This is a genomic window from Vibrio orientalis CIP 102891 = ATCC 33934, assembly GCF_000176235.1.
Taxonomy (GTDB): Bacteria; Pseudomonadota; Gammaproteobacteria; order Enterobacterales; family Vibrionaceae; genus Vibrio; species Vibrio orientalis.
Genome location: NZ_ACZV01000005.1, coordinates 1,960,831 through 2,191,516, shown reverse-complemented (window position 1 = coordinate 2,191,516; position 230,686 = coordinate 1,960,831). Strand labels below are relative to the sequence as shown.

The 230,686-nt window shown below is 45.6% G+C and carries 189 protein-coding genes, 15 tRNA genes, 4 rRNA genes, 2 other RNA genes and 1 other annotated feature (2 of these 211 running past the window's edge); of the genes, 151 read left to right on the top strand and 59 right to left on the bottom strand.

Annotated features, from left to right (window positions below; genetic code table 11):
- The 25 genes from csrD to tldD form a co-directional block, all read left to right on the top strand.
- Window positions 1-768, top strand: partial view of an RNase E specificity factor CsrD gene (gene csrD, locus VIA_RS20670; RefSeq protein WP_004415770.1) — the 3' portion only. It extends 1,242 nt beyond the left edge of the window; only the last 768 of its 2,010 coding nucleotides appear in the window; its start codon lies beyond the left edge, outside the window; the stop codon is at window positions 766-768.
- Window positions 769-776: 8 nt separating this feature from the next.
- Window positions 777-2,216, top strand: a complete 1,440-nt coding sequence (locus VIA_RS20665; protein ID WP_004415768.1) for a hypothetical protein — start codon at window positions 777-779, stop codon at window positions 2,214-2,216.
- The gene (gene pilO / locus VIA_RS20660) at window positions 2,216-2,866 is read left to right on the top strand and encodes a type 4a pilus biogenesis protein PilO (protein WP_004415767.1); all 651 of its coding nucleotides are present in this window, start codon (window positions 2,216-2,218) and stop codon (window positions 2,864-2,866) included. The genes VIA_RS20665 and pilO overlap by 1 nt, the downstream gene beginning before the upstream one ends.
- Complete coding sequence (locus VIA_RS22290) at window positions 2,859-3,185, top strand: hypothetical protein (protein WP_004417701.1); 327 nt, start codon at window positions 2,859-2,861, stop codon at window positions 3,183-3,185. Before pilO ends, VIA_RS22290 begins: the two co-directional genes overlap by 8 nt.
- Window positions 3,186-3,200: 15 nt before the next feature.
- Window positions 3,201-4,859, top strand: coding sequence for a pilus (MSHA type) biogenesis protein MshL (mshL, locus tag VIA_RS20650; RefSeq protein WP_004415766.1), 1,659 nt, complete (start codon window positions 3,201-3,203; stop codon window positions 4,857-4,859).
- Window positions 4,860-4,864: 5 nt separating this feature from the next.
- Window positions 4,865-5,704, top strand: a complete 840-nt coding sequence (locus VIA_RS20645) for an ExeA family protein (RefSeq protein WP_004415765.1) — start codon at window positions 4,865-4,867, stop codon at window positions 5,702-5,704.
- A gap of 3 nt (window positions 5,705-5,707) precedes the next feature.
- Window positions 5,708-6,766 (top strand): tetratricopeptide repeat protein, encoded by a 1,059-nt coding sequence (locus VIA_RS20640; RefSeq protein WP_004415764.1) that lies wholly within the window; start codon window positions 5,708-5,710, stop codon window positions 6,764-6,766.
- The gene (gene mshE / locus VIA_RS20635) at window positions 6,756-8,480 is read left to right on the top strand and encodes an MSHA fimbrial ATPase MshE (protein ID WP_004415763.1); all 1,725 of its coding nucleotides are present in this window, start codon (window positions 6,756-6,758) and stop codon (window positions 8,478-8,480) included. Before VIA_RS20640 ends, mshE begins: the two co-directional genes overlap by 11 nt.
- Window positions 8,481-8,489: 9 nt before the next feature.
- Complete coding sequence (locus VIA_RS20630) at window positions 8,490-9,710, top strand: type II secretion system F family protein (RefSeq protein ID WP_004415762.1); 1,221 nt, start codon at window positions 8,490-8,492, stop codon at window positions 9,708-9,710.
- On the top strand, window positions 9,694-10,173 hold the full coding sequence (locus tag VIA_RS20625) for a hypothetical protein (protein WP_004415761.1): 480 nt from the start codon (window positions 9,694-9,696) through the stop codon (window positions 10,171-10,173). Before VIA_RS20630 ends, VIA_RS20625 begins: the two co-directional genes overlap by 17 nt.
- Window positions 10,174-10,252: 79 nt before the next feature.
- A complete protein-coding gene (locus VIA_RS20620; RefSeq protein ID WP_004415760.1) occupies window positions 10,253-10,819 on the top strand; it encodes a prepilin-type N-terminal cleavage/methylation domain-containing protein in 567 nt (188 codons plus the stop codon).
- A gap of 34 nt (window positions 10,820-10,853) precedes the next feature.
- Window positions 10,854-11,399, top strand: a complete 546-nt coding sequence (locus VIA_RS20615) for a type II secretion system protein (RefSeq protein WP_004415759.1) — start codon at window positions 10,854-10,856, stop codon at window positions 11,397-11,399.
- Between the two features lie 146 nt (window positions 11,400-11,545).
- Window positions 11,546-12,067: a type II secretion system protein gene (locus tag VIA_RS20610; RefSeq protein WP_004415758.1), complete on the top strand. Its 522-nt coding sequence runs from the start codon at window positions 11,546-11,548 to the stop codon at window positions 12,065-12,067.
- Complete coding sequence (locus tag VIA_RS20605; RefSeq protein WP_004415757.1) at window positions 12,067-12,444, top strand: hypothetical protein; 378 nt, start codon at window positions 12,067-12,069, stop codon at window positions 12,442-12,444. Before VIA_RS20610 ends, VIA_RS20605 begins: the two co-directional genes overlap by 1 nt.
- The gene (locus VIA_RS20600) at window positions 12,444-13,154 is read left to right on the top strand and encodes a prepilin-type N-terminal cleavage/methylation domain-containing protein (protein ID WP_004415756.1); all 711 of its coding nucleotides are present in this window, start codon (window positions 12,444-12,446) and stop codon (window positions 13,152-13,154) included. Before VIA_RS20605 ends, VIA_RS20600 begins: the two co-directional genes overlap by 1 nt.
- Entirely contained in the window at window positions 13,144-13,590 is a 447-nt protein-coding gene (locus tag VIA_RS20595; protein ID WP_004415755.1) for a hypothetical protein, read from the top strand. Before VIA_RS20600 ends, VIA_RS20595 begins: the two co-directional genes overlap by 11 nt.
- A 3-nt stretch (window positions 13,591-13,593) precedes the next feature.
- Window positions 13,594-16,872: a DUF6701 domain-containing protein gene (locus VIA_RS20590; RefSeq protein ID WP_004415754.1), complete on the top strand. Its 3,279-nt coding sequence runs from the start codon at window positions 13,594-13,596 to the stop codon at window positions 16,870-16,872.
- A gap of 152 nt (window positions 16,873-17,024) precedes the next feature.
- Window positions 17,025-18,068 (top strand): rod shape-determining protein, encoded by a 1,044-nt coding sequence (locus VIA_RS20585; RefSeq protein WP_004415753.1) that lies wholly within the window; start codon window positions 17,025-17,027, stop codon window positions 18,066-18,068.
- 56 nt (window positions 18,069-18,124) lie between these two features.
- Window positions 18,125-18,994: a rod shape-determining protein MreC gene (gene mreC / locus VIA_RS20580; RefSeq protein ID WP_004415752.1), complete on the top strand. Its 870-nt coding sequence runs from the start codon at window positions 18,125-18,127 to the stop codon at window positions 18,992-18,994.
- 6 nt (window positions 18,995-19,000) lie between these two features.
- Complete coding sequence (gene mreD / locus VIA_RS20575; protein WP_004415751.1) at window positions 19,001-19,489, top strand: rod shape-determining protein MreD; 489 nt, start codon at window positions 19,001-19,003, stop codon at window positions 19,487-19,489.
- A 3-nt stretch (window positions 19,490-19,492) separates the two neighbouring features.
- The gene (locus VIA_RS20570; protein WP_004415749.1) at window positions 19,493-20,053 is read left to right on the top strand and encodes a Maf family protein; all 561 of its coding nucleotides are present in this window, start codon (window positions 19,493-19,495) and stop codon (window positions 20,051-20,053) included.
- Window positions 20,054-20,074: 21 nt separating this feature from the next.
- Window positions 20,075-21,544 carry a ribonuclease G gene (gene rng / locus VIA_RS20565; protein WP_004415746.1) on the top strand — a complete coding sequence of 490 codons (1,470 nt, stop codon included), beginning with the start codon at window positions 20,075-20,077 and terminating at the stop codon, window positions 21,542-21,544.
- A 9-nt stretch (window positions 21,545-21,553) separates the two neighbouring features.
- Window positions 21,554-25,423 (top strand): YhdP family protein, encoded by a 3,870-nt coding sequence (locus VIA_RS20560; protein ID WP_004415745.1) that lies wholly within the window; start codon window positions 21,554-21,556, stop codon window positions 25,421-25,423.
- Between the two features lie 12 nt (window positions 25,424-25,435).
- Window positions 25,436-26,254, top strand: coding sequence for a carbon-nitrogen hydrolase family protein (locus VIA_RS20555; protein WP_004415743.1), 819 nt, complete (start codon window positions 25,436-25,438; stop codon window positions 26,252-26,254).
- A 9-nt stretch (window positions 26,255-26,263) separates the two neighbouring features.
- Window positions 26,264-27,709, top strand: coding sequence for a metalloprotease TldD (tldD, locus tag VIA_RS20550; RefSeq protein WP_004415741.1), 1,446 nt, complete (start codon window positions 26,264-26,266; stop codon window positions 27,707-27,709).
- A gap of 142 nt (window positions 27,710-27,851) precedes the next feature.
- Here tldD and arcA (VIA_RS20545) read toward each other — a convergent pair whose 3' ends face one another.
- Complete coding sequence (gene arcA, locus VIA_RS20545; RefSeq protein ID WP_004415739.1) at window positions 27,852-29,072, bottom strand: arginine deiminase; 1,221 nt, start codon at window positions 29,070-29,072, stop codon at window positions 27,852-27,854.
- Window positions 29,073-29,637: 565 nt separating this feature from the next.
- Between arcA (VIA_RS20545) and rraB the strand changes: the two genes are divergently transcribed.
- Together rraB and VIA_RS20535 are read left to right on the top strand one after the other, a co-directional pair.
- On the top strand, window positions 29,638-30,051 hold the full coding sequence (gene rraB / locus VIA_RS20540) for a ribonuclease E inhibitor RraB (RefSeq protein WP_004415737.1): 414 nt from the start codon (window positions 29,638-29,640) through the stop codon (window positions 30,049-30,051).
- 130 nt (window positions 30,052-30,181) lie between these two features.
- Window positions 30,182-30,982, top strand: a complete 801-nt coding sequence (locus VIA_RS20535) for a glycosyl hydrolase 2 galactose-binding domain-containing protein (RefSeq protein WP_004415736.1) — start codon at window positions 30,182-30,184, stop codon at window positions 30,980-30,982.
- On the opposite strand, the gene VIA_RS20530 is transcribed toward VIA_RS20535, so the two are convergent.
- The 5 genes from VIA_RS20530 to argR all read right to left on the bottom strand — a co-directional run bounded on the left by VIA_RS20530 (window position 30,979) and on the right by argR (window position 36,653).
- Window positions 30,979-31,371 (bottom strand): DUF2061 domain-containing protein, encoded by a 393-nt coding sequence (locus VIA_RS20530; protein WP_004415735.1) that lies wholly within the window; start codon window positions 31,369-31,371, stop codon window positions 30,979-30,981. The genes VIA_RS20535 and VIA_RS20530 overlap by 4 nt on opposite strands.
- A 165-nt stretch (window positions 31,372-31,536) precedes the next feature.
- Window positions 31,537-31,974, bottom strand: coding sequence for a universal stress protein (locus tag VIA_RS20525; protein WP_004415733.1), 438 nt, complete (start codon window positions 31,972-31,974; stop codon window positions 31,537-31,539).
- A 101-nt stretch (window positions 31,975-32,075) separates the two neighbouring features.
- Window positions 32,076-34,655, bottom strand: a complete 2,580-nt coding sequence (locus VIA_RS20520; protein ID WP_004415731.1) for a TRAP transporter permease — start codon at window positions 34,653-34,655, stop codon at window positions 32,076-32,078.
- Between the two features lie 226 nt (window positions 34,656-34,881).
- The gene (locus VIA_RS20515) at window positions 34,882-35,850 is read right to left on the bottom strand and encodes a TAXI family TRAP transporter solute-binding subunit (RefSeq protein ID WP_004415729.1); all 969 of its coding nucleotides are present in this window, start codon (window positions 35,848-35,850) and stop codon (window positions 34,882-34,884) included.
- A 332-nt stretch (window positions 35,851-36,182) separates the two neighbouring features.
- The gene (argR, locus tag VIA_RS20510) at window positions 36,183-36,653 is read right to left on the bottom strand and encodes a transcriptional regulator ArgR (RefSeq protein WP_004415727.1); all 471 of its coding nucleotides are present in this window, start codon (window positions 36,651-36,653) and stop codon (window positions 36,183-36,185) included.
- A 331-nt stretch (window positions 36,654-36,984) separates the two neighbouring features.
- On the opposite strand from argR, the gene mdh reads away from it, so the two are divergent.
- Both mdh and VIA_RS20500 read left to right on the top strand, forming a co-directional pair.
- A complete protein-coding gene (mdh, locus tag VIA_RS20505; RefSeq protein WP_004415726.1) occupies window positions 36,985-37,920 on the top strand; it encodes a malate dehydrogenase in 936 nt (311 codons plus the stop codon).
- A 98-nt stretch (window positions 37,921-38,018) separates the two neighbouring features.
- Window positions 38,019-38,210 (top strand): hypothetical protein, encoded by a 192-nt coding sequence (locus tag VIA_RS20500; protein ID WP_004415725.1) that lies wholly within the window; start codon window positions 38,019-38,021, stop codon window positions 38,208-38,210.
- Between the two features lie 71 nt (window positions 38,211-38,281).
- On the opposite strand, the gene VIA_RS20495 is transcribed toward VIA_RS20500, so the two are convergent.
- The 5 genes from VIA_RS20495 to VIA_RS20475 all read right to left on the bottom strand — a co-directional run bounded on the left by VIA_RS20495 (window position 38,282) and on the right by VIA_RS20475 (window position 42,970).
- A complete protein-coding gene (locus VIA_RS20495) occupies window positions 38,282-38,671 on the bottom strand; it encodes a RidA family protein (protein WP_004415724.1) in 390 nt (129 codons plus the stop codon).
- Between the two features lie 135 nt (window positions 38,672-38,806).
- The gene (gene pyrI, locus VIA_RS20490) at window positions 38,807-39,268 is read right to left on the bottom strand and encodes an aspartate carbamoyltransferase regulatory subunit (protein ID WP_004415722.1); all 462 of its coding nucleotides are present in this window, start codon (window positions 39,266-39,268) and stop codon (window positions 38,807-38,809) included.
- A 17-nt stretch (window positions 39,269-39,285) separates the two neighbouring features.
- Complete coding sequence (gene pyrB, locus VIA_RS20485; protein ID WP_004415721.1) at window positions 39,286-40,215, bottom strand: aspartate carbamoyltransferase; 930 nt, start codon at window positions 40,213-40,215, stop codon at window positions 39,286-39,288.
- A 255-nt stretch (window positions 40,216-40,470) separates the two neighbouring features.
- Window positions 40,471-41,475, bottom strand: coding sequence for an ornithine carbamoyltransferase (locus tag VIA_RS20480; protein WP_004415719.1), 1,005 nt, complete (start codon window positions 41,473-41,475; stop codon window positions 40,471-40,473).
- Between the two features lie 118 nt (window positions 41,476-41,593).
- A complete protein-coding gene (locus VIA_RS20475; protein ID WP_004415718.1) occupies window positions 41,594-42,970 on the bottom strand; it encodes a PhoH family protein in 1,377 nt (458 codons plus the stop codon).
- Between the two features lie 472 nt (window positions 42,971-43,442).
- Between VIA_RS20475 and rapA the strand changes: the two genes are divergently transcribed.
- From rapA to VIA_RS20460, 3 genes are all read left to right on the top strand, one after another.
- Complete coding sequence (rapA, locus tag VIA_RS20470) at window positions 43,443-46,352, top strand: RNA polymerase-associated protein RapA (RefSeq protein ID WP_004415715.1); 2,910 nt, start codon at window positions 43,443-43,445, stop codon at window positions 46,350-46,352.
- 331 nt (window positions 46,353-46,683) lie between these two features.
- Window positions 46,684-47,421: a bifunctional tRNA pseudouridine(32) synthase/23S rRNA pseudouridine(746) synthase RluA gene (gene rluA, locus VIA_RS20465; protein WP_004415713.1), complete on the top strand. Its 738-nt coding sequence runs from the start codon at window positions 46,684-46,686 to the stop codon at window positions 47,419-47,421.
- Window positions 47,422-47,458: 37 nt separating this feature from the next.
- A complete protein-coding gene (locus tag VIA_RS20460) occupies window positions 47,459-48,421 on the top strand; it encodes a D-2-hydroxyacid dehydrogenase (RefSeq protein ID WP_004415712.1) in 963 nt (320 codons plus the stop codon).
- Here the strand turns inward: VIA_RS20460 and VIA_RS20455 are convergent.
- From VIA_RS20455 to pepA, 4 genes are all read right to left on the bottom strand, one after another.
- Window positions 48,418-49,149 carry a substrate-binding periplasmic protein gene (locus VIA_RS20455; protein ID WP_004415710.1) on the bottom strand — a complete coding sequence of 244 codons (732 nt, stop codon included), beginning with the start codon at window positions 49,147-49,149 and terminating at the stop codon, window positions 48,418-48,420. The two genes, VIA_RS20460 and VIA_RS20455, sit on opposite strands and share 4 nt — an antisense overlap.
- 163 nt (window positions 49,150-49,312) lie before the next feature.
- On the bottom strand, window positions 49,313-52,186 hold the full coding sequence (locus tag VIA_RS20450; protein WP_004415709.1) for a valine--tRNA ligase: 2,874 nt from the start codon (window positions 52,184-52,186) through the stop codon (window positions 49,313-49,315).
- Window positions 52,187-52,353: 167 nt separating this feature from the next.
- Window positions 52,354-52,803 carry a DNA polymerase III subunit chi gene (locus VIA_RS20445; RefSeq protein WP_004415708.1) on the bottom strand — a complete coding sequence of 150 codons (450 nt, stop codon included), beginning with the start codon at window positions 52,801-52,803 and terminating at the stop codon, window positions 52,354-52,356.
- A gap of 69 nt (window positions 52,804-52,872) precedes the next feature.
- Window positions 52,873-54,381 (bottom strand): leucyl aminopeptidase, encoded by a 1,509-nt coding sequence (gene pepA / locus VIA_RS20440; RefSeq protein ID WP_004415707.1) that lies wholly within the window; start codon window positions 54,379-54,381, stop codon window positions 52,873-52,875.
- Window positions 54,382-54,572: 191 nt separating this feature from the next.
- On the opposite strand from pepA, the gene lptF reads away from it, so the two are divergent.
- Together lptF and lptG are read left to right on the top strand one after the other, a co-directional pair.
- Window positions 54,573-55,679: an LPS export ABC transporter permease LptF gene (gene lptF, locus VIA_RS20435; RefSeq protein ID WP_004415705.1), complete on the top strand. Its 1,107-nt coding sequence runs from the start codon at window positions 54,573-54,575 to the stop codon at window positions 55,677-55,679.
- Between the two features lie 3 nt (window positions 55,680-55,682).
- Window positions 55,683-56,753, top strand: a complete 1,071-nt coding sequence (gene lptG, locus VIA_RS20430) for an LPS export ABC transporter permease LptG (RefSeq protein ID WP_004415703.1) — start codon at window positions 55,683-55,685, stop codon at window positions 56,751-56,753.
- Window positions 56,754-56,830: 77 nt separating this feature from the next.
- On the opposite strand, the gene mutS is transcribed toward lptG, so the two are convergent.
- Window positions 56,831-59,368: a DNA mismatch repair protein MutS gene (gene mutS / locus VIA_RS20425; RefSeq protein ID WP_038211230.1), complete on the bottom strand. Its 2,538-nt coding sequence runs from the start codon at window positions 59,366-59,368 to the stop codon at window positions 56,831-56,833.
- 126 nt (window positions 59,369-59,494) lie between these two features.
- Here mutS and pncC point away from each other — a divergent pair, with 126 nt between their 5' ends.
- The 23 genes from pncC (at window position 59,495) to luxS (ending at window position 78,321) form a co-directional block, all read left to right on the top strand.
- A complete protein-coding gene (gene pncC / locus VIA_RS20420) occupies window positions 59,495-59,986 on the top strand; it encodes a nicotinamide-nucleotide amidase (RefSeq protein ID WP_004415700.1) in 492 nt (163 codons plus the stop codon).
- 192 nt (window positions 59,987-60,178) lie between these two features.
- Window positions 60,179-61,225, top strand: coding sequence for a recombinase RecA (gene recA / locus VIA_RS20415; protein ID WP_004415698.1), 1,047 nt, complete (start codon window positions 60,179-60,181; stop codon window positions 61,223-61,225).
- A 73-nt stretch (window positions 61,226-61,298) separates the two neighbouring features.
- Entirely contained in the window at window positions 61,299-61,763 is a 465-nt protein-coding gene (gene recX, locus VIA_RS20410) for a recombination regulator RecX (RefSeq protein WP_004415697.1), read from the top strand.
- Window positions 61,764-61,905: 142 nt separating this feature from the next.
- Window positions 61,906-64,488 (top strand): alanine--tRNA ligase, encoded by a 2,583-nt coding sequence (gene alaS / locus VIA_RS20405; RefSeq protein WP_004415695.1) that lies wholly within the window; start codon window positions 61,906-61,908, stop codon window positions 64,486-64,488.
- 196 nt (window positions 64,489-64,684) lie between these two features.
- Entirely contained in the window at window positions 64,685-65,872 is a 1,188-nt protein-coding gene (locus tag VIA_RS20400) for an aspartate kinase (protein ID WP_004415693.1), read from the top strand.
- Window positions 65,873-65,964: 92 nt separating this feature from the next.
- Window positions 65,965-66,162 (top strand): carbon storage regulator CsrA, encoded by a 198-nt coding sequence (gene csrA, locus VIA_RS20395; protein ID WP_004415691.1) that lies wholly within the window; start codon window positions 65,965-65,967, stop codon window positions 66,160-66,162.
- A gap of 184 nt (window positions 66,163-66,346) precedes the next feature.
- A tRNA-Ser gene (locus tag VIA_RS20390) sits at window positions 66,347-66,439 on the top strand.
- 60 nt (window positions 66,440-66,499) lie between these two features.
- Window positions 66,500-66,576: transfer RNA gene (locus VIA_RS20385), tRNA-Arg, on the top strand.
- Between the two features lie 25 nt (window positions 66,577-66,601).
- A tRNA-Ser gene (locus VIA_RS20380) sits at window positions 66,602-66,694 on the top strand.
- Window positions 66,695-66,796: 102 nt separating this feature from the next.
- Window positions 66,797-66,873: transfer RNA gene (locus VIA_RS20375), tRNA-Arg, on the top strand.
- Window positions 66,874-66,940: 67 nt separating this feature from the next.
- A tRNA-Arg gene (locus tag VIA_RS20370) sits at window positions 66,941-67,017 on the top strand.
- 66 nt (window positions 67,018-67,083) lie between these two features.
- Window positions 67,084-67,160, top strand: a tRNA-Arg gene (locus VIA_RS20365).
- Between the two features lie 66 nt (window positions 67,161-67,226).
- Window positions 67,227-67,303 (top strand) — tRNA-Arg (locus tag VIA_RS20360).
- 66 nt (window positions 67,304-67,369) lie between these two features.
- Window positions 67,370-67,446, top strand: a tRNA-Arg gene (locus VIA_RS20355).
- Between the two features lie 442 nt (window positions 67,447-67,888).
- Window positions 67,889-68,146 carry an oxaloacetate decarboxylase subunit gamma gene (locus VIA_RS20350; RefSeq protein ID WP_004417544.1) on the top strand — a complete coding sequence of 86 codons (258 nt, stop codon included), beginning with the start codon at window positions 67,889-67,891 and terminating at the stop codon, window positions 68,144-68,146.
- Window positions 68,147-68,177: 31 nt separating this feature from the next.
- Window positions 68,178-69,956, top strand: coding sequence for a sodium-extruding oxaloacetate decarboxylase subunit alpha (gene oadA / locus VIA_RS20345; protein WP_004415681.1), 1,779 nt, complete (start codon window positions 68,178-68,180; stop codon window positions 69,954-69,956).
- A 9-nt stretch (window positions 69,957-69,965) separates the two neighbouring features.
- Window positions 69,966-71,096, top strand: coding sequence for a sodium ion-translocating decarboxylase subunit beta (locus VIA_RS20340; RefSeq protein ID WP_004415680.1), 1,131 nt, complete (start codon window positions 69,966-69,968; stop codon window positions 71,094-71,096).
- Between the two features lie 122 nt (window positions 71,097-71,218).
- Window positions 71,219-72,169: an NADP-dependent oxidoreductase gene (locus VIA_RS20335; protein ID WP_004415678.1), complete on the top strand. Its 951-nt coding sequence runs from the start codon at window positions 71,219-71,221 to the stop codon at window positions 72,167-72,169.
- Complete coding sequence (locus tag VIA_RS20330) at window positions 72,163-72,624, top strand: YqaA family protein (RefSeq protein WP_004415676.1); 462 nt, start codon at window positions 72,163-72,165, stop codon at window positions 72,622-72,624. Before VIA_RS20335 ends, VIA_RS20330 begins: the two co-directional genes overlap by 7 nt.
- A gap of 9 nt (window positions 72,625-72,633) precedes the next feature.
- On the top strand, window positions 72,634-75,492 hold the full coding sequence (locus tag VIA_RS20325; RefSeq protein WP_004415674.1) for a M16 family metallopeptidase: 2,859 nt from the start codon (window positions 72,634-72,636) through the stop codon (window positions 75,490-75,492).
- 110 nt (window positions 75,493-75,602) lie between these two features.
- Entirely contained in the window at window positions 75,603-77,171 is a 1,569-nt protein-coding gene (gshA, locus tag VIA_RS20320; RefSeq protein ID WP_004415672.1) for a glutamate--cysteine ligase, read from the top strand.
- Between the two features lie 7 nt (window positions 77,172-77,178).
- Entirely contained in the window at window positions 77,179-77,778 is a 600-nt protein-coding gene (locus VIA_RS20315) for a transglycosylase SLT domain-containing protein (RefSeq protein WP_004415670.1), read from the top strand.
- Window positions 77,779-77,802: 24 nt separating this feature from the next.
- Window positions 77,803-78,321: an S-ribosylhomocysteine lyase gene (gene luxS, locus VIA_RS20310; RefSeq protein ID WP_004415667.1), complete on the top strand. Its 519-nt coding sequence runs from the start codon at window positions 77,803-77,805 to the stop codon at window positions 78,319-78,321.
- Window positions 78,322-78,394: 73 nt separating this feature from the next.
- On the opposite strand, the gene VIA_RS20305 is transcribed toward luxS, so the two are convergent.
- Window positions 78,395-78,871 (bottom strand): RDD family protein, encoded by a 477-nt coding sequence (locus VIA_RS20305; RefSeq protein WP_004415665.1) that lies wholly within the window; start codon window positions 78,869-78,871, stop codon window positions 78,395-78,397.
- A 195-nt stretch (window positions 78,872-79,066) separates the two neighbouring features.
- On the opposite strand from VIA_RS20305, the gene VIA_RS20300 reads away from it, so the two are divergent.
- The 12 genes from VIA_RS20300 (at window position 79,067) to VIA_RS20245 (ending at window position 88,469) form a co-directional block, all read left to right on the top strand.
- Window positions 79,067-79,151, top strand: a tRNA-Leu gene (locus VIA_RS20300).
- Window positions 79,152-79,424: 273 nt separating this feature from the next.
- Complete coding sequence (locus VIA_RS20295) at window positions 79,425-80,120, top strand: VC0807 family protein (protein ID WP_004415664.1); 696 nt, start codon at window positions 79,425-79,427, stop codon at window positions 80,118-80,120.
- Between the two features lie 310 nt (window positions 80,121-80,430).
- Complete coding sequence (locus tag VIA_RS20290; protein ID WP_004415662.1) at window positions 80,431-80,838, top strand: VOC family protein; 408 nt, start codon at window positions 80,431-80,433, stop codon at window positions 80,836-80,838.
- A gap of 122 nt (window positions 80,839-80,960) precedes the next feature.
- Window positions 80,961-82,214, top strand: a complete 1,254-nt coding sequence (locus VIA_RS20285; protein WP_004417549.1) for a cyclic di-GMP phosphodiesterase — start codon at window positions 80,961-80,963, stop codon at window positions 82,212-82,214.
- Window positions 82,215-82,755: 541 nt separating this feature from the next.
- Window positions 82,756-84,308, top strand: a 16S ribosomal RNA gene (locus VIA_RS20280).
- Window positions 84,309-84,374: 66 nt separating this feature from the next.
- Window positions 84,375-84,451 (top strand) — tRNA-Ile (locus VIA_RS20275).
- 40 nt (window positions 84,452-84,491) lie between these two features.
- Window positions 84,492-84,567: transfer RNA gene (locus VIA_RS20270), tRNA-Ala, on the top strand.
- Window positions 84,568-84,865: 298 nt separating this feature from the next.
- A 23S ribosomal RNA gene (locus VIA_RS20265) occupies window positions 84,866-87,756 on the top strand.
- An 87-nt stretch (window positions 87,757-87,843) separates the two neighbouring features.
- Window positions 87,844-87,960: ribosomal RNA gene (rrf, locus tag VIA_RS20260) — 5S ribosomal RNA — on the top strand.
- Window positions 87,961-88,060: 100 nt separating this feature from the next.
- Window positions 88,061-88,136 (top strand) — tRNA-Thr (locus tag VIA_RS20255).
- 57 nt (window positions 88,137-88,193) lie between these two features.
- A 5S ribosomal RNA gene (rrf, locus tag VIA_RS20250) occupies window positions 88,194-88,309 on the top strand.
- Together the 16S, 23S and 5S rRNA genes with 4 tRNA genes alongside form the textbook arrangement of a ribosomal RNA operon.
- 83 nt (window positions 88,310-88,392) lie before the next feature.
- Window positions 88,393-88,469 (top strand) — tRNA-Asp (locus VIA_RS20245).
- Between the two features lie 211 nt (window positions 88,470-88,680).
- On the opposite strand, the gene VIA_RS20240 is transcribed toward VIA_RS20245, so the two are convergent.
- From VIA_RS20240 to leuA, 5 genes are all read right to left on the bottom strand, one after another.
- Window positions 88,681-89,463: a DUF547 domain-containing protein gene (locus VIA_RS20240; RefSeq protein ID WP_004415660.1), complete on the bottom strand. Its 783-nt coding sequence runs from the start codon at window positions 89,461-89,463 to the stop codon at window positions 88,681-88,683.
- A 122-nt stretch (window positions 89,464-89,585) separates the two neighbouring features.
- A complete protein-coding gene (leuD, locus tag VIA_RS20235) occupies window positions 89,586-90,188 on the bottom strand; it encodes a 3-isopropylmalate dehydratase small subunit (RefSeq protein WP_004415659.1) in 603 nt (200 codons plus the stop codon).
- Between the two features lie 14 nt (window positions 90,189-90,202).
- Window positions 90,203-91,603 (bottom strand): 3-isopropylmalate dehydratase large subunit, encoded by a 1,401-nt coding sequence (leuC, locus tag VIA_RS20230; protein WP_004415658.1) that lies wholly within the window; start codon window positions 91,601-91,603, stop codon window positions 90,203-90,205.
- A 71-nt stretch (window positions 91,604-91,674) separates the two neighbouring features.
- Window positions 91,675-92,766: a 3-isopropylmalate dehydrogenase gene (gene leuB, locus VIA_RS20225; RefSeq protein WP_004415656.1), complete on the bottom strand. Its 1,092-nt coding sequence runs from the start codon at window positions 92,764-92,766 to the stop codon at window positions 91,675-91,677.
- 56 nt (window positions 92,767-92,822) lie between these two features.
- Window positions 92,823-94,370 carry a 2-isopropylmalate synthase gene (leuA, locus tag VIA_RS20220; protein ID WP_004415653.1) on the bottom strand — a complete coding sequence of 516 codons (1,548 nt, stop codon included), beginning with the start codon at window positions 94,368-94,370 and terminating at the stop codon, window positions 92,823-92,825.
- Between the two features lie 538 nt (window positions 94,371-94,908).
- On the opposite strand from leuA, the gene VIA_RS20215 reads away from it, so the two are divergent.
- From VIA_RS20215 to ilvN, 6 genes are all read left to right on the top strand, one after another.
- The gene (locus tag VIA_RS20215; RefSeq protein WP_004415650.1) at window positions 94,909-95,439 is read left to right on the top strand and encodes a phosphatase PAP2 family protein; all 531 of its coding nucleotides are present in this window, start codon (window positions 94,909-94,911) and stop codon (window positions 95,437-95,439) included.
- Entirely contained in the window at window positions 95,440-96,486 is a 1,047-nt protein-coding gene (locus tag VIA_RS20210; protein ID WP_004415649.1) for an MJ1255/VC2487 family glycosyltransferase, read from the top strand.
- Between the two features lie 387 nt (window positions 96,487-96,873).
- Window positions 96,874-97,833: a transcriptional regulator LeuO gene (leuO, locus tag VIA_RS20205; protein WP_004415648.1), complete on the top strand. Its 960-nt coding sequence runs from the start codon at window positions 96,874-96,876 to the stop codon at window positions 97,831-97,833.
- Window positions 97,834-97,999: 166 nt separating this feature from the next.
- A complete protein-coding gene (locus tag VIA_RS20200) occupies window positions 98,000-99,808 on the top strand; it encodes an AMP-dependent synthetase/ligase (protein ID WP_004415647.1) in 1,809 nt (602 codons plus the stop codon).
- A 437-nt stretch (window positions 99,809-100,245) separates the two neighbouring features.
- Window positions 100,246-101,970, top strand: a complete 1,725-nt coding sequence (locus VIA_RS20195) for an acetolactate synthase 3 large subunit (RefSeq protein WP_004415646.1) — start codon at window positions 100,246-100,248, stop codon at window positions 101,968-101,970.
- Window position 101,971: 1 nt separating this feature from the next.
- Complete coding sequence (gene ilvN, locus VIA_RS20190; protein ID WP_004415644.1) at window positions 101,972-102,466, top strand: acetolactate synthase small subunit; 495 nt, start codon at window positions 101,972-101,974, stop codon at window positions 102,464-102,466.
- A gap of 65 nt (window positions 102,467-102,531) precedes the next feature.
- On the opposite strand, the gene serA is transcribed toward ilvN, so the two are convergent.
- From serA to VIA_RS20170, 5 genes are all read right to left on the bottom strand, one after another.
- Window positions 102,532-103,761 (bottom strand): phosphoglycerate dehydrogenase, encoded by a 1,230-nt coding sequence (gene serA, locus VIA_RS20185; RefSeq protein WP_004415643.1) that lies wholly within the window; start codon window positions 103,759-103,761, stop codon window positions 102,532-102,534.
- Between the two features lie 260 nt (window positions 103,762-104,021).
- Window positions 104,022-104,678, bottom strand: coding sequence for a ribose-5-phosphate isomerase RpiA (rpiA, locus tag VIA_RS20180; RefSeq protein ID WP_004415642.1), 657 nt, complete (start codon window positions 104,676-104,678; stop codon window positions 104,022-104,024).
- 91 nt (window positions 104,679-104,769) lie between these two features.
- A complete protein-coding gene (locus VIA_RS20175; RefSeq protein WP_004415641.1) occupies window positions 104,770-105,354 on the bottom strand; it encodes a 5-formyltetrahydrofolate cyclo-ligase in 585 nt (194 codons plus the stop codon).
- Between the two features lie 33 nt (window positions 105,355-105,387).
- Window positions 105,388-105,571, bottom strand: a non-coding RNA gene (ssrS, locus tag VIA_RS21965) — 6S RNA.
- A gap of 21 nt (window positions 105,572-105,592) precedes the next feature.
- Window positions 105,593-105,901: a cell division protein ZapA gene (locus tag VIA_RS20170; RefSeq protein ID WP_004415640.1), complete on the bottom strand. Its 309-nt coding sequence runs from the start codon at window positions 105,899-105,901 to the stop codon at window positions 105,593-105,595.
- 237 nt (window positions 105,902-106,138) lie between these two features.
- On the opposite strand from VIA_RS20170, the gene VIA_RS20165 reads away from it, so the two are divergent.
- The 3 genes from VIA_RS20165 to VIA_RS20155 are packed head-to-tail and all read left to right on the top strand — an operon-like array spanning window position 106,139 to window position 109,150.
- Entirely contained in the window at window positions 106,139-106,714 is a 576-nt protein-coding gene (locus VIA_RS20165; RefSeq protein ID WP_038211177.1) for a YecA/YgfB family protein, read from the top strand.
- Between the two features lie 12 nt (window positions 106,715-106,726).
- Complete coding sequence (gene ubiH / locus VIA_RS20160) at window positions 106,727-107,902, top strand: 2-octaprenyl-6-methoxyphenyl hydroxylase (protein WP_004415637.1); 1,176 nt, start codon at window positions 106,727-106,729, stop codon at window positions 107,900-107,902.
- Between the two features lie 24 nt (window positions 107,903-107,926).
- Window positions 107,927-109,150, top strand: a complete 1,224-nt coding sequence (locus VIA_RS20155) for an FAD-dependent 2-octaprenylphenol hydroxylase (protein WP_004415635.1) — start codon at window positions 107,927-107,929, stop codon at window positions 109,148-109,150.
- Between the two features lie 55 nt (window positions 109,151-109,205).
- Here VIA_RS20155 and VIA_RS20150 read toward each other — a convergent pair whose 3' ends face one another.
- The 3 genes from VIA_RS20150 to ygfZ form a co-directional block, all read right to left on the bottom strand.
- Entirely contained in the window at window positions 109,206-109,412 is a 207-nt protein-coding gene (locus VIA_RS20150) for a DUF1107 domain-containing protein (RefSeq protein WP_004415633.1), read from the bottom strand.
- Between the two features lie 637 nt (window positions 109,413-110,049).
- The gene (locus tag VIA_RS20145) at window positions 110,050-110,526 is read right to left on the bottom strand and encodes an aminoacyl-tRNA deacylase (RefSeq protein ID WP_004415632.1); all 477 of its coding nucleotides are present in this window, start codon (window positions 110,524-110,526) and stop codon (window positions 110,050-110,052) included.
- Window positions 110,519-111,487: a tRNA-modifying protein YgfZ gene (gene ygfZ / locus VIA_RS20140; protein WP_004415631.1), complete on the bottom strand. Its 969-nt coding sequence runs from the start codon at window positions 111,485-111,487 to the stop codon at window positions 110,519-110,521. The genes VIA_RS20145 and ygfZ overlap by 8 nt, the downstream gene beginning before the upstream one ends.
- A gap of 201 nt (window positions 111,488-111,688) precedes the next feature.
- Here ygfZ and VIA_RS20135 point away from each other — a divergent pair, with 201 nt between their 5' ends.
- Together VIA_RS20135 and VIA_RS22635 are read left to right on the top strand one after the other, a co-directional pair.
- The gene (locus VIA_RS20135; protein ID WP_004415630.1) at window positions 111,689-111,949 is read left to right on the top strand and encodes an FAD assembly factor SdhE; all 261 of its coding nucleotides are present in this window, start codon (window positions 111,689-111,691) and stop codon (window positions 111,947-111,949) included.
- The gene (locus VIA_RS22635; protein ID WP_328285399.1) at window positions 111,897-112,316 is read left to right on the top strand and encodes a protein YgfX; all 420 of its coding nucleotides are present in this window, start codon (window positions 111,897-111,899) and stop codon (window positions 112,314-112,316) included. The genes VIA_RS20135 and VIA_RS22635 overlap by 53 nt, the downstream gene beginning before the upstream one ends.
- A gap of 28 nt (window positions 112,317-112,344) precedes the next feature.
- Here VIA_RS22635 and nadB read toward each other — a convergent pair whose 3' ends face one another.
- Complete coding sequence (gene nadB, locus VIA_RS20130) at window positions 112,345-113,958, bottom strand: L-aspartate oxidase (RefSeq protein WP_004415626.1); 1,614 nt, start codon at window positions 113,956-113,958, stop codon at window positions 112,345-112,347.
- Between the two features lie 407 nt (window positions 113,959-114,365).
- Here nadB and rpoE point away from each other — a divergent pair, with 407 nt between their 5' ends.
- The 14 genes from rpoE to VIA_RS20060 all read left to right on the top strand — a co-directional run bounded on the left by rpoE (window position 114,366) and on the right by VIA_RS20060 (window position 126,711).
- Window positions 114,366-114,944: an RNA polymerase sigma factor RpoE gene (rpoE, locus tag VIA_RS20125; RefSeq protein ID WP_004415624.1), complete on the top strand. Its 579-nt coding sequence runs from the start codon at window positions 114,366-114,368 to the stop codon at window positions 114,942-114,944.
- Between the two features lie 25 nt (window positions 114,945-114,969).
- Window positions 114,970-115,581 carry a sigma-E factor negative regulatory protein gene (locus tag VIA_RS20120; RefSeq protein WP_004415622.1) on the top strand — a complete coding sequence of 204 codons (612 nt, stop codon included), beginning with the start codon at window positions 114,970-114,972 and terminating at the stop codon, window positions 115,579-115,581.
- Window positions 115,578-116,543: a sigma-E factor regulatory protein RseB gene (gene rseB / locus VIA_RS20115; protein WP_004415621.1), complete on the top strand. Its 966-nt coding sequence runs from the start codon at window positions 115,578-115,580 to the stop codon at window positions 116,541-116,543. The genes VIA_RS20120 and rseB overlap by 4 nt, the downstream gene beginning before the upstream one ends.
- Window positions 116,540-117,010, top strand: coding sequence for a SoxR reducing system RseC family protein (locus VIA_RS20110; RefSeq protein ID WP_004415619.1), 471 nt, complete (start codon window positions 116,540-116,542; stop codon window positions 117,008-117,010). Before rseB ends, VIA_RS20110 begins: the two co-directional genes overlap by 4 nt.
- Window positions 117,011-117,135: 125 nt before the next feature.
- Window positions 117,136-118,929 (top strand): translation elongation factor 4, encoded by a 1,794-nt coding sequence (gene lepA, locus VIA_RS20105; protein ID WP_004415616.1) that lies wholly within the window; start codon window positions 117,136-117,138, stop codon window positions 118,927-118,929.
- A 202-nt stretch (window positions 118,930-119,131) separates the two neighbouring features.
- On the top strand, window positions 119,132-120,028 hold the full coding sequence (gene lepB / locus VIA_RS20100; RefSeq protein ID WP_004415614.1) for a signal peptidase I: 897 nt from the start codon (window positions 119,132-119,134) through the stop codon (window positions 120,026-120,028).
- 20 nt (window positions 120,029-120,048) lie between these two features.
- Window positions 120,049-120,726 carry a ribonuclease III gene (rnc, locus tag VIA_RS20095; RefSeq protein WP_004415613.1) on the top strand — a complete coding sequence of 226 codons (678 nt, stop codon included), beginning with the start codon at window positions 120,049-120,051 and terminating at the stop codon, window positions 120,724-120,726.
- A complete protein-coding gene (era, locus tag VIA_RS20090; RefSeq protein ID WP_004415611.1) occupies window positions 120,719-121,696 on the top strand; it encodes a GTPase Era in 978 nt (325 codons plus the stop codon). The genes rnc and era overlap by 8 nt, the downstream gene beginning before the upstream one ends.
- 92 nt (window positions 121,697-121,788) lie before the next feature.
- Entirely contained in the window at window positions 121,789-122,514 is a 726-nt protein-coding gene (recO, locus tag VIA_RS20085) for a DNA repair protein RecO (protein WP_038211178.1), read from the top strand.
- Window positions 122,511-123,242, top strand: coding sequence for a pyridoxine 5'-phosphate synthase (pdxJ, locus tag VIA_RS20080; RefSeq protein ID WP_004415606.1), 732 nt, complete (start codon window positions 122,511-122,513; stop codon window positions 123,240-123,242). Before recO ends, pdxJ begins: the two co-directional genes overlap by 4 nt.
- A gap of 5 nt (window positions 123,243-123,247) precedes the next feature.
- A complete protein-coding gene (gene acpS, locus VIA_RS20075) occupies window positions 123,248-123,628 on the top strand; it encodes a holo-ACP synthase (protein WP_004415604.1) in 381 nt (126 codons plus the stop codon).
- A gap of 158 nt (window positions 123,629-123,786) precedes the next feature.
- Window positions 123,787-125,058, top strand: a complete 1,272-nt coding sequence (locus VIA_RS20070; RefSeq protein ID WP_004415602.1) for a hypothetical protein — start codon at window positions 123,787-123,789, stop codon at window positions 125,056-125,058.
- Between the two features lie 8 nt (window positions 125,059-125,066).
- Window positions 125,067-125,480: a hypothetical protein gene (locus VIA_RS20065; RefSeq protein WP_004415600.1), complete on the top strand. Its 414-nt coding sequence runs from the start codon at window positions 125,067-125,069 to the stop codon at window positions 125,478-125,480.
- Window positions 125,481-125,508: 28 nt separating this feature from the next.
- The gene (locus tag VIA_RS20060; RefSeq protein ID WP_004417359.1) at window positions 125,509-126,711 is read left to right on the top strand and encodes a GGDEF domain-containing protein; all 1,203 of its coding nucleotides are present in this window, start codon (window positions 125,509-125,511) and stop codon (window positions 126,709-126,711) included.
- Between the two features lie 3 nt (window positions 126,712-126,714).
- Here VIA_RS20060 and barA read toward each other — a convergent pair whose 3' ends face one another.
- Window positions 126,715-129,504, bottom strand: coding sequence for a two-component sensor histidine kinase BarA (gene barA, locus VIA_RS20055; protein ID WP_004415597.1), 2,790 nt, complete (start codon window positions 129,502-129,504; stop codon window positions 126,715-126,717).
- A 161-nt stretch (window positions 129,505-129,665) separates the two neighbouring features.
- Here barA and rlmD point away from each other — a divergent pair, with 161 nt between their 5' ends.
- From rlmD to eno, 5 genes are all read left to right on the top strand, one after another.
- Window positions 129,666-130,985 carry a 23S rRNA (uracil(1939)-C(5))-methyltransferase RlmD gene (gene rlmD, locus VIA_RS20050; protein WP_004415595.1) on the top strand — a complete coding sequence of 440 codons (1,320 nt, stop codon included), beginning with the start codon at window positions 129,666-129,668 and terminating at the stop codon, window positions 130,983-130,985.
- Between the two features lie 73 nt (window positions 130,986-131,058).
- A complete protein-coding gene (gene relA, locus VIA_RS20045) occupies window positions 131,059-133,278 on the top strand; it encodes a GTP diphosphokinase (RefSeq protein WP_004415594.1) in 2,220 nt (739 codons plus the stop codon).
- A 189-nt stretch (window positions 133,279-133,467) separates the two neighbouring features.
- Window positions 133,468-134,280 carry a nucleoside triphosphate pyrophosphohydrolase gene (gene mazG, locus VIA_RS20040; RefSeq protein ID WP_004415592.1) on the top strand — a complete coding sequence of 271 codons (813 nt, stop codon included), beginning with the start codon at window positions 133,468-133,470 and terminating at the stop codon, window positions 134,278-134,280.
- A gap of 148 nt (window positions 134,281-134,428) precedes the next feature.
- Window positions 134,429-136,069 carry a CTP synthase gene (locus tag VIA_RS20035; RefSeq protein ID WP_004415591.1) on the top strand — a complete coding sequence of 547 codons (1,641 nt, stop codon included), beginning with the start codon at window positions 134,429-134,431 and terminating at the stop codon, window positions 136,067-136,069.
- A gap of 77 nt (window positions 136,070-136,146) precedes the next feature.
- Entirely contained in the window at window positions 136,147-137,445 is a 1,299-nt protein-coding gene (gene eno, locus VIA_RS20030; RefSeq protein ID WP_004415590.1) for a phosphopyruvate hydratase, read from the top strand.
- Between the two features lie 324 nt (window positions 137,446-137,769).
- Here eno and VIA_RS20025 read toward each other — a convergent pair whose 3' ends face one another.
- The gene (locus tag VIA_RS20025; RefSeq protein ID WP_004417362.1) at window positions 137,770-138,981 is read right to left on the bottom strand and encodes a multifunctional CCA addition/repair protein; all 1,212 of its coding nucleotides are present in this window, start codon (window positions 138,979-138,981) and stop codon (window positions 137,770-137,772) included.
- A gap of 88 nt (window positions 138,982-139,069) precedes the next feature.
- On the opposite strand from VIA_RS20025, the gene VIA_RS20020 reads away from it, so the two are divergent.
- Entirely contained in the window at window positions 139,070-140,692 is a 1,623-nt protein-coding gene (locus tag VIA_RS20020; RefSeq protein WP_004415587.1) for an ExeA family protein, read from the top strand.
- The gene (locus tag VIA_RS20015) at window positions 140,685-141,440 is read left to right on the top strand and encodes a general secretion pathway protein GspB (RefSeq protein ID WP_004415585.1); all 756 of its coding nucleotides are present in this window, start codon (window positions 140,685-140,687) and stop codon (window positions 141,438-141,440) included. Before VIA_RS20020 ends, VIA_RS20015 begins: the two co-directional genes overlap by 8 nt.
- 69 nt (window positions 141,441-141,509) lie before the next feature.
- On the opposite strand, the gene VIA_RS20010 is transcribed toward VIA_RS20015, so the two are convergent.
- From VIA_RS20010 to VIA_RS20000, 3 genes are all read right to left on the bottom strand, one after another.
- A complete protein-coding gene (locus VIA_RS20010) occupies window positions 141,510-142,121 on the bottom strand; it encodes a TIGR04211 family SH3 domain-containing protein (protein WP_004415584.1) in 612 nt (203 codons plus the stop codon).
- 180 nt (window positions 142,122-142,301) lie between these two features.
- A complete protein-coding gene (locus VIA_RS20005) occupies window positions 142,302-143,561 on the bottom strand; it encodes an inorganic phosphate transporter (protein WP_004415583.1) in 1,260 nt (419 codons plus the stop codon).
- Between the two features lie 131 nt (window positions 143,562-143,692).
- Window positions 143,693-144,373 (bottom strand): TIGR00153 family protein, encoded by a 681-nt coding sequence (locus tag VIA_RS20000; RefSeq protein ID WP_004417364.1) that lies wholly within the window; start codon window positions 144,371-144,373, stop codon window positions 143,693-143,695.
- A gap of 206 nt (window positions 144,374-144,579) precedes the next feature.
- On the opposite strand from VIA_RS20000, the gene VIA_RS19995 reads away from it, so the two are divergent.
- Window positions 144,580-146,097, top strand: coding sequence for a CYTH and CHAD domain-containing protein (locus VIA_RS19995; protein WP_004415579.1), 1,518 nt, complete (start codon window positions 144,580-144,582; stop codon window positions 146,095-146,097).
- A gap of 25 nt (window positions 146,098-146,122) precedes the next feature.
- Here the strand turns inward: VIA_RS19995 and VIA_RS19990 are convergent, their stop codons facing one another.
- Window positions 146,123-146,893 (bottom strand): potassium channel family protein, encoded by a 771-nt coding sequence (locus VIA_RS19990; protein ID WP_004415578.1) that lies wholly within the window; start codon window positions 146,891-146,893, stop codon window positions 146,123-146,125.
- Between the two features lie 111 nt (window positions 146,894-147,004).
- On the opposite strand from VIA_RS19990, the gene VIA_RS19985 reads away from it, so the two are divergent.
- From VIA_RS19985 to hldE, 3 genes are all read left to right on the top strand, one after another.
- Window positions 147,005-148,261, top strand: coding sequence for a methyl-accepting chemotaxis protein (locus VIA_RS19985; protein WP_004415576.1), 1,257 nt, complete (start codon window positions 147,005-147,007; stop codon window positions 148,259-148,261).
- A 118-nt stretch (window positions 148,262-148,379) separates the two neighbouring features.
- Window positions 148,380-151,220 carry a bifunctional [glutamate--ammonia ligase]-adenylyl-L-tyrosine phosphorylase/[glutamate--ammonia-ligase] adenylyltransferase gene (gene glnE, locus VIA_RS19980; RefSeq protein WP_004415574.1) on the top strand — a complete coding sequence of 947 codons (2,841 nt, stop codon included), beginning with the start codon at window positions 148,380-148,382 and terminating at the stop codon, window positions 151,218-151,220.
- A gap of 52 nt (window positions 151,221-151,272) precedes the next feature.
- Window positions 151,273-152,703, top strand: coding sequence for a bifunctional D-glycero-beta-D-manno-heptose-7-phosphate kinase/D-glycero-beta-D-manno-heptose 1-phosphate adenylyltransferase HldE (hldE, locus tag VIA_RS19975; protein WP_004415573.1), 1,431 nt, complete (start codon window positions 151,273-151,275; stop codon window positions 152,701-152,703).
- 124 nt (window positions 152,704-152,827) lie between these two features.
- Here the strand turns inward: hldE and arcA (VIA_RS19970) are convergent, their stop codons facing one another.
- Window positions 152,828-153,544 (bottom strand): two-component system response regulator ArcA, encoded by a 717-nt coding sequence (arcA, locus tag VIA_RS19970; RefSeq protein WP_004415571.1) that lies wholly within the window; start codon window positions 153,542-153,544, stop codon window positions 152,828-152,830.
- A gap of 328 nt (window positions 153,545-153,872) precedes the next feature.
- On the opposite strand from arcA (VIA_RS19970), the gene VIA_RS19965 reads away from it, so the two are divergent.
- On the top strand, window positions 153,873-154,259 hold the full coding sequence (locus tag VIA_RS19965; RefSeq protein ID WP_004415570.1) for a DUF3293 domain-containing protein: 387 nt from the start codon (window positions 153,873-153,875) through the stop codon (window positions 154,257-154,259).
- Window positions 154,260-154,286: 27 nt separating this feature from the next.
- A complete protein-coding gene (locus VIA_RS19960; RefSeq protein WP_004415568.1) occupies window positions 154,287-154,772 on the top strand; it encodes a putative 4-hydroxy-4-methyl-2-oxoglutarate aldolase in 486 nt (161 codons plus the stop codon).
- Here VIA_RS19960 and VIA_RS19955 read toward each other — a convergent pair.
- Window positions 154,769-155,230 (bottom strand): hypothetical protein, encoded by a 462-nt coding sequence (locus tag VIA_RS19955; protein WP_004415567.1) that lies wholly within the window; start codon window positions 155,228-155,230, stop codon window positions 154,769-154,771. The two genes, VIA_RS19960 and VIA_RS19955, sit on opposite strands and share 4 nt — an antisense overlap.
- 278 nt (window positions 155,231-155,508) lie before the next feature.
- Window positions 155,509-155,629, top strand: a sequence feature (Thr leader region).
- A gap of 29 nt (window positions 155,630-155,658) precedes the next feature.
- Here VIA_RS19955 and thrA point away from each other — a divergent pair.
- Genes thrA through thrC form a run of 3 tightly spaced genes read left to right on the top strand, consistent with a single transcriptional unit; the run spans window position 155,659 to window position 160,371 of the window.
- Window positions 155,659-158,118, top strand: a complete 2,460-nt coding sequence (gene thrA, locus VIA_RS19950; protein WP_004416893.1) for a bifunctional aspartate kinase/homoserine dehydrogenase I — start codon at window positions 155,659-155,661, stop codon at window positions 158,116-158,118.
- Between the two features lie 16 nt (window positions 158,119-158,134).
- Entirely contained in the window at window positions 158,135-159,091 is a 957-nt protein-coding gene (gene thrB, locus VIA_RS19945; protein ID WP_004416890.1) for a homoserine kinase, read from the top strand.
- On the top strand, window positions 159,088-160,371 hold the full coding sequence (thrC, locus tag VIA_RS19940; RefSeq protein WP_004415562.1) for a threonine synthase: 1,284 nt from the start codon (window positions 159,088-159,090) through the stop codon (window positions 160,369-160,371). The genes thrB and thrC overlap by 4 nt, the downstream gene beginning before the upstream one ends.
- Before the next feature lie 217 nt (window positions 160,372-160,588).
- Here the strand turns inward: thrC and VIA_RS19935 are convergent, their stop codons facing one another.
- From VIA_RS19935 to mtnN, 4 genes are all read right to left on the bottom strand, one after another.
- Window positions 160,589-161,209, bottom strand: a complete 621-nt coding sequence (locus VIA_RS19935; protein ID WP_004415560.1) for a TRIC cation channel family protein — start codon at window positions 161,207-161,209, stop codon at window positions 160,589-160,591.
- Between the two features lie 73 nt (window positions 161,210-161,282).
- The gene (gene btuF / locus VIA_RS19930) at window positions 161,283-162,104 is read right to left on the bottom strand and encodes a vitamin B12 ABC transporter substrate-binding protein BtuF (RefSeq protein WP_004415556.1); all 822 of its coding nucleotides are present in this window, start codon (window positions 162,102-162,104) and stop codon (window positions 161,283-161,285) included.
- Window positions 162,105-163,058 (bottom strand): cobalamin biosynthesis family protein, encoded by a 954-nt coding sequence (locus VIA_RS19925; RefSeq protein ID WP_004415553.1) that lies wholly within the window; start codon window positions 163,056-163,058, stop codon window positions 162,105-162,107. It abuts the gene before it with no gap.
- 26 nt (window positions 163,059-163,084) lie between these two features.
- Entirely contained in the window at window positions 163,085-163,780 is a 696-nt protein-coding gene (gene mtnN / locus VIA_RS19920) for a 5'-methylthioadenosine/S-adenosylhomocysteine nucleosidase (protein ID WP_004415551.1), read from the bottom strand.
- A 325-nt stretch (window positions 163,781-164,105) separates the two neighbouring features.
- Between mtnN and rpsO the strand changes: the two genes are divergently transcribed.
- From rpsO to VIA_RS19895, 5 genes are all read left to right on the top strand, one after another.
- Entirely contained in the window at window positions 164,106-164,375 is a 270-nt protein-coding gene (gene rpsO, locus VIA_RS19915; RefSeq protein WP_004415549.1) for a 30S ribosomal protein S15, read from the top strand.
- A gap of 326 nt (window positions 164,376-164,701) precedes the next feature.
- Window positions 164,702-166,834 carry a polyribonucleotide nucleotidyltransferase gene (pnp, locus tag VIA_RS19910; RefSeq protein WP_004415547.1) on the top strand — a complete coding sequence of 711 codons (2,133 nt, stop codon included), beginning with the start codon at window positions 164,702-164,704 and terminating at the stop codon, window positions 166,832-166,834.
- Window positions 166,835-166,961: 127 nt separating this feature from the next.
- The gene (nlpI, locus tag VIA_RS19905) at window positions 166,962-167,879 is read left to right on the top strand and encodes a lipoprotein NlpI (protein WP_004415544.1); all 918 of its coding nucleotides are present in this window, start codon (window positions 166,962-166,964) and stop codon (window positions 167,877-167,879) included.
- A gap of 103 nt (window positions 167,880-167,982) precedes the next feature.
- Window positions 167,983-168,396 carry a MarR family winged helix-turn-helix transcriptional regulator gene (locus tag VIA_RS19900; RefSeq protein WP_004415540.1) on the top strand — a complete coding sequence of 138 codons (414 nt, stop codon included), beginning with the start codon at window positions 167,983-167,985 and terminating at the stop codon, window positions 168,394-168,396.
- Window positions 168,397-168,438: 42 nt separating this feature from the next.
- Window positions 168,439-169,776 carry an MATE family efflux transporter gene (locus VIA_RS19895; RefSeq protein WP_004415537.1) on the top strand — a complete coding sequence of 446 codons (1,338 nt, stop codon included), beginning with the start codon at window positions 168,439-168,441 and terminating at the stop codon, window positions 169,774-169,776.
- 44 nt (window positions 169,777-169,820) lie between these two features.
- Here VIA_RS19895 and VIA_RS19890 read toward each other — a convergent pair whose 3' ends face one another.
- The 3 genes from VIA_RS19890 to VIA_RS19880 all read right to left on the bottom strand — a co-directional run bounded on the left by VIA_RS19890 (window position 169,821) and on the right by VIA_RS19880 (window position 173,890).
- A complete protein-coding gene (locus VIA_RS19890) occupies window positions 169,821-170,699 on the bottom strand; it encodes a U32 family peptidase (RefSeq protein WP_004415535.1) in 879 nt (292 codons plus the stop codon).
- A 20-nt stretch (window positions 170,700-170,719) separates the two neighbouring features.
- The gene (ubiU, locus tag VIA_RS19885; protein ID WP_004415530.1) at window positions 170,720-171,733 is read right to left on the bottom strand and encodes a ubiquinone anaerobic biosynthesis protein UbiU; all 1,014 of its coding nucleotides are present in this window, start codon (window positions 171,731-171,733) and stop codon (window positions 170,720-170,722) included.
- Between the two features lie 117 nt (window positions 171,734-171,850).
- Entirely contained in the window at window positions 171,851-173,890 is a 2,040-nt protein-coding gene (locus VIA_RS19880; protein ID WP_004416881.1) for a sensor domain-containing protein, read from the bottom strand.
- 196 nt (window positions 173,891-174,086) lie between these two features.
- Here VIA_RS19880 and ubiT point away from each other — a divergent pair, with 196 nt between their 5' ends.
- The 10 genes from ubiT (at window position 174,087) to truB (ending at window position 182,275) form a co-directional block, all read left to right on the top strand.
- Window positions 174,087-174,614, top strand: coding sequence for a ubiquinone anaerobic biosynthesis accessory factor UbiT (ubiT, locus tag VIA_RS19875; RefSeq protein ID WP_004415525.1), 528 nt, complete (start codon window positions 174,087-174,089; stop codon window positions 174,612-174,614).
- Entirely contained in the window at window positions 174,598-175,101 is a 504-nt protein-coding gene (locus VIA_RS19870) for a GNAT family N-acetyltransferase (protein ID WP_004415523.1), read from the top strand. The genes ubiT and VIA_RS19870 overlap by 17 nt, the downstream gene beginning before the upstream one ends.
- Window positions 175,102-175,324: 223 nt before the next feature.
- On the top strand, window positions 175,325-175,657 hold the full coding sequence (gene secG, locus VIA_RS19865) for a preprotein translocase subunit SecG (RefSeq protein WP_004415521.1): 333 nt from the start codon (window positions 175,325-175,327) through the stop codon (window positions 175,655-175,657).
- Between the two features lie 29 nt (window positions 175,658-175,686).
- A tRNA-Leu gene (locus VIA_RS19860) sits at window positions 175,687-175,770 on the top strand.
- A gap of 56 nt (window positions 175,771-175,826) precedes the next feature.
- Window positions 175,827-175,903, top strand: a tRNA-Met gene (locus VIA_RS19855).
- Between the two features lie 222 nt (window positions 175,904-176,125).
- A complete protein-coding gene (gene rimP, locus VIA_RS19850) occupies window positions 176,126-176,581 on the top strand; it encodes a ribosome maturation factor RimP (protein WP_004415518.1) in 456 nt (151 codons plus the stop codon).
- Between the two features lie 24 nt (window positions 176,582-176,605).
- Entirely contained in the window at window positions 176,606-178,093 is a 1,488-nt protein-coding gene (gene nusA / locus VIA_RS19845; protein ID WP_004415516.1) for a transcription termination factor NusA, read from the top strand.
- 22 nt (window positions 178,094-178,115) lie between these two features.
- The gene (gene infB / locus VIA_RS19840) at window positions 178,116-180,803 is read left to right on the top strand and encodes a translation initiation factor IF-2 (RefSeq protein WP_004415513.1); all 2,688 of its coding nucleotides are present in this window, start codon (window positions 178,116-178,118) and stop codon (window positions 180,801-180,803) included.
- 114 nt (window positions 180,804-180,917) lie between these two features.
- Complete coding sequence (gene rbfA / locus VIA_RS19835; protein WP_004415511.1) at window positions 180,918-181,325, top strand: 30S ribosome-binding factor RbfA; 408 nt, start codon at window positions 180,918-180,920, stop codon at window positions 181,323-181,325.
- Window positions 181,325-182,275 (top strand): tRNA pseudouridine(55) synthase TruB, encoded by a 951-nt coding sequence (gene truB, locus VIA_RS19830; protein ID WP_004415508.1) that lies wholly within the window; start codon window positions 181,325-181,327, stop codon window positions 182,273-182,275. Before rbfA ends, truB begins: the two co-directional genes overlap by 1 nt.
- 68 nt (window positions 182,276-182,343) lie before the next feature.
- Here truB and VIA_RS19825 read toward each other — a convergent pair whose 3' ends face one another.
- From VIA_RS19825 to gltB (VIA_RS19805), 5 genes are all read right to left on the bottom strand, one after another.
- Complete coding sequence (locus VIA_RS19825; RefSeq protein ID WP_004415505.1) at window positions 182,344-182,772, bottom strand: DUF1499 domain-containing protein; 429 nt, start codon at window positions 182,770-182,772, stop codon at window positions 182,344-182,346.
- 101 nt (window positions 182,773-182,873) lie between these two features.
- Entirely contained in the window at window positions 182,874-184,286 is a 1,413-nt protein-coding gene (locus tag VIA_RS19820; RefSeq protein WP_004415502.1) for an FAD-dependent oxidoreductase, read from the bottom strand.
- A 21-nt stretch (window positions 184,287-184,307) separates the two neighbouring features.
- Window positions 184,308-188,771, bottom strand: coding sequence for a glutamate synthase large subunit (gene gltB / locus VIA_RS19815; RefSeq protein WP_004415499.1), 4,464 nt, complete (start codon window positions 188,769-188,771; stop codon window positions 184,308-184,310).
- A 430-nt stretch (window positions 188,772-189,201) separates the two neighbouring features.
- Window positions 189,202-190,671 carry a glutamate synthase subunit beta gene (locus VIA_RS19810; protein ID WP_004415498.1) on the bottom strand — a complete coding sequence of 490 codons (1,470 nt, stop codon included), beginning with the start codon at window positions 190,669-190,671 and terminating at the stop codon, window positions 189,202-189,204.
- Window positions 190,671-195,218, bottom strand: coding sequence for a glutamate synthase large subunit (gene gltB / locus VIA_RS19805; RefSeq protein ID WP_004415497.1), 4,548 nt, complete (start codon window positions 195,216-195,218; stop codon window positions 190,671-190,673). The genes VIA_RS19810 and gltB (VIA_RS19805) overlap by 1 nt, the downstream gene beginning before the upstream one ends.
- A gap of 535 nt (window positions 195,219-195,753) precedes the next feature.
- Here gltB (VIA_RS19805) and mnmL point away from each other — a divergent pair.
- The 4 genes from mnmL to VIA_RS19785 all read left to right on the top strand — a co-directional run bounded on the left by mnmL (window position 195,754) and on the right by VIA_RS19785 (window position 201,393).
- On the top strand, window positions 195,754-196,698 hold the full coding sequence (mnmL, locus tag VIA_RS19800) for a tRNA modification radical SAM protein MnmL/YtqA (RefSeq protein ID WP_004415496.1): 945 nt from the start codon (window positions 195,754-195,756) through the stop codon (window positions 196,696-196,698).
- A 64-nt stretch (window positions 196,699-196,762) separates the two neighbouring features.
- On the top strand, window positions 196,763-198,511 hold the full coding sequence (locus tag VIA_RS19795; RefSeq protein ID WP_004415494.1) for a diguanylate cyclase domain-containing protein: 1,749 nt from the start codon (window positions 196,763-196,765) through the stop codon (window positions 198,509-198,511).
- Window positions 198,512-198,593: 82 nt separating this feature from the next.
- Complete coding sequence (gene arcB / locus VIA_RS19790; RefSeq protein WP_004415493.1) at window positions 198,594-200,945, top strand: aerobic respiration two-component sensor histidine kinase ArcB; 2,352 nt, start codon at window positions 198,594-198,596, stop codon at window positions 200,943-200,945.
- Window position 200,946: 1 nt separating this feature from the next.
- Window positions 200,947-201,393: a hypothetical protein gene (locus VIA_RS19785; RefSeq protein ID WP_004415492.1), complete on the top strand. Its 447-nt coding sequence runs from the start codon at window positions 200,947-200,949 to the stop codon at window positions 201,391-201,393.
- Window positions 201,394-201,476: 83 nt separating this feature from the next.
- Here the strand turns inward: VIA_RS19785 and tolC are convergent, their stop codons facing one another.
- Entirely contained in the window at window positions 201,477-202,781 is a 1,305-nt protein-coding gene (tolC, locus tag VIA_RS19780) for an outer membrane channel protein TolC (protein ID WP_004415490.1), read from the bottom strand.
- Window positions 202,782-203,013: 232 nt separating this feature from the next.
- On the opposite strand from tolC, the gene nudF reads away from it, so the two are divergent.
- The 6 genes from nudF to parC all read left to right on the top strand — a co-directional run bounded on the left by nudF (window position 203,014) and on the right by parC (window position 209,853).
- Window positions 203,014-203,643, top strand: a complete 630-nt coding sequence (nudF, locus tag VIA_RS19775) for an ADP-ribose diphosphatase (RefSeq protein WP_004415489.1) — start codon at window positions 203,014-203,016, stop codon at window positions 203,641-203,643.
- Complete coding sequence (locus tag VIA_RS19770) at window positions 203,631-204,071, top strand: DUF1249 family protein (RefSeq protein WP_004415487.1); 441 nt, start codon at window positions 203,631-203,633, stop codon at window positions 204,069-204,071. Before nudF ends, VIA_RS19770 begins: the two co-directional genes overlap by 13 nt.
- 8 nt (window positions 204,072-204,079) lie before the next feature.
- Complete coding sequence (gene cpdA, locus VIA_RS19765; RefSeq protein WP_004415486.1) at window positions 204,080-204,901, top strand: 3',5'-cyclic-AMP phosphodiesterase; 822 nt, start codon at window positions 204,080-204,082, stop codon at window positions 204,899-204,901.
- On the top strand, window positions 204,901-205,482 hold the full coding sequence (gene yqiA / locus VIA_RS19760; protein WP_004415484.1) for an esterase YqiA: 582 nt from the start codon (window positions 204,901-204,903) through the stop codon (window positions 205,480-205,482). Before cpdA ends, yqiA begins: the two co-directional genes overlap by 1 nt.
- A 210-nt stretch (window positions 205,483-205,692) precedes the next feature.
- Complete coding sequence (gene parE / locus VIA_RS19755) at window positions 205,693-207,573, top strand: DNA topoisomerase IV subunit B (protein ID WP_004415483.1); 1,881 nt, start codon at window positions 205,693-205,695, stop codon at window positions 207,571-207,573.
- Window positions 207,574-207,576: 3 nt separating this feature from the next.
- Window positions 207,577-209,853 (top strand): DNA topoisomerase IV subunit A, encoded by a 2,277-nt coding sequence (gene parC / locus VIA_RS19750; protein WP_004415481.1) that lies wholly within the window; start codon window positions 207,577-207,579, stop codon window positions 209,851-209,853.
- A gap of 54 nt (window positions 209,854-209,907) precedes the next feature.
- On the opposite strand, the gene degS is transcribed toward parC, so the two are convergent.
- The 3 genes from degS to zapG all read right to left on the bottom strand — a co-directional run bounded on the left by degS (window position 209,908) and on the right by zapG (window position 213,057).
- Window positions 209,908-210,972, bottom strand: a complete 1,065-nt coding sequence (degS, locus tag VIA_RS19745; protein ID WP_004415479.1) for an outer membrane-stress sensor serine endopeptidase DegS — start codon at window positions 210,970-210,972, stop codon at window positions 209,908-209,910.
- Between the two features lie 131 nt (window positions 210,973-211,103).
- Window positions 211,104-212,471, bottom strand: coding sequence for a Do family serine endopeptidase (locus VIA_RS19740; RefSeq protein ID WP_004415477.1), 1,368 nt, complete (start codon window positions 212,469-212,471; stop codon window positions 211,104-211,106).
- 118 nt (window positions 212,472-212,589) lie between these two features.
- Window positions 212,590-213,057: a Z-ring associated protein ZapG gene (zapG, locus tag VIA_RS19735; protein ID WP_004415476.1), complete on the bottom strand. Its 468-nt coding sequence runs from the start codon at window positions 213,055-213,057 to the stop codon at window positions 212,590-212,592.
- Between the two features lie 152 nt (window positions 213,058-213,209).
- Between zapG and zapE the strand changes: the two genes are divergently transcribed.
- The 8 genes from zapE (at window position 213,210) to sspB (ending at window position 219,563) form a co-directional block, all read left to right on the top strand.
- A complete protein-coding gene (zapE, locus tag VIA_RS19730) occupies window positions 213,210-214,316 on the top strand; it encodes a cell division protein ZapE (RefSeq protein ID WP_004415474.1) in 1,107 nt (368 codons plus the stop codon).
- A 244-nt stretch (window positions 214,317-214,560) separates the two neighbouring features.
- Window positions 214,561-214,989 (top strand): 50S ribosomal protein L13, encoded by a 429-nt coding sequence (gene rplM, locus VIA_RS19725; protein WP_004415473.1) that lies wholly within the window; start codon window positions 214,561-214,563, stop codon window positions 214,987-214,989.
- 15 nt (window positions 214,990-215,004) lie between these two features.
- Window positions 215,005-215,397, top strand: coding sequence for a 30S ribosomal protein S9 (gene rpsI, locus VIA_RS19720; protein ID WP_004415472.1), 393 nt, complete (start codon window positions 215,005-215,007; stop codon window positions 215,395-215,397).
- 328 nt (window positions 215,398-215,725) lie between these two features.
- A complete protein-coding gene (gene petA, locus VIA_RS19715; RefSeq protein WP_004415469.1) occupies window positions 215,726-216,319 on the top strand; it encodes a ubiquinol-cytochrome c reductase iron-sulfur subunit in 594 nt (197 codons plus the stop codon).
- A complete protein-coding gene (locus tag VIA_RS19710; protein WP_004415468.1) occupies window positions 216,319-217,584 on the top strand; it encodes a cytochrome b in 1,266 nt (421 codons plus the stop codon). The genes petA and VIA_RS19710 overlap by 1 nt, the downstream gene beginning before the upstream one ends.
- Window positions 217,581-218,318 (top strand): cytochrome c1, encoded by a 738-nt coding sequence (locus tag VIA_RS19705; protein ID WP_004415466.1) that lies wholly within the window; start codon window positions 217,581-217,583, stop codon window positions 218,316-218,318. The genes VIA_RS19710 and VIA_RS19705 overlap by 4 nt, the downstream gene beginning before the upstream one ends.
- Window positions 218,319-218,415: 97 nt before the next feature.
- Window positions 218,416-219,051: a stringent starvation protein SspA gene (gene sspA, locus VIA_RS19700; RefSeq protein WP_004415465.1), complete on the top strand. Its 636-nt coding sequence runs from the start codon at window positions 218,416-218,418 to the stop codon at window positions 219,049-219,051.
- Between the two features lie 11 nt (window positions 219,052-219,062).
- On the top strand, window positions 219,063-219,563 hold the full coding sequence (gene sspB / locus VIA_RS19695; RefSeq protein ID WP_004415464.1) for a ClpXP protease specificity-enhancing factor: 501 nt from the start codon (window positions 219,063-219,065) through the stop codon (window positions 219,561-219,563).
- Between the two features lie 50 nt (window positions 219,564-219,613).
- Here the strand turns inward: sspB and VIA_RS19690 are convergent, their stop codons facing one another.
- From VIA_RS19690 to VIA_RS19675, 4 genes are read right to left on the bottom strand one after another with little or no spacing between them, the layout of a single operon-like run.
- Window positions 219,614-220,192 (bottom strand): BON domain-containing protein, encoded by a 579-nt coding sequence (locus VIA_RS19690; protein ID WP_004415462.1) that lies wholly within the window; start codon window positions 220,190-220,192, stop codon window positions 219,614-219,616.
- A gap of 3 nt (window positions 220,193-220,195) precedes the next feature.
- The gene (locus VIA_RS19685) at window positions 220,196-220,786 is read right to left on the bottom strand and encodes a phosphoheptose isomerase (RefSeq protein ID WP_004415461.1); all 591 of its coding nucleotides are present in this window, start codon (window positions 220,784-220,786) and stop codon (window positions 220,196-220,198) included.
- 3 nt (window positions 220,787-220,789) lie between these two features.
- Entirely contained in the window at window positions 220,790-221,155 is a 366-nt protein-coding gene (locus VIA_RS19680; protein ID WP_004415460.1) for a YraN family protein, read from the bottom strand.
- Window positions 221,142-222,956, bottom strand: coding sequence for a penicillin-binding protein activator (locus tag VIA_RS19675; RefSeq protein ID WP_004415458.1), 1,815 nt, complete (start codon window positions 222,954-222,956; stop codon window positions 221,142-221,144). Before VIA_RS19675 ends, VIA_RS19680 begins: the two co-directional genes overlap by 14 nt.
- Before the next feature lie 63 nt (window positions 222,957-223,019).
- Between VIA_RS19675 and rsmI the strand changes: the two genes are divergently transcribed.
- From rsmI to mraY, 8 genes are all read left to right on the top strand, one after another.
- Complete coding sequence (rsmI, locus tag VIA_RS19670) at window positions 223,020-223,883, top strand: 16S rRNA (cytidine(1402)-2'-O)-methyltransferase (RefSeq protein ID WP_004415456.1); 864 nt, start codon at window positions 223,020-223,022, stop codon at window positions 223,881-223,883.
- 251 nt (window positions 223,884-224,134) lie between these two features.
- Window positions 224,135-224,565, top strand: an RNA gene (gene rnpB / locus VIA_RS21575) — RNase P RNA component class A.
- Between the two features lie 186 nt (window positions 224,566-224,751).
- Complete coding sequence (rsmH, locus tag VIA_RS19665; protein ID WP_004416863.1) at window positions 224,752-225,702, top strand: 16S rRNA (cytosine(1402)-N(4))-methyltransferase RsmH; 951 nt, start codon at window positions 224,752-224,754, stop codon at window positions 225,700-225,702.
- A 6-nt stretch (window positions 225,703-225,708) separates the two neighbouring features.
- Window positions 225,709-226,026, top strand: a complete 318-nt coding sequence (ftsL, locus tag VIA_RS19660) for a cell division protein FtsL (RefSeq protein WP_004415452.1) — start codon at window positions 225,709-225,711, stop codon at window positions 226,024-226,026.
- A complete protein-coding gene (locus VIA_RS19655; protein ID WP_004415450.1) occupies window positions 226,023-227,747 on the top strand; it encodes a peptidoglycan glycosyltransferase FtsI in 1,725 nt (574 codons plus the stop codon). Before ftsL ends, VIA_RS19655 begins: the two co-directional genes overlap by 4 nt.
- Window positions 227,748-227,758: 11 nt before the next feature.
- Window positions 227,759-229,243, top strand: coding sequence for a UDP-N-acetylmuramoyl-L-alanyl-D-glutamate--2,6-diaminopimelate ligase (gene murE, locus VIA_RS19650; protein WP_004415448.1), 1,485 nt, complete (start codon window positions 227,759-227,761; stop codon window positions 229,241-229,243).
- Entirely contained in the window at window positions 229,240-230,598 is a 1,359-nt protein-coding gene (locus VIA_RS19645) for a UDP-N-acetylmuramoyl-tripeptide--D-alanyl-D-alanine ligase (protein WP_004415447.1), read from the top strand. The genes murE and VIA_RS19645 overlap by 4 nt, the downstream gene beginning before the upstream one ends.
- Window positions 230,595-230,686, top strand: the 5' end (the start) of a protein-coding gene (mraY, locus tag VIA_RS19640; protein ID WP_004415445.1) for a phospho-N-acetylmuramoyl-pentapeptide-transferase. It continues 991 nt past the right edge of the window; only the first 92 of its 1,083 coding nucleotides appear in the window; the start codon lies at window positions 230,595-230,597; its stop codon lies off the right edge, out of view. Before VIA_RS19645 ends, mraY begins: the two co-directional genes overlap by 4 nt.

Here is a 230,686-nt window from a genome sequence, read left to right as displayed (position 1 = left end):
TACGTCTTCTCTCAGTCTTGTTACATGCTCGATGAGCAGAAAGAGAAGCGAGTTGATCACCTAGAGTTATTTGCTCGCATTAACGATCCAGAAAATGGCGTGATGAAAGCGTCTCGATTTAATTCAGCGGTTGAATCGGTTGGTTATGAAGGTGTGCTTGATAAAGCGGCTATTGTAGCAATTACGCAATATTTAAAAGATTCAAGGGATTCAAACCGTTACGCAATTAACCTGCATGTGGTACCTTTTGCGGATCGAAACTACTTCAAGTGGTTTAGGGATGAGCTGCTACAGATTTCATCGGAGCTACGGGTAAGGTTGATTTTTGAGTTTGCTGAAGCGAAAGTCGTTCAGCATCTTGATTATATGCGCCCAGTGATAAAAATGCTGGCTGGATTAGGCTGTCAGGTTGCTATTGGTCAAGCGGGTCGTTCAATAGTCAGTACACACTATCTAAAAGAGTTACCGGTAAGTCATTTAAAACTGCATCGTAGCCTAGTGAAGAGAATTGACCAGCGCCATGAAAATCAGCTGTTTGTTCGCAGTTTATTAGGGGCGTGTGCCGGATTAAAGACTCAGGTTGTTGCTGTTGGTGTCGATAATAAACAAGAGCACCAAACTGTCATTGAGTTAGGTGTACACGGCATACAAGGGCGTTATTTAGAAGCAGAGCAACAGCTACTACCTAAACAAACAGTGAAACAGAGTGTCGTCGCCACACCGAATAAAGTTCAGGTTGGTCGACGTAATCGTTGGCGGAAAACGTAAATAACTAAATGAATATTCAAGCCCTGCTCGGTAAATTTAAAAACAGCAAGCAAACTGCAGCACGCATCGGTGTTGTAGTGCAGCCAAGTGCACTTTTTTTCTCGTCGGCAGTGGGAAATGACCTACCACAACAGGTTCCGTTTGATAATATTCCTTGGCAAGAGGCGTTAGTCAAAGTCCTCCGTGAGCGCAATATTTCTGATGTGTCACTGGATGTCGTTCTTCACTCTAATCTGTATCAAACTTATCAAATCGAGAAACCTAACGTTCCTGACGAAGAGATCTCTAGCGCATTGCCTTTCCTACTCAAGGAAATTATTAGTGAGCGCATTACCGAGATTGTCGCTGATTCTGCTCCTTTACCGCTAAGCACTAAACGACAAGTCTATGTTGTTTCTCGAGCGCTTATTGTTGGTCTATACGAATCATTGACGAAGCTGGGCATAGAGCTTGGTCGAGTATTGGTTGAAGATGAAATCTGGGGACATACAGCTGGCGACAAATCCAATTTCTTATTGCTACAGCGCAGTAAAAGAGGCCAATTTCGTGTCAGCGCCTACGTTGAAAAGCAATGCGCATTTCAACGGACTATTCGTGGGGTAACGCCGCCATTAACGGGTGTTGCAAGTAGCGTTTTACAGCTTGATGGTATTGCGCTGGAGTTACAGCGCTCTATTGACTACCTTTCATCTCAATTGAGAGGAGCTTCGTTACATCAAATGCAAGTTTGCTGTGATGAAGAAGAGCAGCAAGAGATAGTGCTAGCATTGAGCGATAGGCTGAATGTTAAAGTTGCTGCCTTGTCTGACTCTGAACAAGAGTCCGGCCCCATTTTAGCGGCGATGCTTAGTGATATTCACCATGCTGAGGTGAATCTATTTCCCGCAGAGCTCAAGCCGAAAAAAGACTACCTTACCCTAAAAAATGTCGCTGTTGGGTGGGGCGCCGTCGCGGCAGTATTACTGCTAAGTGCGAGTTACTTCCAGTTTCAAAAGAGTCAGTTAGAGCAAGAGTTGCAGTTATTTAGAGCTCAGGAAGCTGAGTTTAAACAACAGGTGACCAGTCTTGAGGAGCGTCTTGCTAAACATAAGCCGACGGCTGCTAAAGTTGCTGCAGTAGCCAGACTGAAACTCGAAATTGAGGCAAAACGTAATTCTTTAGATGCCGTTGGAGAGTTTGATGACTCTCAGCAACAGGGTTACTCCGGTGTGATGCGTTCCCTTTCTGAACTTGGCCGCGATGATATCTCTTTAAGTTCAATCTTTATTGATGCGACAACTCTTGATTTGCAAGGGCTGGCGCGAGAAGCGAAATCGATTCCAAATTGGGTCAACCAATTTAAAAGTGAAATTAACCTGGTCGGGCGTAGCTTTGAAAAATTAAAGATAGGCCGAAATGAGCACGATATTATTACTTTCGAGCTTAAAACGAAGCAGGAGAGCAAGTAATGCAGCAGTATTGGCAGCAGTGGAGTGAGAAGTTTACTCAAATGAGTCTGCGCGAAAAGTGGCTAGTGGCGCTGTGTGGTTTTGTCATTATCATTTTATGTCTATTCACTTTTGTGGTTGAACCTGCGCTAAAAAGTACTCAGTCGCTATACAAGCAGATCTCGAATACCAAACTAAGCACTCAGAGGCTGGAAGCAGACATTCTGGTGATGACAGCTAAACTAAAGAAAGATCCTGATCAAGAACTGAACTTAGAATACAAGCGATTAATGACGGAAAGTCAGGTGCTTTCTCAGCAGCTGGCTGAGATTGTGGAAAGCTTGATAGCGCCGAGTGAAATGGCTCAGTTACTAGAAGATGTGCTAGCGGGAACCAAAGGCTTACGCCTTGTCTCTTTAGAGTCGATGAATGCTGAGTCGATTGTTAGCGATGAAAAAAATAAGTCATTTTCTAGCTACTATTTACACCCTGTTAAGATTGAGTTGACCGGGAGTTACTTTGCGATCGTCGAGTACCTAGAAACGTTGGAAAGCCTACCGGTAAAATACTATTGGCGAGCTTTTCAGTACTCAGTAGAAGAGTACCCTACCGCTCGGTTAGTACTTGAAGTTTACACCCTAGGCACAAGGCAGGAGTTTATCGGTGGCTAAAACATGGCTAACAGCTTTATGCGTACTCATCTCGTTAAATGTTTGGGCGTCAAAGGATCCCACAGCGCCGTTAGGCTGGCAGCAACCTAACCAAGCAACCGCGACACCTAAAGTAGTAAGGAAGCCTCTGCCCAGTCTGCAAAGTATTGTCTGTTCTGAAGTGGGCAAGTGTCGTGCGATCTTAAGTGGCAAAGTGGTATTAGCTGGCGAGAGCGTCAGTGGTTATCGAGTTAATCGGATTGAACCAGAAGTGGTCACCTTATCCCGTAGTGGTAAGCAGTGGAAGTTAGAATTATTCACTCTGGACGTAAAACAGTAAGGTCAGTAGAAATATATGCGTAAACTCGCTATAGCAATAACCATTACATCACTATTAGCTGGTTGCTCAATGGGGCACCGAGACCCAGTTGAAGCGAAAAGTGCATTGAATCAAGCGATCAATGAAAACAACAGCCGTAGCCTTGAAACACTGCCGCCATCGGTAGAGGCTGACCTTATGCCAGAATTGAATGGTGAAGAGCTCGTTACAACACAAACAATCAAGCGCTTCAGAATTAAGGCTAATCAAGTCGAAGCTAAGGCGTTTTTTGCCAGCTTAGTTAAAGGTACCCAGTTTAGTGCTGCGATTCACCCCCAAGTCAGTGGCATGATTACGGTCAATCTAACGGATGTTTCATTAGATGAGGTGCTATCGGTCGTTCAGGATATGTACGGCTATGACATTGTGAAAACGGGTAATGTTATCCAAGTCTACCCTGCTGGCCTGCGTACGGTGACCATCCCTGTTGATTACCTCCAATTTAAGCGTGTCGGACGCTCTTTAACTTCTATTTCAACAGGCACCATTACCAATACAGACACAGGTTCATCGGACTCATCTTCTTCCAACTCTTCGAGTTCGTCGTCAAGTTCTTCTTCGAGCTCAACCAGTACAGCGAAGGGCGGCACTGAAATTGAAACCACTAATGAAAGTGATTTCTGGCCTCAGCTAGAAGTCGCGGTATCACAGCTGATTGGCTCTGGAAATGGGCAAAGTGTTGTTGTAACGCCTCAAGCGAGTGTCATTACTATTAGAGCGTACCCAGATGAAATTCGTGAGGTTCGTAGCTTCTTAGGTATTTCCCAGCAGCGTATGCATCGCCAAGTTATTCTTGAGGCTAAAATTCTCGAAGTCACACTGAGTGATGGTTATCAGCAAGGTATTAATTGGTCGAAAGCCTTCAGCTCAAACGGCACCAACTACACTATCGGTCAGGGTTCGATCGTTAAAGATGCTAGCGGCAGTATCATTCCAGCCGCTCTACCTGGTTTAGATGCGATTGGAACTTTACTCGGTGGTCAGTCTAACCTAGTTATTTCAAGCGGTAGCTTTGAGGCGGTACTGAGCTTTATGGCAACTCAGGGCGACTTAAATGTTCTATCTAGCCCTCGAGTGACAGCATCAAATAACCAGAAAGCGGTGATTAAAGTGGGTACTGATGAGTACTACGTGACCGATCTTTCTAGTGTCGTGGGTAGTGGTGATAACTCAGAGCCTTCACCAGAAGTCGAACTGACCCCTTTCTTCTCAGGTATTTCTCTTGATGTTACACCGCAAATCGATGACCAAGGTAATGTGCTATTGCATGTGCACCCAGCGGTGATTGATGTTGATGAGCAAGTGAAAGAGATTGGCTACGGTAACACCAGTATTACCTTGCCATTAGCGCGCAGTTCGATTCGTGAATCGGACTCTGTGATTCGCGCCCAAGATGGTGATGTGGTTGTGATTGGTGGCTTGATGAAGTCCAACACCATCGATCAGGTTTCAAAGGTTCCATTCTTAGGCGATATACCCGCTTTAGGTCATTTGTTCCGTAATACGACAAAGTTGACGCAGAAAACGGAGCTCGTGATTTTACTTAAGCCTTCCGTTGTTGGTGTGAATACGTGGCAAAAAGAGTTAGAGCGTTCACGTGATCTGTTACAAGAGTGGTTTCCTGACGAGCAGTAATTGAAATGTACCTCGAACACTTTGGTTTTGAATCGCAGCCTTTTCATCTGACTCCTGATACGGAGCTGTTTCTAGGATTGGCGCCGCACTATGAAGCGATTCAGACCGTCAATGCCGCACTTGAAATGGGTGAGGGTTTGATCAAAGTGACGGGAGAGGTAGGAACGGGTAAAACCATGGTTTGTCGTGTGATGGCTAAGCACTTTAAGCCGCACGTACAGCTGGTTTTTTTACCTAATCCAGCCCTTGATGGGGACCGCTTAAGAGTTGCGGTAGCAAAAGAGCTGGGTATTGAGTCGATAGATGTGACATCGATTGTTGATGATATTCAACGCCGGTTAATTGAGTTGGCACGAGACGGCTTGCAAGTGGTCGTGCTTGTTGATGAGGCGCAGGCGTTAAGTGATGACGCGTTAGAAGTACTTAGGTTGTTTGGTAACTTGGAAACCGAGCAAGACAAACTACTGCAAATTGTCTTATTTGGTCAACCTGAGCTTGATGAGCGTTTGTCGCAGCATCATCTGCGACAATTACGGCAGAGAATTACTTTTAGTGCTCAGTTAAGAGGACTGACGTTAGATGAAGCTGTCGCTTATATCGATAACCGATTGTCAAAATCAGGCGGAGAGGTCTCTTTGTTGTCGCTCAGCCAGAAGAAAGCGATATGGCGAGCCAGTAAGGGCTATCCAAGGTTGATCAATCAGATTTGTCATAAAGCTCTAGTGTTAGCCTTTAGCAAAAAATCGAAAAGTGTCACCAATGCTTGCTTATTCCACGCTGTCCATGACACTTACGATAGTTGTAAACCTAAATTTAAAAGCCCGCGATTGTGGGGCTGGAGTTAAACCATGAGTGCGATGAATAATGCACTATCAGAATTGGCCAATAAAAAATCCGTTTGCTCTGAAGGCATATCAAAGGCTGAAGTAAAGCCAGTTAAGCAGAGAGCCATTCTACCTTGGGTGGTAGGAAGTTTTGGTTTAAGTCTAGCTGTTGGAGGTTGGGCGGTTTCTCAGCAAGAGGTTGTTGTACACCCACAAGCGCTTTCCATTCCTGAATCAGGATCAAGCCACAGTGCGATGGTCTCTCCGACAAGTAAAGTAAATACCGAACAACAGCTGATTTATCACTCAGCGCCAGTTCGTGAAGAGTTAGCGAACACTGGGTCTAAGGCTGTTGGTCAAAAAGCTGAAACGCCGCGAGCAGTCACTAAACCACAACCAATATTGCTTGCTCAAGTTAATAGTGCCGATAAAGCAAAACCAGCGCCGTTGGTGAAAAATGGTGAAGTGGTTATCGAGCAGGTAGAGCTTACGCCACAACAACTCTCTAAAAAGGCACAAGAGCGAGCAAAGAAATCCTTAGACAGCAATAATTTGGCTGAGGCTTTGCAAAATTATCATGAGGCTCTTCGTTACACGCCATCCAATGATGAAGTGCGTAGGCGTCTATCGGCACTCTATTACGGTAAAGGTGAGGTTCGCAAAGCCGCTGAAATCTTGCAAAAAGGCATCGCTCTAGAACCAAGTAATGCCGAGCTTAGACTCTCGTTAGCCAAGATGCTGATGAAGGAAAAGCAAGGTGAAGCCGCATTGACCGTACTAAGCACATTGCCAGAGTCTGCTTCGGTAGAATACCTGTCGCTGCGTGCGGTGTTAGCTCAGAAAGCAAAGCAGGATGATTTAGCACTACAAAGTTACCAAAAGTTGGTCGAGAGAGAGCCAGAAAGTGGTCGTTGGTGGTTAGGGTTAGGTATCCAACAAGAGCGCGCATTTGATCTTGATTTAGCTAAGGCCTCTTATCAGCAAGCGATTACCAAGCTTGGTTTATCGAGTCAAACTCAGCAATTTATTCGTGATCGATTAACTTTGATTGGCCGTTTAGAGGAACAACCGAGTGAAAATTAAACTTAGAAAGCGACTTGGTGACCTATTAGTCGAAGAAGGCATCATTACTGAGCACCAAGTTGAACAAGCGCTAAATTCGCAGAAAACAACCGGACGAAAGTTGGGTGCGGCGCTGATCGAGTTAGGTTTTCTCTCTGAACATCAAATGCTGACGTTTTTGTCTCAGCAGCTTGATATTCCCCTGATTGATTTAAGCCGTGCAGATGTCGATGTCGAAGCGGTTCAACTTCTGCCAGAAGTGCATGCACGTCGTTTACGTGCACTGGTGATTGGTCGCCAGATGGATACCTTGCGTGTAGCGATGAGTGATCCAGCAGATCTGTTTGCTCAAGAAGCACTTTTGGGGCAGTTAGGTCAATATGCCATCGAGTTTGTGATTGCACCAGAGAAGCAATTGGTTGACGGCTTTGACCGTTACTACCGACGTACCAAAGAAATTGCGTCGTTTGCTGAGCAATTGCAAGCAGAGCACCAAGTTACTGAGGCTTTTGATTTTAATATCGAAGGCGATGACAGTGAAGAAGTGACCGTTGTAAAACTAATCAACTCTTTGTTTGAAGATGCGATTCAAGTTGGTGCTTCGGATATTCACATCGAGCCTGATGCTAATGTATTACGCTTACGCCAACGTATTGATGGCGTGCTGCACGAAACCTTGCTTAATGAGGTTAATATCGCCTCGGCACTGGTGTTACGTCTCAAGTTAATGGCAAACCTAGATATCTCGGAGAAACGCTTACCACAAGATGGCCGTTTTAACATCCGCGCCAAAGGGCAATCGGTTGATATTCGTATGTCGACGCTACCAGTACAGCACGGTGAGTCGGTGGTTATGCGTTTGCTCAATCAGTCATCGGGTGTGCGAAAACTGGAGCAGTCCGGTATTCCTAGTCACCTGCTCGAACGCTTGCGTCGTCAGCTTCGACGTCCGCATGGCATGATTCTGGTTACAGGCCCTACAGGTTCAGGCAAAACCACCACTTTGTACGGGGCGCTAAGTGAGCTTAATCAGCCGGGGAAAAAGATCATTACCGCGGAAGACCCGGTAGAATATCGCTTACCTCGTGTTTGCCAGGTGCAAGTGAATCCAAAAATTGACCTAGATTTCTCAACCGTACTAAGAACTTTCCTTCGTCAAGATCCAGACATCATCTTAGTCGGGGAGATGCGTGATCAAGAAACGGTTGAAATTGGTTTGAGGGCTGCGTTAACCGGTCACTTAGTGTTAAGTACTTTGCATACCAATGATGCGGTAGATAGTGCACTGCGGATGATGGATATGGGCGCGCCCGGTTATTTGGTTGCCAGTGCGGTACGAGCTGTTGTCGCGCAGCGCTTAGTACGCAAAGTATGTCCTGATTGTAAGACGGAAGAGCACCTTGATGATGCTCGTAAACAGTGGCTTGCCCAGCGTTTCCCGAATCAAGTCGGTCGCCAATTTGTTAAAGGGCGGGGCTGTCAAAACTGTAACTTGACGGGGTATCGCGGACGAATTGGTGTGTTTGAGTTGTTGGAATTAGAGCAGGATATGATGGATATGCTTAGAGCAAACGATGCAGTCGGCTTTTCTCGTGTAGCCCGTCAGTCTGAAAACTACAAACCTCTGCTTGCTTCGGCAATGGAGCTTGCTCTTGATGGTGTTGTGAGTTTCAGTGAAGTGATGAGCTTGGGTGAGGGAAACTCATCTGGCTTTGAACAAGCAATCTATATGTAGGCCTAGTTTATGCCAAGTTTTCATTATCAAGGGCGAAATAGTGACGGTTCTTCAGTGTCAGGTCGTATCGAAGCGCCGACACAAGATGCGGTTGTTGAGCAACTGATGAATAAAGGCATTATCCCTATCAGTATTAAATCTGGTGGTGGAAAGAGTGCACTGAGTATTGATTTTAAAGCGCTACTCACTCCCGCGGTTCCGCTTGAAGTGTTGGTGATCTTTTGTCGTCAGCTATACAGCTTAACCAAAGCGGGAGTTCCGTTGCTGCGCTCGATGAAAGGGTTGAGTCAAAATAGCTCCAATAAGCAGTTGCAAGAAGCACTTGAAGATGTGACACAAGAGCTGACAAACGGTAGAAGTCTATCAAGTTCAATGCAGATGTTTCCTAAAGTGTTTAGCCCGCTATTTGTGTCGATGATTCATGTTGGGGAAAACACAGGTCGACTTGATGAAGCGCTACTGCAACTAGCAAACTATTATGAACAAGAGGTAGAGACACGAAAGCGAATAAAGACCGCGATGCGTTACCCCACCTTCGTTATCAGCTTTATTATGGTGGCGATGTTTGTGCTTAACGTTAAAGTCATCCCGCAGTTTTCGAGCATGTTTGCGCGCTTCGGTGTGGATTTGCCACTACCGACTAGAATATTGATAGCGACCTCAGAATTTTTCGTCAATTACTGGATGATGATGGTGGTTGCGATGGTAGCAATGAGCTTTGCGTTTAAAGCTTGGCTCAATACTGCTAATGGACGTGAAAAGTGGGACAAATTCCGTTTACGCATGCCCGTTGTTGGTGAGTTGATTAATCGAGCCCAACTGTCACGTTTTTCACGAACTTTCGCTTTGATGCTAAAGGCTGGCGTGCCATTGAACCAGTCATTAGCGTTGTCAGCAGAGGCGCTAGGCAACAAATTTTTAGAAAACAGATTACTTGAGATGAAATCCTCAATTGAGGCTGGCGGCACCATATCATCAACCGCAATTAATAGTGGCGTTTTCACTCCGTTGGTTATTCAGATGATATCGGTGGGTGAAGAGACGGGGCGCATTGATGAGTTGCTATTAGAAGTGGCTGATTTTTATGATCGTGAAGTCGATTATGATCTGAAAACACTGACGGCGAGAATTGAGCCAATTCTACTGGTAATTGTTGCGGGCATGGTATTGATTTTGGCACTTGGTATCTTTTTACCTATGTGGGGAATGCTCGATGCCATCAAAGGCTAGCTTAATCACCAATCTTGAGCGTTCACGTTTGGTCATTTGGTTGCTAGTTATCATTATTTTGGTGATGAGTTTTTTGCTTGCATGGAAAGATGTTGAGCGAGAGGCAAGTGACACCGCGTTTTTAGTGGCGAGTAAACGCGTGATTGAGCAAGCGGGTTACTACAAGCAGCAGTGGTTGCTGGCAGGGCAAAAACAGAACCTAAAACTGGATGGCAAATTGATTACTTATACGGGGTCTGGTTGGGTCTTACCCGTGAATGCGCGGCAGCAAAATGATTGTGCTTTTTGGTTGGATGTTCTTTATCCGGAAAAAGAGGTGCTAGGCAGTTTTCCGGTCGCAATTGAGAGTGAGTTTATTGGCTCTTCTTATCGTTGTAATTACTTGTATAATCAAAATCAATTTATTTCTATTGGTTTGATTAATAATAAATTTTCCGCAAAAGTCGGATTTTTGGCGAATTGATTTTTTGACGTGTTGAATAGTAGCGCAAATGTATAAATTCCGTATAATACGGTGTACCAAATAGTGAGTAGTGATTATTATGTTTAACAAACAATCTGGTTTTTCTTTAGTTGAGCTAGTGGTCGTTATTGTTGTCGTTGGCTTGTTAGCTGTAGCGGCATTACCTCGCTTTTTAGATGTCACTGATGAGGCTAAAAAAGCCAGTGTTGAAGGTGTTGCTGGTGGGTACGCGACAGGTGTGCTGTCTGCTCGTGCTCAATGGGAAGCAGAAGCAAGACCGTCACTGACGATTAATACCGACGTGCGCAATACCGTTAACTATGATGGTATCGATTTCTGGCTCACAAGTTCAGAACAAACTGGCGGTGACTTCCGTGATGGCTATCCATACGGTCTTAATACAGATAACAGCAGTTTTCCAACCAGTCTCGATGATCAAGCTTGTATCGATTTAATGGAAAACTTACTACAGAATCCACCTCGAGTTGGTACCGTGGCAGATGCGGCAACGGACTCGAATATTAAATATTCTGCCCAAGCTGATAATGGCGCCTCGACCTGTACGTATGTGCAGCAAGAAGGCAATAGTGAACATCAGTTTGTGTATGAGATTGAAACTGGTCGTGTGACCGTAACATTGCAGTAGTGCTGCAAATATTATCCATAGAGAGAGTTAAACTATGAAAAGACAAGGCGGTTTCACCCTAATTGAACTAGTGGTGGTAATTGTTATTTTGGGTATTCTTGCAGTCACTGCAGCACCACGTTTCTTGAACCTACAACAAGATGCTCGTGCAGCATCATTACAGGGTCTTAACGGTGCAATGTCTGGTGCTTTAGGCATTGTATATGGTGGCTCCGCAATTGATGGTGAAGAGACAGACCCTAAAACGGCGGATGCCGCTACTACGCCTATTACTAATGGTGTTGCTACGAACTTTGGTTACCCTACAGCAACAGCTATTGGTGCGCAGGATCGTGGTATTGAAGACGCAGTAGCAGGTTTGCCTGGCAACGATTGGGTTCTAGTTAACGTCACGGAAACAGGCGTTGTGCCAGATGCTGTAGCATACTCATTTGCAGGAACAGACCCAGTACAAGCTAACAATGGTTTTGTATACGACTTAACTACGCCAGCCAACACAACAGGTTGTTTCGTTATTTATGTTGAAGCGGCAAATGCAACGACAGAAGCTTTCTCAGAAGCTGTAACTAACGGTTGTTAAGATTGACTGAGGCCAGCGTTCGCTGGCCTTTTATTTACCTAAATTAAATTCTTTTTATTCCTTCTCAAATAACCGCAAAACATTCCCTTTAATTGCAGTTCTCTTTTATACTGTATAAGTAGAAAAAATAATCACTTAGGTGCCTCATGGAAGCAAAGCCTAACTCCTCATCTCAAGGTTTTACTCTTATTGAGTTAGTCGTTGTTATTCTGTTACTAGCTATTGTGTCAGTAGTTGCAGCGACACGCTTTTCAGGACGCCAAGACTACGAGCTGTATGCACTGCAAGATCAAACCATGGCATTGGTACGCCAAATTCAAGTCAATCGCATGCAATATAATGGTGTGAATACCAATCAAAACTTCATCTTGGCTACGCAAGCGATAAGTGGTACTTCAACCAACTGTTTAGGTTCCGTAGAAGCGTGTCGGTTAACTCTCAACCGTGCTGAACAAAGAAGTGATGTTGTGCTGAGTGAGAATTACCAATTCATCATCACTGCCAATAATAATCGGGTGAGCTTTGATTTGCTTGGCAACCCGACCAGTGCGACGGTCGAGGGTGGCAATATTGATATTCGTATTTCTACATTAGATGGCTCGAACAGCTCTTGGGTATGCATCAATAGTGAAGGCTTTGTTTTTCCGCAAAACTCGGAGTGTATCTAATGAAAAAGTCTGAGTATGGATTCACCCTTTTTGAAGCTGTGATTGTGACGATTATTTTAGGCGTAGCCGTGGTTATCTTTTCCTCTTTTCTTGCCCCACAGTTATCTCAATCTGGTGAGTACCATTACTTTTCCCGCAGTTCGGCATTGGGGCAGAGTGTCATGACAGATATGCTCTCGGTTGATACCAATGTGACTTCCCTTGCCAGCGCGGCAGAAAACATCATTGATAACCTAGATCCTAGCTATGCCAATTTTGATTTGGATATTGATATCAATGCCGTAAGTGGTGCAGCGAATTTGCAGCAAATTTCTTTAACCATTACAGCAAGTAGCCAGCCTCCAATTACTTTCACCGGTTTTAGGGGAGAGTACTGATGAAAAGCCGAGGCTTTACCCTGATTGAAATGGTGTTGGCACTGATTGTGTCAGCAATACTCCTACTCGGGGTCGCTAACTTTACTCATTTAGGTGTCACTGGTTATTTTGGTTCGGTCGAGCGCTACCGATTACAGACGGAAGCCACTTTTGTTCTAGAGAAGATGTCGCGTGAAGTTCGCCATGCCGTACCGAACATGTTTGAAGGCGATGGCAGTAATTGTGTGTCGTTTTACTCTATTGCGGATTCAGGTTTTTATGCGGTGTCGGGCGCAGATTTAAATTTCATCGTCAGTAACTCAGCATCTGTAAGTGGCGCCAATTCAACTCAGCGTTTAATCATCAATCCAACTCGCTCATCGACGAACCTAAATGATCTCGACAATATCTACTCTGTCGATAGTGCTGGATTGGTTGAAGACAACGTATTTAGCTTTACTAGTGGCGCACAAGATCTGGTTGGCGGCTCTGTCAGTAATCGCCATTTTATCTTCGACGGTGACGAGCAAGTGACTTACTGCATTGCTGGCACCCGGGTCACCCGCAATGGCGTGACAGTGACCGATAAGTTAACGGGTAATGGTAATCAGCTCTCTTATCAGGCCGCAGATGTTCAGCACAACGGCGTAGTGAATGTAACGCTTACTTTCGAGTTAAATGGCGAGTCCTCTACCTATAATCAAGATATACAGGTGATCAATGTCCCGTAAGTCAAAACAGAGCGGCAGTATGCTGATCATTGTTATCTTCGTTATCTTGGTGATGGGCTACCTAGCGACCAGTTTGAATCTAACCAGTTGGTCTAGCCGAGACTCCACCACACGTGGAGTACTAGGTACACAAGCTTGGCTGTTGAGTCACTCTGCCAATGAGTATGTCTTGACCGAGATGTACCCTGATGAGAGTAGCAATGATGTCGGATCAATATGTACTGGCTTAAGGCTTAATGTTAACGGCGATATTCGAGATTTTATTGAACAGAGGTTGATTACGAGTGCGACAGTTTCGTGTCAATTGCAGCAGCTAGAATGTGAAGATAGGGGGGAGCTTGATGGCCGAACATTTTACATTTTGCAATCCACGGTTAGCTGCGGAACAGGTATCCATGAAGTGCAACGTAGTCAGCAAGTGTGGTTGAGGGATTAATCGATGAATATGCTAGTTAAGCTGTTATCAGCTCTGATATTGGCAGTGGTAGTTTTGGTGCCATCGATTGCTCAAGCATCTCAATGTTTAGCGCCTGGCAGTGAGGTCGATACTAGGACGGATTTTTGTATCACTTTTCAAATAGACTCGGATGGTTCAAATCGTGTGCGTTTTGAAAGAAATTATTACTATCCACTCTGGACGGATGACAGGAGCTATCAGAGGTATGGACCTGCAATTTACGAACGTGATTATGTTGGAGAGAGAAAAGAGCGTACATTTCGCATTAAATTCGAACGTGCTGACAACAATTCGCGATGGATTTGGGGAACGTTGACCTATTCTGTTGATGGAGTGGTTAAGAAAACAATTAGCAATTTCAGTTTATCTAATTTGATGGGGGTCGACAAATTTGATCCATGGCTGAAAATAAATCTTGTTGGGAGTCAGTTTAACGACCCGGATAAATACTGTATTGCGAACGGTTCTTGCGTAGATATAGAACCGTTTGAGTTAGACGTTTGTCCGTATGTACCAAATGGGTTACAAACCAACGTCTACGCTTCACAGCGCCCTTTTGGTGCAATGCAAGTAGGGGGAGTGGAGAATCGTATCTATCCAGCGAATAATGATCCTAAGTATTCGTTCCTTACCATTATTCAGCCTGCAAATTTATGTGAGTACCCGAATGGTTCTATCGGTGTGTGTACTTTTGACCCAAACAAAAATCATCCTACGCTACCTGTCTCATTGCCTAGCTTTAGGCAAGGTGATATCGAAATAAAACTAAAGCGAGGTGAGACTCGCGCACTTGATAGCGGGGTATATGAAGAAGTTAAGCTTGCTAAAGATTCTAAGCTACAGCTAAAAGGTGGGAATTACTGGATAGAAGAGCTTAAATTTGATGGGGTTAACGCTCAAATTGAAGTACTTGAGCCAAGTATTATTCACTATGAAGAACTCCAGTTTAATGAATCTGATATTAAGATTAACCACACTGGTAGTAGCCATGACATCTTGTTTATTGGTCATGGCGATGACTCTAATATCAGAATACCGATTTTTAAACATAAAGAGAGTAATTACCGGATAAATGCGTTCTTTTATGTTGACCCTGCTGCCGATGATGCTGATAACGGTTTTATTATTAATGGTAGTAATAACGTTATTCGTGGCGGTATTACAGCCCACAGCATTGCGATTAGTGGTAGCAAAAATAAGATCTATCCTTTAAGTTGTGAGTCTCAACCCGCTCCGTCTCTCTCTTCTATTGAGATCAAACCATTCAACTACCACCTAACCTGTGAATCTGACCCTGATAATATCGTTGAAGTACACATGTTTGACGGGGAAGGGAACTTGGTCGCCGGACATCAGCCAATGCTAATCCAAGAAAATGGGTCTAACTTAACAGTTAACTTTATTTCTGAAGCAAACGGTATTGCTAAATATAGAGTCATTACCAATTCAACTGCTTCAATTGGCAATTATGATCTCAAAGCGAATCTCACTGTAAATGGACAGAGTTTTGAAGATACGGAACAGATCAAATATGTACCATATAAGTTTGAAGTGGATGATCAGTACCTAGTCGCGGGACAAAACAATCAAATTACCATTGACGTAAAAGCATGTAGTGATAGTGGGCAACTGATTAATCTTGGTTATACAGGGAGCCCGACAGCAAGCTTTAGCTATAACCGACCAAGCTTAACGCCAACAGCCGATGACTTAGAGTTTAGTGCTGTGCTTAATGATAATAATCGACAAGCCGATTTAACATTCAAAGAATCAGGTCATATAACGGTTCAGATTGAAGATCCTAATTTTGTCTGTGATGAGGAACGTTGTCCATCAGAAGGCGGAAGCTTAAAAGGTGAATTTGACGTCTACTCAAGGCCTTGGAAAGTCGCTATCTGTAATGTTCATGAGACGAGCAATAGCGCTAATGGGAACCCATCTACAACGACAGGGACGCCTGGATTTATGGCTTCAGGTGATGAGTTTAGCGCGAGCTATATCCCTATCGTACATCCTGATTCCAGAGGCAATGTGAATGAAGAGTGTCGCTATCCTCAAACTGGTAACTATGGTCTAGACAATGGGCCTCTTGAATTAACATACAGCCTTGTCTATCCATCGACTCCACCGCAGCAAGGAGTAATAACACCTACATCTATTCCATCATTTGACAGCGGTAACCTCATACAAACGCTGTCACATACGTGGAATGAAGTAGGGACGATTCGATTCCAAACTAGTGCGACTTACTTAACGATGGATCTGGACTCTGATAGCGAAGATATCGGTCGTTTTTATCCTAAATTTTTTAGAGTGATAAATACTCCTGTATGGGACTATCCGAGTTCTCAATCATTTGCTTATATGAACCAACCCTTTGATGGGGTTTCATTTGATGTCGAGGCGTTAAATGCAAATGGGAGTGCAGTGCAAAATTATGCGAGTTTTGCGTCGTCCTTAACGGCAAACTTTGCCTTGTTTGAACCAGACTTTACTGAGAGGTTCCATTCCCCAGAGCCAAACAAACAGTGGAACTTGTCATCAGGCAGTAGTATCGGCACCTTCGAAATCGCTGAAGCTTCGCCAACGACCAATTGTGCTAGCGAGCTTTGTTGGGAGAAGGCTACGACAGCTACTGGTTATGAAGACGGTCCATTTAATGGTATTGGAGATGGAGTAAGCAATATATCGATCACTGATGAAGGGTTATCTAATGTGGACCCTGTGGCTTATCAGTCATCTGAAGAAAATGGAAGCGACCCTCGATTACTAACCGCACAACCTGACCTGCGCTTTGGCCGCGTTGCTCTTGATAGCTTGGGCAGCACAGTGAATACAACGCTTAATATCCCGCTTAGGGTTGAGTTCTGGAATGGTGAGCGCTTTGTCGTCAACAGTGATGACGATGCAGTATCGACTATTCTTGGCGAAAGCACATCGACCGACAATAACAATATTTGGGTCGAAGAAGGCCAAACCGCGGAAACCTTGAGCTTTGCCAATGGTGGATTGGTGAATAACGGTGAATCCGATTCAATTACGGTCACTCACTCTTCCCAAGTTCGCCAACAGACGCAAATTTGGTTAGAGCTGGATAATACGCGCAATGATATGCCGTGGCTGCGTTACAATTGGGATGATGATCTAGCTAGTGACGATGCGAATGGTGAACAAGATCCGTCCAGTGTGGTGACATTTGGTATATACCGAGGTAACGATCGAGTGATCTTTCGCGGTGAACCCGGCTTGATCGGCCAATAATAATTGTAAATTCTTTGGCTTAAGTAAGGAATCTGTTAGAAATTGCGGGTTTCAGCCCATGTTTACACTTCAATGCCTTGCTGTGACGGCAAGGCATTGGTACATTTAGTGCAATTTTCTATCTTCTAACTCTTTCAGGATGAGCGAAGAATATGTTCAAAAAACTTCGTGGCATATTTTCAAATGACCTATCTATCGATTTAGGTACTGCCAACACTCTTATTTACGTTAAAGGACAGGGTATCGTCCTAGACGAGCCTTCAGTAGTCGCTATTCGCCAAGACCGTAACCGTGCGGGCAAAAGCGTTGCAGCGGTTGGTCACGCAGCAAAACAAATGCTGGGTCGTACGCCAGGGAATATCTCGGCGATCCGTCCTATGAAAGATGGCGTTATTGCTGACTTCTACGTAACCGAAAAAATGCTACAGCACTTCATTAAGCAAGTGCATGACAACAGTGTATTAAAGCCAAGCCCGCGTGTTCTAGTGTGTGTACCTTGTGGTTCAACACAAGTAGAGCGTCGTGCAATCCGTGAATCAGCGCTAGGTGCTGGTGCGCGTGAGGTTTACTTGATTGATGAGCCAATGGCTGCAGCAATCGGTGCTGGCCTACGCGTATCTGAGCCAACAGGTTCAATGGTTGTCGATATCGGCGGTGGTACAACAGAAGTGGCGGTAATCTCACTAAACGGTGTGGTTTACTCTTCATCTGTACGTATTGGTGGTGACCGTTTTGATGAAGCGATCATCAACTATGTACGTCGTAACTACGGCAGCTTGATCGGTGAAGCAACGGCTGAAAAGATCAAACATGAGATTGGTTCTGCATATCCAGGTGATGATGTAGAAGAGATCGAAGTTCGCGGTCGTAACCTCGCTGAAGGTGTGCCTCGTAGCTTCTGCCTAAACTCAAATGAAATTCTTGAAGCGCTACAAGAACCTCTAACAGGTATTGTATCAGCTGTGATGGTTGCACTTGAGCAATGTCCACCAGAGCTAGCTTCAGACATCTCTGAAAACGGTATGGTTCTAACTGGTGGTGGTGCACTACTAAAAGACCTTGATCGTCTTCTAACTGAAGAAACAGGCATTCCAGTTGTTATCGCTGAAGATCCACTAACGTGTGTGGCTCGTGGTGGCGGTAAAGCTCTAGAAATGATCGATATGCACGGCGGCGATCTATTCAGCGAAGAATAATCGATGTGGCCTCAGAGTGATACTGAGGCGGGCAAGATACAAGGATCTCACTATTCATGAAGCCTATTTTTGGCCAGGGACCTTCACTTCAGCTACGTCTGTTTTTTGCCGTCATTCTATCAGCCAGCCTTATGCTGGCTGATAGTCGTTTAGGCGCATTTACCCAAGTGCGTTATTTACTCAATAGCATGGTCGCTCCTATCCAATATTTAGCGGACGTGCCTCGAGTAATGTTTGATGGTGCTTATGAGCGCTTCAATATCCGCCGGGATTATATGGAAAGCTCTCATAATCTGAAACGTGAAGTGCTGCGTCTGAAAAATGACCTATTGCTGCTCGATCAATATCGAGAAGAAAATCAGCGCTTAAGAAAGTTGCTAGGCTCATCGTTCATCCGTGATGAGCGTAAAGTTGTGACCGAAGTGATGGCGGTCGACACCTCTCCATATCGTCACCAAGTGGTGATTGATAAAGGACAAATTGATGGCGTCTACGTTGGGCAGCCTGTGGCGAATGAAAAAGGTATCGTTGGCCAAGTGACGTTTGTTTCAGCGCACAATAGCCGCGTGCTTTTATTGACTGACAGCCTAAGCGCTATTCCTGTTCAAGTGATCCGTAACGATATTCGTATTATTGCCTCAGGCACGGGTAAATCTGATCGTATTAACCTTGATCATATCCCAATCAGTCTGGATATTGAGGAAGGCGATTTACTGGTGACATCGGGTTTAGGTGGCGTTTATCCAGAAGGTTTCCCAGTGGCTCACGTAGCTGAAGTCGAACGTGATACAAGCAGAGAGTTTGCCTTAATTGAAGCGGAACCTGTCGTCGACTTTGAACGTCTGCGTTATCTACTGCTTATTTGGCCGAATGACTCGCGTCAGGACAAGGTTCAACAATCCTTATCTGGAACTATTGAGGAATAAGCAAACATGGCGAATAGTGTACTAAAAGGCAAATTTGTCATTGCATGCTCTTTCTTGGTGGCGTTAACCCTACAGACGATCCCTTGGCCTGGTGTGCTCGACATGTTACGACCCTCTTGGCTATTGCTCGTAACCTGTTACTGGGTACTAGCATTGCCTCATCGCGTTAACGTAGGCACCGCACTGATTGTTGGCCTGTTATGGGACTTACTATTAGGCTCAACCCTTGGTATCCGAGGGATGATGATGTCTATCGTCGTTTACCTTGTTGCGCTCAACTTTCTGGTAATTCGTAACATGGCACTGTGGCAACAGGCTATTCTAATAGGAATCATGTCGGTGGTTTTAGACGTGCTCATTTTCTGTGGTGAGTACCTGATTCAAGATGTAATGTTCAATCCTGTCACAATGTGGAGTGGGTTGATCAACTGCATCTTGTGGCCTTGGATGTTTTTATTAATGCGTCGGGTTAGACGCCATTGGCACGTAAGATAAATAATGACTAAACCACTGATTTTGGCTTCAGGTTCGCCAAGAAGAAAAGAGCTACTTACTCAACTGGGCTTTCAATTTTCTGTTTTGAAAACCGATGTTGAAGAGAGCCAAAACCAAGCTGAAACGCCGTTTGAGTATGTATCACGTTTGTCTCGAGATAAAGCGATGGCTGCCGTTGAACTACAACCAGAATCAGTGGTGCTAGGTTCCGATACGATTGTCGTCTGTGACGATACAGTGCTAGAGAAACCGGACAACTTAGCGCATGCTAAACAGATGCTATTAATGCTTTCTGGCCGAGAGCATCAAGTAATGACCGCCGTAACGGTGGCGACTAACGAGATTCAAGAGACTGTCGTGGTATCGACAGACGTATGGTTTAAGACCCTGTCAGAGCAAGAAATAGAACGATATTGGCAATCGGGCGAACCATGCGATAAAGCTGGCAGTTATGGAATTCAAGGTATCGGTGGGCGTTTTGTCACCCGTATTGAAGGCAGCTATCACGCTGTTGTTGGCCTACCATTATTTGAAACTGACCAGCTCTTGCACAAATTTTTATAATTTTATTTTTGAGGTGCGCTCATGAGTGCAGAGTTGCTGATCAACGTGACCCCGAGTGAAACTCGCGTGGCCATGATTGAGGGGGGAACCCTACAAGAAATCCATGTCGAACGTGAAGCGAAGCGCGGTATTGTTGGTAATATTTACAAAGGAAAAGTTAGCCGAGTGCTACCGGGTATGCAAGCCGCCTTTGTTGATATTGGTTTAGAAAAAGCGGCGTTTCTACATGCGTCTGATATTGTCCCGCATACCGAATGTGTTGCTGATAACGAAAAACAGCAGTTCCAAGTTCGTGATATCTCTGAGCTTGTTCGCCAAGGTCAAGATATTGTCGTGCAGGTTGTGAAAGACCCGCTCGGCACGAAAGGCGCGCGTTTAACCACAGATATTACCCTTCCTTCTCGCTATTTAGTCTTTATGCCAGGGGCAAGCCATGTTGGTGTCTCTCAGCGTATTGAGAGCGAGCAAGAGCGTAATCGCCTCAAGAAGGTGGTTGGTCACTACTGTGACGAAAATGGCGGTTTTATCATTCGTACTGCTGCAGAAGGTGCGGATGAGAAAGAGTTATCGCAAGATGCCGCTTTTCTTAAGCGTCTTTGGTCCAAGGTGATTGAGCGCCGCAGCAAATATAAAACTCGCGCCACTCTGTATGGTGAGTTAGGTCTATCACAGCGAATTTTACGCGATTTCGTCGGTACCGAGCTAAACAAAATTCTTGTCGACTCACGTATAGAATTTGAAAACCTCAAAGAGTTTACTTCTGAGTATGTCCCTGAGCTGACAGATAAACTTGAGCTTTATGAAGGTGAAAAACCGATCTTCGATATGTACGACACCGAGAACGAGATTCAACGTTCATTAGAGCGTAAAGTTGAACTTAAATCGGGTGGCTATCTGATTATCGATCAAACTGAAGCGATGACGACAGTTGATATCAATACCGGTGCTTTCGTTGGTCGACGCAATCTTGAAGAGACGATTTTCAACACTAACATTGAAGCGACTCAGGCCATTGCGCGTCAATTACGCCTGCGCAATTTAGGCGGCATCATCATTATCGATTTTATTGACATGATCGCAGATGAACATCGCAATCGTGTACTCACATCACTGGAAAATGCATTAGACAAAGATCGTGTTAAAACCAATATCAATGGTTTTACTCAGCTCGGTTTAGTTGAAATGACCCGCAAACGTACCCGTGAAAGCATCGAACACATCTTATGTTCAACTTGCCCAACCTGTGAAGGTCGTGGCAGCGTTAAGACTGTTGAGTCGGTGTGCTACGAAATCTTACGTGAAGTGACACGTGTTAATCGAGCTTATGATGCGGATAAATTTGTTGTTTATGCATCACCTGCGGTTGCCGAAACCCTGCAAGGCGATGAGTCTCATGCACTTGCAGAGCTAGAGGTCTTTATTGGTAAGCAAGTGAAGATTCAAGCTGAACCTCTCTATATTCAAGAGCAGTTTGACGTTGTAATGATGTAAAGGCTGTATGTGACTACGACTGCAACTCGTCTAACGCGACTTTTTCTTTGGCTGACCGTTACTGTGTTGATTGTTTTGGCAATCGCGGTAACGGGTCTGCGTATTGCACTGCCTCAGCTCAACCATTTTCAACCTCAGATTCAAGCTTGGGTTAACCAAGGCTCGGGGCTGGATTTTGAGATCTCTGGCCTGCATGGTTTTTGGCGCAACACTCACCCATCCATTTCACTGCAAGGGGTTAAAGCGCAAACCCCTGAGAGCAGTGGTATTCATTTTTCTGCTGAAACGGTAGAAGTTGAAATTGATCTGTTTCAGACGATTATGCAACTGCAACCTGTGGTTGCGGACTTGAATATCTACCAGCTCAATTTAGATATCACTTCAGTGCAGTGGGCAACGGGTGATGATAAGTCAGAGCTAAAACCGCAAGGTGAGCAGAAGGGCGTTATACAACAGTTAGACCAGTTGTTTCTTCGCCAGTTAGACAGCTTTACCATCGCGGATTCTCAAATTCACTTCTTAGGTATTGATGGCACCGAGCGTGAACTGAATATCGCCAAACTGAGATGGCAAAACGACGGCCGTCATCATCTTGCTGATGGTGAAATCAGCCTAGCTAACAGCCAAATTAACTCAGCCAAAGTCAAAGCAAACTTTGTTGATTACGGCTCGTTAGCGGAAGTGAGTGGCGAGTTTTATGTCTCTGCACAAAATGTGCTAGTCACACCTTGGCTGAGTAAGTACCTCAAAACAGAAACGGGTATTGAGAAAGGCCAAATCAGCTTTAATAGTTGGTTAACGCTTGAGAAAAGTCAGCCAGTGAGTGCTTACTTAGAGTTGGAGTCTTCAGAGCTGATTTGGCAAGAGGGCGGACGTCATGAGCTATCCATTGAATCAGGTGTTCTGGAACTTGAGCCGATCGAACAAGGTTGGCAAGTAAATGCCCACTCACTAAAACTAAGAACCGATGATAAAGCATGGCCTGAACTCGATATGGCCTTTGATTGGCAACCTGAGCAATGGCGCTTAAATGTTTCTCAACTCGATATTGCCACGATCACACCGTTAGTAAAACTGGCGCCAAATTCTCAAGCAACGTCAGAGTTAATCGAAACATTTTCGCTTGGTGGTTTAGTTGAAGATGTTCGCGTTTCGATGAGCGACGGCCTTGATAGCCTTAAGTACTCGGCAGAGTTGAGTGGCGGCACTATGTCTCAGTGGGAGCTATTGCCAGGTGTGCATCATGTGTCAGCTTCTGTCGCCGGTAACCTTCAGCAAGCCAAAGCAAGAGTCTCTTTGATTGATGATGTTTTGCCTTATGGTGATGTGTTTCAAGCTCCGCTTAATATTAAGCAGGGGCAGGTGGACATTGTGTGGCAAAACGGTGAGCAAGGTTGGAGTCTTTGGGCGGATAAAGTCACCGCTGCCACCCCCGATCTACAAGTTCTTGGCGCTTTCCGTCTTGATTTTCCTAAAGAGCGCAGCCCGTTCTTATCTTTCTATGCTGAAGCAGACCTCTATAACGCTGGTGAAACTTGGCGTTACTTACCAACTTTAGCGCTTGGTCGAGATCTCACGGACTATTTGAGTACCGCAATTCAAGGTGGTCGAGTTAATACGGCGAAATTGCTTTGGTATGGAGAGTTGGGTGACTTCCCGTACCAGAATAACAACGGCATGTTTCAGGCGTGGGTTGGCTTAAAGCAGGCTAAATTTAGCTTCGATACCGCTTGGCCAGCCATTACTGATTTACAGCTCGATATCCTGTTCCAAAATGATGCGATGTATCTTGATTCGCACAGCGCCACATTGATGGATGTTAAAGCTCAGCGCATTACTGGCCGTATTCCGGTCCTCGGGCCTGATGGGCACATTGAGATTGAAGCTCAAGCGAGTGCTGAAGGTAATGCGGTGCGCGATTATATGACAGCTTCTCCGCTAGTGGATTCTGTGGGTGCTGCTTTAACTGCGGTACAAGTGGATGGGCCGGTGAAATCGAAGTTTCAGCTGAACATTCCGTTTGATACGGACAAAGAGGCGCGCGCTTGGGGTTACGCTGACTTAAATAAAAACCATGTCACGATTGATGCTCCACCGATGACGTTAGAAACCGTGTCTGGTCGTGTTGAGTTTGATAACGATGTGGTCAGTGCCGCTGGGCTATCGGCAGAATTACTGACTCAGCCAGTCTCAATCGATTTTGGCGGAGAGAACATCGCTCAAGGTTATGGTGTGGCGATCAATGTAGTTGGAGATTGGGATGTCAAACCACTGGCTCCCTATCTTGGCAATCAATGGGTAGCCCCCGTTGGCGGCCATGCACCTTGGCAAATGGACATTGACCTGCAACTGAATGATATTGGCTTTACCTATCAAATAGATACCGTAGCTGACCTTAAGTTAGTAAGTAGTAACTACCCAGCGCCGTTAGGTAAAAAAAGTGGTGAAAAAGGTAAAGCGCACCTGCAAGCTTCAGGTAACCAAGAGAGTATTACCGCAAGGCTGCAACTGCCTAGTGCTAAGTATCAAACCGAAATCGATATTCGCCCCGATGTACCTGTTCTAAAAGCGACCAATTTAGTGTTGGGTAAAGGGAGCTTCAAAATTAGTCCGATTACTGGCCATCAAGCTCAAGTTCGCACTGACCAATTCAATCTAGATGATTGGATTGAACTCGCCACCCAAGAACAACCAAGCTCCTCTGCGGTATTAGCACAAATGAATACGCCGCAGATTCCGTTACCATCGAGAATTGATCTTGATGTAAAAGAGCTGACACTGGCCAATATTGAATGGAATGATGTCGACTTCAGCGCCAAACGTAAAGGTTTGGGTTGGTATATGAATCTCGATAGCCAAGAAGCGAAAGGCGAAGCGAGTTATCTTGAGCCATATGATTTATCGGTTTCTCTTGAACGCCTTCATATATATGTCCCTGTGCTGGATGAAGAGCTAAAAGACAAAACCATGTTCGATCCTACCAATGATGAACAACCATTGGTGAGTGCGTTCGATCGAACTTTCCATCAGCAGATCCCGAATATCACTCTGACTATTGATGACTTCTGGCTTCAGGGCTACAAGGTTGGTAAAACACATCTAGATCTCCAGCGCCAAGGCGAGAAAATAGAGTGGAAGAAGCTCTCGTTTGAAAGCGGGAGCAACAAGGTCAATATGGATGGCTGGTGGCAACTGAATGACAAGCAAAGCCACACTAAATTCAATATTGCTATGTCAGGTGAAAACAACAGCGACGTGATGGAGCGCTTTGGTATCTCTTCTGGTATCCAACGCGCGCCCTTTGACATTAGTGCCAATATTGAGTGGGATGGTTCTCCGTGGTCAGGTCGCATATCGAGTTTACAAGGCGATGTTAAGACTGAGCTAGGCAAAGGGGTCATTTCTGATGTCAGCGGTGCGGCGAGGTTACTGGGTATCTTTAGTCTCGACTCCATCATTCGTAAAATGCAGCTCGACTTTACCGATGTGTTTGATAAGGGGATGGCGTTTAACTCCATTACTGGTAGTGGTTCAATCCGCAACGGTATTTTCCTTACCAACGACATCAAAATGGATGCGGTCGCGGGTGAGATGAATATCAAAGGATTGGCGAATCTTAATACCCGAACAGTAGACGCAGAGGTTAACTTTACTCCAGATATTACTTCGGGGATCCCGGTCTTAACGGCCTTTGCCGTGACGCCACAAACCGCTCTGTACGTACTTGCGATTACGACGGTGATCTCGCCTGTTGTCGAGGTCTTCACTCAAGTTAATTATGAAGTGAAGGGGCCATTGGATGCACCTATAGTTAAAGAGTTGTCACGTAGCCAAGGTGAATTTAAGTTGCCACAGAAACTGCGAGAAGCGGTGAAATAAGGAGAGTTACTCATGGAACGAGTAGGATTAATTCAGATGACATCTGGCCCAAATCCTCAGCATAATTTGGCCTATATCCGTGAACAGGTGATCGCCTTAGCAAAAGAGGGGGCGACTTTTATCGTCACCCCAGAAAACAGCCTTGTGTTTGGCAGTCGTAAAGATTATCACCAGTATGCAGAGCCGCTTGAGCAAGGAACGTTGCAACAACAGATTGCGCAGCTAGCAAAACAAAATGCAGTCTGGCTCTTAGTGGGTAGTATGCCGATCCAGCAAGCTCAGGGAGTGACAACAACATCGTTGCTATATTCTCCCCAAGGTGAGCTTGTCGCGCATTATGACAAGTTACATATGTTCGATGTCGATGTTGCCGACGGACATAGACGCTATCGAGAGTCTGAAACCTTTACTCCGGGCTCTCAAATTGTTACATATCCAGCCCCATTCGCGCATCTTGGCTTAAGTATCTGCTATGATATCCGCTTTCCTACACTATACAGTGAACTCACTCGGTTAGGTGCTAACCTGATTCTTGTACCAGCGGCCTTTACCGCGGTGACAGGCAGAGCGCACTGGGAACCTCTGCTGCGTGCGAGAGCGATTGAAACACAGTCATGGCTTATCGCTGTGAATCAAGCAGGAGTCCATCCGTGTGGGCGAGAAACTTGGGGACACTCGATGGTCATTTCTCCGTGGGGAGAGATTATTGGGGCACTATCTGATCAACCAAGTAATTTATTAGTCGAAATTGACCTAACCCAAGTCGATGAGTTGAGATCTGCGATGCCAGTAAGGCAGCACACTCGATTCAGCAATCAGTTACAAAATTAAGAGCAAAGTATGACCATAAATCACGTAGAAGACGCGTTGCTAAAATCAGCCGGACTTAGTGAGCAAGACATTGCAGATACGTTGGCTAGTATTGCCACTCGCCAAATCGACTATGCAGATATCTATTTTCAGTCAAGCTGGCATGAGTCTTTGGTATTGGAAGACAGCATCATTAAAGATGGTTCTTTTAATATTGACTGCGGTGTAGGTGTGAGAGCAGTAGCCGGCGAAAAGACGGGCTTTGCTTATTCTGATCAAATTCAGCTCGAAGGTTTAAAGCAGAGTGCCATTGCAGCACGTGGTATTGCTCAACAAGGTCAAAATGGCCAAGTACAGGCATTTAAGCGCACCGATAACCAGAGTTACTATTCTGCAGCGAACCCGTTAGAGAGTTGGGCCAAGGAGCAAAAGACTCAACTGCTGAAAGAGCTAGATGCCTACATTCGTACTAAAGAACCGTTGATTAAAGAAGTTTCGGTTAGCTTAAGTGGTGTCCATGAACAGATGCTGGTTGCCGCAACGGATGGCACCTACGCTGGTGATATTCGTCCTTTAGTTCGCTTATCAATCAGCGTGCTAGCTGAAAAGGGTGATCGCCGTGAACGTGGCAGTTCAGGCGGTGGCGGTCGCTTTGGTTATGACTTCTTCTTATCAGATAGCGATGGTGCCAAGGTTGCCTACCATTATGCAGACGAAGCGATTCGCATGGCTCTCGTGAATCTTGAAGCAGATGCTGCACCGGCAGGTATGATGCCAGTCGTACTTGGCTCTGGTTGGCCTGGCGTGCTACTGCACGAAGCGGTTGGTCATGGTTTAGAAGGTGACTTTAACCGCAAAGAGTCTTCTGTATTTAGCGGCAAAGTGGGCCAGAAGGTCACTTCCGATCTATGTACTATTGTTGATGATGGCACGTTAAAAGACCTACGTGGTTCTTTAAACGTTGACGATGAAGGTGTCAATGGCCAATACAACACACTGATCGAGAACGGTGTGCTAAAAGGCTACATGCAAGACAAGCTCAATGCGCGCCTTATGGGAGTAAACCCTACCGGTAATGGCCGTCGTGAGTCATACGCTCACCTGCCAATGCCTCGCATGACCAATACTTACATGCTACCGGGCGAGCATTCGCCAGAAGAGATTATTTCAACGGTTGAGAAAGGCTTATATGCTCCAAACTTTGGTGGCGGTCAGGTTGATATCACCTCAGGTAAGTTCGTCTTCTCTGCGTCTGAAGCTTACTTGATTGAAAACGGTAAGATTACCCGTCCTGTTAAAGGGGCAACGTTGATCGGCTCTGGCATTGAAGCAATGCAGCAAGTCTCTATGGTCGGTAATGATCTTAGCATTGACCGAGGTGTGGGTGTGTGTGGTAAAGCTGGCCAAAGCGTCCCTGTAGGCGTTGGTCAGCCAACATTGAAGCTCGACTCAATCACAGTCGGTGGTACCGAATAAAACGACTGGTCGTCTATGTCATTCCATAGAACGACGAAGGAGTGAGTAGGGAATCTCTTGAGGGTGACCTACTTACTTAAGAAAAACAAAAAGGGTTGATGCTTGCACATCAACCCTTTTTTATTGGCTGTTAAGCGTGGTATTAAATACCGTCACGCTCGATAGGACAACTCATACAGCGAGCGCCACCACGACCACGACCCAATTCATTACCAGGGATAGGAAGAACCGTAATGCCCGCTTTATCGTACTTCTCATTGGTGTAGACGTTACGTTCATAACCGATAACTACGCCCGGTTTGACGGTTAATACGTTATTGGCATCATTCCATTGCTCGCGCTCTGCTTCATAGCTATCACCGCCAGTGGTAATGATCTTCAGGTAATCTAAGCCGAGAGCTTCTTCAATCGCATGGATGAAACTCGGCACTTCTTCGACCTTCATATCACCATCGTCTTTTGCTGATAGGCGCCAAGTGTTGAGATCTTTACGCATGATCTCTGGGTAGACAGAGAAAGTATCGATATCCATGTGGGTCATCACGGTATCTAAGTGCATGCATGAGCGGTGTTTTGGCAACTCAATGGCAATCACTTCTTTGGCTTGGCCATGCTTGAATAGGCTTGCAGCAAGGTTTTCAACACCCTGAGCGGTGGTTCTTTCAGACATACCGACTAATACCGCGCCTTTACCAATAACCAGCACATCGCCGCCTTCAATATTAGCGTTATCGTAATGAAGATCTTCATCGCCGAAATACTTAATAAAATCTTGGCCTGCAAAGACAGGGTGCCAGCGGTAAATCGCGCGCAGGTGATTGGTTTCGCGCTGACGGGCAGGCTTCATCATCGGGTTCAGAGAGACACCACCGTATACCCAACACGAGGTATCACGGGTAAAGAGGTGGTTTGGCAGTGGCTCAATCACAAAGTCGAGAGGCTGGTGCATGCGCGGTAGCATCGATGATGACTTGATTGGTAGTTCTGAATAAGCGAGACCACCAAGCAGTACTGTCGCTAGGTGTTCGTTGTCCATATCCGATAGATAGTTGCGTAGATCTTTGGCAAAAGTTGGACCGTAACGGAAATCAGAAATCTGGGTATTGAGTAGCCAAGTTCGAGCCTCAGCGACTTCTAATGTTTCAACCAGTAAGTTGTGCAGTAGCAGAACTTCAACCCCTTGGTCAGTTAGTGTCTGGGCAAACTTATCATGCTCTTCACCAGCCGCTTCTACGGCCAGTACGTCATCAAATAACAACTCATGACAGTTCGAAGGGGTTAAGTGGGTGAGCGCTCGCTCAGGACGGTTTAACAATACTCGTCTTAATTGACCGACTTCTGAGCCTACATACAACTTACTCATTTTGTATCCTTACAATTAATTTAAGAGCGTATTTATGACAAGTTTGTTATAAAGATGCAAGCTGAGTTGCTGGAGAAAATAACTGCCTTTTATTTGTCTTATGGTTTTTTGTACTGATAATTGTCGGTAATCTATAGAATTTCCAAATATGTAATTTTTTCCTATTTGGCGTAAAGCTGCGTCTCTATGCGATAAAGGCGCAGCTAAGGAATGCGAAGTTCCCGCGAGTAACAGCATAGCTATTCACTAATTCGCCTTTTAATTTTGATGGTGCATATTTTTATGCATTTAATGCTGAGCACTTGATATGCAAAGAATGGTGATAAAAACGCATAATCTCTGTTTATAAGAGATGAAGAGTTTAAAAGAGATAATTCTGAATCGCTCACTTGCTAAGGAAATGTTAATTTTTTCATCTTGTGAGGTCGATCTAGTTTGATCTTGCTGATTTGGGCGGAGAAAGATCGCGATCAAGCCACATTCTGGGTAGTAATTTATCTGGATCCATGCGATATTTCGTCGCTGTAAATTACGATCTATTTTGTCACTATCTGGAGCACGACTTATGTCTCACGAAGATGAATATCTATCTGTTGAAGAATTACTTGAGATTCAAAAGGAAGAGACTCGCGATATTATTCAAGCCTTATTAGAAGATGGCAGTGATCCAGATGCTTTGTATGAGATCGAGCACCACCTGTTTGCTGAAGACTTTAATACCCTAGAAAAAGCAGTGGTTGAAGCATTCAAAATGGGCTTCGAAGTATTAGAAGCTGAAGAAACCGAAGATGAAGATGGCAATAAGCTGCTTTGTTGTGATGCGACGATGGAATCGGCGCTAAACCCTGAAGCAATCGATGTTCAAGTTGAAAAACTGGTACATCTTGCAGAGAAGTTCGACATCATTTATGACGGCTGGGGCACTTACTACGAAGGCGAAGATGCGCTTTACCCAGAAGAGGAAGATGACGAAGAGTAACGCAATACTTTTTGTTGCTTAGATTAGAATTGAGAATGCCAGTCCTAGTGACTGGCATTTTTGTATCTTTATCACATGCGCTGCTTTATAATCTTCCAAACTTGATCTAGCTCAATTTATAAAACGGTTTATGCAGCTTTCACTTGCTGGTCTTTGGCAGATTTCTCCGCTTACAGACCTATCGATTCCACAAGATGACATCACTTTTCCTGCACCTTTGAGTGCTAAGCTTCCTGACTCTCTGTCTGAATCAGATATTGCCGCTCAAGAGTGGCACTTGATGCATGATATTGAAGTGGACGAAGCGATGATGGCCTTTCCTGCTGTTGATCTTGTGATTGCTGGGGTCGACTATCATGCTGAAGTACGTTTGAACGGTGTCGCGGTGTTTGATTGTGATGGCAGTCAGGCTGAATATAAGAAAGACATTCGTCCTTATATGCAGTTAGGCCGAAACCGTTTTGAAGTTCTATTTCTTGAAGAAGAAGAGCAGCTGTTGTTTGAAGAAGATCAACTAGAGCTATGTCCACTCGGTGAGCCGCAATATCAAAAGCTTGATAGCCGCATTGGGATTTGGAAGGAGCCGTATCTTCAATTTATCCGCAACACACGTTTAGAGCACATCACCACGGAGCAAATCTGGCACCATGGCGGTGGTTGTGAGTTCCTTGTGGATTTGCACTATCAGACCTATTCTCCGGGGCTTGTGTCTGCAGCAGTCAAGTTCAATGGTATGACTTACCATCTGCCAATTGATGTGCGTGATAATCATGCCAGTGCGCTATTTCAAATTGAAGCACCAATTTACGCCGATGCTGATAAGCCGAATCTTGACGATCTATATCTATTGGAAGTGACGTTAGATGGTCAAACCCGACGTTTGCATATCGGGTTAAGCAAAGATATGTGTGTATCGCATTACCCGCTTTAAGCGTGAGCACATCCCCAATGCAGTGTGGCTTCTTGTTTACGTAGCCACACCTTCTCATGAAAGTAGTATGCGAAGGTATTAATGGTTGGCTCAATCGCCGCCATGATACCGCCAACAAATGCATCACCAGTCAATAGATATACCACACCAAAAGCAACGCTAAAGTGCACAACAGCAAAACTAGCGGTTTTCATCTTGGCAGAACGAGCCAATTTCTGTAGTGCTGTGCTTTGTTGCCAAATGCGCTCATGAAAGTAGAAAGCCACTGAGTTTACTGTCGGCTCGATCATTGCTATCAGACTACCAATCAGAATATCACCGGTTAATACATACGCGACTGTAAACGCGATAGTGAAGTGAATAGCAGCGAATGTAAGTGTCTTTTTCATAACAATAACCTAGTGAGGAAACTTGATGTGGTTATTATTGATAATTATTCGCATTAAAGAAATTGGATTGTAGCGATAGTTTTAATAGGTAATACCTATTGATTTTTAATCTAACGAAAAAAAGGCGCATCACGCGCCTTAATTATTGCTGTTAGACGTTGCCAATTAGCCTTGGGGCTTAACCACTAGCACGTTGATAGGGGAGTTCTGGACCACTTTGCTCGCCACTGAGCCAAGTACGACTTTATCAATTTTAGAGCGTTTGTGGCTCGGCATGACAATCAGATCCGCCCCTAACTTTTCGGCAAACTCTAAGATGGTTGAGTAAGGTTTGCCTTCAGTCACATGCACTTTATACACCACGTCATCATCAATATGATTCGCGGCAAACTCTTTAAGCTGGCTTTCCACATCCGCTTTCATTTTTAGCGCCGCATCTTTCGGAAAGTAAGTCGCGACCATAGACATGTGGATACCAGGTAAGACATTGAGAATATGTACTTCGGCGTTAGAGTGCTTGGCGTGCCAAACGGCTAACTCGACGGCTTTATCTGAAAAGCCTTTGTCGTTTAAATCAACAGGAACAAGAATCTGCTTATACATCATTATTTCTCTTATTGTTCCCCTTAAAGAGCCTCTTTAAGAGGGAGTTAATGCATCCTTAGCTTAATTGTAGCCCCACTCTAAGAGCAGGGCTGATTAAGTTACGCGCTCAGCTGTTCCTTTCGAGCTCGTCTTCTCTGGTTCATCGCTAGACCAATCAGAAGGAGTAACGCCGGGACAAATACCCACTCCTTCATCGGGCGGTCTGCATCGACGACCACAGAACGAATTTCCCAGTCAAAATCGACACCTGCTGCTTCAGCAGGGCTACCGAATTCAACCATATCGACTAGCATACGACCGTTAGCATCATTGAGCATTAAGCCCATCGAGCTTATACGTTCTTCTGCTGTTTCTGCGCGATCTTCAAACGGCAAACGTACCGTTTTAGAAATGTAGTCGCCTTCTAGGTTTTCACCCGCTACCAATAGTTCGATCTCTTCTCCGACTTTCAACTGCTCAGTAATCTGCGCAATCTCGGTACCAGGGTGCATGATCTTCGCCGGGTAGATTTCATCCCACCAGAAGCCAGGACGGAAGAAAGTAAACGTCAGAACGAGTAGTGCGACAGTTTCCCACCATTTGTTCTTAGTAAACCACCAGCCCTGCGTTGCGGCAGAGAAGATCAACATTGCGACGATAGAAGAGAAGATCGTCAGCAGTAGGTGCCAAATACTATCAATACCCATCAACAGTAGCTGGGTGTTGAAGATAAACATAAATGGCAAGATTGCCGTTCGGATATCGTAAGTAAAGCCTTGAATACCCGTTCGGATCGGATCCGATTTCGCAATCGCGGCCGCAGCAAACGCAGCTAAACCAACCGGTGGAGTATCATCGGCCAGAATACCGAAGTAGAACACAAACAGGTGGACTGCGATCAATGGAATGATCAGGCCACTTTGTGCACCCAGCGTGACAATAACCGGTGCCATTAGCGTTGATACGACGATGTAGTTGGCTGTTGTTGGCAGACCCATACCTAAGATCAAGCTGATCACTGCGGTGAATATCAGCATCAGAATGATGTTGCCGCCAGAGATAAACTCAACAAAGTCCGTCATGACCAGACCAATACCCGTTAGCGTTACCACACCAACGACGGTACCTGCGGCTGCTGTCGCTACGCCGATACCAATCATATTACGAGCACCTGAAACTAAACTTTCAGCCAGATCAACAAAACCTGCTTTAGTTTGCTCAGCAAGACTGCCTTCTTTAGAAAGAATCGCAATCAATGGACGCTGAGTGATCAGGATAAAGATCATAAACACGGTTGCCCAGAACGCGGATAGACCCGGCGAGAAACGTTCAACAGTCAAACACCAAACCAAAACAACAATCGGTAGCAAGAAGTGAAGACCTGATTTAATCGTTGGACCTGGATCTGGTACTTCAGTGAGCTCAGCATCAATTTCTATCGCACCTTCTTTCGCGTATTTCGCGGAGATGTTGACCAGTGCTACATAAGCAACCAGTAAGGCAACAGTAACGATAGGGGTTGCCGCATCACCGAAGACGTCTTTAGTCCAGCCAACGCCGTAGTAGACTGCTGCACTGATAACACACAGACCTAAAATTGTGCCAGTAAATGATAGCAAGCTATGAATGAATTTTGGCGTGTGACGACGAGGCAAACCAGTCATGCCTGCTTTACATGCTTCAAGGTGAACAATGTAGATAAGCGCGATGTAGGAAATCAGTGCAGGCAGGATCGCCGCTTTGATTACTTCAACGTACGAGATACCAACGTACTCAACCATCAAGAATGCTGCTGCGCCCATAATAGGTGGGGTTAACTGACCGTTAGTTGAAGCGGCAACTTCAACCGCACCAGCTTTAGTGCCTGGGAAACCAACACGCTTCATCAGCGGAATAGTGAATGTACCTGTGGTTACTACGTTAGCAATCGAAGAGCCTGAAACAAGGCCTGACAAGCCAGAAGCAACAACCGCTGCTTTCGCTGGGCCGCCTTTCATATGACCTAATAGCGAGAATGCCACCTTGATGAAGTAAGCGCCAGCGCCAGCACGTTCAAGCATGGCGCCAAACAGTACGAACAAGAAGACAAATGACGTTGATACGCCTAGTGCGACACCAAATACACCTTCAGTGGTTAACCATAGGTGAGACATTGCTTTGTTTAAGCTCGCGCCTTTATGGGCAATAACATCTGGCATGTGAGGACCACCAAATGTGTAGAGCAAGAATACTGCGGCAACCACCATCAGCGGTGGACCTAAAGCGCGGCGTGTTGCTTCAAGTAATAGCACCATGCCTATAACAGCAATGACAATATCCAATGAAGTAGGTGCACCGGAACGGCCAGCGAGTTCAGTATAAAAAATATAGATATATGCAGCAGAGAAGCTACCAGCGAGCGCCAGTAACCAGTCAACAACCGGGATGCTATCCCTTGGCGAGTTCTTCATTGCTGGGTAAGCCGTAAAGGCAAGGAAGACAGCAAACATTAAATGTATCGAACGCGCTTCAGTATCGTTGAGTACGCCAAAATTAAAAATAAATGGTAGAGGGGAAGCGTACCAAAGTTGGAACAGTGACCAACATAGCGGCACAAACCATAAGATGCGACCAGACAGCCCAGAAGGAGCGCGTGCACCAGTATCGGATTGAGCCACCATTTCTTGCACATCTTGAGACGGAGTGTTTGTCTTCGACATGTACTTAATCCTTATTATAAATGGTCCGTATAATTATGATTATGAGAACCTTTATTTAGCATCTTTTAGTGTAGTGAAAAGATGAAATATTGCTCAGTTGTGTGGTTTTCTTAGGTATAAAACGAGGAAGAGTTTCAAGAATGTGAAACTCAAAATAGAGTGTAGTGCGTGACTACAGTGGTATTAACTAAGGAGGCGCTGTGCCTCCTTAGTTATCAAAGAGTGCTTACTTTAGTAGGCCGATCTCTTTGTAGTATTTCTCTGCCCCTGGGTGTAGAGGGATAGAAAGACCAGCTTGAACCATGTCTTCTTTCTTCAGGTTAGCGAACGCTGGGTGTAGACGCTTAAATGTATCGAAGTTTTCGAATACAGATTTCGCTACGTTGTACGCTACATCGTCAGAAACGTTGGTTGTTGTTACCATAGTTGCAGCAACACCGAAGCTGTTTACGTCTTTATCAGTACCACGGTACATGCCCGCAGGAACTGTGCTGAATGCGTAGTAAGGGTTGTTAGCAACGATTTCATCGATCTTAGCGCCAGTTGCAGAAATTAGCTTAGCGTCACATGATGTTGTTGCTTCTTTGATTGATCCGTTCGGGTGACCAACTACGTAAACAAATGCGTCAATCTTGTTATCACAAAGAGCTTGTGAACGCTCAGAACCTTTCAGTTCAGAAGCCAGTTTGAAGTCATCGTTAGTCCAGCCCATAGCTTCCATTACAACACCCATTGTTGCACGGTCACCAGAACCTGGGTTACCAATGTTTACACGTTTGCCTTTTAGGTCAGAAACGTTTTCGATGCCAGCATCGCTACGAGCGATGATGTTGAACGGTTCTGTGTGTAGAGAGAACACTGCGCGTAGCTCTTTGTATGGGCCTTGCTCAGCAAACTTACTTGTACCGTTGTAACCGTGGTACTGCCAGTCAGACTGAACGATACCGAAGTCTAGTTCGCCTGCACGGATAGTATTCACGTTGTAAATCGAACCACCAGTTGATTCTACTGAACAACGAATGTTGTGGTCCTTACGACCTTTGTTAACTAGCTTACAAATTGCACCACCAGTTGGGTAGTAAACACCTGTTACTGAACCGGTACCGATTGTGATGAACTCTTGAGCGTTAACTGCGCCTGCGCCCATAACTGCAGCAGCAATAGCGCCAACTTTAATAAGTTTGTTCAATGCCATGAATTTCCCTTCCTTTATTCATTATTAACCCTTAGCAAGTGTAGTTGCTATGGGAGTTTCCTCTTGCTGGAAACGGCATCTTTTTCAATCCGTATGTTGAAAAAGTGGCTGAATAATAGCAAAAAATCGGCACATAATTACACGGATGTTAACGAATATAGACAAAAAGCCTGAATATTAACCTAATGTACTAGGAATATTTCAAGGTTAAAGTTGTTTAAAATCATCGTGTTAGATGTTGAGCTTAACTAAGGTATGATTTTTTTAAGATGTGATCTCAATCACGCCGCGAATTTGGCGGCGCAATTTGTATTTGGCTGTTTTATATGAAACTAGCCTGTGTACTCGAACAAGTCACACACCGAATTAAACAGCTGCTCTGTGGTAATCGATAGCGTAGGAGTAATAAAGATAGTGTCATCACCAGCAACGACGCCTAAGATGCCTTCCGCTTTACCTAGTGAATCAAGTAGACGAGCGATAAGTTGGGCAGCACCTGGGCCGGTGTGAATCACAACAAGAGCATTGTTATGATCGATATCGAGCACTAATTCTCGTAGTGAGCTTGATACCGTTGGAACCCCCAGTTCAGCCGGAAGGCAGTAAACCATCTCCATTTTGGCATTACGTGTACGTACTGCACCAAACTTGGTCAGCATACGAGACACTTTTGACTGGTTGATATTATCGAACCCTTCGTTTTTAAGAGCTTCCACAATATCGCCTTGGGAGCCGAAACGTTCTTCTTTAAGTAGGGCTTTAAAAGCGCGAACGAGGTTATCTTGTTTTTCTGAATGGCGCATGGTTCTCTTTCTATGTTTGTTTTATAAAAAGCAAGTGAATATTCTCGCATAGGTATGCAATATGTGCCAATGCTAAACCTAAAATCTGTCTAGCAAATCACTGTAAAAATGGCAGGATTTATTGACAGAAAACCGTTTAATTCTTTGTTATCCAAAAGGATTAAGAACATAATGGCGTAAAGGTGTGAAGCCCGATTTTGATGGCTTGCGCAAGGTCGCAAAGCTGACGTTAATCATTTGTAATCATCTTGTGATTACTATAGGTTGAACACACCGATTTCAAATCGACTTACAAAACATATAAAAGAGAGTCATCTCAAGGAGAACTACGATGAAAGTAGCCGTTATTGGTGCCGCTGGTGGCATCGGTCAAGCCCTAGCCCTACTACTGAAAAACCGCCTACCTGCAGGTTCAGATCTAGCCCTTTATGATATCGCTCCGGTTACTCCGGGTGTTGCGGCAGATCTAAGCCACATCCCAACGCCAGTATCGATCAAAGGTTACGCTGGTGAAGACCCATCTCCTGCACTAGAAGGTGCGGACGTGGTTCTAATTTCTGCAGGTGTTGCTCGTAAGCCAGGTATGGACCGTGCTGATCTGTTCAACGTTAACGCAGGTATTGTGAAGTCTCTTGCTCAGAAAATTGCTGATGTTTGTCCAAAAGCTCTAGTGGGTATCATCACAAACCCAGTTAACACGACTGTGCCAATTGCTGCTGAAGTTCTTAAAAAAGCAGGTGTTTATGATAAGCGTCGTCTATTTGGTGTAACGACACTAGACGTTATCCGCTCTGAAACATTTGTTGCGGATCTAAAAGACAAAGATCCAGGTGATGTTCGTGTACCAGTTATCGGTGGTCACTCAGGTGTTACTATCCTTCCGCTACTTTCTCAGGTTGAAGGTGTTGAGTTTACAGCTGAAGAAGTGGAAGCGCTAACGAAGCGTATTCAAAACGCAGGCACTGAAGTTGTTGAAGCGAAAGCGGGTGGCGGCTCTGCAACTCTATCTATGGGTCAAGCGGCATGTCGCTTTGGTCTAGCGCTAGTGAAAGCGGCGCAAGGTGAAGAAGTGGTTGAGTACGCTTACGTTGAAGGCGACGGTGAGCACGCACCATTCTTTGCACAACCTGTGAAGCTAGGTAAAGATGGCGTAGAAGAAGTGCTAAGCTACGGTAAGCTAAGTGACTTCGAGAAGTCTGCACTAGACGGTATGCTAGAAACACTAAATGGTGATATCCAAACAGGTGTTGACTTCGTAAATAACTAATGCGGAGTAGAATAGTAAAAAGCCGACTTTCGAGTCGGCTTTTTTGATCCTTTTTCTTTTTCAGCTGTACACTTATTAGATAACAGAGGAGAGGGAAGATGGATATCAGTGAACTGGAAAAAGGGATGTTAGTTGAATGTCGTCAAGGGATTGGAACTGTACTTGAAGTGGATGAAAGCGCTCATGCAGTCGTGATTGAGGAGCGCGTATCGCATCAAAAGTTCGAAGTCGATATAGAGGATTTAATGGACGATCCTCAACTGCATCTGGGTTGCGATCGCTACTATTAGTTGTAGTCAAAAAGTACTCGCAATAAAAAAGCGAGCTAAACCGCTCGCTTTTTTAATCTCAATCGCGTCGATTATTTACGAACTGCGATTGCTTCAATCTCGATACCCACATCTTTAGGTAGACGAGCAACTTCAACACATGAACGTGCTGGGTAGTTTGCTACGTTATGCTCATCAAAGAACTTACCGTAAACCTCGTTAACCGTACCGAAGTCGTTTAGGTCTTTAACGAAAACTGTCATTTTTACGATATCTGTAACGGTTAGGCCAGATGCTTCAACTACCGCTTTTACGTTGTCTAGAGACTGACGTGCTTGCTCTGCGATATCTGCTGATACTTCACCCGTTGCTGGGTTTACTGGGATTTGGCCAGAAGTCAGAACCATGTTGCCTAGATCAACACCTTGTACGTATGGGCCGATTGCTGCTGGAGCTGATTCTGTGTGAAGTACTTTAGTCATTATTATGTTCCATCTGTTTAAGGGGGAAGTATGAAAACTCAGTGTGCCGTGAATCGCGTGCCGCGTAAAGAAAAAATCCCCGCTAACGTGCCGCGAGGATTGATTGAAATATCAGCTATAACGGCGACTTATGAACTATCGCTCAGTAACGATTTCGCGTGAGAATACTTTTTCGCAGTATTTACATTTCAAGCGAATGTCTTGTTTCTTCTCAAACACTTTAAAACTGCTCTCTACTGGCTCATCGTGAGTAATGCAGTTGGTGTTTGGACACTCAAATACGTTATTAACTTGCTCAGGTAGTTCTAGTGGTAGTTTCTTGACGACTTCGTAGTTTTCGATTTGGTTTACCGTTGCGTGCGGTGCGTAGAGTGCCAGTTTGCTCGCTTGCTCTTCGCTGATGAATACATTCTCTATCTTAAGTAGATCTTTATGGCCTAGAGCAGAAGAAGGTAAGTTCAGACCTACTGTTACACGTTGCGCTGATTTGTGCATTGAGAACAGCTTTAGCACCTTAATACCAATTTGAGCTGGAATGTGGTCGATAACGGTACCGTTTTTAATTGCTTCAACCTGCAATTGAGTTTCTTTAGACATAGTGATTTTCCTCTCGATTACAGGGTTTCATTGAGCACTAACGCGAGCAGTGCTTCACGTGCATAAACGCCGTTTTCAGCTTGCTGAAAGTAGTACGCGTGCGGCGTTTTATCAACATCGACAGTGATTTCATCAACGCGTGGTAATGGGTGTAGTACTTTCAAGTTTTCGCGCGCATCTGCAAGCAGTGCTGCGGTTAAGATATAAGCCGATTTAATGTGGGCGTATTCAGATTCGTCGAAACGCTCTTTCTGTACGCGCGTCATGTAAAGTACATCCAGTTCAGGCACAACGCTTTCCATATCTGTGTGCAGGCTGTACTCAATACCCGCTTCATCTAACTCTTCGCAGATGTAGTCCGGCATTGCCAGTGCTTCTGGCGCGACAAAGAAGAAACGTACGTTGTTGAATTTAGCTAGTGCTTGCGTCAGCGAGTGTACTGTGCGGCCGTACTTGAGGTCACCGACAAAGGCGATGTTAAGGTTGTCTAGGCGGCCTTGTGTTTCAGCAATAGAGAATAGGTCTAGCAGCGTTTGGGTAGGGTGCTGGTTAGCGCCGTCACCTGCGTTAATCACAGGTACACCGTTAGAAAACTCAGAGGCGAGACGTGCAGCACCTTCTTGTGGGTGGCGCATCACAAAAGCGTCTACGTAAGAAGAGATAACTTGCACTGAGTCAGCCAGAGTTTCGCCTTTTTTCGCCAGTGACGTGTTACCACCATTATCAAAACCAATCACGCTGCCGCCAATGCGCTGGATTGCCGTTTCAAAAGATAGACGAGTACGAGTTGAAGGCTCAAAGAAACAGCTCGCAATCACTTTGTTTTTAATTAACTCAGGTTTCTGATCAGCCTTAAGCTCACCCGCTGTTTTGACAATCAATTCAAGCTCTTCACGTGAAAGCTCAGGAATTGAGATAATGTGCTTGTTATAAAGCGTGTTGGTCATAATCATCTTCCCATCTGAGTACTAAATTTAGGCAATAAAAAAGCCCCCCATTACGGGAGGCTTTAAAAATCGGCGGAAATAGAAAAACCTAACGCCGGTAAGCATGTTAGCTTACCCAGTGTAATACGCTTTTTAGAGCACGAATTACGTGGCATTGTTTTACTACCTCCAGACAAATTGCCGAGCATTATACGCTGAAGATTGGTTAACGCAAGCGATTACATCGAGGCTTTTTGTGTCGACTTTCGCTAGTTGTTACTGTCCGAGTGTGGCCACCATCACGGCTTTAATGGTGTGCATGCGGTTCTCTGCTTCGTCAAACACAATCGAGTGTTCAGACTCAAATACCTCATCGGTGACTTCCAGTCCGTTCATGCCATACTTCTCAGCAACTTGTTTACCTACGGTGGTTTCATCATTATGGAAAGCGGGTAGGCAGTGCATGAATTTCACTTGTGGGTTACCGGTTTTTTCAATCACATCCATATTGACTTGGTACGGGGTCATCATCGCTACGCGCTCATCCCAAGCTTCTGGCGCTTCACCCATCGAGACCCAAACGTCGGTATAGAGGTAATCACAACCTTTGACGCCTTCTTCAACGTTTTCAGTTAGGGTGATTTTTGCTCCCGTATGTGTTGCGATAGCTTGGCACTCGGTGACGAGTTCGGTTTCTGGCCAGTAGGCTTTTGGGGCAACGAGGCGGATGTCCATGCCCATTTTTGCAGCGCCAACCATTAGTGAATTACCCATGTTATTACGAGCATCACCTAGGTAAGCGAATTTAATTTGGTGTAACTGTTTACCACGGCCATGTTCAAGCATGGTGAGGAAGTCGGCCAAAATTTGCGTTGGGTGAAACTCGTCGGTTAGACCATTCCATACCGGTACGCCAGCATGCGCGCCAAGCTCTTCAACGATGCCTTGGCCAAAACCACGGTACTCAATACCATCGTACATTCTGCCGAGTACGCGCGCGGTATCTTTCATTGACTCTTTATGACCAATCTGCGAGCCAGAAGGGCCAATGTATGAGACTTGAGCACCTTGATCAAATGCCGCGACTTCAAACGCACAGCGAGTACGAGTTGAGGCTTTTTCAAAGATCAGAGCGATGTTTTTACCAACCAGCTTTTTTTGCTCGGTACCTGCGTATTTGGCTTTTTTCAGATCAGCAGAAAGATCCAATAAAAACTGAATCTCTTTCGGGGTGAAATCGAGTAGCTTAACAAAGTTTCTATTACGTAGATTAAAGGCCATACTCCAGTCCTTGAATGTTTATTCGTTTAATGGAGTTAGTTAAACATACTTAGTCGATGGTTGTGAATAATTATTTTGAATAAATGCCGAGATATGAATTATATCTCGGCAAAAGTGACTACAAATTCTCTTCGGCATATTCAGCAAGGCGGCTGCGAACGACACCGTTGAGGTGGATATTGGCGCTGCCTTCGAAGTTTTTGAAGCGTTCAACCATATAGGTTAAACCTGACGTCACAGGGGTAAGGTAGTGCGAATCGATCTGCGCTAGGTTACCAGAGCAGACGATCTTGGTGCCTTCCCCACAGCGGGTGATAATGGTCTTAATCTGCGAAGCGGTGAGGTTTTGACACTCATCGAGCAGAACAAAGGCATTTTGGATCGAGCGTCCACGCATAAAGTTGATCGACTTGAACTGAATATTAGCCTTATCACAGATGTACTTGAGTGAACCTTCAGTGCAGTGATCATTTTTGTGTAACGCCTCCAAGGTGTCCGTTACCGCCGCAAGCCAAGGCAGCATCTTTTCCTCTTCGCTGCCCGGTAAGAAACCGATCGCTTCACCGATATCCGGTGTATTACGAGTGACGATGATCTTATCAAACACGCCTCTTTCAATAGTTTGCTCAAGTGCTGAAGCTAGGGCAAGCAGCGTCTTACCACTACCCGCAGCCCCAGTTAAGATCACCAGATCAATATCTGGGTCGAGCAGGGCATCGAGCGCCATCCCTTGGTAGATGTTTTTAGGCGTAATGTCCCACGCACGGCGATGCATCATTCGCTCACGGCTGAGATCTTTTATCGTCACCGTATCTTGCTCAATATCTTCCACACGTCCGGCGAAGTCACTCTCTTCATCTATCACATATTGGTTAATGTAGGTTGGCTCGAAAGGGGCTCTATCTAGAGTGTGGTAAGTTTTACCTGCATAATTCTTGCTTTCTACTTGGCTGACACCACTCCAAAAATCCCCTTCGATTTGTTGGAAACCTTTGGTCAGGTATTGAACGTCATCAATTAATTGGTCAGTGCGGTAATCTTCAACAAAGCGCACCCCGGCCCCTTTGGCGCGTAGTCGCATGTTGATGTCTTTGGTCACGAGGATGACTTCACGGGGAGCGCGCTTGTTTTGTAGGTAAAGCACACCGTTAAGAATGCGGTTGTCGCCAGCTTTGTCAGCAAAGGCTTTGACAGTTTCTTGCAATTCGAAATCAGCCAATATTGAAATATGGCCAGTTGATTCTTGCTCTTTGTTGATGGGAATCCCTTCTGAGATTTCGTCAGGGGTAGCGTCCTTAAACATTGCTTCCAGTGCGCGAATGGCAACGCGAGCGTCTCTGGCAACATCCCGCTTACTGTCTTTGATGCGGTCGAGTTCTTCGAGGACTGTCATCGGCACGACGACATCGTGTTCTTTAAATGAGTAGATGGCTAGTGGTTCATGAAGAAGAATATTGGTATCGAGGACAAATAGCTTCCGGTCTGTATCGCCCATAAGCGTCTCCTTGCCGACTTGCGGCTTGCTTACCCCTCATACTTTTGCATGAAGTGGTCTACCTGCATTGCTTGCAGAGATGTAGCCCGGTAATCAGAGATCGCTGATGGTTTGACTACAAATACTGCAAACCCGTGTTGATCGTCATCTTATCAATGCATCTTTTGTACCTACGTTTTTCTGACACTAAAGATGCACACTCATTAATAAGTATAATCGTCTTTCTCAACACTCTTAGTTAGAAGTGCCACTGATTTCTTACACTTTGATGTCAAGCTCAGCTTGAGTAAAAAATTGTTGGTTTTTGAGGCCTTTGTACGTGACCAATGTCACAGCTTCGAGTAAGATTAGCGACCTTTTTCTGCGCAGCGGCTGACACAATTTTTTCCTCGTCAGTTGCCTTTCAAGTTGCGTAAGAACAACTAATATTTATAGACCCATTTTCGAATTAAATAGATGAGGTAGTCGATACATGACATTTGCTTTGGGCCAGCGTTGGATCAGCGATACGGAAAGCGATCTAGGTTTAGGAACCGTTGTAGCATTGGATGCTCGTACTGTGACACTAATGTTTGCAGCTTCTGAAGAAAACCGAGTTTACGCTCGAAATGATGCGCCTGTAACCCGAGTAACCTTTAATGCTGGCGACGTAGTCGATAGCCAAGAAGGGTGGTCTCTAAAAATTGAGCAAGTGGTCGAAGACCAAGGCCTATTTAGCTATGTGGGTCAACGTGAAGACAGTGGTGAAGAAGGTGTGATTCTGCGTGAAATCATGCTCAGTAACCAAATCCGTTTTAATAAGCCACAAGATAAGCTCTACGCCGGTCAAATTGATCGTATGGACAACTTTGTGCTGCGTTACCGCGCTTTGATGAATCAATATGAACAGCACAAGAGTCCGATGCGTGGACTTTGTGGTATGCGTGCTGGTTTGATTCCTCATCAGCTATACATTGCACACGAAGTCGGTCGCCGTCATGCACCGCGCGTTTTGCTTGCCGATGAAGTGGGTCTGGGTAAAACCATCGAAGCGGGTATGATCATTCACCAACAGGTGCTTGCTGGTCGTGCTGAACGCATCCTGATTGTGGTACCTGAGACACTGCAGCACCAGTGGCTGGTGGAAATGATGCGTCGTTTCAATCTGCATTTCTCTATCTTCGATGAAGAGCGCTGTATTGAAGCGTTTGCCGACTCAGACAACCCATTTGATACGCAGCAATATGTGCTGTGCTCGTTAGATTTCTTACGCAAGAGTCGTAAACGTTTTGAGCAAGCTTTAGAAGGCGAGTGGGACCTATTGGTTGTCGATGAAGCGCACCACCTTGAGTGGAGCCCTGAAAAGCCAAGCCGTGAATACCAAGTGGTAGAAGGCTTAGCAGAGCGTACACCAGGGGTTCTTCTGCTGACTGCAACGCCAGAACAGCTTGGTCGCGAAAGTCACTTTGCTCGTCTACGTCTGCTAGATTCTGACCGCTTCTTTGACTACGAAGAATTCGTTAAAGAAGAAGAGCAATATGCGCCAGTAGCGGATTCCGTGAGTGCCTTGTTCTCAGGCCAAAAACTAGAAAACGCAGCGAAAAATCAAATCACAGAATTACTCTCTGAGCAGGATGTTGAACCGCTGTTCCGTATTATTGAAAGTGATAGCGATGAAGAAGCTAAAGCGGCGGCACGCCAAGAGCTGATCGACAACTTGATGGACCGTCATGGTACAGGCCGAGTATTGTTCCGTAACACTCGTGCAGCAATCAAAGGCTTCCCGAAACGTAACGTTCATTTAATGCCGATGGCGATTCCTCAGCAGTACACCACATCAATGCGTGTCTCTGGCATGATTGGCGGTAAGATCTCACCTGAAGCTCGCGCAGTGAAAAACCTCTATCCGGAAGAGATTTTCCAAGAGTTTGAAGGCGAAGACTCTAGCTGGTGGCAATTTGATAGCCGCGTAAACTGGCTACTAGAAAAAATTACCGATAAGCGCAGTGAAAAGATTTTAGTTATCGCTTCACGTGCAAGTACAGCGCTGCAATTAGAGCAGGCATTGCGTGAGCGTGAAGGTATCCGTGCAACGGTATTCCACGAAGGCATGTCAATTCTTGAGCGTGATAAAGCGGCTGCTTACTTTGCGCAAGAAGAGGGTGGCGCACAGGTTCTTATCTGTAGTGAAATCGGTTCAGAGGGTCGTAACTTCCAGTTCGCTAACCAGCTAGTGATGTTCGACTTACCGTTCAATCCAGACTTGCTTGAGCAACGTATTGGCCGTTTGGACCGTATTGGTCAAAACCGCGATATCGATATTCATGTGCCGTATCTTGAAGGTACTTCGCAAGCGATTCTGGCACGTTGGTTTGATGAAGGTCTTAATGCGTTCGCAGAGACTTGCCCAACCGGACGCATGGTTTATGACAAGTATTCAGACCAACTTATTGAGATGCTAGCGTCTGGCGATACTAGCGATTTGGATGAAGTGATTGCTGAGTCTTCTGCGCTGAATAAAGAGCTGAAAGCGCAGCTAGAGCAAGGTCGTGACCGTCTGCTGGAGATGCATTCAAACGGTGGTGAGAAAGCGCAGGCAATTGTTGAGAAAATTGCAGCAACCGACGGTGATACAAACTTAGTCACTTTTGCACTGAGCCTGTTTGATACCATTGGCCTCGATCAAGATGACAAAGGCGAAAATGCCCTAGTCGTGACGCCTTCTGAGCATATGCTAGTACCAAGCTACCCAGGTCTGCCATATGAAGGGGCGACGATTACCTTTGATCGCGAAACAGCGTTGTCACGTGAAGATATGAACTTTATCAGCTGGGAGCACCCGATGATTCAAGGTGGTATCGATTTGCTGATGAGTGAAGGCGTGGGTACCACCGCAGTATCACTGCTGAAGAACAAGGCGCTGCCTGTTGGCACCATGCTACTTGAGCTAGTGTACAAGGTAGATGCTCAAGCACCGAAGCGCAGTGGTATTAGCCGCTTCTTACCAACGACTCCGATTCGAATGATGCTCGATGGCAAAGGTAATGACCTGTCTGCACAAGTAGAATTCGAAAGTTTCAACCGTCAGCTAAGCCCTGTTGGTCGTCATATCGCGACTAAGTTAGTGGCTTCGGTACAAGCTCAAGTTCATCAAATGGTTGCGGCAGGCGAAAAGCTGATTGTTGAGAAGGTGGAAGCGATTCGTAAGCAGGCTCAGCAAGAGATGCAAGCAAGCTTGAACTCAGAACTAGAGCGTCTGCAAGCATTGAAAGCGGTTAACCCGAACATTCGCGATGAAGAGATTGAAGCGATTGATGCGCAAATCAAAGAGCTTACGGGCTACATCAGTCAAGCTCAGTATCAATTGGATTCTCTACGTATGATTGTTGTCAGCCACAACTAATTGTTGCTTCATACGTCATTCCTGAATTGAGGAACGAGATGTCAGGAATCTCTTAAATGGTTAGAGGTTCCCGACTACACTCCTTCGTCGTTATTGGGAATGACCAAGATGCGTCATTCCTGAATTGAGGAACGAGATGTCAGGAATCTCTCAATAGGTTAGAGATTCCCGACTACACTCCTTCGTCGTTATTGGGAATGACCAAGATGCGTCATTCCTGAATTGAGGAACGAAATGTCAGGAATCTCTTAAATGGTTAGAGGTTCCCGACTACGCTCCTTCGTCACTATCGGGAATGACGTTTTTGTATTTATCGGAAAGAGAACCTTCCATGGCAATGACCGAATACAACCCGCCGCGTGACCCTTGGGTTGATATCGTATTTGAAGATCAGCACATCTTGGTGGCGAATAAGCCTTCCGGATTACTCTCTGTTCCTGGGCGTTTGGCTGAGCACTATGACAGTATGTGGTCACGCTTAGTCGAGAGCTATCCAGATATTCAAGTGGTACATCGACTTGATATGGATACCTCGGGCTTGATGCTGTTTGCCAAGCATAAAGAGGCTGAGCGTTCGCTTAAGAAGCAGTTTCAATATCGTCTCACTCATAAAGTTTACTATGCGCGAGTATGGGGGCACCCTGAGCAGCAAAGTGGGCAAGTTGATTTGCCTTTGATCGCTGACTGGCCAAATCGCCCTAAACAGAAAGTGTGCTATCAAGATGGTAAGCCATCACAGACTCTGTATCAGGTGGTTAAACAAGAAGAGAAAACGGCGATTGTACGACTATTGCCGATAACAGGACGCTCTCATCAATTAAGAGTTCATATGCAGGCACTAGGGCACCCTATTGTTGGTGATGAGTTCTACTCCGAAGGTGAAGCGTTTGAGTTTTCTGTGAGACTTGAGTTGCATGCGGCTGAACTGAGCTTTTACCACCCTGATAGTGAACTACTGCAAACTATCTTCGTCCCATGTGACTTTTATCTTGAAGCAGACAGCGTAATCTTTAACTATTTCAATCCAGTAAAAGAATTACCTGATTATAAAAAGCTGCCTCGCCCATAACAGATACGGATAACTGCTGGCAGCACAAGGAGAAGCTATGTCGCTGCCAATGGTTGTTTTTCTCGATCGATCTACGATCCCTCTGCAGATCGAATTACCTCAATTGCCATTTGATCATCAATGGCTTGAATATGATCTCACCTCTCCCGATCAAATTGTTGAACGCTTGCAAGATGCGCAGATCGTGATCACCAATAAAGTGGTCTTGGATCGTGCTGTCTTAAGTCAGCTACCTAAGCTAAAAATGATCGCTATTGCGGCGACGGGGTTTAATAATGTTGATGTCCAATGCTGTCAGGAGTTGGGTATTGCTGTCGCTAACGTGCAAGGCTACGCCACTCAGTCGGTCCCCGAGCATGTGATTGCGATGATGTTTGCGCTCAAACGTAACTTAAAAGGTTATCACAACGATATCGCAGCGGGAGAGTGGCAGCGCAACAAGCAGTTTTGTTTCTTTACTCACCCGATCAGCGATACAGCAGGTTCAACGCTAGGCGTAATGGGGAGTGGTGCACTCGGGCAAGCAACAGCAGCTTTAGCGAAAGCATTGGGCATGCAGGTATTGTTTGCTGAACGCAAAGGGGCAGAGCAGTGCCGAGAGGGTTATGTGCCATTTGAGCAAGTTTTGGCTACTAGTGATGTGGTGACATTGCATTGTCCTCTTAACGAACAAACTCGTCACTTAATTGGGCGCCAAGAGCTTAATTCGATGAAACCAAGCAGTATCATCATTAACACGGGGCGTGGTGGTCTAGTCGATGAAGAGGCGTTGGTTGATGCACTCAAGCAAGGTGTGATTCGTGGGGCTGGGTTTGATGTCTTCACCGATGAGCCAGCAGATGAAAGCAATTCTCTGATTGCCAACATGCACCTACCTAACTTATTACTCACGCCTCATATTGCTTGGGGCAGTGATTCGTCAATTCAAAATCTGGCTAATATCCTGATCGATAATATTGTCGCGTTTACTGAAGGCAGAGAGCAGAATAGGGTTGTCTAGTATTTTGGGTTACTTGCTTTATATTGCTCAAGTCCTTGGTTAAATATCGTCATTAACTCTTTTGCTTGTGGGTGGGCTTTTGAGAACATCAAAAAGCTGTCGTTAGACAGAAACGGTTTAGGGTGAAAGGTGATCAGCGATTGTGTCTCTATCGGCAGTTTGTTGAGTGAAAACATTCCAATGTGTTTCTCCTCAGGCACGAGTTCAACACGGCGGTATTTAAGCAACTGAAAGGCCTTGAGTGGGTCTTCGACGCGATTCATTTGCACTTGTCCACTTTCTAATAGGGCATCGAGCTCTTCGCCATAACTATAGCCTAAACCACCACCCAGTAGCTTTCCTTTGAGGTCATTGAGGTTTGTCCATTCAAATGGTGTATCTCTAAGGTGGAAGAAAACAAACTTTTCTTGGGCGACAGGATCGCTGAACCAAAAGAATTCTTCACGCTCTTCGGCGTACATCCATACGGCGGTAGCCACAAATTTGCCCTCACTGGCTTTTTTGTAGGCTCGTTTCCACGGAAAGAAATGAAATTCAACTTGATAACCTTGAGCCGCAAAGACCTTCTCAATGGTTTGCCCTACGTGGCCAAAGCCTTCGAGTTGTTGACCAATAAATGGCGGCCATTCACCTGCTGCAATTCGAATGATCTTGTCATCTGTTGCAGCAAAGCTTGTGCTTGAGGTTAGCAGGAAAAGCATGCTAATCGCTTTAAGGTATTTATTCATAGTCCCTTATCTTTATCTGTCCATAATCCCTTATCTTTATCTGTCCATAATCCTTTATCTATCGATAGTTTAGCCCTAGAAGAGAGTTAGCGCTGAGTATCAATCTACAGACATAAAAAAAGCTGGTCGAGTGACCAGCCTTTTGTTTTACGTGAAACGAAAATTACAGCGCAGCAATTGTTGCTTTCTGTTCTTCAAGCTTCGCTAGTGTCTCTTGGTAGCCAACTAGTTTCTCACGCTCTTTCGCGATAACCGCTTCAGGTGCTTTAGCAACGAAACCTTCGTTACCTAGCTTGCCTTCGATACGCTTGATTTCGCCGTGCGTTTTCTGCACTTCTTTATCAAGACGAGCAAGCTCTGCATCTTTGTCGATCAGACCTGCCATTGGGATCATCAGTTCAGACTGACCCACTAGCTTAGTCGCACATGCAGGAGTCTCTGCACCATCAGCAAGAACAGTCAGGCTATCTAGCTTAGCAAGAGAGTTCAGAACGACCTTGTTTGCCTCGATACGCGCCGCGTCTTTCTCGTTAGCAACCTTAATCATTACTTCTAGAGCTTTGCTCGGTGCAATGTCGTATTCCGCACGTAGGTTACGGATAGCTGTAATGAACGTCTTAACCCACTCGATGTCTTCTACGATCTCAGCGTTGAAGTTCTCTTCGTTAAACTGAGGAAGCGCTTGAGTCATGATAGTGTCGCCTTCAACACCGTCTACTAGCGGTTTAACGCTCTGCCAGATAGATTCAGTGATGTAAGGCAGTACTGGGTGAGCAAGACGTAGTGTCTTCTCTAGAACAGTGATCAGCATGTAGCGAGTTGCTTGTTGCTGAGCTTCAGTACCTTTCCAAAGAACAGGCTTAGTCAGCTCTAGGTACCAGTCACAGAATTGGTTCCAGATGAATTCGTAAAGCGTGTTTGCTGCCATGTCTAGACGGTAGTTGTCTAGGTGAGCGTTAAACTCTTTCGCTGCTAGCTCAAACTGAGATTCAATCCACTTATCTGCTAGAGAGAATTCCATGTTTGCACGGTCTTCTGCTGATAGTGACATGCCACAATCGTGTTCTTCTGTGTTCATCAGTACGTAACGGCTTGCGTTCCATAGCTTGTTACAGAAGTTACGGTAACCTTCAAGACGCTTCATGTCCCAGTTGATGTCACGGCCAGTAGAAGCCATAGCAGCAAGAGTGAAACGCAGTGCGTCAGTACCGTATGGTTCGATACCGTTTTCGAAAGTCTTACGAGTGTTCTTTTCGATCTTCTTCGCTAGCTGAGGCTGCATCATGTTGCCACAACGCTTCTCTACTAGAGACTCAAGGTCGATACCATCGATCATATCGATAGGGTCAAGTACGTTACCCTTAGACTTAGACATCTTGTCGCCGTTTTCGTCACGGATTAGACCCGTTACGTAAACCGTCTTGAACGGTACTTGTGCTTTACCGTTTTCATCTTTGTTGAAGTGCATGGTCATCATGATCATACGCGCAACCCAGAAGAAGATGATGTCGAAGCCCGTTACTAGAACGTCTGAAGGGTGGAACGTCTTGAGATCTTCCGTTTGCTCAGGCCAGCCTTGAGTACCGAACGTCCATAGCGCAGAAGAGAACCATGTATCTAGTACGTCGTCGTCTTGGCGAAGAACTACTACAGGAGCAAGGTTGTTGTTTGCACGTACTTCTTCTTCAGTACGGCCTACGTATACGTTGCCGTCGTTGTCGTACCATGCAGGGATACGGTGGCCCCACCAAAGCTGACGAGAGATACACCAGTCTTGAATGTCACGCATCCAAGAGAAGTACATGTTTTCGTACTGCTTAGGCACGAACTGGATATCACCATCTTCAACCGCTTTAACCGCTGGTTCAGCAAGAGGTGCAGCACGTACGTACCATTGGTCAGTCAGCATTGGTTCGATAACCACGCCACCACGGTCGCCGTAAGGTACTGTTAGGTCGTGATCTTTGATTTCATCAAGAAGACCTAGCTCTTCAAACTCTGCAACGATAGCTTTACGAGCAGCGAAACGCTCCATACCGCGGTATTTCGCTGGTAGCTCAGTAGAGTAAACATCGCTTGCTTCACCGTTAGTGGTGAATACTTCAGCCGCATCACGGATATCAGCATTGAAAGTTAGGATGTTGATCATTGGTAGGCTATGACGTTTACCAACTTCGTAGTCGTTAAAGTCGTGAGCTGGTGTGATCTTTACACAACCTGTACCTTTCTCCATATCAGCGTGCTCATCGCCTACGATAGGGATCAGACGGTTAACGATAGGAAGTAGGATCTCTTTACCAATTAGATCTTTGTAACGTGGATCTTCTGGGTTTACCGCAACACCAGTATCACCAAGCATTGTCTCAGGACGAGTCGTCGCAACAACAATGTAGTCGTTGCCTTCCGCTGTCTTCACGCCATTTGCTAGTGGGTAGCGGAAGTGCCACATGTGGCCTTTTTTGTCTTTGTTTTCAACTTCAAGATCAGAAATTGCAGTGTGCAGTTTAGGATCCCAGTTTACTAGACGCTTACCACGGTAGATTAGGTCATCTTCGTATAGGCGAACAAATACTTCTTGAACGGCGTTAGATAGACCATCATCCATTGTGAAACGCTCACGATCCCAGTCAACAGATGCGCCAAGACGACGAAGCTGCTTAGTGATGGTGCCACCAGACTCGTTCTTCCATTCCCAGATTTTGTCGATAAAAGCATCACGACCGTAATCGTGCTTAGTTTTGCCTTCTTCCGCAGCGATCTTACGCTCAACAACCATCTGAGTAGCGATACCCGCGTGGTCAGTACCGACTTGCCAAAGAGTGTTTTTACCCTTCATACGTTCAGCACGGATTAGAGTATCCATGATCGTATCTTGGAACGCGTGGCCCATGTGTAGGCTACCAGTGACGTTCGGTGGCGGGATCATGATGCTGTAAGCTTCTTTAGTCGTGTCACCGTGTGGCTTGAAGTAGCCTTTCTCTTCCCAAGCTTGGTATAAAGCTTGTTCGATTGAAGTTGGGTTGTATGTCTTTTCCATAGTCGCCTTTTTTCTCATTATATTTGGACTGTTCGTCTTGCACTAAGTCCAATTATTTAGAGAAAATCTTATCTGGTTGATGGTAAATCTGAGTCAATCATTATAAGTGAACTCTCTAAGTGGAGAGCTTAACTATAAAGATTGACCGGTTGCATATTTTGTTGCTGCTAGCTGTGTGCGATCTCGATCGTTTGTAGCTGATAGCCTGCTTGGCGGTAGATTTTATATCTTTCTCGCGCCAGTTGCTTGGCTTTTTCTTCGCAAGGGACGAAGTCTACCACCTCAGCAAACTTGTTCGCAAAGGTTGTATCATTTTCGGCCAAATTTATTACTAATTGTCGATTCCAAGAAGGTCTCACTCCTTGGTAGCCAATTTCAACGTTGGTTGCATATTTCGGCCCTTCACCAACGAGATTATGGGCGATAAATTCTTTGGCATCGACTTGCCAAAACAGTTCAGCGATCTGTTCGGCATGAGCTTTGTCATGGCAGTTTAGGTAAACCTTAGCGTTTTGTTTGGCAAAATGTTTAGCAAGAAACAGCACATACTCACCGAACCCTTCAGCTTTCGCTTGAGGAGAGTCGGGAGTGATGATGTAAAACGTTGCGTTTGCCATGCTTGTCTCAGCCTATTTAATCGAGAGATACAAAAAAGGGCCTTGCGGCCCTTTTAAACAATGTGAGGATTATTCCTCTGTCTCTTGGCCACTGCGGTTAAGCAAGAATTGGACAAGCATTGAGACTGGACGGCCCGTTGAGCCTTTCGCTGCACCCGACTTCCACGCAGTACCTGCGATGTCGATGTGCGCCCAGTGGTATTTCTTCGCGAACTTAGATAGGAAACAACCCGCAGTGATAGTACCGCCAGGGCGGCCGCCGATGTTGGCCATATCCGCAAATGGGCTCTTCAACTGCTCGTGGTACTCGTCTGCCATTGGTAGACGCCACGCGCGGTCGCTTGATTGCTCAGAAGCGTTCACTAGTTCGTGAGATAGCGGGTTATGGTTTGAGATAACGCCGCTGATGTGGTGGCCTAGAGCGATAACACATGCACCCGTTAGCGTTGCTACATCAACTACACACTCAGGTTCGAAGCGCTCAACGTAAGTCAGGGCATCACACAGTACTAGGCGACCTTCAGCATCCGTATTTAATACTTCTACTGTTTGACCTGACATAGTTGTTAGGATATCACCTGGACGGTAAGCGTTGCTGCCTGGCATGTTTTCACAGCCTGCTAGAACACCAATAACATTGATTGGTAGGTTCAGCTTAGCTAGCGCTTTCATGGTACCAAATACCGATGCTGCACCACACATGTCGTACTTCATCTCATCCATACCTTCGCCTGGCTTAAGTGAAATACCGCCTGAATCGAAGGTTAGACCTTTACCAACAAGAACGATTGGTTTTGCATCTGAGTCTGGGTTGCCCTTGTACTCCATGATAGACATCATAGATTCGTTTTTAGAACCACGGCCTACTGCTAGGTATGAAGTCATACCCAGTTTTTCCATCTCTTGCTCACCAATGATCTTAGTCGTTACCGTCTCGTAGTCATCCGCTAGACGGCGTGCTTGAGAAGCTAGGTAAGCAGGGTTAGCGATGTTTGGTGGCATGTTGCCAAGGTCTTTCGATGCTTTTACACCAGAAGAAATTGCTAGACCGTGCGCGATCGCTTTCTCGCCAAGGTTTAGTTCACGACGCGTTGGTACGTTGAAGACTAGCTTACGTAGCGGGCGGCGCGTTTCTGGTTTCTGGCTCTTGAATTGATCAAAAGTGTAAAGACCGTCTTTAGTCGCTTCAACTGCCTGACGTACTTTCCAGTAGGTGTCACGGCCTTTAACGTGCAGTTCAGTTAGGAAACATACAGCTTCCATCGAACCGGTTTCGTTAAGTGTGTTGATAGTTTTTTGGATAATTTCTTTGTACTGGCGCTCGCCTAGCTCACGTTCTTTGCCGCAACCGACGAGTAGAACGCGCTCAGAAAGCACTCCTGGTACTTGATGAAGCAGGAGCATTTGCCCCGGTTTACCTTCCAGGTCACCGCGGCGAAGCAATGAGCTGATATAGCCGTCACTGATTTTATCTAGCTGCTCAGCAACTGGAGAAAGGCGACGTGGCTCGAACACGCCTACAACGATACATGCGCTGCGCTGTTTCTCTGGACTGCCACTTTTTACACTGAACTCCATGCGTACTCCTACATCCTGAAGACAAATAGAACTAAATGTTAGATAATGCCATCTTACTTGTTGATTCCTTACTCGGAACTATCTTTAAATAAGCGTATTAACAGTTAGCCAAAAAATTTAAAAATAAAAGGTTCAACGGGAAATTATAGTGATTCAATTAAAAAAACAAGTTTTGTATAGGTAATTTCAGCGTGATTATTGTTAGATATTTGATCCGCGAGACACTGAAGAGTCAATTAGCGATATTTTTTATCCTATTTTTAGTGTTCCTCAGCCAAAAATTGATCAAAGTACTGGCTGATGCCTCAGATGGTGATATCCCAGCAAGTTTGGTCATGCATTATGTCGCATTGAGCATGCCATCGATGGGATTATTGATGCTGCCGTTGAGTTTATTCTTGGGCATCTTGCTGACCTTTGGCCGCTTATATGCGGAAAGTGAAATTACCGTGATGAACGCGACGGGGATTGGTAATAAGTTCCTGATTCGTGCTGCGCTATACCTAGCGGTGATTACCGGTTTGATTGCGGGCTTTAACTCGTTCTACTTTGCTCCATATAGCCAAGATAAGCTGGTCCAGCTTCAAGAAGAGGTGGAAGCAGAAAACAGCGTCGACCTACTTAAGAAAGGCCAATTCCAAGGTACCCCTGATGGTTCGTCAGTAGTATTTATCGATGATATCGACGGCAAGCAGCTAAAACATGTTTTTGTTGCTCAGATGCGTCCTCGTGATTCGATATTACCGAGTGTCTCTTTTTCTCAGTCAGGTGAAGTCAAAGAACTCAGTGATGGCCGCCAAGTGATCCGTATGTACGACGGTACTCGCTATGAAGGTGTGCCAACGCGTGTCGATTATATGGTGACTGAATTTGACCAATACGAAGGCCTTATTGGTCAGCGTGATGTGCAGCGTAAAGGGCGAGACTGGGAAGCGCTCCCGACTATGGATCTGATGAAAAATCCAGACCCGCGCGCTCAAGCCGAACTGCAGTGGCGAATTTCACTGGTTGTCTGTATTCCACTGTTGACGATGCTGGTTGTGCCGTTATCTGCCGTTAACCCTCGTCAGGGACGTTTTGCCAAGATGGGCCCCGCGATTTTAATCTACTTAGCGTATTTCTTATCGATCAGTGCGACTAAGTCAGCGCTTGAAGATGGAACAATACCAACCATGGTAGGCATGTGGCCAATTAACGCCGCATTACTGCTGACGGCGCTCGGTATTAACTCGATGGACAGCATTCCTGTTCGCCGCTTTAAAGATAAACTAAGACAAAGAAAGAATAAGGCAGCGTAAGTCGTGTTTAAAATTCTCGATCTGTATATCGGCAAGACAATCATTGCCACTACATCTTTAGTTCTGGCGACCTTTGTAGGTCTCTCTGCCATCATCAAATACGTTGAGCAGTTGCGTAAGGTCGGTCAAGGAACTTACGATTTAATCCAAGCGCTGCTCTACGTGCTACTGAGCATTCCGCGTGATATCGAAATGTTCTTCCCGATGGCTGCACTGCTAGGCGCTCTAATTGGTCTAGGCATGTTGGCGTCAAGCTCTGAACTAGTGGTTATGCAAGCAGCAGGCTTCTCTAAGTTAGATATCGGCCTTTCGGTACTGAAAACCGCGGTTCCTCTAATGATTATGGTGACGCTACTTGGCCAATGGGGCGCGCCTCAAGCGCAGAAAGCCGCTCGCGATCTACGCGCTATCTCAACGTCAGGTGGTGCGCTGTTATCGGTGAGGACGGGCGTATGGGCGCGAGATGCCAATGACTTTATCTTTATCGGTAAAGTGGAAGATGACACTATCTATGGCATGAATATGTGGCGCTTTGATGAAAACAAACGTCTAGAGAGTGTCGTTCATGCTAAAAGAGTCGATTACGTTTCTGACAACACTTGGATGATGAAAGATGTTCAGCTAACTGAAATGGTCGATGAAATTGAAATTTCGAAACACAGTCTGCCAGAATACAGCTGGACCACTTCTTTGGCTCCGGACAAGCTTGCGGTTGTGACCGTAAAACCAGAAGAACTTTCATTGGGTGGTTTGTACGACTACGTCAGCTACCTGAAAGCGTCAGAGCAAGATCCTGCGCGTTACGAATTGGCGTTTTGGCGTAAAGTGACTCAGCCATTTTCTATCGCGGTAATGATGCTGATGGCTCTCTCTTTCATCTTTGGCCCACTGCGTAGTGTGACCATGGGGGCACGTATTCTTTCGGGTGTGATTGCTGGTTTTACCTTCTACATCTCCAGTGAGTTCTTCGGCCCGTTAAGTTTGGTGTATAACATTCCTCCTGTGTTCGGAGCGGTGATGCCAAGCATCGTGTTCTTAACCATTGCGTTAATGTTATTGAGACGAAAGCTGTAGCAATCAATTCAATAAAAAACGGCAGCCTAACTAGGCTGCCGTTTTAGTTTGTTGTTGAGTTTCTTGCTTCTAGGCGCTTAAAGAAGCTTCTTCAAACGATACAACTCTTCCAATGCCTGACGCGGGGTCAAGTCATCAGGGTCGATATTAGCCAGTGCTTCTTCCACTTCACTAGGTTCTGGAATTAGGCTTAACTGGTTAGCAATATCGACTGCACTACTTGGCGTTAACGATGCTTCGTTTTGACCTAACTGTTCAAGCTGGGTCAGCTTAGCGCGTGCGTTCTTAATCACACTTTTTGGCACGCCAGCTAAGCCTGCTACCGCAAGACCGTAAGATTTGCTCGCGGCACCTTCTTGAACCGCATGCATAAAGGCAATGCTATCACCATGCTCGACGGCATCTAAGTGGACATTAGCTAGGTGTGGGATCTGATTTGGTAACTCAGTAAGCTCAAAGTAGTGAGTAGCAAATAAGGTCATTGAGCCTAACTCTTTGGCTAACCACTCAGCACTTGCCCAAGCAAGCGAGAGACCATCATAAGTACTGGTACCACGGCCGATTTCATCCATTAACACTAAGCTGTTGGCAGTTGCGTTGTGCAGAATATTAGCCGTTTCTGTCATCTCAACCATAAAGGTTGAACGACCTGAAGCTAAGTCATCTGATGCGCCAATACGAGTGAAGATACGATCCACCGAGCCAATCTGTGCCGATTCTGCTGGCACGTATGAACCAATATGAGCCATCAGTGCGATAAGCGCAGTTTGGCGCATATAAGTCGATTTACCGCCCATATTTGGACCAGTAATGATCAACATTTTACGCTGTGGGTTTAAGTCTATCGGGTTAGCAATAAACGGTTCATCCATCACTTGCTCAACTACTGGGTGGCGACCTGCTTGAATATGAATGCCCGGCTCTTTGGTTAAGCTAGGGCGGCAGTAATCAAGACTATCCGCGCGTTCAGCGAGGTTCTGCAGTACGTCAATTTGCGAAACCGCAGAGGCTAAGTTTTGCAACTGCTCAAGATGCGGCAACAGTAAATCAAACAGCTCTTCCCATAACTGTTTCTCAAGAGCGAGCGCCTTTGATTTGGAGTTAAGGACTTTATCTTCGTGCTCTTTAAGCTCAGGAATGATGTAACGCTCAGCATTCTTTAGTGTCTGGCGACGCACATAATGTGGCGGCACTAAATGGCTTTGACCACGACTGACCTGAATAAAGAAGCCATGGACATTGTTGTAGCCAACTTTGAGCGTATCGATGCCGTGACGTTCACGTTCATCTTGCTCCATCTGCTCTAAGTATTCAGTGGCACCATCGGCCAATTTACGCCATTCGTCCAACTCTGCATTGTAGCCTTCAGCAATTACGCCGCCATCACGAATAACAACCGGAGGATTTTCTTTGATTGCGCGCTCTAACAGCTCACAAACTTGATCCATTGGTGCGGCATATTGGGCTAACTTAGTTAAGTATGAATGGTTGAGTGAGCCCATCAGTTCAGACAGTTCAGGCAACTGCTGCATTGCAAAGCGCAGGCGAGCCATGTCTCTTGGACGTGCACTACGCAGCGCCAAACGTGCCAGAATACGTTCAATATCACCAATTTGTTTTAGTACCGGGTGTAGGTCGCCAAACAGTGCTGCTTCTTTTAGTTCTGAAATAGCATCTAAACGGTGGTTAAGCGTATCGATGTCGCGCATAGGTTGATGTAGCCAACGCTTTAGCATTCGGCTGCCCATTGCTGTTGCAGTATGATCGAGCACTTCCGCTAAGGTGTTATCAGTGCCACCGGCTAGGTTCTGGGTCAGTTCAAGGTTGCGGCGAGTTGCAGCATCAAGAATCACCGAATGATCTTGGCGATCAAACGTCAACGAACGAATATGGGGCAGGGCGGTACGTTGAGTATCTTTTACATACTGGATCAAACAGCCCGCGGCACATAAACCAAGTTTGGCATTTTCAACACCGAAACCGACCAGATCACGAGTACCAAACTGCTGGTTTAACTGTTGTTTGGCAGTATCGAGTTCAAACTCCCACACTGGGCGACGGCGATTACCGTTGCGCGCAGACATCAGGTGTACTGGTTCAAAGTCTTCGGGGAACAGTAGCTCGCGCGGCGAAGTACGTTGTAGCTCTGCCGCCATCGCTTCTTCGGTTTCTGGCTCCATAAGCTGGAATCGACCAGAAGTGACATCAAGTGTCGCGTAGCCAAATTTGCCGTTATGGTAGTAAATCGCCGCAATCAGGTTATCTAAACGCTCTGATAGCAGCGCCTCATCAGTAACGGTACCTGGAGTGACAATGCGCACCACGGCGCGATCAACAGGCCCTTTACTGGTTGCTGGGTCGCCAATTTGTTCACAAATCGCTACGGACTCACCAAGCTGGACCAGTTTTGCTAAATAGCCTTCAACTGCGTGGAACGGTACACCCGCCATAGGGATTGGTTCACCGGCTGACGCACCGCGCTTGGTCAGTGAAATATCGAGTAATTGAGAGGCGCGTTTGGCATCGTCATAGAAAAGCTCGTAGAAATCGCCCATGCGATAGAACAACATGATGTCGGGGTTCTCAGCTTTAAGCTTGAGGTACTGCTGCATCATGGGAGTGTGTTTTTGCTTTTCTTTCTCAGGTAACGCTTTCACAGGCAAAATCTTTCGTTTATTTCTATTGCGGCTTAGGATACGTGAATAGCCAGTGAGCGAAAAGATGCAAAAGGGGATTTGGACATGGAATCACAGCAAAATCAGGCGAAGCAACTGGGAAACTTACTCGAGCAGCACCAATTGGTGATGACGACAGCTGAATCTTGTACTGGTGGTGGCGTTGCAACGGCTATCACAGACATCGCTGGTAGCTCGGCTTGGTTTGACCGCGCTTTTGTTACTTACAGCAATGAAGCCAAGATGGAGATGCTTGGTGTCGGGGAAGGGACCCTTGAACAGCATGGAGCCGTTAGTGAAGCGACGGTTATTGAAATGGTGCAGGGTGCTTTGAAGCATTCGCATGCCGACATTGGTGTTTCCATCAGTGGCATTGCGGGCCCTGGAGGCGGAACCGAAGCCAAACCTGTAGGTACAGTTTGCTTTGCTTGGGCAGATAAACAAGGCTGGCAGAAAGTAGCAACGTATTGTTTTTCTGGTGATAGGGCTGAGGTACGAAGTAAGGCCGTAGAATGTGCACTAGCAGTACTGTATGAAGAACTGGTTAGCCGAGATTAAAAACTGACTGGTAATTTTTTAATTATTAGAAATCAGTTAGATATCACTAAAAAACAAAAAAAATCCATACAGCTATGGACACTGTATGAATCAACAGTATAATGACTTTCATTGATTGTTCAGAGTATACGACTGAACGGAAGAATTTAGATCGATAATCATCAGTACAAGATGAATCATTTGGAGAAAGTGATGGACGAGAACAAACAGAAAGCGCTCGCCGCTGCGCTAGGTCAGATTGAAAAGCAATTCGGTAAAGGTTCAATCATGCGCCTTGGTGATAACCGCGCAATGGACGTAGAAACAATCTCTACTGGTTCACTTTCTCTTGATATCGCGCTAGGTGCTGGTGGTCTTCCGATGGGTCGTATCGTCGAGATCTACGGTCCTGAATCATCGGGTAAAACGACGCTAACTCTTGAGTGTATCGCTGCGGCGCAAAAACAAGGCAAAACTTGTGCGTTTATCGATGCTGAGCACGCACTTGATCCGGTTTACGCGAAGAAGCTTGGTGTTGATATTGATGCGCTTCTTGTTTCTCAGCCAGATACTGGTGAGCAAGCTCTGGAAATCTGTGATGCACTAGCTCGTTCAGGTGCTATCGACGTTATGGTTATTGACTCGGTTGCGGCTCTAACGCCTAAAGCGGAGATTGAAGGTGAAATGGGCGACAGCCACATGGGCCTTCAAGCGCGTATGCTTTCTCAAGCAATGCGCAAGCTAACAGGTAACCTAAAGCAATCTAACTGTATGTGTATCTTCATCAACCAAATCCGTATGAAGATTGGTGTGATGTTCGGTAATCCAGAAACGACAACCGGTGGTAACGCACTTAAGTTCTACGCATCAGTTCGTCTTGATATTCGCCGTACTGGTTCTATCAAAGAAGGTGATGAGGTTGTCGGTAACGAAACTCGCATTAAAGTTGTGAAGAACAAGATTGCTGCGCCATTTAAACAAGCTGAAACACAGATTTTGTATGGCCAAGGTTTCAACCGTGAAGGTGAGCTAATTGACCTAGGTGTTAAGCATAAGCTAATCGAAAAAGCGGGTGCATGGTACAGCTACAATGGCGATAAGATCGGTCAAGGTAAAGCGAACGCAGGTAAGTTCCTACGTGAGAACACTGAAGCGGCTAAAACTATCGACGCTAAGCTACGTGAAATGTTGCTTTCACCAGCAGAAGTCCAACCGGATGATGCTGAACTTGGTCAAATGCCTGAGCAAGAAGAACTGTAACACTACTTTTTGAATTGAAAGCCCTGCTTATGCGGGGCTTTGTCGTATTTAGAATATGAGAATTTAATCCGACATGTTCCAAAGAAAACCACCAACACTGTCGAGCAAAGAAGCCGCTATTCAACTGCTCAGTCGCCGTGATCATGGTGAGTATGAGATGTATCAGAAACTCAGCTTGAAAGGTTATGAAGATGACGCGATTCAAGAAGCGATTAATTTTTGCTTAGATCATAATTATTTAGATGATCTTCGTTACGCGAAAAGCCAAGTGAGACAGCATGTCTATAAAGGGCATGGTGAGCGCCGTATTCGCCAAGAGCTAAATCAAAAGCGAGTTGCAGAATCCGTGATTGAAAAAGCCATGGAAGAAGAACCGCAGGATTGGTTTGAACTCGCTAAAAGTGCTGCGGAGAAGAAATTTAAAGGAATCAAAGCAAAAGACCAAAAAGAGTATGCAAAACAGGTGCGTTTTCTCCAATATCGCGGTTATAGCTTTGAGCAAATCAGCTATGCACTCAGTTCAGAGAGTGAGGATTGAGAGCAAAAACTCCCTTCAATTTGACTATTTAGTTTCAATTGCCCAGGCAAAAAGCTCTTTTATGCAAGAAAACTAGTCGTAGCGTTAACCATGATCTACAATAGCGCAAAATTCTAACTCGACTATTTTCAGGAAGAGCTGCATGTACATGAGCACTGATGAGGTTCGTAACGCGTTCCTTAAGTTCTTTGAAAGCAAAGGACACCAAATCGTAGACAGTTCATCGTTGGTTCCACATAACGATCCAACCCTGCTATTTACAAATGCAGGTATGAACCAATTTAAAGATTGCTTCTTAGGCGCCGAAAAGCGTGCCTACACACGAGCAACTACGGCTCAGCGTTGTGTACGTGCGGGTGGTAAACATAACGACCTTGAGAACGTTGGTTTTACAGCTCGTCACCATACTTTCTTCGAAATGCTAGGTAACTTTAGCTTTGGCGATTACTTCAAAGAAGACGCGATTGCTTTTGCGTGGGAATTCCTAACTGAAACGCTACAGCTACCAAAAGATCGTCTATTGGTAACGGTATACGAGACAGATGACGAAGCATTCGATATCTGGAACCAAAAAGTAGGCGTGCCTGCTGATCGTATCGTTCGTATCGGCGACAAAGAAGGCGGTAAGCAGTTCGAATCAGATAACTTCTGGACAATGGGTGACACAGGTCCTTGTGGTCCATGTACTGAAATTTTCTACGATCACGGTGAGCACATCTGGGGTGGTCGCCCTGGTACACCTGAAGAAGACGGTGACCGTTTCATCGAGATCTGGAACAACGTATTTATGCAGTTCAACCGTCATGCTGATGGCACGATGGAACCACTACCTAAGCCTGCTGTTGATACAGGTATGGGTATCGAGCGTATTTCTGCAATCATGCAAGGCGTTCACTCAAACTACGAAATCGATGTTTTCCAAAAGCTAATCAAAGCAACAGCAGAGGTTGTTGGTCACGAAGACCTTTCGAACCAATCGCTACGTGTGATTGCTGACCACATCCGTTCTTGTTCATTCCTCATCGCTGATGGTGTCATGCCTTCAAACGAAGGTCGCGGTTACGTTCTGCGTCGTATTATTCGTCGTGCAGTTCGCCACGGTAACAAGTTAGGTGCACAAGGCGTATTCTTCCACAAACTTGTGGGTGTATTGGCTGAAGTGATGGGCAGCGCAGCTGACGAACTTAAGAAGCAACAAGCTGTTGTTGAAAAAGTACTTCGAATTGAAGAAGAAAACTTTGGCCGCACACTAGAGCGTGGCATGGTTATCCTTAATGAAGCACTAGATGCACTTGAAGGTAAAGAACTTGACGGTGAAACCGTATTCAAGCTTTACGACACTTACGGTTTCCCTGCTGACTTAACTAACGACGTTGCTCGTGAGCGTGATTTCACTATCGATGAAGCGGGCTTCGAGAAAGCGATGGAAGAGCAGCGTCAACGTGCTCGTGAAGCAGGCCAATTCGGTACTGACTATAACGCAACGATCAAAACTGAAGCTGAAACTGAATTCTGTGGATACGCAGGTACTCAAGGTAACAGCAATGTAGCTGAAATCTTCGTTGAAGGTGAAGCGGCTGAATCTCTATCGGCGGGCGACAAAGCGATCATCATCCTTAGTGAAACACCATTCTACGCAGAATCAGGCGGTCAATGTGGTGATGCTGGTGTACTTAAAACTGAGTCAGGTCTATTCAAAGTAGAAGATACTCAGAAGCTAGGTAACGCAATTGCGCACCACGGCGTGTTAGCGGAAGGTGTACTAGCGAAAGGTGATGAAGTTGAAGCAGTTGTCGATGCAGAGCGTCGCGCGGCTATCTCTCTAAACCACTCAGCAACGCACTTACTTCACGCAGCTCTACGCCAAGTACTTGGTGAGCACGTTGCTCAGAAAGGTTCGCTTGTTAAACCTGAAAACCTACGTTTTGACTTCTCAAACCTAGAAGCGGTAACGCCAGCGGAACTGAAAGAAGTTGAGCGTCTTGTGAATGCTCAAGTTCGTCGCAACCACGTGATTGAAACAAACATCATGGACATCGAATCTGCTAAGCAGAAAGGTGCAATGGCACTGTTCGGTGAGAAGTACGATGATGAAGTTCGCGTACTATCTATGGGCGAGTTCTCAACGGAGCTTTGTGGTGGTATCCACGCTTCCAACACGGGCGATATTGGTCTGTTTAAGATTACCTCTGAAGGTGGTATCGCAGCAGGTATCCGTCGTATCGAAGCGGTAACTGGCGAAGCAGCATTAGATGCAATCGAAGAACAACAAGCGAAATACGAAGAGAAACTTGTTGAATCGGCGCAAAAAGCGAAATCTCTAGAGAAAGAGATCCAGAAACTTAAAGACAAGATGGCTGCTGCGGAAAGCGCAAACATCATGGGTAAAGTTCAGGATATCAACGGTACTAAGGTGTTAGTTGCTGCTCTAGAAGGTGCGGATAACAAAAACCTACGTACTATGGTTGATGACATCAAAAACCAAGTCGGTAGTGGTGTGATTCTACTGGCTAACATCAACGACGATAAGATTGGCCTAATTGCTGGCGTAACTAAAGATCTTATTGGCAAAGTGAAAGCGGGCGACCTAGTTAAGATGGTTGCTGAGCAAGTTGGTGGTAAAGGTGGTGGTCGTCCAGATATGGCTCAAGCAGGTGGTACTGATGTTGCTGCGCTGCCTGATGCTATCCAGTCTGTGCAACCATGGCTAGAAGAACGCCTATAAAACTAACGTTATAAATATTTACGCTCAATCACTTGTTTGATTGAGCGTAATTTTTTTGTCCTAACCAAGTGGTTTAATTGGCTCATATACCAAGTGCCGATTAAATGACTTGGTTTTTGTTATTACTACTACAGGCAATATTCAACATATTGAATGTGGTTCGAATGAGACTTTGCTCTCGGGAAGGTGAAGACTGGTGAACAAGCCCCTTATCGTGCAAAAGTTTGGCGGAACATCGGTGGGTTCAATTGAAAGGATCCATACGGTTGCTAAACACATCATTAAGGCGAAAGATGATGGTAATCAAGTTGTCGTAGTTGTATCTGCAATGTCTGGTGAAACAAACCGGCTGATGGATTTAGCTAAGCAGGTAGATAGTGTACCTACCGCGCGCGAACTTGATGTTTTGCTCTCTGCTGGTGAGCAAGTGTCGATGGCATTATTGGCGATGGCACTGAATAAAATGGGCTATTCAGCTCGCTCACTTACCGGAGCTCAAGCAAATATTGTGACGGACAATAATCACAATGATGCGACGATTAAACACATTGATACCACCACGATAAACCAGCTATTAGCACAAGACCAAATTGTCATTGTGGCAGGTTTTCAAGGTATTAATGAAAATGGGGATATCACTACGTTAGGCAGAGGTGGTTCTGATACCAGTGCTGTCACACTTGCGGGTGCGCTTAACGCGACAGAGTGTCAAATCTTTACCGATGTTGATGGTATCTATACCTGTGACCCGCGTGTGGTTCCCAATGCGCAGAAACTAGATGTGATTGATTTCCCGTCGATGGAAGAGATGGCACGTAAAGGCGCCAAAGTTTTGCACCTTCCGTCGGTACAGTACGCATGGCAGCACAATGTACCACTGCGCGTTCTTTCAACCTTTGACACCGACGGTGGTAGCTTGGTGAAAGGGCAGGAGTGTTTGACTTCAGTGTGCGGAGTCGCGATTCAGCGTGATATGTGTTTGATTCAAATCGAGCCGGACATGTTGTGTGGCTTGAAAAAGCAATGTCAGATGTTAGGTGTAACCATCTGGAATGTGATCGAGCATCCAGAATGGATAGGTGTTGTTGTAAAAGGTGATGCTTATTCAAAACTGGAACTGGTTTTCAAAGACAAAATCCGTAATAGTGAGACGGTAAGTTTGCTGACCGCTGTGGGCCTAAAGGTTGAAGGACTGGTTGAAAGGTCATTTGCTTTACTCACTGAGCAAGGTATTCATGTCAAACATTATGCGGTGAGTACTCAGTCACTTATGTTGATACTGTTACCAGAATGTGTCGACAAAGCGGCTAACATACTGCATGATGCTTACATAACTTCTTCAGAGGCAGTCGATTGCCTGCAAAAACATGCCTTTTTAGGCTAGATTCGAGCCACAATTGAGTTTACGAAAATATAACTTTTGTTGGATAATAGCCTCGTAGCAAGATAAATCAGAGATTACTCAAGGAGCACAGAATGCTAATTTTAACTCGCCGCGTTGGCGAAACTCTAATGATCGGTGATGAAGTAACAGTAACTGTACTAGGTGTGAAAGGTAACCAAGTACGTATCGGTGTTAATGCACCGAAAGAAGTGTCTGTTCACCGTGAAGAAATTTACATGCGCATTCAGGCAGAAAAAGGTAATGGTAACGTTGCATCTGGCAACTACTAATTACAAAGAAGAGGCTGACAGTTTGTCAGCTTTTTTTGTATGTGTACGGCATCTATTTATAAGAAAAAGAGCGAATTAGCACCGCTTTGATTAAATAGCCAACGGTTGAAAGACTTTTTGCTATTTTTGCCAAGAAAATGTTTGACATATTTTTGGTAAATCGTAATATGTGCCTCCGCAAGACGGTGAGGTGGCCGAGAGGCTGAAGGCGCTCCCCTGCTAAGGGAGTATACGGCTTGATACCGTATCGAGGGTTCGAATCCCTCCTTCACCGCCATTCTTGCACTTCTTCTTTTGAAGAGCTTTAAAACAACTTTCTTTAGCAAGAAAGCATAGCGCGTCCTTAGCTCAGCTGGATAGAGTACCTGGCTACGAACCAGGCGGTCGGAGGTTCGAATCCTCCAGGACGCGCCATAATTTCCTTACCAGGGAATAAAACGGTGAGGTGGCCGAGAGGCTGAAGGCGCTCCCCTGCTAAGGGAGTATACGGCTTGATACCGTATCGAGGGTTCGAATCCCTCCCTCACCGCCATTAATTGGCCTATGGTCAATTTTTTTGTTTTTAGAGCTATTTGATTTTAAGAAGAATAAAAAGTGTGATATGCTTCGCACTTCTCGTTTTCGAGAACATTGCGCGTCCTTAGCTCAGCTGGATAGAGTACCTGGCTACGAACCAGGCGGTCGGAGGTTCGAATCCTCCAGGACGCGCCACTCTTTAGGTTTTCTTTTGTATAAAATAGAAACCCTGATATTGATGAACTTCGATATCAAAATCTGCGCGTCCTTAGCTCAGCTGGATAGAGTACCTGGCTACGAACCAGGCGGTCGGAGGTTCGAATCCTCCAGGACGCGCCACTCTTTAGGGTTTTATTTGTATAAATAGAAATCCTGATATTGATGTAAGTCGATATCGAAAACTGCGCGTCCTTAGCTCAGCTGGATAGAGTACCTGGCTACGAACCAGGCGGTCGGAGGTTCGAATCCTCCAGGACGCGCCACTCTTTAGGGTTTCATTTACATAAATGGCAATCCTGATATTGACTCAAGTTGATATCGAAAACTGCGCGTCCTTAGCTCAGCTGGATAGAGTACCTGGCTACGAACCAGGCGGTCGGAGGTTCGAATCCTCCAGGACGCGCCACTCTTTAGGGTTTCATTTACATAAATGGCAATCCTGATATTGACTCAAGTTGATATCGAAAACCGTGCGTCCTTAGCTCAGCTGGATAGAGTACCTGGCTACGAACCAGGCGGTCGGAGGTTCGAATCCTCCAGGACGCGCCACTTATTGAAAAGCCCTGCTAGAAACAGCAGGGCTTTTTACATTTTAGCAACATATTTTAAACATCTTGATTTCAAGTTACTGTTTATTATAGTAATTTCATATATCATTTATTGTTCCTCCCCTTAGTCCCCCTTGACCACTAAAATGCATTAAAACTCGCAGTTATTTATGCTTGATAGATCTTATATTTCAGATTTATGTGATTTCTGTGTCGAATAATTCCCTAGATTTGTGCTTTATCCTCAATAGCCCTTTAAACAAAATTGACAAAGTTTAACCAATCGAGATAATCCTAAGCCTATTGTCAGGATTTTATTGAATGTTCTGTCAACAAGAATGCCACCCATGGTGGAAAACGTTAGTGCTTTGCCGTGATAAAACATGAAGTTTTTAGCAAGACACCTAATGCCGTTGTCAGGATGACAAAGAAAGGATGCAAAAATGGATAATATTGGAAGCCTGCTAGTAGACGCTGCAACCCTGATGCTAACAGGGATGATTGTAGTGTTTATATTCCTCACTATTCTTGTCTATCTCGTTCGGCTCATGTCAAAACTGGTACCAGAAGAAGTACCTGCGCCGATCGCTACACCACATCAAAATAATAAAGTTCAATCACCTTCATCTACTGTTAGCCCAAACGTCGTGGCGGCAATCTCTGCCGCGGTACATCAGTACCGTACCTCGACAGCTAAATAGTATTTGTAAGGATTAAAAGGAGTTAATGAGCATGTCTAAACCACTAGCTTTAACGGACGTGGTCCTTCGTGACGCCCATCAATCGCTATTTGCGACTCGTATGCGTCTTGAGGATATGTTACCTATCGCAGAGGAACTGGATAAGGTCGGTTACTGGTCTCTAGAAACATGGGGCGGAGCAACGTTTGATTCTTGTATTCGATTCTTAGGTGAAGACCCTTGGGAACGTCTACGTGCGTTAAAAAAAGCAATGCCAAACACACCAATGCAAATGCTACTTCGTGGCCAAAACCTATTAGGTTACCGCCACTATGCAGATGATGTGGTTGAAAAATTTGTCGAGCGTGCTCACGCTAACGGCATGGATGTATTTCGTATCTTTGATGCGATGAATGATGTACGTAACTTTGAGAAAGCAGTGAAAGCGGCGGTTGACGTTGGTGCTCATGCTCAAGGCACGCTGTCTTACACCACAAGTCCGGTACATAACACGGATACATGGGTTGATTTAGCGAAACGTCTTGAAGACTTAGGTTGTCACTCATTATGTATTAAGGATATGTCAGGCTTACTCAAGCCTTACGAAGCGGAAGATCTTATCTCACGTATCAAAGCGTCATGTGATGTTCCACTTGCGCTGCACTGTCATGCGACAACTGGCCTTTCTACGGCTACAGCCGTGAAAGCAGTGGAAGCGGGTGTTGATATTCTTGATACCGCTATCTCATCAATGAGCTGCACCTACGGTCACACGCCAACTGAAACGGTTGTCGCTATGCTGCAAGGTACAGAGCGTGATACCAACCTTAAGCTTGACCAAATTGAGCCTATTGCTGCTTACTTCCGTGAAGTTCGCAAGAAATATGCGAAGTTTGAGGGCCAGTTGAAAGGCGTTGATTCTCGTATCCTGATTGCTCAAGTGCCTGGTGGCATGCTGACCAATATGGAAGGCCAGCTAAAAGAGCAAGGTGCAGCAGACAAGTTGGATGAAGTGTTGGAAGAGATCCCTCGCGTACGTGAAGATCTAGGTTACATTCCTCTCGTTACTCCAACCTCACAGATCGTGGGCACTCAAGCGGTTATCAACGTGCTAACGGGCGAGCGTTATAAGAGCATCACTAAAGAGACCGCGGGCCTACTAAAAGGCGAATATGGTGCAGCACCTGCTGAACTTAACGCTGCTTTACAAGCAAAAGTATTGGATGGTGCGGAAGCTATTACTTGTCGCCCTGCAGACCTTCTAGATGCGGAAATGACCTCTCTGACCGATGAGCTGCTAAACAAAGCGAAAGAAGACGGTATTTCTCTAGCGGAAGACACCGTTGATGATGTACTGACTTATGCGCTATTCCCACAAGTAGGCCTTAAATTCCTTAAGAATCGTCATAATCCAGACGCATTTGAGCCAGCCCCTTGGCTAGAAGAAGCTCCGGTAGCACCACAAGCTCAACCTGCACAAGGTAGTATTGAGGCATACAGCGTTAAGGTTGATGGTCAAGTATACGATGTTGAAGTAGGACCTCAGGGGCAACTAACCTCGGTTGCGCCATCAGCAGCAACGCCTCAAGCGGCAGCACCTGCTGCTCCGGCAGCTAACTCTGAAATGGTTCCAGCCCCTCTTGCTGGTAACATTTTTAAAGTGAATGTTCAAAGTGGTGCGCAGGTGGAAGAAGGGGATGTACTCCTTATCCTTGAAGCAATGAAGATGGAAACCGAAGTACGAGCTGCCCGTGGTGGTATTGTTCAAGATCTTCACGTCAAAGAAGGTGATTCTGTGACGGTTGGTGCTCCACTGCTTAGCTTGGCGTAAGGGGCGATCATGGAAGGATTAATGACCTTATGGTCAGAAACAGGGATCGCTAACTTCGAGTTTGGCCAGATCTGTATGATCTTGGTGGGTTGTGCCTTGTTATTCTTGGCGATTCGCAAGGGTTTTGAGCCTTTGCTGTTATTGCCGATTGGTTTTGGTGCGATCCTCGCAAACATTCCCAATGCAGGGTTTACCGAAGAAGGCGGACTTCTTTACTACGTTTATTACGTCGGTATTGAGTCAGGTATCTTCCCACTGCTGATCTTCATGGGCGTAGGCGCGATGACAGATTTCGGTGCCTTGATCGCTAACCCGAAAACACTATGGCTGGGTGCTGCGGCTCAGTTCGGTATTTTCGCAACACTGTTTGGTGCGATCTTACTTAACTACGTACCTGGTATGGAATTTAGCATGCCAGATGCCGCATCGATTGCAATTATCGGTGGTGCGGATGGCCCGACAGCAATCTTCTTAGCAAGTAAGTTATCACCTGATCTTCTTGGTGCGATTGCGGTTGCGGCATACAGTTATATGGCTTTGGTGCCGATTATTCAGCCACCAATCATGAAAGCACTGACATCACCTGAAGAGCGTAAAATTCAGATGGCTCAGTTGCGTCATGTTGGTAAAGGGGAAAAGATCTTATTCCCACTTGCTGTACTGTTGATGACGATCTTGTTCCTGCCTTCAGCGACACCGTTAGTCGGTATGTTCTGTTTAGGTAACTTGATGCGTGAAGCTGGCGTGGTGGATCGTTTGTCGAAAACGGCACAAAATGAGTTGATTAACATTGTGACCATCTTCCTCGGTCTTGGTGTTGGCTCTAAGCTGCAAGCTGAAGAATTCTTAAATGTAGAAACATTAGGTATTTTGGCGCTAGGTGCGGTTGCTTTCAGTATTGGTACTGCAGGCGGTGTATTAATGGCTAAAGTACTTAACAAGTTCTCGAAAGAAGACATCAATCCACTGATTGGCGCGGCAGGTGTTTCTGCGGTACCAATGGCTGCACGAGTTGTAAACAAGGTTGGTCTTGATGCTAACCCGCAAAATTTCCTACTTATGCACGCGATGGGACCTAACGTGGCGGGTGTACTAGGTTCAGCGGTAGCTGCAGGTATCTTGCTCGCACTTGTCGGGTAATAAAAGTTCACGTTAATTAATGGTCAAATTGAGAGCAAGTGGTTAACTTGTCATCAATAAATGGTATATATTCAAAGGGATGCTTTCGCATCCCTTTTTTGTATCGGTAGGGAATAAAAGAAATGGAAAACAAACAAATCGCTATCTCTGAGTTCGGAGACCCAGAAGTTCTCGTTGTTCAAACTTCTTCAATGCCACAACCTAAAGCAGGGGAAGTCATAGTTAAAGTCCACTTTGCTGGTGTGAATCCTATCGATGTCAAAACGCGGGCAGGTCTTGGCTGGGCCGCTTCGGAAAATAAAGATAACCTTCCATGGGTGCCTGGTTATGATATTTCAGGTGAGGTGATCACTCTAGGTCAAGGTGCTGAGCGTTTTTGTGTTGGCGACAACGTCGCAGGCTTTATCGGTTTTCCATTAGTAGGTGGAGGCTATAGCCAGTATATCTCAGTACCTGAAAGTGCACTTAGTTTGGTACCAGATTCTATTACCCTCGAGGCGGCGGCAGCGCTTCCTCTTGCAGGACAAACGGCACTACAAGCGTTAGACAAAGCGGGTGTTAATGAAGGGGATCGCGTCCTTATTCTAGCTGGTGCCGGTGGTGTAGGCCATATCGCAATTCAAGTTGCCGTTGCTGCTAAAGCGGAAGTCTTTACGACATGTAGTGAAGCGAACCTAGATTATATGGCGACGTTAGGGGCTCATGCTGTGAATTATCAATTTGCGCCGGTTTCAGAACGCGTTGAAGAAGCAGATGTGCTTATTGATTTAGTTGGTGGCGATGCCGCACTTGATGCTCTCAAGTGCTTGAAAGATGGTGGTAAAGTTGTCACAGTACCGACCTTAAGTGCTGAGCTTATTTGCGAAAAGGCTAAAATGCTTGGCTTTGAAGCATCGGGAATGTTGGTTGATCCGAATCCGGAACAGCTTGATGCACTGCTGTACATGGTCAGTGTTGGATTGGTGAAAACTGAAATCCAACAGGTATTTGCCATGAGCGAGGTGAGCGAAGCTCATCGACAAATCGAAACGGGACATACGAGAGGCAAGATCTTGCTTGATATGCAATGCTAGAAGCGTTTAATAGCGCTTTTGAATCCTTCGCTTTATGGTTTTCTGATTCCGCACTTTGGGTACTGTTTTTTAGCGGTTTCCTGAGTGCTACCTTGCTGCCCGGCGGTTCTGAGGCCAGTTTAATTGCGACTCTCAGCTTAAACCAATACTCCACTTTTATGATCATTTTAGTTGCCACCTTAGGTAATACCTTAGGTGGCTTGACCAACTATTGGCTAGGCTTATGGCTACCAAATCGAACTCAAAATGAAAAACATGGTCATAAAGCTCTAAAGTGGCTGAATAAATACGGCTATTGGTCTTTAATTTTTAGTTGGTTGCCTGTGATTGGCGACCCGTTATGTTTAGCCGCTGGATGGCTTCGTATGCGCTTTTGGCCATGTTTTTGGTTGATCTTAATCGGTAAAGCGCTGCGTTATACTGCTCTAGCAGCAATTTTTTACGGATTCTTTTAAGGGGATGTCATGAGAAAGATTTGGCTTGGTGCATTTTCTCTTGTCGCACTTTATGGTTGTGCTTCGAATAACCTACCTTCAGTTCCATTTTTTTCCTCTCTACCGGAAGGCGTAACACTTGTTGAAGAAGTGGATGCTCAACCCGGTAAGGCGATGATTCCATACTCTAAGTATGAGCTCGACAATGGTTTAACCGTTATTTTATCTCCCGATCACTCAGATCCTTTGGTCCATGTCGATGTGACTTATCACGTCGGTTCGGCTCGCGAGCAAGTCGGTAAATCAGGTTTTGCCCACTTTTTTGAACATATGATGTTTCAAGGCAGTGAAAACGTTGGTGATCAACAGCACTTCAAGATCATTACTGAGGCTGGCGGTACGTTAAATGGTACGACAAATCGTGACCGTACCAATTACTTTGAAACGGTTCCGTCGAACCAGCTAGAGAAAATGTTGTGGCTAGAGTCTGATCGTATGGGCTTCTTACTCGATGCAGTTTCACAGCGTAAGTTTGAGATTCAGCGCGATACGGTCAAAAACGAACGTGCCCAGAACTACGATAACCGCCCTTATGGTTTGATGTGGGAAAAAATGGGTGAAGCGATGTATCCAGAAGGTCATCCGTATTCGTGGCAGACCATTGGTTATGTCGAGGATCTTGATCGTGTCGATGTGAATGATCTTAAAGCCTTCTTCTTACGCTGGTACGGGCCAAATAATGCGGTATTGACCATTGGTGGTGATATCGACACCGAACAAACCTTGGAGTGGGTGAGTAAGTACTTTGGTTCAATTCCAACGGGTCCAGAAGTTGAGCAAGCGCCAAAGCAACCTGCTAGCTTGTCGGAAGATCGCTACGTCACGCTTGAAGACCGTATTCAACAGCCAATGTTAATGATTGGTTGGCCAACGAAATATAACGGTGCTGAGGAGCAAGCGTCACTCAATGCGTTAGCCAATGTATTAGGGAGCGGTGCCAACAGCTTGCTCTATCAAAAATTAGTTAAAACGCAAAAAGCGGTCGATGCGGGTGCATTTCAAGATTGTACTGAGTTGTCATGTACTTTCTATGTTTATGCAATGGCGCCGTCTGGTGAGAAAGGGGCGTTGAAGCCTCTCTACCAAGAATTAATGCAGACGTTAGCTGAATTTGAAGCAAAAGGTGTGGATGATAAGCGACTTGAGCAGATCACAGGAATGGCCGAAGCCAATGCCGTTTTCGCCTTGCAAAGTGTACGTGGCAAAGTGTCACAGTTGGCGTCGAATGAAACCTTCTTCAATACGCCAGATCGAATTCAGTCGCAATTAGAGCAGATTCGCTCCGTTACCCCTGAATCAGTAATGGATGCCTATAAAACTTACGTCAATGGCCATCATAAGGTCGCGCTAAGCGTGGTTCCTCGTGGAAAAACTGAGCTAGCCGCAGCGCCGGCCAATTTTGTTACGCCACCACGAACGCTACCGGAATACCAAAAAATCACCGACGATCAATTAGCGTATCGTAAAGCAAGCGATGATTTTGACCGCTCAGTGATGCCAGAAGTGGCGGAAGGGGTGAAAGCGCAGATGCCAGAACTCTATCGCTTATATTTCGATAATGGCGCTGAGTTACTCGGGACTGTCAGTTCTGAAACGCCAACTGTGCAGCTAGAGATCAGCTTCCCAGCAGGTGAACGCTATGTACAGAGTGGTAAAGAAGGCTTAGCGAATCTGACAGCGGCAATGATGCAAGAAGCGACGTCAGATTCATCGCTAGAAGAACTCGAAGCTCAGCTAAATACACTTGGTAGTAGTATCTCGATTAATGCAGGTAACTATACCACTAGTATTTCAGTATCAAGTTTAGAGAAGAACCTCACCGAAACCCTAACGTTGGTTGAGGAAATACTCTTCAAGCCAGCGTTCCGCGAGCAAGATTTTGAGCGAATCCAGAAGCAGATGCTGGAAGGCTTGGTCTATCAGCATCAAAAACCAAGCTGGTTAGCATCTCAAGCAACACGCCAAGTACTCTTCTCAGGCTCTGTTTATCAGCGTCCAACGGATGGTACCGAAGCCTCAGTCGCTAAGTTGACGCTTGATGATGTTAAAGCTTTCTACAAACAGCATTACACACCACAAGGCGCACAAATTGTTGTTGTTGGTGACATCTCTAAGCGCCAAATTAAACAAGAACTGGCCTTTATCGATGCTTGGCAGGGAGAAATTGCGCCGCTATTAAGGCCTCAACTAGTGAAGCCCCTTGCTCAGCAGAAAATCTTCCTAGTTGATAAACCGGGAGCTCCGCAGAGCGTTGTGCGTATGGTCCGTCAAGGCCTGCCGTTTGATGCCACTGGTGAAGTTTACCTTACTCAGCTAGCGAACTTTAATCTCGCGGGTAACTTCAATAGCCGCATCAACCAAAACCTCAGAGAGGACAAAGGTTACACTTATGGTGCTAGCGGTTATTTAGCGTCTAATAGAGAAGTGGGAGCGATTGTTTACTCTGCTCAAGTACGCGCAGACTCGACGATTCCATCGATTCTTGAAATGAAGAAAGAGCTGGCGCAATACAGTGAGAGTGGAATGACTGACGATGAAATGAAATTTTTACGCTTAGCAGTCGGTCAACAAGATGCACTAAAATATGAAACGCCTTCACAGAAAGCAGGGCTACTTAATAGTATTTTAGCTTATAGCTTGGATGAAGATTACCTGAAGCAACGCAATGAGATTGTTGAATCGGTCCAAAAGCCAACCCTTGATGGACTAGCAAGTAAGTGGTTTAACCCTGATGACTACCAAATTATCGTTGTAGGGGATAAGAAAACGCTGAAACCGCAACTAGAAAGTTTGCATATTCCGATAGAAGAGCTTGAAATCATCCGTTAGAGTACACATAACATAGTGCATGCGAAAGGGTGACAACGCTCACCCTTTATGAAATTTTGTATAGCCAGTTTGGTATCACTACCAAACCATTGATATAAGCGAACCTCATTTTGACTGAATTTGCTGCGCGACTTGAGCGAGTTGCACAAAACCCAGAAGTATTTAAGAGTTTTGGACGTGGTGTCGAGCGCGAGACGCTACGCTACCAACAAGATGGTCACCTCGCTACTACCCCTCACCCAAGTGAGTTGGGTTCGGCTTATGCCAATAACTGGATAACGACAGACTTCTCTGAATCTCTATTGGAGTTCATCACGCCAGTTTCGACGGACATCTCGACACTCACAGCGCAGCTAGAAGATATTCATCATTTTACTCAAACCAAGTTAGGTGAAGAGAAAATGTGGCCGCTTTCGATGCCGTGTTTTGTTGGTGAGGAAGATGACATCAACTTAGCGCAATATGGCTCGTCAAATTCAGGCAAGATGAAAACCCTATACCGCGAAGGTCTAAAAAGACGTTACGGTAGTTTGATGCAAATTATTTCTGGTGTTCATTTTAATTTCTCATTCCCAGAAATATTTTGGGACCAATTGTTTGGTGAGCAATCACAACAGCAGCGTCAGGACAGTAAGTCAGAAGCTTACTTTGGTCTGATCCGAAACTATTACCGCTTTGGCTGGTTAATCCCGTACTTCTTTGGTGCATCTCCTGCGTTATGTTCATCGTTCATCCAAGGGCGAGAGACAACTCTGCCGTTTGAAAAAATTGGTGGAACCTTGTTCTTACCCAATGCGACCTCACTACGTATGAGTGATTTAGGCTATACCAACAGCGCACAGAGCTCATTGAAGATCGGTTTCAATAGCTTAGATGAGTATCTGGATGGCCTGAATACGGCTATTCGCACGCCATCAGAAGAATTTGCTGAAATTGGCGTCAAGGTTGATGATGAGTACCGTCAACTGAACAGTAATGTACTGCAGATTGAAAATGAACTGTACGCACCTATTCGTCCCAAGCGTGTTGCCAAATCAGGTGAAAAACCTTCAGAAGCGTTAGCGAGAGGTGGTGTTGAGTACATCGAAGTTCGCGCACTCGACGTTAATCCATACAGTTCGGTAGGCATTAATGAAGATCAAGTTCGTTTCTTAGACCTATTCTTAGCGTGGGCAGCGCTGACTGACTCTGAACCTATGGATTACTGTGAGCAGGCATGTTGGAGTGAAAACTGGAACAAAGTGATTGCGGAAGGCCGTAAGCCAGGCCTAGAACTGCAAATCGGTTGCCGAGGTGAAGTGCTGACACTGCAAAACTGGGCTAAGCGTGTATTTGTCGATTTGGTTCAGATTGCTGAGCAAATGGATGCCGCAAATGGCGGTGATGACTATCAAGCGGTGTGCTTTAAATTACTCTCTTGGATTGATAATCCAGAGCTGACTATTTCAGGTCAGCTATTGGCGGACACTAAACACCATGGTGGTCTAGGCAAAGTGGGTTGCGCGTTTGGTAAGCAGTACCGTAATCAGCATTTAGACCATCAGTATCGAGTCTATAGTGAGCAAGAAATGGAGCAGGAAGTGGAACGCTCTCGTATTGCTCAGCAGCAAGTGGAAGAAGCAGACAGCTTAAACTTTGATGAGTTTCTTACTGACTACTTTGCATATTTGAAAGCGTAGGTTGAGCGTGAAAAAGCTATTGCTCCCTATCATTGGCACTATCGTGTTGAGTGGCTGTGCTACAGCCCCGCCGAAAAATCAGTCCAACCTATGCGAAATCTTTCGTGAGAAACCAGGCTGGTATGACGATGCACTTGATATGCAAGAGAAATGGGGGACGCCCGTTCAAGTCGCGATGGCCTTTGTGAAGCAAGAAAGTAGCTATCGCCACGATGCAAGGCCGCCTAAGGATTATTTATTAGGTTTTATTCCTTGGGGGCGTGTCAGTAGTGCTTATGGGTATGCACAAGCGCAAGACCCTGCATGGGATGATTTCCAAGATGCGACAGGGCATGGCGGTTCAAGAACTGATTTCGCCGATGCCTTAATGTTTATTGGTTGGTATACCCATGAGACGCAAAGGCAGCTTGGCGTTTCTAAATGGGATGCTTACAATCAATATTTGGCCTACCACGAAGGACGTGGTGGTTTTAAAAGAAAAAGTTACCAAGCGAAACCAACGTTGATTAAAGTTGCACGTCGCGTTGAACAGCAAGCAAAAGATTATGGTTGGCAACTCAAGCAGTGTCGACAAGAATTAGAAGACAATCGAAGCTGGTTCTTTTAAGAGCAGTTAACATGGAGAAGGACAATGCCGTTATTAGATAGTTTTACCGTAGATCACACGCGTATGAATGCACCTGCTGTACGTGTAGCGAAAACAATGACCACCCCAAAAGGCGATACGATTACGGTATTTGACCTGCGTTTTACTGCACCAAATAAAGATATTCTGTCTGAGAAAGGCATCCACACGCTAGAGCACCTTTACGCAGGCTTTATGCGTAATCACTTAAACGGTGAGAGCATTGAGATCATCGATATCTCGCCAATGGGCTGTCGTACTGGTTTCTACATGAGCCTAATTGGTACACCGCAAGAACAGCAAGTTGCGGATGCTTGGTTAGCTGCAATGCAGGATGTATTGAAAGTTGAAAGCCAGAACAAGATCCCTGAGCTGAATGAATATCAATGTGGTACCGCAGCAATGCACTCTCTTGATGAAGCGAAGCAGATTGCTGAAGTGATTCTAAAGTCTGGTATTTCGGTTAATAAAAACGATGAGCTAGCATTACCTGAAACGATGCTAAAAGAGCTTAAAGTCGACTAATAGAACCCGGATCCGACAGGAATTGAAAAGGAAGGCGCTGGCCTTCCTTTTTTTGCATCACTCTAGAATCGATCTAGTTTGCTTTTGGCAATACGACGACTTGAGTCTTAGCCCAAATATCGTGAAAGCCGCGCTTTTGAGGATCAAGTGGAACGGTGAAGTTTGCTAAGCCAAAGCCTGAAGTACTAATACGGATCAAGGCTTGAGTCACTGAAACAGCGGTTCCGTCATTACTACGTAGGTGCAATTTCCAAGCGCGCATGCCGAGTGTTTGACCTGCGCGAGTCCAGAAATAGACAAAGAAATAGATCCAAACAAACGCTAAGTAAGCCGTGTAGACCGGGCTCCAAATAGGATGGTTGGTGAGAAAATCGCTCACATCAGCGTAACCACCGACATTGAAAATCCCCATTGCCATTAACGCATGTAAAATAGCGATGATGATGCCTGCCGCCATCATCTCAACCGCGATGATAATTAGCCCATCATAAAAGAGTGCTCCCAGACGGCGAAACAGCCCTGCTGGTGGCAACGTGTCAGTTGTTGACATAAAACCCACTTACCAAAATAAAATAAGGCGAAAGAATAAAGCTTCAGTTTAGATCTGAAAAGAGAGCTTGCGCACAGCTTATCAATTTATGGCGATTTTATCGGCAAACGGCAAGCAATTCAGTCTTTTGCACTTGCAGGAATCATCGGCATACGTATAATGCCAAACATCGACAGGCTAATGCCTCAAGATAATGCCGGTATGGTGAAATTGGTATACACGACGGATTCAAAATCCGTTGCCTTCGGGCGTGGCGGTTCAAGTCCGCCTACCGGTACCATATTCAAATGATAAAGCCTCGACAAAAGTCGGGGCTTTATTGTATCTGGGGTATAGGTAGCGTTGCCTTATCGCTTCCCCTATAGAAAGGTCGCAATTTTTAGCGGCCTTTCGTCGTTTTTAGGGCAGTGAAAATGAGTGATTCAAGCGCAGAGCAACAACACTGTGTCACATAAGTTTACAGTGCGTGAAATCGTAGGGCTTTACATCTGAGGCTGAGCAAGGAACAATCTCTCCGAGTATAATTAATAGATACGCTTTCAACTGAGAAATTATGAGTGATATGACCAACAAAAAGTCGAACCCCTTGTTCGAGATCCTCTTCAACGTATTTCTACCGTCTTTTATTTTGATGAAGTTCAGTGGAGAAGAGCATTTAGGTACCGCATTAGCTCTTATTGTGGCTTTAGCCTTCCCAGTGGCTTACGGCGGTATGGAACTTATTCGCAACAAGAGATTCAACTTCATTGCAGCACTTGGTTTTGTCAGTGTGTTATTAACAGGTGGTATTGGCTTACTTGAGCTAGATACCCAGTGGTTGGCCGTTAAAGAGGCGCTCATCCCTGGTTTGATTGGCTTAGCGGTTTTAGGATCTACGTTTACTCGTTACCCATTTATGCAGAAGGTGATCTTCACGCCAACACTGCTCAACATGTCATTGATTGAAGAACGATTAGAGCAATCAGGTAACCCAGCGGCGTTTGAGCGCTGCTTAATGAAGTCGAACTACTTGTTCGCATGTACGTTTGCTTTCTCTTCGGCGATGAACTATTTCCTTGCAACATGGATTGTGACTAGTCCAGCAGGTACCGCGGCATTTAATGAAGAGCTAGGCAAGCTGACACTTTATAGTTACCCAGCAATTGCGATCCCAAGCATGTTGATGATGATGGGGATCTTCTATTATGTATGGCGACAAGTTCGCGCCATGACCTCACTCGAGACAGAGCAGATCTTTAATATCAAGTAATAGCAAGTTAAGTATCATTTTCAAGGCCCAGCGATTTCGCTGGGTTTTGTCTTTTGTGGTGAATTTATTCGCCCGCTGTGCCGATCTTTATCCGACTGTAACCTCGTACATTTTCCAATCCGTGATATGGCGCGTATCGTGGCTGTGAAGCTGAATCACTTGATTGCAAAAACTGACATTGAGTTAGATGCGTAATTTGAACCACAACTCAAAATTCGTCATTATCTTAAAGTTATCAGACAAATTTTCCTGTTTTCTCTCGCCTTTTCAAAAAGTTGTCTATCTTTTTATAAGAGCAAGGAGATAAACAATGTACAAATTAACCCCATACCTGTTTTTTGCTGGTCGATGTGAAGAGGCGCTAGAGTTCTATCATAAGTGCTTTGGTGGCGTTGTTGTGACTAAGCAATTCTTTAAAGATGCACCGCAAGTGATTGAAGGTGCTGACCCTCAATGGATTATGCATGCGGAGTTTGAAGCGTTTGGAATGAAGCTTATGTTATCCGATGGTATGGTCGCGAAAGAATTGACGGGTAATAACGTTGCACTGTCCATTGTATTGGACGATTTGGATGAGCAAGCTAGGCTATATGACAAGCTGCTCGAGGGCGGACATATCATGATGCCGCTTGAAGATACATTTTGGGGAGCACGCTTTGGTAAGGTTGAGGATCAGTTTGGTATCCGTTGGATGCTTCATTGCGATTTAGTAAAATAGTACAACAGAACTTAAAGCTATTAGCCGCTATTGATCTCTCATTACAGTAGATGAGTAGTGAATTCAAATTCTCATTACTCTAAAATTATAAATTGGTTGAAGATTGATAAGTTGTATATATCGTGGCAAGTATAAAAATTACCGTAGACAGATTACAGCCAGGGCTGCACATTCGACTTCCTTGCAAGTGGAATGAGCACCCGTTCTTATTTAATAGTTTCAAAGTCAAAGATGAAGAAACTATCCGCTTGATTCGCCACCTTGGTATCAAGCACGTCTTTATTAATCCAAATCAAAGTGACACAGAGCCGTTGCCTCCTTCAGCTCAAAGTGAACCAGTCAGTGAAAAGCCGGATGCAACCGAGTTAGAAGCGAAAAAACTTTGGAAAGAAAAGCAAGACCGAATTGAAAAGCTAAGTGCGTATCGTCGCAGAGTGATTAACTGTGAGAAAGAGTTTGAGCGTTCATTATCGCGCATGCGTGCAGTGATGAATAAAATTCGTAATCGTCCAGAGCAGGCTGTTGATGAAGCGAGCCAGTTAGTTAACGATATCGTCGATAAGTTATTGAGTGACGATAATGTCACCTTACATTTGATGAATGGCAAAAGTGAATTTGAAGATATCTACTTTCATTCACTCAACGTGTCTGTTGTCGCGATGATGATTGCGAAGGCGAAAAAACTCAATGCTCAAGAAATAAAAGAAGTGGCATTTGCGTCATTGTTCCATGATATGGGCAAAGTGAAAGTACCGACGGCAATTTTACGTAAACAGACCGCACTGACTGAGCCTGAGAAGAATTACCTAAAACTGCATACTAAATATGGATTAGAGATTGCTGCTCATATGGATAGCTTTCCAGAGAGTGCGCGAAATGTCATTGCTCAGCACCATGAATTGAATGATGGTTCGGGCTACCCTGATGGCTTAAAAGAAGAGGCCATCGATCCGTTAACTCAAATTGTTGCTGTCGCGAATGCCTATGACAACCTCTGCCACAGTAATATTCCTTCGGAACAAAAGATCCCTTATGTAGCGCTTTCTCATTTATATAAGAACTGTAAACATCTTTATAATAATGAGAACCTCAGTTTGCTAATCAAGTTCATGGGGATCTACCCACCGGGAACCGTAGTCCAACTATCGAATGATATGGTTGGTCTGGTTATCTCTGTTAATGCTAAGAACATTCTTTTCCCTAATGTGCTTATTTATGATCCGTCAGTTCCAAGAACTCAAGCACCAATCATTGATCTTGCAGAGAAAGAGATAAAGATAGTTAACGCGGTATTACCAAACAAACTGCCAGATAAAGTGCGCGAATACTTAAACCCACGCTCGAGAATATCCTACTTCTTTGATTCTGATGACTAGTTATCCACAGTCAATTGTGTATAACGCTGGGGTAAGTTGGGTGTAAATAAGGCTTTGGGTGACTTTTGCTCACTTAAGCCTTTTTTATTGAAAAAATCCATTTTTTCTCTTGCCTTAAAAAAGGAACTCCCTATAATGCGCATCCACTGACACGGCAGACGCCACAAGGCTTCAGCAGTGAGACAGTAAAGCCAACTAGTCAAATTTCAGATTGAAAAGTTTGAAATAAAAAATTCAAAAAAGTGTTTGACACTTGAGAATGAAACGCTAGAATGGCTGCCTCTTCCGAAGTGATGTGAGTCACAAAGAAGAACGCTCTTTAACAATATAAACCTATCAATCTGTGTGGGCACTCGTTGATGATAATCCAATTAGATACCTCGGTATCAAATTAGGTTTCAATGAAACGAAGTGACCAAACGAGATTAAGTTTACTTAGTCTTGGCACAGTCAATTCATTATCGTTCTGTTGGAACGATAATAGCTTTAAAATTACATTAGTAGTTTTGAAGTCAGTATTCATTGAGCCGAACAAAATCTTAAATTGAAGAGTTTGATCATGGCTCAGATTGAACGCTGGCGGCAGGCCTAACACATGCAAGTCGAGCGGAAACGACTTAACTGAACCTTCGGGGGACGTTAAGGGCGTCGAGCGGCGGACGGGTGAGTAATGCCTGGGAAATTGCCCTGATGTGGGGGATAACCATTGGAAACGATGGCTAATACCGCATAATGCCTTCGGGCCAAAGAGGGGGACCTTCGGGCCTCTCGCGTCAGGATATGCCCAGGTGGGATTAGCTAGTTGGTGAGGTAAGGGCTCACCAAGGCGACGATCCCTAGCTGGTCTGAGAGGATGATCAGCCACACTGGAACTGAGACACGGTCCAGACTCCTACGGGAGGCAGCAGTGGGGAATATTGCACAATGGGCGCAAGCCTGATGCAGCCATGCCGCGTGTATGAAGAAGGCCTTCGGGTTGTAAAGTACTTTCAGCAGTGAGGAAGGTGGAGTCGTTAATAGCGGCCTCACTTGACGTTAGCTGCAGAAGAAGCACCGGCTAACTCCGTGCCAGCAGCCGCGGTAATACGGAGGGTGCGAGCGTTAATCGGAATTACTGGGCGTAAAGCGCATGCAGGTGGTTCATTAAGTCAGATGTGAAAGCCCGGGGCTCAACCTCGGAATTGCATTTGAAACTGGTGGACTAGAGTACTGTAGAGGGGGGTAGAATTTCAGGTGTAGCGGTGAAATGCGTAGAGATCTGAAGGAATACCGGTGGCGAAGGCGGCCCCCTGGACAGATACTGACACTCAGATGCGAAAGCGTGGGGAGCAAACAGGATTAGATACCCTGGTAGTCCACGCCGTAAACGATGTCTACTTGGAGGTTGTGGCCTTGAGCCGTGGCTTTCGGAGCTAACGCGTTAAGTAGACCGCCTGGGGAGTACGGTCGCAAGATTAAAACTCAAATGAATTGACGGGGGCCCGCACAAGCGGTGGAGCATGTGGTTTAATTCGATGCAACGCGAAGAACCTTACCTACTCTTGACATCCAGAGAAGCCGGAAGAGATTCTGGTGTGCCTTCGGGAACTCTGAGACAGGTGCTGCATGGCTGTCGTCAGCTCGTGTTGTGAAATGTTGGGTTAAGTCCCGCAACGAGCGCAACCCTTATCCTTGTTTGCCAGCGAGTAATGTCGGGAACTCCAGGGAGACTGCCGGTGATAAACCGGAGGAAGGTGGGGACGACGTCAAGTCATCATGGCCCTTACGAGTAGGGCTACACACGTGCTACAATGGCGCATACAGAGGGCAGCCAACTTGCGAAAGTGAGCGAATCCCAAAAAGTGCGTCGTAGTCCGGATTGGAGTCTGCAACTCGACTCCATGAAGTCGGAATCGCTAGTAATCGTGGATCAGAATGCCACGGTGAATACGTTCCCGGGCCTTGTACACACCGCCCGTCACACCATGGGAGTGGGCTGCAAAAGAAGTAGGTAGTTTAACCTTCGGGAGAACGCTTACCACTTTGTGGTTCATGACTGGGGTGAAGTCGTAACAAGGTAGCCCTAGGGGAACCTGGGGCTGGATCACCTCCTTATACGATGATTACTCACGATGAGTGTCCACACAGATTGATGGTTTATGTAGTTTAAGAGACGATACTGGGTCTGTAGCTCAGGTGGTTAGAGCGTTCGCCTGATAAGCGAGAGGTCGGTGGTTCAAGTCCACTCAGACCCACCAATTTCCCTTGTGAGATTGGCACACAGTATCAACACCTGATGGGGCTATAGCTCAGCTGGGAGAGCGCCTGCCTTGCACGCAGGAGGTCTGCGGTTCGATCCCGCATAGCTCCACCATCTTTAAGTGTTCTTGAAAAAGAATCTTTAAAAATGGTTTCATTAGAAATCTAGCTCTTTAACAATTTGGAAAGCTGACAAATCAACAATTTATTTGTTGATTGTAAAGTTCTCAATGTTTGTCTTTAAGACAAACACCAATACAACACATTCAAGTGTTCTTGGGAATGTCACTTTTAGTGACTATTCAAAATTGAGTCCGGCAAAATCGAGTCTGCACATGTATAAAAATGCAGACAACTTTGGTTGTTTAACAACATCCTCAAGATTCGCTTCGCGAAACTCTTTGGGGTTGTATGGTTAAGTGACTAAGCGTACACGGTGGATGCCTTGGCAGTCAGAGGCGATGAAGGACGTATTAACTTGCGATAAGCCCAGATTAGGTAGTAAAAACCACTTGAGTCTGGGATTTCCGAATGGGGAAACCCACGTGCATAAGCATGTATCATTAACTGAATACATAGGTTAATGAGGCGAACCGGGGGAACTGAAACATCTAAGTACCCCGAGGAAAAGAAATCAACCGAGATTCCGAAAGTAGCGGCGAGCGAAATTGGACTAGCCCTTAAGCTTTATATGCGTTAGACGAACGGTCTGGAAAGTCCGGCGATACAGGGTGATAGCCCCGTAGTCGACAACGCACATTCAGTGAAATCGAGTAGGGCGGGACACGTGATATCCTGTCTGAATATGGGGGGACCATCCTCCAAGGCTAAATACTACTGACTGACCGATAGTGAACCAGTACCGTGAGGGAAAGGCGAAAAGAACCCCTGTGAGGGGAGTGAAATAGAACCTGAAACCGTGTACGTACAAGCAGTAGGAGCACCTTCGTGGTGTGACTGCGTACCTTTTGTATAATGGGTCAGCGACTTATATTCAGTAGCAAGGTTAACCATCTAGGGGAGCCGTAGAGAAATCGAGTCTTAACTGGGCGTCGAGTTGCTGGATATAGACCCGAAACCAGGTGATCTAGCCATGGGCAGGTTGAAGGTTGAGTAACATCAACTGGAGGACCGAACCGACTAATGTTGAAAAATTAGCGGATGACTTGTGGCTAGGGGTGAAAGGCCAATCAAACCTGGAGATAGCTGGTTCTCCCCGAAATCTATTTAGGTAGAGCCTCGGACGAATACTACTGGGGGTAGAGCACTGTTAAGGCTAGGGGGTCATCCCGACTTACCAACCCTTTGCAAACTCCGAATACCAGTAAGTACTATCCGGGAGACACACGGCGGGTGCTAACGTCCGTCGTGGAGAGGGAAACAACCCAGACCGCCAGCTAAGGTCCCAAATTATTACTAAGTGGGAAACGATGTGGGAAGGCTTAGACAGCTAGGATGTTGGCTTAGAAGCAGCCATCATTTAAAGAAAGCGTAATAGCTCACTAGTCGAGTCGGCCTGCGCGGAAGATGTAACGGGGCTAAGTAATAAACCGAAGCTGCGGCAATGTAGTTTACTACATTGGGTAGGGGAGCGTTCTGTAAGCCGTTGAAGGTGTGTTGTAAAGCATGCTGGAGGTATCAGAAGTGCGAATGCTGACATGAGTAACGATAAAGGGGGTGAAAAACCCCCTCGCCGGAAGACCAAGGGTTCCTGTCCAACGTTAATCGGGGCAGGGTAAGTCGACCCCTAAGGCGAGGCCGAAAGGCGTAGTCGATGGGAAACGGGTTAATATTCCCGTACTTCTTATAATTGCGATGGGGGGACGGAGAAGGCTAGGTGGGCCTGGCGACGGTTGTCCAGGTTCAAGTGCGTAGGCTTAAGAGTTAGGTAAATCCGGCTCTTTTTAAGGCTGAGACACGACGTCGAGCACCTACGGGTGTGAAGTCATTGATGCCATGCTTCCAGGAAAAGCCTCTAAGCTTCAGATTATAAGGAATCGTACCCCAAACCGACACAGGTGGTCGGGTAGAGAATACCAAGGCGCTTGAGAGAACTCGGGTGAAGGAACTAGGCAAAATGGTACCGTAACTTCGGGAGAAGGTACGCTCTTGTCGGTGAAGTCCCTTGCGGATGGAGCTAACGAGAGTCGCAGATACCAGGTGGCTGCAACTGTTTATTAAAAACACAGCACTGTGCAAAATCGTAAGATGACGTATACGGTGTGACGCCTGCCCGGTGCCGGAAGGTTAATTGATGGGGTTAGACTTCGGTCGAAGCTCTTGATCGAAGCCCCGGTAAACGGCGGCCGTAACTATAACGGTCCTAAGGTAGCGAAATTCCTTGTCGGGTAAGTTCCGACCTGCACGAATGGCGTAATGATGGCCACGCTGTCTCCACCCGAGACTCAGTGAAATTGAAATCGCTGTGAAGATGCAGTGTACCCGCGGCTAGACGGAAAGACCCCGTGAACCTTTACTACAGCTTGGCACTGAACATTGACCCTACATGTGTAGGATAGGTGGGAGGCTTTGAAGACGGTACGCCAGTATCGTTGGAGCCGTCCTTGAAATACCACCCTTGTAGTGTTGATGTTCTAACATTGACCCCTGAATCGGGGTTGTGGACAGTGCCTGGTGGGTAGTTTGACTGGGGCGGTCTCCTCCCAAAGAGTAACGGAGGAGCACGAAGGTGGGCTAAACACGGTTGGACATCGTGTGGTTAGTGCAATGGCATAAGCCCGCTTGACTGCGAGAATGACAATTCGAGCAGGTGCGAAAGCAGGTCATAGTGATCCGGTGGTTCTGTATGGAAGGGCCATCGCTCAACGGATAAAAGGTACTCCGGGGATAACAGGCTGATACCGCCCAAGAGTTCATATCGACGGCGGTGTTTGGCACCTCGATGTCGGCTCATCACATCCTGGGGCTGAAGTCGGTCCCAAGGGTATGGCTGTTCGCCATTTAAAGTGGTACGCGAGCTGGGTTTAGAACGTCGTGAGACAGTTCGGTCCCTATCTGCCGTGGGCGTTGGAAGATTGAAGGGGGCTGCTCCTAGTACGAGAGGACCGGAGTGGACGAACCTCTGGTGTTCGGGTTGTGTCGCCAGACGCATTGCCCGGTAGCTAAGTTCGGAATCGATAACCGCTGAAAGCATCTAAGCGGGAAGCGAGCCCTGAGATGAGTCTTCCCTGACCCCTTGAGGGTCCTAAAGGGTTGTTCGAGACTAGAACGTTGATAGGCAGGGTGTGTAAGTGCTGCGAGGCATTGAGCTAACCTGTACTAATTGCCCGTGAGGCTTAACCATACAACACCCAAAGGGTTTTGATGGACTCAATACAAGAATATTGAATGTGTTAAGAACTTAAACAGCTTTCCGAATTTTAAGAATTTGCTTGGCGACCATAGCGATTTGGACCCACCTGACTTCCATGCCGAACTCAGAAGTGAAACGAATTAGCGCCGATGGTAGTGTGGGGTTTCCCCATGTGAGAGTAGGACATCGCCAGGCTTTAAATTTAGTTTTTACCTTTGCAAAAAGGTGAAGACAAAAAGTTAAGAGAGCCCGTTTGAAAAAGCGGGCTTTTTTAGTCCTAAAGGGACATCTTGATGCTGATATAGCTCAGGTGGTAGAGCGCATCCTTGGTAAGGATGAGGTCCCCAGTTCGAGTCTGGGTATCAGCACCAGTTACTGTTTGTTTTGTGCTTTTTCTAAGAGCCTAAAGCAAAACGTAAAGAATTTTACTTGGCGACCATAGCGATTTGGACCCACCTGATTCCATGCCGAACTCAGAAGTGAAACGAATTAGCGCCGATGGTAGTGTGGGGTTTCCCCATGTGAGAGTAGGACATCGCCAGGTTCCCTTTCTGTTTTTAGATTTTAGCCCCTTTATTAAGGGAAAGTCTAAAGGCAAAAAATTAGACTCTTGAGTCTAGCCAGTGCGGAGCGGTAGTTCAGTTGGTTAGAATACCGGCCTGTCACGCCGGGGGTCGCGGGTTCGAGTCCCGTCCGCTCCGCCACTTATTTAAAACCCAGTCTTCGGACTGGGTTTTGTCGTTTTTTGGAAGCGGAAAGCGTCGAAAGTAATTGTCATTCCATACAACGACGAAGGAGAGAGTAGGGAATCTCCTCGGTTTTCGACTCGATATAACAGCGAGCCAACTCTTTCGCTCCTTACTCTCGATAACTGCCGTAATAAAAATAAGTCCCAACCCTCTGTTTTCCATGTCACTATTTTTTATCGTTCAAATTCCAGTCGTACTCATAGCTAAACTTGCCATTGAGAGTACTCAATTCAGGACGATACTTCGCTAAGTGTTGAACCAACTCTTGTTTGCTACCAAAGTCATCAGAGAACCAGTCATAAATAGATGAAAGTTGAATGCTATCACCAGAAATTAAAGCGCCTTTATCACTATTAATGAACTCCTTTGCTGCTTTTTCTAGCAGCTGTTCAGTATTGTCCGAGGTAAATGCTTGAAGCTGCAAGTTTGGGCAGCCTAAGCTTGCACAGTTAACCGCGTAGTGAGTTCGTGGGTCATTCCAAATAGGGCGAAGGATTCGGTGCTCAATATCATTGAGTGTGAGATCTTTACCTGTGACATTTACCGCTTTATCTCCCCAGGGACCAAAACTGAACAGGCCGCCAAGCTTAGTAATAGATTTCACCGGATAATCGTCGAGGATCAAGTCGACAGTAATCGCGTTATAGAGGTTAACCCAATACGCGTACTGCTCATTCAGCGCGTATTCTCTAGGATCAATGGCAGAGAGTGAATCGATATAGTGATTGAGCTCTTGCTTATCTTTAGCTGATACTGAATCATATTTTACTAGTGTGTTGTCACCATCTATAACTAAATAGTTATCAAGAAAAGACTGCCATTCTTGATGGGAAATAGTGGCGGTACTGCTTTGATTAGATTGTTGCCAATAAGGCCAAAGCTCTGACTTTGGTGCGGCAAAGGTGTTAAATGAAAACAGGGTTAGTAACAGAGTAACAGTACGTATCATTGGACAAAATCCCTCAACTTTTGTGCTTTAACTACTAGACCTAACTTTGCGTTAGTTTGTTTCGCTACAAAATAAAAAAGGCTGGCGATAGCCAACCTTTTTAGTTCATCTTTGAGTTAAGACTATTTCAAGAAATTTGGAATATTGGTTTCGAATTCAGCAATCTTATCTTCATGTTGAAGAGTCAGCCCGATATTGTCTAAACCGTTTAGTAGACAATGGCGACGAAACTCATCAATTTCAAACGAGTATTCCTTACCGTTCGCGCGAACTAGGTTCGCTTCTAGGTCGACTTCAACCTCAGCACCTTCTTTCGATTCAACGAATTGGAAGATCTCATCCACTTGTTGTTCGGTTAGGCGAACTGGCACCATTTGGTTGTTGATTGAGTTACCGTAGAAAATATCGGCAAAGCTTGGGGCGATCATCGCCTTGATACCGTAATCCGCTAGTGCCCAAGGTGCGTGCTCGCGTGATGAACCGCAGCCAAAGTTTTCACGAGCTAGTAGAATAGAAGCGCCTTTGTAGCGAGGAGCATTCATCACAAACTCTGGGTTAGCTTGCTCACCTGCGTCGTCTAGGAAGCGCCAATCGTGGAAGAGGTGCTTACCAAAACCTAAGCGAGAAACCTTTTGTAGAAACTGCTTTGGAATAATTGCATCGGTATCAACGTTCGCTGCATCTAGAGGAACGACTAAACCTGTATGTTGTTTAAAACCTGACATAGTATTGTTGCTCCTTAGTCCAACTCACGAATATCAACAAAGTGACCAGCAATTGCAGCAGCAGCAGCCATTGCAGGGCTTACTAGGTGTGTACGACCATCACGGCCTTGGCGACCTTCAAAGTTACGGTTTGACGTCGATGCACAGCGCTCATGTGGACCTAGGCGGTCATTGTTCATCGCTAGACACATAGAGCAACCTGGCAGGCGCCATTCAAAACCAGCATCTTTAAAGATAACGTCTAAGCCTTCAGCTTCAGCTTGTGCTTTCACTTGTTCTGAGCCCGGAACGATCAACGCTTGCACGTTGGCTGCTACTTTACGACCTTTTGCTACTTCAGCGGCTGCGCGCATATCTTCAATACGAGAGTTAGTACAAGAGCCAACGAATACTTTATCGACCTTGTAATCAGATAGCGCTTTGCCCGCTTCTAGGCCCATGTAAGCCAATGCTTTTTCAGCCGATGCTTTTTCTACTGGGTCAGCAAAGCTTTCAGGTGCAGGGATAGCTTCATCAACGGCGATTACCTGACCCGGGTTAGTACCCCAAGTTATCTGAGGTTTGATGTCTGCAGCGTTTAGCGTTACCACTGCATCAAACTCAGCGTCTTTATCCGTTTTTAGTGATTTCCAATACTCGATAGCAGCGTCTAGATCTGCACCTTGAGGTGAGAACTTACGGCCTTTAATGTATTCGAATGTGGTTTCATCTGGTGCAATTAGACCCGCTTTCGCACCTAGTTCGATAGCCATGTTACATACTGTCATACGACCTTCCATCGTAAGATCAGTAATAGCCTCACCACAGAACTCAACTACGTAGCCAGTACCGCCAGCGGCAGTGGTTTCGCCAATGATGGCTAGCACGATGTCTTTTGCAGTGATACCAGGGGCTACCTTACCTTTCACTTCGATCTTCATCGTTTTGGCGCGCGCTTGTTTTAGCGTTTGAGTCGCTAGTACGTGCTCAACTTCTGAGGTGCCGATACCAAATGCTAGAGAGCCAAATGCGCCGTGCGTTGCCGTGTGCGAATCACCACAAACAATGGTCATACCTGGTAAGGTAATGCCTAGCTCAGGTCCCATCACGTGCACAATACCTTGGTATTTGTGATTGATGTCGTAAAGGGTTACACCAAACTCTTCACAGTTCTTTGATAGCGTTTCCATCTGGATACGTGCCATCTCTCCCGAAGCGTTAATGTCTTTAGTTTGCGTTGAAACGTTGTGGTCCATAGTTGCAAATGTTTTGCCTACCTGACGAACCTTACGACCTTTTTCACGCAAGCCATCGAACGCCTGAGGAGAAGTTACTTCATGAACCAAGTGACGGTCGATGTATAAGATTGGGTTTTCACCCTCAGCGGCTACGGCAACGTGTGCGTCGTAGACTTTTTCGTATAATGTTTTGCCCATTATCACTATCCTGTGTATAGCTCCCGACAACGGCTTATCAGGAGCGAATAATTATTATCTGTCTGCTTAAATTAAGAATTTAAGATGTACTCTGCGATTTTATCGCCCATCTCAGAAGTCGATAGTGCCGGCTTATCACCAGAAAGGTCAGCGGTTAACTCGCCTGCGGATAGAGCCTTAGAAACTGCGGCTTCAATATCTTGCGCTGCAGCCTCTTCACCTAGGCTGTAACGTAGCATTAATGCTGCTGATAGAATTTGCGCCACTGGGTTGGCGATGTTCTTACCTGCAATGTCAGGAGCACTGCCGCCAGCAGGTTCGTATAGACCAAACTTACTTTCATTCAGTGACGCTGAAGGAAGCATGCCCATAGAGCCTGTAATCATGGCGCACTCATCTGAGATGATGTCGCCGAAGATGTTAGAACAAAGCATAACGTCGAACTGAGAGGGATCTTTGATAAGCTGCATTGTTGCGTTATCAATGTACATGTGCGAAAGCTCAACATCTGGATAGTCTTTCGCGATTTCTTCAACGACTTCACGCCACAGAATCGAACTTTGCAATACGTTAGCTTTATCGATAGAGCACACTTTTTTGTCACGTAGACGAGCAGATTCAAAGGCGATCTTTGCGATACGCTCGATCTCAAAACGGTGGTAAACCTCAGTATCAAATGCTTTCTCGTTTGGACCTTCGCCTTCACGCCCTTTAGGCTGGCCGAAGTAGATACCACCAGTCAGTTCACGCACAACAACGATATCAAAGCCGTTACCAGAAATGTCAGCACGTAGCGGAGAGAATCCTTCTAGACCTTTATGGATCTGTGCTGGGCGTAGGTTACAGAACAATTGGAAGTGTTTACGAAGTGGTAGAAGAGCACCACGTTCAGGTTGATCATTTGGTGGTAGGTGCTCCCATTTAGGGCCGCCAACTGAGCCAAATAAAACGGCATCTGAATCTTCACAGGCTTTTACTGTGCTGTCTGGAAGTGGGCAGCCATGGTTATCGATAGCAATACCGCCAACATCGTGCTCATCACGAGCAAAGTGAATACTGTGCTTTTTTTCAATCGCATCTAGAACTTTATGCGCTTGAGCCATCACTTCTGGGCCAATGCCGTCACCTGGTAAAACGGCAATGTTGTATGATTTGTCTGTCATGTTATTCCTTTAGTTTTTATCTCTTCCAGGAACGACTCGCATCCCTGGAGTCTTACTTATACTGTTTCGATTTTTTTCTGTTTGATCTCAGCGATCTTGTCAGCACGGTGAATGCTGTTGATTACGTGAAGTAATGCTTGGCCTGAAGCTTCTACGATATCGGTTGAAACACCGGTACCGTGATATTTGCGACCTTTGTAGTTCGCAATGATATCCGCTTGACCTAGTCCATCTTCACCTTCACCTTTCGCGGTTAAATCGAACTTGTCTAGAACAATATCATAACCCGTTACACGATAGATACACTGGTATAACGCATCGACAGGGCCATTACCTACTGCTGCTTCAGATTGCTCTTCATCACCACATTGAAGCTTGATGCTGGTTGTCGCCATTACGCTACCAGACTGCACGCTTAGGTAGTTCAATTTGTAGAAGTCATCTTCTTCACGCAAGTTAGAGAAGTGCATTAGAGCTTCTAGATCGTAATCAAATACCTGGCCTTTACGGTCCGCTAGTTTCAAGAAATCTTCATATAGAGCGTCTAGGTTGTACTCTTCTTCTTTGTAGCCCATGGTGTCCATGTGGCTCTTCACTGCAGCACGACCACTACGACTGGTTAGGTTAAGCGCTTGGTTCTTCAGACCAATGGACTCCGGCGTCATGATCTCGTAGGTATTCTTGTTCTTAAGCATGCCATCTTGGTGAATACCTGAAGAGTGGCTGAATGCGTTAGCGCCTACGATGGCCTTGTTGTCTTGAATCGGCATATTGCAAAGTTGGCTAACTAACTTACTGGTACGGTGGATCTCATCATGTTTTAGACCAGTATGAACACCTAGTAGCTCTTGACGTGTTTTGATGATCATTGCAATTTCTTCTAGCGAACAGTTACCCGCACGTTCGCCGATACCATTGATGGTGCCTTCAATCTGACGAGCACCGGCTTGTACAGCTGCAATTGAGTTCGCAACAGACATACCTAGGTCATCGTGACAGTGCACAGAAATGATCGCTTTATCGATATTAGGTACGCGGTTAAATAACGTCTGAATAATGCCACCAAACTCATTGGGTACTGTGTAGCCAACGGTATCTGGAATGTTGATGGTGTTCGCGCCTGCATCAATAGCAGCTTCTACCATGCGACATAGGTTATCGATTGGAGTACGGCCCGCGTCTTCACAAGAAAACTCTACGTCATCCGTGTATTTACGAGCGTGTTTGACAGCTTTAACACCCATTTCAACCACGTCATCATAGCTACGGCGTAATTTGTCTTGAACATGGACAGTAGAAGTAGAAATAAAGGTATGAATACGGAACTGGTCCGCCACTTTTAACGCTTCAGCAGCTGCATCAATGTCTTTTGCGACGGCACGCGAAAGGCCACAGATGCGGCTGTTTTTAATATTGCGTGCGATGGTTTGTACTGACTCAAAATCACCTGGTGATGAAACTGGGAAACCTGCTTCAATAACATCCACACCCAGCCTTTCAAGTGCGTAGGCAATTTGCAGTTTTTCTTTAACCGTCAAGCTTGCTGACAACGCTTGTTCGCCATCACGTAGAGTGGTGTCGAAAATAATGACTTGATCGTTCATGAGTGCTTCCTTAGTGATTCGATGCTTATCGCATCCGTTAATCGTTTACTTCCATTACCTAGCTACAAAAGCTAGGTATAAAAAAGCCCGCATCTAAGTGCGGGCTTTTTGAAAATCTTTGTGGTTATTTTTCTTCCACAGCCTACCCGCGCGATGTTTTCACGATAAGGAGGAGGCTCAGCAGGATAGAAAAACGGTTCATCATTGTTAACGATTCCTTTAAGGGCGTTAAATAATCCACATATTTAAGTTAACAAATTAGTACCGCACTCGAGAGGTAACGTCAACCCTAAAGTTGTTTTTTTGTGCAAGTCAGATCAGTTCAAGAGAGAATCCCGCAAAATAGGTAATCTTAATGGCTGTTTTCATAAAAAGGATGAATGTGGCAGAGCGATTTCGTGGAATTCGCTGTGACTTGTGTGTTTACAGTGAAGAGTTACTCCAGACGGGTAGTGTCATTGAAACTCAGTGAAAGCGTCACCCACCTGTCATTAACACGATTTAGCTTGGGCGTAATACTGTACAAAAGGAGTCGGTAATGCGTTCTATCGAGCCAATTGCGAAATTAGATCTGGCGTTTTCGCTGTTCTGTCTGCAGCACAAATTCTCATACCCTCTATCGAGAGTGAGCAGGGCTATTTCACATACAGGAGATGGCCATCTTTATGTACTATTTGGATTAGCCGCTAGTGGTTTTGGTGGGGATAAAGGCCAACTGTTCCTCTTGGTTGGCCTTACCGCCTTTGCCATCGAATTACCTATTTACTGGGCAGTTAAAAACCTTTTTAAACGTCGACGTCCTCATGACTGCTCAGAGCTTGTGACCTCATTTATTACGCCAAGTGACCGATACAGTTTGCCGTCAGGGCATACCGCTGCGGCATTTTTGATGGCTACGTTGGTGTCGCATTGGTATAGCGACCTGACTATGTTTGCTTTCACTTGGGCTAGCTTGATCGCCAGTGCCCGTATTTTACTTGGCGTTCATTTCCTTACCGATGTGATTCTCGGAGCTGCATTAGGAATTGGTTGCGCCAAGCTAGCTATGGCACTGACTGGAGGAATATAAGTGAAAATTCTCTACGGCATACAAGGTACTGGGAATGGCCATATTGCTCGCGCTAGGGCAATGTCGCGCTGTCTGGTTGAGCAAGGTATTGAGGTTGAATACTTATTCACCGGGCGAGAAAAATCCAAGTATTTCTCTATGGAGGAGTTTGGTGACTATCAAACTCGTCGCGGCCTCTCTTTTATTACTGAGCGAGGCTGTATTAACTACACGAAAACATTGATGTCTAATAACTTGTGGCAGCTATGGAATGATGTGAATGATTTGAATTTGTCTCATTATGATTTGGTTCTGAATGACTTTGAGCCCGTATCAGCCTGGGCTGCTAAAAAACGAGGCGTCCCGTCAATTAGTGTCAGTCACCAAAATGCGTTTCGCTATGCGGTCCCTTTACAAGGAGCGAGTTGGATAGATAGACAAGTGATAGAGTACTTTGCACCTGCAGATCATTATATCGGTCTACATTGGCATCATTTTGAACAGCCCATCTTGCCTCCCATTATCCATACAACGAATTTAGAGTGCCGAGAAGAAGCATTTGTCTTGGTCTATTTACCGTTTGAAAGTATCAACGATATCACTGAGCTACTGCTGCGCTTTACTCGCCAATCTTTCGTTTGTTTTCATCCTGAGATTATCGAACACACGCACATCGAAAATATTGAATTCTTTCCATTGAGCTTTGATACATTCCAGTCCAGTTTAAGTCGCTGTAAAGGGGTAATCACTAACGGAGGCTTTGAACTTCCATCGGAGGCACTCTCCCTAGGTAAGAAACTGTTGCTTAAACCACTAAAGGGACAGTTTGAGCAGGTGAGCAATGTGGCAACCCTAGAAGAGTTGGGATTGGCAACGCGGATGGATATTCTGGATGCTTCGGTGGTACGGCATTGGTTAGATGAGTCGAGTGCAGAAAGTGTCACTTATCCTGATGTAGCTACAGCATTAGCGTGTTGGATTAAGCAAGGTGAGTGGGGAGATACGACCGTTCTTAGACAATCCTTATGGGAAAAAGTGGATTTTCCCAGCTATGTGACGCGAGTTTAGAGCAAGCACTCTTGCCTAGTAGTGTCATCTATTGATGTGGTTTTTGTATCTGACTTGCCATTAATAACTCATGTTGATGCTTGATACGCCGCTGTAACACTTGGGGTTAATATAAAATATTTATATATCAAAGGTAATTCTAACTATTTATCTTTTTTTATAGAGAGGGTAATTGCCTGTAATTTAAGTTCTTTTTTAGTTGCTAAGTAAAAAATGATGATTAATTGTCAATCTTATTGCTAAACGCCGAATGATTCGTTGATAGTAGGAATTCGTCAGTAAACATCTAACAAATAAATATAACGGATGAGACGAGATTTGGGTTTTCTATTCCAACTCAATTTGAATTAAGAACCATTTACGCTGAAGAATTAAGAGGCTTGCCCAATGATTGACAAGAAAGAGTCTATGAGTGCTATTGCTAGCTACCGCATGGAAAGTACTTTACGTGGAGTAGATCTAAACCTATTAACTGTTTTTGATGCCGTTATGCAAGAGCAAAACATTACTCGTGCAGCGCACAATCTAGGTATGTCTCAACCCGCGGTAAGTAATGCCGTTGCTCGCCTGAAAGTGATGTTTAATGATGAGCTGTTCATGCGTCAAGGTCGTGGTATTCAACCAACCCAGCGTGCTCGCCAGTTATTTGGTCCAGTTCGTCAGGCTCTACAGTTAATTCGTAACGAATTGCCAAGCTCAGTATTCTCACCTGAAACGTCAACTCGCCTGTTTAAACTAGCGATTTGCAGCCCATGTGATATGCGTTTCGCACCGAAAATCATGTCAACGATTCATGAGTTAGCACCAAATGTGCAGCTTCATCTTGACGCGGAGTTTGACCGTCAGCTTGCAGAGCGTATGCGTTACCAAGAAATCGACTTTGTTATTGATTACGCGCGTTTTGATGAGCAAGGCTTCTCTAGCACTGAAATCTTCCAAGATGAGTTAGTTGTTGTGGCATCTAAAGGTCATTCTCGCATTCAAGGAGTGGTAACGGCAGACTCATTGCTTCGTGAACGTCACGCAAAACTATCGAAAGTACATGGTCAGCGTAGTTTCTCAGAGCAAGCGTATCGCGATCTAGATGTACAGGCGTACTATGAAGGTACAAGCCTGAGCAACGTATTGTACGTTGTCGGTCAATCTGAACTAGTAACAATTGCTCCGCGTTGGATGGTAGAAAACGCAGCAAACAAAGATCAACTGCAAGTGATCGAGTTCCCATTTGAAAACGGCAAGATCAGCGGTTTCCTTAGCTGGCACGAATCGAGCGAAAAAGACAAAGGTCATATCTGGTTGCGTGACCAGCTTATGATGATTTGTGGTGAAGTCGTTGCATTAGATTAATCGACTCAATCATCGAAATTATAAAACCTCGGATGGTGAATACTGTCCGAGGTTTTTTATTATTTATATTGATAACTTTGACGCTCATCAGTTGCCTTTTCTAGTCCGAAATGTACACTTGTGCGCTGATTAAAGCTTACAGGTGTAAGCTAAAGGTAGACGAAGAATGGCCAACTTAGATTTTCATATCGTAAAACGAATTAGAGACCAAATTGCCAATGGCAGTGACCGTATTGCACTTAAGCATAAAGTCGGCAATATGTGGAACGGCATTAGCTGGAAGCAGTTTGGTCAGCAAGTTGATTCGCTATCACTTGCTCTATTGGCTCATGGAATCAGAGTTCAGGATAAGATCGGTATCTTCTCCAACAACATGCCACAATGGACTGTGGCTGATTTTGCTGCGCTTCAACTACGCGCTGTTACGGTACCTATTTACCCAACAAACACAGCGGCACAGTCCGCCTACATCTTACAAGACGCGGATGTACGTATTCTGTTTGTTGGTGAACAGCCACAATTCGATGCTGCTGTCTCTATCTATGACCAATGTGAACAGTTAGAGCTGATTGTCGCGATGTCGGATGAGATTGAGCTTGGTGGTTTTGAACATGCGATAGGTTGGCAGCAGTTTATTGCCAACGCTCAAGCCGAGCAGCAAGCCGAGCTAGACGAGCGTTTATCTCAAGCTAATTTCGATGATCTACTGACACTTATCTATACCTCAGGGACCACTGGTCAGCCTAAAGGGGTCATGCTTGATTACGCTAACATCGCCGCTCAACTTGAAGGTCATGATCAACGCTTAAGCCTATCTGAGTCTGATGTTTCATTGTGTTTCCTACCGCTATCCCACGTATTTGAGCGAGCTTGGACCTTCTACGTCCTCTACAAAGGCGCGACTAACTGCTATCTACAAGACACCATGCAAGTACGTGATGCCTTAAGTGAAGTTCGCCCTACTGTGATGTGTGCTGTTCCGCGTTTCTACGAGAAGATCTTTTCTGCAATCCATGAAAAGGTCGCCAAAGCGCCATTTATTCGCAAAGTCCTATTTACTTGGGCGGTGAATATGGGAGCTAAGATGGCGGTTTGTCATCAAGAAGGTCGCAAACCTTCATTGATGCTGAAGAAGTCGTATGCACTAGCCGATAAGTTGGTTCTATCAAAGCTACGTGCGTTACTGGGCGGAAAAATCAACTTTATGCCATGTGGTGGCGCAAAGCTTGATGAGACGATTGGTCGCTTCTTCCACGCTATTGGTATCAACGTTAAGTTGGGTTATGGCATGACAGAAACTACCGCAACGGTTTCTTGTTGGGATGATAAGTGCTTTAACCCAGACTCGATTGGTATGTCGATGCCTGGCGCTCAAGTTAAGATCGGTGAAAACAACGAGATCTTAGTACGTGGTCCAATGGTTATGCGTGGCTACTATAAGATGCCAGAAGAGACGGCAAAAACCTTCGATGAACATGGCTTCTTAAAGACCGGTGATGCAGGTCACATTGATGAAAATGGTAATGTATTCATTACCGACCGTATCAAAGAATTGATGAAGACCTCTAACGGTAAGTACATCGCGCCGCAAATGGTTGAAGGTACGATTGGTAAAGATCATTTTATCGAACAAATCGCTGTGATTGCTGATACACGCAAGTTTGTTTCTGCATTGATTGTCCCTTGTTACGACTCCCTAGAAGAGTACGCAAAAGAGCTCAATATTAAGTATCACGATCGCGTAGAGCTGGTTAAGCATCACCAAATAGTTGAGATGCTAGAGAAGCGCGTCAATGATCTGCAGAAAGAGTTGGCCAAGTTTGAGCAGGTGAAAAAGTTCAAGCTGCTACCGAAAGCCTTCTCTATGGATGATGGTGAGCTAACACCAACACAGAAACTTCGTCGCAAAGTCATTAATGACAAATATCAGGATGAAATCGAAGAAATGTATAACGATAAAGCGGATAAGAAGTAGTTTTTCGCGAAGTTAATTTTTCTCTTGTTCAATAATCCCCCAACGCACTTAAAGTGCTTTGGGGGATTTTTTTTGCCACTTTAGATTTAATAAAATGGTTGTCGATTATCATCAGGCGTTACTTTTCTCGGATATTATTCAACGTATTTTAAGTGATTGTCAGAGTAAAGTTCTGTTTTATTTGCTCTGTGTAGGCTGTTTTTGTGATTTAGTGTTGAAAAATAGCATATCGTTTAAAGTGGGAGAGGAGTCGCATTAGACCCGTTGCTAATAAAACGTTACATTTGTTGCGTGAACTTGTTTGATTTTAACTACAGACAAGACATAGCCGAAAAAGTGGAAGTATTTCGATTTAGGCTACGAATAAGACCTAGACTATGTAAAACCAGCCCAGAGTGTTGACCTTACACTTTGGTGAATTGGTTAAGGAGAAAAGTATGGCAGCAATGTTGTCCGGTGCGGAGATGGTCGTTCAATCTCTGATCGAAGAAGGCGTTGAACAGATCTTTGGTTACCCAGGTGGTTCTGTTCTCGATATCTATGATGCACTTCATGCAAAAACAGACCAAATTAAACACGTTCTTGTTCGTCACGAACAGGCAGCAACGCACATGGCGGATGGCTATGCGCGAGCAACCGGTAATCCGGGTGTAGTACTGGTTTGTTCTGGTCCTGGCGCGACCAATACCATTACGGGTATTGCAACAGCGTATATGGACTCAATTCCAATGATCGTTATTTCAGGCAACGTACCAAACAATATGATTGGTAATGATGCCTTCCAAGAGTGTGACATTGTGGGTGTATCGCGCCCAGTAGTGAAGCACAGCTTCCTCGTGAAGAAAGCGGAAGATATCGCCGAAACGGTTAAAAAAGCCTTCTATATTGCAACAACAGGCCGACCTGGACCTGTGCTTATCGATTTGCCAAAAGATGTCATGAACCCGCAAATCAAACTGCCGTATGAGTACCCAGAATCAATCTCGATGCGTTCTTATAAGCCAACGACTACTGGCCATAAAGGGCAAATCAAAAAAGGTTTGAAAACACTTTTAGAAGCCAAGAAACCCGTGCTTTATGTCGGCGGTGGTGCTGTTATCTCTGAAGCTGAAAAACACTTAACAGAGTTAGCTGAAGCGCTAAACCTACCTGTTGTTAGCACCTTAATGGGGCTTGGGGCTTTCCCTGGCACGCACAAAAATGCGCTAGGTATGCTGGGTATGCACGGTGTGTATGAAGCCAATATGGCGATGCATAATGCTGATCTGATTTTCGGTGTTGGGGTTCGATTTGATGACCGAACCACAAACAACCTTGAGAAGTACTGTCCAAACGCGAAAGTGATGCATATTGATATCGATCCGTCGTCGATCTCGAAAAACGTTAAAGCGGATGTGCCGATTGTAGGCTCTGCGGAAAAAGTGCTCCAGGCGATGGTGAACTTGCTTGAAGAGCAAGGTAGTACCAATGATCAACAAGCGTTGAACCGCTGGTGGGATGAGATCCAAGTATGGCGTGATCGTAAGTGCTTATCCTACGAAACTTCTCCAGAGCGTATTAAGCCGCAACAAGTAATTGAAACGCTGCATAAATTGACCGGTGGAGATGCCTACGTTGCATCAGACGTTGGTCAGCACCAAATGTTTGCCGCTCTATATTACCCATTTAACAAACCACGTCGTTGGATTAACTCTGGTGGCCTAGGCACGATGGGCTTTGGCCTACCTGCAGGCATGGGCGTTAAATTTGCTAAGCCAGACGAAGAAGTGGTGGTTGTGACAGGTGACGGTAGTATCCAGATGAATATTCAGGAGCTATCCACGGCGATGCAATATGATATTCCTGTAAAAATCATTAACTTGAATAACCGTTTCTTAGGCATGGTAAAGCAGTGGCAAGACATTATTTACCAAGGCCGTCACTCTAACTCATACATGAGTTCCGTTCCGGATTTTGCTGCTATCGCTGAAGCGTATGGGCATGTTGGTATTCGTATTGAGTCACCAGATCAGCTTGAAGCTGGTTTGAAGCAAGCGCTGGACATGAAAGATCGTCTGGTGTTTGTCGACATCAATGTAGACGAAACTGAACACGTATACCCTATGCAAATTAAAGGCGAAGGTATGGACAATATGTGGCTAAGCAAGACGGAGAGAACTTAATATGAGACACATTATTTCACTACTAATGGAAAACCAACCGGGCGCTTTGTCTCGTGTTGTTGGTCTGTTTTCTCAGCGTGCTTATAACATTGAGTCATTGACGGTATCTCCGACAGACGATGAAACTTTGTCGCGTCTGAATATCACAACGATTTCAGATGATATGGAACTGGAACAAATCCAAAAGCAACTCAATAAGTTGATTGATGTGTTGAAGGTTCAAGAAGTATCAGAGCTCGATCATATTGAGCGTGAGCTGATGATGGTTAAGGTCAAAGCGAGTGGTTTCTCTCGCGCAGAAGTGAAGCGAACAGCGGATATTTTCCGCGGTCAGATTGTTGATGTCACCGCTTCTCAGTACACGGTTCAGATGGCGGGAACCAGTGAAAAGCTTGATGCCTTTATTCAAGCGCTGTCAGAAGTCACTGAAGTTCTAGAAGTCGCACGAAGTGGTGTTGTTGGTATCGCTCGCGGCGAGCGTGCTCTTAAGCCTTAAAAACTGAACTCCCATAAAAAAACCACCGCTAAGTCGGTGGTTTTTTTGTGCCTTGCAACTAGTGATTAGTGCAGGATGCGAGCGCGAATAGTACCTTCGATACTCTTCAGTTTCGCTAGTGCTTCTTCTGAACGCTCGGTCTCAACATCGATCACAACATAACCAAAGTCGGCTGCTGTTTGCAGGTACTGGCCGGCAATGTTAATTCCTTCCTCAGCAAAGATGGTATTGATTTGCGTTAGGATACCTGGGCGGTTTTGGTGAATGTGCAGCAGACGTGAGCAATCACGGTGCTCAGGCAGTGATACTTCAGGGAAGTTAACACTTGATAGCGTAGAACCATTGTCTGAGTATTTAGCTAGTTTACCAGCAACCTCTACACCAATGTTTTCTTGCGCTTCTTGAGTTGAACCACCTACGTGCGGCGTCAAGATAACGTTATCAAATTTCTGTAGCGGTGATTCAAATGGGTCAGCATTGGTCTTTGGCTCCGTTGGGAACACATCGATAGCGGCACCAGCGATGTGGCCAGCTTCAAGGCTGTGACAAAGCGCTTCAATATCGACCACAGTACCACGAGCGGCATTGATAAAGATTGAGCCTGGCTTCATGCGAGCAAACTCTTCAGCGCCCATCATGTTTTTCGTTTCTGGTGTCTCTGGTACGTGTAGCGTAATCACATCACACTTGTTCAGTAGCTCGCTCATGGTATGAATTTGCGTTGCGTTACCCAGAGACAACTTGTTCTCAATATCGTAGAAGTAAACGCGCATACCAAGGTTTTCTGCAATAATGCCTAGCTGGGTACCGATATGGCCGTAACCGATAATACCTAAGCGTTTACCACGAGCTTCGTATGAATTGTCGGCACTCTTCTTCCAAATGCCACGATGTGCCAAGGCATTTTTTTCTGGAATACCACGTAGAAGTAGAAGCAGTTGACCAAGGACTAATTCCGCTACACTACGAGTATTTGAGAATGGTGCGTTAAACACTGGAATACCGCGTACAGCTGCAGCATTAAGATCGACTTGGTTGGTACCAATACAGAAACAGCCAATCGCAACCAGCTTTTCAGCCGCGCTGATCACTTCCTTGGAAAGGTTTGTTCGTGATCGAATACCAATGAAGTGAACATCCTTCACCGCTTCCAGCAGCTCTTCTTCTGGTAGTGAGCCTTTGTGATATTCAATGTTGGTATAACCAGCTGCTTGAAGTACTTCTACAGAAGATGGGTGAAGACCTTCGAGCAGGAGGATCTTAATTTTGTCTTTTTCCAGTGAAACTTTGGCCATTATCTTCGTCCTTAAAGTGGGGAAATTGGGGCTTAACTGGCGCACAAAGATTGTAATGTAATAAAAGCAAACGTTTTGTTACCTCACAAGGTGACGCAAACGTTTTCCTTGTGCGTCTTCTGTTCACTAAGTTAACAAAAAAAATACAGTTTGGGTAAGAAAATTACGGAATAAGGAATAATTTTTATATAGATAAACAACAAAAACGGCACCCTAAGGTGCCGTTTGTAATGAAATAACAAGAATCGATGAGTATCTTATCACTCTTCGATTTTTGCACCTTCTGGTGTACCAGTGATAACGACGTCTGCACCACGGTGTGCAAATAGGCCAACTGTTACTACGCCTGGTAGTGCGTTAATCTTGTTTTCTAGATCTTTAGGGTTCGTAATTTTTAGACCGTAAACATCTAAGATTACATTGCCGTTATCCGTTGTCACGCCTTCACGGTAAGCTGGGTCACCGCCAAGTTTCACCAACTCGCGTGCAACGTAAGAGCGTGCCATTGGGATTACTTCAACAGGGAGTGGGAACTCACCAAGTACGTCAACAGCTTTGGTGTTGTCAACGATACAGATAAACTTGTCAGAGATTGCGGCAACAATCTTTTCACGCGTTAGCGCTGCGCCGCCACCTTTAATCATCTCGCGGTCAGCGTTGATTTCATCAGCGCCATCAACATAGATATCTAGACCCGCAACTTCGTTACAATCAAAGACTTCGATTTCTAGCTCTTTTAAGCGCTCGGTTGAAGCAACGGAACTTGATACCGCACCTTTGATTTCCTCTTTCATAGTGCCTAATGCATCGATGAAGTGATTCACTGTTGAACCGGTACCTACACCAACAATACTGCCTTTTTCGACATACTTAAGTGCAGCCCAGCCAGCTTCTTTCTTCATTTCATCTTGAGTCATGCTCATCTCCTAAAAGAGGTTGTATTAACGTTTGCGCGGCGATTATAGCCTTATCCGTATCATACTTGAAGTGATGAGTGAGCGTAGAAATTTACCATTGCCAAACCTTGGTTGGAGTCACAATTTTGGGCAGTGGGATATCCCACGATTCAATCGGTAGGGCGTCGACATGCTGGCAATCGTGAGCAAGGCCGATAGGTTTTGGACCTTGGCCGGTCTTAAACCATGGCGCTAAGGTGCGATCGTAGTAGCCGCCACCCATGCCTAATCGATGTCCGGCGGAATCAAACCCAACTAGAGGCGTGCAAATAACATCGAGTGATTGGGCTGGAATAATCTGGGTTTGGTCGAGTTTCGGCTCAGCGATTTGGTACTTGTTAAGCACCATCGGGGAGTGCTTTGTATAGTGAAGGAAAAGTAAGTGGCCTTTCGAAAAGGGGTGAATCACAGGGAGATAAACATGTTTACCGCTTCGCCAGAGCTCCTCAATGAGTGGCATGGTATCCACTTCACCATCCGCCGATAAGTACAAAGCAATGTGCTGAGCGGGTTTGACTTCAGGCAGAGATAAAAATTGCTGGCAAAGATCTCGTCCAGCTTGGTGCTGGAAGCCTTCGCTTAACTGATTACGTCGCTGGCGAATAGATTGGCGAAAGTCTTGTCGAGAGAACTTCATGATAATACCCATAGTTTATGGGCATTCAAAGGAGGATACCCCAGAGTGTCGTCGGAGATGTTTGACCCATGAACCAGCTGGTTCAGGGCGGATCAGCAATGGTTACCGTAGGCTTCTCGGTGCATGCCGAGCTTGCTCAATAGCAACCAAGTACTAACCCTTTAGTATTGCTTATCGGCTCAGGGACGTAATCCCCTAACGCACACTCCAGGGTAAATTTTTGTTGGTACTGTAAAGGCTATTGCTGTCCTGGCTTCACTTTACTCATTGCACTATCTAAAGAGGCTGAGAGCTGTTCCATGCGCTCAAACAGTGCATTTTGTTCTTGCTTTGAATCGCTATCACGAGTTTCAAGCTCATGACTAAAGTTTAATGCAACAAAGGTCAGTAATTGGACTTCATTAGTAATTTTAGTCTTTTCTGCCATTTCAGTCAGGCGGCTTTCTAGACGTTGGGCTGCGTTAATCAAAGACTCTTCTTGTCCAGCAGGGCAATTTACCCGCATTAACTTACCTAAGATTTCAACTTCTACCGCTTGATTACTCATATCGACTCTAATATCTGTTGCCTAAGGTGATAAAGCAAACAATCACCGAGGAGGAAACTATAGAAAAACGCCCATTAAGATTCAAGCTTTTCCAGAACCTGTGGTGCAATTCAGCGCACAATAACACAGTAATTGGGCAAATTGAGTAAAAGGTGCCCACAATTGAGCAATCGTTCGTTTTCGGCCGCTTTGGTAAGTGATACGATTGAGCTTATTTATTTCAATTGGGTCATTCTAATGAGCGACAAACAACTACCAGATTATCTGACATTTGCGAGTGAATTACAGTCAGCCGGTTTAGCGGTCAATCCAGCTGAATTGCACGGTTTATTAACCGGTATGCTCAGTGGCGGTCTTAGTTTGACGGACAAAAGCTGGCAACCAATGGTTTATGACTATGTCAGCGAAGGTATGGGATGGCCAACAAAGTCTTTACAGTTGGCACAAGCGGCGCTGGATGCAACGATCAGCGAATTGACAGGCTCAGGTATGGACCTAGAAATTCTACTTCCTGATGAAGAAGCAAGTGCATCACTGTTTGATATTGCTGATGGTTTGGCTGAGTGGGTAAACCACTATATTTCCGGCTTAGGTCTCGTTAACGCTGAACTTAAAAAAGCCTCTAAGGATGTCAAAGAAGCATTGGCTGATCTGGAAGAAATATCTAAGCTTGGCATTGATGAAGATGACGACCTAGAAGAGCAGGCGCAACTGCTTGAGCAGGTAATTGAGCATGTTAAAGCGTGCGTTTTGACGATTCACTCTGAATTTGGTCAACGACCAACCCAGCAAGCCGCTCCAACTATTCACTAAGTAGGTAGGTCCATGAAGCAGTTTGATGTCGTCATTGCTGGTGGCGCAATGGCTGGAATGACGTTAGCGCTGGCAATAAATAAGCTCTCATCTCAGCCGTTATCTATTGCTGTGATTGAGCCGTTTCCTGTTGATCACCAGGCTCATCCGGGGTTTGATTCTCGCTCGATTGCGCTCTCCTATGGCACAGTCAATGTCCTCAAGCAGTTTGAGCTTTGGCAACAGATTGAGAGTGTTGCAACACCGATTACTCATATCCACGTATCGGATCGCTCTCATGCTGGAATGACGGATATAACAAACGATGAACTCGCCGTTGACGCGTTGGGTTATGTGGTTGAGCTTGCCGATGTTGGACGTATTTATCATCAGCAAATTGAGCAAGATGAACATATCGAGCTGATTCATGCCTCGGTACAGCAAGTTGTTCGACAGCAAGAAAAAGTAGAGCTGATGTTAAGCGACAATCAAAAGATTGAAGGTAAGCTTTTGGTGGCGGCAGATGGCGCGATTTCTACCTGTTGTCAGCAGGTTGGATTAACGCTTTCAGAGCACGATTTTGACCAAGTGGCTGTGATTGCTAATATTACTACTCAACAAGCGCATAATGGACGTGCGTTTGAGCGCTTTACAGAGTCCGGTCCAGTGGCATTGCTGCCGATGTCTGAAGGCCGAATGTCTCTGGTATGGTGTCTGAGGCCAGACGAAGCCGCTCAAGTGATGAATTATAGTGACGAAGCCTTTTTGGCTAAGTTACAAGCGAGCTTTGGTTGGCGTCTTGGCAAGTTAGAAAAAGCCGGGCAGCGGGCCAACTACCCACTGTTATTGCGCTACCGAGAGCAAAATGTTTCCCATCGTTTTGCCATTGTCGGCAATGCAGCGCAGACACTGCATCCAATAGCAGGACAAGGGTTTAATTTGGGTATTCGTGATGTCGCGACTTTAGCGGAGTGTATTGCGCATCATCCGCAAGACCCCGGTGAATATGGTGTTCTCAAGCAATTTAAGCAAGCCAGAGCACAAGATCGTCACGCGACCATTTCAATGACATCATCTCTAGTGCATATCTTTTCGAATGACTATTTGACGATGCGTATAGGTCGTAATTTGGGGCTGTTCGCTATGGATAATTTTGCTCCGCTAAAAGCGCCCTTACTCAAAAGAACTTTAGGCTTGGTGGCTCGATAAGTCAGCAACAAGGACAACAAACATATGATGCAAAGTGTAGATATCGCGATCGTTGGCGGTGGAATGGTTGGTTTAGCACTCGCGGCCGCATTTAAAGATACCGATCTGCGTATCGCTGTAATTGAAAGCTGTGAGCCTGAAAGCGATCTCAATACGTTACCAGACGTTCGTGTTTCCGCCTTAAGTCGCTCAAGCGAGTCTATCTTGCGTAACTTAGGTGCATGGCAGGGAATCATGCAGCGTAGAGCGGCCCCTTATCGTGCAATGGAAGTGTGGGAGCAAGATAGTTTTGCACGCATAGAGTTTGAAGCACAGAAGCTTGCTCAGCCAGATCTTGGGCATATTGTTGAAAACCGCGTGATTCAATTAGCACTGCTTGACCAAGTGAAACAGCAAGCGAATGTATCGCTATTTATGCCTGCGCGATGTGCCTCTATGGCAATGGGTGAAAGCGAAGCTTGGTTGACGCTTGATAATGGCCAATCATTAACGGCGAAATTAGTTGTCGGTGCTGATGGCGCGAATTCTTGGGTAAGAAAGCAGCAAGATATCCCGTTAACCCATTGGGACTATGGCCATAGTGCGATTGTCGCTAATGTTCGCACCAAAGAAGCGCATGAGCGTATTGCTCGCCAAACCTTTACCCCACAAGGCCCATTAGCCTTCTTACCCCTAGGTGAAGACAACTTAAGCTCGATTGTGTGGTCAACAGAACCAAACCGAGCAGAACGCTTAGTCGAAATGTCAAACCGTGAGTTTAATAAAGTGCTTACGACAGAATTTGATAATCGCTTAGGCCTGTGTGAAGTTGAAGGTGATCGCTTTGCCTTCCCACTTAAAATGCGTTACGCCCGTGATTTTGTGACTGAGCGTGTTGCTTTGGTTGGTGATGCGGCTCATACCATCCACCCACTTGCAGGGCAGGGGGTTAACTTAGGTTTACTGGATGCGGCAAGTTTGGCGCAAGAAGTGATCGAGCTTTGGCAAAAGGGTGAGGACTTCGGCACTAAGCGTAATCTCAGAGGTTACGAACGTTGGCGTAAAGCTGAGGCGGCGAAAATGATCGCAGCAATGCAAGGCTTTAAAGATTTGTTTGAAGGGAGCAATCCTGCCAAGAAATTGATTCGCGGCATTGGTATGAAGCTGGTGGGTCAATTGCCAGGCGCAAAAGATGAAATTATGAAGCGTGCGCTTGGACTTACCGGGAACTTACCCAAGCTTGCTCAGCGAGCGGTGATTAAGTCGTAGTAGCTTGATTCACAGAAACTAAAAGGGTTGGCAAATGCCAACCCTTTCTAATTCTTTATGCGTAAGCGCAGCGTAGTTTCATGACTTCTTTGTTGATTTCCTTAACCGCTTTGAAGTGACGTGTTTCCGCTCTTTCTGGCAAAATCAGTTTGCCGTTATCGAACTCAAATTTACCTACGCCATAGATATAAATTCTTCCCTTGAATAGCCGACTAATGTGTTTAGCAATCATACCTGGTGTATAGCGCTTAAACAGTCTCATACATTTGTCCTTATGTTTAGCAAGCACTGCAAATTATACGAATTATCCACCTGAAATTATGTGATTATGGTGGTGGAATATGCAGTAGAAACTGGGTTTTTGGATATTTGTGCTGCCGTAGACAAATCTACGGATAAATATCTATTTTATTGTGATAATTACCCCATTTATATTCTAGTTATTGAACCCGTTGGGGAGCACGAGCACTATTAAGCCTTATCTTTGTGACAGTTACTTTAAAGAATAGTTTAACTTTTTTATTAGATGTGATTTTTTGGTGAATTTATTCAAAAAAAAGCCCGCATAGTTACGCGGGCGAATAGTCACAGATGCATTACACAAAAAGTGGATGTCCTGAAACAATCAGTGGATTCACTTTTTTGTTGGAGAAGGTTACACGTCGCTTAAGAGTTACATACCGACTTTCAAACGAGTGCCAAGCAGAATGAACTAATTTTGCTTGAACTTTAACCAACAAGATTAGAATACTGCAAAAATTCCCCTGTGACTATATATGCTCATTAAATGAATAATAATTTAATTGAATATCTTATATGATGCGAAAATGATCAATATTTTATGCAACATGATGTAATTTTTAGAGATGAGATTAACGCAAATGGGTTAGCCAGATAGTTTAATCGCGACAGATCGGTGCGATCTTCGGTTGGCACAACTCGATCAAATCAGCACAGTTCAACGCGACTCCGGCCATATTCGATCCACTGCTGATGGTGACCTCTGGTTCATTCAAAATTTGTTGATCAAATATGATCTCCATTGGGGTGCGAAGCAGTAGAGGAACCACAGTACCTATCTGATATCCGGTCAAGCTTGCGACTTGTTCCATTGAGACACAGGTCATTCGTCGCCAGTTAAGCAATGCACGGACCTTTTTTGGGTCAACCGATTGATTACCGGGCGCGCAAGCAATGGCATAGCGATTACTCATATCTCTGAGCACAATACATTTGACCATTTGCTCCGGACGAATGCCTCGCTGCGCAGCAGCATCCTCGATAGTTGTCGCCGGCGTTTGGTGCGGAAGCAGGCGAAATGCCACCTGCTGCGCTTGTAAGTATTGAGTGATATGGGTAGAAAATGAATTACTCATCGTCTTGTAACGAGTAGGGTAGTTGCGCGATGGTCCATGAGCTTTCTGGTTGCTCTTTTAAGCGTAATTGGACGTCATCGTCGAGGTTATTTGGCAGTACTACTAATGCTAGCGCGGTGTTATCTGTAAAGCGGTAACTTGCAAGCAATTTACCCGCACTGCGCCAGTTTTCACCCACGGCACGTTCTAACTCTGCATTGTCATCAATAGCCTTATCAGCACTGCCTTGGACAATAAATAGAGCACGTTTGTTCATACCTCGGTATTTGGCGCGCGCGACAGTTTCCTGACCGGTATAACAGCCCTTTTTAAAGCTAATACCGTCCACAGCTTGAACATTAATTGCTTGGGGAATGTGCTCATTTTGCTGCTCTGCGTTAAGCAATGGAGTGCCAGATTGAATATCGTGTAGCGTCCATAAATCTTCGGCTACTGTGCTTGCATTACTTTGAGCGACAATCTGCTGCGCAGATGCTTCTGTCACTAATAGTAACCAGCGTTGATCATCAATCTTAACCGCGCTGCCGCCGTCGATACGACGAACATTCCCCGACTCTTCTGAAAGGGAGTCAACTAAAATGCTGGCATTACAGCCCATAACGCCTAGTGCGATTTCGTCACTATGGGCAAACTCAACTTTAGAGAAAATGGCGTATTTTTTCAGTTCCGCAAGCTCTTTTTCGATCAAGGATGCTGGCTGAAACATTGCGTAGCCACCATTGTGGTGGAATAAGCGAAATACACTCCAAACCTTCCCCTTTGCATCACAATGAGCACCAAACGTTGATGAGTGCTCATCAAGCGTCACAACATCACATGTCACTTGCCCTTGGAGGTAGGACTTTTTATCGTCGCCCATGAGTGTGATCGCTCCCCAAGCCGTTAGAGGCGCAATGGCCAACTCTGGCAGTGAGTCCGTTGATGCTAGCTGTAAAGGAGCAAAGTCTTTTTGCCAATCCATGATCGTTACCTAATAGAATCTCAATAGACGTATGTTATCGCCTAATCCTATTGAGAAACAACCTTTAGCGTAGTGCGTCATTAAATCCTCCCAAGGTAGAGAAAATGTTGACCTTGCTCGGGAGTGTGACTGGCGTACTAGTTGCAAAGCAATTTGCTTGTTACACTCGGCGAAAATCAACCGATTAGGTGAGGAATTACAATGTATACCGCAGAACAAAAAGCGCGTATCAAATGGGCGTGTCGTCGTGGAATGCTAGAACTCGACGTGGTTATCATGCCATTTTTTGAAGAGTGTTTTGAAAGCCTTAAAGAGAATGAGCAACAAGATTTTGTGTCGCTATTAGAGTGCGATGATCCAGATTTGTTTACTTGGATAATGGGTCATGGCCGCAGTGAAAATCTAGGTCATGCTTCAATGGTCGATAAGATTGTCGCTCATAACCTCAGTAAAGTGCGCTAGGTTTCACCTAACTCGCTCCTATCTTTCTCTACTGGCCAATTACTTTATTCTGGTATTGGCCAGTTCATGTATCCTCCTATCTGACTTACCGCTTGTTGCAGTATTCTCCTGTCTTTACCTGCTCATGACTGTGACGGTCAAATCCGGCTTTTTAGCTTCAGCCTTGAGCGGTGAGGTGACTTTTTTATCGGCGCAAGAGTACCAATTAGGTCATTCGCTAATTACCATCAAGCAGGTTATTTTCGCCCTATCTCCGGTCGTCTTATTGGTTATTCATGATGACAACAGTCGTACTTTGCTGTGGCGAGATAGCTTGAGTGAAAAACAGTATCGGGAATTAATCGTGATGTTAAAAAGGGAGCACTAGGCTCCCTTTTGAATTTATGGCTTGAGGGTTAATCTCGGTTGTTTGGAACAAGAATCGTCGGGTGACTTTCTTTGGCTAGCTCAGGGTAGTCGAGCGTGTAGTGCAGGCCGCGACTCTCTTTTCGTTCCATTGCACAGCGAACCATCAGTTCTGCGACTTGCAGTAAGTTACGCAGTTCTAGCAGGTTATTTGAGACCTTGAAGTTACTGTAGTACTCATGGGTTTCTTGCTGCAGTAACTGAATACGGCGCAGCGCGCGTTCTAATCTTTTATCGGTACGTACAATTCCCATGTAGTCCCACATAAATAGACGCAGTTCATGCCAGTTGTGTTGAATCACGACTTCCTCATCTGAACAGCTCACTTGGCTTTCATCCCAAGCAGGAAGGGCTGGTGGTAAAGTCGCGTTTTCAAGGTTAGCTATGATGTCATTGGCTGCGGCCCACGCATAAACCACGCACTCAAGTAGCGAGTTTGATGCCATGCGGTTGGCGCCATGTAAACCGGTATAACTCACTTCACCAATCGCATACAGCTGAGATAAATCAGTTTGGCCTGTCTTATCAACCATTACACCACCACAGGTGTAGTGCGCGGCAGGGACGACAGGAATTGGCTCTTTAGTCATATCAATACCGAGATCGAGTAGACGGGTATTGATGGTTGGGAAATGTTTTTCGATAAAGTCAGCAGGTTTATGGCTGATATCCAAGTACATGCAATCTGCACCAAGACGCTTCATCTCAAAGTCGATCGCGCGAGCGACGACATCACGAGGTGCGAGTTCTTCACGCTCATCAAAATCCGGCATAAAGCGCGTACCATCAGGACGACGTAGATAAGCGCCTTCACCACGTAATGCTTCCGTTAGTAGGAAGTTTCGTGCTTCAGGGTGGTAGAGACAAGTAGGGTGGAATTGGTTGAACTCTAAGTTAGCAACACGACAGCCAGCGCGCCATGCCATGGCAATACCATCACCAGAAGAAACATCCGGGTTTGAGGTATATTGATACACTTTAGAAGCGCCACCAGTGGCTAGCACGACAAACTTGGTGCGTACCGTTTCAACGTGCTCTTGGTTACGGTTCCAAATATAGGCACCGATAATCTTGTTGCTGTCACCGCCGACTTTGTCTTCGGTAATTAAATCTAACGCATTGTGACGCTCTAACACCGTGATGTTTGGGTGATTGTGCACATTGTCTTGCAAAGAGGTTTGCATCGCCATGCCAGTAGCATCTGCCGCGTGGAGAATACGGCGGTGGCTATGACCACCTTCACGTGTCAGGTGGTAGCGAGGTGCTTCGTCGCTATCGTTTTCTTCACGATCAAAAGGAACACCGCCATCGATTAACCATTGAACACACTCTTTGGCATTCTTGGCGATAAATTCGACGGTATCTTGTTCACACAGACCCGCACCGGCAATCAGTGTATCTTCAACGTGAGACTCGATACTGTCTGATTCATCAAATACCGCTGCAATACCACCTTGCGCGTAGTAGGTGGCTCCTTCACTACGTGGTCCTTTGCTGAGTACGATGACTTTGCCATGTTCTGCGACACGTAACGCTAACGATAGACCTGCTGCGCCACTACCTACCACTAACACATCACACTGATGTTCACGGTTTGCGTTCATAAAACTTTTAAATTCCCGAGTTAATTTGTACCACTGGCGTCCTTTACTCAAAAGCTGGTGCCGTGGCCACTGAGCGATCCCGCTCATAAACCTGTCATTGATTTGCCAATGCGACTCTGAAAACGCTAGAGCCAATTCACTATAGTAACACCGAGCGAATGGCTTTGCATTGAGTGCAATTCTTCTGTAAAGAGCATTGCTTTTCTTGGCTCTGATCCTCACAATCGGGATCAGAGGTAGATGTATGCATCACTGTGTAAAATTAGTTTGAAGAATTTTTGAACTTATATTTATTTACTAGGTCACAATAGTGCTCAAGTAAGCAGTGGTGTCAATACTACATTTTGCATAATTAATGCTCATGTCTGATAAGACCGGGGCTAATAACAATAGGAGTACCCGCTCGAATGAACGAGCAGCTGACCGATCAAGTATTAATTGAGCGAGTTCAGAATGGGGATAAGCAAGCATTCAACTTGTTGGTGACAAAGTACCAAAACAAAGTCTGCAACCTTATTTCTCGCTATGTGAATAATCCTGGCGATGTTCCCGATGTAGCGCAAGAAGCATTTATTAAGGCGTACCGTGCGATACCAAGCTTTCGTGGTGAAAGTGCCTTCTATACTTGGTTATATCGGATTGCTGTTAATACTGCAAAAAACCACCTTGTAGCTCAAGGGCGCAGGCCGCCTGCTCAAGATGTGGATACTGAAGATGCTGAATATTACGAAACGGGTAGTGCATTAAAAGAAATTTCGAACCCTGAGAACTTAACGTTGTCCAATGAATTGAAACGTGTTGTTTTCAGTGCGATTGAAGCACTGCCGGATGACTTAAAAACCGCAATGACGTTGCGTGAGCTTGATGGCTTAAGCTACGAGGAAATAGCAGCGGTTATGGATTGCCCTGTAGGAACGGTGCGTTCGCGTATCTTCCGAGCTCGTGAAGCGGTTGAGAAAAAAATCCAACCCCTTTTGCAACGCTAGACCAGTAACATTAATGGTGAAAATAATGGCTGACAAAGAGAAACTTTCAGCACTCATGGATGGAGAGTTGGTTGATAAGGCTCTGATTAGTGAATTAGAGCAAGACCAAGAAAGCCTACAATCATGGCAAAACTACCATTTAATTGGTGATGTAATGCGTGGTGAGGCTCCGGAGAAGCCGGAGTGGAATATTGCTGAAAGCGTGGCGCTAGCACTCGATGATGAGCCTGCGCACTCCACAGTAACTCAGTTAGAGCAGCGTCGTGTTGAATCACAGCCGACACCTGCGCAAGCGCGTAAGCAACTACCTGCTTGGCTGAACCAATTTGGTCAAGTTGCGATGGCGGCATGTGTGTCATTGGCGGTGATCTTAGGTGTGCAACAGTATGGTGGCACAGATCCAAGTTCACCTGCGGCAGAAACATTGCCTGTTCTTCAAACGATCCCATTTGCTGGTAGCGCAGAGCCTGTTAGTCTGACGCGCTCGTCAGTTGAGCAGCAAAATTCTGGTGAAGTTAACGTACAAGAACAACGTCGTCGCATAAATGCGATGCTACGAGACTACGAATTACAACTACGCTTAAATAGTGAAAATACTATTGAGAGTAGCGATAATCCTGAAACGGTAGTTGAATGAAGAAATTTCTGATCAGTGCGCTGACACTGTTCAGTTTGAACACACCATTAGCCTTTGCAGAAGACAACGCTGCAGAGGCTTTGTTGTATCAAATGAACGAGGCAAGTCAGCATCTTAACTATGAACTGTCTTACATACTGATAAAGAAAAACAGTATTGAGCCATTGTTGTATCGACACGCAGTATCTGAAGATAAGCAGCTCGCGCACCTCATCTATTTGAGTGGTCCTGTTCGTGAGGTCATTCGTCGTGGTGATGAGGTTAGCTATCTTGAGCCAGGTGTTGAGCCTTTCACCATTGAGTCAGGCAACATGGTTGCACCTACGATTCCATTGTTAAATTCAGATGTGAGTCAGTTAAAAAACTTCTACGATTTTGTTCAAGTTGGGCGTGCGCGTGAAGCAGGCGTTGCATGTCAAGTGCTAAGAGTGGTACCTAAAGACGGTCAACGCTATTCCTACGTCTTGTGGGTGGATGAAGGCAGCAAGTTACCTTTGCGAGCAGATTTAGTTGATCGCGATGGTGAAGTGTTAGAACAATATCGAACCATTTCTTACAATGTGAATGAGAAAATCGAGCAAGCCTTGAGTGGCTTAAACCAAGTGAAATTGCCAGAAGTGTTGTCACTGCCAAAAGGGTTGGTTGAAAATGCACACTGGACGGTTGCTTGGGTACCAAATGGTTTTGAACCAAAAGAGCTTAACCGCTACCGCATGAATGACACTGAGCGTATGGTTGAAAGCCAGATGTACAGCGATGGTTTGTTTAGCTTCTCGGTCTACATTTCTCAGAGTGATAACTTGTCGTTGAAAGGCCAATTGGTTCGTCAAGGTCGCCGTACGTTGCACAGCTTTGTCCGTGGTGAACATGAAATCTCAGTGATTGGTGATGTTCCTCCTGCGACAGCGAAACGTATTGCTCAATCAGTCAAATTTGCCAATCCTGTGAGTGATTCACAATGATGACCGCACTGGCAACGGTTGCTCACGTTAAGCCTCTTTTAAAGGGGTTTGACGTCGAGTTGGCGTGCGAACAGCAAACCAGTTGTAGCAGTTGTTCTTCACAAAAAAGCTGCGGAACGGGGATTGTCTCCAAAGCGGTAGGGAATAAATCGCTCAGTTGGCACTTAACGACTGACAAATCAGTTAAGCCAGGTCAGGTGGTCGAAATTGGTCTGCCAGAAAAAAGCATCCTGCAATCCGCTGCGGTTGTTTACCTTGTCCCACTCTTTGCCATGATCCTTGGCGCTTTCATTGCGCAGTGGTGGATTGCTCCGCTTTTGGCCGCGGGGGAAGGCATCGTGATTCTATCGTCTGCCCTTGCCACAGTCGCGGGTATCTATCTCGCAAAGAGGTTATCGGCGCGATTAGAGCAGCAATCTTCTCAGCAAGTCATATTATTAAGGATATTGGGCGAACCAATTAGCTAGTGCGAAGCGGCTAGAAATTGGGTAGAATCGGCCAACTTGATTGAAATGCCGTCGCTCAATGTAATAAATCAGAGCGAACTACGGCTTTCTTGTCCCTATTTATAAGAGTTTAGTCACACCAAATCATGAAGCACATTCGTAACTTTTCGATTATCGCCCACATCGACCATGGTAAGTCGACCCTATCAGACCGTTTAATCCAAGTATGTGGTGGATTGAGCGACCGTGAAATGGCCGCACAGGTTTTAGACTCCATGGATCTAGAGCGTGAGCGTGGTATCACAATCAAATCACAGAGTGTGACTCTTAACTACACAGCAAAAGATGGTGAAACATACCAACTTAACTTCATCGATACTCCAGGGCACGTTGACTTCGCTTATGAAGTTTCTCGTTCTCTAGCGGCGTGTGAAGGTGCTCTGCTGGTAGTTGATGCTGGTCAAGGTGTAGAGGCTCAAACTCTTGCTAACTGTTACACAGCGATTGAAATGGACCTAGAGGTTGTACCAATCCTAAACAAGATTGACCTTCCTGCAGCCGATCCTGAGCGTGTATCAGAAGAAATTGAAGAAATCGTTGGTATCGATGCGATGGAAGCCACTCGTTGTAGTGCGAAGACAGGTATCGGTGTTGATGACGTTCTAGAAAACATTGTTTCTGCGATTCCTGCACCGGAAGGTGATCCTGACGCGCCGCTACAAGCATTGATCATTGACTCATGGTTCGATAACTACTTAGGTGTTGTTTCTCTGGTTCGAATTAAGAACGGTTCACTGAAGAAGAATGACAAGATCAAAGTAATGAGTACAGGTCAAGTTTGGGGTGTAGACCGTCTTGGTATCTTCACACCTAAGCAAGTCGATACTGAAGTACTGCGTACAGGTGAAGTAGGTTGGGTTGTTTGTGGTATTAAAGACATCCTAGGCGCACCAGTAGGTGATACGCTAACACTGGCTAAAAATGGTAGTGATAAAGCGCTACCTGGCTTTAAGAAAGTAAAACCTCAGGTATATGCGGGTCTATTCCCAGTATCTTCTGACGATTACGAAAGCTTCCGTGATGCACTAGGTAAACTAAGCCTGAATGACGCATCACTATTTTATGAGCCAGAAAATTCAGCAGCGCTTGGTTTTGGTTTCCGTTGTGGCTTCCTTGGTATGCTACACATGGAGATCATCCAAGAGCGTCTAGAGCGTGAGTACGATCTAGACCTGATCACCACAGCGCCAACGGTAGTTTACGAAGTTGAAGAAACTAATGGTAACACTCTATACGTCGATAGCCCGGCGAAGTTACCAGCGGTGAATGATATTGAAGAAATCCGTGAGCCAATTGCTCGCTGTAATATCCTAGTGCCATCTGACTACCTAGGTAACGTAATCACACTATGTGTAGAGAAACGTGGTACTCAGGTTGATATGGTTTACCACGGTAACCAAGTGGCAGTGACTTACGATATTCCTATGGCGGAAGTAGTACTCGACTTCTTTGACCGTTTGAAATCAACCTCTCGTGGTTACGCATCGCTTGATTACAACTTCCAACGTTTTGAAACATCGAGCATGGTTCGTGTTGATGTTCTTCTTAACGGTGATACGGTTGATGCCCTAGCGATGATTACGCACAAAGATCAGTCGCAAACTCGTGGTCGTCAGTTAGTAGAGAAGATGAAAGAGTTCATCCCGCGTCAGATGTTTGATATTGCTATTCAGGCAGCTATCGGTAACCACATCATCGCACGTTCAACAGTGAAACAGCTGCGTAAGAACGTAATCGCGAAGTGTTACGGTGGTGATGTGAGTCGTAAGAAGAAGCTACTGAAGAAGCAGAAAGAAGGTAAGAAACGTATGAAGCAGATCGGTAACGTAGAGCTGCCTCAAGAAGCGTTCTTAGCTATCCTGCACGTAGGTAAAGACTAATCCCAGTCATATTTGACGCTACAGCGTTGTTGCCAGCGCAAACTCACCCTAATCACATAGTACACCTATGCTCATAGGGCTGAGTTTGCTAGTCGCCTAGCTGTAACGCCAACTATTTATGGGATTATTAGAATTAAATTCAATGAGTAAGTGGAAGGGTTTCGGCTCTTTCACTTTCGTATTTTTGAGATAAGGGAAGTCAATGGCGAATACATTTTCACTCATCCTTGTGATTGTTACTTTGGTAACAGGTATTGTCTGGGTGCTAGAAAAGCTGGTCTTTGCAAAGAAACGCCAAGCGAAAGTGGCGGAAGTCGAAGCGCAAACCAATGGTTTAGATGCCGCTGTTCTTGAAAAAGTGAAGACTCAACCGTGGTGGATTGAAAATAGTGTTTCTATTTTCCCAGTGATTGCGGCTGTACTCGTATTGCGCTCTTTTATCTACGAACCGTTTCAAATTCCATCAGGCTCTATGATGCCAACACTGCTGGTGGGTGACTTCATCTTGGTAGAGAAGTACGCTTACGGTCTGAAAGACCCAGTGTGGCGTACACAGCTAGTTGAAACAGGTAAACCTGAGCGTGGTGATACTGTGGTATTTAAGTATCCACCTCAGCCAAGTATCGATTACATTAAGCGTGTCGTCGGTCTGCCGGGTGATACGGTTCGCTACAACAGCAAAAAAGAAGTCTGTATTCAGTCTCCTGGCGAAAACGTATGTAAGCCAGTGAAACTATCGAATGTAGAAGAAAGCCAGTTTATCCAAAATGGTATCCCTCTGATTCAGTTGGATGAGCAATTAAGTGAAACTGGACACCAAATCTTGGTGAATCCGCTACGTCGTGACCGCGTTGAATTGTATCAACCGCGCAATGGCGTTAATGAGTGGGTTGTACCAGAAGGTCAGTACTTTGTGATGGGTGATAACCGTGACAACAGCGCTGACAGTCGCTACTGGGGCTTTGTTCCGGAAGCAAACCTTGTAGGTAAGGCTGTCGCTATTTGGATTAGCTTCGAGTTTGAGCGTAGCGAAGATAGCGTATTGCCTTCATGGATTCCAACTGGTGTGCGTTTTAACCGCATCGGTGGTATTCACTAATTAATCTATATCGAGAGAGCATGAATTCTCCTACACCAAAACTAGAGAAGAAGCTCGGCTATCAGTTTAATGATGCTGAGCTAATCAGTTTAGCGCTGACACACCGCAGCGCTAATGGAAAACATAATGAGCGTCTTGAGTTTCTGGGCGATTCAATTTTAAGTTTTGTCATTGCTGATGATCTTTATCACCGTTTCCCTAAGGTTAACGAAGGGGACATGAGCCGTATGCGCGCGACACTTGTTCGTGGTAATACGCTTGCTGAACTAGGTCGCGAATTCGAACTAGGAGATCACTTAAAATTAGGTCCAGGTGAATTAAAAAGTGGCGGTTTCCGCCGTGATTCAATTCTTGCCGACGCTGTGGAAGCCATCATTGGTGCTATCTACTTAGACAGCGACATTGAAGTGGTTCGTGGCATTATTCTTAGCTGGTACAAGACGCGCCTTGATGCAATCAAGCCGGGTGTATCACAGAAAGACCCGAAAACTCGCCTTCAAGAGTTCCTTCAAGGTCGAAGAAAGCCGCTACCTGCTTACACAGTGACTAATATTAAAGGTGAAGCACATAACCAAGAGTTTACGGTTTCGTGCGAAGTGGCAGGTATTGGACAACCTGTTATTGGTAAAGGCACCAGCCGCCGCAAGGCAGAACAAGCGGCTGCTGAATTAGCACTAGAGCAATTAACCAATGACTGATTCAACGGATAACAACGAATTTGATATTGATGCGTTTTTCTCATCAGGTGGCGAACAGGCTACCTCACCAGAAAATCAGCATTGTGGTTTTGTCGCGATCGTTGGTCGCCCTAACGTCGGTAAATCGACGCTTCTAAACCGTATTTTAGGTCAGAAGATTTCGATCACCTCACGTAAGCCTCAGACAACTCGTCACCGTATTATGGGTGTTGATACTGAAGGCGATTACCAAGCGATTTACGTCGATACTCCTGGTCTTCACATCGAAGAGAAGCGTGCGATTAACCGTTTGATGAACCGTGCGGCAAACTCATCGCTAAGTGATGTAAACCTAGTTTTCTTCCTCGTGGATGGTACACACTGGACTGCTGATGATGAGATGGTTCTGACTAAACTGCAGAAATCTAACTTCCCAGTGGTATTGTGTGTCAACAAGGTAGATGTTGTCCAAGACCGCAACGACGTCATGATGCATATGCAAGAAATGTCGAGCAAAATGGACTTTGTTGATGTTGTGCCAATTTCGGCTAAACACGGTAAAAACATCGACGTTTTGCGTAAGCATGTGCGCGAGCACTTACCTAAAGCGACGCATCATTTCCCAGAAGAGTATGTGACAGACCGCTCTCAACGCTTTATGGCATCAGAGATCGTACGTGAGAAGCTGATGCGTTTCACCGGTGAAGAACTGCCTTACTCAGTAACGGTTGAGATCGAACGTTTTGACTACAACCCAGACACAGATGGCTTCCACATCAATGCACTGATTCTTGTTGAACGTAATGGTCAGAAGAAGATGGTGATTGGCAAGGGCGGCGAGAAGATCAAGACGATTGGTCGTGAAGCACGCCTAGATATGGAAGAGCTGTTTGGCCGTAAGGTTTACTTAGAAACTTGGGTTAAAGTGAAATCAGGTTGGGCAGACGATGAGCGTGCACTGCGCTCTCTTGGCTATATCGACGATCTATAAGGTTTGCGAGGCTCGTGCTTCGCTCCGAATAAGACGAAATAAGGAGCCCTATGGCTCCTTATTTTTTATGTAACATTAGTTTGGCAATCTCTATGTCCTCTGAAGGCTTACAGCGCTGTTTTGTTTTACACCGCCGCCCTTACAGCGAATCGAGCTTAATTCTCGACGTGTTTAGTGAGGAGTATGGCCGTGTCACTTTGATGTCGAAAGGTGCCCGCAGTAAACGTTCCAACCTCAAAGGTGCACTTCAGCCTTTTACCCCGTTATTACTCAAGTGGTCGGGGAATGGTTCGATGAAAACCTTGCGCCAAGCAGAGCCAATTAGCTTAGGTTTACCGTTAACGGGCATTAACCTCTATTCAGGGATGTACGTTAATGAATTGATTGGCCGAGTATTGATGGCGGAAGTGGCGATGCCAGCCCTGTTTCATGACTATTTGCACGCGCTAACAGAGTTAGCTCAAGCTGATAACCCTGAGCCTGCGCTGAGACGTTTTGAACTCGCTTTGCTATCGGCAATGGGCTATGGGGTGGACTTTCTCCACTGCGCGGGTAGTGGTGAACCGATTGATCCGGGAATGACTTATCGTTACCGAGAGCAGAAAGGCTTTATCGCATCAGTACGTCATGACAATTTAACCTTTAGAGGCGATGAACTGATCGCCATTAGTGAACGTAGATTTACCACAAAAGAACAACTCAAAGCGGCAAAACGCTTTACACGTATAGCATTAAAGCCGTATCTTGGCGGCAAACCATTAAAAAGCAGGGAATTGTTTATGTCGATGATTCCCCGAGCACGGAGTATTGGAAAATGAGCTCAATCTACCTAGGTGTAAATATCGACCACATTGCAACGCTACGTAACGCGCGTGGTACTAAGTATCCTGATCCTGTACATGCAGCAGAAATTGCTGAGCGAGCAGGTGCTGATGGTATTACTATTCACCTGCGTGAAGACCGTCGTCATATTGTTGATCGTGATGTTCGCATCCTGCGTGAGACGCTACAAACGCGTATGAACCTAGAAATGGCCGTTACCGATGAAATGGTCGAGATTGCGCTTAAGACCAAACCAGAATACGTATGTCTTGTGCCTGAGAAGCGTGAAGAACTGACGACGGAAGGCGGTCTTGATGTTGCAGGTCACCTAGAAAAAGTCAAAGCGGCGACTCAAACTCTGTCAGAAGCAGGCATTAAAGTGTCGCTATTTATTGATGCAGATCGTGAGCAAATTGACGCAGCAAAAGCATGTGGTGCACCATTTGTTGAACTTCACACTGGTCATTACGCAGATGCAGAAACCGAAGAAGATCAGCAAGATGAGCTGAAAAAGATCGCTGCCGGCGCAAGTTACGCAGCAGATCTTGGCATCACTGTAAATGCAGGTCATGGCCTGACTTACCACAACGTGGCCCCAATTGCGGCGATTCCAGAAATCTTTGAGCTAAACATTGGCCACTCGATCATGGGCCGTGCGGTGTTTGACGGCTTGAATAAAGCGGTGGCAGATATGAAAGCCATTATGGTTGAAGCGCGCAAGTAAACGTTATGGCGATTGTCGGTTTAGGAACAGACATTGCTGAGATTGAGCGAGTCGAAAAGGCACTTGCTCGATCTGGTGAAGCATTTGCAAAGCGCATTTTAACAGACGTTGAGTTTGAGACGTTTTCTAGCTTGAAGCAGCAAGGACGTTTTTTAGCCAAACGATTTGCCGCCAAAGAAGCCGCGTCAAAAGCACTGGGCACAGGCATTGCGCTTGGCGTCACCTTCCACGATTTTACGGTTGTCAATGATGAGCTTGGTGCACCTAAGTTGAGCTTGTCCCATAAAGCACTTGAGCTTGCCGAGCAGAGAGGGGTGACCAATATACATCTCTCCATTTCCGATGAACGGCATTATGCAATGGCAACGGTCATACTCGAAAACTAACTGATAAATGAAAGCGACCTTAGGTCGCTTTTTTATTTTCAGCATATTCCCTCCTTAGTGCATTTTTTTGCTAATAATTTATAAGGGTTAGAAAAAACATTACTAGCAAAATACCTCATGTTTAGTGCTTACAGCTCTGTTGCTAAGGATTACTCAATATGGATACAAAACCACCGATAGTGGTAACAGTGGCTCTGACTGTAAGCTTGTTAGGCTTTAGTTTTCATACAATGGCTGTCGATTGGTCAGTGTCCGGCTTTGGTACATTAGGTTATGCGTATGAAGGTGAAGACCAACTAGCCTATCGCCGCGACATTACTCAAACTGCAGACATTGACGACAATGGTTCATGGTTAACCGACTCTAATTTTGGTCTACAGCTAGATGGTAGCTTTAATCATCAATGGTCATTTACCACGCAATGGTTACTCGACAACAGTACTAAACACGACCTCGATGAGCTAACCGAGTTGGCATTTATTCGCTATGTGCCAAACGAGCATTGGAACTTCCTAGTCGGTAGGGTCGGGGTAAGCGCATATGCGGCGGCAGACAGTCGGTATATCGATTATGGCCACTTGTGGGTGCGGCCATCTCAAGAGTTGTATGGTGGTATTGTCTTTGACTCACTTGATGGCGTTGGGGTGAGTTACTTATCCAACAATCCTGCATTTAATTGGTCACTGAAATTTGAGTATGGGAGTAACGACCAGGGAGGAGAAATCCCGCAAACAAACGATGACTACACTGCTGAGCTTAAAGAGGTCTTAAGTGCATCTTTTGAAGTGATGCAAGGCAATTGGAAATGGCAAGCCTCATACGCTAATGTCGGCTCTCTATCGATTAAGCAAGGCGCATCAATTCAAGCACTCCAAAGTCAACTACAACAGCTTTCAATGCTGGGTATTCCGGGAGTAAGTGAGGAAGCGGCCCTAGCGTATAACGCGATGACACTTGATAATCAAACTGTTGAGTATTATCAGCTGGCGATGCTTTATTTTGATGGTCTGTGGACGATACAAACGGAATTGTTTCAGATTGACGCCGATAAATCTTCCATCCCCCAAGGTCGTGGAGGCTATGCCTTAGTTGGTTATAGCCTTGATAACATTACGCCTTATGTCATGTATGGGCAGTTTAGTCCTACTTACTCCTATTATTCTAGCCGTTTAGATTGGGGGGCAGTAAACCCTGCATTTTCTCTACTTCAGACGGGTGCCAATGTTGGTATCAATTCTGTTCGTATTGATCAAAGCACCTATTCATTAGGCGTTCGTTGGGATGTACTTCCTCAGTTAGCACTGAAAGCTCAGGTCGATTACATTGACATTAATGAGTTTGGATATGGTTTGTGGGCATCGGATCCTTCTGTGTTAGGCAGTGGGCGGGATGCACAAGTTTATTCCATAAATCTAAACTTTATATTTTAGGAGGCGATATGAGAACGTATCTAAGCCTTCTACTACTCTTGTTTACTCCATACTCAGTTGCGGGGTTGTTTGTTGTTGTCAGTGAACAAAGTCAAATCAATCGATTTGAAGTCGATGATATTGCGGATGTTTATCTAGGACGTACTAAAGTATTAGATAGCCTATATATAAACCAAGTCATCGATCGTAAGGGTGAGGTGAGACGACGATTTTTCATGAGCGTAACCCAGATGAGAGAGAGCCAAGTGAACGCCTATTGGGCCAAGCTTAAATTCTCTGGCAGCATGCGAGCACCCGAGCAAGTCGAGTCTGATTCGCGCGTATTTGAGAAGCTGTTAGCAAACCCTCAGGCGGTCGGTTACACCGCCGAGCGCCCTGCTATTGATTCAGGAATTAAGGTGGTTTTAGAGATTAATGAGTAAGCCGAGATTGAGGTCATTATCGAATAGGATGCTAAAAATCGTATCCGTTTTAGCGCTGTGTTACTTAAGCATTGTGCTTATCGTGATGATCCCGATTGGTCTTCAGAATGCAGACCAAAGGCATAACGAACTTGAACGCAAACTTGTCTTGTCGCTCTCTAACTCCGCGGCGATAGCGGTCTACGTCAATAATAGTGAGATTGCCAATGAAGTGATTACCGCGTTATTACTTCATAAAGAGATCGATGCGGTTCTTATTACCGGAAAGGATGGGGTTTCTTTTTCTTCAAATCGCACCTTGCTCGATGAAGAGACCCTTTGGCAAACCGCCAACCAATACCCCTTGTATTCTCCATCAAATAGGGAACTGATCGGAACGTTATATATCCACAACAATGAACAAGCGCTACAGAGTTCAGCGTTAGAGCAAGCCTTGAATCAGGTATTGTTTGTTGTGATTCAGTTTTTAGTTACCGTGGTCGCTTTAATTATTGTCTTTGAAAGAATTATCGGGAGACCGTTAACCCTATTGTCTCGAACCTTATACTCGATCACGCCAGGAAAGGTTGAAACCATCGCTATTGACCAAGCCAATCGAGAGAATGAGCTAGGAGTGGTGGTTCATAGTGTCAATTCGTTTATTGAAAGCTCACGCCAAGCTATTGAAAGAGAAAGGGAACTACGTGCTCAAATTGAACACTGGGAACAGTATTATCGCAACCTTGCCGAGCAAGATATCCTCACTGGATTGAAGAATCGTCTAGGTTGTGAAAAGTATGTTCAAAGGGCGATCAAATCAAGTCAATATATCGCTCTGATTCTGGTTGATTTAGATGGATTCAAACAAGTTAATGATACTTACGGACATGCAGCGGGGGATATGATTTTGGTTCAAATCGCCCGTCGATTTTCCAAGTTACTGTCAAAGAATAATCTTCCAGGTGTGGTTGGAAGAATTGGTGGGGATGAGTTTGTTATTTATTTAGTCTTAGAACAGCAAGATGATCTTATGCTTGCAGATGTTGCCACCCAAGTGATTCAATTTGCCAACGAACCGTCTCTTTATAATCAACAAGAAATCTCTGTAGGATGCAGTGTTGGTATTGCAATTGCTCCCTCGTGTCAGTTTGAAATTGAGCAGTTAGTGCACGAAGCGGATCAGGCCATGTATTCAGTCAAGCAGTCACAAAAAAACAGCTTTCATTTCTACCAGCCTGATACGCTCCAATAGTGTCTACTTTTCTAAGTAGGGTTGTGCGCTTGCAACAACCTTTTCCATCTCGTCTTGAAGCTCGAATAGCTCAGGTTCGATATCTTCAATACTTGCCCCAGAACGTAACTCTTTTTCAATGGTGGCACAGACATTCTTCAGGCGAGGAACACCACAGTATGAGCTGCTACCATGCAGTTTATGTACGTGGTGGATAAGCTGCTGAGTATCAAAATGGTCATCTTCCAGCGCGCCTTCTACGATCGCGCTGACCTCTGGAATATAGTCAACCAGCATTTGCAGCATATCTTGAGCAAGATCTTCCTTATTGGCGGACTGTTTAAGTGCGGCTTGCCAATCAATGATCATATTAGAGTGACTCTCTTGAGCAGAGGTTTCCTCATGATGTTCAATCACGACACCGCTACTAGACAAGTCTAACTTCTCTAAATCTTGTTCGGTCGTGTGCGGGTTCCAGTGCATCAAGACTTGCTGCAGTACATGCTCTTCAATTGGTTTGGTGAGGTAATCATCCATCCCCGCGGACAATAAGCGGTCGCGTTCACCACTCATTGCGTGAGCGGTCACCGCAATGACAGGCGTATTGCTGTTCAGCTCGGTTTGTTTTATTTGGCTACAAGCTGTCACACCATCCATATGCGGCATCTGAATATCCATCAAGATAATATCGAAGTGTTGAACTTCGGCTTGTTTGACTGCATCAAGACCATTGGTGCAAGTCACAACGCTATCAACCCTCTCGTGTAGCAGTGCACTAATCAGTTTCAAGTTTGCTGGGTTATCGTCCACGGCCATAACTGTTAACGGTAGAGTTTCGTTGCTTGGAGAAGGGCGCTCAAGCAACGGCACACTCTCTTGGTTAGCCGCAAGGGTTTGCAGTAGTCTTCTGCGTGACAGCGGCTTAGTAATACAGTGGATATGATATTTCTGAATCAAGTGATCAGAGAGCGCTAACGCTGTACTTGGCGTGCCGACGACCACATGGGAAGCACACCTCATCGCATGCTCAACCCATATTTGAACCGTTTCAACATCGTTCTCTCTATTTGGTGATAAGTTGAGCAGCACATAGTCGTAGCTTTCTGACTCATCAGGCAGAGAGGATCTATAAGTAACGATAAGGCCTTCTTGTACCAAGGTCTGCTGAATAACCGACGCGGCTTGCATGTTTGGCTCAACGAGAAGTAGAGAGCGCTGTTGCAGAACTTGCGTTTCAATGAGATCACTCACTGGCATATCAGTAGAAGATAGACGCAGGGTAAACCAGAATGTCGAACCTTGGTGGAGGCGACTGGTTAGGCTGATTTCCCCACCCATCTGACTGACCAACTTCTGGGTGATAACCAGACCAAGGCCAGTACCGCCATAGCGACGTGAGATACTAGCATCAGCCTGACTAAAGGCTTGGAAGAGCTGAGATTGCTGACGCTCGGAAATACCAATACCCGTATCTCTGACCATAAATTGTAGCTCGACCGAATCTTCTTTCTGCGAGCGTAGCTCGACACTGATATCGATATTGCCGCGCTCAGTAAATTTAATCGAGTTGCCGACTAGGTTGGTGAGAACCTGCTGAATACGCAGTGGGTCTCCCACTAAGCCTGCTGGGACCTTAGGATCAATTTTTAGCGTAAGCTCGAGTCCTTTCTCATGGGCGCTGGTAGCTTGTAGGTTGACCACCTCTTCTAATGAGGCTTGGAAATCAAACGGAATGTTTTCTAGTGCTAACTTACCGGCCTCTAGCTTAGAAAAGTCGAGAATGTCGTTGATGATATTGAGTAAATTGTTGGCCGAGTTTTCAATGGTCTGGAGGTAATCCGTTTGGCTGTTGGTCAGGGTGGTTTTAAGCATCTGACGGGTAAAGCCAATCACACCATTGAGTGGTGTACGCAACTCATGAGACATATTCGCTAAGAATTCAGACTTCACTCGAGCGGCTTCTTGAGCGCGTTTTTTGGCAATGTCGAGCTCAACGTTTTGAATTTCGAGCTGCTCAAGTGTCTCACGTAAATCAGAGGTGGCTTGGTCGATACTATGCTGCATCTCAACATGGTACTCCGACAGAGAGACCGCCATCGAGTTGATACCATTTTTCAGAGAATCGAGTTCGCCGTGCATTTTGCCTTCAATTCGCACATCCAAGTGACCTCGGCGAATTCGGTCAACCATGTTTTTCATATGGGAAATTGGGCGTGTTACATCATGCATTAAGCGATGAGCAAAGACTGCCGATAGCCCTAAACCGATGAGGAGCACAAGGAAAGCGGAAAATATCTCTTGGTATTGCTGTAGTCGCAGTGACGATAGATCCAGCTCTACCGCAATGTAACCTAAGGCCGGATTGTTGCTTTGACCTTTGATTGTTGCCACCAATCCTGACTCGGCGATGACAGGTGCACGTAAGATCAAGGTATTTTCTTGCAGCACTGAGCTCACTAGAAGCGGAATTGGCTCATCTCTTGGGAACGTCAATAACTCAAAGTTAGGGTGGAAGTTCGAGGTAACAAACAATTCGTGATTATAGTCGAAGACGGCAATACTCCGCACAAACTTGGAGTTTTTACGATGTGCGTAGCTGATGATACGACGAACCGATTCTCGGCTATTATTTTTAAGGCCTTCTTCGCTGGCAATTGCCAACGGCTCAATGATACTGAGTCCAGAGTTCATTACCTGCTTTTCAAGATCATGGTAGCGATTGAACGAGAAAAAAGCACTCAGGAGCAGTCCGATAATTAGTGTTGGCGCTAAGGTAAGTGTAATAACGCGGGCACGTAAGCCATATCTTGTCATTATTGTCTAAACATCGTGGTGTGGATATGGGAAAATAACTTCCAAAATAAAAGAAGCCGTCGAAATACTAAGCATAATCAACTCAGTCGGCTCAGACAATGATTCAGGTACAAAAGGTGGAACCTGAACCGTAATTCGAGCAATTAAAATAGGCACATAGCATGGCGCGTTTTTTCCAACCAAAGAAGAAAACTCAACTTAATACTAAGCATCAATCTTTGACGATTGAGAAGTTGGATCACCATGGTGCGGGTATCGCTTACCAAAACAAAAAGCCGATCTTCATTGAAGGGGCATTACCTGGTGAGCAAGTGCTAGCTCAGTTGACGGAAAGCAAAAGTAAATTTGCCCGAGCGAGTTTAATTAAAATTCAAAAGCCAAGTGAGCAACGAATTGAGCCATTTTGTCCACATTATCATGAGTGTGGAGGCTGTAATATGCAGCATTTAGCTATAGAACCTCAACAAGAACACAAACAACAAACGCTTGGCCAACTCATGAGTAAGTTTGCTGGTCAGCGTATCAAATTAGAAGCACCAGTGGTTGGTGATTCAAAAGGCTACCGCCGCCGTGCGCGAGTGAGCCTGAAACTGAATAAGAAAACTCGCCAGTTAGAATTTGGTTTTCGTAAAAAACAGAGCAAAGATATTGTCACAGTGACGCACTGCCCAGTATTGGATCGCGATCTTGATGCTTTGCTTGCACCACTACATCAATTGCTGAGTGAGTTTTCCAACCAAGAAAGCCTTGGTCATGTGGAGTTAGTGAAAGGGGACAACACCAAGGTGATTGTTCTACGCCACTTGAAAGCGTTGCAAGAGAGCGAACAGCAGGGCCTTGAAACGTTGGCAAAACAACATAACGCGACGCTCTACTTAATGCCGGAAAGTGATCAACTTAACCGTGTTGTGGGTGAGTCTGCCAACTATAGCGAAGCGGGCGTGACGATTCCTTTTGAACCAAATAATTTTATTCAGGTCAATCAGAAGGTAAATCAGTCAATGGTGGCGCAAGCGCTAGACTGGTTAGAGCTTGATGAGCACGACTGTGTGCTTGATCTCTTTTGTGGCCTAGGTAACTTCAGTTTGCCGATGGCGCAGAAAGTGAAGCAGGTGATTGGCGTTGAGGGGGTCGATGCCATGGTCGATAAAGCCCAGGACAATGCCACAGTGAACGGTATCAGCAATGCTGCTTTTCATCAGGCGAACTTAGAGCAAGATTTCTCTGGTCAGCTTTGGGCGCAGGAAAAATTTGATAAAATTCTCCTCGACCCAGCACGAGCTGGAGCAAGTGGCATCATTGAACACATTTCTCAGTTGGGGGCATCCAGAGTTGTGTACGTGTCATGTAATCCTGCTACCCTAGCAAGGGATTCACAAAGCTTGCTCAATCAAGGCTATAAGTTACAAAAATTAGGTATGCTCGATATGTTTCCGCATACCAGTCATTTAGAATCAATGGCGCTATTTGTAAAGGATTAAGCGAACTTGCTGCGGACATGGAACACCGAGTGCGCAGCAGGTCGAACATAAAAAGAATAACGGGACGAAAATAATGGTTGCGGTAAGAAGCGCACATTTAAATCAAGACGAACAGTTTGAGCTAGATAAGTGGATCGCGAGTCTAGAGCAAGAACCCAAAGTGGCGAAACGCCTTAAAGAAGTTTACTTGCGTGGCGAAGCGATTTTAGCTGGCAACGAGCAAGGGCCTCTGCTGTTATGGCGTGGCCGTGAGATGATCGAAATTCTTATCACGCTTTCAATGGATAAAGCGACACTGGTGGCTGCGATGCTGTTCCCATTGGTGACAAGCGGGGCCTACGACAGAGAACAGTTTGAAGAAGATTTTGGCAAAGAGACCATTAAGCTGATTGATGGCGTTGAAGAGATGGCCGCTCTTGGCCAATTAAACGTCACTATGGAAGGTGGCGCGGCGTCAGCTCAAGTTGATAATGTCCGCCGCATGCTACTGGCGATGGTCGATGACTTCCGCTGCGTGGTTATTAAGCTCGCGGAACGTATTGCCAACCTTGTTGAAGTAAAAAAAGCGCCAGAAGAAGTGCGTGAAGCGGCAGCCAAAGAGTGTGCCAATATTTACGCGCCACTCGCTAACCGTCTCGGCATTGGTCAGCTTAAGTGGGAAATGGAAGATTACGCCTTCCGTTACCAGCAACCAGATACCTACAAGCAAATCGCTAAGCAGCTTTCTGAGCGCCGTATTGTACGTGAACAATACATCCAAGACTTTGTCGATGACTTAACCTCAGAAATGAAGGCTTCCTCTATCAATGCTGAAGTGAGTGGTCGTCCAAAGCACATCTACAGCATTTGGCGCAAAATGCAGAAAAAAGGCCTAGCTTTCGATGAGCTGTTTGATGTGCGAGCAGTACGTATTATCGCTGATAAATTGCAAGATTGTTACGCCGCATTAGGCACAGTACATACGAAATACAAGCACTTACCAAGTGAGTTTGATGACTATGTAGCCAATCCAAAACCTAATGGTTACCAGTCGATCCACACCGTTATTTTAGGCCCTGAAGGCAAAACCATTGAGATCCAAATTCGTACCAAAGACATGCACGAAGATTCGGAGCTCGGTGTTGCTGCACACTGGAAATACAAGGAAGGTGGCGGCGGCCGCAGTGGCTACGATGAGAAAATCACTTGGCTACGTAAGCTGCTTGATTGGCAAGAAGAGATGTCCGATTCAGGCGAAATGCTTGATGAACTGCGTAGTCAGGTGTTTGATGATCGCGTCTATGCCTTTACTCCGCGTGGCGATGTTGTTGACCTGCCAATGGGCGCGACGCCTCTCGACTTCGCTTACCATATCCACTCGATGGTTGGTCACCGTTGTATCGGTGCCAAAGTGGCGGGCCGCATTGTTCCGTTTACTCATAAGCTGGCAATGGGCGATCAAGTTGAGATCATTACCGCCAAAGAGCCCAACCCATCACGTGATTGGTTGAACCCATCGACTGGCTTCGTGACGTCAAGCCGTGCTCGCGCAAAGATCAACGCTTGGTTCCGTGCACAAAGCCGCGAGAAAAACTTAGAAGCCGGTCGTGAAATTTTAGAGCAAGAGCTAACCAAGATTGGTGCAACGTTAAAAGACGCCGAGCAATACGGTCTTAAGCGTTTCAACATGAATACGCCAGATGAGCTTTACGTGGGTGTTGGTAGTGGTGATTTGCGCATTAACCAGATCATTAACCACATCAATGCCTTGGTAAACAAGCCAACCGCGGAAGAAGAAGACCAACAAGCGTTAGAGAAGCTGAAAGAGGCAGGTAATAAAGCACCAGCACAAAGCCGACCGAAGAAAGATGCGGTTGTGGTTGAGGGTGTCGATAACCTAATGACCCACCTCGCGCGCTGTTGTCAGCCAATCCCAGGTGATGAAATCGCAGGTTATATTACCCAAGGCCGAGGTATCTCAGTTCACCGCGCTGATTGTGAACAGCTAGAAGAGCTAAGACATCATGCTGCTGAGCGTATCATTGATACTGTATGGGGTAGCGGTTTTGTAGGTTCATACATTTTGACGGTGCGCGTAGAAGCAATGGAGCGTAGTGGGTTACTAAAAGACATTACCACCTTGTTTTCCAATGAAAAAATCAAAGTCACCAGTATGAAGAGTCGTGTCGACTACCGTACACAAATGTCGATCATGGACTTTGATTTGGAAGTGACTAACGTTGAGATCTTAACCCGAGTGTCTAAGCGTGTAGAACAAATCAAGGATGTAATGTCTGTCAAAAGACTTGGTTGATAGTCACTAGATAAATGTCATTCCCTACAGTGAGGGACGAACGCGATAGGGAATCTCTTAAAGCGGTTAGAGATACCAGATTTGTTCATTCTTCACTCTTGAGGATGACAGATAATAATTAAAGGTGAGTGGTTTTGGCCGCTCACCTTTTTCTTTAGATAGAAAGAAAAGTTTAAAGGAACAGAGAATATGAGTCACCCAATTGAACAGTTAGAGCAGATCATGGCCAAGCTACGTGACCCAGAGAATGGTTGTCCTTGGGATATCAAACAAAGCTTTGACACGATTGTGCCGTATACCATCGAAGAGACTTACGAGGTGGTGGATGCGATTCAGAATCGCGATTGGCCGAATCTTAAAGAAGAGCTGGGTGACTTGCTGTTTCAGGTGATCTTTTATAGTCAAATGGCCAAAGAGCAAGGACTGTTTGAGTTTTCCGAAGTGGTTGAGACGGTCAATGAAAAATTAACTCGCCGCCATCCACATGTGTTCTCTGATACCGAATTTGAGAATGACGAGCAAATAAACGCTAATTGGGAAGCGGAAAAAGCCAAAGAGAAAGCCAAAGTAGGCAAACAGGAACAAAGTATTCTAGACTCAGTACCAACTTCACTGCCTGCTCTTTCACGTGCTACAAAAATACAGAAAAAGTGTGCCAAGTTTGGTTTTGATTGGGATTCATTAGGGCCTGTGGTAGGCAAGGTTCAAGAAGAAATCGAAGAAGTGATGGAAGAGGCCCTGCAAGTCTCAGTCGATGAGAATAAAGTCGAATTGGAACTTGGTGATTTACTCTTTGCTACCGTAAATTTAGCGAGGCATTTGGGTAAGGATCCGGAGGTTGCACTGGCAAAGGCCAACTTAAAATTTTCCAGACGTTTTAAGGGGGTTGAAGCGATAGTGGCAGAGCAAGGAAAACAACTGACTGATTTTAATCTAGAACAGTTAGATAGCTTCTGGGATGAAGTAAAATCACGAGAGGTCAGCCAAGAGTTAAGAGATTAACTCGCCACTCTCGAATTTGATTTGAAGCAAAAAATAAAAAATTGCAGTGTGATAGATTTCACGTTGTAGCGGAAAAGGGCTTCTGGTATATTTATATCCCGTCCAGAAGAAATCCATTTTCCCTCATTCAACCAATTTCAGGTTAAACATGACGACAAATTACATTTTTGTTACTGGCGGGGTTGTATCCTCTCTAGGTAAAGGTATTGCAGCAGCATCTCTTGCGGCTATTCTAGAAGCTCGTGGTCTTAAAGTGACTATGATGAAGCTTGACCCTTACATTAACGTTGACCCAGGCACTATGAGCCCGACTCAACACGGTGAGGTGTTCGTCACAGAAGATGGCGCTGAAACTGACCTTGACCTTGGTCACTATGAGCGTTTCATTCGCACCAAGATGTCTAAGCGCAACAACTTCACTGCAGGTCGTGTTTACTCAGACGTTCTCGCTAAAGAGCGTCGTGGTGATTACCTAGGTGCAACAATTCAGGTTATCCCTCACATCACTAACGCAATCAAAGATCGTGTAATTTCTGGCGCTGAAGGCCATGACGTTGCGATCGTTGAAGTTGGTGGTACGGTTGGTGATATCGAATCTCTACCATTTATGGAAGCGATTCGTCAGCTTGCTGTAGAACTAGGCCGTGAACGCGCAATGTTCATGCACCTCACACTAGTTCCTTACCTAGCAGCAGCAGGCGAAGTGAAAACTAAGCCAACCCAGCACTCAGTTAAAGAGCTGCTGTCTATCGGTATCCAACCAGACATCCTAGTTTGTCGTAGTGATCGCATGATCCCTGCAAACGAGCGTAAGAAGATTGCTCTGTTCTGTAACGTTCAAGAGAAAGCAGTAATCTCAATGAAGGATGTAGATTCAATCTACAAGATTCCTCAACTAATTAAAGCTCAAGGTCTAGATGACCTAGTATGTGCACGCTTTGGCATTACGGCTCCTGAAGCTAACCTGTCTGAGTGGGAACAAGTAATCTACGAAGAAGCGAACCCAACTGGTGAAGTAACTATCGGTATGGTTGGTAAGTACATTGAACTGCCAGACGCTTACAAATCAGTCAACGAAGCACTGAAACACGCAGGTCTTAAGAACCGTCTAAGCGTGAAGATCAAATACGTAGATTCTCAAGACGTTGAGTCAAAAGGTGATGAAGCACTAGCTGGCCTTGACGCAATTCTTGTTCCTGGTGGTTTTGGCGATCGCGGTGTAGAAGGTAAGATCCTTGCTGCAAAATTCGCTCGTGAAAACAAAGTACCTTACCTAGGAATCTGTCTAGGTATGCAAGTAGCACTGATCGAATACGCACGTAACGTTGCGGGTATGGAAGGTGCACACTCAACAGAATTTAACAAAGAGACGAAGTACCCAGTTGTTGGTCTAATCACTGAGTGGGTTGATGGTGAAGGTAAAGTTGAAGAACGTACTGAAACCTCTGACCTAGGTGGTACTATGCGTCTTGGTTCACAGCTATGTCACCTAGAAAAAGGCACTAAGGCTCGTGAGCTATACGGTAGCGCGACGATCCACGAACGTCACCGTCACCGTTATGAAGTGAACAATGTTCTTCGTCCTCAGATCGAAAAAGCAGGCCTAAAAGTATCAGGTCTATCTGCAGACAAGAAACTGGTAGAAGTGATTGAGAACCCAGCTCACCCATGGTTTGTAGCGGCTCAGTTCCACCCAGAGTTCACTTCAACTCCTCGCGACGGTCACCCACTATTTGCAGGCTTCGTGAAAGCAGCTGGTGAATACCAACGCGGCGAATTCGAGAAGTAAAGGATACGGGCAGTAGCGTTAGTCGTGCTGCTGCCCTTAATTTTGACATTATATATTCAACGAGAAGGAAACATTCAATGTCTAAGATCGTTAAAGTTCTAGGTCGTGAAATCATCGATTCACGTGGTAACCCAACTGTAGAAGCTGAAGTACACCTAGAAGGCGGTTTCGTAGGTATGGCTGCTGCTCCATCTGGCGCATCAACTGGTTCACGTGAAGCTCTTGAGCTACGTGACGGCGACAAAGCTCGTTTCCTAGGTAAAGGTGTTCTTAAAGCTGTTGAAGCTGTAAACGGCGAAATCGCTGAAGCTCTAGTTGGTAAAGACGCGAAAGATCAAGCTGCAATCGACGCAGTGATGATCGACCTTGACGCTACTGAAAACAAATCTAAGTTCGGTGCTAACGCAATCCTAGCTGTTTCTCTAGCAAACGCTAAAGCTGCTGCAGCAGCTAAAGGCATGCCTTTATACGAGCACATTGCTGAACTAAACGGCACTGCTGGTCAGTTCTCTATGCCTCTACCAATGATGAACATCATCAACGGTGGTGAGCACGCTGATAACAACGTTGACATCCAAGAGTTCATGATCCAACCAGTTGGTGCTAAGACTCTTAAAGAAGGTCTACGTATCGGTGCTGAAGTATTCCACAACCTAGCTAAAGTTCTTAAGTCTAAAGGCTACAGCACTGCAGTTGGTGACGAAGGTGGTTTCGCTCCTAACCTTAAGTCTAACGCTGAAGCTCTAGAAGTTATCGCAGAAGCTGTTGCTGCTGCTGGTTACGAACTAGGTAAAGACGTTACTCTAGCTATGGACTGTGCTGCATCTGAGTTCTTCGACAAAGAAGCTGGCATCTACAACATGAAAGGCGAAGGTAAAACTTTCACTTCTGAAGAGTTCAACCACTACCTAGCTGAGCTAGCTAACCAATTCCCAATCGTTTCTATCGAAGACGGTCTAGACGAGTCTGATTGGGCTGGCTTCAAGCACCAAACTGAACTACTAGGTGACAAGCTTCAACTAGTAGGTGACGATCTATTCGTTACTAACACTAAGATCCTTGCTGAAGGTATCGAGAAAGGCGTAGCTAACTCTATCCTTATCAAGTTCAACCAAATCGGTTCTCTAACTGAGACTCTAGCTGCAATCAAGATGGCTAAAGACGCAGGTTACACAGCAGTAATCTCTCACCGTTCTGGCGAAACTGAAGATGCAACTATCGCTGACCTAGCGGTAGGTACAGCTGCAGGTCAAATCAAAACTGGTTCTATGAGCCGTTCTGATCGTGTTGCTAAGTACAACCAACTTATCCGTATCGAAGAAGCTCTAGGTGCTAAAGCTCCTTTCAACGGTCTTAAAGAAGTTAAAGGTCAATAATTCATAGTTTGAATTATTAGCTTAAAGCTTTAAAAAAACGCCTCCGATTTCGGAGGCGTTTTTGTATCTGTCATTCCTTAGAGCGAAGTATGAGCGAGTAAGGAATCTCCTCAAGCGTTCGACTCGCTTTAAGAGATCCCCAACTCATTCGTTCCTCACTCTTGAGGATGACAGTATTGGTTTCGTCATTTCATAGACTGACGAAGGAGAGAGTAGGGAATCTCCTCACGCATTCAGCTCGCTTTAAGAGATCCCCAACTCATTCGATGACAGTCTTGGTTTCGTCATTCCATAGAGCGACGAAGGAGTGAGTAGGGAATCTCCTTAGGCGTCTCGAATAGCCTCAACTCTACGCTTTTCCATCTCAACCCGGATATCTGCACCTTTAAAGCCATCTTTGATGATGTCTTGTACATTCACCGCTAAAGCTGCCTGATAAGCGTTGGTAAATATTTCACGTTGTGGGTAGTCAATCTCTTCATGACCCGTTCGGCCTCGGCTATCAGCCATACAGCACAGCAGAATATCTTGTAAGCGTTCCGGTTTACGCCACACATCGAACTTATTCAGCACTTTAAGTTTGGTCTCAGGGCGAAGCTCAGCAGCTCTATGGATGTTGGAGTGTTGTTCACACACCATCAAAGCTAAATCGCGAAACTCGTTTGGAATCCGCACTCGTTCACACAGCGTTTTGATCAGCTTAACGCCAGTGTGGCAGTGCAGTTTATGACTTGGCCATTCTGATTCTGGTGTAATGCCTTTGCCTAAGTCATGCACTTGAGCTGCAAACCGCACGGGCAGAGAGTCACTTAATCTAGCCGCTTGTTCAGCAACCAGCAGGGTATGAATACCCGTATCGATTTCTGGATGCCACTTTTCAGGTTGAGGTACACCAAACAGAGCATCAAGTTCAGGGAGCACAACCTGCAATGCACCACAGTCTCGCAACACTTTTAAGAATATTTGTGGACTTTGGGTTGAGAGAGACTTATGCCACTCCTGCCAAACTCGCTCTGGTGTCAGGTGGCTTAACTCCCCTGAATTAGCGATCTCACGCATCAAATTCAAGGTTTCAGGTGCAATGGTAAAACCTAAATGATTGAGCTTAGCGGCAAAGCGAGCAACGCGCAGAACGCGTAAAGGATCTTCAGTAAAAGCATCTGAGACATGACGCAATACTCGATCGCGTAGATCTTGCTGGCCATTGAAGGGATCGACAATATTGCCATCAGAATCTTGCGCCATTGCGTTGATCGTCAGATCGCGACGCAGCAGATCTTCTTCGAGGGTAACGTCAGCCGCGAAGTAGCACTCAAAACCAGTATAACCTTGGCCAACTTTCCGTTCTGTTCGAGCAAGTGCATGCTCTTGTTTGGTCTTCGGGTGAAGAAATACCGGAAAGTCTTTTCCGACAGCAGTGTAGCCTTTTTCTAAAAGCTCTTCAGGGGTGGAACCGACCACTACCCAATCTTTGTCGTAGACGTTAATATTTAGCAGTTGATCGCGGACTGCACCACCGACAAGGTATCTTTGCACCGAGTCATCCCTTTTCTTGATAATGCCATTGGCTAATAGTGCCAGCAATGGTACTTTTCTTAGCACTGAATTCCCAGAGACGAGAAGTATGTATCAACAACATTTTTCACTAACAGAGTTGCCATTTTCGATTGTGCCTAACTCTCGTTTCCTATATCAGAGTCGTCGCCATAAAGAAGCCATCTTTCAAATACAGGCTGGATTAGGTGAAGGCGGTGGCTTCGCTATGCTGACCGGAGAGGTTGGCACCGGCAAAACCACCATTGCTAAATCCATATTGAAGACTTTAGCAGAGACGACTCGCGCAGGGCTTATTCTTAATCCAACTTTCTCCAATATTGAGTTGCTCGAGGCGATTTGTGATGAGTTTGATTTACCTTATGAGCCAAACTCATCATTAAAGCAACTCAATCAATCTATCCATCACTTTCTTTTGGAAAACCATGCCAATGGCATTCAAACGTTGTTGGTGATCGATGAGGCTCAGCACCTATCAGCGGATGTATTAGAGCAGCTGCGCTTACTGACTAATTTGGAAACCGATAGCCATAAACTTCTCAAAGTACTCTTGATTGGTCAGCCAGAACTCCAGCAAAAGCTCAAGATGCCGCAGTTAAGGCAGTTGGCTCAGCGTATGACAGGGCGTTACCATCTATTACCGCTCAACCAAGATGAAACGCGTGACTATATTAAGTTTCGCCTGACTCTTGCTGGTGGCTCGCCTGAGTTATTTTCTACTCAATCGATCAAGTACATTGCACGCCAAACCAGTGGTATTCCTCGGCTGATAAACTTAGTCTGTGATGCGAGTTTAAAGCAAGCCTACAGTTTAGGTGAGGCTCAGCCTTCCAATGGAACCGTACAATCAGCTTGTGATGACGTGATGAGCTTCCAAACGGGTTCTGTGCCGCTTGCCGCTGAGCGAACGCCGACACAAGCTTCAAACCACACCTCTCTGGTTGCTTCACTACTTATTGGCACACTGCTTTCAGTGGGGGCTTATTGGTATACACCTTCATTGCTCACGCCTTGGGTGGAACAATCAATCAAGCAGCAATACCCTCTGGTTGAAAACATCGAACAGCAAAACATCACCTTTAATAGTGAGTTAAAGAAGATTCTCAACCAGGGGGTTGATCAAGAAGCAGCGATAGCCGATTTGTACAAGCTATGGGGCTACCGAGCTTCGGTGCTTGATCAGCTGTGCTTAAACAATGATGACGCGCTGTTTCGTTGTCAGCTTGACCAAGCGAGCTTAGATGAATTAGTCCAAGCAAATCGTCCAGTCTTATTGAGTTTACAGATTGATGAACAACCACGCTTTGCGATTTTGTACTCAGTGTCAGGGGAGCAAGTTGAGTTGTTAATTGGCAGCCAACTGGTCACCTTTGACCGTCAATGGCTTGCGTCGATTTGGCAGGGACAATATCGTCATATCTGGCAAAGCTATTGGAGTGAGACATTAAAGCAAGGAATGAGTGGCGAAGAGATAGCGCAACTGGACAAGGCTTTGTCGCAAGTACTGGGCGAACCAGAATCGGTAAGTGAATATTTTGACTCAGACGTTAAACGTAAGGTAGAGCTATTCCAACGTTGGCAAGGGTTATCCGTTGATGGTATAGCAGGGAAAAAGACTCTGCGCTTGCTCGAAGAGTTATCTCAGCACGAGGCGCCAACCTTAGAGCGTCTAGAGGAGAAATTAGATGTCTAAAGTGATGCAAGCTCTAGAAGATTCACAGCGCCGCCACAAAGCCTTTGAGTCCACGCAGCCCTATGGCCAGCAAGTATCATCTCAACGGCGACGTTCGACAAACAAACTGGCATGTATTGTCTCGATAACTCTACCCCCACTGCTTATTGCCGGGGGAATGGCATATCAAACCTACACCAGCTACAAAACCCAGTGGCTCGATGACAATGTAGTCCAAACGACGGTTGTCGATGTGCCGTTTGAGTTTACTTCTACGCGAGTAGCAGGTTTTGGTGAGTTAAAGAGTACCTATAAAGAGCCTGTAGTACTGAGTGATTCAGAGCAAGAGTATTATGAGCAACCGCCGAGCTCAGACCTTAACGCTGCGACTGAAAGTGCGAATGATATGCCAAGTGATGACTTGCTTAAAGGGCTCGATTTATCAGCGCTATCACCAGAGCTTGCACAGCGCTTTGAGTCGGCGTTAACCAGTCAGCCTAATAAAGTTAATGAGCAACGTAGCGATGTGAGCAACTTAGCTCAGGATGCACATCAGTGGTATGGAAAATTGCCACCATTGAACTTTCAGACGCATGTTTACTCAAGTAAGGAGAGTAAGCGCTGGGTGAAAATCAATGATACAGAGTATGGGCAGGGCGATTGGATTAATGATGAACTGCAGTTGGTCGCGATTGAACAGCGCTCCTGCTTAGTGCGTTTTAAGGGCGAGGAGATCGAGATTCCGGCTTTGTATGATTGGCAGGGCTAGGGAATAGCCAAGAGATAAAAAAGGTCACCATTATGGTGACCTTTTTGCATTCTAAACTTTGTCAGTGGCTTATGACCAACCGGATGGCGAGCGCTTTCTACGTGGCACGATGTGTGGAAGAATCAGACCAAATAGAAGGCCGATACCTGCGACACCACCGCCGTACATAAAGTATTTCAGCAGTAGATCATCTTTTTGCGTATCTAGCTTAGCACGTAGTTTACGAACCTCTTCTTGCGATGCTGATAGCTGTTGGCTCATCTCGCTGTAGCCTTGCTCTAAATCATTAATCTGATTGTTGCGTGTTGCTAGAGATTCAACCAGTCCAGCTTTTTCTTGGTCTGCACTAGAACGAGCATTAGCTAGCTTCGCTTTCACTTCCGATAGCTCTTTTTCAAGCTTCGGTAGGCGTAGTGCCATGCTTTCTTGATTGGTAACAAAGCGGCTTTCTACCCAGCCTTTGCGGCCTTTAGCGTCTTGAATTTGAGTATATCCAGTATCTTTATTGCTTGTCAGACGCTTCACTTTATCACCAGCATCTACACTACCAATAATGCGGAACTGATTACTAGGGCCAGCGTGCATGTAAGTAAATAGCTTATCTGAGATATAACGGTCTTGAGCGAATGCCGCAGGTACAGCTAGCATTGATGCTAAAACTAAGCAAACCAGTTTTTTCACGGTAAATCCTTTAACAGTCTAAAAGGGTGGGAAAGCCACAACCCCAAATCTTGAATTTTTCTAAGGTCAAATAGTAAGTAGTTTCTAATCTGACTGCAACAAAGAAGGGAGGCTAAGCCTCCCTTTCTGCGGTTTTGAGCCAATAATGACAGTGAGTTTACATATCACTGTCATTATTTATTAAGAGAACATTGCTTGGATTCCGTAGAAGAATACCACTGCCAGTAGTGCACCTGCAGGCAGAGTTACAATCCAAGATGCGACGATGTTACGTACAACGCCAAGGTTTAGCGCCGCAATACCACGAGCAAAACCAACACCTAGTACCGCACCAACAAGCGTTTGCGTTGTTGAGATAGGTAGACCAGTACCTGACGCCAATACAACCGTACATGCTGTTGCTAGCTGAGCGGCAAAACCACGACTAGGAGTCAGTTCAGTAATACCTGTACCTACGGTTGCCATTACTTTATGACCTAGGGTTGCTAGACCAACAACGATACCAAAACCACCTAGTGGTAGAATCCACCAAGCGATAGTGCTCTTACCGGTGATTTCACCCATGTGCTCAACGGTTGATACAACAGCAGATAGAGGGCCAATCGCGTTTGCTACGTCGTTAGAGCCGTGCGCAAATGCCATCGCACACGCCGTGATAACCATTAGTACGCTGAAGATACCTTCAACGCCGGCAAAACCGTGGTCATCTTCGCGGTTAGAGAATTTCTTCTGAATGTATAGGTAACCACCGACCATTACGATTGCAGAAACAGCCGCTGCCCACATCCACGCTTCACCATTAGAAAGGTGAAGGCCAACGTGCTTAAGACCTTTCTTAATTGTTACCAGTGCGATAACCATGGTCGTGATGAACATGTAAACAGGTACAAAGCGCTTTGCGTTAAATAGCGGTTTCTCTGTGTCGAAGATCAGGCGCTGGGCGCTGACAAAGATAACGTAAGCAAAGAAACCTGAGATAACAGGAGTAATAATCCAGCTACCTACAATGCCTTGAACTGAGGCCCAGTCCACCGCTTCAGTACCGACAGACACACACGCAAAGCCGATGATTGCACCGATGATTGAGTGAGTGGTTGATACCGGCCAGCCCATGTAAGATGCAAGCAGTAGCCATGTACCCGCTGCAAGTAGAGCTGACATCATACCGAAGACAAGAACGTCTGGTTGATGAGCGAATAGGGACGTTTCAATTACGCCTTTACGGATAGTGTCGGTTACTTCACCACCTGCTAAATATGCACCAGCAAATTCAAAGATCATCGCGATGATGATCGCTTGTTTTACTGTTAGTGCTTTTGAGCCTACAGATGTGCCCATCGCATTGGCTACGTCATTCGCACCAATACCAATCGCCATCAAAAAGCCAAAAGCGGCTGCAATAAGAATCAGGACAGTGCCGTAGTTCGCAAGGATATCCATCGTAATACCTAGTTGTTGATAACAAGCGGAGCAAAAATTAAGCACGACAAAACCCCTTCAGCGCGTCAGTATTTAGCGCCTATAAGGGGTGTGAACTAGTTAGATGCTCTTCGTTATTTGGTTAACTTATTTTATGAGCGAGACAACATTACTTCCAGACGCGCACCAACACGTTGCGCCTGATCAGCAATACCACCTACCCACTCTAGAATTTTGTAAAGGAACATCACATCAATAGGACTTAGATCCGCTTCGATAGCCATTAGTTGCTGGCGAAGTTGAATCTGCATCGCGTCTGTGTCGTCCTCAATCACATCCAGTTGATGGATCATTTCAGCCACAAGTGTTACTTCACGGCCTTTAAATCCAGTTTCCAATAACTCATCAAGCTCATTGATAACTTTTTGCGCTTGCTCCGCTGCGTCTAGGCAACGTTTTACGTACGCGATAAAGTTTTCTTGAAGAGGTGCAGGGATAGTCAATTGACGGCCATAAACACGGCCAGCAATATCTTTTGCAAGGTTTGCTAGTTTGTCTTGCTGTGTCAGTAGTTCCAACATGTCACTACGATCCACAGGCATAAACAAACCACGAGGAAGTTTAAGACGAATTTCGCGCTTTAATACGTCGGCTTCTTTCTCTAGGTGAGAAATCTGTGAACGGATTTCAGATGCTTTCTCCCAGTCACCCTTTGAACTTACTTCAAAGAAGTTAACTAGGTGCGAGCAACATTCGTTTACACACACAACGTGGCGCTGCAAAGGTTTAATAGGGGACTTTGCAAATAACCCCATAATTGTATTTACTGGCATGGTCATTCAACCCAATTAATATAACCTAAAAACTAACATACACCATTTCATGGCGAAATGTTGAACGATGGCTATAAAGGCGCGCATGTTAACCCATTAAATCACTCATTAAAACTGTTTTAGATCATCATTGGGGCGATATTTCTTTCTTGCCGAGTAAGAAAATAGGCAATATCCTGTCTCTATCTGCTTTGAAAGGTAACACTATGGAAACCGAGATAGAACTGAAGTTTTTTGTTTCTCCCGATTTTTCAGAGACTTTACGTCAAAAAATTTCTGAAACCAAAGTACTTCAGCATAGCTGTCGAGAGCTTGGTAACACCTACTTTGATACGCCGGATAACTGGCTCCGCCAACATGATATTGGCATGCGTATTCGCCGTTATGATGATGTTTATGTACAGACCGTCAAGACGGCAGGCCGCGTTGTTGCTGGTTTGCACCAAAGACCTGAATACAACGCAGAGCATGACGGTAATGAGCCTGACCTAACGTTGCATCCCGAAGATATCTGGCCGAAAGGTAAAGAGATAGCGATTCTTCAATCGGAACTGCAACCCCTTTTCTCGACTAACTTTACTCGTGAACAGTGGCTGATTGGTATGCCAGATGGTAGCCAGGTTGAAGTGGCTTTTGATCAAGGTAAAGTCGAAGCCAATGGTCAGGAAGACCCTATTTGTGAGGTGGAGCTGGAGCTTAAATCTGGGCAAACCGATGCTCTGTTTACCTTAGCGCGTCTTTTCTGTGAGCAGGGTGGTATGCGCCTTGGTAACTTAAGTAAAGCGGCGAAAGGGTACCGACTGGCGATGGGCTATACCGGTGATAAAGTGAAACCGCTCGCTTTAGTTGATACTAAAAGAAGAGATAGCGTTGAGTCTTGCTTGATTAACTCTTTAGAGCATGCACTTTCTCATTGGCATTACCATGAGCAGATCTACTCTGAACGCGATTCGATTGAAGCACTACACGAAATCAAGCACTCAATTAGCTACATTCGCCAGATTTTAACTGTGTACGGTGGCGTGGTGCCGCGTCGAGCCAGTGCGATTTTACGTCAAGAGCTGAAATGGCTAGAGCAAGATCTTGAATGGTTGAATGACTATGAGTATTTAGAAGACCTGCTTGATGATAAAGGCCATGCGCTGCGCAAGTTAGATGCACGTAAGTTCCTTGTCATTGAACTGAAGCAGATTGAAGAGCGGCTACCAAGCCGAGAGCAAATTCTAGAACTACTCAACTCGTCTCGTTACACCGGGCTATTGCTAGACTTGAGTCGTTGGATTTTAACTCGTGGTTGGCAACCGTTTTTGGACGAGAAATCGCGTGAAAAAATGGCACTCAACGTTGAACACTTTTCTGTACAGCAACTCGATAGAACTTGGGCAGAGTTGATGGAAGCCTTCCCGCCAGAGCGTAACTTAACTAGCCAAGATTACATTGAGCAGCAATACCGCTTGATGCGCAATCTATTCACGGGTGTGAGTTTTGCCAGCCTGTATGATTTTGATGAACGTGATAGCTTCCGTTTACCTTGGAGTGACTTACTCCATGGGACTGATGACCTACTGAAGCTAAAAACACTCGCTCCTTTAGTAGAAAAGCTACAAGGTGAAGAGCGCGAACAGCTTGAACGTTGGTTAGCGCGCCAAGAGAGCTCCATTCTTCATGCAATGGAGCAAACTCGCGTTATCTGTATTGAAGCGGAACCTTATTGGCAGGACTAACAGTCAGTGAATGAAAACGGGAGCCTTAGGGCTCCCGTTTTGTATTGGTCTCTTTTTGTCTTTCTAGTCGATCTAAGCGTTTTATGATCTCATCCTGTTTTTCAACTAACTCTAGCAGCAGGCGTTCTTTATTCTCAGAACGAGTCGTTTGTATTTTCGATGGTGAGGTAATCATTGAAGTGACCAATCCCGAGATCATACCGAACAGACCCACACCACAGATGATTAGCCCCGCCGCAAGGATTCGCCCCGCGTCTGTTACTGGGTAGTGGTCACCGTAACCGACGGTAGAGATTGTTACCAGCGCCCACCACATCGCATCACCGCCATCTTGAATATTGGCATTAGGTGATTGACCTTCGAGAAATAGCATTATGCTTGACCCTGCAGTTAGTAGGATCACCATCAGCAGTAAGATCGAAGCCAATGTGGTTTCGTGCTTATTCTTTAATAGTTGTCTAATCACACTGCGGCTCGAGCGAATGACCAAGATCACGCGCAAAATTGAAAACAAACGTGCGTAACGCAGTGGCTCGATCATCGGCAAACTCGCTAGAAAGTCTATCCAGTGACGTTTCATAAATTGCACCCGATCTGTAGCGCGGATCAAATCTATGCCTAACTGGAGTATAAATATGCTACAGATTATGAAGTCTAAGCCGATAAGGACTTGTCGAGTTTCTGGGCGTAAAGGGAAAAACAGTAAGCCTGAGATCACAAATAGCGCCATAAATGACAAGATTAGTGACAGCAAGCTCATCGGCTTAGTGTCGTCTTTGATATTATTCTTTTTCATACGAGGCTCGAAATAAATAACGGATACCTTGAATCTCAGAGGTAGTAGAGCTTAAGTGACCTGATTGGATTCAGGAACACTCAATATATAAGACTTAGTGGAGAAGTAACAATGACCAAACTGGCATTTAAACCATGGGAGCGAGTGATCACGGATATTCGCTTAGTCCCAAAAATGGTGATGCTAATGGTGTTCAGTACCTTGCTGATCATCTCAAAGCAGTTGTGGGATGCGAGCACTTTTTACGATGCTTTATTGGCAGCGACGCAAAGTGCGGAGGTTGCTCAAGAGCATTATGAAGCTTACTTAGTCCAAGTAGCTTGGCAAACAGGATTGCTAATTGTGGTCTTTGTTGTACTGCTAATGTTTGCTGCGCGAGTTATGCTTCGCCAGACTCAATATCTGAGTGATTCCATCAAAACCATGGCGGAGAAAGATCTCTCTGTGCCGATCGAAATGATGTGTAAGGATGAGTACGGCGATGTTGCTCGTGAGCTTGAAAAGACGCGTGTGCAATTACAAGAGATGATCAAGCTGCAAGTCGATGCTTCTCAAGAGCTTGCTGGTCTGACGGAAGTAATGACCTTGAGTATGTCTGAGACCAAAGAGTCCGCTCAAGAAGAGTTCAATGAGATTGATCAGCTTGCCACTGCGATGAGTGAAATGACCTCTACAGTACAAACGGTCGCTGACCATGCGCAAAATGCCTCAACGTTAACAGAGCAGGCATCAACGCAAGCATCGACAGGTCAACGTTTTGTCCAAGATACGGTGCGAAAAATCAGTGAATTATCGAAAGATATTTCTGCCTCAGCCCAAGCGGTCAATGAAGTGGAAGACAGTGTTGGCTCGATTGGCAGTGTTGTCGGTACCATCCAAGGTATTTCTGAGCAAACTAACTTACTTGCATTAAACGCAGCGATTGAAGCAGCACGTGCTGGTGAAGCAGGTCGCGGTTTTGCTGTGGTTGCTGACGAGGTTCGTAACCTAGCTCAACGCACTCAGCAGGCAACAGTTGAAATTCAAGATATGATCACTAAGCTGCAAACCAGTGCGAATTCAGCAGTAGAGCTGATGGAAAAAAGTGTGGTTGAAGCGGCAGAAGGCGTTGATCTTGTGACTAATGCAGGCAGTGAGTTAGACGGCATTGTTGGTCAGGTTAACCAGATCAACGACATGAACTTCCAAATTGCGACGGCAGCTGGCCAGCAAAGTAGCGTTGCAGAAGAGATGAACCAAAACTTAACCAATGTACGTGAGTTGGTTGAAGCGTCAGTAACGGTGGTATCAGAGCTGTTGGAAACCTCAGAAATCATGCAGCAAAATGCTGAAGAGTTAGACAAGAAGATTACGTCATTTAGAGTCTAATTTTGCTAACCAGTTACCATTAAACGCCCGCTGCTTAACAGTGGGCGTTTTTTATTGGTTTAAGTCTGGTATAAATAGTCCATAACCTTTCAAAGGCTTATCGAAACAAGGAAGAATCATGCAATTGCCCCAGCAGCTCGCTCCCATATCTCATGCCGCACTAGAATCACTTTTTGAATCTGACGCGCTCTCTCACTGGTCTGAATCAACGCTGCAACAGCTGCGTTATATTGCGGGTTTAAGTAAGTTTGTTGCCGACACATTATCGAGTGACGAACGCCTGCAACAGTTGCTACCAGAGATGCTGATATCAGAGTCACGCTGTGAAAGTTACCGCGAGCGTTTGGCAGAGCAATTGGCAGCATGCAGCGATGAAATGCAAGGCCATCGAGTGTTACGCCAGTTTCGTAACCGAGAAATGGTCTACATTGCGTGGCGTGATTTTGCTGCGACTTGGACCTTAGAAGAGAGTCTGGCCCACCTTTCTCAGCTCGCTGAAGCGATGATCTTTGAAACCTATCAATGGCAATACAAAGTTTGTTGCGAGCAGTGGGGGACCCCGACCAATGCGGCTGGAGAAGCGCAGCCAATGTTGATTATCGGTATGGGCAAGTTAGGCGGTGGGGAACTTAACTTCTCTTCTGATATCGATTTGATTTTTACCTACCCAGAAAATGGTGAAACAGAAGGGGCACGTCGCAGTATTGCCAATGCTCAGTTTTTTACCCGTTTAGGCCAACGAGTTATCAAAGCGCTCGACCAACACACTTTTGATGGCTTCTGTTATCGGGTTGATATGCGTTTACGTCCTTTTGGTGATAGTGGCCCTTTGGTGATGAGCTATGCGGCACTGGAAGATTACTACCAAGAGCAAGGGCGTGACTGGGAACGCTACGCAATGATCAAAGCGCGTGTCATGGGGAGTGAAATGTACCCAGAGTACCAAGAGCTGCGTCAAATGCTGCGCCCATTTGTTTTCCGCCGCTACATCGATTTTAGTGCGATTCAATCTCTGCGCCGCATGAAATCAATGATCAGTAGTGAAGTCCGCCGCCGAGGGTTAAGTAACAACATTAAACTTGGCGCGGGTGGGATTCGCGAAATTGAATTTATCGCTCAGGTGTTTCAGTTGATCCGTGGTGGTCGTGAGCCAAGCTTGCGTCAAAGAGGGCTGCTTGAAACCATTGATGCGATTGAAGAGTTAGAACAGCTCACGGCACAAGAGACGGAGCACTTGCGTCAAGCTTATAAGTTCTTACGTCGACTAGAAAACTTACTGCAAGCGATGGCCGACAAGCAAACGCAAACATTACCTGAATGTGAAACCGAGCAATTACAACTTGCCGTAGCGATGGGCTATCAGCAATGGGAGCAACTGATTGCCGATGTCCAAACTCATATGGCCAATGTGCATGCGGTATTTGGTGAGCTAATTGGTGACGATGAAGAAGAGCAGCAAGATATCGCTAAACATTTTGTTGAACTGTGGGACATGGCGGCTAAACAAGATGTGCTTGAACAAATCCTAGAAACCGACATTCAAGCTGAACAATCGCAGCAAATGGCTGAAACCATCATTCAGTTTAAGAAAGACTTAGCTAAGAAGACGCTCGGACCACGCGGTCGAGAAGTGCTGAACAGACTGATGCCGAAAATCTTCTCTGCGATTTATACCCATAAAGATGCTCAGTTTGGTTTGCCGCGAGTGCTGCATTTACTGCATCGAATCGTCACGCGGACTACGTATCTAGAATTGCTCGATGAGCATCAAGCGGCGTTGATTCAACTGGTTCGCCTATGTACCGCGAGTCCGATGATTTCAGAGCAACTTGGCCGTTACCCGATTTTGCTTGATGAACTGATTGACCCACTGCAGCTTTATAATCCTATCCCTCTAGAAAGTTATCAAAGTGAGTTGAGAGACTTCCTCGCCCGTATTCCTGAAGATGATATGGAGCAGCAAATGGAAGCGCTGCGTCAGTTTAAGCAGATATGTATCTTACGTATTGCGGCAGCCGACATTGCTGGTGTCTTGCCAGTAATGAAAGTGAGTGATCACTTAACCTATCTGGCTGAGGCCATCGTTGAGTCTGTAGTCGGTCAGGCGTGGTTACAAATGACGGAGAAATTTGGCGTTCCTTCTCACCTAAAAGACCGCGAAGGCAAAGGTTTTGCCGTTATCGGCTATGGCAAAGTTGGTGGTTGGGAGCTTGGCTACAATTCAGACTTGGACATTGTGTTTATGCATGATAGCCCAGTTCACTCCTACACTGATGGTAAAAAAGAGATCGATGCGCGCCAGTTCTACTTGAGACTCGCTCAGCGCATTATCCATATTTTCTCTACTCGCACGGCATCTGGCATTCTCTATGAGGTAGACACTCGCTTACGTCCATCAGGGGCGTCAGGATTATTGGTTAGTCCAACGGACGCCTTTGATGAGTATCAACGTCAAGATGCTTGGACTTGGGAGCATCAAGCTCTGGTTCGCGCGCGAATGATTTTTGGTGATGAACTTTTACAGCAAGCTTTTGCTAAGACGCGTCATGAAATACTTACTTTAGCGCGCGATGAAGCTAAATTGGTTAAAGACGTTTCCGAAATGCGAGTAAAAATGCGCGACCATTTGGGTGGCAAGAAGAGCGGGCGGTTTATGCTCAAACAAGACCCAGGTGGTATCACCGACGTTGAGTTTTTAGCGCAATACCTGGTACTACGTCATAGTCATGAAAAGCCTAAATTGACTCGTTGGAGTGACAATGTACGTATTTTTGAATCTATGATGGCGCAAGGAATTATGGAAGAGGATGCCGCGGTGGCGCTGACTCATGCCTATACCAGCATGCGCGATCAAATCCACCACCGCAACTTACTCAACCTTGATGCGGATGTGGCGGAAGACAAATTTGTCTGCGAGCGTGAGCTTGTGATGAAACTATGGCACGAGTGGTTAGAATAACGCTGAACCTTTATGCTAAACTCTTGCCCGAATTAGAATTTGGAGATCCACAATGAAGCCAATCCTACCTAACTACAGTGATTCTGGTGTGCTTATCATCGGTGACGTGATGCTTGATCGTTACTGGTATGGCCCAACTGGTCGCATTTCACCTGAAGCGCCTGTGCCTGTAGTCAAAGTAGAGAATAATGAAGAGCGTCCTGGTGGTGCTGCTAACGTTGCAATGAATATTGCCTCGCTTGGTGGTCACGCTCATATTGTTGGTTTAACAGGGATAGATGAACCGGCCAAAGCGCTCAATGAAACGCTTTCTGCACTAAAAGTAAAATGTGATTTTGTTGGATTACCAAATTATCCAACCATTACTAAATTACGTGTGATGAGCCGTGGTCAGCAACTGATTCGCTTAGACTTCGAAGATAAGTTTGAGAATGTGGATGCTGAATTGATCCTTGATCGTATGGAGCAAGCGCTACCAAAAGTGAAATCAGTGGTGTTATCTGATTATGCAAAGGGTGCGCTAGAGCACGTACAAAAGTTTATTCAAAAAGCACGTTCAGCGAATGTTCCTGTGTTTATTGACCCTAAAGGTGCGGACTTTGAACGCTACCGTGGTGCTACGCTACTGACGCCGAACATGGCTGAGTTTGAGCTGGTGGTGGGTAAGATAAAGTCAGATGAAGAGCTAGCAGAGAAAGGTCTCGCTCTGATCGAAGAGTTTGACTTTGAAGCGCTGCTTGTGACTCGTAGTGAGCATGGCATGACGTTACTGCGTCGTGGTCAAGAGCCGTTCCATCTGCCGACTCAAGCGAAAGAAGTCTACGATGTCACAGGTGCCGGTGATACAGTTATCTCTGTACTTGCAGCTTCTGTAGCGGCAGGTAAGCCGCTTGATGAAGCATGTGCGCTCGCAAACGCAGCAGCAGGCATTGTTGTTGGTAAGCTTGGTACTTCAACGCTATCAACCATCGAACTGGCAGAAGCGGTTCATGGTAGCCAAGACACTGATTTTGGTGTGATTGGCGAGCAAGCTCTGATTGAGGCAGTGAAAAAGGCTCAAGCAAAAGGCGAAAAAGTGGTCATGACCAATGGCTGCTTCGATATTTTGCATGCTGGTCACGTTTCTTACCTGAACCATGCTGCTCAGCTTGGTGACCGCCTGATTGTAGCGGTTAACACTGATGAGTCGGTTAAGCGTCTTAAAGGACCTGGTCGTCCAGTAAACCCAACAGATCGCCGTATGGCCGTTCTGGCTGGTTTAGGTGCGGTTGATTGGGTGGTGCCATTTGGTGAAGATACGCCACAACGTCTGATTTCTGAAGTATTGCCAGACTTACTCGTGAAAGGTGGTGATTACAAACCGGAAGAGATTGCGGGTGGTAAAGAAGTGATTGCCAACGGTGGTAAAGTGGAAGTACTTAACTTCGAAGATGGCTGTTCAACCACTGAAATCATCGATGCGATTAAAGGTGGCCGAGGCTAACCCGAGTTAATCAATATAAATGGTCGCTGATTAGCGGCCATTTTTGTATCTGAAATCTAGATATAAAAAATGGAGCCAAGCGGCTCCATTTTTTGAGAAAGAGTGAATTACTCTTCTATGCCACTTATTCTTCTAGGTCACCACAGAAGCGGTAGCCTTCACCGTGAATCGTTGCAATGATTTCTGGTGTGCCAGAAACTGATTCAAAGTGCTTACGAATGCGACGGATTGTAACGTCTACTGTACGATCGTGTGGCTTAAGCTCACGTCCAGTCATTTTCTTCAGTAGATCTGCACGAGTCTGGATCTTGCCTGGGTTTTCACAGAAGTGAAGTAGGGCACGGAACTCAGAGCGTGGCAGCTTGTAACCGTCACCGCTTGGGCTAACTAGCGAGCGGCTATTGATATCTAGCACCCAACCGTTAAATACGTACTTCTCAACGCTACGTTTCTCTTCACTTACTACGCTTGAATTCATCGAGCGGTTAAGTAGGTTGCGAGCACGGATAGTTAATTCACGTGGGTTAAACGGCTTAGTGATGTAATCATCTGCACCGATCTCTAGACCAAGAATCTTATCAACTTCGTTATCACGGCCTGTTAAGAACATTAGCGCAACATTTGCTTGCTCACGCAGTTCGCGAGCGAGCAGTAGACCATTCTTGCCCGGTAGGTTGATGTCCATAATAACCAAGTTAACTTGGTTGTCAGACAGCACCTGGTGCATCTCTTCACCGTCACTGGCTTCGAAAACAGCGTATCCCTCTGCTTCAAAAATACTCTTTAGAGTGTTACGAGTTACTTGCTCATCTTCAACAATAAGAATGTGCGGGGTTTGCATTGGCGGTACCTAAACTTGTGAAAAATTTGTGCTAATAGAATAAATTCTAGGCAAAAACATAACATACAGGTAATGTGATGTTGATAATAAACCAAAGCCTGTAAAATTACACTCTCTTTGATCGCCCGCCATCCATGGTGCTTACTTTCTACACTTGAGGTCCAAATTCCTCAGTATCCCATTAGTCTTTGAGGCGGATTTTATAATGTTAACAGCATGCTAACAACGTAGAAGTCCTAATTCCAATCACTTTGTTGATTTATATCAAGAGTTGGAATGTAACAAATATTAATAGTATCTACTAAATGTAAATCAATTGGAGGCTATCATGATAGAGGCTGAACTATGGCAAGCCTATTGTGACCCCTACTTCAGTTTTTCTGCGCAGCCTCGGAGTGCCACTTTTGCCATTATTACCGCTTGGAACCCGAGAAGCGTTTGCTTGTCTGAAATTGATAATGACCTAAATAATCAACACTTAGCGCAAGAAATAGACCATACTTGTTATAGCAGTGTACTGGTTGGCGATGAGAACTTTAGTTGGTGTGAGGCAAGCTTTGCTGTCGATATTAGCCTCGATAAAGCGCTAGTTTTAGGCCAAAAGTACCACCAAAATGCGATTTATTACGTAGAAGGAGAGTGGTTGTTTCTGGTCTCTTGTTTAGAAGAACAAAACAAGGTCTTGCTAGGGAGATGGCAAGATCGATGTAGATAATGGATTTAAGAAGCTCATGGAGGAAAAATGAAAGATATTACACCTGATATTTGTGACAAGCATGAAGATAAAGTGACGCTGCTAGCGCTACCTCTGCATAGTTTTGGACGCAAGCTCGCGTTTTACGGTGAAATCGTAACGGTACGTTGTTATCACGATAACTCTAAAGTTCGCGAAATGCTCAGCCAAGATGGCACTGGGAAAGTGTTGGTTGTTGATGGCCATGGTTCGTGTCAAAGGGCGTTATTGGGTGACCAACTTGCTATTCTGGCTATCGATAATAATTGGGAAGGTGTCATTGTGAATGGTGCGGTAAGAGACGTGGCTGCCATGTCAGAAATGGAGCTCGGAATCAAAGCACTTGGGACTAACCCGTTTAAGACAGAGAAGCGTGGGGTAGGAGAAATCAATGTGACTCTTACTATCCACAATCAAATGATTCAGCCAGGGGATTACATTTACGCCGATTGGAATGGTGTATTAATGTCAACCGAGCTTTTAGACTGGAGCTAAAAGCGAAAGCCTAAACCGACCTCAACGCCTTTTTGCCATTCTTGATAATCGAGAGTGGCATGAATATCCAAGTTTTCCGTTAACTTCAGGCGGCTTGATACTTCAGCTGAAAGGCGTTTTTCTTTCCCTTCCTCAATGCTTTCTTCACTCGATGAGTGCAGCATGCTTTGTACCGATACTCTTGGCGTCACTTGGTAGCTAACACCACTTAAGAAGCCTGTTTCGTTGATCTTATCGCTATTGTTTAAACGAGCGCCGACATAAAGGTCGATGCGATCGAAAACATTGTATGAGTAACCGCCGTCTACTTTCCAAGAATCGAAATCGCGTTGATCATTTTCACTAGATAAAAAGATCTTATGTGGTGAGGTACTTTGTTGAGAAGGTAATGGAGGAAGCTCCGTGGCAAGTAATGGACAGGCGAAAGCAAGCGCTGACAGGCTTAATATTATTTTCATTGGCCGCTCCCTTGCTTGTTTTTCGTCCACTGCGTTTGTAATTAAAGCATAAAACGAATGAACTAGTAGCAACTTTTATATAGCAATTAGTTATTATGATATGTGCTTATAGTTTCATTACTTGGTTAAATTAAATTGTTACCTAAGTTTTAATTGTGAATGCGAGTAACACTAAGTGTGAACAAAAAATAGTAACTTTTCATTGACGCAAGGATGAAAAATAGGTTAAACGTATGGGTAAGCAAACACATCGTGAAGATAAATATAGTATGCAGCATCAAAGCCTAGTAATGACCACAACCATTATTATTACCGACATCGCAATTGTTGGGGCAGGCTGCTAAGCGAAACAAATTCAAAAAAAAGGCCTGTATCCAACAAGATACAGGCCTTTTTTTATGCCGATTTAAAACATTTTGGAGGAAGGGATGCGAGTTTTAAAGTTTGGAGGTTCATCATTAGCGGATGCTGACCGTTTTTTACGAGCAGCAGATATCATTGCTAATAATGCCCAGCAAGAAGAAGTGGCGGTGGTGCTTTCTGCACCAGGAAAAACCACAAACAAGTTAGTCTCAGTGATTGACGGTGCACTGAAGAATGGTGAAGCAGAGCTGCAAATCGCAGAGCTAGAAGATTCTTTCCGCGATTTATTCCAAGATATTAAGCAAGTGCTGCCTAACCTTGATGGCAGTGGCTATGACAACCAGGTTAAGACCTCGCTGACTCAACTGCGTCAGTTTGTTCATGGTATCAACCTACTTGGAATGTGCCCAGACAATGTCAACGCTCGCATTATTAGTAAAGGTGAGCGCGTTTCAATTCAGCTAATGAAAGCGGTTTTAGAAGCAAAAGGCCAAGCGGCAAGCTTAATCGACCCTGTTCAATACCTATTTGCTCGTGGAGAGCACTTAGAGGCGATGGTTGATGTTGAAGTGTCGACTCAGAACTTCCGTCAAAACCCTCTACCTCAAGGTCACGTCAATATCATGCCGGGCTTTACTGCGGGTAACGAAAATGGTGAGTTGGTTACGCTTGGTCGTAATGGTTCTGATTATTCAGCAGCTGTTCTGGCAGCTTGTCTACGTGCTGATTGCTGCGAAATCTGGACAGACGTTGATGGTGTTTACAACTGTGACCCACGCCTTGTTGACGATGCACGTCTACTAAAATCGTTGAGCTACCAAGAAGCGATGGAGCTTTCTTACTTTGGTGCATCCGTTCTGCACCCTAAAACCATCGCGCCTATTGCCCAGTTCCACATCCCTTGCTTAATCAAGAATAGCTTTAACCCTCAAGGTGCGGGTACGTTGATTGGTCAAGATACTGGTGAAGATAAGTTAGCGATCAAAGGCATCACGACTCTAAGTGATCTGACGATGGTCAATGTCTCTGGTCCGGGAATGAAAGGCATGGTAGGCATGGCGAGCCGCGTATTCGGCGCGATGTCATCAGCAGGCGTATCCATTGTACTGATCACTCAATCATCATCTGAATACAGCATCAGTTTCTGTATTGAAGCGCAAGACAAAGCCCTAGCAGAGCAAGCGCTATCGGACACATTTGAACTGGAATTGAAAGACGGTCTACTAGAGCCTGTAGAGTTTATCAGCGATGTTGCCATCGTAACTCTTGTTGGTGATGGTATGCGTACTTCTCGCGGCGTTGCTTCGCAGTTCTTCTCATCACTTGCAGAAGTGAACGTTAACATTGTTGCGATTGCTCAAGGCTCATCAGAGCGTGCTATCTCTGCGGTTATCCCAGAAGATAAGATTTCTGAAGCGATTAAAGCGTGTCACGAGAACCTATTCAACTCGAAACATTTCCTCGATGTGTTCGTTGTTGGTGTGGGCGGTGTTGGCGGTGAGCTGGTCGATCAGATCCAGCGTCAACAAGCGAAACTGGCAGAGAAAGGCATTGTGCTGCGTGTTTGTGGCCTAGCGAATAGTAAAGGCTTGTTGCTTGATAGCGAAGGTCTGCCTTTAGACCATTGGCGCGATCGCATGAACGACGCATCGGAAGAGTTCAGCCTAGCGCGTCTCATCTCTTTGGTTCAACGCAACCACATCATTAACCCGGTATTGGTTGACTGTACGTCAAGCGAAGTCATTGCTAACCAATATGCGGACTTCTTAGCGGCCGGTTTCCACGTCGTTACGCCAAACAAGAAAGCCAATACTGCGAGCATGGCGTACTATCACCAGTTGCGTGATGTTGCCCGTAGTTCTCGTCGTAAACTTATGTATGAAACGACGGTAGGTGCAGGTCTGCCGGTTATCGAAAACCTTCAAAACCTCATCTCAGCGGGTGATGAGTTAGAGCGTTTTACAGGTATCTTATCGGGCTCACTCTCTTATATCTTCGGTAAGCTTGATGAAGGTATGACACTGAGCCAAGCGACGAATATTGCCAAAGACAACGGTTTTACTGAACCCGATCCTCGTGATGATCTATCCGGTATGGATGTAGCGCGTAAACTGCTGATCCTTGCGCGTGAAGCGGGCATGAACTTAGAGCTTGAAGATGTAATTGTTGACCAAGCGCTGCCACCGGGCTTTGATGATTCCGGCAGCATTGAAGAGTTTATGGCTCGTCTCCCTGAAGCGGATGCCTATTTTAAAGAGCAATCAGCGAAAGCGGCAGAAGAAGGCAAAGTACTGCGTTATGTCGGTGAAATCGTTGATGGTCAATGCCGAGTGAGTGTTGCTGCGGTTGATGAAAACGATCCTATGTTCAAGATTAAAGACGGCGAAAACGCGCTGGCATTCTTTAGCCGCTACTACCAACCAATCCCGCTAGTTCTGCGTGGTTACGGGGCAGGTACAGAGGTAACGGCAGCAGGTGTCTTCTCAGACGTGATGCGTACATTAGGTTGGAAGCTAGGAGTATAAACATATGAGTCGTGGTATGGATGTAGTGGTTTACGCTCCAGCATCAATCGGAAATGTCAGTGTAGGTTTTGATGTGCTGGGGGCCGCAGTGTCACCAGTTGATGGCACTTTACTTGGTGACCGAGTTCAAGTGAAGGCAGGCAATGAGCCTTTTTCGCTCAAAACCGCGGGCAGCTTTGTCGCAAAGCTGCCAGAAAACCCAAAAGAGAACATCGTCTATGACTGTTGGCGTGTTTTTGCTCGTGAATTAGAAAAGAAAGGGGAAGCACTACTTCCGCTTGAAATGACGCTTGAGAAAAACATGCCTATCGGTTCTGGTCTTGGTTCAAGTGCCTGTTCAATCGTCGCAGCATTAGATGCGTTAAACCGCTTCCATGGTGAACCCCTTGACGAGACTGAGCTTCTGGCCCTGATGGGTGAAATGGAAGGGCAGATCTCAGGTGGTGTGCATTATGACAACGTTGCACCGTGTTACTTAGGCGGCGTGCAATTGATGCTAGAAGAGCTAGGCATTATCAGCCAAGAAGTGCCGTGTTTTGATGATTGGTATTGGGTAATGGCTTACCCTGGTATCAAAGTTTCGACGGCTGAAGCAAGAGAGATCCTACCATCTCAGTACCGTCGACAGGATATCATTGCTCATGGTCGTCATTTAGCGGGCTTTATTCATGCGTGTCATTCGAATCAGCCAGAGCTCGCGGCAAAAATGATCAAAGACGTGATCGCTGAACCGTATCGTGCGAAACTGCTACCGGGGTTCGCTGATGCTCGTCAGTATGCGGCGACCGCAGGCGCTTTAGCTACCGGCATTTCTGGTAGCGGCCCAACACTATTTAGTATTTGTAAAGATAAAGATGTCGCTGAGCGTGTAGCTCGTTGGCTCGAACAAAACTACGTACAAAATGAAGAAGGATTCGTCCATGTTTGTCACCTGAACAAGCAAGGTTCGAACGTAACAGGAAGTGAGCTATGAAGCTGTACAACATTAAAGAAAATGACGAACAAGTTTCCTTTGGCCAAGCCGTTCGCCAAGGTCTAGGCCGTAATCAAGGTCTATTTTTCCCACAAGAACTGCCTAAGTTTGATGATATCGATGCGCTGTTAGCAGAAGATTTTGTTTCACGTAGTACCAAAATCTTATCAGCAATGATTGGCGATGAACTCGCGGAAGAACAAGTAAATTCAATGGTTGATGCAGCGTTCCAATTCCCTGCACCAATTAACAAGGTTAAAGATGGCGTTTACGCGTTAGAGCTATTCCACGGTCCTACACTGGCGTTTAAAGACTTTGGTGGCCGTTTTATGGCTCAGTCTTTAGCGGCCGTTTCTGACGGCGGTAAAATCACTATCTTAACGGCAACGTCAGGTGATACTGGCGCGGCAGTTGCCCATGCGTTCTATGGTATGGAAGACATCAATGTTGTTATTCTATATCCGAAAGGCAAAATTAGCCCGCTGCAAGAAAAGCTATTCTGCACACTAGGTAAAAACATCCACACGGTTGCGATTGATGGCGACTTTGATGCGTGTCAGGCGTTAGTGAAGCAAGCATTTGATGATGCCGCGCTACGTGAAGAGATCGGCCTTAACTCAGCAAACTCAATCAACATCTCACGTCTAATGGCGCAGATTTGTTACTACTTTGAAGCCGCTTCTCAGCTGAGCAAACAAGAGCGTGAAAATCTGGTCGTTTCGGTACCAAGTGGCAACTTCGGTAACTTAACGGCAGGCTTGCTAGCTAAAGCTCTGGGGTTACCTGTTAAACGCTTTATCGCGGCAACGAATGAAAATGACACTGTGCCTCGCTACCTAGAAACAGGTCAGTGGGATCCAAAGCCAACCGTTGCAACAACGTCGAACGCGATGGATGTGAGCCAACCAAATAACTGGCCGCGTATTGAAGAGCTATGCCAGCTGAAAGAGTGGGGCTTAGATACACTAGGCAAAGGTAAAGTCTCTGACGAGCAAAGTGCTGAGTCGGTCCGTGACCTTAAAGCGCAAGGTTACCTATGTGAGCCGCATGGCGCGATTGCATACCGCTTACTTGATGAACAGCTACAAGAGGGTGAAACAGGTCTGTTCCTATGTACCGCGCACCCAGCGAAGTTCAAAGAAGTGGTTGATGAGATTCTAGGCTCAGATATTGACTTACCAGCCCCGCTTGCTAAGCATGCCGCGATGGAGTTGCTTTCTGAAGACCTAGCTAATGACTTCGACTTACTGAAAGAAGTGTTACGTCGAGTGCAGAAGTAATCTGCGTAGCTTGGATAGTAAAAAGGTCACTTCGGTGACCTTTTTTTGTTTCTGTAGGTTATTACCTAATAGTCATTCCTTGCCTTACCACTGTCATCCTCCAGAGTGAGGAACGAACGAGTTGGGGATCTATTAAAGCAAGTCGAATTGGGTATAGAGATTCCTTACTCACTCATACTTCGTTCTAAGGAATGACAATCAAAGCCAATATTTTCAATTAACGATTCAATGCAAAAGTGGGCAGCGATAAGTGCCAACGAATGGCACCAAGGCGAATCAGTAACGTTGAGAACACACCTGCCAAGAATGCAGTATCACTGTCACAACCCATCGCTAATGCAGTGGTATGGAATACGCCGCCAATGATACAGGCAGTCGCGTAGACTTCACTTCTCAGCACCATCGGCACTTCCCGTGCGAGAACATCACGGATGATGCCGCCTCCACAGCCAGTAATCACGCCCATAATTATCGCAACTAATGCAGAATCTTGGTAAGCCATGGTTTTCTCTACACCGATGCCGACGAAGACCGCTAAGCCAATCGCATCACAAACTGGCAGGATCCACCAAGCAAGACGCTTTGGTCGTCTAACAACAATCATTGTTAGCAAGCAAGTGATGAGGATTGTCCAAAGATAGTTGGTGTCGGTGATCCAAAAGACGGGGGTTGCCCCTAACGCCATATCACGAATGGTGCCACCACCAATGGCGGTCACACTGCCTAATACAGCAACCCCAAACGGGTCCATTTTTAATCGACCTGCAAGCAGGACACCTGAAACGGCAAAAATTGCCGTACCGAACAAATCGATAACGTAAAGCAGCATGGAGTCCATGTTACTAAAATCTCTTACTAAAATATGGGAACAAGAAGTGAGGAGGAATTGTACGAGATCTTGTAGTTAAACGTTAGCGTTTTTCCCTTGTGGTCTCGAAATGCTCACAAACTTGCTCAATCGCGTTAAGTGTTCGCGGAGTAGGGCGGTTAATCCAGTCTGAGTTGAGCGACCACATATAGCCATTTTGTACTGCTGATAGTTGCTGATTCCACTTTTGCCACATATTACCATTTTCGATGGCATGCTCCGAGGTGAAGATAACATCAGGGTTTTGGATGATGACTTGCTCCATGCCGACTTGAGGGTAAGGGGCAGCACTATGCTCAAAAATGTTTTCGCCACCACAGAAGCTAAACACTTCACTCGGCCACTTTCCTTTAGCGAGTGTGATAATCGGCTGCTCGCTCAATTGATAGAAGTAGCGTACAGGAACATCAGTATGATATTTGGCTTTTAACTCTTTTAGGCTCTGCCTGAAGTCGTTTGCCGCTTGTTTACCCACACTTGGGTCGTCTGAGTATTGGCTGAGCTGTTCAATATTATTCGCAATATCTGCAAGCGAGTTGGTCTGCGAGTAGTATATGTCAAAGCCGAACTGCTCGAGCTTTTTCAGCTCTCCCATCGGGTTACCAGATGGCCAAGCAATGATTAAATCAGGTTGAAGCGCGATGATGCGCTCTATTTTGATTCCTTGATAGTTAGATACTTTCTCGATGTTCTTTGCTTGCTCGGGGTAGTCACTGCGCTCACTGACCGCGACCAGTTTATCGCCAAGTCCGGCAGCGAAGGCTATTTCCGTTGCATGGGGAGCAAGGCTAATCACCTTTTCAACAGTGGTTGCATGAGCGGTTGAAATAGCGAGAGTCGTTAAAGCGAAAAGGTAGCGTCGCATTTAAAATCCTTGATAAACGAGGCCCATGATAAGACTTTGAATTGCAATCCAAGCGAACATACGCCAAGCGAGTAGCTTCTGAACTTGGGCAACATGAATGGCGGATGGGGCAATGCGTCCGCCTAGCTTGGCTCTGACCGCTTTGTGTTTGTTATAGATTGCTGGACCACCTAAAGAGAGTTCCAACTTCGCACCAACAGAAACCAGTAACCATGCTGGCCCCGGAAGAGGCCAAGATTTCGCTTGTTGTGAAATAAGCTGCGCGGTCTCTTTCGCTCGGTGACCAATGGCAATCATAATGGCAAACAGGCGCATCGGGATAAAATCAAGTACGGCGACGGCACGTACCGCAGGAATACCGAATGGGGAAAATTGTTGTCTTGATGGAGACCAAGCTCGGGCCAGTTCAACACTCATTCGATACAAAAATGCTCCGATGCCTCCAGCGATGGCGTACCAAAACAGCACCCCAACCACATTGCGACCGTAAGACATGATCAGCGTTTCTGACCCCGCTTTACCGAGTCCGAGCAATGAAAGCGAAGAGGTAGTGCGGTTGACGATGGGTTTAATCAACATCTTAGCGTGCTCTTTATCTTCACGAGCTAACGCTGCGACAAATTGAGCGGTGAACTTATCGGTGTTGCGCCAGTCGATGGCGAGTAAGAGAAAAGCCAACTCAAACAGTTGAGGCTGCCACACTAGTGGCTTGAGCGCGATCAGAACGATTAGCATCGGTAGTAGCATTAATAGCCAAGCTAAAGTGCCTGAAATGATACTTTGCGAGTAGTTGCTGTTGTTATTAACTTTATCTGCCAGTTGCTCGGCAAATTTGTGCCAAAGTATTGCTGGGTGCGCTTCGCGGGGAAAAGGAAGAATGAGGTGAAACAACAGAGCGCCCCATAGTACTAGGAGCGCTCCATTGGCGTAAAAATGATTGAATATATCTTCCATGATATCGCTTGTTTTCCTTTTAAGGCTTATTTAAGCAGCTCAACCATTTTAACCACCATTTCTGATGAGCTCTTCGCTGCTAGCGGTAGGAACTCATCGAAGCTCATGCCAGCTTCTTTATCTGCCACGTCAGATATAGCGCGTACGACAACAAATGGGACTTTGAATTGGTGACAAGTTTGAGCAATGGCTGACGCTTCCATCTCGACCGCAACGACTGAAGGGAAGTTGTGGCGAATGAATGCTTGGCGCTCTGCGCTTGCAATGAAGGCATCGCCAGTACAAATTAGGCCACGTACAGCATGTGTGTCTTTCATTTGCTCTAGTGCTTTCTCTGCCACATCCATTAACTTTTCATCTGCGATGAATGCCGCTGGCTGCTGAGCCATTTGACCAATTTCATAGCCAAATGCAGTCACGTCTGCATCGTGGTGACGAACTTCTGTTGAGATAACCACATCACCCACGTTTAGGCTTGAATCAAAGCCGCCTGCAGAGCCAGTGTTGATGACTACATCAGGCTGATACTCATCCAGTAGAATTGTTGTACCAACCGCTGCTGCTACTTTACCAATACCTGACTGAAGCAAAACAACCTCAACACCGTTGATCTGACCTGAGAAGTAAGTACAGCCCGCTTTGCTAACTTCTTCACGGTTTTCAATTGCTTGTTTAAGAATGGAAACTTCTTGCTCCATTGCACCAATGATGCCGATTTTCATAGAGAATCCTGTTTATTCAAATAGGTAGGTTTTATTGGCCTAAGTGTAACAGAAAAGATTTGGATGCGGGAACGCAGAAAAGCTACTGTATTCGGAGTTGAGAGGTATCATTCCATAGAGTGACGAAGGAGCGAGTAGGGAACCTCTTAAAGTCTTCGACTCGCTTAAAGAGGTCTTCAACTCACTCGACTCTCGCCCTTTGCTTCTTTCTCAAAGAACCTATTGCTTAACTTCTAGACATCCCATATAATTCGCGCTCCTCGTGTCGGCTGAATCAGAGATTGGCTGGCACAATGTTTAACTTACTCTTATTTAGGAGAGAATTATGTCTCTGAATGCAGAAACTAAAGCAGCAATCGTTGCAGAATACGCTCAAGTTGAAGGTGATACAGGTTCACCAGAAGTTCAAGTAGCTCTACTTACAGCTTCTATCAACCACCTACAAGGTCACTTCAAAGCGCACAAAGGCGATCACCACAGCCGTCGTGGTCTTCTACGTATGGTTTCTCGCCGTCGTAAGCTTCTTGACTACCTGAAAGGCAAAAACCTTTCTCGTTACCAAGATCTAATCAAGCGTCTAGGCCTACGTCGCTAATCAGCGGCTGCATAGAACAGTTTGTCGAAAAAGGGGCTTTTAGCCCCTTTTTTGTTGCCCGTTACTTATTTTAATTGCTATAGCTTAGCCAAATCACTTTTATACCGTTATACTACGCACGGTAAAAATCCCTAATTGGGATTTTCTACGTAATTACTCATTGCATTGCAGTCAACCACGTCGACCAAAAGGTCGCGACTATTCAAAGTGAACTCCCCCAAACGACAGTTCATTTTCACTAGTCGCGATTTGTGATGTCTTGAGTTCCAAATCAATATCATCTGAGCACTATCGAATGATAGAAGGCTGAGAAACAAGGAATTTCCATGTTCGAAAAACCAGTTGTTAAAACGTTCCAGTACGGTAACCACACAGTTACTCTAGAAACTGGCGTTATTGCACGTCAAGCTACTGCAGCAGTTATGGTTACTATGGACGATACATCAGTATTCGTTTCTGTAGTTGGTAAGAAAGAAGCGGTAGAAGGTCAAGACTTCTTCCCTCTAACGGTTAACTACCAAGAGCGTACTTACGCGGCAGGTAAAATCCCAGGTGGCTTCTTCAAGCGTGAAGGTCGTCCATCTGAAGGCGAAACTCTAACGGCTCGTCTAATCGACCGTCCGATTCGTCCTCTATTCCCAGACGCATTCAAAAACGAAGTTCAGGTTATCGCGACAGTAATGTCAGTAAACCCAGACGTTCAACCAGACATGGTAACAATGATCGGTACTTCTGCTGCTCTTGCTATCTCTGGTATTCCGTTTAACGGTCCTATCGGTGCAGCACGTGTTGGCCATATCGATGGTCAACTAGTTCTGAACCCAAGCAACACTGAGCTAGCAACGTCTAAGCTTGACCTAGTTGTAGCGGGTACTGAAGGCGCTGTTCTTATGGTTGAGTCTGAAGCAGACAACCTAACTGAAGAAGAAATGCTTTCTGCAGTTGTATTTGGCCACGACCAACAGCAAGTTGTTATCTCTGCAATCAATGAATTCGCAGCTGAAGTAGCAACTCCAGCTTGGGATTGGGTTGCTCCTGCAGAGAACACTGCACTAGTAGCTAAGATTGCTGAACTAGCAGAAACTAAGCTTGTAGAAGCTTACCAAATCACTGAGAAGATGGCTCGTTACGACCGTATTCACACGATTGCTGCAGAAGTAAATGAAGTGCTACTTGCTGAAGATCCAGAAGCAAACACGAAAGAAATTCACACTATCTTCCACGATCTAGAGAAGACAGTTGTTCGTCGTAGCATCATCGCTGGTAACCCACGTATCGATGGTCGTGAAAAAGACATGGTTCGTGCGCTTGACGTACGTACTGGTGTTCTTCCACGTACTCACGGTTCTTCACTATTCACTCGTGGTGAAACTCAGGCAATCGTAACTGCGACTCTAGGTACGCAGCGCGACGCTCAAATCATCGACGAGCTAACAGGTGAGCGTAAAGATCACTTCCTACTACACTACAACTTCCCTCCATACTGTGTAGGTGAAACTGGTTTTGTAGGTTCTCCTAAGCGTCGTGAAATCGGCCACGGTAAACTTGCTAAGCGTGGTATTGCTGCTGTAATGCCATCTGTAGATGAGTTCCCATACACAGTACGTGTAGTATCAGAAATCACAGAATCTAACGGTTCTTCTTCAATGGCTTCTGTATGTGGTACTTCTCTAGCACTTATGGATGCAGGTGTTCCAATTAAAGCTTCTGTTGCGGGTATCGCAATGGGTCTAGTTAAAGAAGGCGACGACTTTGTTGTTCTTTCTGACATCCTTGGTGACGAAGACCACCTAGGTGACATGGACTTTAAAGTAGCAGGTACTAACGACGGTATCACTGCACTTCAGATGGATATCAAGATCGAAGGTATCACTAAAGAGATCATGCAAATTGCACTTAACCAAGCGCAAGGTGCACGTAAGCACATCCTATCTGTAATGGATGAAGCTATCTCTGGTGCTCGTGAAGATATCTCTGAGTTTGCTCCGCGCATTCACACAATGAAGATCAGCGCTGAGAAGATCAAAGACGTTATCGGTAAAGGTGGTGCAGTTATCCGTGCTCTAACTGAAGAGACAGGTACAACTATCGAAATCGAAGACGATGGTACAATCAAGATTGCTGCAACTGAAGGTACAGCTGCGCAAGAAGCAATCCGTCGTATCGAAGAGATCACTGCAGAAGTTGAAGTGGGCCGTATCTACACAGGTAAAGTGGCTCGTCTAGCGGACTTCGGTGCATTCGTTACTATTCTTCCTGGTAAAGATGGTCTAGTACACATCTCTCAAATCGCTGACAAGCGCGTTGAGAAAGTGTCTGACTACCTTGCTGAAGGTCAAGAAGTTCAAGTTAAAGTACTTGAAATCGACCGTCAGGGCCGCGTTCGTCTAAGCATGAAAGAAGCGGTAGAAAAGACAGAAGAAGCAGTAGCTGAAGAAAAGCCAGCAACTGACGCATAATTTAGCCATTGTAGGCTAATGAGTGAATTAGCCAATTTTGCTAAAAGCATGTTATAAAGGGAGCATTACGCTCCCTTTTTTAATGTGTATAGACTGAGATTTTGCTCAGTGACAGGAGTACCTATACGTGAAATGGTTTCGAACAGCATCGATTAGTCTTGTGCTATTAGTCACGGCCGGTTGTGCCTCAACCTCTAATGACAGTGCGCAATGGCTATACCCACCAATGGCTGTTCCTTTGCAGGCTAGTGTGCAACAAGAAGTTCAGATTGCTCGTTTATCTCAGCTGTTGACGCGCCCTGATTTATCGAATGATGTTAGAGCAAAAATGCTTTATGAGCGCGGTAATTACTATGACAGCGTTGGTCTGCGTGATTTGGCTCGATTGGACTACAACCAATCACTGGCATTAAATCCTGCACAGCCTGATCTGTTTAACTTACTCGGTGTCTACTTTACCCAAGTAGGTGAGTTTGATGCCGCTTATGACGCGTTTGATTCAACCCTCGAATTAGCCCCAGACAATACTTATGCCGCTCGTAATAGAGCAATCGCTTTGTATTACGGTGATCGTATCGATCTTGCTTTAGAAGATATGCAAAAGCATTACGATCAAGATCCAAGTGATCCGTTTAGAGCGCTATGGCTTTATATTGTTAAGCATGAAAAGGAGCCTGAGTTAGCGCGCCAAGAGCTGGAGCAACGCTACCAGATGCGTGATGAGCAATGGGGTTGGGTATTAGTGGCGATCACTTTAGGTGACGTGACTGAAGAGCAAGCCTTCAAAGCGATTCTTGCTGGCACAAGAGATAACACGGTATTGGCGCAGCGCCTAACGGAAGCTTACTTCTACCTAGGTAAGCGTTACCAAGCTGAAGGCGACTTTGCGAGTGCAATCTCTCTATACAAGCTAGCTATTTCATTTAACGTGTTTGAATATGTTGAGCACCGTTACTCTTTCCTTGAGTTGAGTCGTATCTACAATCAAGTTAAAGCGGAGCACTTGGCTAAAGCCAAACAGGCCAAAGCGCAAAAGGCTCAGTAAGCACTCTTTAATGAAATAAAACCGCTGCTCTTAGCGGTTTTTTATTGCCTAAAATGTGATTATGGCTAAAATAGTTAGCCTTGCTAACTAAAGTGCGACACAGATGACATTAGAGAACAGTTTGATTGAGTTAGAGCGATTCTGTTCTAAAGCTTGGCGTGTCTATGCCAAGGAAGATCCGTTATCGCTACTGAGCTTTAATGAGTTCGATTACCTTAGAGTGATCCAAACTTCACCTGAAGGGATGAGGATTACTGACTTAGCGGAAGAGATGAAAGTCAGCAAGCCATCGGCATCAAACATGGTGGCACGTTTAGAAAAGAAAGGTTTAGTGCTTCGAGTACCTTGTAACGAAGATGCACGTTCTAAGCGAGTGACGTTGACGGAAAAAGTGATTCAGGATTTATCACTAGAGCAAGTTGTTTATAAGGAAATTGCCCAAGCGATGAACGCCAAACTATCGGATAAAGAAGCCGAACAATTGGTATCGCTGTTGGAAAAATCATTTAAAGCTTAAATTTAATTATTTAGTTAGCCTTGCTAACTAATGGTGATAAGAATGCAAACTTCAATCTATAAACAATTTTGGTGTTATACCATACCAACGGTCGCGGCAATGTTGGTTAATGGTTTATATCAAGTCGTTGATGGAATTTTTATTGGCCGTTATGTCGGCGCTGATGGTCTAGCGGGTATCAATGTCGCGTGGCCTGTGATCGGCTCGATTCTCGGCATTGGTATGCTGGTGGGCGTTGGTACAGGGGCGCTAGTGTCTATTCGTCAAGGCGAGCAAGATACGCAAGGCGCCAAGCAGATATTAGCGACTGGCTTAGTCTTGTTGTTTGCTCTGACCCCATTTGTTTCAGGGATCTTATTCTTCTTTGCGGAAGAATTTCTTTATTGGCAGGGGGCTGAAGGGCGTGTATTTGATCTCGGTATTCAGTACCTTCATATCTTAATTGGCGCATGTGCGTTCACGTTGGGCTCAATTGCGATGCCATTTTTGCTTCGTAATGATGATAGCCCAAACCTGGCCACAATCTTGATGGTCATTGGTGCGCTGATTAACATCGTGTTAGATTACCTGTTTATTGCTTGGCTTGATTGGGAGTTAATGGGAGCGGCGCTAGCGACTGCAATCGCACAACTGGTGGTAACAGGGTTAGGTTTATTTTACTTCTTCTCAGCAAAAGCTAAGCTGCGTCTGCGCTGGAGTGAGTTGAGGCTGAAGTTCGCTGTGATCCCTCAGATCTTTGCCATCGGTACGTCAAGTTTCTTTATGTATGCATATGGTTCAATGATGGTGGCACTGCATAATGCACTGTTTTCGCAGTACGGTGATCAGCTGATGATTGGTGCTTATGCGATTCTGGGCTATATCGTCACGGTTTATTACCTGACAGCGGAAGGGATTGCGAATGGTATGCAGCCACTAGTGAGCTATAACCATGGTGCTCGTAATCAAGAGAACATTCGTAAATTGTTGAAAGTGGCGATGTACAGTGCCGTGTCTGTTGGTGTGGTATTCGTCATACTGCTCAACTTGTTCCCAACGCAATTTGTATCCGTATTCAACAAAGGCAATACTCAGCTAGTGGAGTATACGGTATTGGGTATTCGTCTACACATGTTTGCTTTGGCTCTCGACGGCTTTTTAGTGGTGGCGGGCGCTTACTACCAAGCGATCAATAAAGGCAGCAAAGCGATGTTTGTTATGCTCGGCAACATGCTTATTCAACTGCCATTCTTGTACATCATGCCGAAACTTTTTGGTGTACCAGGTATTTGGATTGCTTACCCATTGTCGAATATTGCTCTCAGCGCAGTCGTTATCTTTATGTTGATGAAGGATATACGACGCTTTGAAAATAAGCCGGCGGAACAAGCCATCGCATAAAAAGAAAGGGCTCATTAGAGCCCTTTTCTATGTTTTAGCATTCGTTAGATGTTTTTTATTTCTAGGCCAGCAAGCTGGTGCCAATAGCCATTACATTGACGACTTTCGATGGTGGCAGGGCTCTGACCTTGTTCATTGGCACGGAACTTATCCATCTGAGAGAAGGTATCGATACCTAGAGGGCTAAGGCGTACCACATCCACTAAACCATTCATGCTTGGTAAATCGTTGATCAGGTTATAGCAATAGCCAGATTGAGTCTGAATACCGTTAAGGTTAAATACCTCTTGGCCTTCTTGGCTGCTTACTTGAATACCAGTCGGGTATTTAATACAACAAGTCTCACAATCATCTTTAGCCTTATTCTCAGCACGAGCAGTAAAGCAGCGAGCAGAGTAGGCTAGCGGCAGATAGCCGTGGCTAAACACTTCCACTTCAAACTTATTCTTGATCCCTAACTCATCACATTGGTTGAGCACATTACCCAGCCACTCACGTGACAGTTCAACCGGCATACACCAGCGGGTCATTCCCTGTTTCAAGAATAGATTTAGCGTATGCGCATTGTAGGTATTGATCGCAGGGCCAACGACGAAAGGTACTTTATGCTCATAGGCTAATTGAATCGCCGACACATCGTTTGCCTCAATCGCGAAGTCACCGTTGTTGATGTATTTCTTCATCACGTTGACTTCGCTTGGCGCTTCCAGTAATGCCATTGTTGAGAGGACAACTTGCTTTCCTGCACTGCTGAGTTCTTTAGCAATCTCAAACCAGTGGCCAGGCTTCATCTCTCTGCGTTTTGAACAGACACTTTCACCTAGATAAATGATATCGGCAGAGCTATTTTTGGCTTGGTTGTAAAAGTCTTCGACGTCCTGCTTCGGCCAAAAATAAAGCAGTGGGCCTAGTGCATATTTCATGTTGTTTTCCATTCTGTTCTCTACTGCCATTTACGGTGGTAAGCACCAAGCGTGGTTTGTGTGCCTTCTGAGACATTTGCGAGAGCAGCATCCCAAGCAGGTTCAACATGGTAGCCTTCTGGGTTGGCTAGGTAGCGGTCGATCGCTGCGCGCCATGTACGTGTCACTTGCTCCACATAAGCAGGGCTACGCTGACGACCTTCAATCTTCACCGAAGCAACATTAGCGGCAAATAAATCCGGTAGCATGGATAAAGTATTTAAACTGGTTGGCTCTTCCAGCGCGTGGTAAGCCTTGCTCTGATTGTCGAGTTCGGTGACGAAGCGCCCTTTACACAATGTTGGGTAGCCTGCGTTTTCACCATCGCTGTAACGGTCGATAAGAATATCATTGAGGCGTGACTCCAAACCGTTATCTGTCTCTTGCCAGCGAACATATTTTGCTGGTGAGCAAGCACCAACCGTATTTGGTGATTCCCCAGTCATGTATGAAGAAAGGTAACAGCGGCCTTCCGACATAATACATAGGCTGCCAAAGGCAAACACTTCAAGTTCAACATCACTGGTGATATTGCGTGACAGCTGTTTCACCTGATGGATAGACAATACGCGCGGTAAAACAACACGCTTAACGTTGAAGTTGTTTTTATAGAAATCGATAGCAGCAACGTTGGTCGCGGATGCTTGAACGGAGAGGTGAAGCTCAAGTTCAGGGTATTTACGTGCGGCATACTCCAGTACGGCAATGTCTGCGACAATCAGCGCATCAACCCCACTATGGGCAGCACGGTCAACCGCCTCAGTCCAACGTTCAAACCCATTAGGGTGAGCAAAGGTGTTCAACGCAACATGAATCTTTTTCTTGTTGTCATGAACATACTGCACCGCTTTTTCGAGTTTTTTACCAGTGAAATTCAAACCCGCAAAATGTCGCGCATTGGTGTCATCTTTAAAACCGATGTAGACCGCATCTGCGCCACAATCAATTGCAGTTTTTAATGCAGGTAGATTACCTGCTGGGCATAGGAGTTCCATTGCTCTACCAAGACTGTGTTCTTCTAAAATTGTTGAGCATTTTATGAAGAATTGTGAATGGCAAATTTGATGTAAGGCAGGTTTGAGTGAGTTTCTAAGTTAAATAATCACTTAGAGTTAGTTTTTGTGGCGACGGTTTTGTGCAAACAGCTCTTCAACTTCTTGTCGTGGTTGAGGGCGGTAGAAGTGGAAGCCCTGAATGGAGTTACAGTTGAGGTTGGATAATAGGGTTGCCTGCTGTTGAGTTTCAACCCCTTCAGCAACAACGGTTAAGTTAAGAGACTTACCGAGGTTGATGATGTTTTCAATCACGGTGATCTGCTTCGGCAGCGTATCAATATCAGAGATGAAAGCGCGGTCAATTTTTAGCTCATCAATTGGGAAGCGTGCTAGGTAAGAGAGAGATGAGTAACCCGTACCAAAATCATCAATCGATAGGGCAAAACCAAGTCTCTTGATTGCATTGAGCATTTGCAGTGTGTGTTCACTGTCACTCATCACGGCACTTTCGGTAAGCTCAAAGGTAATACAGCTAGGATCAAGCTCAGTGGTACGCAGTAACTTTTCCATATAGTCGATCAGTTTAGGGTTACCAAACTGTTCTGGTGACAAGTTGATCGCAACGCGGCCGGGCAGGATTCCCTGTAGCTTCCAGCGTTTAACTGTTGCAAATACATCACGCATAACCACTCGGCCTAAATGTTCGATAAGGCCCGCGCGTTCTGCGACAGGGATAAATGCACCAGGACTAATATAGCCTTCAACAGGGTGTTTCCAGCGGATCAACGCCTCGGCGCCATTGATACTAAAGTCGCGTGCATTGACTTTAGGTTGATACCAAACCTCCAAACCATTTTGTTGCAGTGCTTTTTGCAGTTCGATCTCTAGCCATAGACGCATTCGCGCTTCTTTGTTCATTTGATCATTGAACTTGATCAGACGGTTACGGCCACGATCTTTCGCTTCATACATCGCGGTGTCTGCATTTTGCAGCAGAATACGTGCATCGTTGCCATCGCCAGGGTAGGCGACACTACCAATCGAACAAGCGAGTCGCTTACTGAAGTGGTGGAGATCAAAAGGCTGATTGATCAAAGAGATAATGCGCTCTGACAACATTTCGACCATACGGTTGTTGTCAGGTTCAGGTAGGATAATTCCAAACTCATCACCTCCTAAATGCCCTAACACCGCTTGCTGTGGTAAAAGACGCTTAAGACGAGAAGAGACTTCTTTAATGACTTTGTCGCCAATATGGTGGCCTAAAGAGTCATTAATGTTTTTGAAGTTATCGATATCAAGATAAAGCATGATGAGCGGCGTTTCGTTGTGAATCAGCTGCTCTAGTCGCTTGGTAAAACCGAAACGATTATACAGTCCAGTTAGTGAATCTAAGTGGGCATCTTCGTGCTGCGAGCTTGATAACGTTACTTGGCCTGATTCTGCATCTTGAATCAGCACCAGTTGCGAATCGCTGCCCAAGACCATAGTAGAGTCGGCGAGCAATTGTACTTTGCGCTCAAAGCCGCAGCGAGGCCCTGTTAGACAAGTTAACGGTGTTTCACTCAATTGTTCGATGAAACTGTCTGAAAAAACCGTTTTAGTTTTTTCATCGACGAAAAGTCTCGATAAGCTCTCTCCAAGAATATCTTGCATTGACTCAAAGCCAAGTAAGCGCAGTGCTGCTGGATTGGCTGAGATGATACAGTCACCTTCGAGAAGGAAAATGCCCTCTGGCAGTAAAGATGTCAGGGTAGAGAATTTACCTTCAGATTCTTCTAATGAGCGGACTAAGATTTGCTTTTCTGAGGTATCGAGCGCATGAAAAATGACATGCTCAATTTTGCCGTCACTGTCGATTGGCGAGAGATTGAAATGAAGACTCGTCTCAAGACCCAGATCGCCAATCGTCATTTCTGCTTCTATGGATTCACCTTTAAAGGCCCTCGCATAGTAAGGCTTTAAATGGTCATAGAACTGTTGGCCCATGATCTGGCTGTCATTCATGCCGACCAATTCGGTTGAGGTTAAACCTGCAATATCACAATAGCGCCCGTTAACCATCGCATAATTATGCTGGTTATCCAGAATGGCGAAAAAAAACGGACTATTGGCCGTTATTTTTGTAAACCAGTGCTGTAATTGTTGCGATAGCATCAAGTTTGTTCCGACTCTCCGACGAGCAATATATTCACAGTATAAGTGAACCTGAGTGATGTAATTACTATAACTGTCCTAGCGCCTAGTTTAAAGAGTTAAACCAGAGCACCTATTTTTTGATAAATAACAGGAATTGGCAGTAAAACATACTCTATGATGGGGGACTTAGCTAACAAAGTAACGGATAATTCGCGTGATTAACAAGATTCGCACCCAACTAGTTCAAAATGCCGCATCAATTTTGCGATCTCCAGTCCACTTATTGCCTCAAACTGTACAAAAAAAAGCCTTGCTTGAAGGGCTAAAAACTGTGTTTAAAGAAGCGTTAGAAGACGGAGACTTTGAGTTTCTTGAAGATAAGTGGCTAAAAGTAGAAGTAAAAGATATGCAGCTAAGTTGGTTGATTAGCTATGAAAATGAGCAAATTGTCGTGGCAGATCACGAAGTCAAAGAGGATGTGCTGTTCAGTGGTAACCTCAATGACCTTGTTTTGATTGCCGGGCGCAAAGAAGATCCAGACACTTTGTTTTTCCAACGTCGTCTAAAAATCGAAGGTGATACTGAGCTAGGGCTTGAAGTTAAAAACCTAATGGACAGTGTTGATCTCGAATCTTTACCAAAAGCATTACAAACTCTTCTAAATCAACTAGCCGATTTTGTGCAAAAGGGCTTACAATCGCCTACAACACAAAAAGAGGTTGTAAATGCTTATTCGAACTGAAGCGCCAGCAGATATCCTGGCTATCGATAGATTACTGAAGTCTATATTTGAGACTGAGGCTGAAGCTAACTTAGTGATGAAGCTGAGAGAAAACGGCCGCCGTACACTTTCCCTAGTTGCTTGTAGCGATGAAGGTGAAGTTATAGGTTATGTGCTGTTTAGTCCAGTAACGATTGCAGGTAGCGATCTTAATTGGCAAGGTTTAGCCCCTTTAGCTGTACATCAAGATTATCGTAACCAAGGCATTGCTGCCGAATTAGTCAAAGAGGGCTTTGCTTCTTTACTGGAGTTTGGCTACCCAGCTTGTGTGGTACTGGGTGATCCTGCTTATTATGGCCGTTTTGGTTTTGAGAGTAGCGCTAAGTTCAATATGCATTGCCAATGGGAAGTACCAGAAGGGGCATTCCAAGCTGTGGCACTCGCTGATGGTGAACTGGATGGCCACTCAGGCTTGATTGAGTATAGTCCTGAATTTTTAGAAATTTAGCGCGCAATAAAAGAGGAGCGAAAGAAAAGTTATACTTTTGTCCTTTTTTTGACCGCTTAAGTCTAAGTGCGTGCTTTTTTGAAAAAATCTACTTGTCAGCGTAATCGTGTTTCGCTAGTATTGCTCGGCCTTCGATAAGGAGGTCGCTAGCCTTGTTCAAAAACACGATAAAATGCGTTTTCGAGCGGCGCTGGCTCAACAATTTGGAACATAGGTGGAAATCATGTTTACAGTTCTACTTGTGATTTACCTGTTGGCAGCGGTTGGTGTAATCGGCCTAGTGTTGATTCAACAAGGTAAAGGCGCAGATATGGGAGCCTCATTCGGTGCTGGCGCATCAAACACAGTGTTTGGCGCAAGCGGCTCAGGTAACTTCCTAACCCGAATGACTGCAATTTTTGCAACAGTATTTTTCATCCTTAGCTTAGTGCTTGGTAATATGTCTACACATAAGACTGAGTCACAGTGGGTAGACCCGACTCAAGGTCAGGTTATCCAGCAAGCTGATGATGCGAGTGAAATTCCAGCCCCTCAAGGCGACGAAATTCCTCAATAAGCTATTCTAGCTTTTAGATAGATTTAGCTGCCGAGATGGTGAAATTGGTAGACACGCTAGCATGAGGTGCTAGTGCCTTAGGTGTGAGGGTTCGAGTCCCTCTCTCGGCACCATTGATTTACAAACTTGTAAAACACCTTGGAGAGCGTATAATGCTCGACAAGTCGGACGCGGGGTGGAGCAGCTTGGTAGCTCGTCGGGCTCATAACCCGAAGGTCGTCGGTTCAAATCCGGCCCCCGCAACCAAATCCCTTTTCTTTTATAGATAGTGGATTGGGACAAGTTTGCGTAGTAGTAATACTACGAGTTAGATGGCATAGATATCATCTAACGTATCAGGGTCCAGCAACAAAAACCCCGACTTTTCGGGGTTTTTTGTTATCTAAATTTCCTTAACTGGAGATTTAGAGCTTTGCTTGGAATTTAAATTGGGCTCTGAGCCCTTTTTTTGTTTCTGGAGTGGTTAAAATGACTGGTTTAGAAAGACAACTTACTGAAATGCTTGAAGCTCCTGTAGCGGCATCAGGTTATGAGTTAGTTGGATTAGAATTTATTCGCGCAGGCGAGCATTCAACGTTACGTATTTTCATCGATCACGAGAACGGCATTAATGTCGACGATTGTGCTGAAGTTAGCCGCCAAGTGAGTGCGGTTATGGACGTTGAAGATCCAATTACTGTGGCTTACAACCTTGAAGTGTCTTCACCAGGTTTAGAAAGACCACTTTTCAAAGCTGCACACTATGAACAATTTATTGGTCACGAGGTAAGCATCGTTTTGAAGATGGCTGTTGGCAACCGTCGTAAGTGGAAAGGTGTAATCCACGCCGTCGATGGTGAGACAATCTCTGTTACTGTTGAAGGTAATGAAGAAGAGTTTGCTCTAAGCAACATCTCAAAAGCTAACCTTATCCCTAAATTTTAATTAAAGTCTTAGAGGCTATTTAAAATGAGTAAAGAAATTTTAGCGGTAGTAGAAGCGGTATCGAACGAAAAAGCGGTACCTCGTGAACGCATCTTTGAAGCCCTTGAAATTGCTCTAGCAACATCAACTAAGAAAAAACACGAAATGGAAATTGACGTTCGTGTTGAGATCGACCGTAAAACTGGTGAATTTGAAACTTTCCGTCGCTGGGAAGTAGTAGAAGTTGTAGAAAGTCCAACTAAAGAGATCTCTTTAGAAGCGGCTCAATACGAAGATCCAGAACTAAATGTTGGTGACTTTGTTGAAGATGATATTGAGTCAGTAACGTTTGACCGTATTACGACTCAAACGGCTAAGCAAGTTATCGTACAAAAAGTACGTGAAGCTGAGCGTGCTCAAATCGTAGAACAGTTCATCGATAACGAAGGTGAGCTAGTTACTGGTGTGGTTAAGAAAGTAAACCGTGAAACGGTTGTTCTTGACCTAGGTAACAACGCTGAAGCGGTTATCCTACGTGATGACCAACTTCCTCGTGAAAACTTCCGTCCAGGTGACCGTGTTCGTGGTCTTCTGTACAAAGTTGCTCCAGAAGCACGTGGCTTCCAGCTGTTCATCACACGCTCTAAGCCAGAAATGCTAGCTGAACTGTTCCGTGTTGAAGTACCAGAAATCGCTGAAGAGATCATCGAACTGAAAGGTGCAGCTCGCGATCCAGGTTCTCGCGCTAAAATCGCAGTTAAAACAAACGACAAACGTATCGACCCTGTAGGTGCGTGTGTTGGTATGCGTGGTGCACGTGTACAAGCTGTATCTGGCGAGCTTGGTGGTGAGCGTATCGATATCGTACTTTGGGACGATAACCCAGCTCAGTTTGTTATCAACGCAATGGCTCCTGCTGATGTTGCTTCTATCATTGTTGATGAAGATACAAACACAATGGACATCGCTGTTGAAGCAGACAACCTAGCGCAAGCTATCGGCCGTAATGGTCAAAACGTACGCCTAGCGTCTCAACTAACTGGTTGGGAACTAAACGTAATGACAGTTGAAGATCTTCATAAGAAACACGCTGAAGAATCTCAAGCTGCAATTGAAAGCTTCATGAAGCACCTAGATATCGAAGAAGACTTTGCTCAACTACTTGTTGAAGAAGGCTTCTCAACGCTAGAAGAAGTTGCTTACGTTCCTGTAAACGAGCTTCTTGAAGTTGATGGTCTAGATGAAGACCTAGTAGAAGAACTACGTAGTCGTGCTAAGAATGCACTAACCACACTTGCGCTTGCACAAGAAGAGTCTTTCGAAGGTGTTGAGCCTGCAGAAGACCTACTAGGCCTAGAAGGTCTTGAGCGTGAGATGGCATTTAAACTGGCAGCAAAAGGTGTAGCAACACTAGAAGACCTTGCTGATCAGGGTATCGACGATATTGAAGGTATTGAAGGTCTAACCGAAGAACGTGCGGGTGAGCTAATCATGGCAGCTCGTAATATTTGTTGGTTCGGCGAAGACGCATAATTTTCAGCAAGGAGGAAGCGGCATGACACAAATTACTGTTAAAGCACTGAGTGAAGAAATTGGAACTCCAGTGGACCGCTTATTAGAACAACTTGCTGACGCTGGTATGAAGAAAGCGAGTAGTGATCAAGTTTCTGACGACGAGAAGCAGAAGCTTTTGACTCACCTTAAGAAAGAGCACGGTGACACTTCAGGTGAAACTGAGCCTACTCGCTTAACTCTACAGCGTAAAACTCGCAGCACACTGAGCGTAAATGCAGGTGGCGGCAAGAGTAAGGATGTTCAAGTAGAAGTGCGTAAGAAGCGTACTTACGTGAAGCGCAGCACTATCGAAGACGAAGCAAAACGCGAAGCTGAGGAAGCAGCGAAGCGTGACGCTGAAGAGCTTGCGAAACGTGAAGCTGAAGAGCTTGCAAAACGTGAAGCTGCAGAGAAAGCACAACGCGAGGCCGAAGAGAAAGCGAAGCGAGAAGCGGATGCAAAACGTGACGCTGAAGAGAAGGCACAACGCGTACAAGCTGATAAGGCTAAGAAAGACATGAATGCAAAAAATGCAGAAGTGAATACTCAAGCGAAGAAAGAAGCTGACGAACTTAAGCGTCGTCAGGAAGAAGAAGCACAGCGCAAAGCAGAGCAAGAAGCTGCGAAGCTTGTTGAAGAAGCTCGTAAGCTAGCTGAAGAAAACGAAGCGCGCTGGACTGAAGAAGAGAAGAAGAAGAAAGAGTTAGAGAATTCTGACTACCACGTAACGACTTCTACTTACGCTCGTGAAGCTGAAGATGCAGCTGACCGTAAAGAAGAAGGTGGCCGTCGTAAGAAGAAGAAGAAAACTTCTGGCAACGATGATCAAAACCGTGGTGGCCGTAACCAACGTGGTGGCCGTGGCCGCAACAGAGGTAAACTAGCTAAGCCTACTTCAATGCAACAAGGTTTCGATAAAACGGCAACAGTAGCGAAAGCAGACGTTGCTATCGGCGAAACTATTGTTGTCTCAGAGCTTGCTAACAAGATGTCTGTTAAAGGCACAGAAGTTATCAAAGTAATGATGAAGATGGGCGCAATGGCGACTATCAACCAAGTGATCGACCAAGAAACAGCGGCGCTTGTTGCTGAAGAAATGGGTCACAAGGTTATCCTACGCAAAGAGAACGAGCTAGAAGAAGCGGTACTATCAGATCGTGATAACAGCTTAGAATCAGTACCTCGTGCACCAGTAGTAACTATCATGGGTCACGTAGACCATGGTAAAACGTCTACACTTGACTACATCCGTAAAGCACACGTTGCTTCAGGTGAAGCGGGCGGTGTCACGCAGCACATCGGTGCATACCACGTTGAAACTGATAACGGTATGATCACCTTCCTTGATACTCCTGGACACGCGGCATTTACAGCAATGCGTGCTCGTGGTGCTCAAGCGACAGATATCGTTGTTCTAGTAGTAGCAGCAGACGATGGCGTAATGCCACAGACAATCGAAGCGATCCAGCACGCGAAAGCGGCGGGTGTTCCTCTGATTGTTGCTGTAAACAAGATCGATAAAGAAGACGCAAACCCAGATAACGTTAAGAACGAGCTAGCTCAATATGACGTTATTCCTGAGGAGTGGGGCGGTGAGAACATGTTCGTTCACATCTCTGCGAAACAGGGTACAAACATCGAAGGTCTTCTAGAGACTATCCTTCTACAATCTGAAGTTCTAGAACTGACTGCAGTTGAAGAAGGCATGGCGTCTGGTGTTGTTGTTGAATCTCGCCTAGATAAAGGTCGTGGTCCAGTTGCAACAGTACTTGTTCAATCAGGTACGCTAAACAAAGGTGATATCTTACTTTGTGGTCAAGAATACGGCCGCGTTCGTGCAATGCGCGACGAAAATGGTAAAGAAATCACTTCAGCAGGTCCTTCTATCCCTGTAGAAATCATCGGTCTATCTGGTGTGCCATCTTCAGGTGACGAAGCAACTGTAGTTCGTGATGAGCGTAAAGCGCGTGAAGTTGCAAACTACCGTCAAGGTAAATTCCGTGACGTGAAACTTGCTCGTCAGCAGAAGTCTAAGTTAGAGAACATGTTCTCTAACATGACTGCTGGTGAAGTTGCTGAACTTAACGTTGTACTTAAAGCAGACGTTCAAGGTTCTGTTGAAGCAATCGCAGACTCGCTACTGAAACTTTCTACTGACGAAGTGAAAGTGAACATCGTAGGTTCTGGTGTTGGTGGTATTACTGAAACTGACGCTGTTCTTGCTGAAGCTTCAAACGCTATCATCCTTGGCTTCAACGTTCGTGCAGATGCTTCAGCGCGTCGTGCAATTGAATCAGCTAACGTTGACCTACGTTACTACTCAATCATTTACCAATTGATTGATGAAGTGAAACAAGCAATGGGCGGCATGCTAGCTCCAGAATTCAAGCAAGAGATCATTGGTCTTGCTGAAGTACGTGACGTATTTAAGTCACCTAAACTGGGCGCAATCGCTGGTTGTATGGTTACTGAAGGCATCATCAAACGTAGCAACCCTATCCGCGTACTACGTGAGAACGTTGTTATCTATGAAGGTGAACTAGAGTCACTTCGTCGCTTTAAAGATGACGTTCAAGAAGTTAAGAACGGCTACGAGTGTGGTATCGGCGTTAAGAACTACAATGATGTTCGCGTTGGTGACCAGATCGAAGTATTCGAAATCGTAGAAGTTAAACGTACTCTTGACTAATTGACTAACATTGCTGGCTTACTCATTGATGAATAAGCAGTAATTGGTTGTTGAATACGCCATGGGGGGCTGGAATTTATCCATCCCCCCATTCTTTCTAATAAGAGAAAAGATATGTCAAAAGAATTTAGCCGCACGCAGCGTGTTGCACAGCAGCTGCAAAAAGAACTTGCGATGATCCTTCAACGTGAAGTTCGTGATTCTCGCCTAGGTATGGTGACCATTTCTGATGTAGAAGTGTCACGTGACCTAGCGTATGCAAAAGTATTCGTTACTTTCCTATGCATTGGTGAGCAAACACCAGAATCTTGCCTAGAAGCACTGCGTGAGCACGAAGTGCACATTCGTATGATGCTAGGTAAGCGCATTCGTCTACGTCTAACGCCAGAAGTTCGCTTCTACTACGACAATACTCTAGTTGAGGGTATGCGTATGTCGAACCTTGTGTCTGAAGTGGTCAGCGAAGACAAGCGCAAGCAACAAGATTCAGGTCGCGAAGAAGACCAGACAGGTGAAGAGTAATGGCTCGTCGTCGTAAAGGTCGTCCAATTAATGGCGTTATCCTTTTGGATAAACCAACAGGCATTTCATCTAATGATGCACTGCAAAAAGTAAAGCGCATTTACTTTGCAGAAAAAGCAGGTCATACCGGTGCACTGGATCCCCTAGCGACAGGTATGCTGCCAATTTGCCTTGGTGAAGCAACCAAGTTTTCTCAGTTCCTGTTGGATTCTGACAAACGTTACCGAGTTATCGCGAAATTAGGTCAGCGTACCGATACATCTGATTCAGATGGTGAAGTTGTTGAGACTCGTCCAGTAGACGTTTCTTTAGATAAGCTTGAAGAGTGTATCGATAAGTTCCGTGGTGAATCTGACCAAGTGCCTTCAATGTTTTCTGCGTTGAAGTATCAAGGCAAGCCTTTGTACGAGTATGCTCGTCAAGGTATTGAAGTGCCGCGTGAATCACGCAAGATTACCGTGTATGAAATTGTCCTGCATCGCTTTGAAGGTGATGAAGTGGAGATGGAAGTACACTGTTCTAAAGGCACTTATATCCGTACTATCGTCGATGACCTGGGTGAAATGCTAGGTTGTGGCGCTCATGTGACTATGCTTCGTCGTACTGGGGTTGCAAAATACCCGTATGAGAAGATGGTGACGCTTGAGCAGTTAAATGAGCTACTTGAGCAAGCACACCGTGATGAAATTGCTCCTAAAGAGTTGCTCGATCCGCTGTTATTGCCAATGGATACTGCAGTTGAAGATTTGCCAGAGGTGAATTTGAATGCTGAGTTAACCAACCTAGTACAGCATGGTATGCCAGTACAAGTATTAGGCGCACCAGAAGGGACGCCACTGCGTATGACTTCTGGTGAAGAGAAACTCTTTATTGGTGTTGCAGAAATTAATGGCGACGGTAAGGTTGCGCCAAAGCGCCTTGTTGTTTTCCGTGATGAAGCCGAGCAGTAATTAGCTTTCCCGCGAATAAAAAAACCGAAGCCTAATGCTTCGGTTTTTTGTCTCTGGCCGCTCGTTATCTACTTGATAAGGCCACTTTCTTTTAGTCTCTCGCGCAGCTCATCGGCTCGCTTTCGGTTAACGCCAAAATCCGAATAGCCAACACGTGACTCAGAGCGTACTAGTAGTTTATCGCCTTCAATTTTTAGCTCTAAGTCGTCAACAAAGCGCATGATCTTAGAGGTACACTCAACACGTAAGTAACCACTTTCTTTGACCGCGGTTTTAGCTCCGGCTAGCGTGAGGGCTGCTTGTTCAATACTGTCGATATTTGCATCTGCTGTTAGGGAGAATGGGGCGAGCTGATATTTCTCCCGGTTATCTTGGGTTGAGACACAGTTGGGTTTATCACCACATGGTGAAGCAGAACGATCCGTCATGGTTTGAACTCCTTGGCTACAAGCGGTTAAACCCAACACAGCAATGGAAAGGAGAGCGGCTTTCTTCATGTTGAATTCCTGTTTGTTATTGTGGCTTAATTATATGTAACGCAAGAAAAAAGGATCCAATCATAGGATCCTTTTGTGATATTGATAGAGCTAAAATTGGATCAGACTTCTAGATAATCGAGAATGCCTTCTGCTGCTTTTCGCCCTTCATCAATCGCGGTCACGACCAGATCCGAGCCGCGAACGGCGTCGCCACCAGCAAAGATCTTTTTATTACTGGTTTGGAACATAAATTCTTGCTCAGAAGGCGCTTGGATACGCCCCCATTGATCGAGTTCGACGCCATAAGGTTCAAGCCAAGCCATTTTATGTGGCTGGAAACCGAATGCCATGATTACCGCATCGGCTTCAAGCACGTGTTCACTGCCTTCTACTGGCTCCGGACGGCGACGTCCTGCTTCATCTGGCTCACCAAGAGCAGTCTTCACCACCTTAACACCAGAAACTTTGCCTGAAGCATCAACTTCTAAGCCAAGAGGTTGCAGGTTGAACATAAAGTTAACCCCTTCTTCTTTGGCATTTTTCACCTCGCGGCGAGAGCCTGGCATATTGGCTTCATCTCGACGGTAAGCACAGATGACGTGGTCTGCATTTTGGCGAATAGAGGTGCGAACACAGTCCATTGCAGTATCACCGCCACCAAGCACCACCACTTTCTGGCCTTTCATATCAATGAATGGCTTGTCGTCCTCTAAATCCATCACTTTATAAGTGTTGGAAACGAGGAAAGGCAGGGCATCGTACACACCAGGTGCATCTTCGTTCTCAAGGCCAGCACGCATGTTTTTGTAGGTACCGACGCCAAGGAACACCGCATCGTAGTCATCAATAAGTTGCTGCATTTGGATATCTTGGCCCACTTCAGTATTAAGGCGGAACTCAACGCCCATTTCGCTAAAGACTTTGCGGCGGTTTTCCATCACCCCTTTTTCGAGCTTGAATGAAGGGATACCGAAGGTGAGTAGCCCACCAACTTCTGGGTAACGGTCAAATACCACAGGTTTAACGCCATTTCGCACCAGAATATCAGCCGCTGCGAGACCAGCAGGACCTGCACCAATAATTGCCACCTTTTTGTCGGTCCATTCGACTTTCGACATGTCTGGTTTCCAGCCCATCTCAAAAGCTTTGTCAGTAATATATTTTTCAATATTACCGATCGTGACGGCCCCGAAATCATCGTTAAGAGTACAAGATCCTTCACACAGTCGGTCTTGTGGACATACGCGGCCACAGACCTCAGGTAAGCTATTGGTTTGGTGGGACAATTCCACCGCTTCGATAATGCGCCCCTCGTTAGCCAACTTTAGCCACTGAGGGATATAGTTGTGAACCGGACATTTCCATTCACAGTAAGGGTTACCACAGTCTAAACAGCGATCCGCTTGGGCAGTTGCTTGTTGTTTAGTAAAAGGTTCGTAGATTTCGACGAATTCAATCTTACGAATTTTAATTGGTTTTTTCGCAGGATCTACACGTTGTACGTCGATAAATTGGTATACGTTCTGGCTCATGTTCTATACATCCTCCATGACTTACTGGGCTTGAACGCGCAGTTCTGCAGCGCTGCGGCTTTGGTGACCAAGCAGAGTGTTGAGATCTGCCGCTTTTGGTTTCACCAAGTAGAACTTTGGAATCCATTCATCAAAGTTCGCCAAAATATCTTCCGCATGCACTGAGCCGGTTTCTTCTAGGTGCTCTGCAATTAGACCACGTAGATGTTCTTGGTGAATATGTAAGTCAGATAGAGCAACCGCCTCGACTGACTCTTCATTTACTCGGCCTTGGAAGTCATCATTCTTATCCAAGACGTAAGCGAAACCGCCAGTCATACCTGCACCAAAGTTAACACCCGTCGCGCCAAGTATCGCGACAATACCGCCCGTCATGTACTCACATGCGTTGTCGCCAGCACCTTCAATCACGGCAATCGTGCCTGAGTTACGCACACCGAAACGCTCACCTGCGGTACCTGCGGCAAATAGTTTACCTCCGGTTGCTCCGTATAGGCAGGTATTACCAATGATGGTGGCTTCATTACACTTAAACGCAGTGCCTTGGTGTGGTTTGATGACGATCTTGCCGCCTGCCATACCTTTACCCACGTAGTCGTTGGCATCACCGGTTAGATAAAGCTCAACGCCTCCGGCATTCCATACACCGAAAGATTGTCCGGCAGTGCCATCAAGGTGGAGCTTAATGGGTTTGGCAGCCATACCTTGGTTGCCATAACGCTTGGCGATTTCACCAGATAGTCGAGCGCCAATAGAACGGTCGGTGTTGATGACGTTATAGAAAAAGTCAGCGGATTGTTTTGCTTCTACCGCTGCTAGAGCATCTTCAATAATTTTCTGGTTGAGCTCTGCTTTATCAAACGGCGCATTTGGCTCCGTCCAGTAAACAGGATGACCTTGCGGTGAAACTGGAGCTTCCAAGATGTTTGAAAGATCGAGCTTGCTCTGCTTCGCCGTCATCCCTTCTACAGCCTCGAGTAGATCAGTGCGTCCAATTAAATCGGTCAGCTTCTCGACACCAAGTTCAGCCAGTAACTCACGGACTTCATCAGCTAGGCCAACAAAGTAGTTCATCACCATTTCAGGTAGGCCTTTGAAGTACTCTCTACGTAGCGTGTCATCTTGAGTAGCAACACCGGTCGCACAGTTATTAAGGTGACAAATACGTAAGAACTTACAGCCCATTGCGACCATAGGCGCAGTACCAAAGCCAAAGCTTTCAGCACCTAAGATAGCGGCTTTCACGACATCAAGGCCGGTCTTAAGGCCACCATCGACTTGCAAGCGAATCTTATGGCGCAGGCCATTCGCAACGAGTGCTTGCTGAGTTTCAGCTAGGCCAAGTTCCCAAGGGCTGCCAGCGTATTTTACTGAGGTCAGCGGGCTAGCCGCAGTGCCGCCATCATAGCCGGAGATGGTGATAAGGTCGGCATAAGCTTTCGCAACACCGGTGGCGATAGTGCCAACGCCCGGTTCAGAGACCAGTTTTACTGAAACTAGAGCTTTCGGATTGACTTGTTTTAGGTCGAAGATTAGCTGGGCCAAGTCTTCAATTGAGTAAATATCATGGTGCGGTGGCGGTGAAATGAGCGTCACGCCTTGTACTGAGTAACGAAGTTTCGCTATTTCAGCGGTTACTTTATGGCCCGGCAGCTGACCCCCTTCGCCTGGCTTAGCACCTTGCGCCACTTTAATTTGCAGCACATCGGCGTTAGTCAGATAGTGCGGCGTGACACCAAAGCGGCCGGAAGCAATCTGCTTAATGCGCGAGTTACGTTCAGTGCCGAAGCGACGTGGGTCTTCACCACCTTCACCTGAGTTTGAATAGCCACCTAAGCGGTTCATTGCAGTGGCAAGAGCTTCGTGTGCTTCTGGGCTAAGTGCACCAATAGACATCGCCGCCGAGTCGAAGCGCTTAAACAGTTCGTTACTTGGTTCAATCTGCTCAAGTGGAAGTGGGGCGTCAGCCTTTTTCAACTGCATTAAGTCACGCAGCATCGCAATAGGGCGCTCGTTGACCTGCTTAGCAAAGCTCTTGTAGTCTGATGATTCACCAGATTTGACCGCTTGTTGCAGTGTGCCGACCACATCAGGGTTGTAAGCATGGTACTCGCCGCCGTGAACATACTTGAGCAAACCACCATGTTCGATAGGCTTGCGTTTTGCCCAAGCTTTACGAGATAAATTGTAAATGTCTTGCTCGAAATCTTCGAAGTTGGCACCTTGAATGCGTGTCGTAACACCTTTAAAGCACAAGTTAACGATATCTTGGCTTAGGCCAACCGCTTCAAACAGTTGTGAACAGCGGTAGGAAGCAACCGTCGAAATACCCATCTTCGACATGATCTTATATAGACCTTTATTGATGCCGTATTGGTAGTTCTGCATCACTTCGCGATAGCTCTTATCAATGCCACCATCGTCGATGACTTTGCCAAGCGCCTCGTAGGCTAAGTATGGGTAGACCGCTGTTGCGCCAAAACCAAGCAGCACCGCAAATTGGTGAGGATCACGCACGGTACCTGTTTCTGCAATTATGTTGGCATCGCAACGCAAGTTAGCATCGATCAGGCGGCTTTGAACGGCGCCGACGGCCATTGCTGCCGGAATTGGCAATCGCCCTTTCTTGAGGTTGCGGTCTGATAACACAACCAGCACAGTACCATCTTGTACCACTTCAACCGCTTGGTCACACAGGTCTTGGATCGCTTTCTCTAGATCTTTCTCTTCTGGATCATAATTTATATCGAGTATCGTGCTGCGATAGTATTCGTCATTCAGTTCCAGCAGTTGCTGCATATCAGAATAGAGCAGAACCGGTGAACCAAAGGTTACGCGGTGGGCGTGTCCATCCGTTTCGCAGAACACGTTCATCTCTTGGCCAATACTGGTGGCCAGTGACATAACATGCTTTTCACGTAGCGGGTCGATTGGCGGGTTCGTTACCTGAGCAAACTTCTGGCGGAAATAGTCGGTGACTAGACGCTCTTTAGAAGAAAGCACCGCCATAGGGGTATCATCACCCATTGAACCGACAGCTTCTTGTCCCATATCTCCAAGTACGCGTAGCACTTGATCGACTTCCTCGTTGCTCATCGCAAACTGTTTCTGGTAAGTCTTAAGCTGGTCTTCGGCGAAGCTGCGCTGACCCACTTTATCATCCGGTAATTGGGAGAATGGGGTCAGCTTATGGACGTTGTTATCCATCCATTCGCGGTAAGGGTGGCGACCTTTAAGGTCATTATCAATTTCGCTCGACTGCCATAGTTTGCCTCGGCGAGTATCGATCACTAGTAGTTCACCCGGCCCGACGCGGCCTTTCTCAGCCACCTCATCTGGCGCGTAATCCCAAATCCCCACTTCAGATGCGAGTGTGATTAGCTTGTCTTTAGTAATCACATAGCGAGCAGGGCGTAGGCCGTTACGGTCTAAGTTACAGGCTGCGTAGCGTCCATCAGATAGAACGATTCCCGCAGGGCCATCCCACGGCTCCATGTGTTTGGAGTTAAAGTCGTAAAAGGCGCGCAGATCAGGGTCCATATCTGGGTGGTTTTGCCATGCTGGCGGAACCAGCATGCGCATCGCACGGAAGATATCCATACCGCCAGCCAAGAACAGATCCAGCATGTTGTCGAGACTTGAAGAGTCGGAACCTGTTTCATTGACGAATGGTGCCGCGGTCTTTAGATCTGGCAATAGCGGCGACGAGAACTTGTAAGCACGCGCCCGCGCCCATTGGCGGTTACCTTCAATGGTATTAATCTCACCATTGTGTGCTAAATAGCGGAACGGCTGAGCAAGTGGCCAACGAGGTTGCGTGTTGGTTGAGAAGCGCTGGTGGAACAGACAGATCGCCGACTCCATACGAAGATCTGCAAGATCTAAATAGAAGCGTGGCAGGTCTGCAGGCATACATAAGCCTTTATAGACCATCACTTGAGTCGACAGGCTACAGATATAGAAGTCACTATCATCAGTGATCTGTTTTTCAATACGTCGGCGGGCAATATAAAGGCGACGTTCAATATCGCGTTCACGCCAACCAGCAGGAGCTGAAATAAAAACTTGCTGAATATTTGGCAGCGAATCTACTGCGATTGGGCCTAGCACCGCTGAGTTAGTTGGCACTTCACGCCAACCCGAAACGGTCAAGGTCTCTTGCGCAAGCTCTTGGTTTATAACATCTTTGGCTAGTTTCGCTTTAGCAGGATCTTGATTGAAGAAAATCATACCTACGGCATATTGCTTGCCAAGGTTAAAGCCATTTTCTTCAGCGATTAAACGCAGATAAGAGTCCGGTTTTTGTAGTAATAGACCACAACCATCACCGGTTTTGCCATCTGCCGCAATACCGCCACGGTGGGTCATTCGGTCTAGTGCAGAAATGGCAGTACGTACCAATTTATGGCTTGGTTCACCTTCCATGTGTGCAATCAAGCCAAATCCACAGTTATCTTTTTCAAGATTAGGATCATATAGAGCCATTGCAATTCTCCCTTTGCTTCACCTGTCTCCCGACAGAACTACCAACATTAAAAGGGTTGGTATATATGACTAACTATTCGTTCTAATTGTTATTATTTGTATAAATATGCACTAAATTCCGTTAGAACTATTAACAAATATTGAGGAAATATTTTTCATCGACTTCACAACGTATAGGTTATTGTAAAAAAGGTCAAGTTCTTGGTGGAAAATCATGCCAATGTGCGATTTACCACTTAATACGCTGTAATAGTCTATATAATTCAGAAGCTTAAGGTTTTTAATGTTACATTTTTGCAACATTGTCTGTTTCGGAAAAATAAAAAAGACCAGCACAATGTACTGGTCAAATCATAAAGTTTGGAAGGATTGTTTATTTAATCTTTGCCACCCAGAATCTACTAAAGGAAGCAGCTTGGGTGGCTAGAGATTATGCAGATAGCATCAATGAGTCTGCTTTCGCCTCTAGGTTTGAGTTACCCATTAGGTAATCATCAATGGCAATGGCACATTCACGACCTTCGTTGATACAACGTACAACCAAAGACTGGCCAGTACGCATATCACCTGCGGCAAAGACACCTTTTTGGTTAGTTGCAAAACCTTCAGTCGCGACATTACCGCGCTCATCCAGTTTGATATCTAGTTGCGCTAACACACCTGTTGGTTCTGGGTGAAGGAAGCCCATTGCAAGGAATGCCATATCACATGGAATCACACGCTCAGAGTTTGCTACTTCTTCAAAACCTGGGCGCTCACCTGGTTTCGCGTCTTGCCAAACGATGTCAGCAATACGTAAACCAGTGACTTCACCTTTATCGTTACCAATAAATTCCTTAGTCAGGATATTCCAATGACGCTCACAACCTTCTTCATGAGAAGTGGTTGTCTTCATGATCATTGGGTATTGAGGCCAAGGCATATTTGCAGGACGTTTCTCTGGTGGAATCGGCATGATTTCAACTTGAGTCACGCTTGCTGCTTTATGACGGTTAGACGTACCAACACAGTCAGAGCCAGTATCACCGCCACCGATAACCACAACATGCTTATCTTTAGCGTGAATTTCTTCACCCTTAAGATCCATATCGTTTGCACGGCGATTGTTTTGGCCTAGGAATTCCATTGCGAAGTGAACACCTTTCAGCTCACGACCCGGTACTGGCAAATCACGAGGAACCGTTGAACCACCTGTTAGTAGCACTACATCAAATTCTTGACGTAGTTGCTGAGCATTTACGCTAACCCCAACGTGTTGGTTTACTTTGAACTCAACGCCCGCTTCAGCCATTAGGTTGATCTTACGGTCAATGACATCCATGCCCAGTTTAAAATCAGGGATACCAAAGCGCAGTAGACCACCGACTTTTTCATCACGCTCAAATACTGTCACTGAGTGACCAGCACTGTTTAGCTGCTCAGCCGCTGCAAGACCTGCAGGGCCAGAGCCGATGATTGCAATGGTTTTACCCGTACGTGAACGAGGCGTTTTAGGTTTTGCGTACCCTTCACGGTACGCAGTTTCTACAATCGTTTTCTCGATATTACAGATGGTGATTGGATCTTGGTTGATGCCAAGAACACATGCACTTTCACAAGGTGATGGACAAACACGACCAGTAAACTCAGGGAAGTTATTGGTTGAACTTAGAATGTTCCAAGCTTCTTCCCAGCTGTCACGGTATACCGCGTCATTGAACTCAGGAATGATGTTACCAATCGGACAACCGCTGTGACAGAAAGGAACACCACAGTCCATACAACGAGAAGCCTGAGTATTGATCTTGTCACCAAACTCTTCGTTCAGAACGAATTCTTTGTTGTCTTCAATACGAACCGATGGGTCGAGCTTCTTTGGAAGCTCGCGACCATGTTCTAAAAATCCAGTAGGCTTACCCATTATACTGCCTCCACTTGTTCCGTTTGTGCTTGCTCTGATTCAGCCTTACGCTTTTGAAGAACCGCTTTGTAGTCACGCGGCATTACCTTAACCATAGAGGCTAGGCTTGCTTCAAAGTTATCAAGGAAAGACTGAGCAACTTCACTTCCTGTGAATTGAACTTGCTTGGTTAGCATTTCTTTAAGTAGTTCACGATCTTCTGCTTCGATTGGGTCGAGGTCGACCAGTTCTGGGTTGAGCTTAGTTTCAAAGTCACCAGACTTGTCCCAAACGTAAGCCACACCACCACTCATACCAGCCGCAAAGTTACGACCTGTTGAGCCAAGGATTACCGCAACACCACCCGTCATGTATTCACAACCGTGGTCACCGACACCTTCAACAACAACTTTCGCACCTGAGTTACGAACACAGAAACGCTCACCAGCCATACCGCGAATGTAAGACTCACCCGAAGTTGCACCGTAGAAACATACGTTACCAACAACGATGTTATCTTCAGCGACGATAGTCGATTTAGCATCTGGGTAAAGTACTAGCGTACCGCCAGATAGACCTTTACCCCAGTAGTCGTTGGCGTCGCCTTCAACTTCGAACTTAACGCCTTTCGCAAGGAATGCACCGAATGATTGACCTGCACTACCGTTGAACTTCACGTTCATTGGTTGAGGGAGACCGGCATCTTTGTACACCTTCGAGATTTCGTTCGACAGCATGGTACCTGCAGAGCGGTCTGTGTTGATGATAGGGAACTCAGCATTGACTGCTTCACCTTTCTCAAGTGCAGGAATAGCCGCTTGAATCAACTTACGGTCGAGAACGTCTTCTAGGTTGTGGTTTTGCTGCGTTTGGTTGTATACACCATCGTCTTCACGCGCTTGCTCGATATGTAGCACAGGCGTTAGATCGAGATTCTTGTACTTCCAGTGGCCGATATCATCACGAACTTTCAATTTATGTGATTGACCAACCATCTCATCGATAGTGCGGTAGCCTAGCTCAGCCATTACTTCACGCAGGCCTTCAGCCATGTATTGGAAGAAGGTGACAACATCTTCTACGCGGCCATCGAAGCGCTCACGTAGTGTCTTGTTCTGAGTTGCGATACCTACCGGACAGGTGTTCTTATGACACTTACGCATCATGATACAGCCTTCAACAACCAATGCAGCGGTTGCCACGCCCCATTCTTCAGCGCCAAGTAGTGTTGCTACTGCTAGGTCGCGAGGTGTCTTCATCTGACCATCAGACTGAACCACGATACGGTTACGTAGGCCATTCTTTAGAAGTGTTTGGTGCGTTTCCGCTAGACCAAGCTCCCAAGGTAGACCTGTATGACGGATAGACGACATCGGTGATGCACCTGTACCGCCATCGAAACCTGCGATAAGTACAACGTCAGCTTTCGCTTTGGCTACACCTGAGGCGATAGTACCTACGCCAGCTTCCGATACGAGCTTCACGTTGACACGGCCAGCACGGTTCGCGTTCTTCAAGTCGTAGATTAGCTGAGCCAAATCTTCGATTGAGTAGATATCGTGGTGTGGTGGTGGCGAGATTAGACCTACGCCCGGAGTCGAGTGACGTGTTGCACCGATCCAGTCATCAACCTTATCACCTGGTAGCTGACCACCTTCACCTGGTTTCGCACCTTGAGCCATCTTGATCTGTAGCTCATCTGCGTTAGTTAGGTAGTAAGACGTCACACCAAAGCGGCCTGAAGCCACCTGTTTGATTGCAGAGCGTTCCCAGTCACCGTTTTCTTTACGTTCGAAACGAGTTGGGTCTTCACCACCTTCACCAGAGTTTGATTTCGCGCCGATGCGGTTCATCGCAACTGCCAGTGTGGAGTGTGCTTCGTAAGAGATAGAGCCGAATGACATAGCACCTGTCGCGAAACGCTTAAGGATGCTTTCGATTGGCTCGACTTCTTCTAGTGGGATTGAACCTGCTGGGTTCTTAACAAAGTCTAACTGGCTACGTAGCGTTGCTGCGTTATCGCCTTGGTCATCAACCGCTTTCGCATATTTCTTGAACTGAGCGTAATCTTTGTTACGAGTCGACTCTTGCAGTAGTGAAATCGTTTCAGGGTTAAACAGGTGCTTTTCACCACGCTGTTTCCACTGGTAAACACCACCAACATCAAGAACTTGTACTGGGATTTCACGTGTTGGGTAACCAATGCGGTGACGCACGAGTACTTCTTTCGCGATGTCGTCGATCGTTAGACCTTGTATGCGTGAAACCGTACCTGTGAAGTATTTATCGACTACAGACTTGCTGATACCAAGCGCTTCAAAGATCTGTGCACCGTGGTAAGACTGTAGCGTAGAGATACCCATTTTCGAGAAGATCTTCAGTAGGCCGCCATTGATCGATTGACGGTAGTTCTCAAATAGATCACGAATGTTTGTTTCTGGATCTAGTTTCTTAGTGCGTTGCAGCTCAACCATTGTTTCAATAACTAGGTATGGGTTAACTGCGTTTGCACCGTAACCGATTAGCGTTGCGAAGTGGTGCGTCTCACGCGCATCACCTGTCTCAACCACGATGTCACATTTCGCACGTAGACCCTTGCGGATTAGGTGGTGGTGAACAGCGCCAACCGCAAGCATTGCTGGAATAGCGGCGTGGTTAGAGTTAACAGCGCGGTCAGTCAGAAGGATGATTGAGTAACCATCAATAACGGCATCTTCTGCGTACTGACAGATACGCTTTAGTGCACGCTCTAGTTTGCCTTCGTCTTCACTTGCTTGGAATACGATGTCTAGTGTCTTCGCTTGAAGGTGCTCGTTATCGATAGCACGCAGTTTCTCAAGCTCAGAATTAGAGAGAACAGGCGACTCAAGCTCTACTTTTTGACAGTGCTCTGGAGACTCAGCAAGCAGGTTCTGATCCTTACCAAGGTAAGTGTTCAGCGACATAACCATACGCTCACGAATCGGGTCGATTGGCGGGTTGGTTACCTGAGCGAACAGCTGTTTAAAGTAGTTTGAAAGATGTTGTGACTGGTGCGAAAGAATCGCTAGTGGCCAGTCGGCACCCATTGCAGAAAGAGGCTCTTTACCATCTTTCGCCATCGGTACGATGATTTCGTTGACTTCTTCAGAGCTAACACCGAATGCTTGCTGTTTGTGCAGTAGCTTCTCTGGTGATGGCTGACTGAATTCGTTGCTCGCATCTGGCAGTTTCTTCAGACTTAGCAGGTTCTCTTCTACCCACTTCTCGTAAGGTTGTGCGTTAGCGATACCATCTTTCACTTCTTCATCTGAAATGATTCGGCCTTGCTCTAGGTCAGCAACGAAGATACGACCAGGCTGTAGACGACCACGGAACTCAACATTCTCTGGCTCAATCTCAACAACGCCAGATTCCGATGCCATTACTAGGAAATCATCTTTGGTCACTGTGTAGCGAGAAGGACGCAGACCGTTACGGTCAAGTGTTGCACCAACTTGAACACCGTCAGTGAAACATACTGATGCTGGGCCATCCCATGGTTCCATTACGTTGGCGTGGTATTGATAAAACGCGCGACGTGTTGGATCCATGTTTTTGTTTTCTTGCCATGCTTCAGGAATCATCATCATTAACGCATGTGGCAGGCTACGACCAGATAGAACTAGGAGCTCTAGCGCCATATCGAAGTTTGATGAGTCCGAACTGCCTTCTTGACAGATAGGCAATAACATATCGATCTCAGCCTGAGTGAACAGGTCAGATTCGATGATTGCTTCACGGGCTTTCATCCAGTTCAGGTTACCGCGAACTGTGTTGATTTCACCATTGTGAGCAATGTAACGGAAAGGCTGAGCAAGGCGCCAGCGCGGGAATGTATTGGTAGAGAAACGAGAGTGAACCAGTGCGAGTGCGCTCACCATGGTTGGATTCTGTAGATCTAAGAAGTACTGAGGTACTTGCTCTGTTGTTAGCTGACCTTTGTACACCACGGTCTTGTAAGACATAGAGTTGATGTAGAAGTCATCGCCAATGTTAGACACGCTCTCTAGACATACACGAACGGTGTAATTACGCAGTACATATAACTTACGCTCTAGCTCTTCTGGAGTGATGCTTGGGCCACCAGAAATAAATACGTGTTCAAACTGAGGCTCAGTACTGAGTGGATCTGCACCAATCATCGAGTTATCAGTTGGCAGAACACGGTAGCCAATGACGTCTAGTTCAAGGCGTTGTGCGTTACGTTCTAGAATATCGCGACATTGAGCACGTTTGTGTTCATCTTTAGGGAAAAGTACAACACCGACACCGTATTTTTCAAAAGAAGGTAACTTGATACCAAGTTTTACCGCTTCTTCTAACAGAAACTCATGAGGTTTTTGTAGCAAGATACCTGCACCGTCACCCGAGCATGGGTCACAGCCTTGACCGCCACGGTGTTCCATACGAGCAAGCATGTCGAGTGCTTGCGTAACTACTGCGTGTGATTTGCGGTTTTTAAGGTGAGCAACAAAACCGATACCACAAGCGTCATGCTCCAGCTCTGGAGTATAAAGACCTTGTGATCTTTGCTCTCTATCTACCATGGATACATCCTTCCAGTTCAAATAGGCGCAATTGGGCTAGTCGAAACTAGTTCTACGTCCTGTCCTTTATTTTTATGATTCGAAGTCGCCTAGGTTGGTGACTTTGATTCCATTCCGTATCTCGCAGGAAAAATATTGCGAGAAAAACAATCCTTGGTGTAATCCATTTTTTTTGTATCACAATCTAGTGATTTATATAGGTAGGAGTTGGAAAACACCGATGTTTTGCCGAATTTGTATGTAATTTAAAATACATAAAACAGCAAAATCTGTAAGTATCCTACAATTTAGTTAGGCGGAAATGCAATCAAAACTCGACTCTGTTGCCCACTTTTTTCGTCGTTTAAATGAATAATATGTTTAACTTCTACATAACAATCAGCCTGAGGCACGTTATTTCTGCATGTTTATTGACTTTGCTTAACTTATCACCTGTTTGAAATCGTTACATTTCGCACTCGATTATTTTTCAAAACTGTAATTAAATTACACAAATCTTAATGATATTCATTTCGATCTACGGGTAAGAGTAAATATGCAACTTCATGAGCTAGTCAACACCATTGGACAAGACTTACAACGTCGTTACGGAGAGAAAGTACACAAGCTGACTTTGCATGGCGGATTTAGTTGTCCCAATCGTGATGGCACCATAGGTCGTGGCGGCTGTACGTTTTGCAATGTTGCGTCGTTCGCAGATGAAGAGGCTCAAGCCAAAAGTATTCACGATCAGTTGATTGATCGTGCCGGTGAAATTGATCGAGCGAAAAAGTACCTCGCTTACTTTCAAGCCTACACCAGCACATATGCGGAAGTGCAAGTGTTGAAAAACATGTATGAGGAAGCATTAAAAGCAGCTGATATTGTTGGACTTTGTGTTGGCACCCGCCCTGATTGCGTGCCTGACGCGGTGTTGGATTTGTTGTCAGGCTATGTCGAACAAGGTTATGAGATCTGGTTGGAGCTTGGATTACAAACGGCGAACAATCAGACGCTTAAGCGTATTAATCGCGGTCATGATTTTGAATGTTATGCCGAGATCACCAAGCGCGCCCGAGCGTTAGGTATTAAAGTGTGCACCCACTTAATTGTCGGGTTACCGAAAGAAACGCGCGAAGATAATATCGCGACTATGGAACAAGTGCTGGCGGTTGGGACTGATGGTATCAAGCTGCATGGATTGCACATTGTTGAAGGCAGTACGATGGCCAAAGCCTGGAAGGCGGGACGACTTGAAGCTCCTGAGCTTGATGAGTATGTCTCAATTGCCAGTGAAATGATCCGTATGACACCACCCGAAGTGGTCTATCACCGAGTTTCTTCAGCGGCGAGAAGACCAACGCTTCTTGCTCCGTTGTGGTGTGAGAATCGATGGTTGGCGATGACGGAGATTGGTCGCACCTTGAACCTAGAGGGGGCTCAGGGGACGTTAATTAATCAACCATTTATATACACAAAACCAATATTAAAGGCTGAATAGTAAGCAATAAGCTGATATCTTTTGTACCCTTACAATGGGTATAGCATAGAGTTTGAGTATTGGGATGGAGCAAGTATTAGTTTGGTTGTGGGACACGACCCACGGGCATGGTTTTGATCTTGTTGTCATCTTACTCGCGATTATTATCACGGCTGCGATCTACGCTCGTAACCAAGCTCATTTAGTTGAGCTTTTGGTTACCACTCCCAATGCTTTACTTTTAATCGATAGCAAGAGTGGCGAATTGCTGCTTGCCAACTCGGTTGCGAGCCAAGTACTCGGCGTTCGCCGAGTTGGCAAAAATTTCATGTTACCTGATCTGGTTACCCCGAAGTTTTTACTGACTTCAGTGTCACCATTCACCGGACGCTTTTTCTCATCTCACACCATCAGTTGGCCATTATCAAAAAGCCGTAGAATTGATCTGGATGTGGTCGGACGTAAAACCATTTTTCGTCGCCGAAGTGTTTGGTTGCTCTACTTTTCTACTCACCAAGAAACGGATGCCGAGTTAAAGAATCAAGTGAACTCTTTATCGATTGTAAAAAGTGCTTTCGATAATTTATCTGAGCTGATTTTTATTAAAGATAAAGATGGTCGACTTATTTCAAGCAACCGAGCATTCCAACGTTTTTGGCATAACCGAGAAGGTGAAGGCGTCGCTGATATCGAAGGGGTAATTAAAGGGCGAGCGAGTAAAAGACGTTGGACTGTGACGCCAGATGGCCGTAGTTGCTTGCTTGAGAGCTATCAAAGCGCATTGATTTCTTCGAGCGGTGAGAAAATTGGCACCTTGGGCATTAGCCATGATGTGACCGATTGGCATGACATGCAAAAGAGTCTGCGTGATGAGATGGAAAAGCGTAAAGATACCGAAGTGGCACTGGCCCAGCGCGATACGATTTTACAAAACATATTAGAATCGAGCCCCGATTCTATTGGTATCTTTAACGAAAATATGGTTTACCAAGCGTGTAACCAGCCTTTTGTTAAAGCACTTGGTATTGCTGAAGTGAATGACCTTATTGGTAAGCGCTTGCAAGACGTCATTCCTAATGAGTCCTACAGTCGCCTATCAGAAACAGACAACAAAGTTCTTCATGAAGGTAAGTCCCTGCGTTATATCGACCGTGTGGTAAATAGCAACGGCCAGTTCATTTGGTACGATGTAGTTAAATCTCCTTTCAGAGATCCAGCCTCTGGGACAAATGGGGTGCTCGTGATGGCGCGTGATGTATCGGAGCGATACCTTGCGGAACAAAAATTAGAAGAAGCTAACCAAGAGTTAGAAAGGTTGAGTTTCATTGATAGCCTGACACAGATCGCTAACCGCCGCCGTTTTGATGAGCAGCTTGATATATTGTGGCATGTCCACATTCGAGAGCAGCAGCCAATGACGGTGATGCTGTGTGACATTGACTACTTTAAAGGCTTTAATGACTTTTACGGCCACCAACGTGGCGATGAAGCATTGATTAAAGTCGCAGAGGTGTTCAAAAAGGTATTGCCTCGCTCTAGCGACAGTGTGGCTCGTTATGGTGGTGAAGAGTTTGCTTTTATCTTGCCTAACACTACTGCTGAAGGGGCGAAGAAAGTTGCCCAGCGTATCCATCAAGGCGTCGCTGAGTTAGCGCTCGCTCATAATTCTTCTAACGTATCAGACATCGTCACGGCCAGTATTGGTCTCGTTTCTTTGGTACCGCAGCCACTCGACAATAGTGAGTCCATCGTTGCCTTAGCAGATAGTGCTCTCTATCAGGCGAAAGCCAATGGTCGTAACCAAACCTGTGTGCATCACACATCAGAGAATTAACGTTTTGTTGACTAAGGATTCTTTTAGCTGTCGCTAGGTAAAACAGGTAGAATTTATCTATCGTTTTTTCGCGGAGCTTTCAATGAAACCGATAAAAAATCTCGCCCAGTATTATGTCGACCTTCTGGTCAAATTGGGTATTTTGCGTTTCTCCATCTTACTTGCTTTGGCTTTAGTCGCGCTTGCGGTCGTTGTTCAAGTCGGTATCACGCTCGTTCTCAATGGTCATGTGGATGATATCGATATCGTCCGCTCTGTCTTCTTTGGCCTGCTTATCACCCCTTGGGCGGTCTATTTTCTTTCGGTGGTTGTCGATCAGTTGGAAGAGTCCCGCCAACGCCTTTCTAAGTTAGTTTCAAAACTCAAAGATATGCGTTCTCGTGACCAAGAGCTGAATAACCAGCTGCAACAGAACATCGCCAAACTGAATCAAGAAATTGAAGAGCGTATTAAGGCGGAAGAAGCGCGCGAAGAAGCGATGAAAGATCTTGAGAATGAGGTCTATCAGCGTGAAAAAACTCAAGTTGAACTTGCGGAGCGAACTGCGCTGCTGCGCTCGTTTATCGATGCGTCACCTGATTTGATCTATTACCGTAATGCTGAAGGCGTTTTCTCTGGCTGTAACAGAGCGATGGAAGAACTAACCGGTAAGAAAGAGAGTCAATTGGTTGGTCTCACTCCGTGGGATGTCTACAGCAAAGAAGTTGCCCAACAAATTGTTGATACCGACCAAAAAGTATTTTCAGACAATCAAGCCTTAACCTATGAACAATGGTTGGAATACCCTGATGGGCGCCGTAACTACTTTGAACTGCGTAAGGTGCCTTTCTATAGCAAAGATGGTCGTCACCTTGGTTTGGTCGGCTTTGGTCGTGATATTACCGAGCGTAAGCGTCATGAAGAGTCATTAGAAAAAGCCAGTCGCGATAAAACAACGTTTATCTCGACCATTAGCCATGAATTGCGAACGCCGTTAAATGGTATTGTTGGTTTAAGCCGCATGTTGCTAGATACGCAAATGACCCAAGAGCAGCGCAGTCACATGCAAACCATCAACGTTAGTGCGATCACTTTGGGCAATATCTTTAACGATATTATTGATATGGATAAGTTTGACCGTCGTAAACTGGAGCTTTTCCCTTCAGCGCTAAACTTTGAGGAATTTGTCGCGGAGATGGAGAGCATTTCTGCATTGATGGCGTCGCAAAAAGGGCTGCGTTTTGATCTCGAAAGATTGAGTGATTTACCGACTGGAATTGAGGTCGATGCAACCCGACTGCGTCAGGTACTTTGGAACCTGATTAGTAATGCGATGAAGTTTACTAAAGAGGGCGGTGTGGTGATGACCGTGAGCTCTGAAGTCATTGATGAACATGCTCATATCATTATGGAGATTGAAGATAGCGGGATTGGTATTCCAGAAGCTGAACTGGATAAGATCTTCGCCATGTACTACCAAGTGAAGTCTGGCAAAGACAACTTGCATGCAGTGGGTACAGGCATTGGCCTAGCGGTATCGAAGCAGCTGATTAACATGATGGATGGCGATATCACTGTTTCGAGTGAAGAGGGCTTTGGTAGTACCTTTACTGTGACCATTCGCGTGCCATTGATTGAAGTGGCAGTCCCTCAAGCTGTGGCGTCGCTTCAATCGCAAGAATTGAATATTTTTATGGTTGAAGATATTGAACTCAATATCACCGTTGCTCGCTCGTTACTGGAGAGTATGGGCCACGAAGTCTCAGTGGCGATGAACGGTGCAGAAGCGATGGAGATGTTTGACCCTGAAATTTACGATCTGGTGTTCCTAGATATCCAGTTGCCTGATATGACGGGCTTTGATATCGCCGAATACTTCCGTCGTACCTATTCCGATCTTCCTCCGCTGGTGGCACTGACAGCTAATGTTCTGAAAAATAAGCAAGAGTATCTTGAGAGGGGCATGGATGATGCGATCAGTAAACCGCTTTCAGTGACCGCAGTGCATGATGTGTTAGCCAAGTTTACTCAAGGTGAACAAGAAGAGATCATTGAGCAGGCAGAGGTGATTGAAGCCGTCCCTGAAGGCGGTGAGATCTACGCTCGATTACTCGACCTAGAAATGCTTGAGTCTTATGTCAGCATCGTCGGTCCCAAGCCCGTGTTAGACAGCATTCAGATGTTTGAAGATATGATGCCTGATTATCTGCAAGTCCTTGATTCTAATATGGTTGCAAGACACCAAGAAGGTATTGTCTCTGAAGCGCATAAAATTAAAGGGGCCGCAGGGTCTATTGGTTTGAAACATATTCAAAGTGTTGCCCAGAAAGCGCAATCGCCGGATCTACCTGCTTGGTGGGAAAATATTGATGATTGGGTTGAAGAAATGAAGAATGAGTATGAAAATGATATTCAAATCCTCAAAGAATGGCTCAATAACAACAAAGGTAAATAAAATGAAAAAAGTAGCATTAGTTTCGCTCGGTGTCGCTTTGTTGGCCGGTTGTGCGACTCAGCAAGTGGGCTGGGAGCAAGATAACCAAGCAGTGATTGCCGAATCAACAGTGACGCTTAAAAGTAACCTTTGGTTGAACAAAATGCCGACCATCGGTGAGGTGCAAGATAATACTTTGCATGGCGCACTCTATTTAGAGTCAGACTCAACGCTACCCGCTGAACTAGATGTCGAGAATATTTCGATTCAGCAAGGTGAGGAGACTTGGATGATTGATGGCGATTTGCTTGAGATGCGCACCCATAGCCCAAATCAGTGGGAGGTGGTGTTTGTTTGGCAATTCCCAGTCGACCCTAATCAGCCAGTTAACGTTGCGTTGCTTCTGAATAACAACGATAAAGTAGAGTGGCTAGTTGAGAACAACGTTCAGATCGATACTGTTTACTGATTATTATTCTATATCTTAGAGACAAAAAAGGCTGACTCCGCATGGAGTCAGCCTTTTTCATATAAAGCCGATAGGATTACTGATTAGCTTTTCTTAAGACCAGCGTTGATATCTAGGATATCTTGCTCGCTTAGTGTACCTACTGCTTGACGTAGCTGAAGGACACTTAGAATGTAGTCGTAACGTGCGTTTGATAGGCTCTTGTTCGCATCGTAAAGACGACGAGTTGAATCAAGCACGTCAACGATAGTACGAGTACCTACATCGAAGCCTGCTTCGGTCGCTTCTAGTGCTGACTGAGCTGAAACTACTGTTTGCTCATAAGCGCGTAGTGCACCAATAGAAGCGCTGATGTTGTTGTTAAATGCACGAACATCTTTAACTACGCTGCGGTAAGTCGCTTCTAGATCTTGGCTTGCTGCAACATAGCTGAATTCAGCTTGTTTTGTTAGCGAGGTTGTTGCACCACCAGTGTAAAGTGGAACATTTAAGTTCAGGCCAACGTTGAAGTTGTCTGAATCATAGTCGCTAGGGCTATCGTTTTGCTCTGCAATAGTATATCCACCATCAAGTGTCAAAGATGGTAGGTGGCCAGAGCTTTGAAGCGATATGTTATCTTTCGCAATATCTTGAGTGATACGAGCTGCAAGTAACTTTAGGTTTTTCTGCTGTGCTTCTTCAACTAATGTATCAATAGCAGTCGATGTTTTACTTGCAGAGAAACGTTTAGTATCAAGTACATCTAAGTTAGAGTGCTCTTGACCAGTAATCTCGCGTAGACCTTCATAGCTGTTTACTAGGCTGTTTTGCGCCAATACTTCATCTGCGAGTACCGCATCGTATTGTGCTTGAGCATCATGTACGTCGGTAATTGCTGATAGACCTACTTCAAAACGTTGTTTAGTCTGTTCTAGCTGACGGCCAACTGCCGCTTTTTCTGCTTGAACAAACTCTAAGTTGTCTTGTGCACGCAGTACATCGAAGTATGCCGTTGAAACTCGTAGAATAAGTGCTTGTTGCGTTGCAGCAAATGATGCATCCGACTGACGAGCAGTTTTTTCTGCTGAATCAAGAGTTACCCAGCTTGAACGTTGGTATAGCTCTTGAGAAAAACTAATTCCTGCATTCCATGCATTTGAGTCGTTGTCTTGACTGTTTAGTTCACCACGATTGATATCGTAAGCTGCTGTTAGATTGATTTGTGGTAGTAAAGATGCACGGCTTGATGTCACTGCTTCAAATGCGGCATCACGCTGAGCAGCTGCACTAAGTAGCGTAGGGTCGTTTTCTTTCGCTTGATTATAAATGTCTGCCAGTGTGTCAGCGAAAGCGTTCGTGCTTAGTCCGCCTAGTGCTGCACTGATAAATAGTGGAAGCAGTTTCTTCATTAGTCCTATTCCTGCCAAAATATGAAAAAGGTGTCTCATCGGGAGTTTAACTCAATTGATGGGAAATCACTCTATACTTTGCAAAGTTTTACACTTAACTATCCACTTGTACAATAAATTTAATTCATCAATTTAACTGAATTTATAAAAATTGTACAAAAAGTTGAGCCATGCCCTTGGAAGTTAAGCTTTTGTCTGAGTAAACTATAAGATTCACTCAGAGAGGTGCCAAATGCAACAGTCTGACAATCAAGATCAACAGTTTACTCCCCAAGATGTGGAAATAATCTCAAAAGAAACACTGTTTCAGGGTTTTTTTAGAATGGTTAAATATCGCTTCAAACATAGATTGTTTGAAGGTGGGTGGAGTGAGCCGATTGAGCGCGAAATGTTTGAACGTGGTCATGCTGCTGCAATGCTTCCTTATGATCCTATTGCTGATCAGGTGGTGATTATTGAACAGATCCGTGTCGGAGCACTAGAACATCAAAGTCCTTGGCAGCTTGAAATTGTCGCAGGCATGATTGACCAAGGTGAAGTCGCGGAAGATGTTGTGCGCCGAGAGGCGGTCGAAGAAGCGGGAATTGAAGTCGGGTTATTGGCAAAAGTGACCTCTTACTACCCCTCTTCGGGTGGCTGCTCTGAGATGCTGGATGTTTTTGTTGGTCAAGTCGATGCGAGCACTGCGTATGGCGTTCATGGTTTAGACTATGAAGGGGAGGACATTCGTGTTCACGTGATGTCTCGTCAACAGGCCTACCAGTGGGTCATCGATGGGAAATTTGAAAATGGTGCCTCTATCATTGCACTGCAGTGGCTAGAGCTTAATCATCAACGTTTGAAAGAAGAATGGAACAAGTAGCAATAAAGAAACCGTATCATGTTGATTTATCTGATTTGATGCGCACATATGAAACAAACTACGCCAAATTGAACGCTTTGCTGCCTCATCAGCCGAGTGTCGATGACGTACGTTGCTACCAAGCTGCGAATATGACCTACCAAATTCAAGTGGTAGAAGTCACAAAGTACACAACTTTGGTCGATATTTGTCAAAGTGATGACGTTCCAGTATTTCCATTGCCTACGATGTCTGTCAGGCTCTACCACGATGCGCGCGTAGCAGAAGTATGCGCTTGTGACCATCTGAAACGTGTGAATGCCCGATACGATTATCCAAATGAGAAAATGCTCCAACAAGATGAAAAGGTCCAGCTCAACCGTTTTTTGGGCGATTGGCTTTCATTTTGTTTAAGACAGGGTATTAGTCGCACCCCATTGAATATTTAGGGTTTGTTTTGAAAGTAACGTCTATTTCATCAGATCAAGACAGCATCAAGCTGCTACAAATTACCGACACTCATCTGTTTGAGCCGTTGGACGGTAGCTTGCTAAGTGTCAAAACTCTCGACAGCTTTCATGCAGTTGTCGATGCAATTGTTGATAGTGGAGCAAGCTTTGATGCGCTGCTCTCAACTGGTGATATCTCCCAAGACCATAGTGCGATCTCTTATCAGCACTTTGAACAAGGCATCGAAAAGCTTGAATTGCCATGCTTTTGGTTGCCGGGGAACCATGATTTTAAGCCGAGTATGAACTCGGTGCTGCCTTCTAGTCAGATTCAGCAAGTTGAGCACGTGTTGCTTGGTGAGCATTGGCAAATCGTGCTGCTCGATTCACAAGTCGTCGGTGTACCACACGGTTTTTTAACCGAGCAGCAGTTAACTATGCTTGATGAAAAGTTGTCGGAGCATCCTGAGCGTAATACGTTGGTGTTGCTGCACCATCATCCGATTTTGGTCGGTAGTCGTTGGCTCGATCAGCATACGCTTAAAGAAGCGGATAGCTTTTGGCGTGTGGTTGAAAAGCATAACAACGTGAAAGCGGTGGTATGTGGCCATGTTCATCAAGATATGAACGTGATGTATAAAGGCGTCCAAGTGATGTCGACGCCATCAACCTGCGTTCAGTTTAAACCTAACTGTGATGACTTCTCTCTTGACACTTTATCACCAGGCTGGCGTGAGTTAGAACTGTATAATGATGGTTCTGTCTCAACCGAGGTGAAGCGTTTAAAACCAGGCAGCTTCCAACCCGACTTTAACTCAGCAGGCTACTAATGAAACCGTCACTGCTTCTTTATATCCATGGCTTTAACAGCTCGCCTTTATCGCACAAAGCGAACGTAATGAAAGCGTACTGTGAAGCTCAAAGGCCAGATATTAAAGTGGTGATCCCACGTTTGCCGTGCTTTCCCCAGTCAGCCGCCGCGTTGTTGCTTGATATCGTCCATCAATATAAAGATGACTATCGTATCGGACTGGTAGGTAGCTCTTTGGGCGGCTACATGTCAATGTGGCTTAATGCTCAATTTGGCTTTAAGGCGGTGGTGGTAAATCCGGCGGTTAAGCCTTACGAGTTGTTGGTCGACTTCCTTGGTGAGCAAGAAAATCCTTATACCAATGAAAAGTACTTTCTTGACGCTGGGCACATTGATGAGTTAAAAGCCTTAGATACACCATCGATAACATCTCCTGCTGATTTTTGGTTATTGCAGCAAATGGAAGATGAAGTACTCGATTATCGTCAAGCAGTGACACATTTTTCCGGTGCTAGACAAACGGTAGAAAAGGGCGGCGATCATAGCTTTGTTGATTTCGAACGTTACCCGGCTCAAATCATCGAATTCTTACAACTCTGACTCTCATTGAGGGAAGAGTCATAATTTTACTTGTTACTTACTCATCTCTCTTGACATAATCAGGTCTGTTCCAGACTATGTTTCTCCTGTGCTAAGCAGGATTTAAAGCGATTAGAATTTGTTCGCACTCTCAAAGAGTCAAATCATTGAGCATATATTTACCTGCCTGTTTAGCTACTCCATTTATTCTTTATAAAGATATTCCGTATTATGACTGAACAATATAATGCGAAAGACCTTTCGGTTCTTGAAGGTCTTGACCCAGTACGACATCGTCCTGGCATGTATACCGAGACAGAGCGTCCAAACCATCTTGCACAAGAGGTTATTGATAACTCGGTCGATGAAGCACTTGCTGGGCATGCAAAAAAGATCAAAGTCATTCTCCATGCTGACCAATCACTTGAAGTGATCGATGATGGTCGAGGCATGCCGGTTGATATTCACCCTGAGAAAGGTATCTCAGGTGTCGAACTTATCATGACCAAGCTACATGCTGGTGGTAAGTTCTCTAACGACAACTATAAGTTTTCTGGCGGTCTACACGGGGTTGGTATCTCGGTAGTAAATGCGCTCTCTAAGCGCGTTGAAGTGACGGTGAGACGTGGTGGTGAAATACATGAAATCGCTTTTGAAGGCGGTAATGCTGTTACAGAACTAACTGTGACAGGTACTTGTGGCCACCGTAATACCGGTACTGCGGTACATTTTTGGCCAGACGAAAAATACTTCGATAGCTACAAATTCTCCGCATTGCGCCTAGTGAATAACCTACGTGCGAAAGCGGTTCTTTGTCCTGGGTTAGAGATTACCTTCAGTGACAAAGTGAACAACGAAGAGCATAAGTGGTTCTACGAAGATGGCCTAAAAGACTACCTTTCTGAAGGCGTTAAAGGCTATGAAGTACTTCCTGCTGAACCTTATATCGGCGAATTTACCGCAGATACAGAGATGGCGACGTGGGCGGTGATCTGGCAGCCAGAAGGCGGTGAGATGATCACGGAAAGTTACGTTAACCTAGTCCCAACCAAGCAAGGTGGTACACACGTTAACGGTTTACGCCAAGGTCTGCTGGATGCGATGCGTGAGTTCTGTGAGTTTCGTAACTTGCTACCACGTGGCGTTAAGCTAACTGGTGACGATATCTTTGATCGCTGTTCGTATGTCCTATCGGTGAAGATGCAAGATCCTCAGTTTGCTGGTCAGACAAAAGAGCGTCTTTCATCTCGTCAAACCGCGGCATTTGTTTCTGGTGTGGTTAAAGATGCCTTCAGCCTGTGGTTAAACGAAAAGCCGCAACTTGCTGAGCAACTGGCAGAAGTGTGTATCGCCAATGCTCATCGTCGTATGCGTGCAAGTAAGAAAGTCGTACGTAAGAAGGTGGCTTCAGGTCCAGCACTACCAGGTAAGCTGACAGATTGTTCAGTACAAGATTTAAATCGCACTGAAATCTTCTTCGTCGAGGGTGACTCGGCAGGCGGCTCAGCAAAACAAGCCCGAGATCGTGAGTTCCAAGCGGTGATGCCACTGCGTGGTAAAATCTTGAACACTTGGGAAGTCTCGGCTGATCAGGTCTTAGCCTCTCAAGAAGTACATGATATTTCAGTCGCACTGGGTATCGACCCTGATAACGACAATCTAGACAGTTTACGCTACGGTAAAATCTGTATCCTTGCCGATGCGGACTCGGATGGTCTGCACATTGCGACGCTACTGTGTGCCCTGTTTACGCGTCACTTCCGTGCGCTAGTAGAAGCGGGTCATATCTATGTGGCAATGCCTCCTCTGTTTCGAATCGACTGTGGTAAAGAAGTATTCTATGCCCTAGATGAGGATGAAAAAGAGGGCATCTTAGAGCGTCTATCGAAGAAAAAAGCCAAAATCAACGTGCAGCGATTCAAAGGTCTGGGTGAGATGAACCCACTTCAGCTGCGTGAAACAACCATGGATCCAAATACTCGTCGTCTGGTTCAGCTAACCATTGATGACAATGAGCAGACCATGGAAATGATGGATATGTTGCTAGGTAAGAAGCGTGCGGATGACCGCCGTCACTGGCTGCAATCTAACGGTGATATGGCAGAGGTTTAGTGAATGTCTAGTGAGATTACATACGATGGCGTTGAACAATTGCCGATGCGCAAGTTCACCGAAGACGCTTATCTAAATTACTCAATGTACGTAATTATGGATCGCGCCTTGCCATACATTGGCGATGGTTTGAAGCCGGTTCAACGACGTATTATTTACGCAATGTCGGAGCTTGGTCTCTCGGCAGCAGCAAAATATAAGAAATCAGCACGTACCGTTGGTGACGTGTTAGGTAAATACCATCCGCATGGCGACTCAGCGTGTTATGAAGCGATGGTATTAATGGCCCAACCATTTTCTTACCGTTACCCATTAGTGGACGGTCAAGGTAACTGGGGTGCGCCAGACGATCCTAAATCTTTCGCCGCGATGCGTTATACCGAAGCGAAACTGTCTAAGTTTGCCGAAGTCCTACTTGGTGAACTTGGCCAAGGTACGGTCGAGTGGCAACCTAACTTTGACGGCACGATGAAAGAGCCGCAAATGTTACCTGCGCGCCTGCCGCACATTCTATTGAATGGCGTTACTGGTATCGCAGTAGGTATGGCTACCGATATCCCGCCGCACAATGTACGCGAAGTGGCCGATGCAGCGATTCACTTGATCGATCATCCAAAAGCAGAACTGCCGGATGTGATGAACTTTGTCCAAGGTCCGGATTATCCAACTGAAGCGGAAATCATTTCTCCGAAAGCGGATCTTGAGAAGATCTACCGTACTGGTCGCGGTAGCGTCAAGATGCGTGCGGTATGGCACAAAGAAGGCTCTGATATCGTTATCACCGCTTTGCCACACCAAGTGTCGGGTGCGAAATTGTTAGAACAGATCGCCAACCAAATGCGCGCGAAAAAGCTGCCAATGGTCGATGATCTGCGTGATGAATCGGATCACGAGAACCCAACACGCATTGTGGTTGTGCCTCGTTCAAACCGCATCGATTGCGATCAGTTGATGAATCACTTGTTCGCATCAACCGATTTAGAGAAAAGCTTCCGTGTAAACCTGAACATGATTGGTCTCGATAACCGTCCACAGGTGAAAGGTCTGGTACAGATTCTTTCTGAGTGGATTGAGTTCCGTCGTACTACCGTTCGTCGTCGTTTACAACATCGCCTTGATAAAGTAATGGCGCGTTTGCACATTCTTGAAGGTTTGTTGATTGCGTATCTAAATCTTGATGAAGTAATTGAGATTATCCGTACTGAAGATGATCCTAAAGCGGTATTAATGGCACGCTTTGGTATTACCGAAATTCAAGCGGATGCGATTCTAGATACCAAACTTCGCCACCTAGCCAAGCTAGAAGAGATGAAGATCCGTGGCGAGCAAGACGAGCTTGAAAAAGAGCGTGAGAAGCTAGAGAAGCTACTTGGCTCTGAGCGTCGCATGAATACTTTGTTGAAGAAAGAAATTCAAGCTGACGCTGATAAGTATGGCGATGACCGTCGTTCTCCACTGGTTGAACGTGCTGAGGCGAAAGCGCTAACTGAACGTGATCTAGTTCCAAGCGAACCCATTACGGTTGTTCTGTCAGAAAAAGGTTGGATTCGTCATGCCAAAGGGCACGATGTTGACGCAGAAGGGTTGAACTACAAGTCTGGTGATAAGTACCTAGCCCATGCGCGTGGTAAGAGTAATCAGCAAGCGGTGTTCCTTGGTAATGACGGTCGAAGCTACTCGCTCGAGTCTCATTCTATGCCATCTGCACGTAGCCAAGGTGAACCCATCACGGGTCGTCTTAACATCAATGCTGGAACCAGTATCCGCCATGTAGTGATGGGTGAAGAAGAGCAGCTATGGCTGATCGGCTCAGATGCAGGTTACGGCTTTGTGTGTAAAGGCAGTGATTTACTGTCGAAGAACAAGAGCGGTAAGGCTTTGGTGACATTGCCTGCGAATTCTGAAGTGATCTCTCCACAAACGATTAGTAACTTGGACACGGATGAGATCCTGACCATTACTAACCAAGGTCGAATGCTGTTGTTCCCGATTAAGGATCTACCTCAGCTCGGTAAGGGCAAAGGGAATAAGATCATTAATATTCCAGCAGCGAAGGCGAAAGAACGTGAAGAGTATGTCTCTCACTTGATCTCTTTGCCGCAGGGAAGCTCGGTGACCTTGTATGCTGGTAAGCGTAAGCTAGGGCTGAAAGCCTCTGATCTAGAGAACTTCCGTGGTGAGCGCGGACGCCGTGGTGGTCTACTGCCTAGAGGCTTGCAACGTGTGACTCGCATAGATATAGAGTCAGCGGATAGTACAGACTCAGAAATTCAAGAGTGATAATAAAAAACCCATGCTTAGGCATGGGTTTTTACTTGTTACAGTAAGAGCCAATTAATCACGGCTATCTTCTTCAATCGTCACCTTAAGTGTCATTTCTTTTCCTTTGCGCAGAATCAACACATCGACCACGGTTCCAGGTCTTAGCTCGGTGACAATGTCCATAACACTTTGACGGCCATTAATTTTCTGATCGTTAATTTTGAGAATAATATCTTGCGGCTCAAAGCCCGAGTTGGCTGCCGGCCCATTAGGGTCCACTCCTAACACAACGATACCGCCCAAATGTTCACTGCCCAGTAGCCTAGAGGTGACGGAGTTAATATCTTGGCCATCAATACCAATGTAGCCTCGAATCACACGTCCATCCGCAATGATCTTTTGCATGATTTTGTTCGCGAGAGCGTACGGAATTGCAAATGAAATCCCATAGGTTTCAAGCTCAGTCGCTTGCTGGAACGAAGCCGTATTGATACCGACCAGCTCACCACGGCTATTGACTAAGGCGCCTCCAGAGTTTCCTTCATTGATGGCAGCATCGGTTTGGATAAAGGCTTGATGACCATCTGCACTGATCGAGGAGCGACCAGTGGCTGAAATAATACCGAAGGTAGTGGTTTGCCCTAGGTTGTATGGGTTACCAATGGCTAAAACGACATCACCAACAATAGGGGCATAGTCAGGGTTGAGTGGAATGACAGGCAGGTTGTCTCCCTCAACACGCAATATAGCGATATCTGTGCGGCGATCTTTACCAACCAACTGCGCGGCAGCAACGCGACCATCTTGTAGTGCGACAATAATTTGGTCTGCTTGAGCCACTACGTGATAGTTAGTAATGATGTAGCCTTTTTCACTCACGATTACCCCTGAGCCTAAGCCTTGAGTAAGGAGCTTCGAACGATCATTCTCAGTGTATTTTCGGCTATAGATATTGACGACAGCGGGCGCTGCTTTTCGTACCGCTTTGTTAAAGGATATTTGAGATAAACTATCGACGCTGCGATCTTCGGGAATCTCTTGCGGAAGAATATTAGTACGTAGAGAGGGAACGGCGATCAGCAATAAAGCGGCTGTAGCTAAGCCTAAACCAACAGAACGCAACAAAAATTGCAGCATGCTTTCCTCGTTAACGGTTAGAAAATGGATGAGTTGGTGAAGAATAGCACTAGATGGGAAAATAATAAAAGGACAGCCGCTTATGCAGCTGTCCTTTCAAGGTAATATCGCATTTTGAGTGGCTAGGGCGATTAGCGAATGACGAGATAGATACTTCGATCTCCACGTTGAATATTAAGCGCTAACACACCTGACTGTTTTTCGACGATCTTTCTAAAATCAGCGAGGTTTTTCACTCTTTGGCGGTTGACTCCAATGATGATGTCGTCTTGTAGCAGTTGATACGCTTCTGCATTAGAACCAGCCTCTACAGACGTCACTTTGACACCTTGAACCTTGTCTGAGGCATTCGTATTACTTAACTGCGCGCCTGCCAACCCTTCATGCAGTTTGTCCGCGGTTGTTTTCATACTCGCTTGTTCGCCCAACGTGACACTGAAAGACTTCTCTTTGCCATCTCGGATTAGGCCTAAATTGACTTTCTTACCCGCGCCCAATGTGGCGACTTTGGCTCGTAACTCACTAAATGAGTTAATCGCTTTGCCATTTACCGAGACAATAACGTCGCCTGCTTCTAAGCCCGCTTTATCTGCGGCACTGTCTGGCACGACTTGGCTGACAAAAGCCCCTTTGCTTGATTCATAACCAAGTGCTTCGGCGAGCTCAGAGGTGATTTCGCCCCCTTGGACGCCTAGCATGCCGCGTTTCACTTCGCCAAACTCTAGAATTTGCCCTGTGAGGTTGGTCATCATGTTGGAAGGAATGGCGAAACCGATGCCGACATTGCCGCCATTCGGTCCCAAAATGGCGGTATTAATGCCAATCAATTCTCCATTTAGGTTGACCAGAGCACCGCCGGAGTTACCGCTGTTGATCGCAGCATCGGTTTGAATAAAGTTCTCGAAGTTTTCTAGGTTTAAACCACTGCGGCCTAAAGCAGAAACAATACCTGAGGTAACGGTTTGTCCTAGGCCAAATGGGTTACCAATCGCAACAGTGAAATCGCCGACTCGTAAGTTGTCTGAATCGGCAATTTTTATCTCAGTCAGGTTCTTGGCTTTCTCCAGTTTGAGTAACGCGACGTCGGACATTTGATCACCACCAACCAGTTCTGCATCATATTCGCGGCCATCGTGGAGTTTGACGCGAATCTTTTTTGCACCATTAATGACGTGGTAGTTGGTGATGATATGGCCTTTCTTGGCATCAATAATAACGCCGGAACCTAGTCCTCTAAATGGACGCTCTTGCATTTGCTCGGCAGGGAAGTCTGGACCAAAAAAGAAGCGGAACTGATCGGGGATTTGTTGCTTCGATATCTGAGTGCCTTCAACTGAGATGCTGACGACAGCAGGTGTCACTCGCTCTAGCATCGGTGCTAGGCTCGGTAGTTGTTCGCCATCAATAGACAAAGGCAGTGCTGCTGTTGCCTGAATTGGCGTGATGATTGAACTTAGGCTTAGAGATAGAACAGTTAATACAAGCAAAGGTTTTTTCATCGGATACTCCTAGTTGATTAAGGGCACAATTCTTAAACTTGTACGTAGAATAAGAATTCGATGGCCACTTCTAGAAATATGACTCAAAAACCTTTGCAAAGTTCAGCAAAGAAAATGGTTATGAGGCTTTCGCGGAAACCACATCCTGAGAATCAAGAATCTCTTTCTTCTCTTCTTTTAACAGGCCAGTTGAACCTGATGCGTAATCTTTTGGCGCTTCGTTAAGGGGCTGAATATCAGCGAGGACTTCAGCACCTTCAGCTTCGCTTGGCACTTCTGACTGCTGGTTAATCTTCTTAACGAATGGGTTGTCTTGTTCTGGAATATTTGGCAATAGCTCACTTGAGGTCTTTGCCATGTGTTGGTAAAGCTTAGTGTACTCTTTACCAAGTGAGTCTAACATTTCCGCAGATTGCGCAAAGTGATCAGCAAGGTCTTGTTTTTGCTGTTCTAATTCAAACTTCGCGGTTTCTAAATCTTTTTGGACACTTTTCTGTTTCTTATATCCAGGTGTGCTCAAACGTGAGATCACAACCCCTAAAACGGTACCGACAAGCAAACCAACGAGGGCATACATCCAAGGCATAATAGCTCCTTATCATTGTTATTTAACATGTTTTTTACTGGTTAGTTACACATGTTGTACTCACATGGTACTATGAGAGCCTTAGCCAATAAAGAAAAATGCATGTGCTCTACATAGCAGTTTCATAGTCTTCTTCATTAGGTAACGAAGCGATGACGCCACTAGAAATCTATAACAATGACATAAAAGAACATGGTTTTCAGAAGGATGCAGCTCAACTTCAAGCGGTTTCGGCCCTTGATAAGCTCTATCACGAACTTCTCGAATACCTAAATACGCCTGTAGAAAAAACGACAGGGTGGAGAAGTTGGTTCGGTAAGCAGTCTGCGACCTTACCCACGGCGCCGAAAGGTTTGTATTTTTGGGGCGGCGTCGGGCGAGGCAAGACCTATTTGGTTGACACGTTCTTTGACTCTTTACCTACCGAAAAGAAAATGCGTGTTCACTTTCATCGCTTTATGTACCGAGTTCACGATGAATTAAATGCCTTGGGTGATGTAAATGATCCGTTGGAGTTAGTCGCGGATAAATTTAAATCTGAAACGGAAATTATCTGTTTTGATGAGTTTTTTGTTGCTGATATCACTGATGCGATGATTTTAGGCACTTTATTTCAAGCGTTGTTTAAGCGTGGGGTGATTTTGGTTGCAACGTCTAATATCCCGCCTGAAGATTTGTATCGCAATGGCCTACAGCGAGCACGTTTCCTTCCTGCGATTGCCTTGATTCAAGAAAACTGTCACATACTCAATGTTGATAGTGGTATCGACTATCGACTAAGAACGTTAGAGCAAGCGGAAATATACCACTACCCACTTGACCAGCAGGCAAGTGAAAACCTCGCACACTATTACGAGCAGCTGGTGGGAGAAGGGAAGCGCGGTGCCGAGAGTATTGATATTAACCATCGTGAGATTACTGTAATTCAAGCATCAGAAGATGTATTGCATGCTACCTTCGAGCAGTTATGCCAGTCAGCGCGTAGTCAGAATGATTATATTGAAATGTCTCGCCTCTATCACACGGTACTGCTGGCTGACGTTAAGCAAATGCATAGTACGATTGATGATGCCGCGCGACGCTTTATCGCGCTAGTGGATGAGTTTTATGAGCGCAATGTAAAACTGATTATTTCATCGGAAGTGGCATTAGAAGAGCTTTATGCTGGTGGATTGCTTGAGTTTGAGTTCAAACGTTGCCAATCGCGATTGATTGAAATGCAAAGTCATGATTATTTGGCGAAAGAGCATTTGGCGTAACTCCTCGCCAAGCCAGAGCGGGATTGAAAAAAAATGAATTTTTTCTGCGAAAAGAGGTGATTTTTTCTACTGACTTCTCTATAATCCTGCGACCCACCGTTACTGCAGACCTTATTATCGAAGGTATTTCGACATAACGGGTCGAGAGTGCCAACCACTCGAAGGGGTGTTGACTGGACTCTTAGTCAGTGGGAGCGAAAGCTCCTTAAGTGTAAATTTAATTATTGAACGGGTTATTATTAGCATGAAAACTTTCGTTGCTAAACCAGAAACTGTAAAACGCGACTGGTACGTTGTAGACGCTGAAGGTAAAACTCTTGGCCGTCTAGCAAGTGAAATTGCATCTCGCCTACGTGGCAAACACAAAGCTGAATACACTCCACACTGTGACACTGGTGATTACATCATCGTTGTTAACGCGGAGAAAGTTACTGTAACTGGTAACAAGGCTAAAGGTAAGATTTACTACCGTCACACAGAATTCCCTGGCGGCCTAAAATCAATCAGCTTCGAGAAGCTAATTGATCGCAAGCCAGAGATGGCTCTTGAACTAGCAGTTAAAGGTATGCTACCACGTGGTCCTCTTGGCCGTGCTATGTACCGTAAGCTGAAAGTTTACGCTGGCGCTGAGCACAACCATGCTGCTCAACAACCACAAGTACTAGACATCTAATCGGGGATTTCGAAAATGGCAGATAATCAATACTACGGTACTGGCCGTCGCAAAAGCTCAGCTGCACGTGTTTTTGTTAAACCAGGCAGCGGCAACATCGTAATCAACAAGCGTAGCCTTGATGAGTACTTTGGTCGTCCAACTTCTCGCATGGTTGTTAAACAGCCTCTAGAGCTAGTTGAACTAACTGAGAAACTAGACCTATACGTTACTGTTAAAGGTGGCGGTATTTCAGGTCAGGCAGGTGCGATCCGTCACGGTATCACACGTGCTCTAATGGAATACGATGAGTCTCTACGTCCTACTCTACGTGCAGCTGGTTACGTTACTCGTGACGCACGTTGCGTTGAACGTAAGAAAGTTGGTCTACGTAAAGCACGTCGTCGTCCACAGTTCTCTAAGCGTTAATCTTTTTTCGAAAAGATTCGCTTCCAATGCTTGCATTGGAATGTGGCACCAAAAGCCTGGCTCTTGCCAGGCTTTTTTGTTTTCCCCACCAAAAAAATTCCTATCCGACACATACTTAGTGTTTCAGTTATCCTACTTCATCTCCTTTTGTGACCTCACTGGCGATTCGCCTCACAAATGTTACAAAAAGGTAGCTTTATCTTGTCAAAAAGTAGGGTTTTATTTATCATTTGCCGTCAAATAAATACAACTAAATTCGTATTTTGTTAGCCATGCTCTTTAAGCGGAATAACAATAATCCACAAGGAGCAAATGGGAGAATGTTTGGATGAGCAATGCGCCTTTAAATAACGGTCGCAGACGTTTCTTAACTGCTACAACAGCTGTTGTTGGTGGTTTGGGAGCTGCTGCTGTCGCCGTTCCTTTTATTAAATCTTGGAACCCAAGTGAAAAAGCCAAAGCTGCGGGTGCCCCTGTTGAAGTTGACATCGGTAAACTTGAAGAAGGGCAGATGGTTCGTGTCGAGTGGCGTGGTAAACCTGTATGGGTTGTACGTCGTGCACAAACTGTCGTAGACGGGCTTAAAGCGATCGACGGTCAATTACGTGACCCTTCATCAGGAGAAGAACAACAACCGACTTATGCTCAGAATGCTTACCGCTCAATTAAGCCAGAGTACTTTGTCGCTGTTGGTATTTGTACACACCTTGGTTGTTCTCCAACCTATCTACCTGACAGTTTTAATGAACAAGTTCAGGGTGTGAAATCAGGTTTCTTCTGTCCATGTCATGGTTCTAAATTCGACATGGCAGGTCGTGTATTCCAGGGCGTTCCTGCGCCACTGAACTTAGTCGTACCTAAACACATGTACCTGAGTGATACCAAGATCATTATCGGTATCGATGAAGGAGGGGAGGCATAATGCAAGCTCTACTTGATTGGGTCGAAAAACGCATACCCGCAATGAATGCGTACAAAAAGCACCTTTCTGAGTACCCGATGCCAAAAAACTTTAACTTTTGGTACTTGTTCGGTTCACTCGCAATGCTTGTTTTGGTTAACCAGATCCTGACAGGTATCTGGCTAACAATGAACTACGTTCCATCTGGCGACGGTGCATTCGCTTCTATCGAATACATCATGCGTGACGTTGAATACGGTTGGCTACTGCGCTACATGCACTCGACAGGCGCTTCTGCGTTCTTCGTCGTGGTTTATCTGCACATGTTCCGTGGTTTAATCTACGGTTCATACCAGAAGCCTCGTGAGCTACTGTGGATCTTCGGTATGCTTATCTTCCTCGTGTTGATGGCTGAAGCCTTCATGGGCTACCTACTTCCATGGGGTCAGATGTCTTACTGGGGTGCTCAGGTAATCATCTCTCTGTTTGGTGCTATCCCTGTTATCGGTGATGACCTAACACTATGGATTCGTGGTGACTACGTTATCTCTGGTGCAACGCTAAACCGTTTCTTTGCTCTGCACGTTATCGCACTACCGATTGTACTTCTGTTGCTTATCGTTCTACACGTACTAGCACTACACGAAGTGGGTTCGAATAACCCAGACGGTATCGAAACTAAGCTTCCTAAAGGCACAATGGGCGACGACTATAAGACTCAGTTCCCATTCCACAAGGATTACACGAAGAAATACGACATCATCGACTCTATTCCTTTCCACCCATACGGGACCGTGAAAGATATGGTTGGTGTGGCAGGTTTCCTATTCTTGTTCTGTTACGTGCTGTTCTTTAACCCAGAGATGGGCGGTTACTTCCTTGAGCCACCTAACTTTGAAGCGGCAAACCCTCTGAAAACACCAGAGCACATTGCTCCTGTATGGTACTTCACTCCGTTCTACGCGATCCTTCGTGCGGTTCCGGACAAGCTACTAGGTGTGGTTGCAATGGGTGCGTCTATCGTGGTTCTGTTCGTTCTACCTTGGCTAGACCGCTGTAAAGTTCGTTCTTACCGCTACCGTAGCAAGTTCCATTTATTCAATATCATCCAATTCACGATCAGCTTTATTGCGTTAGGTGTGCTTGGTGCGCTTCCAGCTACACCAACATACACGCTTCTAGCTCAGATCTTCAGCTTAGCTTACTTCATGTTCTTCGTGCTGCTGTACTTCTACAGTAAGAACGAAGCGACTAAGCCACTACCAGAAAGGGTGACATTCAAATGAAAAAATGGATTGTAATTTTATTTGCAATGCTGCCTTCATTGGCAATGGCAGCGGGTGCGAACGTACCACTTGATAAAGCAAACAACGACCTGAGTGATCAAGCGTCACTGCAAAATGGTGCGAAACTGTTTATGAACTATTGTTTCGCCTGTCACTCAACTCAGTACCAACGTTACGAGCGTGTTGCTCGTGACATTGGCATTCCAGTTGATTTGCTAAAAGAAAACCTAATCTTTGACCCAGAAGCAAAAGTGGGCGACTTGATGGAAAATGCCATTCCTGACAAGTCTGCGGCGAAATGGTTTGGTGCTCCACCACCTGACCTAACGCTAGTCGCTCGTGTTCGTGGTACAGATTGGCTATACACATACCTACGTTCTTTCTATGAAGATCCAAGCCGTCCATTTGGCGTAAACAACATTGTTTTCCCAAGTGTTGGTATGCCTCACGTTCTAGAAGAGCTACAAGGCATTCCTAAGCCGGTGTTTGAAACGCACGTTGTTGACGGTAAAGAAGTGACTAAGGTTGTAGCTGTTGAGTCTGACGGTACTGGTGAACTAAACACCGAAGAGTATGACAATGCGGTTCGTGACATAGTGAACTTCTTAGAGTACTCAGGTGACCCAGTTAAGCTAGAGCGTCATGCGCTAGGTTGGTGGGTAATGGGCTTCTTAGTTATCTTCACAATCGTCGTTGTGCTACTGAAGAAAGAGTATTGGCGTGATGTGCACTAATTGTGCTATCATACTGTGCTAATTCCCAATTTTTGAACTTAACAATGGAGGCTTAGCCTCCATTGTTTTTATATTTGTAAGTGTGCTGGAGGGCTCCATGGCTGTAGCTGCCAATAAACGTTCTGTGATGACTCTATTCTCAAGTGCATCTGATATGTATAGCCATCAGGTACGTATTGTTCTAGCGGAGAAAGGTGTAAGTGTTGAAGTTGAACTAGTAGATGAAGCAAATCTACCGGCTGAACTTATTGAACTTAACCCATACAAGACAGTTCCAACATTAGTTGACCGTGAGCTTGCGCTTTACGATTCAAAGATCATCATGGAATACCTAGATGAGCGTTTCCCTCATCCACCATTGATGCCTGTATACCCGGTTGCTCGTGGTAATAGCCGTCTAATGATCTACCGTATCGAGAAAAACTGGTACACGCTTGCTGAAAAAGTCGTTAAAGGTAATGCTGAAGAGTCGGAAGCTGCTCGTAACAAGCTACGCAACGACCTTCTAACTCTTGGCCCTGTATTCGCAGAATATGAATACTTTATGAGCGAAGAGTTTAGCCTAATCGACTGCTATTTAGCACCGTTACTATGGCGTCTACCACAGCTTGGCATTGAGCTAGTAGGTCCAGGCTCTAAAGAGCTAAAAGTTTACATGAACCGCGTATTTGAACGTGATTCATTCCTAGCTTCTCTAACAGAAGCTGAACGTGAAATGCGTCTAACTCGTTAATCGGCGAGAAGATGGATATTGCGAATATGACACCACGCCGACCATATATGCTTCGTGCATTTTATGAGTGGTTGGTGGACAACGACTTAACGCCACACTTAGTTGTGGCGGCAGATCTTCCTGGGGTACGTGTACCGTTGGAGTTTGTGCAAGATGGTCAAATCATTCTTAATATCGCACCAAGAGCGGTAGGGAATTTAGAGTTAGGCAACGAAGCGATTACGTTCAGTGCTCGTTTTAGTGGTCGCCCACATTCCGTTATCGTTCCACTGTATGCTGTTCAAGCGATTTATGCGCGTGAGAACGGCGCTGGCACAATGTTTGAGCCAGAAGATGCATACATGGGTGAATATGAAGAAGAGGGTATCTTCGAAGAGGACATGACAGCAGAAGAGTCTCCTTTATCTGTTGCCACTGAATCTGAGCAGCTTGAAACCTCTGAAGTGAACGATGGTGGTGATGATGAGCCACCAAGACCAAAAGGTCGTCCGAGCTTAAGGGTCGTCAAATAATAAAAAAGCAGCGTATTACGCTGCTTTTTTTGTATCTGAATGATGTGAACTTAACTTTCGCTTTCATCGGAATGAAACGCTCGAACCACTTGTTTGACGCCCGAGATGTTTCTCGCGACATCAGTGGCAATATCAGCATGTTGCTGTGAAACGTAACCAAGCAAGAACACTTCTCTATCTTCGGTAATAACCTTGATCTTCACACCGCTTAACTCCGAGTTAGCCAGCATAGCCGATTTTACTTTGGTGGTTATCCAGCTATCGTGGCTAATCTCACCCATAGATAGTGGAGGCTTAACTCTAAGTTGGTTGTGAACGTTATTTACCCCTTTGATCTTACGCGTCTGGGATTCTAAATCACGTTTTAACGCTTCGGTATTCGCTTGTCCTACTAAGATGACAGTGCCATCGTATGAGCTAGCAGTCACGCGGGCATTACCGCGAAATGGTGCTTTATTGCCGATGCCAGCTACTTCAAACTCTATGTTGTTATCATTCCAGATTTCTTGGGTAGTTCTCGGGTCGATAACAATGCTTGCTGTTGTGGCAGCGCCAGCTACGAACAAGCCAGCACAGCCTGTTGTGGATAGGATAAACAGTGATAACAAGAAGGCCTTAATCGAATTCATAGCTTACTCTTCGTGGGCTGGGAATAGTACTTGGTCGATAAGATCGCACAAGCAGTGCAGCGTCACCATATGAACTTCATGAATTCTTGCAGTTCTGTGAGAAGGAATACGGATTTCTACATCATGCTCACCGAGTAAACCGGCCATTTCACCGCCGTCTTTACCTGTTAGGGCAATAATCGTCATATCACGCGTTACCGCGGCTTCCATTGCTTTGATAATATTTTTGCTATTACCACTGGTTGAGATAGCAAGCAAAATATCACCAGGCTGGCCAAATGCGCGTACCTGCTTAGAAAAAATCTCTTCATAGTGGTAGTCGTTGGCGACTGCAGTCAGAGTGGTATTGTCTGCAGTAAGAGCCATACCAGGTAGGCTAGGGCGCTCAGTTTCAAAACGGTTAAGAAGACAAGAAACAAATTGTTGCGCGTTTGAAGATGATCCACCATTACCGCAGCAGAGGATTTTATTACCATTCAATAGGCTGGCGACCATCGCTTGAGCGGCGTGGGTAATGGCATCTGGAAGCGCTTCTGCAGCGGCGATTTGGATCTGAATACTTTCTGTAAAGCTGTCTTTAATGCTATCGAGCATTGTTTATCCTTGAGTTATTGCATTTTTTATCCACTCGATTTGCTCTCCATGCTGATGAATGGCGATTAAATCAAAGCGAAAATCAGTTGAATAGACGGACAAGCCATTTTTCATTAGCCACACATTGGCGGCTCTAATTAGCTTTTGTATTTTTGAGCGAGTGACAGTCTCAGCCGCATGACCAAAAGCTTGGCTGTTTCGGTAGCGCACCTCAACGAAAACAATACTGCTTTTGTCGCGCATGATGAGATCGAGCTCTCCACCTTTAGCAAGGAAGTTTCGCTCAATTAGCGTTAAGCCGCAACTGATAAGATACTTTTCAGCTACGGCTTCATAGTGTTGGCCTGTAGCGCGCTTAGTCGTTGGCACCGTGTTCAGCCCAGCTGATTTCGCGCTGTACGACACAGTTATTGTCGATGCTTAGAGTTCCTGTGCTGCCATCAATGGTGTAGTCAGTGACGACTTTCATTTGTGGCAAGTGCTCCATTAGGCGGTAAGCATCCATACCGAGTGCCTGCAAGCGCTTCTCAGCATTTGAATCTTTAGGCCAAAGCTGATCCATTTGCGCTTTAAGTGCTGCGTCTGGGTGGATAAGCAATGGAATGTCGCTATACATTACGCCTGTTAGGTCTTCATACTGGTGGCGGCCGCTGTTACTGCGTGAGTTAGAGTAAAGCTTAGGCGGTACAGTATCTGGGTTAATCGCGACTTCGATAAATGGTTTAATCAGTGTGAGCTCTGAGCTCTGAGCTACGATGTACACTGAATCAATGTCGCGGCGACTACGAGGCTGGCTTTCTAGCGGTGTGCTCAGTAATGACTCCATCTGTGCAATGTTTTGTTGGCTTGCTTGTAGGCCAAATACATTGTTGATGTCACGTTGAAGTTGGCGTTTATCACCAAACAAGCTTACCGCAACTTTGTTGTCGCTGTATTTTTTCCATTCTTGCTCAAACGCTTCAACGACGCGAGGACCTAAACGACCTTTTGGCGCCAAGATGAGTGGGAACTTATAGCCTTGCGCTGCCAAGTGTTTTGCTGCTTGAGCGACTTCTTGCTCTGGCGATAGAGCGAGATAGCAAACATTGGTGCCTGGTTTGACTTCATCAGGAATATTTAGCGCAAGTGCTGAAATGTTGCTGTTTGAGCTAGCCAAAGATTCTTGCAGTTGCTCAATGTTATCTTTAATTAGCGGGCCGACAACAGAATCAATTTGTTTGTCACTCAAAGCGAGTCTAATTTCTTCCGCTGACTGAGCGTTGGTATCAATGACGGTCAAGGTTGCATTTTCATCGCGTTCATCGTCATTCATCATTTCAAGAATGAAACCATCACGGATTAGCTGAGCTTGTTTCGCGAATTTACCTGACAGCGGTAATAGCAGTGCGGTATTGACCGGTTTAGTCATTTCCAGTGCCAAGATATTGAGAATACTTTGCGGCGTATAACGTGCTGCTGGGTGGTTAGGGTTAGCCGCTAACCATTGTTCGAGTTGGCTTTGCAGCTCAGGTAAGTGGCTTGATAATGTTTTGGTATAACCAGAGAGCTCAAGCCATCCGAGCCAGACTGAATTGCTTTCTTGGGCTTGCTGCGCCTCTAACTGAGTTGCAGGAATGAGGCTAAGGTTGCTCCAAATGTTTTGAGCCAGCTTTGGCTGTTCTTGCTCTGATGCATATTGACTGCCCAAAGAGAGCTCTTTGGTTGCGTTGTAGTTATCGCCTTGTGCAGCAAACAACGAAGCGCGCAGCTGATGGTAGTTTTGCCACTGGTCATTAGCCAACTGCCATGATGGGCGGAAATTGAGTTGAGCTAGTGCATCTTGCGGCTTTTCTTGTGCGATCAGTAATTCAGCACGAGCAAGTTGCCACTCTGCTTGTTGCATGTCACTAAGCGACTGGCGAGCAAGACGTTTGATGAGTAACTCTGCTTGAGCGACATCACCGTTATCTACCGCAGCTTTCAACGCCATTACCAACCAATCATTTTGCAAACTACCTGTGCTGCTGTCCGCTCGCATCAAATAGGTCTGAGTCGGTTGGTTTGGATCTAAAGTAATATCGACGCTTTGCGGTGTTTTAGGAGCAGAAGAACACGCCGCCAATGCGACAGCGAGTGCTACAGGAGTCAATAAGCGTGTTACACTGAGACGCTTGTGGTTATTCTTGGCCATGAGTTCTTTACTAATTCCGTATAAAATTGTGTCTATATTAATCGTTGAAGTGATGGTAAACAAATGACAGATAACAAAACCTTACCAACAGAGGTTCCAACTCTCTATATCGTACCTACGCCAATTGGCAATTTAGGTGATATTACTCAACGAGCGATAGAAGTTCTATCTACAGTCGATCTTATTGCCGCTGAAGATACACGACATACAGGTAAGTTGTTGTCTCACTTCTGTATTCAGACTAAAACTTTTGCTCTTCATGATCATAATGAACAACAAAAAGCGCAAGTGCTAGTCGACAAATTGTTAGCGGGGCACTCAATTGCACTCGTTTCTGACGCAGGGACCCCATTAATAAGTGATCCAGGATACCATCTTGTCAATCAATGTCGTCAAGCAGGCGTCAAAGTTGTCCCATTGCCAGGTGCATGTGCGGTGATCACTGCGCTGAGTGCGTCAGGCTTGCCATCAGATCGCTTTAGCTTTGAAGGCTTTCTTCCTGCGAAAAGCAAAGGTCGTAAAGATAAGTTTCTAGAAATTGCGAAGGTAGAGCGTACTTGTGTCTTTTACGAGTCACCTCACCGCATTCTAGACTCGCTGGATGACATGTTAGAGATTCTTGGTGCAGAGCGTGAAGTCGTCCTTGCTCGTGAGCTAACCAAAACGTTTGAAACCATTCAAGGGATGCCGCTTGGCGAATTGATCGAGTGGGTGAAGTCAGATTCCAACCAGCAACGTGGCGAAATGGCCTTACTGATTCATGGTTATCGCGCGGAAGTGGACGATACTTTGCCTGAGGAAGTGACGCGCACTTTAACTATTTTAACCAAAGAGCTGCCACTGAAAAAAGCCGCGGCAATGACAGCAGAGATCTACAATCTGAAAAAGAACGCCCTGTACAAGTGGGGATTGGAGAATTTGGACTAAGCAGCTCGAGGAAATGACAATCGAGTTTGATCGCTACTTGTCACTTTATATCGTCATCCTCAAGAGTGAGGAACGAGCGAGCTGGGGATCTCTATTTGGATTAGAGATTCCCTACTCACTCCTTGGTTTTTCTATAAAATGATCATTTATTGATAATTAACTGTGTGCTTTTTGCCCACTTAACCGCCTCATTGCATCATATCTGTGATCTCGCTAGACACTTACCTGATAACTCTATACAATCCGCCCTCGGAGCTGACTGGGTAGTCGCTGCTTTGTTGATGTCCTTCGGGAGACTGACGTTGAGGTCCTTTTAGGAGACTGACGTTGACGTCCTTCGGGAGACTGACAGAGGGGAGGAAAGTCCGGGCTTCATAGAGCAAGGTGCCAGGTAACGCCTGGGGGGCGCAAGCCCACGACAAGTGCAGCAGAGAGAAGACCGCCGATGGCCCGTAAGGGAACAGGTAAGGGTGAAAGGGTGCGGTAAGAGCGCACCGGACGACTAGTAATAGTTCGTAGCAGGGTAAACTCCACCTGAAGCAAGACCAAATAGGCCTCCACATTGCGTTGCTCGCGTAAGGAGGCGGGTAGGTTGCTCGAGCCAGTGAGTGATTGCTGGCCTAGACGAATGGCTACCGCCGCGCAAGCGGAACAGAACCCGGCTTATGTGTCGGCTCCACCTATTCGAGACCCATCGTAACTTTATTGTTATGATGGGTTTTTTGCTTTTAATTGACCTAATTTATTTTCTAACGATTAAACTTGACGCAAAATCACGTGTTCTCTCACGCTAGAGGTGGCGATAAGCCGCTAAATCAGTACACTGGAGAGTCAGAATTCATCAATGCGTCAGCTACATGAGATAACTATGACCGAAGCATTTAAACACATATCCGTACTTTTACATGAATCTATCGATGGTTTAGCAATTAAACCGGATGGTATCTATATAGACGGAACATTCGGTCGTGGTGGTCATAGCCGCACGATTCTATCTAAATTAGGTGACAACGGTCGTCTTTACAGTATCGACCGTGACCCGCAAGCGATCGCAGAAGCGGGTAAAATCGATGACCCTCGCTTTACAATTATCCATGGCCCTTTTTCTGGTATGGCACAATATGCGGCAGAGTATGACCTTGTCGGTAAAGTTGATGGTGTATTGCTGGATCTCGGTGTGTCGTCTCCCCAGCTAGATGATGCTGAGCGTGGATTTAGTTTTATGAAAGATGGTCCACTAGATATGCGTATGGACCCGACATCCGGTATCCCAGTTTCTCAGTGGTTGATGGAAGCAGACCTTGATGACATTACTTGGGTTATTCGTGAGTTTGGTGAAGACAAACACGCCCGTCGAATTGCTAAAGCTATTGTCGCTTACCGTGAAAATGAAGAAAACGAACCAATGACACGCACTGGTCAATTGGCGAAGTTAATTTCAGATGCTGCGCCAAAAAGTTTTAAAGAGAAAAAGCACCCAGCAACACGTTCTTTCCAAGCTTTCCGTATTTACATCAATAGTGAACTGGAAGAGATCGATACAGCATTAAAAGGCGCGGCGAGCATTTTAGCTCCTGAAGGTCGTTTATCTGTGATCAGTTTCCACTCGTTGGAAGACCGTATGGTGAAACGCTTTATCCGCAAAGAGAGTAAAGGTCCTGAAGTGCCTCACGGCATCCCAATGACAGAAGATCAGATCAAAGCCCTTGGTAGTGCAAATCTAAAGCCGGTCGGTAAAGCAATCAAACCATCGAAACAAGAAGTTGAAGAGAACACTCGATCGCGCAGTTCTGTTCTTCGTATTGCTGAGAAACTTTAATCAGAAATGAGTAAGTCATCGCCAAACCTTGCTAAATTGATAGCGCTCGACCTTCTCGGTGTTGGGCGCGTACCACTTGTATTGCTTGTACTGATTTTTGCTAGTGCAATGGGGGTCGTATTTACGACTCACCACACTCGTCAGGCGATCACTGAAAAAGACCAAGCAATGGTTGAGCGCGAGCGTTTGGATAACGAGTGGCGTAACTTATTATTAGAAGAGACCGCTTTGGCTGAGCATAGCCGAGTTCAGGCGGTTGCCAAAAAAGAACTGGATATGAAACGTCCAGACTCAGACAAAGAAGTCATCATTAATCTCCCATGAGCAAAAAAGTAAAACCAGCAGAAGCTAAATCAGACGATCAGCCAGCGACTCTTATTCGTTGGCGTTTCTATCTTGTTCTTTTCTTTGTGTTCTGCGCGTTTGCTGCGTTGTGCGGTCGTATTGCTTATATTCAAATTATTGAGCCTGATAACCTGATTAAACAGGGTGATATGCGATCGATTCGCGCTAAGACTTTGCACTCGGCGCGAGGGATTATCTCTGACCGTAACGGCGAGCCTTTAGCTGTGAGTGTCCCTGTTGAAGCAGTATGGGCCGATCCTGCCACTATTTTTAAAGAAGGTGGCCTTGAAGATATTAATCGCTGGTACGCGCTTGCCGATGTATTAGGGCTTAAACGTCAAGGCATGGTCGACAAGATTAAGCGCAACAAGAGCAAGCGTTTTATCTATCTACAGCGTCAGGTTAGCCCAGCAATGGCCCACTATATCCGAGAGCTCAAGTTAGCTGGGGTTGGCTTAAAAGCTGAATCAAGACGTTACTACCCAGCTGGTGAAGTTAGTGCCCATTTAGTTGGGGTGACAGGTATTGATGGTCATGGTCTGGAAGGCGTTGAGCGTAGCTATGATAAGTGGTTAACGGGTGAGGCGGGTAAACGTATCATTCGTAAAGACCGTTATGGCCGTGTGGTTGAAAACATCTCTTTAGAAGAGCGAGAAGAAGGCAAACCGCTTGAGCTGACTATCGATCAGCGCATCCAAGCGATTGCTTATCGTGCGATTAAACAGGCAGTGGCTGACTTCCGTGCCACTTCAGGATCTGCTGTGATTTTGGATGTGAAAACTGGCGCGGTATTAGCGATGGTTAATGCGCCTTCGTATAATCCAAATAACCGCTCCGATCTTCAGTCAGCAAAAATGCGTAACCGTGTTATTACCGATGCGTTTGAACCGGGCTCGACGGTTAAACCTTTTGTTGTGTTAGCGGCATTGGAAAATGGCGTAGCCGATGACAGTACCATCATTGATACCGGCAACGGCATTATGCAGATAGGTGGTAGTCGTGTACGTGATACGTCCAAGGTCGGTAAAGCAGACCTGACTACGATCTTGAAAAAGTCGAGTAACATCGGTGTGGCAAAATTAGCGCTAGATATGCCATTGGAAGCGCTATTGGGTATGTACAGTTCGGTAGGTTTCGGTGAGGTGTCAGGTTTGAACCTTATTGGTGAAACTCAAGGTATTTTCCCTAACCGCCGCCGCTGGTCAAAATTTGAGATTGCCACGCTTGCATTTGGCTATGGTCTGACCATAACTCCGCTTCAACTTGCTCATGCCTATGCGACATTAGGTAACTTGGGCGAGTACCAACCGATTCACATTATCGAAAACAATCAGCAGAACTTAGCTAAGCAAGTGATCGATCACGATACCGCACGTAAAGTACTTGATATGCTTGAAACCGTGACTCAGCCCGGAGGTACCGCAACCAAGGCCGCCGTGCCTGGCTATCGAGTCGCAGCGAAAACCGGTACCTCGCGTAAAGCGATTGCGGGTGGTTATGGTGATGAGTACTTTGCTTACACGGCTGGTGTCGCCCCAGCGAGTGACCCTAGAGTGGCACTGGTTGTGGTGGTTAATGAACCACAAGGTGACAACTACTACGGTGGTTCAGTGGCGGGGCCTGTGTTTTCAGAAATATTGAAAGGTACGCTACAGATCTTAAATGTAGCGCCTGATGAAAATCGATTCAAACAAGATTAAGTGAGTTTACTATGTCCAAGGAACTGACCTTAGCAGCGTTGCTTTCTCCATGGCAGAATATCTCTGCAGATAAGAGCGCGAATATTGCTGTTCAACACCTTGAACTTGATAGTCGTAAAGTGACAAATGGAACGACTTTTGTTGCGGTTAAAGGGCACGCTGTTGACGGACGTCGTTTTATCGCCTCGGCGATAGAACTCGGTGCCAATGCAGTTATCGCTGAGTCCTGTGAACAACATCTAGCTGGTACAATCGAATATATCGATACGATTCCAGTGATCTATATTGCTCAGTTAGGTACTCACCTATCTGCACTTGCAAGTCGTTTATACCCTTTACATGAACACCAAATCATTGGTGTTACAGGTACCAATGGCAAAACCACTATCACTCAGTTGATCGCCCAATGGCTCGAGCTTATTGGCAAGAAAGCCGCGGTGATGGGTACGACAGGCAATGGTTTTTTAGACGACTTACAACCTGCCGCCAATACCACTGGTAACGCAATTGAGATTCAACAGACGCTGCATCAACTAGAGCAACAGTCTGCTCAATTTACTGCTCTGGAAGTCTCTTCTCATGGTCTTGTTCAAGGCCGCGTAAAAGCTCTCGATTTCGCTGTTGGCGTCTTTTCAAACTTGAGTCGTGATCATCTCGATTATCACGGTACGATGGAAGAGTACGCCGAAGCTAAGTTCAGTTTGTTCAGTGAGCACAATTGTCACAACGCGGTCATCAATATTGATGACCAAGTGGGTAGTCGTTGGGTAGAGCGTTTAGATAACGCGATTGCTGTTTCCCTCAAACCGACAGCAATCGAACGTGCTGTGTGGGCGAAAAGCGTTGCCTACTCAGAGTCGGGAATTTCATTGTCAATTGATGGCATGTTTGGCGCGGGTGACTGCGTTGTGCCACTTATCGGTGAATTCAATGCCAGCAATGTGTTACTCGCGATGACGACCTTATTGGCGTTAGGTATCGATAAGCAACTGCTGCTCGAGACAGCGAGCTCTTTGAAGCCAGTCTTGGGCCGTATGGAACTCTTTACTGCAGAGAACAAAGCCAAAGTCGTGGTCGACTACGCACATACACCGGATGCGCTTGAGAAAGCACTTAATGCATTGCGAGTTCATTGCCAAGGACAATTGTGGGCTATTTTTGGTTGTGGTGGCGATCGTGATACAGGTAAGCGCCCAATGATGGCTGCAATCGGTGAACGTTTAGCTGATCGAGTGATTTTAACTGACGATAACCCACGTAGTGAGTCGCCAGCTGAGATCGTTAAAGATATGCTTGTTGGTATGAACCAACCCGATACTGCCGTTGTTGAACACAGCCGTTTCGACGCACTTCAATTCGCCCTAGCCAATAGCCATGCAGATGACATTATCTTATTGGCGGGTAAAGGGCATGAAGACTACCAAGTAATGGCGCACGAAACGATTCATTACTCAGATCGTGAGTCTGCGATACAACTGCTGGAGCAACAAGCATGATTTCATTAATGTTAAGCCAAATTGCTGAAGCATTAGATGCCGAGCTTATCGGCAATGATAGGGTGATCAATTCAGTCTCAACGGATACGCGTAACATTGAGCAAGGTGCTCTGTTTGTCGCACTAGTTGGCGAACGATTTGATGCGCACCACTTTACTCACCAAGCTGTTGATTCAGGTGCTGGTGCACTGTTAGTCAGTAAGCCTGTCAGTGGCGATGTGCCGCAGCTTGTGGTTAAAGATACCAAATTGGCGCTTGGTCAATTAGGTGCTTTAGTTCATCAGACATGTTTGACTCCAACCGTGGCGATCACCGGTAGCTGTGGCAAAACCACGGTTAAAGAGATGATCGCAAGCATCATGGAACAAAAAGGCCAGGTGCTATTTACTGCTGGCAACTTTAACAACGAGATTGGCGTACCGCTAACTCTATTGCGCTCTACACCTGAAGATGACGTTGCGGTTATTGAGTTGGGTGCCAACCATATTGGTGAAATCGCCTATACTACTCGATTGGTTCAACCTGATGTTGCTTTGGTTAACAACGTAGCGGCTGCTCACCTAGAAGGCTTTGGCTCGATGGATGGGGTGAAACAGGCTAAAGGTGAAATCTACCAAGGCCTAAAAGCAGGCTCAGTTGCGATTGTTAACCTAGATAGTAATGGTGGTGACTACTGGCAAGAAGTTCTGGCAGATAAGCTAGTGAAAACTTTCTCTTTGACAGATTCCAGTGCTGATTTTACTGCCTCGGATATCTCACTGAATGAGATTGGGGAAGCGAGCTTTGTGCTAAAAACGCCACAAGGTGAGATTAAAGTAACGCTCGGCATCATTGGCCAACATAATGTAGCCAATGCACTTGCGGCTACCGCTTTAGCGTTAGAGCTAGGAGCAAGCCTAGAGATGATTCAATCGGGCCTTGCTTCACTCAATAAAGTGAAGGGGCGAGTTGAACTGATCGAACTTAATCAGCAAATTAAGTTAATTGATGACAGCTACAATGCCAGCGTTCCTGCGATGAAGGCTGCCGCAGATTTACTTGCAGGCTTTAAAGGCGTGCGTTGGTTAATTTTAGGTAATATGGCTGAGTTAGGCGATGAAAGTCTTGCACTTCACCGTCAAGTCGGACAACATGCTGCCCCATTCAAATTTGAATATGTGCTTACATTTGGCGCTGACGCGAAAGCGATCAGTGAAGAGTGTGGTGGTCGTCATTTTGAAGACCATCAGAGCATGATTGATTTTATTAAACAGCAGATAGAACAGCACCTAGAGCCTCAAACCTTATTGGTTAAAGGGGCGAATAGTGCTGGAATGAGCAAAGTTGCCGCTGCTGTCAAGGAGATGTACACATGATTATTTGGCTCGCGGAGCTGCTACAGCCATATTTTTCATTCTTCCGTTTATTCGAATACCTATCTTTTCGAGCGATTGTCAGTGTTTT

Bases quoted from the DNA above. Each gene is read 5' to 3' on its own strand.
- VIA_RS20665 (WP_004415768.1), top strand. From the start codon at position 777: ATGAATATTCAAGCCCTGCTCGGTAAATTTAAAAACAGCAAGCAAACT.
- pilO (WP_004415767.1), top strand. From the start codon at position 2,216: ATGCAGCAGTATTGGCAGCAGTGGAGTGAGAAGTTTACTCAAATGAGT.
- mshL (WP_004415766.1), top strand. From the start codon at position 3,201: ATGCGTAAACTCGCTATAGCAATAACCATTACATCACTATTAGCTGGT.
- VIA_RS20645 (WP_004415765.1), top strand. From the start codon at position 4,865: ATGTACCTCGAACACTTTGGTTTTGAATCGCAGCCTTTTCATCTGACT.
- VIA_RS20640 (WP_004415764.1), top strand. From the start codon at position 5,708: ATGAGTGCGATGAATAATGCACTATCAGAATTGGCCAATAAAAAATCC.
- VIA_RS20630 (WP_004415762.1), top strand. From the start codon at position 8,490: ATGCCAAGTTTTCATTATCAAGGGCGAAATAGTGACGGTTCTTCAGTG.
- VIA_RS20625 (WP_004415761.1), top strand. From the start codon at position 9,694: ATGCCATCAAAGGCTAGCTTAATCACCAATCTTGAGCGTTCACGTTTG.
- VIA_RS20620 (WP_004415760.1), top strand. From the start codon at position 10,253: ATGTTTAACAAACAATCTGGTTTTTCTTTAGTTGAGCTAGTGGTCGTT.
- VIA_RS20615 (WP_004415759.1), top strand. From the start codon at position 10,854: ATGAAAAGACAAGGCGGTTTCACCCTAATTGAACTAGTGGTGGTAATT.
- VIA_RS20610 (WP_004415758.1), top strand. From the start codon at position 11,546: ATGGAAGCAAAGCCTAACTCCTCATCTCAAGGTTTTACTCTTATTGAG.
- VIA_RS20605 (WP_004415757.1), top strand. From the start codon at position 12,067: ATGAAAAAGTCTGAGTATGGATTCACCCTTTTTGAAGCTGTGATTGTG.
- VIA_RS20600 (WP_004415756.1), top strand. From the start codon at position 12,444: ATGAAAAGCCGAGGCTTTACCCTGATTGAAATGGTGTTGGCACTGATT.
- VIA_RS20595 (WP_004415755.1), top strand. From the start codon at position 13,144: ATGTCCCGTAAGTCAAAACAGAGCGGCAGTATGCTGATCATTGTTATC.
- VIA_RS20590 (WP_004415754.1), top strand. From the start codon at position 13,594: ATGAATATGCTAGTTAAGCTGTTATCAGCTCTGATATTGGCAGTGGTA.
- VIA_RS20585 (WP_004415753.1), top strand. From the start codon at position 17,025: ATGTTCAAAAAACTTCGTGGCATATTTTCAAATGACCTATCTATCGAT.
- mreC (WP_004415752.1), top strand. From the start codon at position 18,125: ATGAAGCCTATTTTTGGCCAGGGACCTTCACTTCAGCTACGTCTGTTT.
- mreD (WP_004415751.1), top strand. From the start codon at position 19,001: ATGGCGAATAGTGTACTAAAAGGCAAATTTGTCATTGCATGCTCTTTC.
- VIA_RS20570 (WP_004415749.1), top strand. From the start codon at position 19,493: ATGACTAAACCACTGATTTTGGCTTCAGGTTCGCCAAGAAGAAAAGAG.
- rng (WP_004415746.1), top strand. From the start codon at position 20,075: ATGAGTGCAGAGTTGCTGATCAACGTGACCCCGAGTGAAACTCGCGTG.
- VIA_RS20555 (WP_004415743.1), top strand. From the start codon at position 25,436: ATGGAACGAGTAGGATTAATTCAGATGACATCTGGCCCAAATCCTCAG.
- tldD (WP_004415741.1), top strand. From the start codon at position 26,264: ATGACCATAAATCACGTAGAAGACGCGTTGCTAAAATCAGCCGGACTT.
- arcA (WP_004415739.1), bottom strand. From the start codon at position 29,072: ATGAGTAAGTTGTATGTAGGCTCAGAAGTCGGTCAATTAAGACGAGTA.
- rraB (WP_004415737.1), top strand. From the start codon at position 29,638: ATGTCTCACGAAGATGAATATCTATCTGTTGAAGAATTACTTGAGATT.
- VIA_RS20535 (WP_004415736.1), top strand. From the start codon at position 30,182: ATGCAGCTTTCACTTGCTGGTCTTTGGCAGATTTCTCCGCTTACAGAC.
- VIA_RS20530 (WP_004415735.1), bottom strand. From the start codon at position 31,371: ATGAAAAAGACACTTACATTCGCTGCTATTCACTTCACTATCGCGTTT.
- VIA_RS20525 (WP_004415733.1), bottom strand. From the start codon at position 31,974: ATGTATAAGCAGATTCTTGTTCCTGTTGATTTAAACGACAAAGGCTTT.
- VIA_RS20520 (WP_004415731.1), bottom strand. From the start codon at position 34,655: ATGTCGAAGACAAACACTCCGTCTCAAGATGTGCAAGAAATGGTGGCT.
- VIA_RS20515 (WP_004415729.1), bottom strand. From the start codon at position 35,850: ATGGCATTGAACAAACTTATTAAAGTTGGCGCTATTGCTGCTGCAGTT.
- argR (WP_004415727.1), bottom strand. From the start codon at position 36,653: ATGCGCCATTCAGAAAAACAAGATAACCTCGTTCGCGCTTTTAAAGCC.
- mdh (WP_004415726.1), top strand. From the start codon at position 36,985: ATGAAAGTAGCCGTTATTGGTGCCGCTGGTGGCATCGGTCAAGCCCTA.
- VIA_RS20500 (WP_004415725.1), top strand. From the start codon at position 38,019: ATGGATATCAGTGAACTGGAAAAAGGGATGTTAGTTGAATGTCGTCAA.
- VIA_RS20495 (WP_004415724.1), bottom strand. From the start codon at position 38,671: ATGACTAAAGTACTTCACACAGAATCAGCTCCAGCAGCAATCGGCCCA.
- pyrI (WP_004415722.1), bottom strand. From the start codon at position 39,268: ATGTCTAAAGAAACTCAATTGCAGGTTGAAGCAATTAAAAACGGTACC.
- pyrB (WP_004415721.1), bottom strand. From the start codon at position 40,215: ATGACCAACACGCTTTATAACAAGCACATTATCTCAATTCCTGAGCTT.
- VIA_RS20480 (WP_004415719.1), bottom strand. From the start codon at position 41,475: ATGGCCTTTAATCTACGTAATAGAAACTTTGTTAAGCTACTCGATTTC.
- VIA_RS20475 (WP_004415718.1), bottom strand. From the start codon at position 42,970: ATGGGCGATACAGACCGGAAGCTATTTGTCCTCGATACCAATATTCTT.
- rapA (WP_004415715.1), top strand. From the start codon at position 43,443: ATGACATTTGCTTTGGGCCAGCGTTGGATCAGCGATACGGAAAGCGAT.
- rluA (WP_004415713.1), top strand. From the start codon at position 46,684: ATGGCAATGACCGAATACAACCCGCCGCGTGACCCTTGGGTTGATATC.
- VIA_RS20460 (WP_004415712.1), top strand. From the start codon at position 47,459: ATGTCGCTGCCAATGGTTGTTTTTCTCGATCGATCTACGATCCCTCTG.
- VIA_RS20455 (WP_004415710.1), bottom strand. From the start codon at position 49,149: ATGAATAAATACCTTAAAGCGATTAGCATGCTTTTCCTGCTAACCTCA.
- VIA_RS20450 (WP_004415709.1), bottom strand. From the start codon at position 52,186: ATGGAAAAGACATACAACCCAACTTCAATCGAACAAGCTTTATACCAA.
- VIA_RS20445 (WP_004415708.1), bottom strand. From the start codon at position 52,803: ATGGCAAACGCAACGTTTTACATCATCACTCCCGACTCTCCTCAAGCG.
- pepA (WP_004415707.1), bottom strand. From the start codon at position 54,381: ATGGAGTTCAGTGTAAAAAGTGGCAGTCCAGAGAAACAGCGCAGCGCA.
- mutS (WP_038211230.1), bottom strand. From the start codon at position 59,368: ATGATGCAGCAGTACCTCAAGCTTAAAGCTGAGAACCCCGACATCATG.
- pncC (WP_004415700.1), top strand. From the start codon at position 59,495: ATGGAATCACAGCAAAATCAGGCGAAGCAACTGGGAAACTTACTCGAG.
- recA (WP_004415698.1), top strand. From the start codon at position 60,179: ATGGACGAGAACAAACAGAAAGCGCTCGCCGCTGCGCTAGGTCAGATT.
- recX (WP_004415697.1), top strand. From the start codon at position 61,299: ATGTTCCAAAGAAAACCACCAACACTGTCGAGCAAAGAAGCCGCTATT.
- alaS (WP_004415695.1), top strand. From the start codon at position 61,906: ATGTACATGAGCACTGATGAGGTTCGTAACGCGTTCCTTAAGTTCTTT.
- csrA (WP_004415691.1), top strand. From the start codon at position 65,965: ATGCTAATTTTAACTCGCCGCGTTGGCGAAACTCTAATGATCGGTGAT.
- VIA_RS20350 (WP_004417544.1), top strand. From the start codon at position 67,889: ATGGATAATATTGGAAGCCTGCTAGTAGACGCTGCAACCCTGATGCTA.
- oadA (WP_004415681.1), top strand. From the start codon at position 68,178: ATGTCTAAACCACTAGCTTTAACGGACGTGGTCCTTCGTGACGCCCAT.
- VIA_RS20340 (WP_004415680.1), top strand. From the start codon at position 69,966: ATGGAAGGATTAATGACCTTATGGTCAGAAACAGGGATCGCTAACTTC.
- VIA_RS20335 (WP_004415678.1), top strand. From the start codon at position 71,219: ATGGAAAACAAACAAATCGCTATCTCTGAGTTCGGAGACCCAGAAGTT.
- VIA_RS20330 (WP_004415676.1), top strand. From the start codon at position 72,163: ATGCTAGAAGCGTTTAATAGCGCTTTTGAATCCTTCGCTTTATGGTTT.
- VIA_RS20325 (WP_004415674.1), top strand. From the start codon at position 72,634: ATGAGAAAGATTTGGCTTGGTGCATTTTCTCTTGTCGCACTTTATGGT.
- luxS (WP_004415667.1), top strand. From the start codon at position 77,803: ATGCCGTTATTAGATAGTTTTACCGTAGATCACACGCGTATGAATGCA.
- VIA_RS20305 (WP_004415665.1), bottom strand. From the start codon at position 78,871: ATGTCAACAACTGACACGTTGCCACCAGCAGGGCTGTTTCGCCGTCTG.
- VIA_RS20295 (WP_004415664.1), top strand. From the start codon at position 79,425: ATGAGTGATATGACCAACAAAAAGTCGAACCCCTTGTTCGAGATCCTC.
- VIA_RS20290 (WP_004415662.1), top strand. From the start codon at position 80,431: ATGTACAAATTAACCCCATACCTGTTTTTTGCTGGTCGATGTGAAGAG.
- VIA_RS20240 (WP_004415660.1), bottom strand. From the start codon at position 89,463: ATGATACGTACTGTTACTCTGTTACTAACCCTGTTTTCATTTAACACC.
- leuD (WP_004415659.1), bottom strand. From the start codon at position 90,188: ATGTCAGGTTTTAAACAACATACAGGTTTAGTCGTTCCTCTAGATGCA.
- leuC (WP_004415658.1), bottom strand. From the start codon at position 91,603: ATGGGCAAAACATTATACGAAAAAGTCTACGACGCACACGTTGCCGTA.
- leuB (WP_004415656.1), bottom strand. From the start codon at position 92,766: ATGACAGACAAATCATACAACATTGCCGTTTTACCAGGTGACGGCATT.
- leuA (WP_004415653.1), bottom strand. From the start codon at position 94,370: ATGAACGATCAAGTCATTATTTTCGACACCACTCTACGTGATGGCGAA.
- VIA_RS20215 (WP_004415650.1), top strand. From the start codon at position 94,909: ATGCGTTCTATCGAGCCAATTGCGAAATTAGATCTGGCGTTTTCGCTG.
- leuO (WP_004415648.1), top strand. From the start codon at position 96,874: ATGATTGACAAGAAAGAGTCTATGAGTGCTATTGCTAGCTACCGCATG.
- VIA_RS20200 (WP_004415647.1), top strand. From the start codon at position 98,000: ATGGCCAACTTAGATTTTCATATCGTAAAACGAATTAGAGACCAAATT.
- VIA_RS20195 (WP_004415646.1), top strand. From the start codon at position 100,246: ATGGCAGCAATGTTGTCCGGTGCGGAGATGGTCGTTCAATCTCTGATC.
- ilvN (WP_004415644.1), top strand. From the start codon at position 101,972: ATGAGACACATTATTTCACTACTAATGGAAAACCAACCGGGCGCTTTG.
- serA (WP_004415643.1), bottom strand. From the start codon at position 103,761: ATGGCCAAAGTTTCACTGGAAAAAGACAAAATTAAGATCCTCCTGCTC.
- rpiA (WP_004415642.1), bottom strand. From the start codon at position 104,678: ATGACTCAAGATGAAATGAAGAAAGAAGCTGGCTGGGCTGCACTTAAG.
- VIA_RS20175 (WP_004415641.1), bottom strand. From the start codon at position 105,354: ATGAAGTTCTCTCGACAAGACTTTCGCCAATCTATTCGCCAGCGACGT.
- VIA_RS20170 (WP_004415640.1), bottom strand. From the start codon at position 105,901: ATGAGTAATCAAGCGGTAGAAGTTGAAATCTTAGGTAAGTTAATGCGG.
- VIA_RS20165 (WP_038211177.1), top strand. From the start codon at position 106,139: ATGAGCGACAAACAACTACCAGATTATCTGACATTTGCGAGTGAATTA.
- ubiH (WP_004415637.1), top strand. From the start codon at position 106,727: ATGAAGCAGTTTGATGTCGTCATTGCTGGTGGCGCAATGGCTGGAATG.
- VIA_RS20155 (WP_004415635.1), top strand. From the start codon at position 107,927: ATGATGCAAAGTGTAGATATCGCGATCGTTGGCGGTGGAATGGTTGGT.
- VIA_RS20150 (WP_004415633.1), bottom strand. From the start codon at position 109,412: ATGAGACTGTTTAAGCGCTATACACCAGGTATGATTGCTAAACACATT.
- VIA_RS20145 (WP_004415632.1), bottom strand. From the start codon at position 110,526: ATGAGTAATTCATTTTCTACCCATATCACTCAATACTTACAAGCGCAG.
- ygfZ (WP_004415631.1), bottom strand. From the start codon at position 111,487: ATGGATTGGCAAAAAGACTTTGCTCCTTTACAGCTAGCATCAACGGAC.
- VIA_RS20135 (WP_004415630.1), top strand. From the start codon at position 111,689: ATGTATACCGCAGAACAAAAAGCGCGTATCAAATGGGCGTGTCGTCGT.
- VIA_RS22635 (WP_328285399.1), top strand. From the start codon at position 111,897: ATGCTTCAATGGTCGATAAGATTGTCGCTCATAACCTCAGTAAAGTGC.
- nadB (WP_004415626.1), bottom strand. From the start codon at position 113,958: ATGAACGCAAACCGTGAACATCAGTGTGATGTGTTAGTGGTAGGTAGT.
- rpoE (WP_004415624.1), top strand. From the start codon at position 114,366: ATGAACGAGCAGCTGACCGATCAAGTATTAATTGAGCGAGTTCAGAAT.
- VIA_RS20120 (WP_004415622.1), top strand. From the start codon at position 114,970: ATGGCTGACAAAGAGAAACTTTCAGCACTCATGGATGGAGAGTTGGTT.
- rseB (WP_004415621.1), top strand. From the start codon at position 115,578: ATGAAGAAATTTCTGATCAGTGCGCTGACACTGTTCAGTTTGAACACA.
- VIA_RS20110 (WP_004415619.1), top strand. From the start codon at position 116,540: ATGATGACCGCACTGGCAACGGTTGCTCACGTTAAGCCTCTTTTAAAG.
- lepA (WP_004415616.1), top strand. From the start codon at position 117,136: ATGAAGCACATTCGTAACTTTTCGATTATCGCCCACATCGACCATGGT.
- lepB (WP_004415614.1), top strand. From the start codon at position 119,132: ATGGCGAATACATTTTCACTCATCCTTGTGATTGTTACTTTGGTAACA.
- rnc (WP_004415613.1), top strand. From the start codon at position 120,049: ATGAATTCTCCTACACCAAAACTAGAGAAGAAGCTCGGCTATCAGTTT.
- era (WP_004415611.1), top strand. From the start codon at position 120,719: ATGACTGATTCAACGGATAACAACGAATTTGATATTGATGCGTTTTTC.
- recO (WP_038211178.1), top strand. From the start codon at position 121,789: ATGTCCTCTGAAGGCTTACAGCGCTGTTTTGTTTTACACCGCCGCCCT.
- pdxJ (WP_004415606.1), top strand. From the start codon at position 122,511: ATGAGCTCAATCTACCTAGGTGTAAATATCGACCACATTGCAACGCTA.
- acpS (WP_004415604.1), top strand. From the start codon at position 123,248: ATGGCGATTGTCGGTTTAGGAACAGACATTGCTGAGATTGAGCGAGTC.
- VIA_RS20070 (WP_004415602.1), top strand. From the start codon at position 123,787: ATGGATACAAAACCACCGATAGTGGTAACAGTGGCTCTGACTGTAAGC.
- VIA_RS20065 (WP_004415600.1), top strand. From the start codon at position 125,067: ATGAGAACGTATCTAAGCCTTCTACTACTCTTGTTTACTCCATACTCA.
- VIA_RS20060 (WP_004417359.1), top strand. From the start codon at position 125,509: ATGCTAAAAATCGTATCCGTTTTAGCGCTGTGTTACTTAAGCATTGTG.
- barA (WP_004415597.1), bottom strand. From the start codon at position 129,504: ATGACAAGATATGGCTTACGTGCCCGCGTTATTACACTTACCTTAGCG.
- rlmD (WP_004415595.1), top strand. From the start codon at position 129,666: ATGGCGCGTTTTTTCCAACCAAAGAAGAAAACTCAACTTAATACTAAG.
- relA (WP_004415594.1), top strand. From the start codon at position 131,059: ATGGTTGCGGTAAGAAGCGCACATTTAAATCAAGACGAACAGTTTGAG.
- mazG (WP_004415592.1), top strand. From the start codon at position 133,468: ATGAGTCACCCAATTGAACAGTTAGAGCAGATCATGGCCAAGCTACGT.
- VIA_RS20035 (WP_004415591.1), top strand. From the start codon at position 134,429: ATGACGACAAATTACATTTTTGTTACTGGCGGGGTTGTATCCTCTCTA.
- eno (WP_004415590.1), top strand. From the start codon at position 136,147: ATGTCTAAGATCGTTAAAGTTCTAGGTCGTGAAATCATCGATTCACGT.
- VIA_RS20020 (WP_004415587.1), top strand. From the start codon at position 139,070: ATGTATCAACAACATTTTTCACTAACAGAGTTGCCATTTTCGATTGTG.
- VIA_RS20015 (WP_004415585.1), top strand. From the start codon at position 140,685: ATGTCTAAAGTGATGCAAGCTCTAGAAGATTCACAGCGCCGCCACAAA.
- VIA_RS20005 (WP_004415583.1), bottom strand. From the start codon at position 143,561: ATGGATATCCTTGCGAACTACGGCACTGTCCTGATTCTTATTGCAGCC.
- VIA_RS20000 (WP_004417364.1), bottom strand. From the start codon at position 144,373: ATGCCAGTAAATACAATTATGGGGTTATTTGCAAAGTCCCCTATTAAA.
- VIA_RS19995 (WP_004415579.1), top strand. From the start codon at position 144,580: ATGGAAACCGAGATAGAACTGAAGTTTTTTGTTTCTCCCGATTTTTCA.
- VIA_RS19990 (WP_004415578.1), bottom strand. From the start codon at position 146,893: ATGAAAAAGAATAATATCAAAGACGACACTAAGCCGATGAGCTTGCTG.
- VIA_RS19985 (WP_004415576.1), top strand. From the start codon at position 147,005: ATGACCAAACTGGCATTTAAACCATGGGAGCGAGTGATCACGGATATT.
- glnE (WP_004415574.1), top strand. From the start codon at position 148,380: ATGCAATTGCCCCAGCAGCTCGCTCCCATATCTCATGCCGCACTAGAA.
- hldE (WP_004415573.1), top strand. From the start codon at position 151,273: ATGAAGCCAATCCTACCTAACTACAGTGATTCTGGTGTGCTTATCATC.
- arcA (WP_004415571.1), bottom strand. From the start codon at position 153,544: ATGCAAACCCCGCACATTCTTATTGTTGAAGATGAGCAAGTAACTCGT.
- VIA_RS19965 (WP_004415570.1), top strand. From the start codon at position 153,873: ATGATAGAGGCTGAACTATGGCAAGCCTATTGTGACCCCTACTTCAGT.
- VIA_RS19960 (WP_004415568.1), top strand. From the start codon at position 154,287: ATGAAAGATATTACACCTGATATTTGTGACAAGCATGAAGATAAAGTG.
- VIA_RS19955 (WP_004415567.1), bottom strand. From the start codon at position 155,230: ATGAAAATAATATTAAGCCTGTCAGCGCTTGCTTTCGCCTGTCCATTA.
- thrA (WP_004416893.1), top strand. From the start codon at position 155,659: ATGCGAGTTTTAAAGTTTGGAGGTTCATCATTAGCGGATGCTGACCGT.
- thrB (WP_004416890.1), top strand. From the start codon at position 158,135: ATGGATGTAGTGGTTTACGCTCCAGCATCAATCGGAAATGTCAGTGTA.
- thrC (WP_004415562.1), top strand. From the start codon at position 159,088: ATGAAGCTGTACAACATTAAAGAAAATGACGAACAAGTTTCCTTTGGC.
- VIA_RS19935 (WP_004415560.1), bottom strand. From the start codon at position 161,209: ATGGACTCCATGCTGCTTTACGTTATCGATTTGTTCGGTACGGCAATT.
- btuF (WP_004415556.1), bottom strand. From the start codon at position 162,104: ATGCGACGCTACCTTTTCGCTTTAACGACTCTCGCTATTTCAACCGCT.
- VIA_RS19925 (WP_004415553.1), bottom strand. From the start codon at position 163,058: ATGGAAGATATATTCAATCATTTTTACGCCAATGGAGCGCTCCTAGTA.
- mtnN (WP_004415551.1), bottom strand. From the start codon at position 163,780: ATGAAAATCGGCATCATTGGTGCAATGGAGCAAGAAGTTTCCATTCTT.
- rpsO (WP_004415549.1), top strand. From the start codon at position 164,106: ATGTCTCTGAATGCAGAAACTAAAGCAGCAATCGTTGCAGAATACGCT.
- pnp (WP_004415547.1), top strand. From the start codon at position 164,702: ATGTTCGAAAAACCAGTTGTTAAAACGTTCCAGTACGGTAACCACACA.
- VIA_RS19900 (WP_004415540.1), top strand. From the start codon at position 167,983: ATGACATTAGAGAACAGTTTGATTGAGTTAGAGCGATTCTGTTCTAAA.
- VIA_RS19895 (WP_004415537.1), top strand. From the start codon at position 168,439: ATGCAAACTTCAATCTATAAACAATTTTGGTGTTATACCATACCAACG.
- VIA_RS19890 (WP_004415535.1), bottom strand. From the start codon at position 170,699: ATGAAATATGCACTAGGCCCACTGCTTTATTTTTGGCCGAAGCAGGAC.
- ubiU (WP_004415530.1), bottom strand. From the start codon at position 171,733: ATGGAACTCCTATGCCCAGCAGGTAATCTACCTGCATTAAAAACTGCA.
- VIA_RS19880 (WP_004416881.1), bottom strand. From the start codon at position 173,890: ATGCTATCGCAACAATTACAGCACTGGTTTACAAAAATAACGGCCAAT.
- VIA_RS19870 (WP_004415523.1), top strand. From the start codon at position 174,598: ATGCTTATTCGAACTGAAGCGCCAGCAGATATCCTGGCTATCGATAGA.
- secG (WP_004415521.1), top strand. From the start codon at position 175,325: ATGTTTACAGTTCTACTTGTGATTTACCTGTTGGCAGCGGTTGGTGTA.
- rimP (WP_004415518.1), top strand. From the start codon at position 176,126: ATGACTGGTTTAGAAAGACAACTTACTGAAATGCTTGAAGCTCCTGTA.
- nusA (WP_004415516.1), top strand. From the start codon at position 176,606: ATGAGTAAAGAAATTTTAGCGGTAGTAGAAGCGGTATCGAACGAAAAA.
- infB (WP_004415513.1), top strand. From the start codon at position 178,116: ATGACACAAATTACTGTTAAAGCACTGAGTGAAGAAATTGGAACTCCA.
- rbfA (WP_004415511.1), top strand. From the start codon at position 180,918: ATGTCAAAAGAATTTAGCCGCACGCAGCGTGTTGCACAGCAGCTGCAA.
- truB (WP_004415508.1), top strand. From the start codon at position 181,325: ATGGCTCGTCGTCGTAAAGGTCGTCCAATTAATGGCGTTATCCTTTTG.
- VIA_RS19825 (WP_004415505.1), bottom strand. From the start codon at position 182,772: ATGAAGAAAGCCGCTCTCCTTTCCATTGCTGTGTTGGGTTTAACCGCT.
- VIA_RS19820 (WP_004415502.1), bottom strand. From the start codon at position 184,286: ATGAGCCAGAACGTATACCAATTTATCGACGTACAACGTGTAGATCCT.
- gltB (WP_004415499.1), bottom strand. From the start codon at position 188,771: ATGGCTCTATATGATCCTAATCTTGAAAAAGATAACTGTGGATTTGGC.
- VIA_RS19810 (WP_004415498.1), bottom strand. From the start codon at position 190,671: ATGGGTAAGCCTACTGGATTTTTAGAACATGGTCGCGAGCTTCCAAAG.
- gltB (WP_004415497.1), bottom strand. From the start codon at position 195,218: ATGGTAGATAGAGAGCAAAGATCACAAGGTCTTTATACTCCAGAGCTG.
- mnmL (WP_004415496.1), top strand. From the start codon at position 195,754: ATGCAACTTCATGAGCTAGTCAACACCATTGGACAAGACTTACAACGT.
- VIA_RS19795 (WP_004415494.1), top strand. From the start codon at position 196,763: ATGGAGCAAGTATTAGTTTGGTTGTGGGACACGACCCACGGGCATGGT.
- arcB (WP_004415493.1), top strand. From the start codon at position 198,594: ATGAAACCGATAAAAAATCTCGCCCAGTATTATGTCGACCTTCTGGTC.
- VIA_RS19785 (WP_004415492.1), top strand. From the start codon at position 200,947: ATGAAAAAAGTAGCATTAGTTTCGCTCGGTGTCGCTTTGTTGGCCGGT.
- tolC (WP_004415490.1), bottom strand. From the start codon at position 202,781: ATGAAGAAACTGCTTCCACTATTTATCAGTGCAGCACTAGGCGGACTA.
- nudF (WP_004415489.1), top strand. From the start codon at position 203,014: ATGCAACAGTCTGACAATCAAGATCAACAGTTTACTCCCCAAGATGTG.
- VIA_RS19770 (WP_004415487.1), top strand. From the start codon at position 203,631: ATGGAACAAGTAGCAATAAAGAAACCGTATCATGTTGATTTATCTGAT.
- yqiA (WP_004415484.1), top strand. From the start codon at position 204,901: ATGAAACCGTCACTGCTTCTTTATATCCATGGCTTTAACAGCTCGCCT.
- parE (WP_004415483.1), top strand. From the start codon at position 205,693: ATGACTGAACAATATAATGCGAAAGACCTTTCGGTTCTTGAAGGTCTT.
- parC (WP_004415481.1), top strand. From the start codon at position 207,577: ATGTCTAGTGAGATTACATACGATGGCGTTGAACAATTGCCGATGCGC.
- degS (WP_004415479.1), bottom strand. From the start codon at position 210,972: ATGCTGCAATTTTTGTTGCGTTCTGTTGGTTTAGGCTTAGCTACAGCC.
- VIA_RS19740 (WP_004415477.1), bottom strand. From the start codon at position 212,471: ATGAAAAAACCTTTGCTTGTATTAACTGTTCTATCTCTAAGCCTAAGT.
- zapG (WP_004415476.1), bottom strand. From the start codon at position 213,057: ATGCCTTGGATGTATGCCCTCGTTGGTTTGCTTGTCGGTACCGTTTTA.
- zapE (WP_004415474.1), top strand. From the start codon at position 213,210: ATGACGCCACTAGAAATCTATAACAATGACATAAAAGAACATGGTTTT.
- rplM (WP_004415473.1), top strand. From the start codon at position 214,561: ATGAAAACTTTCGTTGCTAAACCAGAAACTGTAAAACGCGACTGGTAC.
- rpsI (WP_004415472.1), top strand. From the start codon at position 215,005: ATGGCAGATAATCAATACTACGGTACTGGCCGTCGCAAAAGCTCAGCT.
- petA (WP_004415469.1), top strand. From the start codon at position 215,726: ATGAGCAATGCGCCTTTAAATAACGGTCGCAGACGTTTCTTAACTGCT.
- VIA_RS19710 (WP_004415468.1), top strand. From the start codon at position 216,319: ATGCAAGCTCTACTTGATTGGGTCGAAAAACGCATACCCGCAATGAAT.
- VIA_RS19705 (WP_004415466.1), top strand. From the start codon at position 217,581: ATGAAAAAATGGATTGTAATTTTATTTGCAATGCTGCCTTCATTGGCA.
- sspA (WP_004415465.1), top strand. From the start codon at position 218,416: ATGGCTGTAGCTGCCAATAAACGTTCTGTGATGACTCTATTCTCAAGT.
- sspB (WP_004415464.1), top strand. From the start codon at position 219,063: ATGGATATTGCGAATATGACACCACGCCGACCATATATGCTTCGTGCA.
- VIA_RS19690 (WP_004415462.1), bottom strand. From the start codon at position 220,192: ATGAATTCGATTAAGGCCTTCTTGTTATCACTGTTTATCCTATCCACA.
- VIA_RS19685 (WP_004415461.1), bottom strand. From the start codon at position 220,786: ATGCTCGATAGCATTAAAGACAGCTTTACAGAAAGTATTCAGATCCAA.
- VIA_RS19675 (WP_004415458.1), bottom strand. From the start codon at position 222,956: ATGGCCAAGAATAACCACAAGCGTCTCAGTGTAACACGCTTATTGACT.
- rsmI (WP_004415456.1), top strand. From the start codon at position 223,020: ATGACAGATAACAAAACCTTACCAACAGAGGTTCCAACTCTCTATATC.
- rsmH (WP_004416863.1), top strand. From the start codon at position 224,752: ATGACCGAAGCATTTAAACACATATCCGTACTTTTACATGAATCTATC.
- ftsL (WP_004415452.1), top strand. From the start codon at position 225,709: ATGAGTAAGTCATCGCCAAACCTTGCTAAATTGATAGCGCTCGACCTT.
- VIA_RS19655 (WP_004415450.1), top strand. From the start codon at position 226,023: ATGAGCAAAAAAGTAAAACCAGCAGAAGCTAAATCAGACGATCAGCCA.
- murE (WP_004415448.1), top strand. From the start codon at position 227,759: ATGTCCAAGGAACTGACCTTAGCAGCGTTGCTTTCTCCATGGCAGAAT.
- VIA_RS19645 (WP_004415447.1), top strand. From the start codon at position 229,240: ATGATTTCATTAATGTTAAGCCAAATTGCTGAAGCATTAGATGCCGAG.